Origin of the sequence: Cyclobacterium xiamenense (assembly GCF_042140265.1) — a bacterium.
Classification (GTDB): domain Bacteria; phylum Bacteroidota; class Bacteroidia; order Cytophagales; family Cyclobacteriaceae; genus Cyclobacterium; species Cyclobacterium xiamenense_A.
Genome location: NZ_CP159481.1, coordinates 1 through 230,686, shown reverse-complemented (window position 1 = coordinate 230,686; position 230,686 = coordinate 1). Strand labels below are relative to the sequence as shown.

At 49.4% G+C, this 230,686-nt stretch carries 184 protein-coding genes, 2 tRNA genes and 5 pseudogenes (1 of these 191 cut by a window edge); 101 read left to right on the top strand and 90 right to left on the bottom strand.

All coding sequences use genetic code 11. The annotated features are described in order from the left end of the window. From ABWH99_RS00955 to ABWH99_RS00910, 10 genes are all read left to right on the top strand, one after another. Positions 1 to 907, top strand: partial view of a sugar phosphate isomerase/epimerase family protein gene (locus tag ABWH99_RS00955; protein WP_375584446.1) — the 3' portion only. 125 nt of this gene lie to the left of the window's left edge; 907 of the gene's 1,032 nt are visible here — the last part of the coding sequence; its start codon lies beyond the left edge, outside the window; its stop codon occupies positions 905 to 907. A gap of 51 nt (positions 908 to 958) precedes the next feature. Beyond that, entirely contained in the window at positions 959 to 2,113 is a 1,155-nt protein-coding gene (locus tag ABWH99_RS00950; RefSeq protein WP_375584445.1) for a Gfo/Idh/MocA family protein, read from the top strand. 194 nt (positions 2,114 to 2,307) lie between these two features. After that, positions 2,308 to 3,195 (top strand): EboA domain-containing protein, encoded by an 888-nt coding sequence (locus ABWH99_RS00945; protein ID WP_375584444.1) that lies wholly within the window; start codon positions 2,308 to 2,310, stop codon positions 3,193 to 3,195. A gap of 106 nt (positions 3,196 to 3,301) precedes the next feature. Continuing rightward, positions 3,302 to 4,213: a TatD family hydrolase gene (locus tag ABWH99_RS00940; protein WP_375584443.1), complete on the top strand. Its 912-nt coding sequence runs from the start codon at positions 3,302 to 3,304 to the stop codon at positions 4,211 to 4,213. An 8-nt stretch (positions 4,214 to 4,221) separates the two neighbouring features. Further along, positions 4,222 to 5,121 carry a UbiA-like protein EboC gene (gene eboC / locus ABWH99_RS00935; protein ID WP_375584442.1) on the top strand — a complete coding sequence of 300 codons (900 nt, stop codon included), beginning with the start codon at positions 4,222 to 4,224 and terminating at the stop codon, positions 5,119 to 5,121. Positions 5,122 to 5,310: 189 nt separating this feature from the next. Further along, on the top strand, positions 5,311 to 6,471 hold the full coding sequence (locus ABWH99_RS00930) for a 3-dehydroquinate synthase (RefSeq protein ID WP_375584441.1): 1,161 nt from the start codon (positions 5,311 to 5,313) through the stop codon (positions 6,469 to 6,471). A 37-nt stretch (positions 6,472 to 6,508) separates the two neighbouring features. Then, the gene (gene eboE / locus ABWH99_RS00925; RefSeq protein ID WP_375584440.1) at positions 6,509 to 7,717 is read left to right on the top strand and encodes a metabolite traffic protein EboE; all 1,209 of its coding nucleotides are present in this window, start codon (positions 6,509 to 6,511) and stop codon (positions 7,715 to 7,717) included. Then, positions 7,714 to 9,090 carry an alkaline phosphatase family protein gene (locus ABWH99_RS00920; protein ID WP_375584439.1) on the top strand — a complete coding sequence of 459 codons (1,377 nt, stop codon included), beginning with the start codon at positions 7,714 to 7,716 and terminating at the stop codon, positions 9,088 to 9,090. Before eboE ends, ABWH99_RS00920 begins: the two co-directional genes overlap by 4 nt. A gap of 48 nt (positions 9,091 to 9,138) precedes the next feature. Continuing rightward, entirely contained in the window at positions 9,139 to 9,543 is a 405-nt protein-coding gene (locus ABWH99_RS00915) for a transmembrane 220 family protein (RefSeq protein WP_375584438.1), read from the top strand. Between the two features lie 61 nt (positions 9,544 to 9,604). Beyond that, on the top strand, positions 9,605 to 10,612 hold the full coding sequence (locus tag ABWH99_RS00910) for an adenosine kinase (RefSeq protein WP_375584437.1): 1,008 nt from the start codon (positions 9,605 to 9,607) through the stop codon (positions 10,610 to 10,612). Between the two features lie 123 nt (positions 10,613 to 10,735). Here ABWH99_RS00910 and ABWH99_RS00905 read toward each other — a convergent pair whose 3' ends face one another. The 7 genes and pseudogenes from ABWH99_RS00905 to ABWH99_RS00875 form a co-directional block, all read right to left on the bottom strand. Then, positions 10,736 to 11,269, bottom strand: coding sequence for a hypothetical protein (locus tag ABWH99_RS00905; protein WP_375584436.1), 534 nt, complete (start codon positions 11,267 to 11,269; stop codon positions 10,736 to 10,738). A 39-nt stretch (positions 11,270 to 11,308) separates the two neighbouring features. After that, positions 11,309 to 11,944 carry a tRNA (5-methylaminomethyl-2-thiouridine)(34)-methyltransferase MnmD gene (gene mnmD / locus ABWH99_RS00900; RefSeq protein WP_375584435.1) on the bottom strand — a complete coding sequence of 212 codons (636 nt, stop codon included), beginning with the start codon at positions 11,942 to 11,944 and terminating at the stop codon, positions 11,309 to 11,311. Beyond that, positions 11,941 to 12,438, bottom strand: coding sequence for a 2-C-methyl-D-erythritol 2,4-cyclodiphosphate synthase (gene ispF / locus ABWH99_RS00895; protein WP_375584434.1), 498 nt, complete (start codon positions 12,436 to 12,438; stop codon positions 11,941 to 11,943). The genes mnmD and ispF overlap by 4 nt, the downstream gene beginning before the upstream one ends. Further along, the gene (locus ABWH99_RS00890; RefSeq protein ID WP_375584433.1) at positions 12,431 to 13,702 is read right to left on the bottom strand and encodes a M16 family metallopeptidase; all 1,272 of its coding nucleotides are present in this window, start codon (positions 13,700 to 13,702) and stop codon (positions 12,431 to 12,433) included. Before ABWH99_RS00890 ends, ispF begins: the two co-directional genes overlap by 8 nt. 50 nt (positions 13,703 to 13,752) lie before the next feature. Then, a complete protein-coding gene (locus tag ABWH99_RS00885) occupies positions 13,753 to 13,965 on the bottom strand; it encodes a heavy-metal-associated domain-containing protein (protein ID WP_375584432.1) in 213 nt (70 codons plus the stop codon). Positions 13,966 to 13,967: 2 nt separating this feature from the next. Beyond that, on the bottom strand, positions 13,968 to 15,971 hold the full coding sequence (locus ABWH99_RS00880; protein ID WP_375584431.1) for a copper-translocating P-type ATPase: 2,004 nt from the start codon (positions 15,969 to 15,971) through the stop codon (positions 13,968 to 13,970). Positions 15,972 to 16,038: 67 nt separating this feature from the next. Further along, positions 16,039 to 16,146 (bottom strand): annotated as a pseudogene (locus tag ABWH99_RS00875) (cation transporter); the annotation flags it as partial. A 205-nt stretch (positions 16,147 to 16,351) separates the two neighbouring features. Here ABWH99_RS00875 and bshC point away from each other — a divergent pair. Genes bshC through ABWH99_RS00860 form a run of 3 tightly spaced genes read left to right on the top strand, consistent with a single transcriptional unit; the run spans position 16,352 to position 18,993 of the window. Then, entirely contained in the window at positions 16,352 to 17,950 is a 1,599-nt protein-coding gene (gene bshC, locus ABWH99_RS00870; RefSeq protein WP_375584430.1) for a bacillithiol biosynthesis cysteine-adding enzyme BshC, read from the top strand. Beyond that, on the top strand, positions 17,907 to 18,494 hold the full coding sequence (locus ABWH99_RS00865) for a 5-formyltetrahydrofolate cyclo-ligase (RefSeq protein ID WP_375584429.1): 588 nt from the start codon (positions 17,907 to 17,909) through the stop codon (positions 18,492 to 18,494). The genes bshC and ABWH99_RS00865 overlap by 44 nt, the downstream gene beginning before the upstream one ends. Positions 18,495 to 18,501: 7 nt before the next feature. After that, entirely contained in the window at positions 18,502 to 18,993 is a 492-nt protein-coding gene (locus ABWH99_RS00860) for a hypothetical protein (RefSeq protein ID WP_375584428.1), read from the top strand. Between the two features lie 94 nt (positions 18,994 to 19,087). Here ABWH99_RS00860 and ABWH99_RS00855 read toward each other — a convergent pair whose 3' ends face one another. Beyond that, positions 19,088 to 20,065, bottom strand: a complete 978-nt coding sequence (locus ABWH99_RS00855; RefSeq protein WP_375584427.1) for a PQQ-dependent sugar dehydrogenase — start codon at positions 20,063 to 20,065, stop codon at positions 19,088 to 19,090. Next, positions 20,062 to 20,244: a hypothetical protein gene (locus tag ABWH99_RS00850; RefSeq protein ID WP_375584426.1), complete on the bottom strand. Its 183-nt coding sequence runs from the start codon at positions 20,242 to 20,244 to the stop codon at positions 20,062 to 20,064. Before ABWH99_RS00850 ends, ABWH99_RS00855 begins: the two co-directional genes overlap by 4 nt. Positions 20,245 to 20,754: 510 nt before the next feature. Here ABWH99_RS00850 and ABWH99_RS00845 point away from each other — a divergent pair. The 17 genes from ABWH99_RS00845 to ABWH99_RS00765 all read left to right on the top strand — a co-directional run bounded on the left by ABWH99_RS00845 (position 20,755) and on the right by ABWH99_RS00765 (position 46,299). After that, the gene (locus ABWH99_RS00845; protein WP_375584425.1) at positions 20,755 to 21,186 is read left to right on the top strand and encodes a hypothetical protein; all 432 of its coding nucleotides are present in this window, start codon (positions 20,755 to 20,757) and stop codon (positions 21,184 to 21,186) included. A gap of 51 nt (positions 21,187 to 21,237) precedes the next feature. After that, positions 21,238 to 22,161, top strand: a complete 924-nt coding sequence (locus ABWH99_RS00840) for an LruC domain-containing protein (protein WP_375584424.1) — start codon at positions 21,238 to 21,240, stop codon at positions 22,159 to 22,161. Beyond that, positions 22,146 to 22,817 carry an LruC domain-containing protein gene (locus ABWH99_RS00835; RefSeq protein ID WP_375586618.1) on the top strand — a complete coding sequence of 224 codons (672 nt, stop codon included), beginning with the start codon at positions 22,146 to 22,148 and terminating at the stop codon, positions 22,815 to 22,817. Before ABWH99_RS00840 ends, ABWH99_RS00835 begins: the two co-directional genes overlap by 16 nt. Before the next feature lie 259 nt (positions 22,818 to 23,076). Beyond that, positions 23,077 to 26,004, top strand: coding sequence for an Ig-like domain-containing protein (locus ABWH99_RS00830; RefSeq protein WP_375584423.1), 2,928 nt, complete (start codon positions 23,077 to 23,079; stop codon positions 26,002 to 26,004). 37 nt (positions 26,005 to 26,041) lie between these two features. Further along, positions 26,042 to 26,323 (top strand): type IX secretion system membrane protein PorP/SprF, encoded by a 282-nt coding sequence (locus ABWH99_RS00825; protein ID WP_375584422.1) that lies wholly within the window; start codon positions 26,042 to 26,044, stop codon positions 26,321 to 26,323. Between the two features lies 1 nt (position 26,324). After that, positions 26,325 to 27,017 carry a PorP/SprF family type IX secretion system membrane protein gene (locus ABWH99_RS00820; RefSeq protein WP_375584421.1) on the top strand — a complete coding sequence of 231 codons (693 nt, stop codon included), beginning with the start codon at positions 26,325 to 26,327 and terminating at the stop codon, positions 27,015 to 27,017. A 2-nt stretch (positions 27,018 to 27,019) separates the two neighbouring features. Next, a complete protein-coding gene (locus tag ABWH99_RS00815) occupies positions 27,020 to 29,395 on the top strand; it encodes an OmpA family protein (RefSeq protein WP_375584420.1) in 2,376 nt (791 codons plus the stop codon). 1,080 nt (positions 29,396 to 30,475) lie between these two features. After that, the gene (locus ABWH99_RS00810) at positions 30,476 to 32,929 is read left to right on the top strand and encodes a SusC/RagA family TonB-linked outer membrane protein (RefSeq protein ID WP_375584419.1); all 2,454 of its coding nucleotides are present in this window, start codon (positions 30,476 to 30,478) and stop codon (positions 32,927 to 32,929) included. Between the two features lie 32 nt (positions 32,930 to 32,961). After that, positions 32,962 to 33,711 (top strand): hypothetical protein, encoded by a 750-nt coding sequence (locus tag ABWH99_RS00805; protein ID WP_375584418.1) that lies wholly within the window; start codon positions 32,962 to 32,964, stop codon positions 33,709 to 33,711. An 89-nt stretch (positions 33,712 to 33,800) separates the two neighbouring features. After that, positions 33,801 to 35,279 (top strand): SusD/RagB family nutrient-binding outer membrane lipoprotein, encoded by a 1,479-nt coding sequence (locus ABWH99_RS00800; RefSeq protein WP_375584417.1) that lies wholly within the window; start codon positions 33,801 to 33,803, stop codon positions 35,277 to 35,279. 108 nt (positions 35,280 to 35,387) lie between these two features. Continuing rightward, positions 35,388 to 36,851, top strand: coding sequence for an amidase (locus tag ABWH99_RS00795; RefSeq protein ID WP_375584416.1), 1,464 nt, complete (start codon positions 35,388 to 35,390; stop codon positions 36,849 to 36,851). Between the two features lie 39 nt (positions 36,852 to 36,890). After that, positions 36,891 to 38,483 (top strand): amidase, encoded by a 1,593-nt coding sequence (locus tag ABWH99_RS00790; protein WP_375584415.1) that lies wholly within the window; start codon positions 36,891 to 36,893, stop codon positions 38,481 to 38,483. Between the two features lie 83 nt (positions 38,484 to 38,566). Then, complete coding sequence (locus ABWH99_RS00785; RefSeq protein ID WP_375584414.1) at positions 38,567 to 40,081, top strand: amidase; 1,515 nt, start codon at positions 38,567 to 38,569, stop codon at positions 40,079 to 40,081. Positions 40,082 to 40,177: 96 nt separating this feature from the next. Next, entirely contained in the window at positions 40,178 to 41,758 is a 1,581-nt protein-coding gene (locus tag ABWH99_RS00780; RefSeq protein ID WP_375584413.1) for an amidase, read from the top strand. 48 nt (positions 41,759 to 41,806) lie between these two features. Next, on the top strand, positions 41,807 to 42,955 hold the full coding sequence (locus ABWH99_RS00775) for an acetamidase/formamidase family protein (protein WP_375584412.1): 1,149 nt from the start codon (positions 41,807 to 41,809) through the stop codon (positions 42,953 to 42,955). A 14-nt stretch (positions 42,956 to 42,969) separates the two neighbouring features. Next, positions 42,970 to 44,724 carry an asparaginase domain-containing protein gene (locus ABWH99_RS00770; protein ID WP_375584411.1) on the top strand — a complete coding sequence of 585 codons (1,755 nt, stop codon included), beginning with the start codon at positions 42,970 to 42,972 and terminating at the stop codon, positions 44,722 to 44,724. 9 nt (positions 44,725 to 44,733) lie between these two features. Then, positions 44,734 to 46,299 carry an amidase gene (locus ABWH99_RS00765; RefSeq protein WP_375584410.1) on the top strand — a complete coding sequence of 522 codons (1,566 nt, stop codon included), beginning with the start codon at positions 44,734 to 44,736 and terminating at the stop codon, positions 46,297 to 46,299. 266 nt (positions 46,300 to 46,565) lie between these two features. On the opposite strand, the gene ABWH99_RS00760 is transcribed toward ABWH99_RS00765, so the two are convergent. The 4 genes and pseudogenes from ABWH99_RS00760 to ABWH99_RS00745 form a co-directional block, all read right to left on the bottom strand. After that, on the bottom strand, positions 46,566 to 47,135 hold the full coding sequence (locus tag ABWH99_RS00760; RefSeq protein WP_375584409.1) for a hypothetical protein: 570 nt from the start codon (positions 47,133 to 47,135) through the stop codon (positions 46,566 to 46,568). Between the two features lie 27 nt (positions 47,136 to 47,162). Next, entirely contained in the window at positions 47,163 to 48,788 is a 1,626-nt protein-coding gene (locus tag ABWH99_RS00755) for a SusD/RagB family nutrient-binding outer membrane lipoprotein (protein WP_375584408.1), read from the bottom strand. Positions 48,789 to 48,800: 12 nt separating this feature from the next. After that, entirely contained in the window at positions 48,801 to 52,085 is a 3,285-nt protein-coding gene (locus ABWH99_RS00750) for a SusC/RagA family TonB-linked outer membrane protein (RefSeq protein WP_375584407.1), read from the bottom strand. Between the two features lie 551 nt (positions 52,086 to 52,636). Beyond that, positions 52,637 to 53,885 (bottom strand): annotated as a pseudogene (locus ABWH99_RS00745) (peptidoglycan DD-metalloendopeptidase family protein). A gap of 278 nt (positions 53,886 to 54,163) precedes the next feature. Between ABWH99_RS00745 and aspS the strand changes: the two are divergent. Further along, entirely contained in the window at positions 54,164 to 55,921 is a 1,758-nt protein-coding gene (gene aspS, locus ABWH99_RS00740; RefSeq protein WP_375584406.1) for an aspartate--tRNA ligase, read from the top strand. Positions 55,922 to 55,945: 24 nt separating this feature from the next. Here the strand turns inward: aspS and ABWH99_RS00735 are convergent, their stop codons facing one another. Beyond that, on the bottom strand, positions 55,946 to 56,635 hold the full coding sequence (locus ABWH99_RS00735; RefSeq protein ID WP_375584405.1) for a lysoplasmalogenase: 690 nt from the start codon (positions 56,633 to 56,635) through the stop codon (positions 55,946 to 55,948). Positions 56,636 to 57,048: 413 nt separating this feature from the next. Here ABWH99_RS00735 and ABWH99_RS00730 point away from each other — a divergent pair, with 413 nt between their 5' ends. The 5 genes from ABWH99_RS00730 (at position 57,049) to ABWH99_RS00710 (ending at position 67,782) form a co-directional block, all read left to right on the top strand. Beyond that, positions 57,049 to 60,420 carry a TonB-dependent receptor domain-containing protein gene (locus tag ABWH99_RS00730; protein WP_375584404.1) on the top strand — a complete coding sequence of 1,124 codons (3,372 nt, stop codon included), beginning with the start codon at positions 57,049 to 57,051 and terminating at the stop codon, positions 60,418 to 60,420. A gap of 368 nt (positions 60,421 to 60,788) precedes the next feature. After that, positions 60,789 to 61,868, top strand: coding sequence for an efflux RND transporter periplasmic adaptor subunit (locus ABWH99_RS00725; protein WP_375584403.1), 1,080 nt, complete (start codon positions 60,789 to 60,791; stop codon positions 61,866 to 61,868). A 6-nt stretch (positions 61,869 to 61,874) separates the two neighbouring features. Further along, positions 61,875 to 64,937, top strand: coding sequence for an efflux RND transporter permease subunit (locus ABWH99_RS00720; RefSeq protein WP_375584402.1), 3,063 nt, complete (start codon positions 61,875 to 61,877; stop codon positions 64,935 to 64,937). A 1-nt stretch (position 64,938) separates the two neighbouring features. Next, positions 64,939 to 66,261 (top strand): TolC family protein, encoded by a 1,323-nt coding sequence (locus ABWH99_RS00715; protein ID WP_375584401.1) that lies wholly within the window; start codon positions 64,939 to 64,941, stop codon positions 66,259 to 66,261. Positions 66,262 to 66,381: 120 nt separating this feature from the next. Next, a complete protein-coding gene (locus ABWH99_RS00710) occupies positions 66,382 to 67,782 on the top strand; it encodes a transglycosylase SLT domain-containing protein (protein ID WP_375584400.1) in 1,401 nt (466 codons plus the stop codon). On the opposite strand, the gene crtD is transcribed toward ABWH99_RS00710, so the two are convergent. Next, a complete protein-coding gene (crtD, locus tag ABWH99_RS00705) occupies positions 67,779 to 69,245 on the bottom strand; it encodes a 1-hydroxycarotenoid 3,4-desaturase CrtD (RefSeq protein ID WP_375584399.1) in 1,467 nt (488 codons plus the stop codon). The two genes, ABWH99_RS00710 and crtD, sit on opposite strands and share 4 nt — an antisense overlap. Positions 69,246 to 69,435: 190 nt before the next feature. Continuing rightward, positions 69,436 to 70,086, bottom strand: a complete 651-nt coding sequence (locus ABWH99_RS00700) for a DsbA family oxidoreductase (RefSeq protein WP_375584398.1) — start codon at positions 70,084 to 70,086, stop codon at positions 69,436 to 69,438. A 250-nt stretch (positions 70,087 to 70,336) separates the two neighbouring features. Here ABWH99_RS00700 and ABWH99_RS00695 point away from each other — a divergent pair, with 250 nt between their 5' ends. The 3 genes from ABWH99_RS00695 to ABWH99_RS00685 are packed head-to-tail and all read left to right on the top strand — an operon-like array spanning position 70,337 to position 71,791. Further along, positions 70,337 to 70,678 carry a phage holin family protein gene (locus ABWH99_RS00695; protein WP_375584397.1) on the top strand — a complete coding sequence of 114 codons (342 nt, stop codon included), beginning with the start codon at positions 70,337 to 70,339 and terminating at the stop codon, positions 70,676 to 70,678. Between the two features lie 2 nt (positions 70,679 to 70,680). Then, positions 70,681 to 71,028 (top strand): hypothetical protein, encoded by a 348-nt coding sequence (locus ABWH99_RS00690; protein WP_375584396.1) that lies wholly within the window; start codon positions 70,681 to 70,683, stop codon positions 71,026 to 71,028. Further along, on the top strand, positions 71,012 to 71,791 hold the full coding sequence (locus tag ABWH99_RS00685) for a geranylgeranylglyceryl/heptaprenylglyceryl phosphate synthase (RefSeq protein ID WP_375584395.1): 780 nt from the start codon (positions 71,012 to 71,014) through the stop codon (positions 71,789 to 71,791). The genes ABWH99_RS00690 and ABWH99_RS00685 overlap by 17 nt, the downstream gene beginning before the upstream one ends. On the opposite strand, the gene ABWH99_RS00680 is transcribed toward ABWH99_RS00685, so the two are convergent. From ABWH99_RS00680 to panC, 5 genes are all read right to left on the bottom strand, one after another. Continuing rightward, positions 71,774 to 72,703 (bottom strand): helix-turn-helix domain-containing protein, encoded by a 930-nt coding sequence (locus ABWH99_RS00680; RefSeq protein WP_375584394.1) that lies wholly within the window; start codon positions 72,701 to 72,703, stop codon positions 71,774 to 71,776. The genes ABWH99_RS00685 and ABWH99_RS00680 overlap by 18 nt on opposite strands. A gap of 511 nt (positions 72,704 to 73,214) precedes the next feature. Beyond that, the gene (locus ABWH99_RS00675) at positions 73,215 to 73,907 is read right to left on the bottom strand and encodes a zinc metallopeptidase (RefSeq protein ID WP_375584393.1); all 693 of its coding nucleotides are present in this window, start codon (positions 73,905 to 73,907) and stop codon (positions 73,215 to 73,217) included. Positions 73,908 to 73,932: 25 nt separating this feature from the next. After that, complete coding sequence (locus tag ABWH99_RS00670) at positions 73,933 to 74,943, bottom strand: lysylphosphatidylglycerol synthase transmembrane domain-containing protein (RefSeq protein ID WP_375584392.1); 1,011 nt, start codon at positions 74,941 to 74,943, stop codon at positions 73,933 to 73,935. Then, positions 74,940 to 75,287, bottom strand: a complete 348-nt coding sequence (panD, locus tag ABWH99_RS00665) for an aspartate 1-decarboxylase (protein WP_375584391.1) — start codon at positions 75,285 to 75,287, stop codon at positions 74,940 to 74,942. Before panD ends, ABWH99_RS00670 begins: the two co-directional genes overlap by 4 nt. Positions 75,288 to 75,295: 8 nt before the next feature. Beyond that, entirely contained in the window at positions 75,296 to 76,153 is an 858-nt protein-coding gene (gene panC / locus ABWH99_RS00660) for a pantoate--beta-alanine ligase (RefSeq protein WP_375584390.1), read from the bottom strand. A gap of 128 nt (positions 76,154 to 76,281) precedes the next feature. On the opposite strand from panC, the gene ABWH99_RS00655 reads away from it, so the two are divergent. Together ABWH99_RS00655 and ABWH99_RS00650 are read left to right on the top strand one after the other, a co-directional pair. Further along, the gene (locus ABWH99_RS00655; RefSeq protein WP_375584389.1) at positions 76,282 to 77,094 is read left to right on the top strand and encodes a glycogen/starch synthase; all 813 of its coding nucleotides are present in this window, start codon (positions 76,282 to 76,284) and stop codon (positions 77,092 to 77,094) included. Further along, positions 77,021 to 78,436 (top strand): DUF4270 family protein, encoded by a 1,416-nt coding sequence (locus ABWH99_RS00650; protein WP_375584388.1) that lies wholly within the window; start codon positions 77,021 to 77,023, stop codon positions 78,434 to 78,436. The genes ABWH99_RS00655 and ABWH99_RS00650 overlap by 74 nt, the downstream gene beginning before the upstream one ends. Positions 78,437 to 78,452: 16 nt before the next feature. Here the strand turns inward: ABWH99_RS00650 and prmA are convergent, their stop codons facing one another. Continuing rightward, positions 78,453 to 79,289: a 50S ribosomal protein L11 methyltransferase gene (gene prmA, locus ABWH99_RS00645; RefSeq protein ID WP_375584387.1), complete on the bottom strand. Its 837-nt coding sequence runs from the start codon at positions 79,287 to 79,289 to the stop codon at positions 78,453 to 78,455. An 81-nt stretch (positions 79,290 to 79,370) separates the two neighbouring features. Next, positions 79,371 to 80,132, bottom strand: coding sequence for a triose-phosphate isomerase (tpiA, locus tag ABWH99_RS00640; RefSeq protein WP_375584386.1), 762 nt, complete (start codon positions 80,130 to 80,132; stop codon positions 79,371 to 79,373). Between the two features lie 73 nt (positions 80,133 to 80,205). On the opposite strand from tpiA, the gene ABWH99_RS00635 reads away from it, so the two are divergent. Further along, positions 80,206 to 80,721 (top strand): regulatory protein RecX, encoded by a 516-nt coding sequence (locus tag ABWH99_RS00635; protein WP_375584385.1) that lies wholly within the window; start codon positions 80,206 to 80,208, stop codon positions 80,719 to 80,721. Here ABWH99_RS00635 and ABWH99_RS00630 read toward each other — a convergent pair. From ABWH99_RS00630 to ABWH99_RS00615, 4 genes and pseudogenes are all read right to left on the bottom strand, one after another. Beyond that, complete coding sequence (locus tag ABWH99_RS00630) at positions 80,702 to 81,346, bottom strand: helix-turn-helix domain-containing protein (RefSeq protein ID WP_375584384.1); 645 nt, start codon at positions 81,344 to 81,346, stop codon at positions 80,702 to 80,704. The two genes, ABWH99_RS00635 and ABWH99_RS00630, sit on opposite strands and share 20 nt — an antisense overlap. A gap of 5 nt (positions 81,347 to 81,351) precedes the next feature. Continuing rightward, positions 81,352 to 81,792, bottom strand: coding sequence for a hypothetical protein (locus ABWH99_RS00625; protein ID WP_375584383.1), 441 nt, complete (start codon positions 81,790 to 81,792; stop codon positions 81,352 to 81,354). Next, positions 81,789 to 83,829: pseudogene (gene uvrB, locus ABWH99_RS00620) on the bottom strand (excinuclease ABC subunit UvrB). The gene ABWH99_RS00625 and the pseudogene uvrB overlap by 4 nt, the downstream one beginning before the upstream one ends. Before the next feature lie 55 nt (positions 83,830 to 83,884). Then, positions 83,885 to 85,105 carry a DUF4105 domain-containing protein gene (locus tag ABWH99_RS00615; protein WP_375584382.1) on the bottom strand — a complete coding sequence of 407 codons (1,221 nt, stop codon included), beginning with the start codon at positions 85,103 to 85,105 and terminating at the stop codon, positions 83,885 to 83,887. 238 nt (positions 85,106 to 85,343) lie between these two features. Between ABWH99_RS00615 and ABWH99_RS00610 the strand changes: the two genes are divergently transcribed. From ABWH99_RS00610 to nagB, 17 genes are all read left to right on the top strand, one after another. After that, on the top strand, positions 85,344 to 85,940 hold the full coding sequence (locus tag ABWH99_RS00610) for a hypothetical protein (protein WP_375584381.1): 597 nt from the start codon (positions 85,344 to 85,346) through the stop codon (positions 85,938 to 85,940). Continuing rightward, entirely contained in the window at positions 85,901 to 87,664 is a 1,764-nt protein-coding gene (locus tag ABWH99_RS00605) for a T9SS type A sorting domain-containing protein (RefSeq protein ID WP_375584380.1), read from the top strand. The genes ABWH99_RS00610 and ABWH99_RS00605 overlap by 40 nt, the downstream gene beginning before the upstream one ends. A gap of 262 nt (positions 87,665 to 87,926) precedes the next feature. Further along, positions 87,927 to 89,246: a gluconate:H+ symporter gene (locus ABWH99_RS00600; protein WP_375584379.1), complete on the top strand. Its 1,320-nt coding sequence runs from the start codon at positions 87,927 to 87,929 to the stop codon at positions 89,244 to 89,246. Positions 89,247 to 89,271: 25 nt separating this feature from the next. Then, positions 89,272 to 89,736: a RidA family protein gene (locus ABWH99_RS00595; RefSeq protein WP_375584378.1), complete on the top strand. Its 465-nt coding sequence runs from the start codon at positions 89,272 to 89,274 to the stop codon at positions 89,734 to 89,736. Positions 89,737 to 89,740: 4 nt separating this feature from the next. Further along, positions 89,741 to 90,853 (top strand): D-TA family PLP-dependent enzyme, encoded by a 1,113-nt coding sequence (locus ABWH99_RS00590; protein WP_375584377.1) that lies wholly within the window; start codon positions 89,741 to 89,743, stop codon positions 90,851 to 90,853. Between the two features lie 27 nt (positions 90,854 to 90,880). Beyond that, a complete protein-coding gene (locus ABWH99_RS00585) occupies positions 90,881 to 91,957 on the top strand; it encodes a dipeptidase (protein WP_375584376.1) in 1,077 nt (358 codons plus the stop codon). A 215-nt stretch (positions 91,958 to 92,172) separates the two neighbouring features. Continuing rightward, positions 92,173 to 92,685, top strand: a complete 513-nt coding sequence (locus ABWH99_RS00580) for an RNA polymerase sigma factor (RefSeq protein WP_375584375.1) — start codon at positions 92,173 to 92,175, stop codon at positions 92,683 to 92,685. A gap of 3 nt (positions 92,686 to 92,688) precedes the next feature. Next, positions 92,689 to 94,170: a phytoene desaturase family protein gene (locus ABWH99_RS00575; RefSeq protein ID WP_375584374.1), complete on the top strand. Its 1,482-nt coding sequence runs from the start codon at positions 92,689 to 92,691 to the stop codon at positions 94,168 to 94,170. Positions 94,171 to 94,195: 25 nt separating this feature from the next. Beyond that, positions 94,196 to 95,041, top strand: coding sequence for a phytoene/squalene synthase family protein (locus tag ABWH99_RS00570; protein ID WP_375584373.1), 846 nt, complete (start codon positions 94,196 to 94,198; stop codon positions 95,039 to 95,041). Further along, positions 95,041 to 95,742: a lycopene cyclase domain-containing protein gene (locus tag ABWH99_RS00565; protein WP_375584372.1), complete on the top strand. Its 702-nt coding sequence runs from the start codon at positions 95,041 to 95,043 to the stop codon at positions 95,740 to 95,742. Before ABWH99_RS00570 ends, ABWH99_RS00565 begins: the two co-directional genes overlap by 1 nt. A 15-nt stretch (positions 95,743 to 95,757) precedes the next feature. Next, complete coding sequence (locus ABWH99_RS00560) at positions 95,758 to 96,603, top strand: 4-hydroxy-3-methylbut-2-enyl diphosphate reductase (RefSeq protein WP_375584371.1); 846 nt, start codon at positions 95,758 to 95,760, stop codon at positions 96,601 to 96,603. A 31-nt stretch (positions 96,604 to 96,634) separates the two neighbouring features. After that, the gene (locus tag ABWH99_RS00555; protein WP_375584370.1) at positions 96,635 to 97,348 is read left to right on the top strand and encodes a fatty acid desaturase; all 714 of its coding nucleotides are present in this window, start codon (positions 96,635 to 96,637) and stop codon (positions 97,346 to 97,348) included. A 66-nt stretch (positions 97,349 to 97,414) separates the two neighbouring features. Continuing rightward, a complete protein-coding gene (locus ABWH99_RS00550) occupies positions 97,415 to 99,817 on the top strand; it encodes a carboxypeptidase-like regulatory domain-containing protein (RefSeq protein ID WP_375584369.1) in 2,403 nt (800 codons plus the stop codon). A 27-nt stretch (positions 99,818 to 99,844) separates the two neighbouring features. Continuing rightward, positions 99,845 to 100,996 carry a BamA/TamA family outer membrane protein gene (locus ABWH99_RS00545; protein WP_375584368.1) on the top strand — a complete coding sequence of 384 codons (1,152 nt, stop codon included), beginning with the start codon at positions 99,845 to 99,847 and terminating at the stop codon, positions 100,994 to 100,996. Positions 100,997 to 101,025: 29 nt separating this feature from the next. Beyond that, a complete protein-coding gene (locus ABWH99_RS00540) occupies positions 101,026 to 101,649 on the top strand; it encodes a class I SAM-dependent methyltransferase (RefSeq protein WP_375584367.1) in 624 nt (207 codons plus the stop codon). Positions 101,650 to 101,665: 16 nt separating this feature from the next. Next, positions 101,666 to 102,283: a trimeric intracellular cation channel family protein gene (locus tag ABWH99_RS00535; RefSeq protein ID WP_375584366.1), complete on the top strand. Its 618-nt coding sequence runs from the start codon at positions 101,666 to 101,668 to the stop codon at positions 102,281 to 102,283. 103 nt (positions 102,284 to 102,386) lie between these two features. Next, positions 102,387 to 103,109 (top strand): glucosamine-6-phosphate deaminase, encoded by a 723-nt coding sequence (nagB, locus tag ABWH99_RS00530; RefSeq protein ID WP_375584365.1) that lies wholly within the window; start codon positions 102,387 to 102,389, stop codon positions 103,107 to 103,109. Between the two features lies 1 nt (position 103,110). Here nagB and ABWH99_RS00525 read toward each other — a convergent pair whose 3' ends face one another. Then, complete coding sequence (locus tag ABWH99_RS00525) at positions 103,111 to 106,134, bottom strand: ATP-binding protein (protein WP_375584364.1); 3,024 nt, start codon at positions 106,132 to 106,134, stop codon at positions 103,111 to 103,113. A 143-nt stretch (positions 106,135 to 106,277) separates the two neighbouring features. Continuing rightward, on the bottom strand, positions 106,278 to 107,450 hold the full coding sequence (locus ABWH99_RS00520; RefSeq protein ID WP_375584363.1) for an aspartyl protease family protein: 1,173 nt from the start codon (positions 107,448 to 107,450) through the stop codon (positions 106,278 to 106,280). 292 nt (positions 107,451 to 107,742) lie between these two features. Here ABWH99_RS00520 and ABWH99_RS00515 point away from each other — a divergent pair, with 292 nt between their 5' ends. Then, positions 107,743 to 108,213, top strand: coding sequence for a Fur family transcriptional regulator (locus ABWH99_RS00515; RefSeq protein WP_375584362.1), 471 nt, complete (start codon positions 107,743 to 107,745; stop codon positions 108,211 to 108,213). Here the strand turns inward: ABWH99_RS00515 and ABWH99_RS00510 are convergent. From ABWH99_RS00510 to ABWH99_RS00495, 4 genes are all read right to left on the bottom strand, one after another. Further along, positions 108,210 to 108,674 carry a hypothetical protein gene (locus ABWH99_RS00510; protein WP_375584361.1) on the bottom strand — a complete coding sequence of 155 codons (465 nt, stop codon included), beginning with the start codon at positions 108,672 to 108,674 and terminating at the stop codon, positions 108,210 to 108,212. The genes ABWH99_RS00515 and ABWH99_RS00510 overlap by 4 nt on opposite strands. 9 nt (positions 108,675 to 108,683) lie before the next feature. Next, positions 108,684 to 109,622, bottom strand: coding sequence for a protease modulator HflC (hflC, locus tag ABWH99_RS00505; protein WP_375584360.1), 939 nt, complete (start codon positions 109,620 to 109,622; stop codon positions 108,684 to 108,686). A gap of 36 nt (positions 109,623 to 109,658) precedes the next feature. Next, entirely contained in the window at positions 109,659 to 110,636 is a 978-nt protein-coding gene (gene hflK, locus ABWH99_RS00500) for an FtsH protease activity modulator HflK (RefSeq protein ID WP_375584359.1), read from the bottom strand. A gap of 88 nt (positions 110,637 to 110,724) precedes the next feature. Then, positions 110,725 to 111,336, bottom strand: coding sequence for a heme-copper oxidase subunit III (locus ABWH99_RS00495; protein WP_375584358.1), 612 nt, complete (start codon positions 111,334 to 111,336; stop codon positions 110,725 to 110,727). 178 nt (positions 111,337 to 111,514) lie between these two features. Between ABWH99_RS00495 and mfd the strand changes: the two genes are divergently transcribed. The 4 genes from mfd to ABWH99_RS00475 all read left to right on the top strand — a co-directional run bounded on the left by mfd (position 111,515) and on the right by ABWH99_RS00475 (position 119,346). Further along, positions 111,515 to 114,862: a transcription-repair coupling factor gene (mfd, locus tag ABWH99_RS00490; protein WP_375584357.1), complete on the top strand. Its 3,348-nt coding sequence runs from the start codon at positions 111,515 to 111,517 to the stop codon at positions 114,860 to 114,862. Between the two features lie 265 nt (positions 114,863 to 115,127). After that, positions 115,128 to 116,351, top strand: coding sequence for a gliding motility lipoprotein GldJ (gldJ, locus tag ABWH99_RS00485; RefSeq protein ID WP_375584356.1), 1,224 nt, complete (start codon positions 115,128 to 115,130; stop codon positions 116,349 to 116,351). A 188-nt stretch (positions 116,352 to 116,539) separates the two neighbouring features. Next, a complete protein-coding gene (locus ABWH99_RS00480) occupies positions 116,540 to 118,255 on the top strand; it encodes a WD40/YVTN/BNR-like repeat-containing protein (protein ID WP_375584355.1) in 1,716 nt (571 codons plus the stop codon). Positions 118,256 to 118,272: 17 nt separating this feature from the next. Beyond that, positions 118,273 to 119,346 (top strand): hypothetical protein, encoded by a 1,074-nt coding sequence (locus ABWH99_RS00475; protein ID WP_375584354.1) that lies wholly within the window; start codon positions 118,273 to 118,275, stop codon positions 119,344 to 119,346. Here the strand turns inward: ABWH99_RS00475 and prfA are convergent. Further along, entirely contained in the window at positions 119,343 to 120,419 is a 1,077-nt protein-coding gene (prfA, locus tag ABWH99_RS00470) for a peptide chain release factor 1 (RefSeq protein ID WP_375584353.1), read from the bottom strand. The two genes, ABWH99_RS00475 and prfA, sit on opposite strands and share 4 nt — an antisense overlap. A gap of 176 nt (positions 120,420 to 120,595) precedes the next feature. On the opposite strand from prfA, the gene ABWH99_RS00465 reads away from it, so the two are divergent. The 4 genes from ABWH99_RS00465 to ABWH99_RS00450 all read left to right on the top strand — a co-directional run bounded on the left by ABWH99_RS00465 (position 120,596) and on the right by ABWH99_RS00450 (position 125,815). Next, the gene (locus tag ABWH99_RS00465; protein WP_375584352.1) at positions 120,596 to 121,258 is read left to right on the top strand and encodes a DUF3365 domain-containing protein; all 663 of its coding nucleotides are present in this window, start codon (positions 120,596 to 120,598) and stop codon (positions 121,256 to 121,258) included. A gap of 112 nt (positions 121,259 to 121,370) precedes the next feature. Then, positions 121,371 to 123,890: a M14 family zinc carboxypeptidase gene (locus tag ABWH99_RS00460; protein ID WP_375584351.1), complete on the top strand. Its 2,520-nt coding sequence runs from the start codon at positions 121,371 to 121,373 to the stop codon at positions 123,888 to 123,890. A 79-nt stretch (positions 123,891 to 123,969) separates the two neighbouring features. Then, entirely contained in the window at positions 123,970 to 124,572 is a 603-nt protein-coding gene (locus ABWH99_RS00455) for a DNA-3-methyladenine glycosylase I (protein ID WP_375584350.1), read from the top strand. A 13-nt stretch (positions 124,573 to 124,585) separates the two neighbouring features. After that, positions 124,586 to 125,815 carry a serine hydrolase domain-containing protein gene (locus ABWH99_RS00450; RefSeq protein WP_375584349.1) on the top strand — a complete coding sequence of 410 codons (1,230 nt, stop codon included), beginning with the start codon at positions 124,586 to 124,588 and terminating at the stop codon, positions 125,813 to 125,815. Positions 125,816 to 125,950: 135 nt separating this feature from the next. On the opposite strand, the pseudogene ABWH99_RS00445 reads toward ABWH99_RS00450, so the two are convergent. Both ABWH99_RS00445 and ABWH99_RS00440 read right to left on the bottom strand, forming a co-directional pair. Further along, positions 125,951 to 127,252, bottom strand: a pseudogene (locus tag ABWH99_RS00445) (DASH family cryptochrome); the annotation flags it as partial. A 361-nt stretch (positions 127,253 to 127,613) separates the two neighbouring features. After that, a complete protein-coding gene (locus tag ABWH99_RS00440) occupies positions 127,614 to 130,034 on the bottom strand; it encodes a TonB-dependent receptor domain-containing protein (protein WP_375584348.1) in 2,421 nt (806 codons plus the stop codon). 591 nt (positions 130,035 to 130,625) lie between these two features. On the opposite strand from ABWH99_RS00440, the gene ABWH99_RS00435 reads away from it, so the two are divergent. From ABWH99_RS00435 to ABWH99_RS00415, 5 genes are read left to right on the top strand one after another with little or no spacing between them, the layout of a single operon-like run. After that, positions 130,626 to 132,329, top strand: coding sequence for a PQQ-dependent sugar dehydrogenase (locus ABWH99_RS00435; RefSeq protein ID WP_375584347.1), 1,704 nt, complete (start codon positions 130,626 to 130,628; stop codon positions 132,327 to 132,329). An 8-nt stretch (positions 132,330 to 132,337) separates the two neighbouring features. After that, positions 132,338 to 133,207 (top strand): sugar phosphate isomerase/epimerase family protein, encoded by an 870-nt coding sequence (locus tag ABWH99_RS00430; RefSeq protein WP_375584346.1) that lies wholly within the window; start codon positions 132,338 to 132,340, stop codon positions 133,205 to 133,207. A gap of 3 nt (positions 133,208 to 133,210) precedes the next feature. Continuing rightward, a complete protein-coding gene (locus ABWH99_RS00425) occupies positions 133,211 to 135,529 on the top strand; it encodes a PVC-type heme-binding CxxCH protein (RefSeq protein ID WP_375584345.1) in 2,319 nt (772 codons plus the stop codon). Between the two features lie 36 nt (positions 135,530 to 135,565). Next, positions 135,566 to 136,045, top strand: coding sequence for a c-type cytochrome (locus ABWH99_RS00420; protein ID WP_375584344.1), 480 nt, complete (start codon positions 135,566 to 135,568; stop codon positions 136,043 to 136,045). Positions 136,046 to 136,085: 40 nt separating this feature from the next. Further along, positions 136,086 to 137,552, top strand: a complete 1,467-nt coding sequence (locus tag ABWH99_RS00415; RefSeq protein WP_375584343.1) for a glycine--tRNA ligase — start codon at positions 136,086 to 136,088, stop codon at positions 137,550 to 137,552. A 264-nt stretch (positions 137,553 to 137,816) separates the two neighbouring features. Here the strand turns inward: ABWH99_RS00415 and ABWH99_RS00410 are convergent, their stop codons facing one another. From ABWH99_RS00410 to ABWH99_RS00395, 4 genes are all read right to left on the bottom strand, one after another. Beyond that, complete coding sequence (locus ABWH99_RS00410; protein WP_375584342.1) at positions 137,817 to 138,779, bottom strand: alpha/beta hydrolase fold domain-containing protein; 963 nt, start codon at positions 138,777 to 138,779, stop codon at positions 137,817 to 137,819. Positions 138,780 to 138,788: 9 nt separating this feature from the next. After that, positions 138,789 to 139,520 carry a carbohydrate-binding family 9-like protein gene (locus ABWH99_RS00405; RefSeq protein WP_375584341.1) on the bottom strand — a complete coding sequence of 244 codons (732 nt, stop codon included), beginning with the start codon at positions 139,518 to 139,520 and terminating at the stop codon, positions 138,789 to 138,791. A gap of 71 nt (positions 139,521 to 139,591) precedes the next feature. Continuing rightward, on the bottom strand, positions 139,592 to 141,049 hold the full coding sequence (locus ABWH99_RS00400) for a sulfatase-like hydrolase/transferase (protein ID WP_375584340.1): 1,458 nt from the start codon (positions 141,047 to 141,049) through the stop codon (positions 139,592 to 139,594). Positions 141,050 to 141,181: 132 nt separating this feature from the next. Further along, on the bottom strand, positions 141,182 to 141,913 hold the full coding sequence (locus ABWH99_RS00395; protein WP_375584339.1) for a hypothetical protein: 732 nt from the start codon (positions 141,911 to 141,913) through the stop codon (positions 141,182 to 141,184). Between the two features lie 596 nt (positions 141,914 to 142,509). On the opposite strand from ABWH99_RS00395, the gene ABWH99_RS00390 reads away from it, so the two are divergent. The 10 genes from ABWH99_RS00390 to ABWH99_RS00345 all read left to right on the top strand — a co-directional run bounded on the left by ABWH99_RS00390 (position 142,510) and on the right by ABWH99_RS00345 (position 153,158). Continuing rightward, the gene (locus ABWH99_RS00390) at positions 142,510 to 143,007 is read left to right on the top strand and encodes a hypothetical protein (RefSeq protein WP_375584338.1); all 498 of its coding nucleotides are present in this window, start codon (positions 142,510 to 142,512) and stop codon (positions 143,005 to 143,007) included. 326 nt (positions 143,008 to 143,333) lie between these two features. Beyond that, on the top strand, positions 143,334 to 144,542 hold the full coding sequence (locus tag ABWH99_RS00385; protein WP_375584337.1) for a glycoside hydrolase family 18 protein: 1,209 nt from the start codon (positions 143,334 to 143,336) through the stop codon (positions 144,540 to 144,542). Positions 144,543 to 144,690: 148 nt separating this feature from the next. Next, positions 144,691 to 145,188, top strand: coding sequence for a hypothetical protein (locus ABWH99_RS00380; protein ID WP_375584336.1), 498 nt, complete (start codon positions 144,691 to 144,693; stop codon positions 145,186 to 145,188). Positions 145,189 to 145,223: 35 nt separating this feature from the next. Beyond that, positions 145,224 to 146,510, top strand: a complete 1,287-nt coding sequence (locus ABWH99_RS00375; RefSeq protein WP_375584335.1) for a serine hydrolase domain-containing protein — start codon at positions 145,224 to 145,226, stop codon at positions 146,508 to 146,510. Further along, positions 146,431 to 146,808 carry a hypothetical protein gene (locus ABWH99_RS00370; RefSeq protein WP_375584334.1) on the top strand — a complete coding sequence of 126 codons (378 nt, stop codon included), beginning with the start codon at positions 146,431 to 146,433 and terminating at the stop codon, positions 146,806 to 146,808. The genes ABWH99_RS00375 and ABWH99_RS00370 overlap by 80 nt, the downstream gene beginning before the upstream one ends. A 311-nt stretch (positions 146,809 to 147,119) precedes the next feature. Then, a complete protein-coding gene (locus tag ABWH99_RS00365; protein ID WP_375584333.1) occupies positions 147,120 to 147,389 on the top strand; it encodes a hypothetical protein in 270 nt (89 codons plus the stop codon). A gap of 64 nt (positions 147,390 to 147,453) precedes the next feature. Further along, positions 147,454 to 147,843 carry a hypothetical protein gene (locus ABWH99_RS00360; RefSeq protein WP_375584332.1) on the top strand — a complete coding sequence of 130 codons (390 nt, stop codon included), beginning with the start codon at positions 147,454 to 147,456 and terminating at the stop codon, positions 147,841 to 147,843. A gap of 268 nt (positions 147,844 to 148,111) precedes the next feature. Next, positions 148,112 to 149,752, top strand: a complete 1,641-nt coding sequence (locus ABWH99_RS00355) for a proton-conducting transporter membrane subunit (protein ID WP_375584331.1) — start codon at positions 148,112 to 148,114, stop codon at positions 149,750 to 149,752. A 58-nt stretch (positions 149,753 to 149,810) separates the two neighbouring features. After that, entirely contained in the window at positions 149,811 to 152,288 is a 2,478-nt protein-coding gene (locus ABWH99_RS00350) for a YbcC family protein (RefSeq protein WP_375584330.1), read from the top strand. A 21-nt stretch (positions 152,289 to 152,309) separates the two neighbouring features. Beyond that, positions 152,310 to 153,158 (top strand): DUF6671 family protein, encoded by an 849-nt coding sequence (locus ABWH99_RS00345; protein WP_375584329.1) that lies wholly within the window; start codon positions 152,310 to 152,312, stop codon positions 153,156 to 153,158. Positions 153,159 to 153,452: 294 nt separating this feature from the next. Here ABWH99_RS00345 and katG read toward each other — a convergent pair whose 3' ends face one another. The 3 genes from katG to ABWH99_RS00330 form a co-directional block, all read right to left on the bottom strand. Beyond that, the gene (katG, locus tag ABWH99_RS00340) at positions 153,453 to 155,696 is read right to left on the bottom strand and encodes a catalase/peroxidase HPI (protein ID WP_375584328.1); all 2,244 of its coding nucleotides are present in this window, start codon (positions 155,694 to 155,696) and stop codon (positions 153,453 to 153,455) included. Positions 155,697 to 155,957: 261 nt separating this feature from the next. Continuing rightward, a complete protein-coding gene (locus ABWH99_RS00335; RefSeq protein ID WP_375584327.1) occupies positions 155,958 to 158,357 on the bottom strand; it encodes a ribonucleoside-diphosphate reductase subunit alpha in 2,400 nt (799 codons plus the stop codon). A gap of 31 nt (positions 158,358 to 158,388) precedes the next feature. Beyond that, complete coding sequence (locus ABWH99_RS00330; RefSeq protein WP_375584326.1) at positions 158,389 to 159,369, bottom strand: ribonucleotide-diphosphate reductase subunit beta; 981 nt, start codon at positions 159,367 to 159,369, stop codon at positions 158,389 to 158,391. A gap of 589 nt (positions 159,370 to 159,958) precedes the next feature. On the opposite strand from ABWH99_RS00330, the gene rplU reads away from it, so the two are divergent. The 3 genes from rplU (at position 159,959) to ABWH99_RS00315 (ending at position 161,018) form a co-directional block, all read left to right on the top strand. Continuing rightward, positions 159,959 to 160,270: a 50S ribosomal protein L21 gene (gene rplU / locus ABWH99_RS00325; RefSeq protein WP_375584325.1), complete on the top strand. Its 312-nt coding sequence runs from the start codon at positions 159,959 to 159,961 to the stop codon at positions 160,268 to 160,270. Positions 160,271 to 160,306: 36 nt separating this feature from the next. Continuing rightward, positions 160,307 to 160,567 carry a 50S ribosomal protein L27 gene (gene rpmA, locus ABWH99_RS00320; protein ID WP_375584324.1) on the top strand — a complete coding sequence of 87 codons (261 nt, stop codon included), beginning with the start codon at positions 160,307 to 160,309 and terminating at the stop codon, positions 160,565 to 160,567. A 142-nt stretch (positions 160,568 to 160,709) separates the two neighbouring features. Then, positions 160,710 to 161,018 carry an HPF/RaiA family ribosome-associated protein gene (locus tag ABWH99_RS00315; RefSeq protein WP_375584323.1) on the top strand — a complete coding sequence of 103 codons (309 nt, stop codon included), beginning with the start codon at positions 160,710 to 160,712 and terminating at the stop codon, positions 161,016 to 161,018. Between the two features lie 20 nt (positions 161,019 to 161,038). Here ABWH99_RS00315 and ABWH99_RS00310 read toward each other — a convergent pair whose 3' ends face one another. The 5 genes from ABWH99_RS00310 to lipB all read right to left on the bottom strand — a co-directional run bounded on the left by ABWH99_RS00310 (position 161,039) and on the right by lipB (position 166,484). Then, a complete protein-coding gene (locus tag ABWH99_RS00310; RefSeq protein ID WP_375584322.1) occupies positions 161,039 to 161,668 on the bottom strand; it encodes a rhomboid family intramembrane serine protease in 630 nt (209 codons plus the stop codon). A 5-nt stretch (positions 161,669 to 161,673) separates the two neighbouring features. Further along, entirely contained in the window at positions 161,674 to 162,660 is a 987-nt protein-coding gene (locus tag ABWH99_RS00305) for a polyprenyl synthetase family protein (RefSeq protein WP_375584321.1), read from the bottom strand. Then, positions 162,650 to 164,827, bottom strand: coding sequence for a ribonuclease R (rnr, locus tag ABWH99_RS00300; RefSeq protein WP_375584320.1), 2,178 nt, complete (start codon positions 164,825 to 164,827; stop codon positions 162,650 to 162,652). Before rnr ends, ABWH99_RS00305 begins: the two co-directional genes overlap by 11 nt. A gap of 43 nt (positions 164,828 to 164,870) precedes the next feature. Further along, the gene (locus ABWH99_RS00295; RefSeq protein ID WP_375584319.1) at positions 164,871 to 165,626 is read right to left on the bottom strand and encodes a 3'-5' exonuclease; all 756 of its coding nucleotides are present in this window, start codon (positions 165,624 to 165,626) and stop codon (positions 164,871 to 164,873) included. 96 nt (positions 165,627 to 165,722) lie between these two features. Beyond that, positions 165,723 to 166,484 carry a lipoyl(octanoyl) transferase LipB gene (lipB, locus tag ABWH99_RS00290; protein ID WP_375584318.1) on the bottom strand — a complete coding sequence of 254 codons (762 nt, stop codon included), beginning with the start codon at positions 166,482 to 166,484 and terminating at the stop codon, positions 165,723 to 165,725. 41 nt (positions 166,485 to 166,525) lie between these two features. On the opposite strand from lipB, the gene ABWH99_RS00285 reads away from it, so the two are divergent. Beyond that, a complete protein-coding gene (locus tag ABWH99_RS00285; RefSeq protein ID WP_375584317.1) occupies positions 166,526 to 166,882 on the top strand; it encodes a YraN family protein in 357 nt (118 codons plus the stop codon). Here the strand turns inward: ABWH99_RS00285 and ABWH99_RS00280 are convergent. Beyond that, entirely contained in the window at positions 166,879 to 167,730 is an 852-nt protein-coding gene (locus ABWH99_RS00280; protein ID WP_375584316.1) for a toxin-antitoxin system YwqK family antitoxin, read from the bottom strand. The genes ABWH99_RS00285 and ABWH99_RS00280 overlap by 4 nt on opposite strands. Before the next feature lie 244 nt (positions 167,731 to 167,974). Here ABWH99_RS00280 and ABWH99_RS00275 point away from each other — a divergent pair, with 244 nt between their 5' ends. From ABWH99_RS00275 to ABWH99_RS00260, 4 genes are all read left to right on the top strand, one after another. Beyond that, the gene (locus tag ABWH99_RS00275) at positions 167,975 to 169,180 is read left to right on the top strand and encodes a pyridoxal phosphate-dependent aminotransferase (protein WP_375584315.1); all 1,206 of its coding nucleotides are present in this window, start codon (positions 167,975 to 167,977) and stop codon (positions 169,178 to 169,180) included. A 56-nt stretch (positions 169,181 to 169,236) separates the two neighbouring features. Then, positions 169,237 to 169,947, top strand: coding sequence for a glycosyltransferase (locus tag ABWH99_RS00270; protein WP_375584314.1), 711 nt, complete (start codon positions 169,237 to 169,239; stop codon positions 169,945 to 169,947). 788 nt (positions 169,948 to 170,735) lie between these two features. Then, entirely contained in the window at positions 170,736 to 171,755 is a 1,020-nt protein-coding gene (locus tag ABWH99_RS00265) for a DUF4421 domain-containing protein (protein ID WP_375584313.1), read from the top strand. A 175-nt stretch (positions 171,756 to 171,930) separates the two neighbouring features. Then, a complete protein-coding gene (locus ABWH99_RS00260; RefSeq protein WP_375584312.1) occupies positions 171,931 to 172,983 on the top strand; it encodes a DUF6340 family protein in 1,053 nt (350 codons plus the stop codon). Here the strand turns inward: ABWH99_RS00260 and ABWH99_RS00255 are convergent. The 7 genes from ABWH99_RS00255 to ABWH99_RS00225 all read right to left on the bottom strand — a co-directional run bounded on the left by ABWH99_RS00255 (position 172,974) and on the right by ABWH99_RS00225 (position 183,970). Next, positions 172,974 to 174,980, bottom strand: a complete 2,007-nt coding sequence (locus ABWH99_RS00255) for a copper-translocating P-type ATPase (protein ID WP_375584311.1) — start codon at positions 174,978 to 174,980, stop codon at positions 172,974 to 172,976. The two genes, ABWH99_RS00260 and ABWH99_RS00255, sit on opposite strands and share 10 nt — an antisense overlap. Before the next feature lie 52 nt (positions 174,981 to 175,032). Beyond that, positions 175,033 to 176,832: an efflux RND transporter periplasmic adaptor subunit gene (locus ABWH99_RS00250; protein ID WP_375584310.1), complete on the bottom strand. Its 1,800-nt coding sequence runs from the start codon at positions 176,830 to 176,832 to the stop codon at positions 175,033 to 175,035. A gap of 9 nt (positions 176,833 to 176,841) precedes the next feature. Further along, positions 176,842 to 177,195, bottom strand: coding sequence for a four helix bundle protein (locus ABWH99_RS00245; RefSeq protein WP_375584309.1), 354 nt, complete (start codon positions 177,193 to 177,195; stop codon positions 176,842 to 176,844). 61 nt (positions 177,196 to 177,256) lie between these two features. Then, complete coding sequence (locus ABWH99_RS00240) at positions 177,257 to 178,576, bottom strand: TolC family protein (RefSeq protein WP_375584308.1); 1,320 nt, start codon at positions 178,574 to 178,576, stop codon at positions 177,257 to 177,259. Between the two features lie 205 nt (positions 178,577 to 178,781). Beyond that, positions 178,782 to 182,600: an efflux RND transporter permease subunit gene (locus ABWH99_RS00235; protein WP_375584307.1), complete on the bottom strand. Its 3,819-nt coding sequence runs from the start codon at positions 182,598 to 182,600 to the stop codon at positions 178,782 to 178,784. Between the two features lie 125 nt (positions 182,601 to 182,725). Continuing rightward, positions 182,726 to 183,130: a hypothetical protein gene (locus ABWH99_RS00230; RefSeq protein ID WP_375584306.1), complete on the bottom strand. Its 405-nt coding sequence runs from the start codon at positions 183,128 to 183,130 to the stop codon at positions 182,726 to 182,728. 240 nt (positions 183,131 to 183,370) lie between these two features. Beyond that, positions 183,371 to 183,970, bottom strand: coding sequence for a Uma2 family endonuclease (locus ABWH99_RS00225; RefSeq protein WP_375584305.1), 600 nt, complete (start codon positions 183,968 to 183,970; stop codon positions 183,371 to 183,373). Between the two features lie 421 nt (positions 183,971 to 184,391). On the opposite strand from ABWH99_RS00225, the gene ABWH99_RS00220 reads away from it, so the two are divergent. Further along, a complete protein-coding gene (locus tag ABWH99_RS00220) occupies positions 184,392 to 184,691 on the top strand; it encodes a hypothetical protein (RefSeq protein ID WP_375584304.1) in 300 nt (99 codons plus the stop codon). 58 nt (positions 184,692 to 184,749) lie between these two features. Next, complete coding sequence (locus tag ABWH99_RS00215; protein ID WP_375584303.1) at positions 184,750 to 185,148, top strand: hypothetical protein; 399 nt, start codon at positions 184,750 to 184,752, stop codon at positions 185,146 to 185,148. Positions 185,149 to 185,226: 78 nt separating this feature from the next. Here ABWH99_RS00215 and ABWH99_RS00210 read toward each other — a convergent pair whose 3' ends face one another. The 5 genes from ABWH99_RS00210 to ABWH99_RS00190 form a co-directional block, all read right to left on the bottom strand. After that, positions 185,227 to 186,465, bottom strand: coding sequence for a DUF6786 family protein (locus ABWH99_RS00210; RefSeq protein ID WP_375584302.1), 1,239 nt, complete (start codon positions 186,463 to 186,465; stop codon positions 185,227 to 185,229). A gap of 220 nt (positions 186,466 to 186,685) precedes the next feature. Next, entirely contained in the window at positions 186,686 to 187,285 is a 600-nt protein-coding gene (locus ABWH99_RS00205) for a Uma2 family endonuclease (RefSeq protein WP_375584301.1), read from the bottom strand. Between the two features lie 623 nt (positions 187,286 to 187,908). Beyond that, positions 187,909 to 188,976 (bottom strand): 6-bladed beta-propeller, encoded by a 1,068-nt coding sequence (locus ABWH99_RS00200; protein ID WP_375584300.1) that lies wholly within the window; start codon positions 188,974 to 188,976, stop codon positions 187,909 to 187,911. Positions 188,977 to 189,001: 25 nt separating this feature from the next. Next, positions 189,002 to 190,456 carry a DUF1501 domain-containing protein gene (locus tag ABWH99_RS00195; protein ID WP_375584299.1) on the bottom strand — a complete coding sequence of 485 codons (1,455 nt, stop codon included), beginning with the start codon at positions 190,454 to 190,456 and terminating at the stop codon, positions 189,002 to 189,004. A gap of 11 nt (positions 190,457 to 190,467) precedes the next feature. Continuing rightward, positions 190,468 to 193,716, bottom strand: coding sequence for a DUF1553 domain-containing protein (locus ABWH99_RS00190; RefSeq protein ID WP_375584298.1), 3,249 nt, complete (start codon positions 193,714 to 193,716; stop codon positions 190,468 to 190,470). A gap of 127 nt (positions 193,717 to 193,843) precedes the next feature. Between ABWH99_RS00190 and ABWH99_RS00185 the strand changes: the two genes are divergently transcribed. Continuing rightward, positions 193,844 to 195,100: a hypothetical protein gene (locus tag ABWH99_RS00185; RefSeq protein ID WP_375584297.1), complete on the top strand. Its 1,257-nt coding sequence runs from the start codon at positions 193,844 to 193,846 to the stop codon at positions 195,098 to 195,100. A gap of 95 nt (positions 195,101 to 195,195) precedes the next feature. On the opposite strand, the gene ABWH99_RS00180 is transcribed toward ABWH99_RS00185, so the two are convergent. The 3 genes from ABWH99_RS00180 to ABWH99_RS00170 form a co-directional block, all read right to left on the bottom strand. After that, a complete protein-coding gene (locus tag ABWH99_RS00180; RefSeq protein ID WP_375584296.1) occupies positions 195,196 to 196,350 on the bottom strand; it encodes a DUF4221 family protein in 1,155 nt (384 codons plus the stop codon). Between the two features lie 80 nt (positions 196,351 to 196,430). Beyond that, positions 196,431 to 197,198, bottom strand: coding sequence for a copper resistance protein NlpE N-terminal domain-containing protein (locus ABWH99_RS00175; protein ID WP_375584295.1), 768 nt, complete (start codon positions 197,196 to 197,198; stop codon positions 196,431 to 196,433). A gap of 258 nt (positions 197,199 to 197,456) precedes the next feature. Further along, positions 197,457 to 197,996 (bottom strand): RNA methyltransferase, encoded by a 540-nt coding sequence (locus ABWH99_RS00170; protein ID WP_375584294.1) that lies wholly within the window; start codon positions 197,994 to 197,996, stop codon positions 197,457 to 197,459. 130 nt (positions 197,997 to 198,126) lie between these two features. Between ABWH99_RS00170 and mutS the strand changes: the two are divergent. The 4 genes and pseudogenes from mutS to ABWH99_RS00150 all read left to right on the top strand — a co-directional run bounded on the left by mutS (position 198,127) and on the right by ABWH99_RS00150 (position 202,414). Beyond that, positions 198,127 to 200,728 (top strand): annotated as a pseudogene (mutS, locus tag ABWH99_RS00165) (DNA mismatch repair protein MutS). Positions 200,729 to 200,866: 138 nt separating this feature from the next. Then, positions 200,867 to 200,942, top strand: a tRNA-Gly gene (locus tag ABWH99_RS00160). 88 nt (positions 200,943 to 201,030) lie between these two features. Further along, a tRNA-Leu gene (locus ABWH99_RS00155) sits at positions 201,031 to 201,114 on the top strand. Between the two features lie 70 nt (positions 201,115 to 201,184). Beyond that, on the top strand, positions 201,185 to 202,414 hold the full coding sequence (locus ABWH99_RS00150) for a tyrosine-type recombinase/integrase (RefSeq protein WP_375584293.1): 1,230 nt from the start codon (positions 201,185 to 201,187) through the stop codon (positions 202,412 to 202,414). A 9-nt stretch (positions 202,415 to 202,423) separates the two neighbouring features. Here ABWH99_RS00150 and ABWH99_RS00145 read toward each other — a convergent pair whose 3' ends face one another. From ABWH99_RS00145 to ABWH99_RS00105, 9 genes are all read right to left on the bottom strand, one after another. Continuing rightward, positions 202,424 to 202,882 (bottom strand): hypothetical protein, encoded by a 459-nt coding sequence (locus ABWH99_RS00145; RefSeq protein ID WP_375584292.1) that lies wholly within the window; start codon positions 202,880 to 202,882, stop codon positions 202,424 to 202,426. Beyond that, a complete protein-coding gene (locus ABWH99_RS00140; RefSeq protein WP_375584291.1) occupies positions 202,879 to 203,709 on the bottom strand; it encodes a hypothetical protein in 831 nt (276 codons plus the stop codon). Before ABWH99_RS00140 ends, ABWH99_RS00145 begins: the two co-directional genes overlap by 4 nt. Continuing rightward, positions 203,706 to 205,979, bottom strand: coding sequence for a hypothetical protein (locus ABWH99_RS00135; protein ID WP_375584290.1), 2,274 nt, complete (start codon positions 205,977 to 205,979; stop codon positions 203,706 to 203,708). Before ABWH99_RS00135 ends, ABWH99_RS00140 begins: the two co-directional genes overlap by 4 nt. Continuing rightward, complete coding sequence (locus ABWH99_RS00130; protein ID WP_375584289.1) at positions 205,980 to 206,477, bottom strand: hypothetical protein; 498 nt, start codon at positions 206,475 to 206,477, stop codon at positions 205,980 to 205,982. A gap of 7 nt (positions 206,478 to 206,484) precedes the next feature. Continuing rightward, positions 206,485 to 207,021, bottom strand: coding sequence for a phage holin family protein (locus tag ABWH99_RS00125; protein WP_375584288.1), 537 nt, complete (start codon positions 207,019 to 207,021; stop codon positions 206,485 to 206,487). Positions 207,022 to 207,078: 57 nt separating this feature from the next. Further along, entirely contained in the window at positions 207,079 to 208,890 is a 1,812-nt protein-coding gene (locus tag ABWH99_RS00120; RefSeq protein WP_375584287.1) for a hypothetical protein, read from the bottom strand. A gap of 2 nt (positions 208,891 to 208,892) precedes the next feature. Beyond that, positions 208,893 to 212,972 carry a phage tail tape measure protein gene (locus ABWH99_RS00115; protein WP_375584286.1) on the bottom strand — a complete coding sequence of 1,360 codons (4,080 nt, stop codon included), beginning with the start codon at positions 212,970 to 212,972 and terminating at the stop codon, positions 208,893 to 208,895. A gap of 2 nt (positions 212,973 to 212,974) precedes the next feature. Next, positions 212,975 to 213,352, bottom strand: a complete 378-nt coding sequence (locus tag ABWH99_RS00110; protein ID WP_375584285.1) for a hypothetical protein — start codon at positions 213,350 to 213,352, stop codon at positions 212,975 to 212,977. A 195-nt stretch (positions 213,353 to 213,547) separates the two neighbouring features. After that, positions 213,548 to 213,700 carry a hypothetical protein gene (locus tag ABWH99_RS00105; RefSeq protein WP_375584284.1) on the bottom strand — a complete coding sequence of 51 codons (153 nt, stop codon included), beginning with the start codon at positions 213,698 to 213,700 and terminating at the stop codon, positions 213,548 to 213,550. A gap of 577 nt (positions 213,701 to 214,277) precedes the next feature. Between ABWH99_RS00105 and ABWH99_RS00100 the strand changes: the two genes are divergently transcribed. Genes ABWH99_RS00100 through ABWH99_RS00090 form a run of 3 tightly spaced genes read left to right on the top strand, consistent with a single transcriptional unit; the run spans position 214,278 to position 215,808 of the window. Further along, positions 214,278 to 214,691: a hypothetical protein gene (locus ABWH99_RS00100; protein WP_375584283.1), complete on the top strand. Its 414-nt coding sequence runs from the start codon at positions 214,278 to 214,280 to the stop codon at positions 214,689 to 214,691. A gap of 2 nt (positions 214,692 to 214,693) precedes the next feature. After that, positions 214,694 to 215,164, top strand: coding sequence for an ArdC family protein (locus tag ABWH99_RS00095; RefSeq protein WP_375584282.1), 471 nt, complete (start codon positions 214,694 to 214,696; stop codon positions 215,162 to 215,164). A gap of 2 nt (positions 215,165 to 215,166) precedes the next feature. Next, positions 215,167 to 215,808, top strand: coding sequence for a RadC family protein (locus ABWH99_RS00090; RefSeq protein WP_375584281.1), 642 nt, complete (start codon positions 215,167 to 215,169; stop codon positions 215,806 to 215,808). Positions 215,809 to 216,248: 440 nt separating this feature from the next. Here the strand turns inward: ABWH99_RS00090 and ABWH99_RS00085 are convergent, their stop codons facing one another. The 17 genes from ABWH99_RS00085 to ABWH99_RS00005 all read right to left on the bottom strand — a co-directional run bounded on the left by ABWH99_RS00085 (position 216,249) and on the right by ABWH99_RS00005 (position 230,419). Beyond that, a complete protein-coding gene (locus tag ABWH99_RS00085; protein ID WP_375584280.1) occupies positions 216,249 to 216,446 on the bottom strand; it encodes a hypothetical protein in 198 nt (65 codons plus the stop codon). A 45-nt stretch (positions 216,447 to 216,491) separates the two neighbouring features. Continuing rightward, the gene (locus ABWH99_RS00080) at positions 216,492 to 217,028 is read right to left on the bottom strand and encodes a hypothetical protein (protein ID WP_375584279.1); all 537 of its coding nucleotides are present in this window, start codon (positions 217,026 to 217,028) and stop codon (positions 216,492 to 216,494) included. A 195-nt stretch (positions 217,029 to 217,223) separates the two neighbouring features. After that, positions 217,224 to 217,655 carry a hypothetical protein gene (locus ABWH99_RS00075; protein WP_375584278.1) on the bottom strand — a complete coding sequence of 144 codons (432 nt, stop codon included), beginning with the start codon at positions 217,653 to 217,655 and terminating at the stop codon, positions 217,224 to 217,226. Further along, on the bottom strand, positions 217,652 to 218,569 hold the full coding sequence (locus ABWH99_RS00070) for a hypothetical protein (protein ID WP_375584277.1): 918 nt from the start codon (positions 218,567 to 218,569) through the stop codon (positions 217,652 to 217,654). The genes ABWH99_RS00075 and ABWH99_RS00070 overlap by 4 nt, the downstream gene beginning before the upstream one ends. Continuing rightward, positions 218,566 to 219,585 carry a hypothetical protein gene (locus ABWH99_RS00065; protein WP_375584276.1) on the bottom strand — a complete coding sequence of 340 codons (1,020 nt, stop codon included), beginning with the start codon at positions 219,583 to 219,585 and terminating at the stop codon, positions 218,566 to 218,568. The genes ABWH99_RS00070 and ABWH99_RS00065 overlap by 4 nt, the downstream gene beginning before the upstream one ends. 2 nt (positions 219,586 to 219,587) lie before the next feature. Continuing rightward, positions 219,588 to 220,967 (bottom strand): hypothetical protein, encoded by a 1,380-nt coding sequence (locus ABWH99_RS00060; RefSeq protein WP_375584275.1) that lies wholly within the window; start codon positions 220,965 to 220,967, stop codon positions 219,588 to 219,590. Beyond that, positions 220,964 to 221,245 (bottom strand): hypothetical protein, encoded by a 282-nt coding sequence (locus ABWH99_RS00055; RefSeq protein ID WP_375584274.1) that lies wholly within the window; start codon positions 221,243 to 221,245, stop codon positions 220,964 to 220,966. Before ABWH99_RS00055 ends, ABWH99_RS00060 begins: the two co-directional genes overlap by 4 nt. 81 nt (positions 221,246 to 221,326) lie before the next feature. Further along, the gene (locus ABWH99_RS00050) at positions 221,327 to 221,563 is read right to left on the bottom strand and encodes a hypothetical protein (protein ID WP_375584273.1); all 237 of its coding nucleotides are present in this window, start codon (positions 221,561 to 221,563) and stop codon (positions 221,327 to 221,329) included. A gap of 323 nt (positions 221,564 to 221,886) precedes the next feature. Next, positions 221,887 to 223,635, bottom strand: coding sequence for a hypothetical protein (locus ABWH99_RS00045; RefSeq protein WP_375584272.1), 1,749 nt, complete (start codon positions 223,633 to 223,635; stop codon positions 221,887 to 221,889). Continuing rightward, positions 223,604 to 224,533: a hypothetical protein gene (locus ABWH99_RS00040; protein ID WP_375584271.1), complete on the bottom strand. Its 930-nt coding sequence runs from the start codon at positions 224,531 to 224,533 to the stop codon at positions 223,604 to 223,606. The genes ABWH99_RS00045 and ABWH99_RS00040 overlap by 32 nt, the downstream gene beginning before the upstream one ends. 44 nt (positions 224,534 to 224,577) lie before the next feature. Then, positions 224,578 to 224,814 carry a hypothetical protein gene (locus ABWH99_RS00035; RefSeq protein ID WP_375584270.1) on the bottom strand — a complete coding sequence of 79 codons (237 nt, stop codon included), beginning with the start codon at positions 224,812 to 224,814 and terminating at the stop codon, positions 224,578 to 224,580. Positions 224,815 to 225,068: 254 nt separating this feature from the next. Continuing rightward, positions 225,069 to 225,656, bottom strand: coding sequence for a hypothetical protein (locus ABWH99_RS00030; protein WP_375584269.1), 588 nt, complete (start codon positions 225,654 to 225,656; stop codon positions 225,069 to 225,071). Further along, complete coding sequence (locus tag ABWH99_RS00025) at positions 225,653 to 226,330, bottom strand: hypothetical protein (protein ID WP_375584268.1); 678 nt, start codon at positions 226,328 to 226,330, stop codon at positions 225,653 to 225,655. Before ABWH99_RS00025 ends, ABWH99_RS00030 begins: the two co-directional genes overlap by 4 nt. 8 nt (positions 226,331 to 226,338) lie before the next feature. Beyond that, positions 226,339 to 227,250, bottom strand: coding sequence for a hypothetical protein (locus tag ABWH99_RS00020; protein ID WP_375584267.1), 912 nt, complete (start codon positions 227,248 to 227,250; stop codon positions 226,339 to 226,341). 65 nt (positions 227,251 to 227,315) lie between these two features. Continuing rightward, on the bottom strand, positions 227,316 to 227,879 hold the full coding sequence (locus ABWH99_RS00015) for a hypothetical protein (protein WP_375584266.1): 564 nt from the start codon (positions 227,877 to 227,879) through the stop codon (positions 227,316 to 227,318). 15 nt (positions 227,880 to 227,894) lie between these two features. Then, positions 227,895 to 229,313: a hypothetical protein gene (locus ABWH99_RS00010; protein WP_375584265.1), complete on the bottom strand. Its 1,419-nt coding sequence runs from the start codon at positions 229,311 to 229,313 to the stop codon at positions 227,895 to 227,897. A 164-nt stretch (positions 229,314 to 229,477) separates the two neighbouring features. After that, complete coding sequence (locus tag ABWH99_RS00005) at positions 229,478 to 230,419, bottom strand: S49 family peptidase (RefSeq protein WP_375584264.1); 942 nt, start codon at positions 230,417 to 230,419, stop codon at positions 229,478 to 229,480. Positions 230,420 to 230,686 lie beyond the last annotated feature (267 nt).

The window sequence follows — 230,686 nt, the reverse complement described above, 5'->3', positions numbered from 1 at the left end:
AGACGGCGTAAAGTTTGATGGGGTGGATATCGGTTTGTTTGATCCCCACATCGATTTGGAGATGGACGATGACGGCGTAAAGAAGCTGGTTGATAAGGTGTCTTCCTACAACCTGGAAATTGGCTCCGTGGTCGCTCCCATTTGGTCCGGACCGATTCTGGGTTCCAAGGAAGATCGTGCCACTTACCTGGATTTGCTTGAGAAATCCTGTCGATTGGCCTCCAAACTTCGGAGTGCCGGTATTCGTCCCAACGGTATTGTTCGGATCGATACGGCGAGTAGCCCCGAGCAGTGGGCAAAAGACCCCAAGGGAAGTCAAAAGATCATTGTAGAAACCTTAAAGGAGGCCTGTAAAATTGCCGAGAATTATGGAGAAAAGCTGGCCGCTGAAGGGGAGATTTGCTGGGGAGGCATGCACAGCTGGAAGACCATGCTGGAAACCCTGGAATCTGTGGACAGTCCCTACCTGGGTTTTCAGGCAGATATGGCCCATACCTTGCTCTATACCCTGGGCTACAACTATCCCGAACACCGTATCCTTCCCGAAGGATACGATTGGAAGGACAAATCCGTGTGGAAAGCCGCATTGAAGGAAATGACCGATGCCCTACGTCCCTGGACCATTGATTTCCACGTTGCCCAAAACGACGCCACGGTATTTGGATCCGGATCCCATGACAAAACCGGTCGTCATTGTCTGGCCAATGATCCCAATGGTAAATTGGACATTGCGGACGATGCAGGGTATTGGTTGCGGGATGAAAAAGGAGAACTCACCAAGGCATTTAAGCACATCTGCTGGGACGGTTGCATGTTTCCGAATGCAGTGATGAGCAAGGAGGATACCTGGAACAATATCCTGGCCGCGTTGATTCAGGTTAGAGAGGCGCATGGCTGGAAAGCCTGAGTCCGTTTCTTGTTTTGAATAGTTTCAATTTTCCAAACAAAAAGTTTAACCATGTCAGAAAAAAAGCAAATACGAATCGGATTAATAGGTACGGGATTGATGGGCAGAATTCATACCAATGGATACAAACGGCTGGGTGATTTCTTTCCCGAATATGCGTACCGCCCGGTATTGCAAGTTGCCTGTTCACGTAGGGAGGAAAAGAGCAAGGCATTTGCAGAGCAGTGGGGCTATGCCTCCTACGAGACGGATTGGAAAAAAGTGATCGCGCGGGACGATGTGGATGCCGTCGACATATGTACACCCAACGACACGCATGCCGAAATTGCAATTGCTGCAGCAAAAGCAGGAAAAATGATCCTGTGTGAGAAGCCATTGGCCCGAACGCTGGAGGAAGCGGAAGAAATGGTGAAGGTAATCGAAGGTGCCGGTGTACGGAACACGGTTTGGTACAACTACCGCAGGGTACCTGCCGTCACTCTGGCGAAGCAACTGGTAGACTCGGGTAAATTGGGTAAAATCTTTCACTACCGGGCGAATTTTCTTCAGGACTGGACCATTAGTCCGGACCTGCCACAAGGCGGGGATGCGCTTTGGAGGTTGGATGCGGATGCTGCTGGCTCCGGGGTCACCGGTGACCTGCTGGCGCACTGCATCGATACCGCCATGTGGCTGAATGGAGGGATCAAAGACGTATCGGCAATGACCGAAACCTTCATCAAAGAGCGCGTCCATCAAAGTAGCGGAGAAAAGAAAAAGGTAGGAATTGACGATGCCTGTACCTTTCACTGTCATTTTGATAACGGTTCGCTGGGCTTGTTTGAGGCTACCCGATACGCCCGGGGGCACAAAGCCCTGTACACCTTTGAAATCAATGGGGAACATGCGTCCATACGATGGGATTTGCATGACCTGAACCGGTTGGAATACTTCGACCATCGGGATGAGTCCATCGTCCGTGGCTGGCGTTCCATTCACGTGACGGATGGTGATCAGCCCTACATGGATCGGTGGTGGATTCCAGGTACCAGCATTGGCTACGAGCACTCCTTCATCCACCAGGTGGCTGATTTCTTTAAAAGCCTGGAAGGAGACGGCCCCTGTGCCCCCACCTTCAAGGATGCCTACGAAACACAGAAGGTTTGCCAGGCAGTGCTGGATTCGGCCGCTTCCCGAAGCTGGAAGGATACTGGCGTGGATTGGTAAGCCCGAAGTCAACCTTGCGCGATTAAACGTTCGGATAAATCCAGGCCAGCAATTCCACGATTGGCCTGGATTTTTTCTTGGGGCATACCTTATTTTTTTACCCTTCGCGACGTAACCATGATTATTCTCAGTTTCAAAAAATGAAAATGGAATAAGTGTTATATTTACCATGAAATAAAAGGAACGAAAACGACATGCAGGACCTTTCCAATACCAGGCAATTTCTCAAAGGAGTTTTATCGGAAAATGTAACTGCCGGCGCAATGGACTGGCTGGTAGCGCAAGAAGAGAGAATCGGTACCTCTCCCGGTCATATGAAACTGTTTTTGGCTTTTAGTCAGGCATCCCGACATTTTTCAAAGGAGGTAGTGAGGCTATCCGAGGAACGTAGATTGGAGGCTTTGAAGATCCGATCTGGTTTTCAATTGAGTACCTGGACGGCATTGCAAATAGCCAGAACCTTTTTGATTCTGGGCGTGGTGTCCGATCGGGACGATGACTGGATTCCGATCCTTGACCGCTTGTTTGAATCCGCAGACATGCACGAGCAAGAGGCCTTGTATGCGGCGCTTCCCCTTTTCCCCTTTCCAGAAAAACTCGTTTCGAGAGCAGCAGAAGGGATCCGCACCAATATAACCTCGGTTTTTGATGCCGTCGCGCTTGACAACCCCTATCCCTCGGAGTACCTCGACGAGGCTGCCTGGAACCAGTTGCTGCTTAAAGCCATTTTTATGCAGCGACCACTTTACCGGGTCGCAGGTGCCGACGGCAGGGCAAACCTCCGCCTGGCCAAGACTCTGGTGGATTACGTTCACGAGAGATGGTCCGCCGGGAGAAATGTAATACCGGAATTATGGCGGTTTTTGGTGCCTTTTGTGGACGTAGAAATCCTGGGTTTGCTGGAAAAAGTTCTGGAGGAAGGAAGCCCCCTGGAAAGAAAAGCAGCGGCGCTTGCCTGTTCCGGAGCAGCGCATCCCGGCTGTCCGATTCTGCTATCAAAATATCCCGATTTGGAGGAAATGATTGGCAGAGGCGAGATTACCTGGGAAGGTATCGGGAAGGCATTTGACGCGGACAGGTAGTTTTACGCCTCTTTATTGCCGTTTCCTTACAAATTGGCCCGTTCACTGGGTATCGTTATGAATTGCATTGAAAAAAGAGTAGGTTAGCAGATAAATTTGTTTCGTTATGATGTACATCGATCCGCATATACACGTGACCTCCCGCACGACAGACGATTACGAAGCCATGTACAAGGCAGGAATTGTTGCGGTAATTGAACCGGCTTTCTGGCTGGGGCAACCCCGCACAAAAGTCGGTAGTTTTCAGGATTATTTCAGTAGCTTGGTGGGTTGGGAACGCTTCCGAGCCAAGCAGTTTGGTATTGTTCATTACTGTACCATCGGACTGAATAGCAAGGAAGCCAATAATGTACCCCTGGCAGAGGAGGTAATGGAGTTATTGCCCCTGTATGTAGGAAAAGAAGGGGTAGTGGCCATCGGTGAAATTGGATACGATGACCAAACGGAAGCAGAAGACCGGTTTTACCGCCTTCAGTTGGAACTGGCCAAAGAGGTCGATCTGCCCGTGATGATTCACACACCGCACCGCGATAAGAAGAAGGGAACCTTGCGCAGTATGGACGTGAGTGAGGAACACGGCCTTGATCCCGGTATGGTGATCGTGGATCATAACAACGAAGAGACGGTCAAAGACGTACTCGACCGCGGATATTGGGCTGCTTTTACCATCTACCCCCACACGAAGATGGGAAGCGAGCGGATGGTGGAAATCGTCCGGCAATACGGTCCGGAAAGGATCATTGTGGATAGTGCTGCCGATTGGGGCATCAGTGATCCCCTGGCAGTTCCCAAGACGGCATTGCTGATGTTGGAAAAAGGCATTCCCAAAGAACATGTAGAGATGACCTGTTATAAAAATGCCCTCAAAGCCTACGGACAGAGTGGGCAAATGGAGGAAAAAGACTGGTTGGAGAAAGAGCCGATCGATCAAACCAAAAAACACGGAGGCAGTACGGTGCTGCGTGGCGGACAAACGCCCAGGGTGGACAACGACTCATCCAACATCATCGAGAATTAATTCCATTGATGGGAACGCTTCTTGCTCACATCCGACTTACCCGCCCGGCGAACATCATCACGGCCATGGCAGATATTTTGGCAGGCGCGGCTGTTTCAGGAGCTGTTTTTCTCCTTCTTGAAGAGGGGTCCCGACTATTCTGGGGCGACCTTGGCTGGCTGCTACTCGCTACCATTGGCCTGTATGGGGGAGGAGTCGCATTCAACGATGTGTTTGATGCGGGTTTGGATAAGCTGGAGCGTCCCGAAAGGCCCATACCCAGTGGACAGGCGACGGTCAAAAGTGCGGCCTGGATGGCGTTTTTGTTACTTCTGGGTGGAATAGTGGCCGCATTTCAAGTTGATTTCACGGCAGGCCTACTGGCAGTGCTGGTGGCTTTGTTTGCGGTCCTGTACGATGCCTGGGGAAAACACCAGAGAATATTTGGCCCTATCAATATGGGCCTGTGCCGGGCAGGAAACTTATTTCTCGGAATGACGCTGATTTCGGATGCCATCCGTGAGTACTGGTACATTGGCTGGGTGCCCCTGGTGTACGTGGCTGCTATCACCATGGTCAGCCGTGGAGAGGTACACGGCAAGAATAAAAGTGCCCTATACGGGGGACTTTTTTTGTATGTAGCCGTAGTTGTATTTATCGGAACGCTGGCTTTTCTGCGGGAAAATTACTGGTGGGAAACGCTTCCTTTTCTGCTTTTACTGACCTACTTTATTTTCCCACCCCTGGTAAAAGCCTTGAAATCGCAGGAGCCGGCATTGATTGGGAAATCCGTGAAAGCGGCGGTGCTCGCATTGATCCTGGTCAACGCTTCCCTCGCTGCGGCGTTTTCAGGTTGGTGGGTAGCATTGATCATTCTCCTGCTTTTACCGGTATCCTTGCTTTTGGCCAGGGTATTTGCCGTTACCTGATGAACCAAATGGAGCACATATTCCTTATTTATAGTGAAATAAAATTGATACCCTATATGTCCTGATGTCGTGTGGGGCAATGGCTGTTTGAATCGTCAATGATTCTTTGTCTGCGGAGAGGCAGGCATCTGACCTTTGAAAAACAAAATTTATATAGATGAAAAGTTCGGTGAAGCCGGCTTACTAAAAATGAAAAAAATACCAAATCAATCAATTGAGCAGGTTTTCAGTGTGCCCTTTAGTTATCGGGTTTATTTTACCGAAGATTTGTTCTCGGTCAGTAACCGGCTTTTTGCGGACTTGGTCCAGGGGGATAAAGTGCCAAAAGTATACGTTGTGGTGGATGAAGGTGTGGCACAACATCATCCATCCCTGATTGGGGCCATAGAAACCTATGCAGCAGCCCATGCGGAGGCGTTTACCCTCTGCGCTACACCACTGGTCGTGCCAGGAGGAGAACGGATAAAAAATGAGCAGGAATACCTACAACAAGTGTTGAAAGCTACCCACGAGTTCGGTATAGACCGGCATTCCTACATCGTCGGCCTGGGTGGAGGTGCCATGTTGGACATGGTAGGTTTTGCTGCGACCATTGCTCATCGGGGCATTCGGCACATCCGCATTCCGACCACGGTGCTTTCGCAAAACGATTCGGGGGTAGGTGTGAAAAATGGCATCAATGCGTACGGCAAGAAAAATTACCTGGGAACCTTCGCTCCACCCTTCGCAGTGATCAATGATGCCCGCTTTCTTCAAACGCTCGAAGAACGGGATTGGCGGTCCGGAATTTCCGAAGCATTGAAAGTAGCGCTGATCAAAGATGCCTCTTTCTTTGTGTGGATCGAGCAACAGGCCCTTGAGCTGATGGACAAAGGTGACCCTTCCATGCAAGAGCTCATTTTCCGTTGTGCGCAGATGCACATGGATCACATCGCCTCCGGAGACCCCTTCGAGTCGGGTTCTTCCAGGCCACTTGACTTTGGCCACTGGGCAGCACACAAACTGGAACACCTGAGTGCCTACAGAATCCGGCATGGGGAAGCAGTGGCCATCGGAATTGCGCTGGACACAACCTATTCCTTTCTCTCCGGCATGATCTCCGAAAACGAGTTGAAGCGAGTAATAGACGTAATTATCAAGTTGGGCTTTGATTTGTACGTTCCTGAATTGTCCGGAGATTCCCTGATCAAAGGGCTGGAAGAATTCAGAGAACATCTCGGTGGAGAATTGACCATCATGCTTTTGGACAAAATAGGCCACGGAATAGAAGTCCACCACATGGATCCGGGCTTGATCCGAATGGCTATTGAAAAATTAAATCAGTTCCAATTGGCTAATTCGAAAGCTTAACCCGCGGTTCAGCCACAAAAAAAGAATTTCTCGTACCATGCGCATCGCTGATTATCACCTGACGTATTGCACCAATATTCATCCGGGAGAAAGTTGGGAGGCCACTTTTTCTAACCTTAAGGAACACCTACCCTTGATTAAGGAGCAGGTGTCCGGGAAGCAGGCCTTTGGTATTGGCTTGCGGATTTCTGACGAGGCCAGCCGTGAACTGATGGAGCCCGGTAAGTTGGGTGAATTGAAACAATGGCTAAAAACCCACGACTGCTATGTGTTTACCCTGAATGGGTTTCCATTTGGAGGATTTCACCGGCAGGTGGTCAAGGACGAGGTTCACCATCCCGATTGGACCACGAAAGCCAGGCTGGACTATACGATTCGCCTGGCAGATATATTGTCTGCAATCATGCCGAAGCACATGGATGCGGGAATTTCCACCTCACCCTTGAGCTACAAACACTGGCACAAAGAAGCAGAGGCGCTGGAGCAGGTAAAAGCGGAGTCCTGCAAGCACTTGCTCCAGGTGGTGGAACACCTGCATTCGATTAAAAAAGAAACGGGGCAGGAATTGCACTTGGATATAGAGCCGGAGCCTGATGGAGTTTTGGAAAACGCCGAGGGATTGATCCGGTTTTTTAAGGAATGGTTGCTTCCGCAGGGTATTGACTGGTTTCAAACCCGGCATGGATTGTCCGAGGCAGATGCCCGTGAGCTGGTACTGAATCACCTACAGGTATGTTACGACGTCTGCCATTTTGCGGTAGCCTACGAAGATCACGCGGTCGTATTGAACGCATTTCGTGAAGCCGGAATAAAAATCGGAAAATTTCAACTCAGTGCCGCATTGAAAATTTCCATTCCGGAAGAAATGGCAGAAAGGAAAGCCGTGGAACGGGCGCTGCTGCCCTTTGTGGAATCTACCTACCTGCACCAGGTGATAGGTGTGGCCAGGAACGGAGCGCAAAAGGCCTATCCGGACCTCCCGGATGCCCTGTTGAATTTGGCTGAAACGACCGAGATTGAGTGGCGCATCCATTTTCATGTCCCGGTATTTTTGTCCGGGTACGGCACCTTGCAGTCAACCCAGGAAGACATACTCAAGGTACTTAAATTAAACGAGGAAGGGGATTATTCCAGGCAATTGGAGGTAGAGACCTATACCTGGGAGGTGCTACCCGAAGACATTCACCTTTCCCTGGACCAATCCATTGTCCGTGAACTGGATTGGGTAAAAAATCAAATCAAATGAAAAAAACGGTTGTTATCAATGTGGTAGCGCTTTCGGGCAGATTGCTCGGAAAACACACCCCATTCTTGAGTCAATGGATCAGCAAGCGTAGGCAAGCAGCGATCAAGCCGGTATTGCCGGCGGTGACCTGCTCGGCTCAGTCGGTGTACCTCACAGGCAAATGGCCCGCGGAAAACGGTATCGTTGGCAATGGCTGGTATTTTAAGGACGAATGTGAAATCAAGTTTTGGAGGCAGTCCAACCGACTCGTTCAATCCCCCAAGGTATGGGATGCGCTCAAAGCCCAAAACCCCGAGTTCACCTGTGCCAACATGTTTTGGTGGTACAATATGTACTCTTCGGTAGACTATGCGGTCACCCCAAGGCCCCTTTATCCCTCGGATGGCCGGAAGCTGCCGGACGTACACAGCCAGCCCATGGATTTGCGCGATCGGCTTCAGCAGGAGCTGGGTCAGTTTCCCTTGTTTTCTTTTTGGGGGCCAAATGCCAATATTTCTTCCTCCAAATGGATAGCCGAGGCATCCATGAAAGTAGACGAATGGTACGACCCCACGCTTACTCTCGTGTACCTCCCCCACCTGGATTACGGCCTTCAAAAATTCGGGATAGATTTTGACCGTATCGGAACGGACCTGGAAGAGATCGATGCGCTTTGTGAGCGGTTAATCGGCTATTACGAAAGCAAGGGTGCCGAAGTCATGCTGTTATCGGAATACGGCATTACCTCGGTAAATCATCCCATTCCAGTCAATCAGGCGCTTAGAAAAGCGGGGTATATACAGGTCAAGGAAGAATTGGGCTTGGAAACATTGGATGCGGGTACCAGTAAGGCCTTTGCGGTAGCCGATCATCAGGTAGCACACGTTTATGTAAATGATCCTTCCGAAAAAGAAGCGGTACGTCTACTTCTGGAAGCACTTCCAGGAGTAGAAAAAGTGCTCGACGAGGAAGGGAAGTCCGCCTTTCATCTGAATCACGAACGTGCCGGAGATCTGGTAGCCGTGGCGGATCCTAACTCATGGTTCACGTATTACTATTGGCTGGATGACAATAAGGCGCCCGATTACGCGCGCACCGTGGACATACACCGAAAACCGGGGTACGATCCGGTGGAAATGTTTGCCAATCCCGACATCCCCTTCTTAAAAGCCCGTCTGGGATGGATTTTGTTAAAAAAGAAACTGGGTTTTCGGTACCTGATGGACGTTATCCCATTGCGACCGGACCTCGTGAAAGGTTCTCACGGGCGCATAAGCGAAAGCTCAATGGACTGGCCGGTATTGATTACCCCCGAAAGTTTCGGAGAACTTGCGGCGGAAGTAAGCCCCACGGACATTTTCCGGATGATTTACGACCAGGTTCTGAGAAAATAATGGTGGAGCAATGAATTTTATTTCGAAATTAAGTAACTTATCGTTTCTATGAGCAAAGGTTGGAAATGGTTTTTCGGTAGCTGGTCGGTACTATTTTTATTGTTTGCCTATTGGCAGTTCAACGACCCCGATCCTGAGTGGTGGGTCCCCTTGTACCTGGTCGCTTCTCTTACCGCTGGATTTGCGTTTTTCGGAAAGTTTAATGTCAATGTATTGGTTATCTTAACTTTTAGCTACCTGATCGCTGCGGTATTCTTTTGGCCGGACAATATTCTGGGCTGGATTGGAGACGAATGGCAGCAAAAAGACCTCTCGATGAAAACCACAGCCATGGAGATAAACCGGGAATTTTTTGGATTAACAACCGCGGCTGCCCTATTTGCTCTTGAGGCGATCGTGGGGCGTCGCATCCGGCTTAGCCAACTCTCGGATACAAACCGCTCAGAGGCCTGATATCTCAGGGAGAATCCGACGGTTGCTTTCCGCCGGGAAAACTAAAAAAACAAATCAAAACATGACAAAAAAGTACGACGTGACAGGCATGGGAAATGCCCTGGTGGATATTGAGTTTGAGGTGAGTGAGTCTTTTCTGGAGACTAACGGCATCGAGAAAGGTCTCATGACCTTGGTGGACGAAGAGCGGCAGGCGACGTTAATGGCTGCCATCCACACGAAAACTTCCAAATTGCAATGCGGGGGCTCAGCTGCCAATACCGTGATTGCCTTGAGCCAGTTTGGCGGGAAGGCATATTATTGCTGCAAGGTGGGAGACGATGAACTTGGTCGGTTTTTTATGGAGGACCTGCGGGAATCTGGAGTCAACCATAACCTGGACCCCTATCACTTGGAAAAAGGCATCACCGGCAAATGCCTGGTGATGGTCACAGCAGATGCCGAACGGACCATGAATACCTTCCTGGGAATCACGCAAACTTTTTCCCCAGCGCAGCTGAACGCGGAGGCCATCAAGGAATCGAAATACTTGTACATTGAGGGCTACCTGATCACCTCTCCCAACGCCCGAAAAGCCATGCTTGAGGCCCGGAAAATTGCCCGGGAGAATGGCGTAAAAGTAGCACTTACCTTTTCGGACCCAGCCATGGTTAAGTATTTTGGCGAAGGATTTCAAGAGGTGATCGGTGATGGGGTGGACCTCCTTTTCGCCAACGAAGAGGAAGCCATGCTCTACACGGGTACCGAGACCCTTCTCGAAGCAAGGGAGGCCATGAAAAAACTGGCCCGTCATTTTGTGATCACTCAGGGAAAAAATGGTGCCATCATTTACGATGGCGATACCTTCATTGACATCGAGCCCTATCCCACCAAAGCGGTGGATAGCAATGGTGCCGGAGACATGTTTGCTGGGGCCTTTCTTTATGGAATCACCAACGGGCATTCCTATGCCTCCAGTGGAAAGTTAGCCAGCATGGCTTCATCCAAAATTGTTAGTCAGTTTGGACCCCGACTTAGCTGGGAAGAAGCCCAGGGCATCCGGAAACGCCTCCAGCCGGAGATGGAGTAAATCTTCGCCTAGATTCTGAGGGCAGGCTGTTGGATGTCTGCAGTCAAACGGTCCCCAGACAAGGGCAAAAAGAGAAAATGGACAGTTCAAAAAGCGGGCTAGCTTGGTTATTCGGATCCACCATCATTTTGTAAAAACCACGTGCGTGAACCTGTAGTGCGTGGGTACCAGGCTGTCCTCTTCTGCGGGGAGGTAGTCCAGTGAAAAAATTACCCGGTCTAAATCCAGGGCATCGTTGATGACCACCTGAAAGGATTGTTCACCGATTCGGGTAAGTGTGTAATCCGGGTATTCCGGAAAGTCAAATTGGATCTCACCGCCGTACTTCAGCGGGAAGCTGGCTTTTAAGTAAAATTTATCTTCAAAAAGAAAGGCGTCCTGAATTTTTGGATAAAATTTATTGTGAATACGTTTGTTCCGAACCCGTGTGCTCTCGTAAAAAAGGTTTCCATCCAGCCATTGAGCTTGCCAGGTGCTGTCGCCTTCGGACTTCTCATACCATCCGGTTTTCTTAGCCACATCTTCGGCCCGCCCGGCGCTTGTACCGCGCGATACTTCTAGTTTTTCCTGCCTTTGTTCGTTATTCTTTGCGCAGGCGGTGAACAGGCTGGCGCTGCAAACGAAAGCGAGTAACGTTCCTCTCAGTTTTTTCTCCATGCCCGGGTCATTTCTTTCTTTCCCGGAGGTCCGGGAACCTCATCCAGTTCTCAGGCCCAGCGATAAGAGATTTTTCTTGAGATGGCCTGCGGCGCAGTAGCTGACAAAGGTGGCTCCCGGATTCATACTGGTATAAATTTTTTCCAGGAGCGATTTTTCCCAGAGTTCGGGTTGTTTTTTTGGAGAAAAGGCGTCAAAATAAACAATATCCGTGGGGTAGAGCTGTACATCCTGCAGGGTAGTTTTCTCTTTCTTGATATTGAAATAGTCCGTCAGTGGCTTACCGATATCCCAATCCATCTTGTGCAGGCGTTTGAAGTAGCCGTTGTAATGGGTAAGGGTTTCATCCATTTGTGTAAAATTCAATGCTTCGTAGATTTCCTCTGAAAGAGGAAATGGCTCGATGGTGTGGTACAATACCGGCACCTGGTTTTGCTCTGCCCAGATAAGCGTCAGCCAGGCGTTGAGCCCGGTTCCAAAACCGACCTCAAAAATCCGTATGGGAAATCTCCCTCGGTTGCGGGCAAACCAGGCTTCCAATCCATACAGTAAAAATACATGAATGGATTCCCTATAGGCCCCGTGCGAAGAATGGTAACTTTCGTTTATTTCCGGAAGGTATACCGAGTGGGACCCGTCTTCCGTGGTAATGATTCGGGGTTCCTGCTTGCTCATGGACTGGACGGGGTTTTTCGGTGAATCAGCGCCACGCAGTAGGCCGAAACGCCTTCTTGTCGACCTACAAATCCCAGTGTTTCCGTGGTGGTGGCCTTAATGGATAGCTGGCTTTCCTCGACTTGCATGACTTTCGCCAGGCATTCTTTCATGGCCGGTATGAAAGGATTGATTTTTGGTCGTTGCAGGCAGATAGTAGCATCCAGGTTGCCCAGCGCGTAGCCACTTTTCTCCACGAGCGCCAGTACCTCTTTGAGTAAGATCTTGCTGTCAATCCCTTTGTATTGTGGATCCTGATCGGAAAAATGGTAGCCGATGTCCCGGAGGTTGGCTGCTCCGAGTAAGGCATCGCACATAACGTGGATCAGAACGTCGGCATCCGAATGACCAACCGCTCCGCTGTGGTGAGGGATTTTAATACCTCCCAGCCAAAAGTCAACCTCTTCTCTAAGCTGGTGAACATCGTATCCAAACCCTATTCTGAAATCATTCATAATCGTTTGTTTTAGAGACCGAACGATCCGTTTTTTGTGTATAATAGACGACCGAAGCCGAATCTTCACGTAGATAGCTGCGGGAAGCCTCCATGATTTCTTCCGCAGAAATGGAAAGTTTCCTATCAAACTCCTCCTGAATCAAGGAAGGATCCCCCAGGTAGGCATAATAAGCCAGTTTCATGGCTCTGCCCAGCAAGGAAACGGATTCGAACGTTTCCATGGCCTCTGCCTGGTTTTTTATCTTTTGAAGTACGTTGGGGGGAAAGGCATCGTGTTTAAAACGGTCGATCACCTTATCCAATTCCTCCTCTGCTTTTTCCGCAGGCACGCCTTTTTCCATCTTCCCCGTGAAGACCATGAGTCCGGGATCTACATTTCCCAGTACATAGGCCTGGCAACTGGCAAATACGGATCCGTTTTTAATCAGCGTTTGTTCGAGGACCGAGGACCTGCCCACACTCAAAATGTCTGTAATGAGATCGCAGGTCAGGTAGTCCCGATCCATTCTGCCGGGAATGCGGAAAACCTTGTACAAGGCGTCCGTCGGAACATCGGCTGCAATGCGACTGGTTCGTTTTTTTAGTTGTGCCGGCTCGGTCGGTGGTCGGGGGATGGCATGCAGGCTCCGCGGAATTTCCCCAAACCAGTGAGCAACTTTGTCTTTGACCTCCTCTACCCGGACCTTTCCGGCAATGCACAATATGGCGTTATCCGGGGAGTAATGCTGCCGGTAGAAGTCGGTCAGGTCCGCTTTCTCGAACCGTTCAATGTCCTCGATGCGTTCCCCAATGGTAGGCCAGCGGTAGGGGTGTTTTTCAAAGGCAAGTCGGCGCAGATGGTGCATGGCGTCCCCATAGGGCTGGTTGAGGTAGCGCTGCTTAAATTCCTCCGTGACCACCTGCTTCTGGGTGCTGATTTGCGGCTCGTTAAGGTTCAGATACAGCATTCGGTCCGATTCCAGCCACAGCGCGGTTTCAAGGTTTATTGCCGGAAGTGAAATGTAGTAATTTGTGATGTCTGTATTGGTAAAGGCGTTGCTGGATCCCCCCACCCGTTCCAAAGCGCTGTCAAATTCGGGAACATGCCGGGAACCGGAGAACATCAAATGTTCAAAATAATGGGCCAAACCAGTTTTTCCCGGGCTTTCATTCCGGGATCCTACCTTATAGAGCATGTTGACAACGGCCATTTCGGAGGTATGGTCTTCGTGGACCACGACCTGCAGACCGTTGTCTAAAGTAAAGGCTGTGTAATTCATCATAGAATAGGACCAAAAGTAATAAAATTTTGCCCTATCTGTGCCCTGTTCGTTTAAATTGATTCGGCCGTATAACCCGATTTTTTCAAAGCGGCTTTGACGCTCTCCGGATCCACGGGTTGATGTATGGTCAAAACTCGATCCGGAGAGCTAAGATCCACCTCCCAGGCGTTGGGTACCAACTCATCTAGCGCGGGACGAACAGCGGCCACGCAGGCGCTGCATTTAATTGTGGTTTTGAATTTCATGGAAGTTGTATGGGACATGACTAGGAAGTTATTTTTTTAAATTTCAATCGAAGACTGTTGCTCACCACAGATACGGAACTAAGCGCCATGGCTGCTCCGGCGATCATCGGATTGAGTAAAAATCCAAATACCGGATAAAGTACGCCTGCTGCAATGGGTATGCCGATGATGTTATAAACGAAGGCCCAAAACAGGTTTTGGCGGATCGTCCCCACCGTTTGGGTGCTTAGTTTTAGTAGCTGTGGAATGCCTTTCAGGGAGGAATGCATTAGGGTGACCTTGGCGGTTTCCATCGCAAGGTCCGTCCCGGCCCCCATGGCAATGCTTAGGTCGGCCAATACCAGTGCCTCGCTGTCGTTGATACCATCACCCACCATGGCTACCCTGTGTCCCTGCCGCTGCAGGTCTTGCAAGTAAGCACCTTTGTCCTGCGGCAGCATGCCGCTTTTTACGTGCCGGATACCTACGGCGGCTGCCACAGCCGCTGCCGTTTTTTCCTGATCCCCCGTCAACATGTGTACCTCGATGCCCATGTCGCGAAGGCTGGCAACAGCGGTTTTGGAGTCTTCCCTGATTTGATCAGAGATGGCAATCCAGCCGGCCAGGCGGTCGTCCACTGCCATGTATACCAGAATGCTTCCCTGCTCAAGGGCTTTTTCTCCGGATGCTAGCAGCGTATCCTCCGTGTCCACTCCGCTGCTGGTTAGCCAGGAAAGCGTGCCTAACCGGTAGGTTTTTCCCTGATAGTGGGCCAGGACTCCTTTTCCGGTTTCGGATTGGAAACCGGTCAAGGTTAAAGGCTGCGCGAACGGGGTAAAATGTTGTACGATAGCCGCGGCGAGGGGATGCTCACTTTTTGCTTCCAGAGCATGAAAAATGGGCATCAACGCGCTTTCTTCCATGCCCTCCCTCCATTTCACGGCGTTTACTTTTGGCTTGCCTTCGGTGATGGTACCGGTTTTGTCAAGAACCAGAACGTCTACACGCTTGCCTCTTTCCAGGCTTTCTGCATCCTTGATCAGAATACCCAGGGAGGCAGCTTTGCCCATCCCCACCATGATGGCGGTAGGAGTTGCCAAACCAAGTGCACAAGGGCAGGCAATCACAAGAACGGTAATTCCGGAGAGCATTCCCCGAAGCACCGCTTCTTCGATTCCGCTAAAGGACCAGACAAGAAAGGTGATAAATGCCAGAATCAGCACAGCGGGCACAAACACCGCTGTCACCCGGTCCACGGTTTTCTGAATGGGTGCTTTGGATCCCTGCGCTTGCTTAACCCGGGAGATGATGGTTGATAGTAGGGTGTCGGATGCCAACGCGGTGGATGTAAAGGTAAAACTGCCTTGCTGATTTATGGTTCCTGCGTATACGGCGTCGCCCGGTTTTTTCGCTACGGGTATGGGTTCTCCGGTGAGCGAACTTTCGTCAACGTAAGAATGGCCTTGTTCGACGATTCCGTCCAGGGGCAGCCGTTGCCCGGGTTTGATCAGGATCAACGCTCCCGTTTCCACCTCACCGACCGGAAGCGTGTATTCCTTTCCATCCCGTATGGCGATCAGACTGTCCGGCTGTAAGCCGATCAATTTACGCAACGCATCCGAGGTGCCTGCTTTGGCCCCGGATTCCAACATGCGGCCCAGTAAAATGAAGAAGACGATTACAGCCGCCGTTTCGAAATAGACGTGGGCACTTATTCCACGTGCTTCCAACCATTCGGGAAAAAAGGTGGTAAACATGCTGTAGAGGTAGGCGATCCCCGTGCTCAAAGCCACCAGGCTGTCCATATTTGCCTTGCCTAATCGGGCTTGTTTCAATGCATTCGAAAAGAACTTTCGGCCAAAGACAAAAAGAATCGGCGTGGTGAGAACCCAGGAAATATAGTTCCCATAGGGTAAATCCATCCAAAACATGCCGATAAGGAATACCGGAAGTGCAAGGAGGCCTGAGGCAATGGTATTCTTTTCGAAGGTTATGGTATGCCAAACGTTGGGTTTTTGCCAAATCGTCCTTCTCTTGTTGGTCAAGCAAAAGTTCGTATCCGATGGAATGGATTTTTTCCCGGGCCTGGTTCAGATCCGCAACGGCTTCGTCAAAAACGAGTGTCGCAGCCTGGGTTGCATAGTTTACACTGGCCGACTGCACTCCTGGCGTTTCTTTTAGCAGGGTTTCTACGCTCACTGCACAGGCTGCACAACTCATACCCGATACCGGAACTTCTATGGTCTTACTCATGATCAAAGGGTTTCTCAAAATTACTCGGTATTTCCATACTACCTGTTATATAATTTTCGCAAAAATGTACAGCCCCGTTTCTGATAAATCGATAAAATTGTTGAACTTTATTCATCATACACAGGTTTTTGGACACAATTACCTTGGGTAGCACGTTTAAATTGCAGCTTTCATGATAAAATCCACCGTAGACCCTGCCTGTACGGGCTTATTTTCAGCGTTGTTTTTAGATTATATTCAAAAAGAGGAAGCACTCAGGCAGTTTTATCGGGGATTTCCGGAAATTGACCAATTCGGTCCGGCTTTGGAAAACAAAAGCTTTTCGGAAACCGGTAGGCGTCTATTGGTGGAGGCATTGGAAGAACAGTATGCCGGGTTTGGGGATTCCGCAGTTTCGCGGAACATCAAAAAGCTGGCTGAACCCCGGACCTTTACCGTCACCACGGGACACCAGTTAAATCTCATGACCGGGCCTTCATTTTTTATTTACAAAATTGTGTCCACGATCCTGCTGGCGGAAAAATTGCAGCATGCCTATCCCGAATACCAGATTGTTCCGGTTTATTGGATGGCGAGTGAGGATCATGATTTTGAGGAGATCAATCATTTTTATTTTGATGGCAGGCGATATGCCTGGGAGACGGACCAAACCGGAGCGGTCGGGGAATTTCTTCTCGATGATTCCTTAAAGGCATTGGTGAAGGAATGGGACTTCTTGCCGAAGTTTTTCAAGGAAGCTTACACATCGAGTACCCGACTCAAAGAGGCAGTCAGGAAGTACGTACACCATTTGTTTGCGGACAAAGGACTTGTAATCCTGGATGCGAATCATCCGTCACTGAAACGTGCATTTTTGCCCCAAATCAAGGCAGATATTTTTTCCCAGCAGGCCAATGTTTTGGTAAACGAAAGCAATCAGTTGCTGGAGGAAGCCGGGTACAAGACCCAGGTTTTTCCGAGAGAAATCAATTTTTTCTACATGGAACCCGGTCGAAGGGATCGGCTGGTGTCATTCCAAGATCGCTTCTTCACGCAAGATGGAAAGAACGAATGGAGCCCGGCGGAAATGGAGGCCCTGCTGGAGGCCCATCCGGAACGTTTTAGCCCCAATGTGGTGATGCGCCCACTTTATCAGGAACGGATACTTCCCAACCTGGCCTATATCGGAGGACCCGCCGAACTGGCCTATTGGTTTCAATTGAAAAAGGTGTTTGACCACTATGCGGTAGATTTTCCGTTTCTTCTCCCCAGAAGCTTTGCCATGATCATCCCACGGAAAATAGGACGAAAAATAAAAAAACTGGGCCTTCAGCCAGAGCAACTCTTCCAGCCAATAGACCGGTTGAGGATCGAATATACCCTCAAAAATGCATCGGATGACCTGTCTCTTTCTGGCGAAATGGAAAAACTGGAACAATTATTTGGTTCCCTGGAAAACCGCGCATCGCGTATGGATTTCAGCTTGTCCCAAGCGGTAAAAGCCGCCTTTTCGAGGAGTGAAAAGATTCTGGATCAGATTGCGGTGAAGTTCCGGAAGGCCGAAGAACGGAAACAAACGGACGCCATACGGCAGCTGAACGAAGTCAAAGACTTTCTCTTTCCAAACGGTACCCTTCAGGAAAGGCGCGTGAACTTTCTGGAGTATTACCTGGCAAATCCGAAATTTATCGACGAGCTTTTGGTTCAGTTTGATCCCTTGGATTTTAATTTTGTAATTTTGCGGGAGAATGGAAGCGAAGGAAATACTCAGGAAGCAGTTCAGGGAGGATAGAAAGGCCCTCGGCGAGACGGAGCGGAGGATTCGCTCGGAAAAAATTGCCTCCCAGAGCCTTTTGTTTTTGAAAGCGCAAAAAGGGGTTCGACACATTCACTTGTTTTTTCCCATCAAAAAGCTGTACGAAATCGATACCTTGGTGGTATTGCCATCACTTTTCGATGCGGGATACCAGGTGTATGGTTCCGTCACGGACAGGCGGGCACGTACGTTGCGAACGGTAAAAATAAACAAAGAGACTGTTTTCATCGAAGACCTTATGGGGATTCCTGTTCCCGAAGATCCGGTTTACGTTTCCAACGAGTGCATTGATTTGGTGTTCGTCCCACTCTTGGGTGTGGATGCAAAGGGCAATAGATTGGGGTACGGAATGGGCTTTTACGATCGCTTTTTTGGGGAATTGCGACCGGAAGTTCTCAAAGTAGGTCTTTCTTTTTTCCGCGAGGCGAAAAGCATTCCCGTAGCCAAACACGACGTGCCCCTGGACGCCTGCGTGTTTCCGGATAAAAATGTAATTTTTAATCGAACTATAGTTAAATGACAGTTGTATGGCAAAAAAACAGATTATCTTCCTTTTTGTCTTGTTCCTGGGACTGAGTCTCCTGAATAAGAGTAATGCGCAGACCTATGCCACGGGCATAGGTCTGCGGGCAGGAGTTAGCAACGGGCTGACCGTGAAGCATTTTATCCAATCCGACGTAGCGCTGGAAGGAATCCTTCACACCCGATGGAGAGGGCTGGTGATTACCGGGCTCTATGAAGTGCACAAAGACATTCGTGAAGTTAGGGGATTGCGCTGGTTTTACGGCGGGGGAGCACATATTGGGAGCTGGAACAGTGGTAATTCCAATCCACCCTGGGCGGATCCGGGCTATAGAGGATCTACGATCGTGGGTATTGATGGCATTATCGGACTGGATTACACGTTTGCAGACGCACCCGTCAACCTATCACTGGACTACAAACCGGCCTTTAACATTATCAACGGTGGTGGTTTCTGGGGCGATGAGTTGGCGCTTTCCATCCGATTTACCTTTTAGCAGGGAATGTGCAACAGAAGCTTTATTGCCTATTTCAGGTTTAAATCGACAAGAAACAAAAAACCGCTGAAAAAGCTTTCAGCGGTTTTTTTGTTTATTCCTGGGGGATCAGCTTTATCAGCAAGCCGGTACCCTCCGTGAGGGCGTAAATGTACCCGTCCGGACTCTGGGCTACGTGCCGTACCCGACCAATATCTTGCAAGAGTTTTTCCTCGCCCGCGTAGGAGGTGCCCTGGAGGCTTACCCGGGCAATGTGTTGCTTGGCAAGGGCACCTACGAGTAGGTCTCCTTTCCAACTCGGGTACCGATCCGAAGTGACAAGGGTGGAACCACAGGGGGCAATGGATGGTCGCCAAAAATGAATGGGCTGTTCCATTCCGGTTTTTACCGTATCTTCTGTGATGATGCTATCGTCGTATTCGACCCCATAGGTAATTTCCGGCCATCCATAATTATTCCCTTTTTCAATCAGATTGATTTCGTCTCCGCCTTTCGGGCCATGCTCGATGCCATAGATACGGTCGTTTGCCCGGTCATAGACCAGTCCCTGCGGATTCCGGTTGCCATAGGTCCAAATGGAAGGGATGGCGTCCGGTTCGTTGACAAAGGGGTTATCCGATGGAATCCTTCCATCATCGTGGATTCGATGGATTTTCCCATGGGAATTTTTTAAGGATTGTGCGTTTTCGGGGTTGCTTCCGCGTTCGCCGTTACTAAAATACAGGTAATTGTCCTTGTCAAAGATAATCCGGCTTCCAAAATGCCGGCCCCCTTCTACCGCGGGGCTGGTGACGATCAGATCTTCCTGTTCTGTCAGGCTGTTTCCGGCGACTTTTGCACGCATGATTGCCGTGGCTCCTCCACCCTCGACCGGCTTTGCGTAGGCAAAATAAACCCAGCCGTTCGATGCATGGTCTGGATGGGTTTGGATGTCCAGTAGGCCGGCTTGATTTACTTCGTGAACGGCAGGCACCCCGGACAGTTTTTCTCCGGTAAATTGATCGTTTTCAAAAATCAGGATTTCTCCTTTTCTTTCGGTGACCAGCATTCTGCCGTCTGCCAACCAGGTCATTCCCCAGGGTGTTCGAATCCATCGTAAAGGGTGTCCACCTTGATGGTAAGTTCGTCGGTACGTACTGCAAATGGATCAACGGGTGCTTTTTCTTTATTCGGCGACTCGCAGGCAATCCAGGCAGCCATGGCCCCAAAAGCCAGGAGTATCCTGGAACTCGTGGTACGGGTAGTTCTCATGTTTTTTTAAATTTTTACCGCGAATATACGATATATCTGCCGATTTTTTTCAGCAGAACGGATGGCCTGCCACATTTTCCACGCATCGCGGTGGCGCAGTTTTTTAGTAAATAAGCACACAAAACCTGGTATAAAAACCTAAGGAGCGTACCGATTCCTCAGGTACGCAACTGGAAAAACAAAAATGTGAGCACCATCTTCAAAATCGAAGACATAAAAAGATACATATAGAAAAAATTGTTTTTTAAATAAATAAAAAAATTTTGTACTAAAAAATTGCAAAATAAATTAGTAAAATCTTTTAAGCTAGGTACTTAGGCCATACTTTTAAATCGAAAATCCTACAAATGAGAACGCATTCGACCCTGTGCTGAACCATTTTGTCGCCCAAAAAGGCGGGTTCACCGAAAAAAAATCAGGGGGTCAATTTTTCTTTCGATTTTCGTATCGATAACAAAACAGCAAAAATAACTTTCCCGAACAGGGGCAAACCTTTTAACAGATAGTCAAATGAAAAACAGCAAAAAAACTTTGAGAAGGATCACCGGTGCCTGGATGCTAGTTTCCACGCTGGTATTCTCCTCCTGTGTGGAAGAACCGCTGGAGCAAGGGCCACAGGGACAAACTGCAGCGATCGAAGAGCTTCAGGCGTCGTCAGTTTTTAATTGGAAAACCAGCGAAAAAATTACGGTGGCCGTTCAGGGCCTGGACATAGAGGTAGACGTCTACCGGAAATTATCCTTATTGACAGACGGCGGGGCTGAATTTTTTGCAGGGGCGCAGGCAATGAGTCAGGACTTTGAAATGACCTTTGATTTGCCTTCCCACGTAACAGCGGTTACCATGAAATACGGTACGATCGAACAAGAAAAGGAGATCGTAGACAACAAGGTATCTTTTGATTTTTTGGTCGATATGGGGGACGATGATCTGGAACCTTGACAGAATCGGAGTAAGCTACAGGTAGTAATTTAATTTTTAATGAGAGTAAAAATGAAGAAATTATTGATATTCAGCTATTTATTGGGAGCGATCAGCTTCTCCCTTTTGGCACAGGAAAACACGGTTACCAACGACGCGGAACTTGGAGACCGAAACAAATATTTTGCTGCTTGCTGGTCCATGGGTGCAGTCACCGTTAGCGACAGCAGACAAACCCTGATCTCAGGAGATTACAGCCTGCGATCGAATCAGGTTACGAATTCGTCGACCACTGCTACCTGGGTGAAAACACCCTGGATCAAGATGGAGTCAGGAAGAATAACGTTTAAGACCAGACTGGACGGAACTGCGGGTGGAAACCGAAGCATCGTGCTGCAATACATCGAATTTGACGATGACAATGAAAGTACGGGAGAAGGCGACGTTACGAAATTTGATGTATTTGATTTTCCCAATCCGATCAATCGGCAAACAGAGGTGCATGAGGTAGCCGTAGCAGTCCCCGAAAAGCTGGTAGGGCGCACCGTGAAGATCATGTTTAGTTTGGTAGGCTCGGGTGGAACAGCCCGCATCGGCATGGACGAACTGATCATTCCGGGAAGCTACAACGCAGATCCGTCGGACGATTGTTTTCCAAAAGATGAGGACGACGATGAGGACGATGATGAGGACGAAAAGGACACGGATGACGATGACATTATTGATTCAGAGGATGCTTACCCCGAGGATCCTTACCGGGCGTTTGATAATTTTCTACCTGCTACCGGATACGGGACGCTGATGTATGAGGATCTTTGGCCTGCCCGCGGGGATTACGATTTTAACGATTTGGTCGTGGATTACAGGATAAACCGCGTTACAGACGCTGATGGGGAAGTCGTTGAAATCAAGATCGAACTGATTCCGAGAGCGGCCGGAGCTGGCTTTAGCAATGGCTTTGGCATAGAGTTTTCAGGCCTATCTCCGAAAAAGTAATCAAGGTCACCGGAACCAAGGCCAGCCCGGAAAGTATTCACAAAATTGATGAAAATGGGTTGGAAGTGGACAACGAATTTGCAACAATAATACCATTCGATAAGGTAGGCTTGGTATTAACCCACCCGGGCGGTGGAGCACTGGGGATCAATACCGATCCGGAATTCACCCTCCAGGAGCCCAAATTGCTGACAATCGTGATGACCTTAAAAGAAGAGGGAAAGACCACCGATGAAGGGCCTACTACGCTAAGAGAACTTGGGATGGATCAGTTTAATCCCTTCCTTATTGTGAATCAGCAAAGAGGTGTGGAAGTACATTTGCCCGGTAAGCGTCCCACCCGCTACGCAGACCAATCCATTTTTGGTACCAAAGAAGACGGAAGTACCGGAGGTGTGGAAAGCTATTACCGAAACAAAGAAAACGGATTGCCCTGGGGCATGAATGTGACCGAGAGCATTCCGTACATGACAAACAAAGTTCCGATTACCAAAGGTTACACCCGATTTGTTGAATGGGTGGTATCCGGAGGAGAGTCCTATGCCGATTGGTACCTGGACAAGGATGGATACCGTAACACCGAGTTGATGCTGAATGCAAATCTGAGGCCTGGTGAGATTGTCAGGGGTGGGGGTTCCAACAGGGTTCCGAGATAGCCTGCTCAGGAATTTTGCCCAGGGGCAAACCCGGTGTATTGAATCAGGTTTGTATCCAACCCTGTTGTCGCAGGAACCATAGCTTCGAATACGAACTCAGGCAGCCAAAAGGCTGCCTGAGTTTTCATCGTGGAAATAGACCGGTATAGATAAATTGGTCATCTATTTTGGATTTAGTAAGAAATAGCTATTTTAGCAGTACTTTGTCGATCTTGTTTTTTGTAATGTCTGGATGAATGGTTTTTAATAGGCGGGTTATATGAAAAAATTAATTTTAACAAGAAGTCATTCATTGGATGTATTTTTTTACCTCCGGAAACTAGCACCGTTGTTCGTCCTTTTTTTGGTCCACTCGGCGGTCCACGCGCAAGTGGTGGTCGTAAACGAGACGGAAAATATTATTGCCATGGAACAGGTGAGCTACCTTATCGATGGGGAAGAGTTGGTACAAAATTCACCGGATGGCAATCAAAATCCGAGTCCGGAAGACGCCTCCGTCGTGGTTAGCGGAATTCGCGTGGCAGGGGGTAGGGTTATTTTCGCAACGACCCGAAGACCGACTGTGGCGAATCCCAATCCAGCCATTGGCAGCAACGAGATAAGACCCAATGCGATTCAGATTGTTCGTTCGAACGATCTGATCATTTCCCACCGAGACCCGGCGTTCTTCGAAAATCTGGAAGAAGTCGTCTCCACACCGGACATTCGGTCTTATTGGGACATCAATTCCCAACCTTCCATTCCCAGAGGTGAACCGTTTGTTGACCTGATTTACTCGGATCCGGTGGTTACCTCGGGCTACCTGTTGTATACGGAGCGTGACGGCAATTCTGCCACGGATTTTATTGCGCTAGGCAGGGATGGGGAACCGATTGAGGGGGCCAACGTCATCCAGGTTCGCGGTTTTCAGTGGAAAACAGGAATCAATCACATAAGTAACGAGCCCACTCAATCCCAGGAAATGGTATTGTTTTCACCGGCACTTTTTGCTTCTGAAGAGCCCATTTTTGGCATTCGGATCGTCGCCGTTAATGAGCCGGATGGCAAGTTGGTCTTTTTTGTGAATGCCATCACTGCTACCCCCGACGTGGCCGAACGCGTCAATAGCGAACTTGGCGGTGAGGCTGTGCTGAATATTTTTGACAATGATGAACTAAACGGTGCCCCGTTAAACCCGATCGATATTCAACTGGCGATTCTACAAGACTTCCCCGAGGGAAGTGCCGTATTGAATTCCGACGGGACGGTAGACGTTCCAGCCAACACAGCTCCCGGGATATATACACTCCGGTATCAAATCACCGCCGGGGAGGAAGCCGACGAAGCGGAGGTGCGGATCGAAGTCATTGAATACAAGCCGGAAGCATTTGACGATTCGGTGGAGGCTGCGGATAGTTTTGCACGGGATAGCGTATTAAATGTTTTGGAGAACGACTTGCTCAATGGCCTTCCTGCCCTGATCGAAAATATTAACCTGACTACCGTAAGCAATAATTCAGGTGGGTTTATTCGCCTGACGGCAGATGGGTCCATTGATATTGACGAAGGCGTACCGAGCGGAGATTACCTGTTGGTGTACCAGATTTGCGATGCTTCAGACCCAGTAAAATGCGATCAGGCGACGGCTACCATCCGGATCGCACCCACCGTTCTCACTGCAGCGAACGATGATTACGGAAGTGTGAACCTAAACCGGGCAGGACCTATTGGGAATGTGTTGGAAAACGACCTGTTGAATGGAGCAGCAATTCCCGACGGGAGAGTTCAGGTAAGCCTGTTGGACGCAGACGGTTTATCCGGCCTTACCTTGTCTACCGATGGGGAACTGTCACTACCTGCCGGTTTGCCCAACGGTTCCTACGAATTGAGCTATGAAATTGCGGAGCTAATAAATCCGGGCAATACGGACCAGGGGCTGATTCGCTTCACCTTGTTGGATATTCAATTGGAAGCCAATGACGATGCTTTTACCACCAATCAAAATCAGGGCCTCATCCTGGATGTATTAGCGAACGATTTTATCAACACGGGTGAACTGCTAGTGGAGACCTTGCAAATTATAGAAGGTCCGCAAAACGGTTCCCTGACTCAAAACCCGGACGGTACGCTTAGCTACAGCCCCGATCCCAATTTTTCTGGTACGGATAGCTTTACGTATGAGATTTGTGAGAATACAGATCGCCAGTTTTGCGATCAGGCGCTGGTGTCACTTACCGTACGGCCTATATTGCTCGAAGCTTCAAAGGTACCGAACCTCAGCGTGCTTCCAATCGGAGGGCTGGTCAGCTACACACTGACGCTTACCAATAACTCGGATTTTGCGTTAGAGGACGTGCAGGTAGAAGACATCCTACCGGAAGGGTTGATGCTCCTAAGTTCGGAGCCGGAGGTGCAGCAGGGGACGACCTGGTTGATTGAGACGATATCTTCCGGCACCGTCGTAGAGATCGACATGCTGCTCATGGCGGTTGGTTTGGGGCCGCAGGTCAATACCGCTACCATTGCAATCGGGGAGTACTCGGATGGGGTTCAGGCGGTTCCGGTCACCGTTGTGGCCCGCCCGGTAAACGTCGGTGTGGAAAAGACTTCGTTTGGGGTAGCGCTGTATGAAGGGAACGAGTTTGCGTACGAAATCCGGGTAACGAATAGCGGCGACAGCCCGGCAGAAAATATCACCCTAACGGATGAGCTGCCGACGGGTCTGGTGTATCTTGGTTTTACGGGGGATGCCGAGGTGAGCGTATCGGGTAACACGGTTACCTGGACCATACCTAGTCTTGCGGCAGGTGGTTCGCAGGTGTATACCATTCAGGTTCAGGCCACGCAGGTCGGCTCCATTACGAACACCGTTCGCGTACAGGTGCCGGAGGATCAGGAAAATACTTCCACGCAGCCAGAGGATAGCGACACCAATCAGGTCAATCCATTCTTTATTCCAAACGTCATCACGCCAGGAAATGCAGACGGTAAAAACGATACCTTTGAAATTCGGGGAATCGATCGCTTCGCCCAAAGTTCGCTGACTATTCTTAACAGAAATGGCGATCATGTATTTGTTTCGGAGGATTACCAAAACGATTGGGAGGCTCAGGGCTTGAACGCAGGTTCCTATTTTTATGTACTGGTAATTACCGATCGTGCGGGTGAAAGCCAAACGTATAAAGGCTGGCTGCAAGTAGTGAAATAGTAGCGTTGTATTTATGGCGGGTATAAATTCGAATTCAATGAGAAATAGGTATAGTGTAGGTAGGTTTGTGGCAATAGTGGCCTTCTTGCTGGCAGGGGAGGTAGCTGCCCAGCAATTGCCCCAATTTAGTCAGTACATGTTCAACGGATTGCACGTAAACCCTGCCTATGCCGGCTATAAGGGAGAGCATTACATACAGTCCACCTACCGCAATCAATGGGCAGGCCTTCCGGGAGCACCTACTACCTTCACGGTCACGGCAGACCTGAGCGCAAACGAAGGACTGATGGGCTTCGGTGTTCTCAGTTCTTTCCGATGAAATGGGACCGGCAAGAACCAATTCGGGTTTGCTCAGCTATGCCTACCGGATTCAGACAGGGGCTGCTTCCTTTTTGGGCTTTGGAATAAGTGCCGGTGTATCCGAATACGCCATCGACGGTTCCATGTTTGACCCGAACGACTTTGACGACGCGGAAATCCCGGAGGGGCGAATCAACCTATTTACCCCAAATTTGAATACAGGTATATTTTTCCATAGTCCCACTTTTTATGCTGGATTCAGTGCCTATAACCTCATCGGGCGAAACTCCCTCGAATCGGAGGCAGTTGCGCTGGCCTACCACAATGTGCACTACTACCTTACTGCCGGCGGATTGGTACCGCTTTCCGACGAGGTTCAGTTCAAACCTTCTTTTTTGGTTAGAAACGGAGGAAGAGGACCGACCAATCTGGATTTAAATGGAATGTTTTTATTTGTGGACCGAATTTGGGCAGGGGCTTCCTACCGGACCAATGTCAAATGGGGACAGGACGAATTACCTTCGGGATTGTCCGCCCGTAATGCAGTAGCGTTGATCCTGGAACTGTTTGCAACAGACCAATTCAGGGTGGGTTACGCCTACGACGTGCAAACCAATGCGTTTAGCGGGCTTCGGAATAATTCCCACGAGTTTTCCCTTGGATATTACATCTCTCCAAGGAACGTGAACATGAACAACCCTAGATGGTTCTAACTATGAAAAAGATTTTTACCTGCCTGCTACCGATAATCCTTCTGGCGTTTTTATCTTTTCCCTCACTCGCCCAACAGGGTTTGCTGCGCTATGCTGACAGGAAGGCGGTCGAAGAAAATTATTTTGAAGCGGGAAAAGGATATGCAGAAGCCTTTGCTAAAAAACCTTCCTACCGCGCTGCAAAGGGCGCAGCGATTGCCTATGAAAAAATGCGGGATTATTCGCGCGCCTACGAATGGTGGAAAAGAGTGGTGGCCTATGGCGATGCTATTCAATCGGATCGGCTGGCGTATATCGCGGCAGCCAACCAGGCCGGTAAGATAGAAGCCGTTTTTGAGGCGCTGGATTCAATCGGGACGAGCAAACCCGAAGCACTTCGAAACTTAAATTTGGATTCCTTGAGACGCTGGTACGACGCAGCGGGCGGAAATACGGGTGTAAGGCGGTTGGAAAAAATAAATGGTGCCAGTGCCGATTTCGGCTGGACCAAAGCAGCAAACGGACGGGTCTACTTTTCCTCAGACCGAGGAGGTTCCGGAGACCGGAAGCGAAGCGGATTGCGTATCGACAACGGGTATCGGTATTATGCGAAGTCATCGGATTGGACCGGGCGAAACTTTCTGAGTATTTATTCGGTGGACGAAGCAGGTAAGGTTTTGCGCTTTGAGCCACCCGTCCCGGATGTATTTCACGCTAGTGACCCTTTTCCGCTAGCAGACGAGAACTTGATTTTTTATACCGTAACCCGGGATATCCGGCAATCCAATGACTACGAAGTACACCCGGAGATCTTTTATAGCCGCTTGGATGCATCCGGTAACCCGGTAGATTTTGTGGGGCTGCCTGCGAATGCGCCTCTGGAATACGGTTTGAAGAGTCCCTTCGTGGATGAATCCCAAAATCGCTTGTATTTCTCGTCCAACATGCCCGGCGGGTACGGAGGCTATGACTTGTACGTCATGGAATTCGATGAGGGATACAAGTTTGGGGCGCCAGTGAATCTGGGTCCTTTGATCAATACTGCGGGAAATGAAATTGATCCATTTATCCGAAATGGCCGATTCTATTTTGCATCAGACGGTCACACAGGCCTGGGGGGATTGGATATATTTGTATCAGACAAGAGAGGAAACGAATTCCTTGGGGTTAAAAACATGGGGTTACCCTATAATTCTCCACAGGATGATTTTGGATTTTTTGAGTCGGCAGATCAGGCGGTAGTGATCTCCTCCAATCGTCCCGGGAGTACCGGTTTGGACGATTTGTTTGAATTGGAGACCTTGGGTGTGGATTTCCGGGCGCAGGTTGTAGCTTGCGACGGCACAGCGGTTACCGGTACCCTCGACGTTCAGATGACGGAGGGTAGCGAAAAGCAAACCGTTGCCGTGCAACAGGGCCCGGCCGGAGAGCTTAGAGCTACGATTAGCGCGGATCAAGAACAGGAAATTTCCATTAAAAAGGAGGGGTATTTTGCGTTGGAGGATAAAAGTTTATCAAGCAGAGGGTTGAGTGAAGGAAAATTGGAGAAAACCTATCAGCTGGTAAAAATTCCATACAGAACCGCTGTCTACGTGGATTTAGTGTATTACAACCTGGATCAATCCGAAATCCGTGAAGATGCAGAAGCACCCTTGGATAAGATTGCCGAGTTGTTGACCTCCTATTCCTTCCTGAATATAGTGGTCCGTTCCCATACCGATGCGCGGGCAAGCAATGCCTACAACGAGATTTTAAGCGAAAAACGGGCAGATGCGGTACGAGATTACCTGGGTAAATTCGGCATCGCCAGGTCTCGTATACAGGCGGAGTGGTTGGGAGAAACCGAATTGACTTCCAATTGTGGGGAGGGACTTCCTTGCTCCGAAGAGAATTATCAGCTAGACCGACGTACGGAGCTATTGTTGCTTGCCTTTCCCGAAGTAGGAAAGACATACCCGGTACCGCCCGAAATGCAGGGAATTGATTTGTGTGATGTAAGTAACCTACCGTTACCTGAAGAGTTGCCCACCATTTACTTTGGCTTTGATGAAGCCGAGCTTTCCCTGCAGGATAAAATGGCCCTGGAACGGGTAGCGTTAATGCTCAGAAATATGCTAAACCGACGCTTGGCGATCACCGGGCATACGGACAACCGGGGTTCCGCAGCCTACAACGAGGCCTTGTCTGAGCGGCGGGCGTTGGTAGTCAAGAATTACCTGGAAGGGAAAGGGATCGCCTCCGATCGCTTGGTATATGAATTTTTCGGAAAGCGCAAACCGGTAAACGATTGCGACAACGTTCCCTGCACGCAGGAAATGCACCGCCTCAACCGACGAACCGAATTAAGCCTCCCCAGAAGTATTCCACGGCTAAATAAGCATTGGAGTCAAAAAGAATAAGTTTAGGAGTCAAAAAGAGGAGCCGTTCGCGCTCCTTTTTTTTGCTTTTTTCGGAACACCCGTAGCAGCTTGTTTTTGACCATGGGACAGGACTGCCGTTCACTCAACCCTAGACTTCCTTCCATATTTTCAGGGCGATATCGTTTTTCTTCCGTTCTGTCTTTCGGTTCATTGCTATTTGATGGAATTTATTGTCGATTTATGCGCCCCACAATGAACATGGACTTCGTCGCCCGTCCCTTATCAGGGCACCTACACGGGTTTTTGATCAGGTTTACCACCTGTTTTTCGGAAATACGGACAGTTTAGTGGATGTAGCAGGTTACACTGTGGGAAGACACTACGCCGTGGAAACGGTACATTAAGTTGGTATCGTCATAAAAAATATTTTTAAAAGTAAAAATGGTAGCTAAACCAATACAAGCTGGGATCAAAAGGAATGTATAGGTAAAAAAATAGAAAAATAGAGAATAAAAAATTAGTATATGACTGAAAAACAGAAGTAACAAATTTTTGCCCCATGTTGATTAAAAATGAAATTAGTAATGATAAAAAACAGAAAAAAATAGAGAAAATGGGTTCAAAATGAGTCAAAAAAATGATGATAAATAATAAATAATACAGAGGTAGGTCGAAAAAAAGACCCATAAATTAAAAAATGTATTTTTTAATGTTAATAAATTAAACACTATTTAATTTATTTTAATTATAAATAAAAATAGAATAGAAAGGCATAAAATGTGTAAATACCTGTAAGATTTGTTAATTTATCATTATTTTTAACTATAGGTATGCCGATTAGTTTAAAAAAATTATATTGGGTTTTCTTTTTTATTAAATGATCGGCCTATATATTTGACCAAGAAGATGTTAGCAGCTAACATAGTTTATCCAACAAACGAAATGGTTTTCCCGGCAAGGCCTGCTTGATTCGATGCCATAGGATGTACGCCATTTCTTGATTCACGCCCAGGATCGCCTCCCAGAATAACTTTCGAATATGCGCTAACCGCGTGCAGAATTAGGATCTCTGTACGCGTAAGGATAGCTTATTTTCAACACTTAACCACTAACAACATCATGAAAAATTTTACACATGCCCCGGAACGGCGTTCCGGTGGGAGTATTTCGTTTATCTGGTTGATTTTACTCCTCGCCTGCCTGTCGGTGGGTACGGTTCAGGCACAGAGTCTGACAGTTACAGGAAAGGTCGTCGATGAAAACGAGGAGTCGATTCCGGGGGCCAGCGTACTCGTTAAGGGCACTACCAAGGGTGCGGCTACAGACATTAACGGTGAATTTTCCTTGACCCTATCCGAGTCAGAAAAAGAATTGGAAGTTTCATTTATTGGATACAACAAAAAAGAAGTTAATGTTGGAAACCAAAGTGAAATCACAATTTCGCTGACTCCGGAAGAGACGGCACTATCCGAGGTGGTGGTGACCGCATTGGGTGTAAAACGCGACGAACGGGCGCTGGGTTATACCGTACAGCAGGTGGATACCCGTGGCTTGGACGAAGCCAAAGAAACCAATATCGTCAATTCCCTGACAGGGAAAATCGCGGGTGTCCAAATATCCAATTCTTCTGGAAACATTGGTGGTTCCTCACGGATTACCATCCGGGGTATCAATTCCATCTCCGGCAATAACCAACCACTTTTTGTGGTGGACGGCACGCCGATCGATAACTCGAATTACAACTCTTCCGATCAGGTGTCTGGAAACGGGGGGCGTGATTACGGAAATGCGGCCCAGGATATCAATCCCGACGACGTCGAATCCATCTCTGTGTTGAAGGGGCCGAGTGCTTCGGCATTGTACGGCTCCAGAGCCTCCAATGGAGTGATTCTCATCACCACCAAAAGCGGTGCAAAAAACAAAGGGATTGGCGTGAGTATCAATTCCTCAACGATGTTTAGCAACGTTTTCTTATTGCCGGAAATGCAAAACGAATACGGCGGCGGGTTCTCCTTGGATTTTGAGGAAGTTGTCGATCCCCTGGACGGATTGACTTACAAAGTCGTAAATACCAATGCCAACAACAGCTGGGGCCCACGATTTGACGGAACCCTGGTAAGGCATTGGGACAGCATGTATCCGGGCGAGCCCAACTACGGGGAGGTGCGACCCTGGCAGGCGACCCCCAATAATGTACGCGACTTTTTCGAAACCGGGGTGACGTTATCCAACAATGTGGCCATTAGTGGAGGGAACGACAAGAGCTCATTCAGGCTTTCCTATACCAATCTCGATCAGACCGGGGTGATGCCCAACAGCTCGCTCAAACGAAATACAATAGCGGTAAGTGCCAACACGCAAATAACCGATAAGTTTTCCGCAGGAGCCAAAATCAACTACATACGTACCGAGGCACTCGGGCGACCCGCCACGGGGGACTGGTCTCCGGAGCGTCCGGTGAACGTTCTGACCTATTGGTATGCCTGGACCCAACGTCAAATAGATCCCGCAAGGCTTCGAAATTACAAGTCGGATCGCTACTACCACATGACCTGGAATACCCAGGGCCTTGGCAGGCATCTGGAGCAGAGTTATAACAATAATCCCTACTTCACCCTTTTCGAAAGTTATAACAACGACCTAAAGGATCGGGTTTTCGGTAATATCAATATCTCTTACCAGATTCTTCCGGAGCTTTCGTTGACCTTATTCGCCCGAACCGATTTTTATACGGATGTTCGGGAAGACCGCGCTTCGATTGGGGGCTACCTCCAAAATGCCTACGAAAAGGATCTGTATAATTTCAGGGAGGACAATTTTGAATTGCTGGGCCAGTACAACACCGAGTTTGGCGATGATTTCAGTCTGGGAGTTACCTTCGGAGGAAATATCCGGAAAAATACCTTTACCAACAATTATACCCGGACACAGGGCGGCTTGAGCGTTCCAAATTTTTACAACCTGGTGGCCTCCCTTCAGCGGCCGGAAATTCGGGATTTTAAGTCCGAACGAGAGGTGCAAAGTGTCTATGCCAGTGGTAATTTAGGCTACCGGGACTTCCTGTTTCTCGAGGCATCCCTTCGGAACGATTGGTCGTCTACCTTACCGGTAGACAATAACTCCTACCTGTACCCGGCGGTCTCGAGCAGTTTTGTTTTTTCGAACCTGATGACAGGAGCCGATTTCTTTTCCTTCGGAAAAATGCGATTGGGATGGGCTCAAGTGGGTAACGACACGGATCCGTACCGGCTGGTCAATACCTATGCCAACGGGGACCCGTATGGCAATACCTCGGTGTTCACGGTAGATGACGTATTGAGAAATAGCAACCTGAAGCCGGAAATTGTGTCGAATTTGGAAGCAGGTTTGGATTTGCGTTTTTTAGAAAATAGAATAGGTTTGGATTTTACGGTATACAAGGTAAATACCTTCAATCAAATCCTCGCCCTACCGGTGTCCTCGACCACCGGTTTTCAATCCCTTATTGTTAACGCAGGGGAAATGGAAAACAAGGGCATTGAAGTGATGCTGAGTGGTACCCCTATCGAAAGAAATGGGTTCTCCTGGATGTAAACCTGAACCTCGCTCGAAATCGGAATACAGTATTGGAACTGGCAGAAGGGCAGGATAATTTTGAATTGGGAGGCAGAGACGGCACCAATTCCGTTAATGCGACGGTAGGACAACCTTACGGTACGATCATCACTCCAAATGTGATTTACCATGAGGAGACGGGAAAACCGATAGTCGGCAGCAATGGCTTTTACCTTAGAAATCCAGGCGAAGTAGTTGGCAGCATTTTACCGGACGTAACGGGGGGCTTTTCCAATACCTTTACGTACCGCGGAATCAGCCTGAGTGCCTTGATCGATTTCCAGTCAGGTGGTAGCTTTTGGTCCGAAACCGTTCAGAACGGCATCGCCAATGGGCAGTTCATTGAGTCGGTAGGAGACAACGATCGGGGTGTTCCCAAAAGAAGTCCCGTTTCCGAAGGTGGGGGCATTCGTGCGGATGCGGTTTTTGAAAACGGGGAGCCCAATACGGTCTATCTCGAAGCACAAAACTACCTGAAGCAGTTGTATAGCCTCGATGGCCTGTCCGTCTACGACGCTTCCTACATCAAATTACGAGAAATCAGCCTGGGCTACAACGTGCCCAGCGGAATGCTACGGAACCTCTTTATCAATGGACTTCGGGTTTCTGTGTTCTCCCGTAACGTGGCCCTGCTGCACAGCAACGTGCCCCACATCGATCCTTCGGAAATCGCCTACGGGTCAAGTAACGTACAGGGCTTGGAGGGAGCCTCATTGCCGGCCCCCCGCATGATTGGTTTCAATATCAACATCAAGCTGTAATTCCCATTTATTTATTGGACAGGAGATTCGGGTTTTATCACAAAAATCTGCCTGACACCCATATGTTCCAACATCTAAGAATGAATCAAATGAAAACGATAAAAAACATACCTACCACCATTCTATTGGCCGGCCTGCTGATCTTCTCGGCCGCTTGTACCGAGGGCTTTGAGGAGTTAAACATTGATCCCAACCAGCCCTTGGAGGTGCCCACATCCAGTCTGCTGACCGGGGCACAGCGGGAATTAGTAGCAGATATATTCGGGAATCATGATCAACTGAACGGCATCGGGTTACCCGCCATGATTTACGCCCAGCAGATGGCAAATTTGCGGGGTGGATTCGATGATATTTATGCTACGGTTGAGGGCGATTTTTCGACCTTTTACACCAACGGACTGAGAGATTTAGAAGAGGTCATTCTTTTAAATACCAATGAAGAGACGATGGTAAACGCCGCGCTATCCGGGCCCAATCACAACCAAATCGCGGTGGCCAGGATTCTGAAAGCCTGGGCCTATCAAAACATCACCGACATTTGGGGGGATGTTCCCTACCAAGAGGCATTGAAAGGAAATGCTTTTTCCCTACCCACCTATACCGATCAGGAAACGATCTATTTGGATTTGCTTAAGGAATTGTCGGAGGCGGCAGCAATGATCAATGCTGCGGATGGGGCGATCGACGGCGACATCATTTTCGGGGGGGATATGGAGAAGTGGTACAAGTTTGCCAATAGTCTAAAAATGCGGGTAGCACTCCGGCTTTCGAACGTGGCACCCAATGTGGCAGCGTCTGCGCTTTCCGAGGCGGTAGCAGCGGGCCCCATGACATCAACGGAAGACAATGCCTTCTATCAGTTTTTGGAATCCCAACCCAACAACAATCCCTGGTTTTTCCGGTACGAATTGAGTGTACCAAATTACGGAATTGCCAGCACATTGGTAGACATGCTCAAATCGTTAAACGATCCACGGCTGGAAAGATATGCCGATCCGGCAATAAATGAAACGCTGGGAGGCGGATACATCGGACAGCCAGTCGGGCTGGACCGCGCATCCGGTAGTGCCATTAGCGATTTCGCCGTATCCTGGCCAAATACCGAAACCATCCTACAGCCGACTTCAATTTTTACCATTTTGTCTTACGCAGAGGTTGCGTTTATCAAGGCTGAAGCAGCGGAAAGAGGCTGGATTTCCGGCAGTCCCTCCGAATTTTACACAGAGGCGATCACTGCTTCCATGGAGCAGTGGGGCATTTCAGATCCCTCAGCCATTGCGGATTATTTGGCGCAGGAAGCAGTGGCCTACGACACCACGAATCCCATGCGTTCCATCGGCAATCAAAAGTGGATTTCTTTTTATATGCAAGGCGTGCAGTCCTGGTGCGAATGGAGACGGCTTCAATATCCGGAATTGGAAGTAGCGAGAGATGGAGTCATAGATGGCATACCCAGACGTAAAGGGTACCCACCTAGTGAAATTAACTTAAACAAAGCAAACTACGAGCAAGCAGTAGCCAGACAAGGATCAGATGATCTTCTGACCCGGGTATGGTGGGATCGTTAAGCTGCCAGTTAAACCAAAAGGTAAATACATGATTTCCAAGAAAAAAAATAACCGAAGAGATTTTATACGTTCGTCTTTTGTGTTGTTTGGTAAGGGGGGCTAGGGTTGATGGCCTCCCCTATCCCTGCATCCGGGAAGAAGGATTCGAGTTTCTATTATCGGCCCAATCGGGTCGTGGAAGACGTCACATCCGCATCGGTTGTGCAGTTGGCCCAAATGATCCGAGAAAAAGCAATTTCTTCGGTAGATCTCGTGAATGCCGTGTATCAGCGGATGGAAGAAGTGAATCCGATGATCAACGCAGTGGTCCTTACTTGTAAAGAGCGGGCACTTCAAGAAGCCCAAAAGGCAGATAAGATGCTGGCGGCCGGCAAGACCATGGGTGCCCTGCACGGCGTCCCCATGACCATCAAAGATTCATTGGATACTGCAGGGGTGGTGAGTACCGGAGGTACGCTTGGGCGAAAGGATTACATTCCGGCGGAGGATGCAACGATTGTTGCCAGACTTCGGGCTCAGGGGGCGATTCTCCTGGGAAAAACCAATACTCCTGAATTTACCCTATCCGGAACCACCGCCAACTTAGTGTATGGCATGACGAGTAATCCGTACAAAGCCGGTTATAGCCCCGGAGGAAGTAGTGGAGGAGCCGGTGCCATTGTGGCTGCAGGGGGCTCTCCTTTCGATATCGGTTCGGATTTTGGTGGGAGCATCCGCGGGCCGGCTCACTTTAACGGAATCGCCGGCATAAAGCCCACCACAGGTTTGGTTCCCCGAACTGGTCATATTGTGGATTACGGGGGATTGTTTGATGCCTATCAGGTGCTCGGGCCCCTGGCCAGATATGTAGAAGACCTCAAATTAATTCTGCCCATTATCATGGGACCTGATCAACGCGACGCTGCCATTCACCCTGTTCCCTGGACCGACCCGGACAGCGTGCGTATAGGGGACCTGCAGTACGCATGGTTCGTCGACCACGGAAGCACGAAGGCCTGCTCGCAGGAGACCAGGGAAGCAATCAAAGCTGCGGTTTCTGCATTGAAAACGGCCGGTATCACGCTGAAAGAAGATGCGCCAATTAGCGAATTCCAGGAAGCAGAACAGGTGCGTCAGGACCTTTTCAGTGCAGACGGCAGGGCCTGGGTAAGTAGACTGGCAGAAAAATTTGGGACCAAACAAACCCATCCCTTACTACGACTGGAGGATCCTTCCACCGCGATCCCATCCAGGGAGTTTACCGAGTTGGTCGAAAAGCTCGATGCTTGCAGAAGTAAGCTGCTGCAGTGGATGCAAGCCTACGATATTCTTATTTGTCCGGTGCATTTTGATGGTGCCGCTCCCAATCCTACGGTATTTGAAAGATCCGCCAGTTCAGCCGATGCTTACGGGTATATGGGGATTTTTAACCTTACCGGTTGGCCGGCGGCGGTAGTACGTGCAGGCACAAGTAAAGAGGGCCTTCCGATTGGAGTTCAGATAGTCGGACAGCCCTTCCAGGATCACAAAGTTTTGGCCGTAGCCGAGTACCTGGAACTACAACTGGGAGGCTGGCAAATGCCAGCGATGTAATCGTACCAGACAAACCCTCACTTACCAAAAAAAACATGCATGAATAAGGTAAAAAAACGTATTGCAACAACGACTGCTGATACAGTTTCCAGACGGTCGTTTATAGAAAAACTATCCGTTGGGACCATCGGTGCAGCTTGCTTGCCAAACATTGTAAGCGGGTTCGATAAACGCCTACTGATCCGGGAATTCGGAGCCAAAGTCGAGCCTGAATCGATTCATTACAAATCGGTAACCGCACTGGCGCAGATGATTCGCACAAAGGAGGTGTCCGCCGTTGAAGTGGTAAAGGCGTACATCGATCGAATTGATGCCGTCAATTACCAACTAAATGCAGTGGTCATGGAATGTTTCGATCGGGCGCTGGACGAAGCAAAAAGGGCGGATCAAGCATTGGCGAGAGGAAACTCAACCGGGGTACTTCACGGCGTACCACTCACGATAAAGGACTCTTTCATGACGGAAGGAGTGGTTAGTACGGGCGGTACTATCGGAAAAATGAATTTTGTTCCCGATGCAGATGCGACGGTTGTGGCCCGGGTCAGGCAGCAGGGGGGGATTTTATTAGGAAAAACCAATACCCCCGAATTCACGCTTATTGGAGCTGTATTGGGAGTTAATTCCACCAATAATATTATTTATGGTATCAGTAAAAACCCTTATGATCTCGACAAAACGACTTCCGGAAGTAGTGGGGGCGCAGGAGCCATCGTGGCCGCAGGAGGAGCGGCCTTTGATATTGGCACCGATTGGGGAGGCAGCGTGAGAGGACCTTCGGGTACCAACGGGATAGCCGGTATCAAGCCTACCTCGGCACGGCTTCCCCGTACCGGACATATTGTCGATTATGGAGGTCTATTCGATGCCTGGCAGCAACCGGGCCCTATGGCGCGGTTTGTAAAGGACCTGGACTTACTTACTCCCCTGATGGCTGGTCCCGATTTTAAAGATGCCGCCGTCGTTCCCATGCCCTGGCCTGATTACAAGCAGGTGGACATTGCCGGGTTGAGGGTTGCATTTTTTGCGGAAAATGGAGTGGCCAGGACCGATCCGGCTACGCGAGACACAGTACAGAAAGCCGCCAAGTGGATGCAAGAAGTCAGTGTTTCCGTTACCGAGGATTGCCCAAGAGATCTTTTGGTCGAGTTGGGTACGATTCGGCGTGATCTCATCATCGGTGACGGCTGGCAATGGCTCAAACGAGCAACCGAGCGCGCCGGCTCCAAGACCTACGGCGCGAGTCTCCGCCAACGGTTGTCAGAGCAAGGGGAGGAAATTTCAACGGCCCGCTATACCAGGTTATTGGAAATGCAAGATGCCAACCGCAGCAAGATGCTTCAGTGGTTTTCCGATTACGATGTGCTCCTCTGTCCGGTGACCAACTCACCCGCAGGGGATATCAATAGCGGATTTTCCGAGTCTTCCAGGTACATGGACAACCCGGGGGAAAGCTATACCAAACCCTTCAATACCTGTGGCTGGCCCGGCGCGGTTGTGCGCTGTGGACAAAGTGCCGAAGGATTGCCGATCGGGGTACAGGTAGTTGCCCAGCCTTGGAGGGAGGACGTGGCACTCGCCGTGGCTAGTTACCTGGAGCAGAAATCAGGAGGATGGAAAATGCCTCCTATCTAGCCGCTCAATCTTGAAAAATACCCTCTTTCGCACGCTGCGATCAAGACCTAATTTTGACCACAGACACTTAAAACCAAACACCCATGAAAAAACAAACCACCAACAACCGAAGAAAATTTATTACCACGCTTGGAATCGGATCATTGGGCTCCGTACTTCCGGCCTTCGGACAATTGCTTCCGGATGGCGTTGTTCCTTCTCGGAGGGAATTTACGTCAAAGGATGCCACGGAAGAACTCCTGTACATGTCCGCAACGAAAGTGGCAGAGATGATCCGAAATAAAGAAATCAGTAGTGAAGCGCTGGTAACCCGTTGTTTGGAACGGATTGCTGAGATAAATCCTAAAATCAATGCGGTGGTCCAGGTGGCAGGTGAGCGCGCATTACTGGAGGCTAAAGCAGCGGATGCCGCGGTGGCGGCAGGAAAGCCGCTCGGGTTGCTCCACGGAGTACCCATGACAATCAAGGATTCCTTTGATACAGCCGGTATCATTTCGACCGCAGGCACCATGGGTCGTAAAAATTACATGCCGGGCACCGACGCTACGGTGGTGGCTAGACTCAAAAAAGAAGGGGCGATCCTGCTGGGCAAGACCAACACGCCCGAATTTACCATGTCCTCGCTGACCACAAACCTCATTTACGGACAAACACTAAACCCCTACGATCTCAGCCGCCATCCCTCGGGTAGTAGTGGTGGGGCAGCAGCTATCTTGGCAGCCGGCGGCTCTTACTTTGACATTGGCACCGATTCCGGCGGGAGTGTACGTGCCCCGGCGCATGTCTGCGGCTTGGCGAGTATCAAACCAACCAGTGGGAGGATTCCCCAAACAGGCCATTTACCTGGGTATGGCGACCGGTTTGGAAGTTACCAGCAGCCGGGCCCAATGGCAAGAAAAGTGGAGGATTTGTACCTGTTGTTGACAATCCTTTCTGGTCCGGACCAGTTGGATGCCAGTATTAGTCCGGTTCCGCTACCCGACCCCTCCGAAGTAGACCTTTCCAAGCTGCGAATAGCCTATTACACAACCAATGATATCGCGGAACCCATTCCGGAGATTAAAAAGATGGTAGTAGACTGCGCCGAAAGCCTTAAATCATCGGTAAAAAGTGTGGTGCCCGACCGTCCACCGGTGCTTCAGGAACTCTCTGAAAAGCGCTCCGAGCTGAACAGTGCGGACGGAAAAGCCCACCTCAAGCGCCTCATTCAGCAATGCGGGACCAAAGTGATTTCCCCAAACCTTAATATTTCAGGCGAAGTCGTATCAGCCGACGTGTATTCCCGGCTGGTAGAGGAGATCGATGCGCTGAAAAGCAAGATGCTCCAATTTATGGATGACTACGATATTTTGCTCTGTCCGGTTACTTCCACTGCAGCGATGAAGGTAGAGGCGGAGCGGTTTCCCGGTCACTGGTACACTTCCGAATACAATGCCACCGGATGGCCGGCAGCGGTGGTACGCGCTGGCACATCCGATGAAGGATTGCCTTTGGGGATTCAGATTGTCGGCAAGCCGTGGACAGAGGATAAGGTCCTGGCGGTAGCGGGTGCTCTTGAAACCGCGTTCGGGGGATTTTCCAAACCGGAAAATTTGTAATACCGGAGTCTTTCGTCCCCCGATACCCGAACGTATTTTCCGCGAGGATTTCACCAAAAAACAATTATTTGAACAACGATTTAACCATGCCAATCCATGAAAAAATATAAAGCAGCCCAATCCGAAACCAGCCAGTCCCGGCGAAAATTTTTATCACTCATCGGTGCAGGTAGTGCCGCTGCGATGAGTCTCAGCACCTCGACGCTTTCTGCGGCTAGCGAAAAATCTCCTTCCCGGCGACTTGTGTCGAGGGATAAAACGGACGAGTTGATCTTTATGTCAACCGTAAAACTTTCGGAAATGATACGTACCAAGAAAGTCTCCTCGGTAGAGCTGACCCAGGCGTACATCGACCGGATAGAAGATGTTAATTACCACCTCAATGCCGTCGTGATGCAATGTTTCGATCGGGCGATGGAGGAAGCGAAAGCTGCAGATGCGGCTTTGCGCAAAAAGCAGTCCATGGGCCCCCTCCATGGCATTCCCATGACGCTTAAGGACTCTTTTGAAGCGGAGGGCGTGATCAGTACCGGCGGTACCTTGGGCAGGATTGATTATGTGGGTAAAAAGGACGCTACCGTTTTGGCCCGCATGAGAAAAAACGGAGCCATTTTGCTTGGAAAAACCAATACGCCTGAGTTCACGCTCGCCGGTGGGGGGATGAGAGGCGTGCGAACGACGGGAAACATTATCTACGGACTTAGCAAGAATCCCTACGACCTGAAACGAGGAACTTCGGGCAGCAGTGGTGGAGCGGGATCGATTATTGCAGCAGGGGGTGCCGCATTCGATATCGGTACCGACTGGGGAGGTAGCGTGCGACTGCCCTCCAGCACGAATGGAATTGCAGGTATCAAGCCGACTTCCGTAAGGTGTCCGCGTACCGGTCACATCGTGGATTATGGGGGCGTATTTGATTCCTGGCAACAGCCAGGACCAATGGCCCGACGGGTTGAAGACCTGATTTTGCTCACTCCGCTGATGAGTGGCCCGGATGGTCGGGACGCAGCAGTAGTGCCGATGCCCTGGCCGGACCCGGCGCTGATTGACATAAAAAAGCTGAAGGTCGCCTTCTACCCCTCCAATTTGATTGCAGAGACCGCCGAGGAAACCCAAAACACCGTCAGGCAGGCTGCCAAATGGATGGAAGAAGCCGGGGCCGAGGTGATCGAGGACATGCCGTTGGATATATTCACCGAGCTGGGCGAAATACGAAGAGAGTTGGTTGCAGGGGATGCCTGGGCATTTTTAAAAAGAGCAGGGGACCTGCACGGGAGCAATACACTTAGCGAATCGATTCAAAACAGGCTGGACAGCGGGAGTCCGATCTCAGCAGACCGCTATTCCGAGTTACTGACGCTTCAGGACAAAAATCGGACAAAGATGCTTCAATGGTTTCAGAACTACGATGTCATTCTTTGTCCAACAACCGCAACTCCAGCAGAGGAAATCGATCAGGGTCTTGGAAACGAATGGACCAGCAGAAAGCCGGGCGCAAGCTACTGCGGCCCCTACAATACGACCGGTTGGCCCGTGACCGTGGTAAGGTGTGACACGGATGGTGCACTGCCCATTGGGGTGCAATGTGTCGCTCACCCCTGGCGCGAAGATGTTTCCCTGGCGGTGGCACAGTACCTGGAAAGTAGATCCGGGGGCTGGAGAAAACCGATGATTTGACCATCGGCGCCTTACTTAATAAACCACAATCACTAACAGAAACGAACGATGGAAAAGAATAATTCAAGAAGGGGTTTTATCGAAAAATCGCTTGTAGGAGGCGCACTTGCCTTCACCGCCTTGCCCGGGCTGCTGTCGGGAAAAGATCGGTCGCCATTCCCTATGGACCTTGCATCCGGTAAACGACCCGGCCCAAAGGTAGATAAGGTGTTGCGCTCCTTTCCGGAAAATATGGTCTGGGGTTATTTTGGAGCAGATGTACCTCCAAAACTCAGTGTAAAAGAGCGCGAAATCGTTGAAATACATACCGTTAGTACTTCGGGAGTACCGAGGGAAGACCCGGAGTCTTTTTTCAAGAAAAACAACCTCGCTTTCGATGACCACGCAAAGGAGCTTGTTGAGATCATAAAAAACGTTCCGCCTGAGCCATCCGGCATCAGGGGACACATGCTCACGGGCCCGGTTTTTATTGAAGGAGCCATGCCGGGCGATAGCATCGAAATTCGGATTCATGACGTTGTTCTTCGAAGCGAATATGGAGTAAATCATGTCCGGCCCGGGAGGGACGATATACCACAGGAAATTAAAAACACGGAGAGCTTTGTCTATCGATACAACAAGAAACGAACCTCGGCTGAGTTGCTGCCGGGCGTGGAAATCCCCTTGAAACCATTTATGGGCGTTATGGCCCTGTCTCCGCCGCCGGAAACCGGTAGGGTAAGCTCCATACCGCCGGATTTTTTTGGAGGTAACCTGGATTTAAAACACCTGATTAAGGGCACCACGCTTACCTTACCGGTCTCCGTGGAAGGCGGGCTATTTACGACTGGGGATGCACATGGGGCACAAGGAAATGGAGAGGTCAGTGGTACTGCCATCGAAACTTCGATGATATTGGTCGCGGAATTTGTGATTCATAAAAAGACCATCAGCATGCCCTGGGCGGAAACTCCCGATCATTTTATTGTCTTCGGCCTCAACCCTGATTTGGATGAAGCCATGAAACAGGCACTTGCCGAGTCGATTCGTTTTATTCACGAGCATCTTGGCTTTACCTACGAAGAGGCCATGTCCATATCGAGTACGGCGGTCGATTTTGAAATTACACAAGTGGTCGACCGAACCGAAGGCGTGCACGGCATGATTCCCAAGTCCATATTTACCAATAGAAAATTCACCTACTGGTATTCTTCCTGAAACCAAATGCTACAATGAAAACCACTAACCACTTACAAAAAAAACCGGTATGGATATTTTTGGCAGTCTATTTCCTCTGCCTTGGCCTGGGTTTTTCCCAAGAAAAACCCAGGATCGCCATTTTCTCCGGGCCCACTGCGACCATTCAAAACAGCTATCCGCTGATCACCAGCAATAAGGCAAGGGTGGCAAACGACCTGCCCCTTCTGAGAAACGAACAAGGAGAACCACTGGCTTACGATCGCTTGTACTACCAGCGTTTGGCAGCTCCGGTCACACTCTATGTGGAAATGTACTCGGCCCATCCCCTGGAAAGCGACGTAAAGGAGTTATACGGAGCACCCGATGGATACATCGGTGCGGATGGAAAATTTCGAAAGACTCCTAAGGAACCCTCCGATACGCCGGTCTTGAAGGTGGAGCTAAAACCGGAAGACGGGCTTTATCCCTTGCCCTACATGGCGGTTCAGGCAAACGGCCAGCCCTGGGATGGTACCGCTGCTTATCCGGGGGCTCCTTTTTCGGAGTCCAGGCAAACATTCTATCCCAATGCATCCAGGATATTTGAAGAAATCGAGCGTGCCGGAGGGAATATCCACGGAATTGCCGATTACGACTTTTTCAGACCAGCCCCTGCCGGTGGCTATACCAAAGGCTTGCCCGCAGAATTACGAACCGACGTAGGAGAAGGTGACATTCCTCCCGAAACGTTGGGAAAGGATTTTTTTACCTATGGACCCTACGGTGCCTCGCAAAACCGAATGCAACTGGCCAGGGCAACCAATATGGTACAGCGCGTGATGGCGTCGGGTGAGTACGACGGCTCCATTTGGCTCGAAGGAAGTCCAAGTATCGAAAACACTGCGTATTGGATGGGGCTGCTTATTGATTCAAAATCCCCTTTGGTGTTCAACGCCGCCCAGCGCATGCGGGGACTGGTGAGCGCGGATGGAGACCAAAACATTATTGACGGGATTCAGTACATCGCTTCCGGTGTATGGGCAGGGGATGACGGCGCCAGTAAGGTGGGCTCTGTCATGATCCAGGATCAGACCATTTTTTCCTCCAGAGAAGTGCAAAAAGGCGACGCCAAACCCGGAGGATACGTAGTCACTGGTGGCTTTGGAGGCGTGATCGGCTCCATGGGCTACGGTGCAAAGCTTACCTTTCTTCCGGTCAGAAAACATACCTACCAATCCGAGGTGAATTTTAGCCGGATTCCAAAATCCGTTCCAGGCATTACGCTTTCGGATAACGGGCGGGTTGCTACCGTAGACGTGGCTGTAAAAGGACCCGGTGGAGAACTCATTCCAGAATCCATGCCCATGGTTACTCTGTACAAAAGCGCACGCTGGAAAACAGAAGACGATGGAAGCGATGATCCATCCAGTGAGGTAGACATATTGGCCCGGATCAACGATAATCTGAAAAAATATCCGCTTGCCGGATTTGTCGGTGAAGGCATGGCGCCCTACGGTTCCATGATTGCGCCGATGGATGCCGCGCTGGAGTTGGCTGCTCTTCATGGGTATCCGGTGTTAAAGGCAGCTCGAGGAAACGCAGACGGGTTCATGAATACCAACCCGGACAACCTGTTTATTGAAGGGCACAATATAACCGCCACCAAGGGTCGCATACTCCTGATGGCATGTATACTTCGGTTTGGCGCTTATCCTCCGGCAAAAGATCCCCAAAACCCGACCGATGAAGAGCTGGAGGCGATAAAGCAAAAGATAGCATTGTATCAGGAAGTTTTTCACACCCATTAATCCAACTCCATGTTTGTAAAAAAAATAGCTCGGGCGCTGCTTCTGGCTTCCCTGGTTGCCGTTGCCTGTAATACGCCGAATACGACCGAATCCAACTTTCCGCTTGTGGAGGCCACCATCGCCGACATTCATGCCGCAATGGAGAAAGGGGAAGTTTCCGCTGAGTACCTGGTAGAAGGATACCTTCGGCGAATTGAGGCGTATGACAAGCAAGGCCCGTCCATCAATTCAATCATCATCGTGAATCCGGAGGCCATGGAAACAGCCAGGTACCTGGACAGCGTATACGCCGCAAGCGGAAAAGTGGGCCCCTTGCACGGTATCCCCGTCATCGTCAAAGATAATTACGACGTGAAGGGCATGCCTACCAGTAATGGTACGCTGGCACTGAAATCATCCTATCCGCCGGATGATGCGTTTCAAATCAAGCGGTTACGGGAAGCGGGGGCGATTATTCTGGCTAAATCAAACCTCGCGGAGTTCGCTTCCAGTGGCTCATTTTCTGTCAGTTCGGTACTGCCCGGTTACAGTAGAAATCCCTACGATACTCGTCGAACCACAGCGGGCTCAAGTGGCGGTACCGGCGCGTCTATCGCTGCGAGTCTGGCGGTTGTTGGACTAGGTACCGATACCGGAAGCTCCATCAGGGGGCCCTCTTCCCATCAGGCTCTAGTAGGCATACGGTCCACCATGGGGTTGACCAGCAGGGATGGCATCGTGCCGCTTGCGCTTACCAACGACATTGGTGGCCCCATGGCCAGAACAGTGGAAGACGCCGTACGCGTATTCGATGTCATAGCAGGATACGATGAGGCAGATACCGTCACGCGGGCCAGTGTGGCTTCCAAGCCGGATTCCTACCTTCCGTTTCTGGAAGGGAGTACGTTGAACGGGAAGCGAGTTGGTGTGCTGCATCAGCTTTTCCCACTAGCGGATTCTGATACCAGTGTTTATTCCTTGATGACCGCTGCGTTAGAAGATCTTCGCGAGGGAGGTGCCATTCTTTTGGATAGCGTCCGGATCGAGGATCTGGATTCCCTAAACGAGTCCGGGACCCGTATTCGCCAGCTGAAGCGGGATTATAATGCGTACCTGGCCAGCCTGGGAGACAGCGCCGCCTACAAATCCCTGCAGGAAATTATCGATTCCGAAAAATACCATCCGTATTTGGAGAAGCGCCTGATCGACGCACAGAGCGATGTGGATGTTCCCGAAGCGCATCCCGATTGGCAAAAAAACATGGCACTTCGACAGGAATTGCGAAACAGGATCCTTGGTGTCATGGATAGTTTGGAGTTGGATGCACTTATCTACCCGTCTTTTACCTATCCTCCCCGATTGATTGGTGACCTTAATGGCCCCAGGGGGGATACGAGTGGAAAGCTTTCGCCACCAACCGGTTTTCCCGCCATCGCTGTGCCGATGGGCTATTCGTATGGGAGGTATCCGGCCGGATTCCAGCTGCTTGGGAGGCCTTTTAGTGAGGGGGTGCTGTTTGAGATTTCCCATGCGTACGAACAGCTCACCGGACACCGAAGGGCGCCTGAGGGCTTTGATGAAATTGGATCTGAATAGTCATCGTGCTTGTCCGCTGGCAGCCTCTGAAAAATGGGTTGGCTTGAAATTCAGTTGCATCGCGCCAATTTTTTTGAACGAACAAGGGGGCGGGAGAAACTGGAAATGAAAGAAAAAATTGGTGAAACTACCTTTTAAGGCTATTTTTTTAACGCTTTTATTCTTGGTCAAACCTTTTAGTTTGAATGAGTAATTATTTCTTTGGAACAAAAAAGGAGCTCAAGTAGCTCCTTTTTTTTGACTTAATTTGCTGGCTGCTGCCAGATCTAGTTTTGCTCGTTGGGATTCTGAGGATTGGGGGGCCGTACCTCCAATACTAACGTTCCAAATCCAGGCAAATTGGTATAAAATTGCGCGTACCTGCCGGTATACCGGCCATCCAGGGAGGGGTTGTAATTATAGTATTGACCGTATTGGGAGAACCGTAACCCTTCGCTTGTTGTGATTTCGTAACTAATGCGGAATTCGTCCCTGGAAAGTCCGGCTTCCGCGATGGAAGCCGGAGACTCGCCAAAGTACGCATACGCCTCCGCTCCGGTCATGGATATGGAGGAGGGAAATTCGGTATAGCTACCCAGAGAAACCCGACCTGCGCCCCGTTCCAGGAATAATTCAATGGAAGAGGCATTGTGTACGCCGAAGCCTTCGTAGCTCAGGTCAAAAGCAACCTCGCTGGATTCGAGTTCCAGGATGTTGAACCAGTATTTGCCGGGTTCCAGGCGGGCATTGGCGATGATGCCCACTTCGTAGTCCGGTTCTTTGATGGACTCATCTTCCAGGCAGCTACTAAAGGCAAAGGCCAGGGCAATTAGTGAGAGGTATGAATATCGTTTCATTTTCTTTTGCTTAAGGTAAATACATGATCAAGGCTGGCTCCAGAAAACCGGAGCAAAGGGATCTGGACTGTAATCGGCCAGTGAAGGGTTTGTTTCCAGTTCCGAAACGGGAATGATGAACCGCTGCGGATAGGGAGGATTGCCCATAACCGGAGAAGTTTCCGCAAAGTCTGGAAAACCGGTCCTTCGGTAATTGGTGTATGCCTCGATGCCGTTTCCCCACAAGGCCAGCTGGTATTCCGTCATGATGATGTTGAGTTTTTCTTCCTCGCTTTCGGTGGCGTTGTACCGGGCTTGTACATCGGCAATGTAGGAGGCGATTGCCTCGTTGGACATCTCGTAGGGGCTGCCCACGATGGAAGGCATTTCTTCTGCACCAAAGTTTTTCACTTTGTCCATGGAGAGGCCGATGGCTTCGGTCAATAAGGCCAGTGGGTCTCCCTCGGTGGCGGTGGTCAGTGCCATTTCGGCATGCAGAAACTTGACCATGAACGAGGTCAACATGGGAAACACACCCCGTCCGGTTCCGTCCGATGCCGAAACCGTCCTGGGCGCATCGGTATCCACCAGTCCGCCAATCGGATAGACCCCAAAGGTGGCGATCAATGCCCCTTCATTGGAAAACGCAGAGGGATCTCCTGCGTCCCTACCCAGATAGCCATTGCCAATAAGCCCAATTGGACAACCGCCCCCCGCACAGGTCACAACGGATCCTCCCCCGTCTCCGGGAACTTGTCGAAACAGGTAGTACCTCAGTCGCGGATCCTCAACGGTACGATAGGAAACCCGACGGCCCGTTACCCCACTGATGGTTCCGTCGTTTAGCAAGTTAGCCATGGTCCAGTTGTCCATCCAGTAAGCCGTGGCCTGATTGTAATGGTTGACATGCAGGGGATGCCGGTTCTGATTGGGCGTTTGCTGACTTCCGTATTTTAGCTGGAAGTCGTCCGATGCGGAGGAAATCAGGTCGGCGTTTAGCAATTGATTGAAGCCTTGTACGGAATTGATGGAGTTTTCTTTCCGTGTTTGGGCATAAAGCTTTAGTTTAAGGGTGTTGGCCATTTTGATCCATTTACTACGGTCGCCCCCGTAGATCATGTCCCCAGGCACGCTGCCAGATGCTGCACTCAGTTCCTGAATTCCCTGATCTATCTGTAGTAGGAGGTCGGCATAAATGGCTTGTCCTTCATCGATCGAGGGAAAGGTGATCTCTGGGTTCAATGCTTCAAAATAGGGCACGTCTCCGTAAAGATCTACCATGATACTGAACGTATAGGCTTTCAGCAGCCGCGCAATGCCTCGGTAGCCCAATTCCTGCTCCGTCGAACCGTCCAGAATGGCCTGCAAATTGGCAAGCGGCCTGGAATACATGTTGACCCAAGACTCGCTGTAGGTGCCCTGATTTTGCTCGTAATTTCGAATGGCAGTAGTGTACCACATGCGACTGAACGAACCGGCGTTCGTATTGGGTACATCCAACAGGTTAGACACCAGGGATACCTGTGCAAACGCGAGGGTGTTTGGCAAAGCCAGCTGGGTGGAAGTGTTGGGATCGTTGTTGATATCCAGCAGGTCTTCGCTGCAGGAAAAGAGGCAACCCAGGCTGCAAATCAGCATCGATGTCGCGATGTATGTGAAAGAAAATCGTTTCATTTGAAAAGCTAGTTAAAAGGTCACGGATAAATTCATGCTGTACCTCCTTGCCGAAGGCACGCCAATAAAGTCAATACCCCTCAAGCCGGGAAAGGAACTCGTTTCCGGATCCAGGTTTAGACCCTCGTGAAGATTTGGCGTGATAAACCACAAGTTTCTTCCCGACATTCCCAAACTGGCAGAGCCAAAGGGAGTTTTTTCCAGCCATTGAGCGGGAAACTTGTAGTTCAGGGCTACTTCCCGCAGTCGGAAAACCGTAGCATCAAAGGTGTGAAACTCCTCAGCAGCGTTCCAGCCGAAGCCACCTCGGTCGTACCACCAATTGAAATTGGTGATATTGATGGTGTTTCGGATGGGTGCCCCGCTGGCATCTACTGCAGCCATGTAATTTCCGTTTTCATCCCGGGAAAGGCTTCCATCCTCGTTTCTGGCAGCGATGTATCCGGGCATGATTCTGGAAACCATCCGGTCACCCGCATCGTTCGTCAAACCTCGGCCGACGATTTCCCGGTTGGATTTGGAATAAAGATCTCCTCCCTGCACCCAGTCCAATACCACGGCCAGCTTGAGTCCTTTGTAGGAGAAGTCGTTGGTAATCCCCACAACAAAATCCGGATTGGGATCACCGATCACCTGCGGTTCCGGGTTGTCGATGTATTTTCCAAAGGTGGTCCCGGGCAAGCCATCGATAAGCAGGTTTCCTGCTGCATCGCGGATGGCCTTCCTACCGATGAGTACACCAAAAGGCTGTCCGGTTCGGTGGGCGATTTGTACGATTTCACTGCTTCCAGCACTGCTGGTCAAGACGATCTGGTCTACTCCGTCTTGTAGTTCCAAAACTTCGTTTCTATTGCGCGTGAAGGCGGTAAAAATATCCCAGTTAAATCCATTTGGACGTTGCAGAACGTTGAGGTTTAAGCCGATTTCAATCCCGCGGTTCCGTACCTTTCCAATGTTGACCACCTGAGTGGCCGAACCACTGGATGGAGGAACATTAATCGCCGTAATGCCGTTTTCCGTGGTCCGGTTGTAGTAGGTAAAGTCCAATCCAATTCGTTGGTTAAAGAATAGCAGTTCGGTACCCAGTTCGGTTTCGGTGGTGAGTTCGGGTTTTAAGAGCGGATTACCCCGGTTGCTGTTGATGGCAGATCCGTTTACTGTACCGTATTGGTTAGCAAAGGGAAATTGGGTGCGGCCGCCGGAACTATTCACCGGCTGGTTTAGCAGGTAGTTGTTCGTAGTAAGATAGGGATCGGCATCGTTTCCAACCTGACCAATTCCTGCCCTGATTTTGGCATAGTCCAGAAAAGAACTGTTCCATTCCAGCGCGTCACTCAGGATAACGGAGGTGCTGAGTCCCGGATAGAAATAGCTACGGTTGTTAGCCGGTAAGGTGGAGGACCAGTCGTTTCTGGCCGTCAGGTTCAAAAAGGCCCATTCCTGATAAGCCAGCGAAACGTCGGCAAACAATCCTGCAAACCTTCTTCGGACGAAGCGGTCTTCAATGATAAACTGCGAAGAGGTGTTTGTAAAGGATCGAATGCCCCGTTCGATAATTCCGTTACCACCGAACTGGTTGGTCGTAGTGGTACGTTGGTTGATATTCCAGCCCGTAATGGTGCGCAAGTAGAAGTCATCCGAAAGGGCTTTGTTGATATTGATCAAAAGGTTTCCATCCAATTCTGCATTGGAAAAATTAGCCCGTCGCATAAAGCCGGACTGCTGAATAGCGGAGCCAAATCCTCCTGGCTCCATCATGAAAAACCGGCGATCGGTATAGGCATTGTACCCGAGTTGATACGCTACAGAGAGCCAATCGGTCAGATCGTAACTGGCTTTAATGTTTCCAAAGTAGCGATCCACATTGCTTTCGTTCATGGAGTTATCAGCTACCCATAACGGATTGTTCGCGGTACGGTAGTACATGGCACCTCCGTCTTCTTCCCGCTGGTAGGGATACCCCTCCAGATCAAAACTCGTTGGCATCCATAAGACCAGCTGGGCGGCCGATTGATTAAAACCACCAAAATTACCGCTACCGAGGGCGGGATTTTTTTGAACGGTACTCACGTAATTGAGTGAAGCACTCAATTTCAGCCCATTGTCTAATTCTGCATTTCCACCCACATTTGCTGAGATCCGGTTGACCGAGGAATTCGGGATTATCCCGGTATTGTCCATCCAGGAAAGTCCCGCTGAAAGAGAGGTTTTTTCGCCCCCGGATTGCACCGATACCGCGTGTTCCTGTAATTGTCCCCGCTCGAAAAAGTTCCGGTATTTGTCGGTGAAGGGCTGGTACCGGACATTATCTCCTCGGCTGGCTACGTTTTGATAGGAGGGTGAATTGAGATAAGGGCCCAGGGCAGGATTGCTGTAGGGATGCGGAACGGAGTCGTAGGCCGTATACGGCGCTCCAAATGAACCGAAATAGTTTTCGATGTACACGTTTCCGTTTCCACCCTGCCCGTATTCGTTTTGGTAATCGGGGAGTTTGGCCACTTCCTCCACACCGAAGGAGGTGCTGTAGCTAACCTCCATTCCTTTGCGGGATACACCGCTCCCGCTTTTGGTTGTTATGATCACGACGCCGTTTTGGGCTCGGGAACCATACAGAGCTGCCGCTGCTGCTCCTTTTAGTACCGTCACCGAAGCAACAATATTCGGATCGATGTCAAAGGAGCGATTGGTAACGCTATTTCCTTCGGAGTTGGAAAAACCCTGGGTGGAGTTGTCGAAGGGAATTCCATCCACGACAAATAAGGGTTGATTGTTTCCGGTAAGTGAGGAACTACCGCGAATGGTGATATTGGTGTTGCCACCGGTCACGCCGCCCGAGCCCTGAATGAGCACGCCGGCTACCTTTCCATTCAGCGCCCGTACTACATCTGGCTCGGATCGTTGGGTAATGTCCTCCGAATCTACTTCAGACACGGCATAGCCCAGGGCTTTCTTCTCTCGTTCGATGCCAATAGCCGTGACAACGACTTCATTTAGCGCATTCATGCTCGGAGCCATGGATATATCAATCACCGAGCGCCCCCCGATGGTTGCCTCCTGGGTAGCCATGCCAATAAAGGAAAAAACGAGAGTCTCTGCCCCTGAAGGAACATCCAGGGCATAGTTGCCGTCCAGGTCGGAAACGGTTCCGGTGGTGGAGCCCTTGACCAGGATACTTACCCCCGGTATGGGGGATTTGTCTTCTGCGGATAAGATCGTACCGCGGATGGATTGGGTCTGTGCAAAAGAAAATTGCACGAAAAGCCCAACTAATAAAATTAGTGGTAATTTCTTTCTCATGTGTTAGTTGTTAGTGGAAGAGGGAAGTTAGCGAATGTTCGAAACAATCGACCATTTCCAGAGGTAAACTTGAATTTGAAATAAAAATTCCTTTTCAACTATCAGCTAACCAGGGTATTAAGAGTTTACCCCGTCTTAACACAAAACGGAATCCCTGTCGGCGGACAGTGTATCCATTCGAAAGGTTTCGATGGCACTTTAAAGAATAATGTTTAACAAAAAAAAGAAAAGACAGCTCAGCAGATAGATAAGAAACAATTAAGTGAACGATCGTAAAGAGAATGGTCCAATGAAGGCTTTTTGGGGTCGGGAAACCCAAACCGGAAAAAATCCCAAAAACGTGGAACGAATAAAATCAAGGGAGACGCCGTTCCTGCCAAATATTAATTTTTTGCCGATCGATAGTGATTTTTAACAAAGAAGTCCGGTTTTTTTGTCAAATCATTATTGCTAGCTCATTTTTCAAAGAGATGTGTGAAATGACCGAAAGGTGTCAAAATGAAGCCATTTCTTGACTATTACCCCGATTTATCTTGGTTTGGGTGAAAATTTTAATCGACCGGATCAGATAGCGAACTTGTTAGTAATTCTGTTTTTTCGATGTAGGGTACGGAAAGCAGTTGGGCCATTTTTTCGGTTCGCACCTTTCCAAACGCCAGGAGGTTTTCCTCCGCAATGGGTTCTGCAGGTGGAATGTCCTCTTTCAACCAATCCACTTGTTTGCCGTGTTTCCAGAAACGAAAGCAAAGGTGTGGTCCCGTGGCAAGTCCGGTGCTGCCCACGTAGCCGATGACTTGCCCTTGTTTCACCCGGGTGCCTTTCCGAATACCTTTCCCGATTTTCGACATGTGGAGGTATTGGGTGGTATAGGTGCCGTTGTGTTTAATTTTTACGTAGTTGCCATTTCCCCCGCTGTATCCGGCTTCCAATACAGTACCGTCGCCTACCGTGCGGATTTCAGTCCCCCTGGGAGCGGCATAATCTGTCCCCAAATGGGCTTTGTAGCGCTTTTGTACCGGATGGAAGCGACTGAGGCTGTATCGGGAACTAATGCGCGTAAAACGGAGCGGGTCTCGAAGAAAGGCTTTTTTAAGGCTATTGCCTTCCTGATCAAAATAGGAAACGATTCCGTTTTGTTCGAAACGGAATGGCATGGTATCCCTGGCCCATGTGCTCGAAATAGGCAGCCTCAATATCCTCAATACCCACCGTTTGGTTTTCTACCTGTTGTTCTTTAAAGATGACTTTAAATTTATCGCCTTTTTGCAAACGTTGAAAATCGACCACCCAGCCGTACAAATCCGCAAATTGGTCAATCAGGTCCGGAGTGAGGCCAAGTTCGGTCATGTTGACATACAGAGAAGAGGAAATGGTACCACCAATCTCCCTGTGAATGATTTCCATTGGTTTGCTTTCTTTATAGATTTCTGGTTGATCCAGTTTGAAAACGACAAATTCTGTTGGATTCGGCTCGTAAATAAAAAATCGGGCTTGTTGCAAAGAGTCTCTCGGGGTAAGTACGGTGTACTTTTTATTGAAAGCTATCTTCTTCACATCAAAAATCGCTGCGGATTTTTTTGCGATTTCATCGATGATCTGATAAGGAACGTTAAAGGGGGCGAGGATGGCCGAAAGGGTTTCGTTCCGCCGGACAATTCCCTCAGTGATGTCGAGTTCGTCGACGTTGATTCCATAGAGCAAATTCTCTTCTACCGGAGCGATTTCCGTAGGCTCGGGTACGTTTGCTTGTTCAATTTCTTCCGCGGGAATTTCATTTTTCAAGACGACCCAATAGGCCATGCCAATAATCAAGGCGATTCCGCCGTATGTCCAAAATTTTTTCATGAAATCAAGATTAAATAATAAAAGTCACACAAAATAAGTCAATTTTCGCCACAAGTTAGCGTTGTTTACGAAATTTCTAACACAATATAGGAGTTTAAGTTTGATTTAATTCCTTGCCTGTTCGGTTCAACGTGTAAAAACGTCTTGCTATTGTTTTATCTTAGGGCTAAAATAGCAATCTCTGCGTTGAATGCTTATCTTTGGCGATTAATTGCAAAAAAACGTAAAAATTTATGCTTAGGACACATACTTGTGGGGAGTTGCGGTTGGAGGATTTGAATAAAATAGTAACCCTTGCCGGCTGGGTGCAACGGGTAAGGAATAAAGGTGGTTTGGTTTGGGTGGATTTAAGGGATAGGTATGGAATCACGCAATTGATTTTTGAAGAAGGCGAGGCGGATGCCGCGTTACTTAAAAGTGCCGGGTCATTGGGAAGGGAATTTGTGGTACAGGCAACCGGCACGGTCATCGAGCGTACAGCTAAAAACAATAAAATCCCGACCGGGGATATCGAAATAAAAGTAGCGGAACTACAGGTGTTGAATAAGGCCAAGGTTCCCCCTTTCATCATTGAAGACGATACGGACGGGGGCGAAGACCTGAGGATGAAATACCGGTACCTCGATCTCCGGAGGAATACCATTCGTGAAAAGCTTCTACTGAGGCACCGGATGATGCAGGAGACGCGGAAGTACATGGATCTATCGGATTTTATCGAGGTAGAAACGCCCGTATTGATCAAATCCACGCCCGAAGGCGCAAGGGATTTCGTCGTTCCAAGCCGTGTACATCCGGGAGAGTTCTATGCGTTACCCCAATCGCCCCAAACCTTCAAGCAACTGCTGATGGTGAGTGGTTTTGACCGGTATTTTCAAATTGTGAAGTGTTTCAGAGACGAGGATCTGCGGGCGGATCGCCAACCGGAATTTACCCAAATAGATTGTGAAATGTCCTTCGTAGATCAGGAGGATATACTGGAGCTTTTCGAAGGATTGATTCGGCACCTTTTCCAATCGGTCAAAGGAATGGAATTGGATGAAGTAGTGCGCATGACTTACGCCGACGCCATGCGGCTGTACGGCAACGATAAACCGGACCTGAGGTTCGGAATGACCTTTGTCGAACTAAAGGAATTGACACAGGGAAAAGGATTCAATGTATTTGATTCGGCAGCATACGTGGCAGGGATTTGTGCCAAAGGGGCTGGGGAATACACCCGCAAGCAACTCGATGCACTCACCAATTGGGTGAAGCGCCCCCAGATAGGGGCCAAGGGACTGGTTTATGTCAAATGCAACGCGGACGGTAGCTACAAATCCTCGGTAGATAAATTTTACTCGCAGGAAGATCTTAAAGCCTGGGCGGAAAAAGCAGGAGCCGTGGCCGGGGATCTCTTGTTGGTCTTATCCGGTGACCTTCAATCGACACGAAAGCAGCTCTCGGAACTGCGCCTCAAGGTTGGAGAGGACCTGGGTCTTCGGGACAAAACGGTTTATAAGGCCCTTTGGGTAGTGGATTTTCCCCTGTTGGAATGGGACGAAGAAATGGGCCGGTACCATGCCATGCACCATCCGTTTACTTCTCCAAAACCGGAAGACCTGCCGCTGCTGGAAACAGACCCGGGGAAAGTGCGGGCCAATGCCTACGACCTGGTGATCAATGGAGTGGAAATAGGAGGCGGTTCCATTCGAATTCACGACCGGGAGCAGCAGCAACGGATGTTTCGACACCTGGGCTTTTCCGAAGAGGATGCTCAGGCTCAATTTGGGTTTCTTATGGAGGCGTTTGAATTCGGGGCTCCTCCTCATGGCGGGATCGCATTCGGTTTTGACAGGCTCTGTGCCATTTTTGGAGGAAGCGATTCGATTCGGGATTACATAGCATTTCCGAAAAACAATGCAGGAAGGGACGTAATGATCAACTCCCCAAGTGCCATTTCCGGAGAACAATTGGATGAACTTTCTCTCTCCGTCCAACCAAAAAAAGTGTAACCGATCGTTTCGGCCACACGGAGGTTAGCGCTGGTGGACCAGATGACTTCGTATGCCCATGACTATCAGCAGTTGGGCCAGAATGTATGCCCCCATGGTCAGGATAGGGCCATCCGGTATGGGGTGGAAAAATTGGTCCAGTGCGAGTAAACTGTTGGAAATAAAAAAAAGCAGCGCCCCAAGGAATACCTGCCAAAAGCTGGCAACGTGTGTGCGTCCGTATCGTTCTCTGGCGAGCGTAAGCATCATGACCAGCACCAACAGGTAGATGACCACCGGTATTTTTAGCTCTTGTAATTGTCGGTGTATCAGGAAGTAAACGAATGCGGCCAGAATGTACACCGGTAAGTTGTACAGAAACATCTTGATAAAATTGACTCGAAGGGGATTGAAGGTATGGTTTTGGGTGAGTTTGAAGGCAAGGATATAGCAGATGAGTGCCATGAAGAAGGCCCCCAGACCGTAGAGAAACAAAGCCGGGTAAAGCAACAAAACATCCCCAATCAGCGAAAAGAACAAGGCAGCCGAGACACTTTTCCTCAATAAACTTCCCCGAATGAGCCAAGTAGACTGTAGGAAATACCCCAGCAGGGTGGCAGCGAGCAGGGGTTTACTGTAGATTCGGTACTGACTTTCGAGATTCACGATCAAAGCCATGTCCGCCAGGGCTGCAAAAAGAAAAAAATAGAGCCAAACGATACCTTTTTTATACATGCGTCTTGTTTTCGTGGAAGGATCTGTATTTGAAGGTGAAGATAAAGACTTTAGCGGGATAAATTCAATCGCGGATTTTTTTAAACAAGCCAACAGGGCGGGTTAACCGATCATGGAGCGGAAAATGGAATTACCAGAGATCTGCTTCCCTATCTGTCGAATGATCCTTTTTATATAAAGTAAATGATGGAAATAATACAATAATATTTGTTTTTTTTGTCTTGGTTTTCATTGAAAAATAGGTTAATCTAATTTTAAAGTTAGAGAATTGTTACCTATTTTTGCAAAGCCAGCCGAAAACTTAACAATTCGTAAAACTTTTACGCTTTCATTTGGCTTACCTTTGTACCCGCCCGAATAACCTGAAGTAAAAACTACTAAAAACAATTTATTTCTACCATTTATTCAAAGAAATGAGGCAACATCTACAAAAAAGTCTATGGGTTACTTTGCTCCTTGTGCTTGTTACGGGAGGTGCTTTTGCACAGGTAACCACGAGTTTCCTACAAGGAATCGTCACAGACGGGGACGGAGAGACCCTACCCGGAGCAAATGTAGTCGCCGTGCATGAGCCCTCCGGCACACGGTACGGCACTGTTACAAATATGGAAGGAAGGTTTACCCTTCCTAACCTTCGCACAGGGGGTCCCTACGCTGTGCAAATCAGTTTTATCGGATTCCGATCACAATCGTATACCGATATCGTACTTCGCCTGGGAGAACCCTACGCGTTAAATGTGGTGCTACTGGAGGAGGGTGCGGATCTTTCGGAAGTGGTGGTGACCGCCTCTCGTTCGGGAGATTTTAGCTCGTCCAGAACAGGAGCAGCGACCAATATTAGCAACGAACAGGTCAATTCGCTGCCTACCATACAACGAAGCTTGACCGACTTCACCCGGTTGACGCCTCAATCCAATGGAAACAGTTTTGCTGGTAGGGATGGGCGTTACAACAACGTACAAATAGATGGGGCCAATTTTAACAATGGATTTGGATTGAGTGACGGATTATTGCCCGGAGGAAGGTCCCAACCCATTTCCCTGGATGCCATCGAAGAAATTACCGTGAACATCGCCCCCTTTGATGTTCGGCAAAGTGGATTTACAGGAGCCGGCGTAAACGCCATTACCCGTAGCGGGACAAACACCTTCGAAGGGTCCGCTTTTGGCTTTTTTAGAAACCAGGATTTCAATGGACGCCAGGTGGGCGACCTCGAACTGGACGAGCAAGACCAGGCGTCGACACGCATCCTTGGCTTTCGGCTAGGGGGGCCGATAATCGAAAATAAGTTGTTTTTCTTCGTGAACGCAGAACAAACCGTCAACGAAGGTACTAACCCCAATGCAGTTAACTTATGGAAACCCTCGCAGGATGGGGTAGCCGTGCCGGATCAGAACATTGCCCGTACCCGGGAATCGGATTTGATCGCCGTTCGTGACCACCTGATCAATCAGTGGGGATACGATCCGGGCCGCTACGAAGGCTATGCCAATGATGCCGGGGATGAAAGCTTGTCCTTGTTTGCCCGATTGGATTGGAACATTAACGACAAGCACAAATTGTCCGCCAGGTTTAGCAACGTTCGGGGAACCCGATCCTCGTTGGTAAACGGTTCTTCCGGGCCCAGACCCCGATCCGCTACGAATAGGGTCAGTGATCAGTCGATCGCCTTCGAGTCCACCCAATACGGATTTGACGATATAGTGGATTCGTACGCCATCGAATTGAGCAGCTACTTTTCACCGAAGCTTTCCAATCAGTTTATCGGCTCGTATTCCAAAATACAAACCACACGATCCTCCTTTAGCAGTCGGGTATTTCCTACCATCGATATTTGGGAAGGAGTGGGAACCAACCCGGTCAGCGGACTTCCGGAAGGGGGCAGCAATTACATCACAGCCGGATACGATCCCTTTACCTTTGGAAACGATGTGATCAACAACAACTTCAACTTTGTCAATAACCTGACCTATATTGAAGGAAAACATGAGATCACAGCTGGCGCTGCCTTCGAATCGCAAAACTTCGGAAACCAATTTTTGCGTATAGGGGCATCTTATTACCGGTATGCATCCGTTCAGGATTTTCTTTCCACTGGAACGGCAAACGAGGTTTCGCCCATCATGTTTGGTATCACCTATCCTTACGAGGGGGCCGATACCTACGGCGGGATTACACTCGGTACCGCCGGTCTTTACCTGCAGGACAAAATCAACGTCAACCAAAACCTCGATTTAACGGTAGGATTGAGGGGGGAACTGCCGTTGTTCTTAAACGAGTTGACAACCAATTCAGAAATTGACGCGCTGGAGTTTCGCGCAATTGGTGGCGGTACAAAAAATTATGCTTCCGGCGAGTGGCCCAAATCACGCCTTAATCTTAGCCCAAGAGTGGGTTTCAATTACGACGTGATTGGAGACGGCTCGCTCAAGCTACGCGGAGGTACCGGCATATTTTTCGGAAACATTCCGTTCGTTTGGTTCACCAACATGCCTTCGGGTGCGGGCGGATACCAAAACAACGTAGAGCCCAACGGCTACAACCAGGTGGAGGATTGGATCGACGGAATCACCTTTAATCCCAACCAATACCACTGGCCGAACAATCCCCCTGCCGGAGCGGAAGACGTTTTCTTAAGCAGCCCGGAAGGAGGGGTGCCTGGTACCATTGCGTTGGTAGACGACGAGTTTAAGATGCCTAGTGTATGGCGTTCCAGCCTGGGGCTTGACTACGAGGTACCGTCCCTGCCCATCACGCTGACTACCGACCTGATGTACACCAGGGACGTTAATGCCGTGTATCAGTTTCTGGCCAACCGGGCAGAGGCAACCGAGTTTTTCAACAATGGGAACGACGACCGGGAGTTTTATCCCAATGGAGCGGCTCGCTTTAATCCTGCCGTAGGGGCCAATAATGTTTTTATACTTTCCAACACGGAGGAAAAAGGAAACATTTTCAATGCTACTTTCGGCGCGAGTATCAACACCGGAAAAGGTCTCTTTGGCTCCTTGGCTTACACGTACACCTATGCGGATGAGGTTTCGAGCAACCCCGGATCATCGGCAAACTCTGCGTTTGCCGGGCCAAATATCAACAATCCCAACCAGCAATTGCTGTATCCTTCCTTTTTCGCCGTACCCCACCGGATCGTGGGTAGTTTGTCGTATCGGTTTAACTACCTGAACCACGCTTCTACCACCGTTTCCCTGTTTTACAATGGCTCGAATCAGGGCAGATTCAGCTACCGCTACCAAAACGACATCAACAATGACGGAATCAACTCGGATTTGCTTTACATTCCGGCAAATGATTCTGAGATTACCTTCGTTGATATCACGGACAACAATGGTGTAGTGCAGTTTACCGCGGCCGAACAGTTGGCCGCCTTCAACGAATACGTCAGCAATGATCCCCATTTAAGTTCCAGAAGAGGGCAATATGCAGAACGAAATGCTAACCTGCTTCCCTGGCTCGGTCGAATGGACCTGCGAATCCTTCAGGATTTATTTACCGACATTGGAAGCAGAAAGAATACCCTGCAGTTCAGTTTGGATTTGTTAAATTTTGGGAATCTTCTGAATTCAGATTGGGGAATTGCCAAAGGTTTGAACAACGCACAGAACCTACTGGTACCGGTAAACGTCCAACAAAACGGGCCTTCTACTTTTAGAATGAATACCGTGACAGAGAACGGGCAAACGGTGCTTCCTACAACACCGTTCCGAAACATTACCTTAACGAGCACTACCTGGAGCATGCAGCTGGGTCTGCGGTACATCTTTTAGTACCAATCCTCAATAAAAAAAGCCAACTTATTTTAGTTGGCTTTTTTTATTTCAGGCTTCAATTTCCTTATCTTTGGCTAAAACCCAAATTAAATTTTAAATCACGGGGTGAACTACCGGCTCAATTTTAAAAAAAACTATAAAAAAAGCCATTAGTAGCTTCGTTTCGCCTCTTGTGTTTAATTACTTCCCCTCACGAAGAAAACCAGTTATATTTCAACCTACCGGAGGCATGTTCCTTCCAATAGGTTTACTTAGAAAATTTTCCTGATTCACCGAAGAAAGAAATCTGGGCCAACTGGAATTAAGTAGCGGGCAGGCAAGGAGGTTTTTATAATCCGTAACGTATAGTTAGTTTAGATAGCAGAATGAAAAACCAGACCAAGATCATTTTGACCATAGTTATCCTGGTGGTAATAGGGGTCGCATTTTTTTATCCAAGGATTGACTTTAAGGGGGACGAAAATGGGCCCGGTTCGCAAGCCTCGCAACAGCCTGCAGCGCCCAATGCCATACCCGTACAGGTTATCACCTTAGCGGAGGAAAAGCTGGAAAACAGTCTCAACCTTACCGGATCACTTATCCCCAACGAAATGGTAAGCTTGCGACCGGAAGTGGCGGGCCTGGTTGAAAAAGTATCTTTCGAAGAAGGTCAGTTTGTGAGGAAAGGTTCTCCCTTGTTGTACCTGAATGACGACGAACTGAGGGCCCAATACGACCGCCTTGATTTTACCAAGAGGCTTTACGAAAGTCAGGAAAACCGACAGAAGCAATTGCTGGCCAGAGAGGCGATAAGTCAGGAGGAATACGATATCGTCCTTAATCAATACAACACCAACCTGGCGGATCTCCGGTTGATCGAAGCACAGCTGAACAAGATGGTCATCCGAGCTCCTTTCGACGGGGAGTTGGGTTTTCGGCAGGTTTCTGAAGGTAGTGTAATCGGTAGTGGTGATGTGATCGCTACCATCGTAAACGTGGATCCGATCAAGATAGAGTTTTCGATTCCCGAGCGCTATTCCAACGAAATCACTGTGGGATCGCAAATTTTTTTCAGGTCAAACGTTTCCAACGAGGAGGCAATAGGCGAGGTTTACGCGATTGAACCGAATATAGACGCCGCTACGAGAACCTTAAAAATACGTGCGAAGAGCCCAAATAAGGATAAAAAGTTTCTGCCTGGCATGTTTGTCCGGGTACGGCTGGTATTGAATGAGGTGGATGATGCCTTGCTGGTTCCTTCAGAATCGGTCATTCCGGAATTAGAGGGATACAAGGTGTTTGTTGCCCGGGATGGGGTTGCAGAATCCAGAAAAGTGGTCATCGGCAAGCGTACCGATACGCGTGTACAGATTGTTGACGGGTTAAAACCGGGTGAGCAGGTTTTGACAACCGGTATTTTGCAAGCCAGGGATGGAATGCCCATAACGATTACTTTAACCAACTGATAGCCTATGTCCAGTTTATCTACCATCAGCATCCGGAGACCCGTATTGTCCATTGTCATGTCTCTTACCATCATGATTTTTGGCATTATTGGGATTTCTTTTCTCGGTATCCGTGAGTTTCCCAGTGTCGATCCCCCTGTTGTCAACGTTCGGACCGCATATGTAGGAGCCAATGCAGACGTGATTGAAGCGCAGATAACCGAGCCCTTGGAAGAGGCCATTAACGGTATCTCTGGGATTAAGTCGCTCACATCGATTAGTAACGACGGTAACAGCAGCATCACCGTGGAATTTGATGTGGGGGCAGACATGGAAGCGGCCGCCAACGATGTCCGCGATAAGGTTTCCAGGGCCCAGCGAAACCTACCGCCGGATACCGAGCCTCCTATTGTGTCCAAACAAGATGCCGATACACAGCCGATCGTTTTTCTGAACGTGCAGAGTGATAACCGAAGTTTGCTGGAGCTCTCGGATATCGCCAACAATATTTTTAAAGAACGTCTTCAAACCATTGATGGCGTCAGCGAGATACGGATATGGGGCGAAAAGGAATACGCCATGCGGCTTCGCATGGATCCCTTGCGGATGGCCTCCTATGGCGTGACGCCACTGGACGTGCTGAACAAGGTGCAGAGTGAAAATGTGGAACTCCCTACCGGTAGGATCGAAGGGGAATCCATTGAACTGTCCGTTCGCACAAGGAGTCGAATGAGTACTCCCGAAGAATTTAACCGGCTGATCATCAAAGAAGAAGCCAATAACGTAGTTCGGTTTCAGGATGTCGGCCGGGCGGAATTGGCGCCTTTGAACGAACGAACGGTGTTAAAGCGGGACGGGATTCCGATGGTTGGTGTGGCGCTGGTTCCCCTTCCTGGTTCCAACAGTATCGAAATCATCGATGAGTTTTACAGGAGGCTGGAGTTTATCAAAAAAGACCTGCCAGACGATATACAGCTTGGGATCGGATTCGATACCACCAAATACATTCGAAACTCCATTAGTGAAGTGCAGCAAACCATTTTCGTTGCGTTCCTTTTGGTAGTACTCATTATTTTCCTCTTTCTCCGCGACTGGAGGACCACGTTCATTCCGGTGCTGACCATCCCTATCAGTTTGATCGGTGTGTTTTTTATCATGTACATGGCCGGCTTTTCCATCAATGTGCTGACCTTACTGGGAATCGTATTGTCGATTGGTTTGGTAGTCGACGACGCCATCGTGGTACTGGAGAATATTTACACAAAAATCGAGGGAGGGGAAAATCCGGATAAAGCTGCAGAAAAAGGAGCAGAGGAGATTTTCTTCGCCGTGATTGCCACCACCGTTTCGCTGGCTGCGGTATTCCTGCCGGTTATTTTCCTTACCGGTACTACTGGAAGGCTGTTTCGGGAATTCGGTGTGGTCGTGGCTGGAGCGGTTATTATTTCCTCCTTTGTTGCGCTGACCATGACACCGATGTTGAGCTCAAAGCTCTTGAAGAAACGGGAGCGGCAAAATTGGTTGCATCGGAAAACAGAACCCTTTTTCCTTTGGCTGAACGAGTTGTATGTCAATGCCTTGAGCGGTTTTATGAAAGTCCGTTGGATGTCCTTCCTATTGATTGGAGCCATGGGACTGGGAACCTATTATCTTTTTTTAGCTATTCCATCGGAGCTGGCGCCAATCGAAGACCGGGGACAAATCCGGATCAATATGGCGGGTCCGGAAGGGGCTACTTTTGGCTACATGGACCGGGTCATAGACAAAATGACCACCGAGTTGGAAGACCTTATTCCGGCGGAGGAACGAGAGGGCCTGATATCGGTCACTTCACCGGGCTTTGGAACCGCCAGTACCAATTCAGGATTCATTCGCGTAATTCTTAAGGATGCGGAGCAGCGCGGACGGACCCAGCAGGAGATTTTTGACGAGGTAGCAGCCTATTTAAGAAGAGAAACCTCCGTTCGTGCCTTTGGGGCACAAGAACCCTCTATTGGGGACCGCAGGGCGGGTCTCCCGATTCAGTACGTAATCCAGGCACAAACCCTGGAAAAATTAAAAGAGATAATACCGGTCTTTATGCAACGTGTTAGTCAAAGCGATGTATTTACCTTTCCGGATGTAAACCTCAAATTCACCAAGCCGGAGATAGAAGTAGAAATCGACCGGGAAAAGGCACGTAACATCGGCGTATCCGTTCAAGAGATCGCCCGAACGCTCCAATTGAGCTACTCCGGGCAACGCTTTGACTATTTTATTATGAATGGCAAGCAGTACCAGGTAGTCGGGGAAATGCAATTGGAAGACCGGAACGAGCCCATCAATCTGCGCATGCTCTATGTCCGCGGAGAAGACGGACAATTGGTTCAAATGGACAATCTGGTCAGCATTTCCGAACGAAGCACTCCCCCTCAATTGTATCGCTTCAACCGGTTTGTAAGTGCGACGGTTCAGGCAGGATTGGCTCCAGGGCAAACCGTGGGTACCGGTCTTGAAGAGATGGACCGGATCGCGGCTGAGGTGCTGGACGACAGCTATACTACGGACGTCGCCGGACTCTCCAAGGAATACCGGGACAGTTCCAACAGCCTCGTTTTCGCATTCGTTTTCGCATTGGTATTGATTTACCTGGTACTTTCGGCACAATTTGAAAGTTTCATGGATCCGCTGACGATCATGTTTACGGTTCCGCTGGCCATCTTTGGTGCCCTGCTTTCCTTGTGGCTTTTTGATTTTACCTTGAATGTATTCAGCCAGATTGGTATCATCATGTTGATTGGCCTGGTAACCAAAAACGGCATCCTGATTGTGGAATTCGCTAACCAGCGCAAGGCGCAGGGGATGAGTATTCCGGAGGCGATCGAAGGGGCGGCAGCGGCGCGATTTCGGCCCATTCTTATGACAAGTCTTTCCACCATATTGGGTATTCTGCCAATTGCACTGGCCTTGGGAGCCGGTTCCGAAGGAAGGGTACCGATGGGAGTGGCGGTAGTTGGTGGAATGGTCCTGGCCACCGTACTTACCTTGTTTGTGATACCCGGGGTGTACACCTATTTAACGTCTAAAGAAGGAAGGTTAGCAAGAGTCTGATATGAAGAAATTTTTATTGATAGGGTTACTCGGAATTGTTTCCTGTAACCTATTTGCTCAGGATATTGAAACGTTGACATTTGAGCGGGCAGTGGAAATTGGCCTGGAAAATAATTTTGATGTTAAAATTGCGACGAATCAAGTTCTCCTTGCTGAAAACGAACGAAAAATTGGTGGCAGTGTATTGATGCCCTCTCTGGATCTGAACAATACCCGGGGGTACCGGAGAGAAGATACCGAACAGGCATTCGTGAGTGATCCGGAAAATCCCCGGATTATCCCCGGCGCACAAACCCGTACCAACAACTACAGTCTGGTGGGTATATACGGGTTTCGCGCGGATGCAGTGGTTGCCTTGCAGCGACTGGGAAAATTGGCAGAAGTGAGCGAGCTGGAGGCCAAAGTAGTGATTGAGAATACCGTAGCTGCGATTGCTACGGCTTACTATCGCCTGGTGTTGGAGCAACAGCGGTACGAGGTCTTGAATAATACGCTGGAGCTGTCAAACGAACGCATGGAAATCGCCAAAGCCCAGTACGAATTCGGGAGGGCGTCAAAGCGGGATTTTCTGGCGGCTCAAGTGGACTACAATGCCGATTTGACCGCCTTGGTAAGTCAGGAACAGGTCATTCAAAATTCCAGGGTTACGCTGAACGAATTATTGGCATTGGGCCCCGAAAAGGATTTTGCGGTGAAAGACACCATTACCGTCAAGCAAAATTTGTATCTGGAAGACTTACGGGACAATGCGTTTAGCAACAACAAGTTATTTTTGGTAACGCAGCGCATGGAAAACGTGGCCTACCTTCAGTTGAAAGAATTACGTGCGCAGCGCTTGCCTACGATCACACTGAACGGGGCTTACAACGACAATACGCTCAATTCAGATGCTGGTTTTTTGCTGAGCAACGAGCAGCAGGGAATTAATCTGGGAGCAACCATTAGTTTGAATTTATTTAGCGGGCTTTCGCTAAATCGACGGATTCAGGGAGCGAAAATTCAAATCAATAATCAGCGGTATCTGGTTGAGCAGTACGAAAACCAGTTGCAGGCAGATTTGCAGCGAACCTTCAACACCTATGAAAATAGCAAAAGGCTGCTTGAAATCGAAAAGAACAATTACGAAGTAGCGGTCGAAAACTCCGATATTGCATTGGATCGGTTTCGCTTGGGAATAGCCAATTACCTTGAATTCAGAGATGCGCAAGTGAACCGCCTTCAGGCAGAAAGCCGTTTGATTGAATCGTTGTACACGATTAAGGAAAATGAAATCGAACTGATGCGGCTTTCCGGGAAAATTTACTTTCCGGAAGTAGGGGATTAATTCGGCTGGTTTGCCGAAAGCACTAAGAGAGCCCGGTACATACAGCCGGGCTTTTTTGGTTTATTGGGGATAAAAAACTATTATTGGTTGTACCAAAGCCCGTCTGGGACCATCTTTTGTATGGCTAATACCAGCTTTGTTGTTGTTTTCGTCCTTAGCATGCTATTTGGGTCGTTTGCCTGTAGCCCCCGGGAAGACAAGGAACCCGAACCTGAATTTTGGGAAAACCCAGCGGAAATAGACCTTGAGGCCATAAAAAAGCGGGGCTATCTTCGGGCCCTTGTAGACAATTCCTCGACCAGCTATTACATCTACCGGGGCAGAACCATGGGGTACGAGTTTGAATTGCTCCGCAACCTCGCCAATCACCTGGGCGTAGGGCTTCGGCTGATCGTTCGGCATGACCTGGAAGACGCATTCCGGCTGTTGAATAAAGGAAAAGCCGATATCGTGGCCATTAATTTTGAAGTAAACGAGGAGCGAAGAAAATATGCTTCTTTCACCGAACCGGTGGGACACATGAAGACCGTCCTCGTGCAACGCAAAGATCATACACACCTGGACAGTATTGCTCAGCTACGCCAGAAGTCGATTTCTATCAAGCGGGGTACGATTTACCAACAACGGCTTCGGTCCCTGAGCGATTCCCTGGAGCTCAATATTAGCATAAAGGAGGAAAACACCAGTTTGGAGGACCTTATCACACAGGTGGTACGCGAAGAAATCGACTATACCATGGTAGACGACGACATCGCCCTGGTAAATGCTACGTATTACGATAACCTGGATGTCAGCCTCATGTTGAGCCCGGCCAATCCCGTCTCCTGGGCGGTTAGAAAAAATGCTCCCGAATTAATAGGTGTCATCAACGAATGGCTGGCTCGAATAAAAAAGACCGGATATCAGGCTATCTTGTTCAATAAATATTTTGAAAATAAGAAAAACAGCTATTACCGAACCTCTTCGGCGTTTTCATCCGTTTCCGGAGGTCGCATATCCAATTATGACGAAATCATTAAAGAAGGAGCCGATCTATTGGGCTGGGACTGGCGATTGCTGGCCGCGCTGGTATACAAGGAAAGTCGCTTCAACCACAATGCGGTTTCCTACGCAGGAGCGGTGGGCTTGTTGCAGCTGATGCCGGTCACCCTACAACGTTTTGGGGTTACGGATCCTAACAATCCCAACGAGAGTCTGCGGGGAGGGGTAAATTACCTCAGGTACCTGGACGGCTTCTGGTTGGAGCGGGTACCGGACAATACACAGCGTATTAAGTTTATATTGGCTTCTTATAACGTGGGACACGGACACGTGCAGGATGCCTGGAGGCTGGCATACAAATACGGAAAGGACACCCGGCGTTGGGAAAACGTAGCCTATTACCTGGAAAAAAAATCCCAACCCGAAATTTACCGGGACCCCTGGGTTAAGAGTGGCTATGCCAAAGGACACGTGACTGTACGCTATGTGAGAGAAGTGTATGGATTGTACGAGTCGTATAAAGTATTGGTAGACTTCTAAGCATCGGGAATCATTCCTGCGGTAATTTTCGCCGAAAGTAAGCAGAGGGGAATCCCTCCCCCGGGATGCACGCTGCCACCACAGAAATACAAACCATCTATCGAAGAGAAATTTGCATGGCGCAAGAAAGCTGCATAACGATTGTTCGAGCTGTTCCCATACAATGCACCATTGGCGGAAGAAGTTTTTGATTCGATGGTGATCGGCTCAAGCACTTCTTCCACCGCTATCAAGGGGCCGATATCGGTGCCCAGTATTCGGTTGATTTTTCCGATGATTGCTGCCCGGGCCTGGGACTTGAGCACTTCCCAATTTTGACCTTGATTGTTTGGGACATTTATCATCGTAAACCAATTCATGCAGTTTTCGGGTGCATCGTCTTTTTTGTAGACAGAGGTGATGTTGATGTAGACCGTGGGATCCGAATAAATGGATTTTTTTGAAAAAATATACGCAAATTCCTCCTGGTAATCATCGCTGAAAAAAATGTTATGCAGGTCCAGTTCCGGAAATACTTTTTTAATGCCCCAGTAAAAAATCAATGCAGAACTGGATTTAGGTTGTTGCAGTAGCCGTTTTGGTTGCCGTTGGTCTTTTAGGAGCGTTTTGTAGGCATTGACCATGTCCATGTTGTTCACCAATAGAGCGGCTTTGTGAACTTTTCCCTGGACCAGGACGCCCTTGGCCCGGTTGTTTTCGACGAGGATTCGCTCCACTTTTTGGTTAAAATGGAACGTTACACCCAAGTCTCTGGCCAGAGAGTAAAGGCTTTGTGTGATGGAATGCATGCCTTCTTCAGGGAAATAGGCGCCTCGATTAAATTCAAGGTGGGGAATAATCGTTAAGGTAGCGGGCGTTTGGTACGGGTTTGAGCCATTGTACGTAGCGTACCGATCGAATAGCTGAACCAATTTGGGATGGTCAAACTGTTTGCTGTTCGATCGGTGCATGGTTTGGAACAAGCCAAATTTACCCAGGCGCAGGTAGGCTTTGAGAGCGTTTTTGTTAAACCAGGTACTGCCCTGGTGCAGGGAGCGCTGCATAAAAAGAGGGGAAAGGTATCGGTATATATAAGAAGATTGGTTCAGTGCCCTTCGGATGTTTTTTGGATTTTCTCCAAGTTTGGTGTGCACCTCTTTCGCAAAGGCATCGATATCCGCATGGGCGGTTATCCGTGTCCCATCCTCCCAGAAGTAGCGACAATTCACCGGCAGCTTCTGGTACTTGAAATAATCGCTGGGATTTTTTCCGGAGAGCGTGAATAACTCGTCGACCTGCTCTGGTAAAGTAAACAAGGAAGGACCTGCATCAAACCGGTACCCGTCCAGATTGATTTCCGAAAGCTTGCCACCGGGGTACGCATTCGCTTCAAATACCTGAACCTGATATCCTTTGTTTGCCAGTCGGATGCTGGCTGCCAGACCGGCTATGCCCGATCCAATAATGATTGCCTGATTATTCATACAAGTAAAACTAAAAGAATTTCGAAGAGTTTACCCGCGCTTGTTTCTCTTTTTTGTTGCAGGGCCGAGCGTTTACTCCCGAATTCAGCAAGCTGCTGGGTTGAGAGGGTCCACCGGGTTAGTGGAAAAAAACGTTTTGGGAAGTCTGACGGGCCTTTCCGTTGGATCCTTCCTGGACGGGACGAACGAATCAACGGTTGATCGATTGCCCGTTCTCTTCAGAAAACGCCTGGGAAAGGGTTTCTGAGAATAAGGACAGTTCTCTCGCGCCGCTGATCGCCCGTTTTCTGTTGAATACAAAAAAGGGAACCCCTTTTATACCCAGTTGCCTGGCCTCCCATTGGTCCGCACGGACCTCCATCGCATAGTCGTCGCTATCCAATACCTGTTGGACCTCTGTGAGTCCAATTTCATCGGCAAGCGCCAATAGGGTAGCGTTGTCATCGATATTCTTTCCTTCCGTAAAATACGCCCGCAGGAGTCGTTCTTTGGTTTCCGACTGCAGTCCCTGGCTGTTTGCATGGTGTAGCAGCCGATGTGCCCGGAAGGTATTGGCCACCACGGCACGATCCAGCTGGTAGTCCAGGCCCAGGCTGTGGGCCTGTTTTGTGACGTATTCGTTCATTTCCCGGGCTTGTTCCGGGCTTATCCCTTTTTCTCTTGCCAAAAATTCGTTAATGGAAAGCCCGGGTTGGGTCTGGATATCCGGCATCAATTGAAAACTCTTGTAAATAATGGTAATGGGTACATCGGCATCAAAGGTTTCCAATGCCTTTTCCAATTTCCTTTTTCCCAAATAACAAAAAGGACAAACAATATCACTCCAAATTTCGATCGTCATGGTTGTATTTTATCAATATTGGTTCCTATAACGGACTTCGTCTAACGTACGTATCGGTCAGATAACATCCAGCCTTAGGTAAGAGTTCTCGGAGCAGCCATCCAATCGGGACTAGTCTTCTCCCCGATTTCTGTTGAATTTGGGGCTTTCGTCGAGAAATAGCCGGCCAAGTTACCTGTCGCGAGCAAGGTTTTTGTTGGAAAAAGTAGTATCTTGATTCGTTTAAGTGAACCTTTACACGTAACTCAACATGATGGAAATCATTTCTACCTTAAAGAAATTAATTGAAGTACGGTTCAAACTCCTTAAGTCGGAAATCGCTGATGAGATTAGTGGTTTGGTAGCCAGATTGGGGATGTTGGTACTGATGGTATTGACCGCCTCCTTCATTTTGCTTTTCGGGAGTATTTCATTGGCTTTCTATTTCAGCGAACTGTATGGGAGTAGTTCGGTAGGCTTTTTGCTACTGACGGGAATTTACTTGTTGTTGTTTTTCCTTTTGTATTTATTAAAAAACACCGCTTTTTTTCAGCGGGTATTGAAAAATACGCTTTCCAAATACGTTTTTTTATTCAGGAATCGAAAGGATTGAAGATGGATCAGGAATTAAAACAGCAGGCGGAAGAGCTGGAACAGACGCTACAGAAGCAGCTGGAGCTTTTCAAAGAAGATTCCCAAATATACCTCAAAGTGGGTGGAATGGCCTTATTGGGTGGGCTCCTGGCGGTGGGTTCTGTACGGCTACTCTCCAGTCGGGGCAGTAAGAGCGTGAAAAATGGCAAGCAGGAAAAAAAGAAAGCGAAAAAGAAAAAAGGTTATTCGTTTTTCCGCACGATCGGTAACCGTTTGCTGTGGATGGCTTTCGACTATGGAAAAGCCAGGCTTGTAGAAAGACTGATTGCAAATGTAGCAAAAGCGGATACGGATGAGTCGGAAGAATGAGTTGAAAGCGTTGCTTTTTCAAAGAAGTCGGGAAGGTAGAAAAAGCCTCGCCTGGCTGATTGACCCGGAAAAGACCAGAGGCAAGCAGGCCTGGATGGATTTGGCCGATCGATGCGCCGGTTTTCCACTGGATTTCTTTTTTGTAGGGGGCAGTTTGGTCCATCCGGAAAATTTTTTAACCTGTGTTCGTGAAGTAAAACGAATTTCTCAAAACCGAATCCCTGTGGTTCTATTTCCGGGTAGTTTCCAGCAGGTTTCCGCAGAAGCGGACGCCATCTTGTTTTTATCACTAATTTCCGGGAGAAACCCGGAGTGGTTGATCGGACAGCAAGTATTGGCTGCGCCAACCCTTGCGGAGACCGATTTGGAAATTCTATCCACCGGATACATGCTCGTGGACGGAGAACGATCTACCAGTGTCGAATACATTAGCCAAACCCTGCCGCTCCCACGCGACAAGCCGGATTTGGCAGCGGCTACAGCCCTGGCGGGAAAGTTTCTAGGGCTTTCGTTGTTTTATTTGGATGCCGGTAGCGGTGCCCGGCTGCCGGTTCCGGAGAAGATGATTCAGGCGGTTCGAACAGCGGTGGACGGACCTTTGATCGTCGGCGGGGGCATTGATTCCGTTTCCCGGGCACAGCGTGCGTGGGATGCGGGGGCGGATTTGGTGGTGATCGGAAACGGGGCAGAAAAAAACCCCGGCCTGGTAGCCGAGGTATATCAGTACTTGCGGTGTTTTAACGCCTCACTGAACGTTAATTAGGGATTCCCGTCGCCGCATTTTACCAGCGGGTAGCCCATACATCATTTTAAATCGGCGACAGAAATAAGCGGTGTCTTTATACCCCACTTCTTTTCCGATATCCCGGATACTTTTCTTAGTGGTTCGGAGCAATTCTACTGCTGCTTCCATCCGCTGGTATTCGATGTAATCCTGGGGGTTGATCCCGGTGAGCATTTTGAAATACTGCCCTACGTAATCTTCCGACACATTGGCGACTTTTGCCAGAACTTTGTTAGACAAATCTCCCCCAATGTTCTTTTTAATGTAATTGAACATGTCGATGAGCCGGGGATCTTTGAAATAGGTACTGTTGGTGGAAAGCTCCTCCACAAAGAGCCTGTTTTTAAGGATATGCCGAACCAATTCCACCACCAAGAGCTCGGTGTACAATTTGATCACCCGTTCTTTTCCCGGAGTGCTTTGTTCCGATTCCTTGACTACATCCTCCAGAATAGAGGCAATCCGGTCGTTAAACCGAATCACGAATGCGGGTATCCCGAGCGAGTTGAAGAAATTTACTACATCGAATACTTTGGCCTCGAAGGTAACCGAGGTAATGCAATCGTCCTCCAGATTTTTTATATCCTTAAAGCTAATTGTCTGTAAGTATTTTTTCTTGTTTTCTAAAAAAGTTTCGTTAGCGGTCTCATTCCGCTTGGTTACGGTACCAAAGGAAACACGGGTAGATCTTCCGGCGGGAATAAAAAGTATTTCTCCCTCGTTTACAGATTCTTGCTCCTCGCCAAAATTGAGCGATCCTCTGTGGAGAAGGATCGCTGTATTTTCAGAATCCGTATAGTCAGTGATGGTTACAGGCCGCTCTATTTTGAAGTTATTCCCTTTCACGTACCGCACCCCAACCGACTCAATTACCTTATTGTAATATTCCATGATCAGTTCCTTTAGGTTTATTTTTGTAAAAGTATATTTTTTTTCTGATTTGTTAGGACAATTATAGATAAAAAATTAGAATAAACTAAATTCTGATATGAAAATTAATATATATTTTTAAATATCCACAGCTTATACAATTAGCTAAAAAGATTTCTGGATATAACTATTTTTTGAATTTTTCGAATGGCTACCCGGGTAAGTCCATGACCAATCGAAGGGACGACGCCCGTAGTCAAAGCATCCTGGATAGGCTTCCGTTTGGGGGCCCGGGCATATTTATTCGCTTTTTGGCCGGTTTCGGTCTGCGGCGGCGGGCATTCGTTTCCACTGGTCCGGCTTGCCAGTACCAGGTAGAAAACAAGCCTTCCTGCTGCCTTTTCGGCCGAGCGGCCCTGGGTACCATCCTATGAGGGAAAGAGGTACAGCGGTCAAAGGCTGATTTTTGTGGAAACAAAAAAAGGGGCAATTGCTGCCCCTTTCCTGATAGTGCTTTAGGTAACCGTTTGTCTTATTCACGATTTCCAAAAAAGATCAATAGGTAATACGCCAGGGTAGCCAACGAAGCGAGCGCAGCGACTACATAGGTCATGGCGGCCCATTTTAAGGCGTCCTTCGACATGCCGTATTCCTGAGGAGTTACGATGTTTCGCTCCTGTACCCAGGCCAATGCCCGCCTGCTGGCATCAAATTCCACGGGAAGAGTAACCACGCTGAATAATGTCAACACGCTGTAGGCCCCAACGACCACTACCCCAACCGCTTCGTAAGGCAGTCCAAACAGGGCGATCCCTCCAAACAAGGAAGCAAGCAGGACGAAATTAAGGATTTTACCGCTTACATTCTGTATCGGTACCATCGCCGAGCGCAACTGTAGCCAGGCGTACGATTGTGCGTGCTGAACGGCATGGCCGCACTCATGGGCAGCCACGGCCGTGGCCGCAGCATTTCTCCCGTAATACACGTCCGGACTTAGATTGACCGTTTTATTCATCGGGTTATAATGGTCGGATAACTGACCTTCCACACAATTTACCCGAACGTGGTGGATGTTATGATCTGCAAGCATCAACTCAGCTATTTCCTTCCCGGACAGATTCGCCCGAAGCGATGTCTGCGAGTATTTTCTGAATTTGCTTTTGAGTTTGTTGCTGACAACGTACCCCAAGATTCCGAAAACCACTACAATTAGTATAATTCCCATTGCTTTATTAGATTAATTTTTTTTGCTAATTAACGTGATCTTCCTGGCGAAGGTTACTTTTTCCCACAACCAGAAAATAGACGAGCCCCATACCCCCCAGCAGCAGAATCGTCACCATCTGCGAGGCATGTACCACCAGCGCAAAAATCTTGCCCTGCTCCTCCGAAATTCCGTAAAATAGTAAGATAAAAGCAACAAGGGCGTGAAAGGTTCCGATGCCTCCCTGTACCGGGGCCACCATTCCAATGCTCCCCATAACCAATACCATCAATATAGAACCCACTGATAATGAACTGGTAGCAGGCATTGCAAAAGCGATCCAATACATCATCAGGAAATAGATAATCCAAATGCACAAAGAAGCTATCCAGAAAGCCCATTGGTTTTTCATCTGTACCACCGTTTCCAGGCCACTGACAAATTGGCGGAAAAACTGTCTGATTTTCCCCATCCACTGACGGTTTTTTACTTTTCGGTAGGCCAGGTAAAGCATGGACAGCAATCCGATCCCCAGGACGAGTCCCAGGACAAGGTACTTCTCGATAAATTGATTCAGCGAGGAAAAAGAGACCAACATTCCAAGTAATTCCGAAAAAACCGCTCCTTGAGATACCAGGGCTAAGGCAACAAGCAGGAGCATGAATGCCATATCAATGGTTCGTTCGAGCACGACGGTTCCGAGCAATTTCCCGGTAGGTACCGGATAGACGCGATTCACGGCCCCGCAACGGGCCAGTTCTCCCGCTCTCGGAAGAAGCAGGTTGACCAGGTAGCCCAGCATGAGCGCCCAAAATATGGGCGCGGTGGTAATCGAAAAATTTTCGCGGGTTGCGATCAGGAGCTTCCAACGCCATGCCCGGACCAGGTACCCGACGATCCCAATGGATACGGAAGCGAACAGCCAAAACAGCCTGGTTTCCTTTAGCGCCAACACAAACGCCTCTTTTTCAACATCCCGGTAAAGAAAGTAGAAGATCGCAGCAGCGACAAGTAAGGACAGGCCAAGTTGAATTCCCCTTTTTTTCGATTGCTTCAAATCAGCCGGTTTTGTTCGTCTGGGAAAATAACAATCGGTTTGAACGACCTGGCCGCGTCTACATCCATGCTGGCATAGGTAATGATGATGATCACGTCTCCAACCTGTGCTTTGCGGGCAGCCGGGCCATTCAGGCAAACCTGACCGCTGCCTCTTTCTCCGGCGATTGCATAGGTTTCCAGGCGCTCTCCGTTGTTGATGTTGACGATTTGTACTTTTTCGTTCGGAAGGATACGAGCAGCGTCCATCAGATCCTCATCTATGGTAATGCTCCCTACGTAATGGAGCTCTGCCTGAGTGATTTTTACCCGGTGAATTTTCGATTTTAATAGTTGGATGTGCATGACAATGGTTAATTCTGCTCCTCGCTAATGACAATATTGTCAATCAATCGGATGTTCTCAACAAACGCGGCAATGCAAAGGGCATGCGGCAGTCCCGAAACGGGGCTTGACATAACGGAGAACCGGTTTAGCTCTACCAATTCCAGGTACTCTGGCTCGATGGAAGCGGTACGAAGGAGCCGATCCATCGCCTGACTTTTTATGAATAACCAGTCGCCGCCCTTCATTAGTTCAGCCTGGCAAAAAAGTAAGGTTTGATGCAAAAGGGATGCGGTATCTCTTCCCTGTTCAGAGAGCCGGAGGTTACGGGAGGAGAGGGCAAGGCCGTTTGTTTCCCGGACCGTCGGAACCGTAACAACGGTGGTGGGAAAGGAAAGGTCCCGGACCAACCGCCGGATGAGCGTGACTTGCTGCAGGTCTTTTTGTCCAAAAAAGGCCATATCCGGTTGGATGATATGAAACAACTTGGACACCACAATGCCTACTCCGTTGAAATGTCCGGGTCGAAACTGCCCTTCCAGCACCTGTTCCATGGGGCCGAAATCAAATTCAGTGATGACTGCCTCCGGATACATTTCTGTTTCATTGGGGATGAATACGAGATCGACAGCTTCCTGCGAGAGCAAGGTTAGGTCTCGGTGCAGATCACGGGGGTAATTCTCCAGGTCTTCCGGGCTGTTGAATTGAATTGGGTTGACAAATAGCGAGACAGCGGTGAGGTCCGTATGTTCTTTTGATCGGCGGATCAGTTCCATATGGCCCCGATGAAGTGCTCCCATGGTCGGAACCAACCCGATGGATTTTCCGCGGCTCCTTTCTCTTTTTAAATAGCTTCTTACGGCGGGTATGGTCTCAAATTTTTCCAAGTACTTCGTTCCGATGGTTTAGGAAAATAGGTGCAAAAGTATATTATTCTGAAGAAAAACAATGGGATTTCCTGTATTTTTTTGTAAATTTGTAGTCCCGTTATATCCCTTAACAAAACACACAAGTTATGTCTAAACTTCGTATTCTTTACGTAGCAAGCGAAATCAATCCCTTTCTCCAAACCTCAGAAGTAGCTAATTTTGTTCGGGCGCTGCCGCAGGCGATGCAGGAGAAAGGTATGGAAATCCGAATTTTAGTACCCAGGTTTGGAGTAATTAACGAGAGAAAGAATCGATTGCATGAGGTAGTTAGGCTTTCCGGAATCAATATTTCCGTAGGAGAAGAAGAAAAACCGTTGATTATCAAGGTGGCTTCCATACCAAATGCCAAACTTCAGGTTTATTTCATTGACAACGAAGACTATTTTCAGCGGAAAAGCGTTTTTTTCGATAAGCAGGACAAGTTTTACGAAGACAACGACGAAAGGGCTATCTTCTTCTGCAAAGGTGTTCTGGAGACCGTTAAGAAATTGGGATGGGCGCCGGATGTGGTGCATTGCAACGATTGGATGACGAGCCTGATACCCTTGTACCTGAAAACCACGTATAAAAACGAACCGTTGTTCAAAGAAACAAAATCCGTGTTCGCCATATATAATAACGGATTTAGTCATAAATTTGGGGACGATTTATTTGAGAAAATTAAGATGGTGGACATCGACGATCAGTTGCTCGCCCCATTGAAATCCAAAGACTACGAAGGATTTCTAAAATTGGGCATGGAGTACGCAGACGTCGTTGTTAAGGGCGAGGACATTTCCGAAAGCCTGACAGCCATGATACAAGAATCATCAAAAGACAAGCAGTTTGAAATTAATAGTGAAGAAGAAGACCAGCTTTTTGAAAGTTACTACAATATCTACACGGACCTGGCTGGCTAAAGTCCCTGTATTTTTATTTACCACGCTTATTTTCGCTAGTGCTTGTTCGGACCCATCCGAGATCGGATTGGTGCTCGATCCAGGTTCCAACCAGATAGGGGTATTCTACGAAGAGATACCCCTATCTTCGTATATGGTGCTAGCCGATTCTTTCAACACCACCAGCGAGGGTCGGCTTCTGGTAGGCGGTGACCAAAGTGACTACTTTGGTACCACCCAGTCCATTGGGTACAGCCGGCTTTCCTTTAACCCCACCGGTGTTCCTCCCCAAACGGACGCTATATTTGATTCTGCAGTTTTTTCGTTGAATGTGATCGATCTGATCGGGGAAAATTTCGACGAAGAAAAATCCTTCCGGGTGCATCGCCTTACCGAACCCATTCTGGATACTGCGTATTACAATTTCAACAGGCTCGCATTTGATGAAGACGAAGTGATCGCTTCGGGCTCCTTCCTGCTTCAACCGGATACAGTAAACCGGCTGCGGATGGATGTCTCCCCCGAGCTTTCCTCCGAGCTTTTTGAAAAACTTACCACCAACGATCCGGTTTTTGAGGATATTTTTGCATTTCGTGAATACTTTCCAGGAATAGCCATCACAGGTGATCCGGCGCAAAATACCTCACTATCCGTGGGTGTGGGAAGCGGTACCGGGTTTATTCTGTATTACCATTACGAGGGGGATACGGTGTCGCTGACCTATCCGATCAATACCATCCAATCCAGGCATTTTAATGGAATCGTAAGCGACCGGCAAAATACGCCTATTGCAGGTATTCAGGAAAGGGGAGTGGCATACGATGTGCCGGGAGCGCTGCTGGGCGGAAAATCCGGCCTGGGACTGATGGTGAAGGTGGACATGAATCCCCTGCACGAGTTTTTGGACACCCTGGAAAACGTTACCTTCAATCAGATCATGCTCGAAGTGGGGCCCATCGAGGAATATCCGGAATTCATGCGGCCTTTCAGTACCTTTGTCATGTATTTTGCCACGGAAGACAATGAAATTTACCGCCGGTTTGACGGCGCAGAAGTAGCTGTGCAGGCAGAAGGACAGGGGCATACCGGTCTCGATCCGCAAGGTAATGTGGTTCCTACGACCAATAATCAGACAGGATTGGCGTTCAATACCGAAACCCGGATTTATGCCAATCAAGTCACGTCCTATGTAAATGCCCTCTACCGCTCGGATCTGGTACGAACCGATCTGTTTTTATACCCAAACACCCCCAGTACGGAAAGGGGGCCGGTGAACTTCGATTCGTTTAAACGTTCGCTGCGGGAATACCGGGTGAATAAGGATGCTATTAAACTAAAAATCTATTATACCCGGGTACGGTAGTGGCCTGAAAAGCCAATCACTGGGTTTTTGAAAATAACAATGCGGCCCAGTCGCTACGGGTTTTTTGTCCAATTTCGCTCAACCGGTGTTTGCGGGCTTCGGCTCGAAGGGCGTTCCCGTCATCGTCGTAAAACCCACTTACAAGCAATTGTCCTCCCTTGGGTAGCTTGGCGGCATAGGCGGGCATCTCCTCCAGCAATACGTTTTTGTTGATGTTGGCCATGACCAAGTCGTAGGTCCCTGCCGGGTTCACCGATTGGATCGTGCCTGTTTGCATGCGCAATTCGGAGTACCCGTTTAGTTCAAAGTTTTCATTTCCATTTTCTACGCTCCACTCGTCTATATCGAAAGCAACGATTTCTGCAGCGCCGCGTTGTTTTGCCATGATCGCTAAAATGCCCGTCCCTGAGCCGGCGTCGATCACTTTTTTGCCAGCCAGCTCCATTTCCAGTAACCAGGCCAACATGAGGTACGTGGTGGCATGGTGTCCGGTCCCAAAGGACATCTTCGGATTGATGATGATTTCGTGATGGAAATCGGCTGGTTTACCCGGGTGAAAGGTCGCCCGTACGTACACTTTGTTCTGTATTTCGATGGGGTCGTAATTCTTTTCCCAAACTTCGTTCCAATTGATTTTGGCAAGGGTACGTTCTTGCAGGCGAAGTTCCGCTGCTTCCCGGTAGCGTTGGAGCAACGATTCCCACAAGGTCGCGTCCAATGCATCCGGTAAAATGCAGGCTTCGAAACCCGTCGCTGTTTCCAAAAAAGAGTCAAAACCGATGCCGGCCATTTCGGCAATCAAAATATCGGTGTAATCTGGTGCACAGCTGATTTTAAACTCCAGGTATTCCACTTCAGAAAGGGTTTGTTGAGGTAGGTAATAAAAATAACCCGGGCAAGTACGGCCCGGGTGTCAAAGCAGGTAGTAGTAGAATCAAAAGGACTTAACGATGTCCACGAAATCTCTGGATTTCAAGGAGGCGCCGCCAATCAACCCCCCGTCTACGTCCGGCTTGGAGAAGATTTCTTTGGCATTGTCCGGCTTGCAGCTTCCGCCGTAAAGAATGGAAATCTCATTGGCAACGGATTTCCCGTATTTCCCAGCCAGGTGGTTTCGGATCGCAGCGTGCATTTCTTGTGCTTGCTCTGCTGAGGCAGTTTTTCCGGTTCCGATCGCCCAGATGGGTTCGTATGCGATGACAATTTTCTTTAGTTCCTCCGCTGAAAAACCAAATAGACTGGCCGTTAGCTGCTCTTTGACGTAGGCCTCCTGAGTTTCGGATTCCCTGATTTCCAACGGTTCTCCACAGCAGAATATGGGGTGAAGCTCATTGGCCAACGCCTGTTTGGTTTTTTCGGTCAGTAACTCATTGGTTTCGTTGAAATACTCCCTGCGCTCGCTATGGCCGATAATGACATAACTTGCGCCAAAAGAAGCCAACATGCTGGCCGAAATTTCTCCTGTAAAGGCTCCGGAAGCTTTATCGGAACAATTTTGGGCCCCCAGGTACAGTTGATCCACACCTGCAAGCAACCGCCCTACCGCCTGAAGGTGTACAAACGGTGGGTTTAGCACTACGGTCACTCCAGCGGTGGGTTCATCTTTGATCATATGTACAATCTCTGAAGTAAGCTTTTGTCCTTCCTCCTGCAAACAATTCATTTTCCAGTTACCAGCAACTATTTTTTTTCGCATGATATATTAGTTAAGATTTATATATTTGGTCAGGATTATCCCGTTGATAAACCAAAGTCTAAAATTACGTAAAATGTCAATTCCAGAAAAAGAAAATTCGGTTTCCGGCACAAAAAAGAAAGTGGGCTTTGCGCAGGCGCAAAAGAAAATCTCTTCCTTTTGTGCCTATCAGGAGCGCTGCGAGATGGAGGTAAGAAACAGGTTGGAAGAGTGGGGGTTGGCACCTACCGAAGCCGATAGGATTATTTCCAAATTGCGGGAGCAGGATTTCCTAAACGAGCATCGATTCGCAGATAGTTTTGTACGGGGCAAGTTTGGATTGAAAAAGTGGGGCAAGGTGCGGATACGACAGGAATTGAAAATGCGAGAATTACCCAATCCATTGATTCAAGAGGCGATTGACGCCATTGATGGGGAAGAGTATCTCGATACCTTGCGTTTCCTGGCGGATAGAAAGTGGAAGTTAACCCGGGAGCCGGATTTGTACAAGAAAAAGGCAAAGGTTACTCGATTTCTGGCATTCAGAGGATTTGAACCCGATCTGATACGGGATGCGGTGGATTGGTTGGCTAGTGAAAGGGATATTTAGGCACAAACCGATCTTCCGATTCTCTTGGGATTACTTCGATGACATTGGCCAACACCAATTTCACCAGTGTTCGGGAGGCGATATAAATCGGTATTTTGGCTAGTGCCACGTATTCTTTCAGGGTGATGTGTGGGCGTGAGGCAAGGGCTTTCATCAAGAGTTCCTCTTTTTTACCGTATTTGAAGACAATGTCTTCTTCTCGCCGCTTTCGCTTCATGATTTCCCACATTTCCCGACTGGCCTGTATGCTTTTATCCGCCACCCGCACGTAGGCCTTTTTGCGGTTGTTTTCCCATATGAAATGGGGCGCCAGGTTGCTCTTTTTGATTTCGTAAACAGCCAATCCTTTTTTCGCAGAAAGGGAAATGACGTGTTTTTTGAGCGAAATGACGGGAGAAATCAACTCCCTAATGGCTTTATCCATGGCGTAGACCTCCTCCTCGATGTAGCGTTGCCCGCTCAGCGTACCATCGTCATCCACGCCCAGTAGCAAATGTCCTCCTTCGGTATTGGCCAAAGCAACGATTTCTTTGACGATTTTTTCCGGGTGGGCTGCTTTCTTCTTAAACTCCACGTGCAAACCTTCTCCCTTTTGTGCGATTTTCCCAATATCCCGAAGTGTCATTTCGTTTAATTTAGTAGTACAGCAATGGCTATTCGTGCCCCCAAGGCATTTCCCTGAACGTAATAGTCGGCCATGGTCTCCAGTCGGAACCGGTAGGTAAGGTTATACGTGTATCCCATGCCAACACCCAGGTCGGCCTGATTACCTACCAGTGCCCGGGCCCGGAGAAACACCGGTTCAATCGGGTACCAGCGCATCCCTATCGTCATGTGATTGGGTCGGTCAAGGTTGTGCTCATAGCCTCCGGAAAAAGACAGCTGATGTAGGTAAAAATAATTTACTTCCAAACCAAATTGGGCCCGCTCCAAGACCTGATCCAAATCGGTTCGGATCAAATCCAAGCCCCCGCTGACCAAAAAGCTTCCTCCAGCCTGCTGGGCCTGCACCTCGCCCCTGCCCAGGTATACCGTGCCCAGGAAAAGCAACAATATTCCCCATTTTTTCATGCCGCACCTCCATTTAAGGTTTCCAACCGCTTTTGTAAGCCCATCCACTCGTCGCGGAGGCGCGCAGCTTCCATAAAATTAAGCTCTTTTGCAGCGGCTTCCATCCGTTTTTGCGTTTGCTTAATGAGTTTTTCCAGCTTTTCCCTACTTAAATATTGGATTACCGGGTCCGCCGCGACATCCACCTCTTCCGGATTGTTTTCTACGTAGACTTTCGCATTTCGCTTGCTATCGGCCACTTTTGTTTGTCCCATGATTCGATCCCGGGATTTAATGACGGTTGTCGGAGTGATTCCATGCGCTTCGTTGTATTCCTTCTGCTTCGCTCGTCGTCGGTTGGTTTCGTCTATGGCGGATTGCATGCTTTCCGTCACCTTATCTGCATACATGATCACCCTGCCCTCGGAATTCCGGGCTGCCCGACCAATCGTTTGCACCAGGCTTCGCTCGTTTCGTAAGAAGCCTTCCTTGTCTGCATCCAGGATCGCAACAAGCGCTACCTCCGGTAAATCCAAGCCCTCTCGCAGGAGGTTTACTCCCACAAGCACATCGAAAACACCAAGGCGAAGCTCACGTAATATTTCTACCCGGTCCAAGGGTTTTACCTCCGAGTGAATGTACCGGGATTTCACTCCGATTTTGGCCAGGTATTTATCAAGTTCCTCGGCCATTCGTTTGGTAAGCGTCGTTACCAAAACGCGGAAGCCCTTCTTTATCGTTTGGTCGATCTCTTCCAATAGATCGTTCGATCTGGTTGCCGCTGGGCCGAACTTCGATCTCTGGGTCTAAAAGCCCGGTGGGACGGATGATTTGTTCCACCACTACTCCCTCTGATTTGGTTAATTCGTAATCTGCCGGGGTAGCGCTCACGTAAATCACCTGATTGGTCAGGGACTCAAATTCGTCGAATTTCAATGGCCGGTTGTCCAGTGCAGAGGGCAGTCGGAAACCGAAATCTACCAGGTTAATTTTTCTCGAGCGATCCCCTCCCCACATGGCTCGTACCTGGGGTAGTGTGACGTGGCTCTCGTCGATTACCATCAGAAAGTCATCCGGAAAATAATCCAATAAACAGAAGGGGCGGGTGCCCGGCTGTCGACGGTCAAAGTACCTGGAGTAGTTTTCTACCCCCGAGCAATACCCCAATTCCCGGATCATTTCCAGGTCAAATTCGGTGCGTTCCTTCAGTCGTTTTGCCTCCATTAGCTTCCGGTCTTGCTCAAAAAAACCAACCTGCGCGACCAGGTCGTCCTGAATTTCGTGAATGGCCGTATCGATCACATCCCTTCCCGTAACAAATAAATTTGCAGGAAAAATGGTGATGATTTTTTCGTCGGAAATTTTTTTCCCTGTTTCGGGATCTACCCGCTGTATGGCTTCGATTTCATCTCCCCAAAAGAAAATGCGGTAGGCAAAATCACCGTATGCCACGAATATATCGACCGTGTCTCCTTTTACCCGAAAGGTACCCCGCGTAAATTCGCCAGTCGTCCGACTGTAGAGGACCTCTACCAGTTTGAAAAGAAATTGGTTTCGGGGTATTCGGTCTCCCTCCTGAATTTTAATGACGTTCTTGCCGAATTCCTCGGGGTTCCCGATGCCGTAAATACATGAAACCGAGGCTACCACGATTACATCTCTTCTGCCGGATAAAAGCGCTGAGGTGGCAGATAACCGTAACTTTTCGATTTCTTCATTGATGGAAAGGTCCTTTTCGATGTACGTACCACTCGTGGGGATAAATGCTTCGGGTTGGTAGTAATCGTAGTAGCTGATGAAATACTCTACGGCGTTGTTAGGGAAAAACTGCTTGAATTCGCCGTAAAGCTGTGCTGCCAGGGTTTTGTTGTGGCTTAGCACCAGCGTGGGCTTTTGGACTTCCTGAATCACGTTTGCGATCGAAAAGGTTTTTCCAGAACCCGTTACCCCCAAAAGTACCTGAGCTGGTTCCCCTTCGTTGACCCCGCGGACCAGGCTTTTGATCGCGTTCGGTTGGTCGCCGGTGGGTTGGTAATCGGAAATTATATTAAAATCCATACAATTTTAATTTATTTCATTACAACGCCGGACAGGTAGTGAATAGTTTTCCGGATTATCTCCTTTTATTCAGATTATTGAAAGCGTTGAGATTATAATACAGGAAATTCGTTCGCAATAATACGAGTAGCAGAAGGGGTAAGATACTTGGATGAAAGGACTGAAGCCCCAGAATCCAGATCACAAGGGCCAAATCTATCAAAATCATGGCGCCCAACAAGAATTTTTTTACCATCGGGGAAAGCGGATTTTTGACAAGACGCCATGCCAAAAGTAGGTGCAGGGGAAATGCCCAGAATAGGTTCCAATTGTTTTTCGTCTGGGGGTGTTCGGTGAAAAACCATAGAAACACCAACAATAGACCAAGTAAACCGAAAACCGTGAAAATACCTGCATCCACACCTATATAAAGTCTTTTTTTCCTGAAACCAAAAAAAGTAATCGCGCCAACAAAAATCGCAAGGGTCCAAAATACGAGGTAAGGACTGGAGAAATCGAATCCTGAATGAACCCGTTCAGGAAAATCGTAAATGGTCTTTGTTTGCCCAACCAGGGTTTGTTCGGGTCCATCTCCAATCAGGGTCGCCCGGTCGAAGGCGGCTTCCAGGTAATCCGGTAAAAACAATTTCTCCTCTTCCCTGGCTGTCCGGTCGATAACGGCCCCCAGCGCGAGGTCTATACCCAGATCGGACCAGGGCATCGGATACACGTATTCGTCAATCATGTCTCGGAAGGATTTTTCCGGAGCACTTCCGGTATGGTTCCATTGTAAGGATGGACCCAGGACGGCTTCAAAAAGGTCACGAATTCGGGTAGAGCAATTGTCGAAAAAAAAGTCATACCGGTATTTTCGGTTCTCCGGCCGGTAGTTTTCTTGCAGAAATGCCACCACGGCCCGGGCCTGATCTTGCGAGAGGGCCAGTTCCTGCTCACGCACACTGCGTTTGAAATAGTTGTACTCGTACAAAAAGTTTTCGGTAGTTGTCAGGGATAACTGGTAGTCCAGGGTCCTCCGAATAAATTTCAGGTAAAAAAAGGAGGTATTGAAATCAAAGGTTCCATAATTAAACACCAGGTCCCTGCCCGAATCCATTTCTCGTACCCGAAGCGCACTGTGTCCGAATGTGGAATACAACTCGTCCCCGGGATCGCAGGTAAGCAAGCTAATCTTGTATTGTTGCGCAGGACTTTCGGGAACTGCCAACAGTCCGAAAATAAGCATGAGTCCGAAAAACAAAACCCGTTTGGAAAGTGGAAAACACAAAGAACCTTTCATGGAAAATGGCGAATGTTGGGACGAGTACCTGGATTAGCAACGCAAATTTACGGGATAAATTCAGTTATCCGGCAATTCTTTCGCCAAATCATTCCTGACGGCTCCTGTTCGCAGTCCGACCCTTTCTATCGAAAAAAATGAATTTCCTATAAAAAAATCAGTAGTACATTCTTTGGATTTTCGGGGAATCGTATTATTTTAGTATCGCTTAATTTTTATTGTGGATATTTTTTATACCATGAAACCTTACATTTTCTTTCGGGATTTCTGCCATTTGCGTGTGTTCTGCACGTTCTGCTTATGGGTAGGCTTTTTTTTCACTGGCGCCGGGCAGATTGCGCTGACCACCGATAGCTACCGGACGCTTCTTCCCCTGGGGAATTGGGCCGATGCCGGGGCCTGGGAAGTCTTTGATGGCACTAACTGGATGGCAGCCGCTGCGCCTCCCGGTCAGGACCACGATGTCTTTGTGTTGCAAGGCCACGAGATTCAACTCACCCAAAATCAGGAAGTCAGAAACCTCTATTTATTTGGTGCAGCCAATGCGGGAAAAAAATTGAATTTGCAGGCATACGACCTGGATGTTTACGGGAGTCTTCACAGTTTCGACGTGGATGGAAATGGCGACTATGTGCTGTTCGGCAGTGCCTGGCTGGGAGACGACTGGATTTATCCCGAAACCGGTCGTATTGTGTTCAAAGGTGGTTCGCGAACCGTTGTTGACCGGACTTCCTGGAGTGGGCAGAACCTGGGTAGCCGGTTTAGCGTGGTATTCAATCCAGATCCGGGGAAGTATTGTCGGTCAATGCCGTGTTTAAGGCCAGCAGTTTTTTGATTCAAACCGGAACCGTACGGCAAACCGTCAATACCAATGGACTGCCGGCCACTTCTACCTTTTCCTTTACCGCCACTGCAGTCTTTGGTACCGAGGATTTTGGCGAGCTGCGCATCGCCTCGGGTGCTACCTTGGTTTCGGAAGGCAGCAAGGACTTTGCACAGATCCTGCGAAGAACGGAGTCGAAACCGGCCAGTTCGTTTGTTCTTGAAGAGGGGGCCAATCTGGTACTGCTGGGGCAGGAACCTGTGATCGACGCAGTGAACGTGGTTCTGGATGGAAATGTCTCCTATGCCTCTGAAGATGTGTCCCAGCAGTTTTTACAATCCTCCTTGCCTGCTTCTCAGGAGGATTTTGTGTACAACCACTTGTACCTGCAGGGCGCTGCCACGAAACTCCTGCCTGCCCAGGTAGCCGTTCGGGGTGATTTTGTGGTTCTTTCGGGCGGGCCTGTCGTTGCCTCGGGTAGCCGGCTGGAATTGATAGGGCCTGCCGATCAGGAATTGGACTTGCCTTCTTTGGTGGTATCCGGCTTGCTGGTAGATAAACTGGCCGGTACGGTGCTGGTAAAGAACGATCTTACCATACGGGATAGGTTGGATCAGGTGAGCGGAGACCTTGATTTTCAACAAAACGATTTGATTCTGGATTTTGGGCCGACAGGAACGTATTCCTATTCGGGCGGGAATTGGCTTAACCTGGGTGAACTCACTTACGAAAACCTGCCCGTATCCCTGACGGCCACGAATGCGCGGTTTCCCTTTTACGACCAATGGCTGGAGGCTCCCCGGCATTTTCTGTTGGAGGGAAGTTTGTCCAGCGCCGGTCAAGCACTGGTGCTTCGGTACCTGGAAGCAACGGGTGTTACCTACGATCCCGGGTTTTCGGACGAAGGAGAGACGGTAGTGTACCATCTGAATAGTTTTTTCTCAATTGGCACAAGCGGTGGCGACCCCGGGCAGGTGGTGGCCTGGGTAAGTGCCGAGGATCTGGCCGTACAGGACATGCAGCATCTGAGGCTGGTAGCAGACGGAGCCCCTGCCATCGGGCAGCACCTGCCTGCCGAGGAAAGACATGGCTGGCTGTGGGCGGGCAGGTCTTTTAGCTTCCAGGCAGCCCAGAACAGCTTGTTGACCGTGGGAAGCATTAGTCCCTTGAGTGTATTGCCACTGGAATGGGAAGGATTAACGGGCTGGCTTCAGGGAAGCAGTGTCTGGTTGACCTGGCATACGAGCTCCAAAGAGGGTGTTTTTTACACCATTACCCGTGCTATGGGAGAAGGGCTAGAGTTTGTGCCTATAGGGAGCCTTGACGCTGTTCAAGGGATTGGACCGGCCCGGTTTGAAGACGATCAATATCCGGCAGAGGTACCCTTTTGGTATTACCAGATTCTTGCAAAAACGGAAAGCGGGGAGCTAGGGTATAGTCCGGTGATTCGGGTCGACCATCCGGCTTTTGCTGAAAATGCGCCAAAACTATTTCCCAATCCACATGTTTCGGGCTCCCTCCACCTACGGCTGGGTTCCTGGGCTTCCCATGAAATAGCTGCCGTCAGGATCTGGAACATGAAAGGGGTTGGAATACATTCCCAATTTTTTACGGGGGACTTTGAGCCGGATGTTCTGGAAGACAAGCTGCTACACCTTCCCAGGGGTAACTACCTGATCCAACTGACCGGGAAGGGCAAAACGCATACGTTCAAATGGCAAAAAAGCAACCATTGATTCGAGTCATTTGACATTCTGGGATACTACCAAGGCAAGCAGGCAACTTGCGGCAGGGCCTGGTGGTCGCTGGCTTCGTTGGTGTAGTTTTTTGCGTTGCGGCCCTGTCCACCCAGTTGGCTGTTCCTTGTCTTTCGATCTGAAAATCGGGTAATGACCGTCGAAGCTCCTGACCGTCCGGAACATTTTTTTTAAGTTTTTTGGGTCAGAATAGGCATTCAACGGAATATGCTGTATTTTTTGGTTTCATTTCCATTCCACGATGACCTTTTTTGTTGTAGGTGTAAGTATCTTGTTTTTGGTTGGGCTGATTGTCTGGATGAAAGTAGAGCCATTTATCGCTTTTCTTCTGACATCCATCGCAGCTGGCCTATTTCTGGGCATTCCCCTGGAATCCATCTCTGGTTCCATTCAACGGGGAATAGGAAGTCTCATGGGCGCCTTGGTGATCGTAATCGTGTTGGGGGCCATGTTAGGAAAAGTAGTGGCAGATAGCGGCGCTGCACAGCGGATAGCCTTGTTCCTTACCGAAAGCTTTGGAGAGCGGAGATTGCAGTGGTCCATTGCATTGACTGCATTTATTGTGGGCATCCCCTTGTTTTTCAATGTGGGCTTTGTTTTGTTGATTCCATTGGTATTCGCGGTCTCCAATCAGTACAAGATTCCGGTGATGGTAGTGGGAATTCCCATGCTGGCAGCGCTCTCGGTCACACACGGTCTTTTACCACCGCATCCCGCACCGGTAGCCCTTGTCGCTCAATTCGACGCGCATATGGGGACTACCCTGATTTATGGATTGACTTTGGCGGTGCCAACGGTAATTTTGGCAGGGCCTTTTTTGGGAAAATTACCCTTTTTCCGCACCATTCAGGTGAAGCCGTTGGCGGCTTTTAGCGCGGAACCAAAACCAATTGAGCAGCTGCCCGGATTGTTGAATAGCTTATTCACAGCTTTGTTGCCGGTTTTTCTATTGATCGCCTTGTCGCTACTTGGGTTGAATTTTCCCGAGGAGCACGCTGCCTATGGCTGGATCGTATTTTTCAGCGACCCTAACGTGGTCATGTTGCTGTCACTCGTATGGGCCACCTACAGCCTGGGACTAAGAAGGGGGCAAGGCATGGGTAGTATCATGGAAGGATACGGCACCGCCGTGAAGGACATCGCGTTGATTTTGTTGATTGTTGCCGGTGCAGGGGCCTATAAGGAGGTGTTGATGGATAGTGGTGTAAGTGCCCAAATCGGAGCATCCCTGCAACAACTGCCGGTCAATCCCCTCCTGCTGGGTTGGTTGATCGCTGCTATGATACGCATTTCAGTAGGTTCTGCCACGGTGGCTGCTTTGACTGCTGCCGGTATCAGTTCACCTTTGGTTGCCGGGGGTGGGGTAGATGCTAATTTGATGGTGTTGGCCATTGGCACCGGTAGCCTTATCTTTTCCCACGTCAACGATGGGGGATTTTGGCTGGTGAAGGAATATTTTAATCTCAGTATCAAACAGACCTTTCTCAGCTGGACCTTATTGGAAACGGCGGTGGCCGTGATCGGTCTTGGCGGGGTATTGCTACTGGATTTATTTGTATAAACAACGTTAACAAACCAAGAAAAACATGTCTGCAGAAGGAAAATTAAAAGAATTGGGATTGGTGTTACCCCCGGCCCCTCCCCCGGGAGGCGTGTACCGGCCAATCGTCATTACGGGAAATTTATTGTTCTTGTCGGGCCACGGGCCGGTTTTGGAAGACGGGACGCTGATTACTGGCAAAGTAGGAATAGACCTGGACAAAGACCAGGGAAAGGCTGCCGCCAGACAAGTTGGCTTGACCATGCTGTCTACCTTGCAATCCCAGCTGGGTAGTTTGAACAAGATCAAACGAGTGATCAAAGTGCTGGGTATGGTCAATTGCAGCTTGGATTTTGAATTCCATCCCTATGTGATCAACGGGTGTTCGGAGCTTTTCGCAGAAATTTGGGGTGAGGAAAATGGAATCGGTTCCAGAAGTGCGGTTGGATTTGGCTCCCTGCCGGGAAATATTTCCGTGGAGATCGAAGCAACCTTCGAAATTAACCAATAGTCGAATGTCAGATACATGGCACGAATTACAGCATCCGGAAAAGATCGACAGTCCCGCGCTGTTGGTATATAGGGATAGGGCCCGGGAGAACATACGGCGGGCGATCGCGGTCGTCGGGAATCCGGATAGACTCCGTCCGCATGTAAAGACAAATAAGTCCATAGAGGCCTGTCGACTCATGATGGATGCCGGAATCGGCAAGTTTAAGGCTGCCACGATTTCTGAGGTAGAGATGCTGGTCCGCGCCGGGGCTTCCGATATCCTCCTGGCTTATCAGCCGGTGGGGCCCAAAATTGACCGGCTGTTTGCACTGATTCAAAAATATCCGGAGGTGCAGTTCCATTGCCTGACCGACCATGAAGCCGCAGCCGAGGCGCTTGATGCCAAAGCCAGGGAAGTCGGTCAGGTACTTTCGGTGTACGTGGATCTCAATGCGGGGACCAACCGTACGGGAATCATCCCCGGGCCTGCCGCAGTCGAACTTGTGGAAAAACTTCTCCTCAAATCGGGTTTATCGGTGAAGGGTTTTCATTTGTACGACGGGCATTTGCGGAACCCGGTATTCGAAATTCGTACTGCGGAGTGCGAAGCAGGGTTTGCCCCGATCGCTTCCATGCGGGAAAGATTGGAGGAGACCCACCACCTTTCCCTGGAGGTCATTGCCGGAGGCACCACTACCTTTCCCATTCATGCAGCAAGGCAAAACGTGATCTGTGCTCCCGGTACGTTTATTTACTGGGACGAGGGCTACGCAACCGGCCTTCCCGAGCAAGAGTTTCTCTATGCCGCCCTGGTAATGAGTCGGGTGATTTCCTTGCCTGCCGAAAACCTGGTCTGCGTGGACCTGGGTCACAAAGCCATTGCCTCCGAAAATCCCATTGACAAGCGCGTTCGCTTTTTAAATGGAACAGACCTGTCGCCGATCAGTCAGAGCGAAGAGCATTTGGTGTTGCAGGCGGCACCGGGGCATTCCTATAAAATCGGAGACCTATTGTACGGTGTTCCCTACCATATTTGTCCCACCGTGGCACTGCATCAGGAAGCCGTGGTGGTGGAAAACGGCGAACAAGTTGCTGTCTGGAAAACGCTTTCACGCGACCGTAAGATTACTTATTGAGCGTTAAATCAAACGACACGAAGATACATGTTTACAATCGACGCACACCTGGACCTGAGTATGAATGCGCTGGAATGGAATCGGGACCTAACCCTTACCGTGGAACAGATCAATCAACGGGAACGGGCAATGGGCATGAAGGACAAAGCAGACCGTGGCAATGCGACGGTTTCACTACCCGCACTCAGGGAAGCAGACATCGGTCTGGTCGTGGCTACACAAATCGCCCGATACGTGGCACCGGGCAATCCACTACCGGGTTGGCACAGCCCCGAGCAAGCCTGGGCACAAACCCAGGGACAGTTGGCCTGGTATCGGGCGATGGAAGAAAAGGGCGAAATGGTTCAAATCAACGATTTGAAATCCCTGGAGGAGCACCTTGCCCTATGGCAAAACGGGAAAAAGGCGGATAAGAAACCGATTGGTTATATTTTATCCCTTGAGGGTGCGGATTCCATAGTCAATCTGAGTTATTTGGAAAAGTCCCACGAAGCGGGGCTACGCGCATTGGGGCCCGCCCATTACGGCCCGGGCAGGTATGCTCCCGGGACAGATGCCTCCGGGCCGCTGGGACCGGAAGGAAGGGCTTTACTGCGTGAGATGGAGCGGTTATCCATTATTTTGGATGCGACCCACCTTTGCGACGAGAGCTTTTGGGAAGCTCTGGATCATTTTAATGGGCCCGTTTGGGCCAGTCACAACAATTGCCGGGCGCTGGTTAACCACAACCGGCAGTTCAGCGATGAACAGATCAAGGCATTGATTGACCGGGGGGCAGTGATCGGAGGAGCCTTGGATGCCTGGATGATGGTGCCCGGATGGATCAAAGGCGTCTCACTGCCTCGTGAGATGAATTGTGACCTCGAAAAAGTCGTAGACCACCTGGATCATATTTGCCAACTGGCCGGAAATGCCGATCACATAGGTATCGGAACAGATTTGGATGGGGCTTATGGAAGGGAACAAAGCCCCTACGATCTGGAAACCATTGCAGATATTGCCCGGATTCCCGCTATGCTGCAAAACCGGGGGTACAGTTCGGAGGACATCCAAAAAGTCATGCACGGCAACTGGCTACGGTTTTTGAGAACTGCCTGGAGCTAGCTTGTTTAACAAATTAAGAATATATTAAACAGAATAAATGTCATTACACGTATTCTTTTTAGCAAAAAACCCCTTTTAAATCGTTTAAAAGGGGTTTTTTCGATTTAGGACCCTTTGAATATTTTTTGTTTAAAAGATTTTTCAAAAAATTATACAAAAATATTTGGTTCGGTGTTTAACAATGGGTAGCTTTGATTAAACAAAAGGACGAAACCATGACAACTCTTGAATTTAGCTACTCTCTGAACAAACTAAGCAAATCCTTAAAACCATTTGCATTAAAACTTACCCGAGACATGGACGATGCGAACGACCTGCTACAAGATACCATGGTCAAAGCATTTACCAACAAAGATAAGTTTACCGATGGAACCAACCTGAAAGCCTGGTTGTACACCATTATGAAAAATACCTTCATCACCAATTATCAACGTATGGTTCGAAGGGGTACTTTTGTAGATACGTCAGACAATTTGCATTTCATTAACTCCGGATCCACCGTAATTGAAAACGGAGCATACGGAGAGTTTGCCATGAAAGACATCACACGCGCGATCGAAAAGCTGGATGTGGTTTACAAAACTCCCTTCATGATGCATTACAAAGGCTTCAAGTACCACGAAATCGCAGAAAAGTTAGACATTCCCATTGGAACTGTTAAAAATCGCATCCATATTGCCCGTAAATTATTAAAAGACGAACTAAAAGTCTATATTAACAGAAACTAAAAAATGGCATATAAAAAAGTTGTAGTCATTGGTTCGGGATTCGCCGGACTTTCTACAGCCACTCATCTGGCAGCTGAAGGCCAGGACGTACTATTGTTGGAAAAAAATAAAACCCTCGGCGGAAGGGCAAGAAAATTCGAAGCCGAGGGTTTTGTTTTTGATATGGGGCCAAGTTGGTATTGGATGCCGGATGTTTTTGAACGGTATTTTGAGAAATTTGGGAAAAAGGTTTCTGATTATTATACATTGACCCGGCTGGACCCGTCCTATGCAGTTTTTTTTGGAGCAGGCGATGTCCTGGATGTGCCGGCCGATTTGGAAAAATTTAAGCAGTGCCTGGAGGAATTGGAGCCAGGCGCAGCAAAAAAATTGGATTTGTTTCTGCAGCAATCTGCCTACAAGTACCAAAAAGGGATTCACGACCTGGTCCATAGGCCGAGCCTCTCTCTTGCCGAATTTCTAGACTTTTCCTTGCTCAAAGACCTTTTTAGGATGGACATATTTCAGTCCATGTCGACCCACGTGAGGAAGTTTTTTTCTCACGATAAGATCATCCGACTTATGGAGTTCCCGGTTTTGTTTTTGGGAGAAACGGCCCAGAACATCCCGGCGCTTTACAGCTTAATGAATTATGCCGACATTGCGCTTGGAACCTGGTACCCGATGGGGGGCATGCACCGTATCATAGAGGGAATGGTTCAGTTGGCGGAAGAAAAAGGCGTGGAAATCCGGTCTGAGGCAGAAGTAAAAAAAATAAATGTTCAGGAAGGAAAGGCAGTTTCGCTGCTTTTGGCAAATGGAGAGACCGTTGAGTTCGATGTGTTGGTGGCGGGGGCAGACTACCACCATGTGGACAAAGAGCTACTCGATCCCGCGTGGAGCAACTATAGCGATGCCTATTGGGACAAGCGCACATTGGCACCCTCTTCGCTGCTTTTCTACCTGGGAGTGAACAAGCGGTTGGCGAACCTACGCCATCACAACTTGTTTTTTGACGAGCCACTTGGTCCGCATGCAGAAGCCATCTATACACACCCAGCCTGGCCCGAAAAACCCTTGTTTTACGTATCGGTTCCTTCGCAGACCGACCCATCGGTAGCTCCCGAGGGGATGGAAAACGTGTTCATACTGATTCCGCTGGCCCCCGACCTGGAGGATCCGGAGCAAACCCGGGAGTATTATTTTAATCTGGTGATGGATCGGTTGGAAAAATTAACGGGACAGGAGATCCGTTCGCATATCGTTTATAAGAAATCCTACGCCCATCGGGACTTCAAGGAGGATTACCACGCCTTTAAAGGCAACGCATACGGACTGGCAAATACCCTAATGCAAACGGCCATTCTGAAGCCCTCCCTAAAAAACAAAAAACTTTCCAATGTATTCTATACGGGTCAGTTGACGGTACCGGGCCCTGGTGTCCCTCCTTCTCTGATATCGGGGGGAGTCGTTGCCAAAGAAGTCATTAAATCGTTGAAAAAATAAATATAATCGATATATTGAAAAGGATATGATCGACCATAAGGAACTTTTTGACGAAACTGCTCTCGAATGTAGCAAATTAATTACGCAACGGTATAGTACTTCCTTTACCTTGGGAATCCGGACCCTTCATAAAGAATTGCACATGCCGATCTATGCCATTTACGGCTTCGTTCGGTATGCAGACGAAATCGTGGACACCTTTCATGACAAGGACAAGCAGGCCTTGTTGAACGCTTTTAGAGAAGATACGTACCGGGCAATTCGTGAGGGAATCAGTTTGAATCCGGTTCTTCACGCCTTTCAATTGATCGTCAATAAATACCATATCGAGCGGGAACTGATCGATGCATTTTTGACGAGCATGGAGATGGATTTAGACTTCACCCGCTATAACGATTCCAAATACCAGGAATACATCTATGGATCTGCAGAGGTAGTTGGGCTCATGTGTTTGCGGGTATTTTGCAAGGGCAATAGGGAGACTTATGACCGATTGAAAGGTGCGGCCTGTAAATTGGGGGCCGCTTTTCAGAAGGTAAATTTCCTACGAGACCTGAAAAGTGATTTCGAGGAGCGGGGAAGGGTTTACTTCCCTGGCGTGGAATTTGAAAATTTTACCAGCGCCGTTAAATCAGAGATCGAGGCCGACATTGAACGGGATTTTGATGCGGCACTGATTGGAATTCATCAGTTACCCGATGGGGCCATGCTGGGAGTCAAGATCGCGTACCTGTATTACCGCAAGCTTTTTTCTAAGATCAAAGGCCTGCCGCCCGAAGTGATCACCCGGGAGCGAATTCGCATCCCAAACGGCCGTAAAATGGCCTTGCTGTTACGAACGTATTTTGGTTATAAAACCGGGCTGGGCTGATGAAAGAAGAATATTATTACCTGGGGCTCATGTTATTTACCCTTTCTTATCCGCTTGCGCAATCCTTTGAACATCGGATTACCTACCATAAAAAATGGTATGCGTTATGGCCGGCTTCCCTCCTTGCTGCACTCATTTATCTCGTTTGGGATCACTGGTTTACGGTGCAGGGTGTTTGGTGGTTTAACGAACGATACATTTTGGGTTGGTACCTTTTTGAATTGCCGGTAGAAGAGATATCCTTTTTCTTTATCGTGCCTTTTGCATGTATTTTTATTTATGAGGTGCTGATCTATTTTATGAAGAAGGATTGGTTGCGACCACTTGGACGCCCCTTTGTATTCGTAATGGTGCCCCTGTTGCTGGTCCTCGGATTTTATCATTGGGGTAAGCTTTATACTTCTTTCAATTTTATATTTACCGCGGCCCTTCTTGCCGGGCATTTTCTGGTGTTCAACGATCGAATCTTGGGACGGTTTCTGGCTGCTTACCTGGTTAGTTTGCTTCCCTTTATGCTCGTAAACGGTGTGCTTACCGGTACTTGGTTGGACGAGCCCATCGTCGGATACAATAATCATGAGAATTTAGGTATCCGTATTGGAACTGTACCGATAGAGGATAGCGTTTATTCCTTGGGATTACTATTATTGAACATCAGCATTTACGAAAAAATACTGCGTCGCAAAACAATTACACACTAGTTTGGTTTATTGTCTATGTTAAATCTGGATGTACATATTGATCAGCATTCCGGCTTCTGTTTTGGGGTGGTTTACGCCATCGAGATGGCTGAAGAGATCCTGGACAATGAGGGTCACTTGTATTGCCTGGGAGATATCGTGCACAACGATGAAGAGGTAAAACGACTGACCCAAAAAGGTTTAATTATCATCAACCACGACGCTCTGAAGGACCTCAAGAACGAGAAAATCCTGATTCGTGCCCATGGAGAGCCTCCCTCGACGTATGAGCTCGCGATAAAAAATAACCTCACGCTCGTGGACGCCAGTTGTCCGGTTGTTTTGAAGCTGCAAAACCGCATCAAAAATTCGTACGACAAGGACGAAACCATTTATATATACGGAAAACACGGCCACGCCGAAGTGATTGGTCTGCTGGGGCAAACACGAAATAAGGCGATTGTGTTTCAGGACATCAGCGAGTTGGACATCCCCTCCCTGCCAAAAAACATCACCCTTTACAGTCAGACGACCAAAAGCACCGATAAATTTTACGAGATCAATGAGATTCTAAAAGCGAACGGCATTACGATCAATACCAACGATACCATCTGCAGGCAGGTATCGAACCGGGATAAGGAATTAAGGGAATTTGCTTCCAAGTTTGACCACATTGTTTTTGTCAGTGGAACGAAATCTTCCAATGGGAAGGTGCTTTTTAATGTTTGCAGGGAAAAAAACGCCAACACCTACTTTGTGTCCAGTCCGGAAGAGGTAGAAGAGCGCTGGTTTACCGAAGGGCAAAGTGTGGGCATATGCGGCGCCACCTCTACTCCCATGTGGTTGATGGAGAAAGTAAGGGACCGAATTCGTGAGTTTTGAATGATTTAATTTTTTTCGATGTTTTCATTGCATGAATACAATCTCCAAACAGCAGTACTTATCGAAAAATATTGATCCGAAGGGGCTGATTATCGCTGGTGCGATCGTTTCGCTCTGGTTTATTTCTTTGGTATTTTTATTGGGCTATTCCCTGGATTTCAGAGACCCCTTGGTTTATTTGGCGATTTTGGTTCAGACCCATTTGTATACCGGGCTCTTCATCACCGCACACGATGCCATGCACGGTGTTGTCTCCTCCAATCGGAAACTGAATCATGCGGTAGGTTGGCTCGCAGCGCTGTTATTTTCCTACAACTTTTATTGGAGATTACTTCCCAATCACCACAAACATCACCGGCACGTAGCTACAGACAAGGATCCCGATTATCATGCATCCCATCGGTTTTTTCCCTGGTACCTGAGTTTTTTGTTTAGCTACGTGAATATCTGGCAGTTCCTTTTAATGGCAGGAACCTTTAATCTACTTAAAATCTGGATCCCGACAGAGAATCTGATTGTATTCTGGATGTTACCGGCGGTACTTTCTACGCTTCAATTGTTTTATTTTGGCACCTATCTCCCCCACCGTGGGGAGCATTCGAATCCCCACCATTCGGGTTCCATGGCACCGAATCATTTCTGGGCATTTATCTCCTGTTATTTTTTTGGGTATCACTACGAGCACCATGAGGCGCCCAATACGCCCTGGTGGCGCCTCTGGCGTGCAAAAGATGCTCGTACCTGAAAAAATATTCTTTATCTACAAACATTTTTCGTTCACATTGATTATTCCTTTATGCAGTCCATATCTATGAAGGTTTCGCTACCAGCATTAATTTTGTTTTTTGTCTGTACCACCCTGCTTGCACAGGAAGGTATCATACAGGGTAAGATCGTCAATCCTGTCAATAATGAACCCATTCCCTTTGCGAATGTGATCCTGCAGGGCCTGGATAAAGGTACCGTTTCGGACGAACAAGGTCAGTATAAGATAACAGGCCTTGAACCCGGACTGTACAACGTTCGGGCTTCATTTGTCGGATTCAAATCGCAGACATTTTACGAGGTACAAGTAACCCTTGCCAGGCCAGTTCAGCTCGATTTTGAGTTGGAAGAGGACGCCTCCAACCTGGAAGAAGTAGTCGTCAGTTCGGAATTTAGTCGTTCGGAGGTGACGCCGTTATCAGCGAGGAAATTAAATGCGAACGAAATTGAACGCTATCCAGGCGGAAACAGGGATATCAGCAGGGTGATTCAATCCCTGCCCGGGGTTGCCAGTACCGCCAGTTTCAGAAACGATATCATTATTCGCGGCGGTGCACCGAATGAAAATAAATTTTTCATAGACGAGATAGAAGTTCCCGTGATTAACCACTTTGCCACACAGGGTTCGTCGGGAGGGCCGGTCGGTATTTTGAATGTAAACCTGATCAAAAACGTGGATGTTATCAGTGGGGGTTTTCCTGCGAACCGAATGAACGCACTGAGTTCCTTTTTTGAATTTCAACTCAAAGATGGCCGTAGGGATAAGATGTTTTCACAGGTTACCGTGGGCGCAAGTGAGCTCACCTTTTCTAACGAAGGGCCTATTGGTGATCGGACGACCTATATCGTTTCGGCCCGAAGGTCCTATTTGCAGGGACTGTTTCGGCTGCTGGGGCTTCCGTTTCTTCCCACCTTCAATGATTTTACTTTCAAAACGAAAACACAGATCAATGAAAAGACCGAACTTACCGTTTTGGGCGTAGGTGCCATCGACCAATTTGCTCTTAATTTTGATGTGCCCGATGGAGAGACCTTGGAGGATCGAGAAAACCGGCTGTTTTTATTGGACAACCTACCGATTTCTACACAATGGAATTATGCGACGGGGATAAAGTTAAAGCGGTTCCGGGAGAACGGTTTTTGGACCTTTGTTTTAAGCCGAAACATGCTCAATAACCGGGCGTATAAGTACGCGCAAAACGACGAGTCGCAGGAGGATAATTTGTTGTTTGATTACCTCTCGCAAGAGAGTGAAAATAAATTTCGGGCAGAAAACAGTGTCTTTAAGGACGGGCTGACGCTAAAATACGGAGTCAACTATGAATTTAGCCGTTATCTGATTGAAAACTTCGACCGACAAGTATTGGTACAGGATGGCCAGGTATTGGACATATCTTCCATTTCTTTGTTTCATAGTTATGGGGCCTTCGTGATGGCGAGTAAAAAATACCTGGATGAGCGGTTGCTGGTGAATTTGGGGGTACGGATGGATGGCAGCGATTTCGGTGCCACTGCCAGTAATCCATTGAACCAGCTGAGCCCCCGCTTTTCTACCAGCTACCAATTGGGTGATAACCTTTTTTGGAATGCCAACGCCGGCGTGTATTACCAGAAGCCACCCTACACGGTTTTGGGTTTTCAGAATAACGAGGGTGCTTTTGTCAACCAGGAAAACGATGTCCGTTTCATACGCTCGACCCACCTTATCACCGGATTGGAGTGGCAACGGCCGGAGAAAAACCGGAGATTTTCGGCTGAGGTATTTTACAAAAATTACGAAAACTACCCGAGTTCAATTCGAAACGGAATCGCTCTGGCCAACCTGGGGGCCGATTTTGGCGTGATCGGCAACGAACCGGTAAATTCAGATGCCAGGGGGAGGGCATATGGATTGGAATTGTTGGCACAGCAGCGCTTATTCAAGGGCTTTTATGGAATAGCCGCCCTTACCCTGGTCCGCAGTGAGTTTACCAACCCCAATACAGAGTTTCTTCCCTCTTCCTGGGATAACCGCTTCATTCTCAGTCTGACAGCGGGTAAACGACTTGCAAAGGATTGGGAGCTTGGTGCCCGTTGGCGTTTTCTGGGAGGAACACCGTATACCCCCTATGATTTTCAGGCATCTTCGCTTCGATCCAACTGGGATTTATTTAACCAGGGGGTATTTGATTTTACTCGAATCAACGGGGAGCGACTCAATAGTTTTCACCAGCTGGACCTTCGGGTGGATAAAAAATACTTCTACGATAAGTGGAACCTAAACTGGTATTTTGACATCCAAAACGCTTATAATTTTCAGGCAGAGCAGCAAGCCGACCTGGTGCCGCAGCGCGACGATCAGGGGCAATTGCTCGTAGACCCACAGGATCCTTCCCGATACCTGCTGCGCGAAGTTCCCAATCCGGCGGGTACCGTGCTGCCAACAATTGGTCTCATTATAGAATTTTGACCCATTATGTAGTATCTTCGGACCGAAATGGAACGAAGAACTACTTTTTTTTTGGCGCTGCAATTTCTTCTGATGGTTCAACTTCATGCGCAGAATCCAGAGGGGCTCGGCGCGGATGAAGAAAAAGATTCGTTTGTCGAAAGCCTTTTCGGCCTCGCTGACCGTACGGTAGAATTGTTGAGTACCAATCGTTGGACCTTTATTCCGGCCCTTACCTATTCTCCAGAGACGCGTTTGGGAATTGGTGCAAGGGCGGTGAAAATCTTCCAAACAGGAACCGATTCCTCATCTCTTGCCAACAGGCCTTCTTCGCTGCCATTGACGTTTCTTTATACCCTCAATCATCAGATGATCGTAACGGGAGAATTGGAGCTTTGGATGGATCAAAACACCTCTTTTCTGAATGCCAGAATCGAATTCTCCGATTACCCATTTCAGTTTTCCGGGATAGGCAATGCGGTTTTCGATGCGGAACCGTATGCCAGCAGGTATTTCTATACTCATTTGTACTACGAAAAGGAAGTCGCCCGGGGTTTCTATCTGGGGCCGAGATACGAGTTTCGGACGGACGATCTGTATCAGAAGGTTCCCGGAGGTCTGCTTGATGCAGGGACGATTCCGGGCAGCAACGGACAGCGCTTGTCAGGTTTGGGACTGGCAGTAAATCTGGATCGACGGGACAATATTTTCCAGCCTCGCCGGGGAGCTTACCATCAATGGTCCTGGATGATATTTCATTCCCATTTAGGCAGTAATTTTGACTTCATGCAGTGGGTCTTTGATTTTCGAAAGTATTGGCCGCTACCTAAGGATCAAGTGCTTGTGGGGCAGGCAAGGCTTAGCTTGACGCAGGGGGAAGTTCCTTTTCAGCATTTGTCAATGATGGGAGGGAGTGATTTGATGCGCGGCTATTTTGAAGGCAGGTACCGGGATCGCCATGCCATGGTTTACCAGGCCGAGTGGCGGTTTCCGGTGTACCGCAACCTGCGAATGGTTGCTTTTGGGAGTGCCGGTCAGGTTGGACGTGAGGCCGGTGATTTTGGTTTTAACGGGTACCTTCGATGGGGCGGTGGCATTGGTTTCAGGTATCGGCTGACAGAGGAGGGACTGCAATTGAGATTTGACCTGGCTTATGGCGATCGGCCAGCTTTTTATTTTGGTCTAAACGAAGTAATGTGACCTTTTAATGGTGTTAACATCTTGTGGAAATGGAAATAAGGGCATTAAATAACTTACTGGGAAATATTGATATCTATTTGCTTGACCAGTTGTTGAAGGGGCGATTTGAACAAGACATGCTGATCTTGGATGCGGGCTGTGGAGAGGGTAGGAACAGCCACTACTTCATCCGTTTGGGATACCAGATTGTGGGAGTCGACCGCAATCCAACAGCCATTCAGATGGCTCGCATCACCGCTAAAACGCTGGATCCAACCTTTGATGCGCAGCGGTTTATCGTGGCAGAGGTAGAAGAACTTCCCTTTCACAGGGGTGCATTTGATGCGCTCATTAGCAGTGCAGTGATGCATTTTGCCAGTGATCGGGCCCATTTCGATGCCATGCTGGCGGAACAAATGCGCGTCCTCAAACCTGGAGGGCTTTTCTGGCTGAGGATGTGTACGGATGCCGGGGGCTGTTTCCCGCGCTCGGAAGATTCGGGGGATCAGCAGGAGACACTCCCCGACGGCACCAAGCGTTTTGTGCTAAGGGATCAGCACTTAACCGAGGCGATGAAGCGGTACCGACTCCGGTTATTGGAGCCGGCAAAGTCGGTAGTGGTTCATGGACAACGTGCAATGGGCGCTTACGTCTTTCAAAAAGAAGGAGAATGAGATAAAAATTAAGTGTATGCCTGTGATTTCATTTGACTTGCAATACGCGTTGGAACTGGTGGGTACCTACTTTTTTGCCATTTCTGGAGCACTGGCAGTTCAAAACCGGGAACACGACCTATTCGGTGCGGGTTTTACCGGTTTTATAACTGCCATCGGTGGCGGAAGTTTACGGGATATACTGCTCGGTGCCTATCCTTTGGTCTGGATAGGCAATATCGATTTCCTGTATGCGATTTTCGCAGGATTGATTACTACCTTTGTCTTTTTCCCCGTGGTGGCAAAACTCAGGAAAACGTTTTTTCTGTTCGATACCCTTGGCATCGCTTTTTTTACCATTTTGGGGGTGGAAAAGACGTTGGCTCTCGGTTTTAGGCCGGAGGTAGCGGCAATTATGGGCATGTTTAGTGCGGTCATGGGAGGGGTGATCCGGGATACCCTTACCAACGAAATTCCTATTCTGTTTCGAAAGGAGATCTATGCTTCCGCCTGTCTTGCCGGAGCGGTGGTGTATTTGATAATGAACCATTGCGGCACGGAACGAAACAGCAACCTGCTCCTGTCCATTGTATTGATTATCCTGATACGGCTGGTAGCCGTACGTTTCAAGTTGAGCTTGCCCACCTTGAAATAGCCTGAGCAGCGCCACCATGCGGCAGCAATGGTGGGTTGGAAGCCAGGTGATATTCGCAATAAACAAACGTGTTTACTAAACTGTACCTTAATCATAAACGTCCATGAAAATCCACATCTTTCAAACCAAAGAAGCGTTACACCAGGCGGTAGCCGAACGAATCATTGACACAGTAAAGCAAAATCCCTCATGCGTTTTGGGCTTGTCTACCGGAAGTTCTCCGATCGATACCTACGCGAATCTCATAGAAGATCACCGGACCAAGGGAACCGATTACAGTAAAGTCTCTACGTTCAACCTGGACGAATACGTAGGATTACCGGGGAGTCACCCTCAGAGTTACCGGTATTTTATGAACCAGTATTTGTTTCACCACGTGAACATTCCCCTGGAACAAACACACGTTCCCTCCGGAATAGGTGATCTGGAAAAGGAATGCGAAACCTACGAAGAAGCGATCCGTAAGCGGGGAGGAATCGACCTGCAGCTGCTTGGCATCGGTACAAACGGTCATATTGGGTTCAATGAACCCGGAACCCCACGCAACTCGCGAACCCACGTTACCCGTCTTTTGAAAGAAACGATTGCGGCCAACGCGCGTTTTTTTTCAGGTGAGGAGGAAGTTCCTACCGAAGCGGTGACTATGGGTATTCAGACCATTCTGGAGGCAAAACAGATCGTGCTATTGGCCTACGGTGGCCCAAAAGCAGCCACCATACGGAATGCCGTTAAGGGTCCGGTGACCGAGGAAGTACCCGCATCGGTGCTTCAAACCCATCCGGACGCAGCCCTTTACCTGGACGAGGAGGCAGCGGCACTGTTGTAGTTCATCCGGGGGAAGGTTTGCGGGCCGATAACTGCCCTTGGGCTTTGTTCAGCAATAGGTTTCGCAGAAATACTTTAAATACGGTGCCTTTCCCCACTTCGCTTTCAATTTCTATCTTTCCGTCATGGGCCCGAATTTGTTCCCGTACCAGATAGAGTCCGAGTCCCTTGCCTTCCACGTGGTTATGAAAGCGCTGGTAAAGGCCAAATATGCGGTCACCATACCGGTTTAGATCCAGGCCGATGCCGTTGTCTTCAAAGCGCATGATGCAATAGTCTTTTTCCTTATAGGTGCGGATCCAGACTTCAGGTGTCCGGTCCGGATGCCTGTATTTGACCGCATTGGTCATAAAATTCATCAAAAAGTTTTCCAGGTGCGCATACACGTAATTCATTTCCTCCAATTCCGAAAAATCCCGGTGAATCAGTATGCCCGACTCTCTGAGTTGGTTAAACAGGCTTTTTTCAACATTATTTAAGAGCAATTTGAAATCGATTAGCTCAACTTTCGGTATTTTTTGCTTCTTTATGGACACTACTTCGATCAAATCCTGCAGTGTCGCATCAAGTAGGTTGGTAGAAATCTTCAGGTTTTCCATGATCTCCTTGTTTTCCGGGTCCGTGGGATCCTCCTCATTGAACAGGTCGATCAAGAGTGAAATGTTAACGATCGGAGCCCGTAGGTTATGAGAGACAATGTAGGCGAATCGAAGCAGTTCTTCATTGTGGGATTTTAGATCCTTGATCAGTTTTTCTCGCTCCGATTCCAGCTTCTTTGCTTTTGTGATGTTTTGTTTTACGACCAAAATCCGGTTGATGCTTCCCGAATCGTTGGTGAGCGGGACACCATTTTTCAAAAATCGCTGCTGGTCTGCTTCGATCTCGTAGGAGACCCGCTGCCCATTTAGAATTTTATTCAGGTTTGTGCGCGTTATCTCCAGATTTTTCCCGGAGTATTGCTCCAGATGGGAGGTTCCGATAAGTGTTTTGGGATCTTTTCCGGCAAGCCGATATTCTTCACCATCCGTAAAAATGTAGCGAAAGGACTCGTCCAACACATCGACGGTGCCTCCTGGAAAATTTTCCGCGATGCTTCGGTACAGTTGCTCGGAGGCTATTAGTCTTTTCTCGGAGAGGGTCCTATCGGAGATGTCGTCCACAAAAACTACGTAGGAAACCCGCTTGTTTTTCCCATATCGGATGCGCGTGAAAGATATTTTTAGTTCTTTGCAATCGTCTTTACTTACGGGAAGGAGAAAGTAGGCAGTGTTCCGCTTCGATCGTGAAAAACGGGTGATAATTTCACGTAATCGGTGCCTTTTCCCCTGCTGCAACAAAACGGTATCTAGGAGCTGTTCTTTTTTTTGTAAATTGAAAATGGGAAGTGTTTTGTTATTGATGAGGGTGATTTCAAAGTGATGATTTACCGCAAAAATTGCGTAAGCGGTCCCATTCAGAATGGCATCGTGCATGAAATTCGTTTCCTGAAGAATTGTTTCAAAACGGAAACGATACAATTCCTTTCCGATCCAATCGCCAAGGATCCGCAGGAGTTCCTGGTAGAGGGCAGGGTTCTGTAGGCGGTCTCGGTGTAGGAAGCACAGACTACCAATGTCGGTGTTTTCGTTGTCCCGTAGATCCAACCGAATCAGCGTTGAAATCCCCTTTTTTTTCAGGAATGCACTGTCGTGTAGCGAGGGGTTTTCCGCGAGCGAAAGGCATAGAAAATTTTTCTGATCGGGCGTTGCCGGTAGTTCATCGTTGAGAAAAATGTGCCATTTTCGAAAGGGCTCGGCAAGCAATCTGTGGCAATGCGTGACGGAAATCGGCTCAAGCAGCTGGCTTATCGGGTCCGTATTGGCGATGACGCAATACGTACACCCAAGCTTTTTAGCCAGCAACAGGGCAATTTCATCAAAAAGAACCTTTCCGGTAAACAGGCTCGATATTTCAGAAACCTTCCGCAGGATTTGCTGAATAAACTCTTTTCCCGAAAGGCTCTGAATAATGTCCTTTTGCTCGAGTAAGTTTCGTTTGGCCTGGCTTATTTCGGACACGTCCCGGAGTATTCCCACCAATACCGTCTTATTGGATGGAATGTCGTAAAATACCTTCAGATCATTTTTTAAGTGCAGGTAGTTTCCATGGTTGGTTTTTACGCGGTAGGTGAGGGTGTACGAATCCAGTTCATAGTCCGTGACAAAAAACAGCTCGTGCACCTGATTGTAGTCATCGGGGTGCACCAATTCCAACCAATCCCACACGGTAAAGCGTTTGAACCGTTCCTCGTCAAAGCCGAGCAATTCCGTGATCGCTCCGCTCCAGATCATCTCTTTGTCTTCACGAAGGTATTCGAAATACAAGATACCGAGGAAGCTGTGCGAAAGGTACTTGGGCTTGTCTTCAATCAGGTTGGGAAAGTCCGAGCGGCTAGTTGGTTTTTTTATTGCCAGCAGCTGGTAGCTGTTACCCAAAGAAATACTGTGCAATTTTAATACGTCCAGATCCAACACCAGACCCTCCAATTCTCCCTTGCAAAGTTGTTTCAGTTTTTTCTGGTCCGAAAAACGGTATTTTTCCTGCAAATACTCACAAAAACCTTCCAAACTATCCGGGGATAATCCGGAAGGATTTGCCTTGTCTACGCTAATTTGTTTTGATTTTGCATGCACAATCCAGGACGACTGAATTTGGACCGGGCGACTGGGGACAATGCTGGCATTGGCCAGGTAGCTGTTGGCTTCTTGTACGATGGTAACCCCCTCAATTTTCACCCACACAAAAGCATCAGCACCCAAAAAGAGGGGTATTTCCAAGACTTCGGCTCTTCCGAGGTGATCAAAGAGGGTTTCAAAAACCGGTTTTTGGATCGTCGGAAAAAGGGCGTCAAAAAACTCTGGCCGATATACTTCAGGACTCTCCTTAAAAAGCTGGAAAAAGCCTCTGGATACAAATAGGACTTCAAAATGCCTTTCACCTGACCTTTTAAAGGTTACTAACAGGTTATTGAAAATCTTTTCGGCCATCTAATTTGTACAGTGAGTTACCAAAGTGTCGAAACAAAGATGTGCTAAATTTAAGATAAATTATAAAAAATACCCAATAAATTTATATTAATCAAAATTTTCTATTTGAAATTCATATATACATCTATATGTAGAAAAATGGGCTATAATTGTTCTTCCAGTAGGAAAGTAATTTTATGCAAGGTGCTAGCCATTTCGTCTTCCGGGTCGCGACGAAGTAGTTCCAGGGAAATGACCTTGCCTTCTTCCGACCGGAGTAAATCCGTGATTTCAGACAATTCCCAAAAGGGCGCGGGAATTCTATTGATCGTAATGATCTCGTCATAGGCCTGCACACCCTGCCGGTGCGCGGGAGAGTCCTCCCTAACCTGACTGATGTAGAAACGCTTTTCTTCAGCGGAATAAACGCGAACCATCAATCCGCTCATATCGTACTTGAATTCGTTACTGAATTTGGCTCCTTTCTTAAACAAGATGCGTTCCCTGGGATAGTCAAAAATGATTTTCATCCGGTTCAGTACATCCGATCCCAGGCTTCCATTTCGACCCGTGCCGATGATCACTTCTGAAAATTCGTTTTCTTCCGGGAAGGAGGTAATGACATTTCTGAACTTAAGTCCATGGATGCCCAACCGTTTGACGCGGCCGACGTAGCCAAATAAATCACCTCCCAGGGAGCGACCCAGATCGCTTTCCAGCGTAGTTTCAGGAAGAACAATCTCGTCACTTGTTTCCATGTTTAGCAGCAAGCCGTGATTGGCTCCGGTGTCTATCAGTAACTTGGACTGTAATTCCGGTCCGTTTGCCTGTCGTATGGTGGAGGAGATATAGGGTTTATTGCCATCGATTTCAATGCTCATTTTTCTAAAGCCAAAAGGCCTCCATTTGAGGGCGCTTCGTGAATAAAAACTAACTATTGCATTGTCGTAGTCGATTTTCACCGGGTTGTTTTTAAAAAATTCATGGCCGATCACACCGTAAACGGGTATCCCAATTACTTTTTCCAATTCCAGAAAATCTTCATCCAGCACCAATATGGCCTGGAATATGCCTTCTACCGATCCCAGATCAAAATGGTTATTGGGGGACACAGAAGCACTTAGAACGGTTTTCCCATCTGCCCCGACCAGATTCAGTTTCCGCGTGTACTGCATGTCCATTTCGTCGGCCAGGGTTTTGCTAAAAAAAATGTTGGACTTGACACCGGTGTCGAACAAAAAATTTACCTCCGGCCCGCCATTGATTGAAACCGGCATGATAATCAGACTATTTGAATCAATAAACGGAAGGTCTACCTTTCGTTTTTCTTTTTTCATATAAAACCCAGGTACCTGGCTTTGCAAAGAAAAGGCGGAAGAAAAGATAAATAAAAACAAGAATAGCTGTTTGACGCCAGGGTGCATAGATGCGTGGTTGGTATTTATTGGTTTAATATAGAAAATATATTTTAGTACTCTGACATTAACCCTTATTCTTTGGGGATGTTTGGTTTTTACTATCTCTTATTTAGAAAGATTGAAAATAACTATGGTAAGATGGCTTTGAAAAGTTTTGGGGTTTGATAAATCTAAAAAAAAACCCATCTTTATTCCTTTGAATACTACACACATGGCCGATAAGTCAATCATTGAAAAAGCAAAAAAAATATTTGAAAATTACCTCATCCGACAAGGAAGCCGAAAGACACCGGAGCGGTTTTCGGTGATTGATGAACTCTATGCCCTTCCTCAGGATGAACATATTGACGTAGAAGGCTTGTTTTTAAAAATGAGAAACGGGGGGTATTCCATAAGCCGGGCCACCATTTACAATACCCTAGACTTATTGGTCGAATGCGGCCTTGCCGTTAAACATCAATTCAAAGACAAAGTAGCCCTTTACGAGCAAGCATTGACTTACAAGCACCACGACCACTATGTCTGTAACCAATGCCGGAAAATCAAAGAGTTTTCCGATCAGCGGATCAATCTGATAAAGGAGTCCATGGGAAAAGAGTTTTCTTCCCACATTACCAGCCATTCGCTGGTCCTCTACGGAGACTGCCTTCTCCCGGAATGTGAAAACCTGCAAGTGATTTAGTCTGCGGTGTTGTTGCTATTTTTTTTTGTGAAATAGCGTTTATAGACCGGTTTTCGCAGAGCAAATTGGAGATAAAGAACGGGATGTAGAAGCAAGCCCAGCAATGAGTTGGGAGCGGTATAGTCGATTTCATCAACGATAAGCGAGTGGGTTTCTCCCAGATTGACCACCCGGTGTTTGTGTCGCCAGTCCTTTAGAAAAAAGGGCAGTTTTCTCCCTGCGTCAATAAAAAAGAACTCCTGTTCGTCCGTTTGATCGGCAATGATTTCACTGGTCCAGGTCTGCTTGAAGAAAATAAAATTCAGTTCCAAAGTTACCAGGTCTCCTTTCGAGGAACCGTCAAAGCGTAGCAGCTTCACCGGAGGAAAAGGAGGGTTCAAGGCCTTAAATAACTCCTCGGTAAACCCTGCTTTTACTTCCAGGTATGGCTGCGTCACTCGCGTGCGTAAATCAATCCTCATGCTTTGCCGCTATTTCATTTTCTTCAGGTATTGAAACAGCTCGCTGTCGGAGGAGATCACCAGGTTGGTATGCTCATTCAGCGATTTTTCCAAGGCTTCCAGGGAACGCAGAAACTTATACAGTTCGATGGATTGTCTGTTCCTATTGTACGCAGCGGCATAGATTTCCGTAGCTTCTGCATCGGCACGACCGCGAATTTCCTGGGCCTCACGGGTAGCTTCGGACTGAATCTGTGCCAGATCGCGTTCTTTGTCCCCTTGAATTTTACGGGCTTCTCCCTGCCCTTCGGATCGAAACTGGTCGGCAATCCGATTTCGCTCACTTATCATTCTGTCGTAAACCCGGTCTCTTACTTCGTCCACATAGTTCATTCGCTTGAACCTGAAATCAAGAATTCGGACTCCCAGATCCGAGGTACGTTCGTTCGCTTTTTGCAGGACTATTTCTTCGATGGCTTCCCTACCCACTTCGATATCTTCCAATACTTCCAATTCCTCCATAAAGTCTTCGGTCACTTCGGGATCTCGATTGGTCGAACGAACAATGTCCAGCAAATCGTTGCTGGCAATGGCGTTTCGCGTCTCTCCGTCAAGAATATCATCCAATCTCGATTGAGCGGAACGTTCGTCTCGCAGACGAATAAAAAACTGCAGAGGATCCGTGATTTGCCAGCGGGCATAGGTATCGACGAAAATGAATTTCTTGTCCTTGGTGGGCACCTGATTTTTATCACCGTCCCACTCCAGATAGCGCTTGTCAAAAAACTGCACCTTTTGAATAAAGGGAATGACAAAGTTTACTCCCGGGCTGGTGCGGGGTTCGCCCACCGGTTTACCGAATTGGGTTACGATCGCTTGCTGGGTTTCGTCCAGGATAAATACGCTCTGGCCCACTAGTACCAGTCCGACGATTACCAACACAATGTATAGTATCTTACTTTTTTTCATGGCTTGCTATTTAGGAAACATCACTCCCGGCCTGTTTCAGGGTGCGGGATTCTGGATGGCCTTATTTAAGTTCAACAAGGGTAGCACGTTGCTCCCACTTTCATCGGTAATAATGGTGTTGCCGATTTGCGGCAATACTTTCTCCAAGGTCTCCAGGTACAGACGCTGGCGGGTCACTTCCGGCGCCTTCACGTATGCCTCAAAGACGGAGTTGAACCGATTGGCCTCTCCTTTTGCCCCGTTGACCCGGTTGAGTGCATAGGCTTCTGCCAGCTGTATGGTTTCGTCCGCGATACCTCTGGCCCGGGGAATTACCCGGTTGTAATCCGCTTCGGCCTGGTTGATCAGTGTCTCTCGTTCCTGCTGGGCTTCATTCACGGCATTGAAACTGGGTTTAACGGGTTCGGGAGGATTTACATCCTGCAGCACCACTTGATCGATTCGTATCCCGTTTTCGTATTCGTCACACATTTCCTGCAGCAGTACTTCTACGCTGGTGGCTATCTCCTGCCTTCCGACAGTCAATACTTCATTCACTGTCCGGTCGCCGACGATCTTTCGCATGGCTGCCTCTGACATGTCCTTGAGGGTTTTATCCGCATTCCTGACCCGGAAAAGATAGTTATAGGAATCGACAATTCGATACTGCACCACCCACTCCACATCGGTAAGGTTTAGGTCCCCGGTAAGCATCATGCTTTCGTCACCGTATCCGGATTTTACATAATCGGAACGCGTACCCGCTGCGGTGGTTCGGAAGCCAAACTCCTGCTTTAATTGTCGCTGAACGGGAATTTTGTACATGGTCTCGACAAAGGGAATAATAAAATTCAATCCAGGCAAAACAGTGCGGTTGTACTCACCCAATTGAATTACCACTCCCTCCTCCTCCGGCCCCACGGTCTTGACAGAAGAAAATACCACAACGATCGCCGCTATTACCAGAAGGATTTTGGATAGGTATTTTTTTATCCAATCCGGATTGACGTTGATTTCAAATTGATTGTCTGACATAGGTATTTGTTTTTTTGCAATTTACGATTATTTGATTGAATACACTCCGCGAGCAGAGATCATTTCAAATCGGCTACATTTCATCTGCCTAAAACATCCAGAGAAACAACACAAAAAGAATCAACCAAACCGCATCCATGAATTTCCAGTAAACAGCAAAAAGGTCCAGTTTCATGACTTCGTAAGGGTTGGTTAAAAGTATTAGCGATTTTACCGGGTCCTTGCCCGACTGTTCCATTTGAATGACCAATACGAGCGCATAAATCAGCGCTCCGCCCAGGTGAAAAAGGTGAATGCCGCTAAGCACGTAAAGAAAGCTGCCGGAGGGAATGCCCCGGAAGTCAATTCCCATGGCGGAAAGCTCTTGCCAGCCCAGAAACTGAAAGCCTGAAAAAAATAATCCCAAAACGAAGGTCAGGAGCAGAAATTTCTTTGTTTTGTTCAATTGGTGTAGCCGAAAGCTAGGTAGTATTTTGCCGGATGTATAGCTGCTTACGATAATCAGCAAGCTACTTAAAACAAATGATTTGGGAAAGCTAGACCGCTCAAACACACCGGATTCTGGTTGAGAGAGCACAAAAGCCGTAGTAAGAAAGAAAAACAATAATCCACTGCCAAACATGCCCAGGTACATCAACGTGCGGTAGGGATGCATGTTCTCAATTTTCCGAAACCAATGAATCTTTTTCTCTTTCTGCATAACCAATACTTGGATAACAAAACATAATTAAAGTTTGTTGGCAAAAGGCTGTAAATAGGCGAAGTGATTCAGGTTTTTGTGAGCACGGCTTCCCGTAATCCCCTGTGAAGGCGCCGTATTACCGGGGAAATTAATAAATTGCGGCATTATATTTCCCGATCCTTAAATCAGCGTATACTTGGATAGATCATCATTTTTGTCGCTTTACGAAGAGGATCCCTTTGTCCGGAACCTTGCCCTTGCCTTGAGCCAGGGGGGGGATTCCCGCATGCAGGTGCGGGGCTTATCCGGTAGTATGGACATGGTCCTCCTTCAAGCGATTACCAAACTGGCAGGAGGATTTCACGTGGTTTTGGCGCATGACAGGGAGGAGGCAGCTTACCTTGCCGGAGATTGGCAGGCACTGACCGGTTCCCAGCCCTATCTGTTTCCAGCCAGCTACAAAAAGCCCTACCACCACGAGGACATCGAAAATGCCAATGTGCTGATTCGCGCGGAGATTCTGAACCAGCTTTCCCAGTCATCCACCGATGGCAAGGTTTTGATCAGCTCTCCGGAGGCCATCTACGAAAAGGTGGTCAATAAGAAAAGTTTGAAAGAAAGCACCTTTACCGTTCGGACCGGTGAATTGGTGGATTTGGCCTTTGTCGAAGAGTTGTTTACTACCTACGGGTTTGAAAAATCCGATTTTGTGTACGAAGCAGGGCAATTTGCTGTCAGAGGCGGGATCATCGATGTTTTTTCCTACGCCAACGATCTGCCATACCGACTAGAATTGTTTGGACAACAGATCGATAGCATTCGCGTGTTCGACCCCGAAACCCAGTTGTCCACCACTCCGGTTGATCAAATCAATATCCTACCCAATATTCAAACCACCCTACAAGAAGAGTCCAGGCAGCCGCTGGCAGACTTCTTCCCTCCCGACACCTGTTTTTGGATCAAGGATTACGCCCACTGTATGGGCGTATTGGAGGGCTTGTACCAGAAGGCCGAAAATTATTTTCGGGAGGGAGGGACCGCCGGAAAGTCCTTGTTGATGGCACCTGAGAAGCTTTTCTTGTCCGGGGCTGAGTTTGAGGCGGCCATTTCTCCATTCCGGCAAATCGCCTTTGGGCACGTATTTTCGTGGAACGACGTGCCGGAATTTCTATTTCACGGGCAGCCGCAGCCGTCTTTCAATAAGCATTTTGATTTATTGGTCAAGGACTTGAACGAAAACGCGTCCAAGGGTATCCGGAATATCATTTGTTCGGAAAGCGACAAGCAAATAGGCAGGTTGTTGAATATTTTTTCGGAACTGGACCCTAGTTTGGAGGTCCAAACCCTACCCATTGGATTGCGGGCGGGGTTTATTGACATGTCATTGAAACTGGCTTGTTATACAGACCATCAGCTATTTGAGCGGTACCACCGGTACAAGACCAGCCGTACCAGTAGCAAGTCCAAAGCGCTTACCCTCAAGGAAATTAAAGATTTGCATCCGGGGGACTTCATCGTTCACGTGGATTATGGGATCGGAAGGTTTGCCGGACTGGAAAAGGTGGAGGTAAATGGTAAACTGCAGGAGGCAATTCGACTGGTTTTCCGCGACGATGACTTATTGTTTGTCAACATTCATTCGCTGCATAAAATTTCTAAATACAGCAGCCAGGAAGGAACGCTTCCCACCATGTCGAAACTTGGTTCTCAGGATTGGGAAAATAAGAAAAGCAAGGTGAAGAAAAAGGTAAAGGACATTGCCAAAGACCTCATCCGGCTGTATTCCAAAAGAAAATCCGCCCCCGGCCACCGTTTCTCCTCGGATAGTGTACTCCAGGTAGAACTTGAAAGCTCGTTCATTTATGAAGATACGCCCGACCAGGCAATGGCTACTGCGGATGTCAAAGAAGACATGGAGAAACCCTACCCAATGGACCGGTTGGTATGCGGAGACGTGGGTTTTGGTAAAACGGAAGTGGCAGTACGTGCGGTCTTTAAGGCGGTAAATGACCGAAAGCAAGTGGCGGTATTGGTGCCTACCACCATACTTGCCATGCAGCATTACCAAACCTTTAAAGAAAGACTGGCCGATTTCCCGGTTGAAGTGGCCTATATCAACCGCTTTCGAACAGCAAAGGAGATAAAAGAAATCATCGAGAAAACAGGCAATGGGGAAATTGACGTGCTGATCGGTACCCACCGGATTGTAAACAAGGACATTAAATTTAAAGACCTGGGCTTATTGGTCATAGACGAAGAGCAGAAATTCGGCGTGAAGGTAAAGGAACAACTCAAACAACTACGTGTGAACGTGGACGTACTCACGCTGACCGCCACTCCCATTCCCCGGACCTTGCATTTTTCTCTGATGGGAGCCAGGGACCTTTCGGTGATCGCCACCCCTCCGCCAAACAGACAGCCGGTGACCACTGAAATCTATACCTTTCGGGAGGATATCATCCGGGATGCGATCGCCAATGAGCTGAGTCGCGGGGGGCAGGTATTTTTCGTGCATAACCGCGTAGGAGAAATCGATTCCATTGCGAACCTGATTCTTCGGCTCGTGCCCGATGCACGAGTGGTCGGCGCACACGGCCAGATGGATGGAAAAAAGCTCGAAAAGATCATGGTGGATTTTATTGAAGGGGTCTACGATGTACTGGTTTCCACCAACATCATCGAATCCGGACTGGATATTCCCAATGCGAATACCATCATAATCAATCGTGCACACATGTTTGGTATGAGTGACCTGCATCAAATGAGAGGGCGAGTGGGGCGCAGCAACAAGAAAGCATTTTGCTACCTCCTGACGCCTCCCACTTCCACCCTAAGTGCCGAGTCGAGAAAGCGGCTACAGGCCTTGGAAGAATTTTCCGATTTGGGAGACGGATTTAAAGTGGCCATGCGGGACCTGGATATACGCGGTGCTGGAAACCTGCTTGGCGCCGAGCAAAGTGGCTTTATTTCAGATTTGGGCTTCGAAATGTACCATAAGATACTGGATGAAGCCGTTCAGGAGTTGAAACACACCGAATTTGCCAGCCTGTTTGCATCCGATTTGAAGGAAAAAACTGCCGTACTGGTGCAGGACTGTGTGATTGAAACGGATCTGGAACTCCTGATTCCCGATAGCTATGTTAGCAATATTTCGGAAAGGCTGAGCCTCTATTCCAAATTGGATGGGATCAAAGAAGAAGGGGATCTTGCGGCGTTTAAATTAGAGATACGGGATCGGTTTGGGCCCGTTCCGGACCGGGTGGAGGCTTTGTTTGAAACCGTGGAACTCCGGTGGATGGCCGAGCGCCTGGGCTTTGAAAAACTGACCTTGAAAAATGAACAAATGAAATGCTACTTCGTTTCTTCTAAAAACGATCAGTACTTCAATTCTGCGGTTTTCCGAAGCATCATCGCGTTCATTCAGTCCAATGGGCGGTTTTGTAAAATAAAAGAAACAAAAGATCGTTTACTACTCATAATCAAAGGTGTTGATTCCATTGGAAAGGCCAAAAAATGGCTACAAAATATGCTGGCAAACGAGTAAATTGGCGGTGGTACACCGGCGCTACCCGCTTGGTCAAGAGTAGGTTAAGACGCTCCGTACAGGCGCTCCGGCAAAAAAAATAGAAATTCACGAAAAAATTTTCATGCGGACATTAGTAGCAATGGTATGAAGGTTTTTGTAGAATTTCACAAATTCGGCCAATTCCTTGCTTTTAGACAAGCAGGCAGAGAAAAAAGATTATTGGTATAATATATTATTGATCCTATATTAGCGTTTTAATAGGGCAAAACCAAAACGTTGTCACATGAAACTGGGTAACAAAAAATTTCATTTTAGTTTTTTTGCCGGACTGGCATTGCTTGGATTTTTATTTACGTCCTGTGGAAATCAAACCAGCCGCAGGACAGCAAGCGATCCTGGTGGAATCAGTGCCTCCACTGGAGCCAGGTATAGTTTTGACGAAGAAGATTCGACCTCCTTTCAGGTATTTAGATTACCGAGAGAGGTAGTAGGCCCCCGACTGGTATTTATACAAGGGGGAAGGGCCGTTTTGGGCTCACAGGAACAGGACATCATGGGCTTTCGGGACAACGTGGAGCGCACGGTAACCATCGCTTCCTTCTACATGGACGAAACGGAGGTCACCAATGTTGATTACAAGGAGTTCTTGTTCAACATGGCCAAGCGAGACGGAGTCAGTGCCGATTCGATTCAAAAGTTAGAGCCGAACGAGAAAGTCTGGGACGGTACCATGTCCTACAACGATGTGTATGCCACCTACTACTTCAGGTATCCGGGATTCAACTTTTATCCGGTAGCCGGTGTCAGTTGGGTGCAAGCCAATGCCTACAGCAAGTGGCGTACAGCCTACGTAAACGAATTGGAGCGTGAGAAAAACGAATTGGATTCCGCACTTACTCAGGATCAGTTGATTGAACGGGGTTCCGTGTTCCCGGATTACCGCTTGCCCAATGAAGCGGAATGGGAGTTTGCTGCAAAAGCCATGATCGGAACCCAGTACATGGATGAAAATCAGGAGAACGGACGGATTTATCCCTGGGACGGTAGAGGCCCCAGAAACCCCTACAATATTAAAAGAAAATCAAGGCAAGGCGACTTTTTGGCAAATTTCAAGCGTGGGCGTGGTGATTACGCGGGGATCCCCGGAAGCGTATCCAATGACGGTGAAATTATTCCTACAAACGTGTACGATTTTCCCGCAAATGATTTTGGATTGTACAACATGGCTGGAAACATGAACGAGTGGGTGCAGGATGTATACCGACCCCTTTCCTTCCAGGACTTTGATGACCTGAATCCGCTTAGAAAAGACGGGGTGTACGATGACGAAGATACTTACAACACCACATTGATTGACGATAACTACCGGGTGTACAAGGGAGGGTCCTGGAGGGACGTGGCCTATTGGCTTGCTCCCGGTACCAGGCGCTTTATGCATCAGGATTCCGCGTCCAATCATATCGGATTCCGTTGTGCGATGATCGCGGTGGGAGGAAAAGACCGGTAAAAGATCTGTTCGCTTTAAGAATGTAAAGAAAAGGGTGGTTCACCCTTTTTTTATGCCTTCTTTTTTTTCTTTTGCATTCACAAAAAAGTCGTTGGGACGACCCAAAGGCAAAAACAGTACTTTTTCTGTTTAATCTTGAATTTAATGGTATTTTTGTAGGTATAATTTATTTAACCTTAGGCATTTGTATGGACCGGGCTTTATTTTTAGTTTTCGTGCTGCTGTTGTTGGTTCAGGAAGGGTTTGGCCAAAGCTGGAGACGCGTCGGAGATTGGGGAAACGATTACACTGCCATCCATTGGGTGGATGAAAATTTGGGATACATAGCCGGCGAAAATATTTTTCTAAAATCCATTGACGGAGGACTAAGCTGGGTGGAACTCAAGTCGCCGACCTCGGAAACGTTGCTGGATATTTCGTTTTACGACGAGCAGAAAGGCCTGGCCATTGGGGACAATGGTTGGATCTATCGTACCGAGAATGCCGGCTTGGATTGGAGCAGCTATTTCCACGGTTCTGGAAAAATCCACACCGCCATCCACTATATAACCGACCAGCTGGTTATAGCGGTAGGACTTGGTGGATCAATCCTCCGCTCGCTTAACGGCGGATTGACCTGGGAGGACGTTCCCCTCAGTAGCGAGGCAGATATACATGCACTTACTTTCGTAAACGATACCCTGGGTTTTGCTGTGACCGCCGAAGCTGAAATCCTGAGAACAATTACCTCTGGGGCGAATTGGGAACGCATACCCTCCGGGTTTCCCGCGGCGCTAAACGATATTTTCTTTACGAACGATACGGTGGGGTATGCCGTAGGTAATCTGGGGACCATCATCAAGACCGAAGACGGGGGTAACCATTGGCGGTTTATCAACAGCGGAGTCGATACAGACCTGAAAAAGGTAACCTTTAATCCGGCTTTCCCGCAAATTGGCGTAATCAGCGGAGACAGGGGAACCATCCTTAGAACCGATAATGGGGGGTTAACCTTTCTTGCCACCAACTCCCGGACGCAACAAGACCTGACCGAATTGGCTTTCCGGCCGGGTACCAATAACGTGCAGGGCGTGGGGGACAGTGGGACCCTTATTTCGTCTAACAATTCCGGTATAAGTTGGGCGGTCCGGCTCTCCGGAAGGTCCACCGATTATACGGCACTACAATTTACGAGTGACCTTCGGGGGTACCTTGTAGGCGAACAGGGACTGATTCTACTGACGGGAAACGGAGGAAACTCCTTTGTGGACCGATCCAGGCCTATTTCGCTCCCCTTTAATGCCGTGTATTTTGTAAGTGCCGGCGGAGGTTTCGTCGCCGGTGACAACGGGAACATCATTAGCACGACCAATTCGGGTGTCAATTGGACGACCTTGAATCCCGGTACAAACAGAAATGTGAACGGATTGTATTTTTTTGATTTTAATCAGGGCTTTGCGGTGGGCGAGAGTGGTCTGATTGCCAAAACCGAAAGTCGCGGCCTTACCTGGGAAATTATTCCCTCGGGACAAGGGGAAGTTACATTTAACGAAATCGTTTTTTTTGATGAGAATGCAGGCCTCGTTGCCGGCGAGGACGGCACCCTGCTCCGTTCGGAAAACGGGGGTGCAACCTGGAGTAGGGTGGCCTTGGGAAATACTGCTAACCTGCATGCATTGAGTTTATTGGACGAGAGCTCGGCCATCGTGGTAGGCGAGGGAGGAATTATGTTCAAGACCCTCGATCGCGGAATCAGCTGGCAGCGCCTGCAGACCGGCTTCAATGTGTCATTTAGCGATGTAGCATTTCTGGATGAATCGGTGGGCTTTGTCACCGGTGAAGAAGGGACCATCTTGCGGACCTTTGATGCCGGAGATTCCTGGAAAAACTGCCGACCAATACGTTTCAGGATTTTACCGGGTTAAGCTTTGGTGATTTAAACGTGGGTTACGCGGCGGGGGAAAACGGTATTTTTTACCAATATACCTGTCAGGTACCGCAGGACATCGCCACGATTTTTGGGGAGGACGATATCTGCCTGAGTCAGCAAATCTACACCATACAAAATCCAGAAGAGGAGGGCGTCAGTTTTGAATGGCGGGTAGATGGAGGTACCATTTTGGAAGGTCAGGGTACGACACGGATAGTGGTGCGTTGGGATACACCTGGCAGAAATGCCGTCATGGTACGTGGTCAGAATAATTGTGGAAATGGACACACCCGTGCACTGGAAGTAGTCGTTTCCGACCAGCCCCGGCAAACTACCGAGATACAAGGCGAAGGGGTGGTATGTGTAAATACCCTGGAAGCCTATTCTGTAGACTCCATACCCGGAACCCAGTATTTCTGGTCGGCTACCGGAGGTGTGGTGCGGGCCGGACAAGGAACCGCCCACATTACCCTTGAATGGACGAATCTGGACGAACAGTCCGTATCCGTCTCCACTACAAACCCCTGCGGGCAGGGGCCCAGTACAGAAAAGCTGATCCGGGTAATCACCATTCCCGATCAGCCGGCGGTTATCGAGGGTCCGAATCGCGTCGGATTCCAGGAAGTGGATTACGAAATTCCGGCAGTGCAAGACATCAATTACCAATGGACAGTGGATAGTGGAGGGGAAATCATCAGCGGGCAAGGGGGCCCTCTGGTACGCATCCGCTGGGAAGCAGAAGGAAACCACGTATTGGAAGTTACCCCCATGAATGCCTGTAATCAGGGTCCCAGCCAGGTATTGTCTGTCAATGTGAACCTAATCACCTCTCTGCCCGAACGAACGGATGACACCCGGGTGCGTGTGTATCCGAGCCCTTCGTTTGGAGACCTATACCTGCAGCTGGAAGGGCTGCCCTCCCTCAGAAGTCTGGAGGTAATCAATGCCATGGGCCAGAAAATAAGGGACATTCCAACCCGCGAAGGCCAGTCGCTGTATCCAATTACCGGACTCCCGAAAGGGATGCACTTGCTGGTGTTCCGGACCCGTACGGCGACTTTCCGGCGAAAAATCGTGGTATTCTAAGCCTCTATGCCTCCGTCTTTCATTTTTTCTGCGTTTTCAGCAAATCGAAGCGCGCTGATGAATTCCTCGATATTACCCTCCATCACCTCCGGTAGGTTGTAAACCGTCTTGTTGATGCGGTGATCGGTGACCCGGCTCTGGGGATAATTGTACGTACGGATCTTATCGGAGCGGTCCCCGCTGCCAACCATCGATTTCCGTTGGGCGCCGACGGTTTCGTTGCGCTTTGCCAATTCAATTTTGTAAATCCGCGAACGCAATACCTTCAGGGCTTTCTCAAAGTTTTTGATCTGGGACTTTTGGTCCTGGCAGGTCACTACCAGCCCCGTTGGTTCGTGGGTCAGGCGTACTGCGGAGTACGTGGTATTTACCGATTGACCACCGGGTCCCGAAGAACAATACGTATCCTTTCGGACGTCGTTCATATCGATTTGCACATCCACTTCTTCCATTTCCGGAAGCACGGCCACCGTTGCTGCCCACGTATGAACCCTTCCCTGGGTTTCGGTAGCAGGTACCCGCTGTACGCGGTGTACGCCGGATTCGTATTTGAGCATACCGTACACGTCCGCTCCCGAAACCGAGCTGATGATTTCCTTGTAGCCACCCGAGGTGCCAAAGGTCAGATCGAGTACAGTGAGGTTCCAGTTTTGCTTCTCGCAAAACTTTTGGTACATGCGAAAAAGGTCACCGGCAAATAATGCGGCCTCGTCTCCTCCGGTACCGCTCCGTATTTCCAGAATACAATCCTTTGAGTCGTTGGGGTCTTTCGGGATGAGCATTTTCTTTAATTCTTCCTCCAGTTCCTCTTTTGTATCTTTTAGTTCTTCCCACTCCAGTTTGGCCATCTCCCGGAATTCCGGATCTTTTTCCTTTTCCAAAAGTGCCTTGGTGCTGCGGATGTTCTCCAGCGTGAGACGATAGGTTTCGTACACGGCTACCACTTTTTCCAGGTCTTTGTATTCTTTGGAAAGTTTGGTATACTTCCCCATATCCGACATGGCCTCTGGCTGAATGATCAGCTGGGATACTTCTTCAAATCGTTCTTTTATGGCTTCCAGTTTATCCAGCATGGTTCGTTTTGGTTTGGATTCCAAAATTAAACAATATTGTTGACGAATTCTCTCCTGGCGGCCCCGAATGGTGTAACAGTGCCTTTAGGGCTTTGAATTCGTGATTTTTATCTGCAAATGAACATTTTTGCCGACAACAGTGTATCTTTAACTAACGGATATCAATGAAAGGTTTTATGAAAAATTTTAATGCACTTCTTTCTATCGGGGCAATCGCTCTGGCGTTTCTTTCTTGTAGTGAAGGCAAAAAGATCGACCGGGATGTGGTGGAACAGGTGAATCAGGCAAACGAGGTCAAAAAAGTTTCTGAATCGGATATCATCGCTTATGCCATGCAATGGGGCGACGAAATCAGCCAAGAGGCACAGGCCGAATTGATCGGTGCTCTCCAAAAAGCGATCGGAGAAAAAGGCGTGCCCGGAGCAATCGATTTTTGTCAGGTGGAGGCATTGCCAATTACCAAGAAAGTATCCGACAAGTATGAAGTGGAAATACGGAGAGTATCCGCGAAAAACCGAAATCCAGCGAACGAACCCAACGAACTGGAAAAAACACTGTTAGACGCGTACCAATACAATGTTGAAAACGATGTCGACAGTCGTTCCAATATTCAAAAAGTCGAGGACGGCCAGGTACTCTTGTATACCAAAGCAATTACCATCCCGGGAGGACTTTGTCTGAATTGCCATGGGGAACCTGGCAAAGAGATTGATCAGGCTACCCTGGAAAAAATCAATACCCTGTACCCCGAAGATAAAGCGACTGATTTCAAGGTGGGGGATCTGCGGGGTATGTGGAGCATTTCCATTCCAAAAAAAGAAGTGGTAAAAAACATGTAGGGACCCCACACAGCTTATTTCCTTCTTTTCTCCTCGTACTTACGTATATTCGCACTGAAAACCCAATGCTCAGGGGAATGAAAACGTATTTTGTTTACCTATCTGCTTTTCAATGAAAAACCTATACCTGGTAGCTGGACTGCTGCTGCTACACAACAGCCTGATCGCCCAAATTAAAAGTCCTGCCGAATTCTTGGGGTATGCGCTCGGAGAGCGTTTCACACCGCACCACAAGGTGGTTGACTACTACCGCTACGTCGCCAGTGAAAGTCCTGCGGTACACCTGCTCGAGTACGGACAAACCAATGAACTACGTCCCTTGATGGTGGCTTTCGTTTCGTCTGAAGAGAATATCAATCGATTGGAAACCCTCCGAACCGATAATCTCAAACGGGCAGGACTTCTGGAAGGATCTCCGAGGCTGTCTGTTCCGGTGCACTGGATGAGTTATAACGTACACGGTAACGAAGCCGTCTCTTCCGAGGCCAGCATGATGACCCTTTTTTCTCTTGTGGGACCGGAAAGCTCGAACTATAGTGACTGGCTGGATGAGGTGCTCGTGGTCCTGGATCCCTGTATTAATCCCGATGGTCAGGAGCGGTATGTCAACTGGTACCAACAAAAAATGAATGCGGTTTTGCAACCCGATTTGCAATCCATCGAACACCGGGAACCCTGGCCGGGAGGACGCCCCAACCACTACCTGTTTGACCTGAATAGGGATTGGGCCTGGCAGACGCAGGTGGAATCCCAACAGCGGCTGGCCTTGTACAACGATTGGCTGCCACAGGTACACCTGGATTTTCATGAACAGGGGATTAATTCTCCCTATTATTTTGCCCCGGCAGCCGAGCCCCTTCACGTACAATTGACCGACTTTCAACACGAATACCAGGAACGCTTTGGACGAAATACGGCCCGCTATTTCGATGCAAACAATTGGTTTTACTTCACCAAAGAACGGTTTGATTTGCTATACCCAAGTTATGGAGATACGTATCCCATGTACAACGGTGCGATTGGCATGACCATCGAACAAGCCGGCTCTGGAAGGGCCGGAATTGGTGCCTATACGGCAGATGGGGATACCCTCACGCTGGCAGATCGAATCGTTCACCATCATACGACCGGCATTTCGGCCCTACAAACCACCTTTGAACTGAAAGAACAGGTCATGGAAGCCTATACCGATTATTTTGTGGAAAGTAGCACGAATCCCATCGGTCCCTACAGAAGCTTTGTAATCAAGGGCAGCAACCCGCCGGCCAAGACGCAAGCTTTGCTATCCTTATTGGATAAAAATAACATCCGCTACGGTGTGAGTGGTAAGACCGCTAACCTGACCGGATTTTCGTATCAAAGCGGGCGGACGGAGCGGATGGTCTTGGAGGAAAATGACATCGTCATCAATGCCTATCAGCCCAAGTCCGTGCTGACTCAGGTTCTGTTTGAGCCCGAACCGGTACTCAAGGACAGCATCACTTACGACATCACTTCCTGGGCCCTTCCCTATGCGTACGGCTTAGAGGCCTATGCTTTAGAGAGTCGACTGGATGCGGGAGAGGCCTATGAAGCGCCTGTTTTCACAGCCAATCGACCCAATGTAGAGACATTGGCCTACATTGCTCCCTGGACGGCGACCGTCCATGTAAAGTTTCTCGCTAGCCTGCTGCAGGAGGGGATTCGTGTTCGCTACAACGAGTATCCCTTTGAGGTAGGCGGAAATAGCTATCCCACCGGATCGCTACTCATCACCCGGGGAGGAAACGAGTACGTGCCGAATTTTCATCAAAAAGTAACCGATTTGGCAAATTCCTTTCGAATTCCTTTGGGACACACCGAAACGGGATTTGTGGACAGCGGAAAGGATTTTGGTTCTTCGCATGTGCGCCTCATTCGGAAGCCCTCCATTGCCCTGGTGGGTGGCTCCGGCGTATCCTCTTTAAATTTTGGCGAAATCTGGCATTTTCTGGACAGTGAATTAAATTATCCGGTAGTTATTCTGGAAGGGAATCAATTGTCCAGCGCGGATTTGAGCAACTACAATGTATTGATACTGCCTTCCGGAGACTATTCGGAGGAGTTTTATGAACCGCTGATCAATTGGGTTACTTCCGGAGGCAAGTTGGTGGCCCTGGACGAGGCTTTGACGCTCTTTGCTGACAAAGAGGGAAGCATGCTTCGGACCTATGCCGACGAAACCGACAAGGCCCGTTGGGACAGTGTAGCGGCGGCTTCCCAGGCCGTAGAAAAGACTGCGCCCTACCTGGAACGTGAGCGACTGGATATTTCCAGTTATGCAGCAGGAGCCATTTTTCAGGTGGAATTGGATGCCACCCATCCTCTGGGCTACGGGAAAACGGGGAAATATTACTCCCTAAAAAACAGTTCCGATCGCTATGCACTTATGAATCAAGGGATTAATGCCGGATACATTGCTGGAACCGATAGTCACCGTACAGGCTTTATCGGGTATAAGATCAAGCCCACCATGGCAGGCTCGCTGGTGTTCGGTGTGGCACCCAAAGGAGCCGGGCAGTTGATTTATCTTGCCGATAATCCGATCTTTAGAAGTTTCTGGGAAGATGGTAAGTTGATTTTGGCAAACGCTCTTTTCCTTTCCGGTAATTAATAAAGTTGTTCCTTAATTCGGTTGGTGAACGTTTTTTTCTGGTTTTTGCGTATATTTCTCTGAAACTTACCCAGCAGGTATGAACCACTTAGTTCCCAATCAGGCGGATACCTTTCGTTGTCCCTGGTGCCTTGGATTTGAACAATACATACGGTACCATGACGAGGAATGGGGGGTCCCGGTCTATACCGACCGCAAGCATTTTGAGTTTCTGGTGTTGGAAAGCGCTCAGGCAGGTTTGAGTTGGGCGACCATTTTGAAGAAACGGGAAGGCTATGCCCGGGTTTTTCACAACTTTGATTACCAAAAAGTAGCTGCTTTCAACCAAAAGGACATTGAGAGCTGCATGGCCAATCCAGCCATTGTGAGGAATCGCCTAAAGATAGAGGCCGCGGTAACCAACGCCCGAAAGCTAATCGAACTGCAGCTGAATTACGGAACCTTTACCGATTATATCTGGGGCTTTGTGGACGGAAGACCTGTTCAAAACGAATGGAAGGACCTTTCCATGGTTCCCGCTGCAACCCAACTTTCCAATCAAATAGCTCGTGATTTGAAACAAAAAGGATTCAAATTTCTGGGCAGCACCATCGTTTATTCACATTTGCAGGCTACCGGACTCGTAAATGACCACTTGGTACAATGCTTTCGGCACCAGGAAGTCAAGCGACTGAGCCGTTAAAAAACCTTTTGCCATGTTTCTACGCGATTGTTTATCCGGTTGCCTCTTAGTTCTAGGCTCATTTCTTCCAGCCTTGTCATCGGCTCAGGATTATTTTCCTGAGCGCGGGCGTTGGGAGGAAAAGGCGCCAGAAGACCTACGGGTAAATGCAGCCCGTCTTCAGGAAGCCATATACCTGGCCATTCGAGAAGAAAGTACTGCGAATCCGAACTTAAAAATCGCCCATTACCTCAGTGGATTTGGCCGCGAACCTTTCGGTTATCCCATCGGTCCCATGAAATCCAGGGGTGCTGCGGCTGGCTTGATTATCTACAAGGGATACCTCATCGGTAGCTGGGGAGAGCCGCACCGGGTGGATCTAACGTTTAGTGTGGCCAAGAGTTTTCTATCGACGGTAGTGGGACTGGCAGTGGATGAGGGATTGATCGCTAGTGAAACCGATTTGGTCCATCCCTATATGGCGCCAATAATTCCCTACGATCCGGATTTGGCCCATCGTGACAAGGCGGCCCATCTAAACGAAGAAGATGTGATCGATTTGTTTGACAGCCCGCACAATCGAAAAATTACCTGGGAGCATTTGCTCCGCCAGACTTCGGATTGGGAAGGTACCTTATGGGGAAAGCCCGATTGGGCTGACCGACCGCAGGGGCCCAGTGAAACCTGGCGAAGCCGGCAACGAAACGAACCCGGAACCGTCTATGCGTACAACGATACCCGGGTGAACGTGCTTGCACTCGCCACGATGAACCTGTGGCGAAAACCACTTCCCGTGGTGCTGAAAGAACGCGTGATGGACAAAATCGGCGCCAGTCCTACCTGGCGCTGGACCGGGTACGAAAATTCATTTGTCCTCATCGATGGGCAAATCATGCAATTCGTGAGTGGTGGATCCCATTGGGGTGGAGGTATGATGATCAATGCCTACGATCTGGCCAGGTTTGGCTACCTGACCCTTCGAAAAGGGCGGTGGAAGGGCGAACAACTGATTTCTTCCGAGTGGATCACTAAATCCCGCAAACCAGGCCCTGCACAGGATAATTACGGATTTATGAATTACTTTTTAAATACCGGGAAGCGGGAACTACCTGCAGCTCCCGAATCGGCCTTCTTTCACCTGGGCGCAGGGACCAATATGGTGTACGTGGATGAGGAACATGACTTGGTGATCGTCAGCCGTTGGATAAAGAATGCTTCGAAAGCTGAGCTGGTGTCTTTGGTTTTGGAAAGTTTGCCGGACTAGCCTTATACACTCCAGTTTTCCGCCGAAACCAGGGGGAGAGGATAGTCGTTTCCAAGCTCTATTTCGGGCTTTTTTCAGGATTCCGGAAGAAAGATGGAAGGGAACGTGCCGATCAAAACCAGGTAGCCTTTCCAGTTCTGGCACCCAACGAGCGATGTACTCCCCACGCGGGTCGTATTTTTTTGCTTGCGATAAAATGTTGAAATACCGGTCCGACCTTGGGTCATTTCCCACTCCTGCGATGTACATCCAATTGCCCCAATTGCTGCAGGGATCGTAGTCGATAAGTTGCTGCTCAAAATAGGCCGCTCCCCAGCGCCAGTCAATTTCCAGGTCGTTTACCAAAAAGCTGGCAACCAGTTGCCTACCGCGGTTAGACATAAAGCCTGTTCCATTCAATTCCCGCATGTTTGCATCGACAAAGGGAATGCCCGTTTCACCAGCGGTCCAACGGTAAAATACATCCCGATCTTCTTTCCAATATACCCTATTGTTCCGAATGCCTTCCAGCTGAAAGATTTGGGTCCCATGTTTTTTCGCAATGAAACGGAAAAAATCCCTCCATATCAGTTCGAAAATCAGCCAATAGGTAGACTGGTTTTTGGTTCGTTCAGCTTCATAGCGTTTGATTTCCCAGTAAATTTGTCGGGGAGAAACTGCGCCCAAGGCAAGCCATGGGGAAAGCTTGCTGGAATAATCTGCCCCTAGTAGACCGTTTCGTGTGTTTTTATACGCAGCCAGCGCATCCGTTTCCCAAAGGTAATGATGCATGCGTTTACTGGCAGCTGTCCCGCCTCCTTTGAAAATCATATCTCCTGCAGGTTCCTGACTCGTTTTGGGATAACCCAACTCGTGTAAATCCGGAAGTTCCTCATTGAAATCATCTGATAGGGAAGCAAAACGTGCTGGCTCGGAAATGGATTCCAATGGACGCACCTGTGTCAATTTTTCACATTCCTTCCGAAAGCGGGTAAACACTTCCGGAAGTTGGGTCACTGGAAAAGGCAGGTCATCAATGTGAAAAAGGGTCGATTGCCAATAACTTTCCGTGGCAATGCCGAGTTGCCAGGCAGCTTTTTCCAGGGCTTGCTCCACGCCTACCTCCTCGGAAGTGACTTCCTGAGAGAAGCAAATCACTCCCGCGCCCAGGACCTTGGCGAGGGCGGGTATTTCCTTTTCCGGATGCCCTTGAAGGAGTAGGAGTTTTCCCCCTTTTGCGGCAATTTGTTGCCGCAAATCATGGAGCGTTTCGAGTAAAAGCCGGGCACGGAAACGCCCTGTTTTCTTTAAACCATGATCCCCCGGACCGAATAGTCGGGTATCCAGACAGTAAACCAGCGCGATGCTTTCGGCAAGTTCGGTTGCTTTTTTTAATGTGAGGTTATCTTCCCACCTCAGGTCATTCCTCAGCCAGACAAGTGCTTTTTCATATCCCATACACGAAACAAACGCCTTGTTTAGGCAAAGTGTTTTTTACAAAAATCGGGTTTTGGCGATTGTTTTCCCGGTATTGATCGTCCCACAGTCGGGTGGGTGCGTTGGATGCTTGCAAGAACCTGGAAAGTGCGGTGTGGACCAGGCTGGGAACGCACGTTCGCTATTGAGGACAATTGGCTTGCCTCGTTGGTCGTAACGGGGATAGGTATCAACGGGTAGCGATAACACCATTTTACTTAATGCCCCTGTTGTTTTACCGCTAATGGCTTAGGCGTCGTAGGTATTTAATTAATCAGTGATTAAGGAAAATTTTTACATGACCCAAAATTATGCTGGGAGAAAGGGTTTCCGGTTGTAGCGGTTAATTTTCACCCAGGATCGTGGGTTTGCTTTGAGATTTGGATTGCTTGATCCGGTAGTTTAGGGTGAGGTTGATTTGGCGTTTTCGGGGCAGGATGTCTCCCACGGTAAGAAATCCCGGACCTTCAAAGAGATACCGGTTTCGGCGGGAATTGAATACATCCATCACGTTCAGAATGAGCGTTCCCCGCCCTTTCATGATGTCCTTACTGGCAGAGATGTCCAGGTACGTAATCGCCTTTTGGACGCCTTGGGCCACTCTTCTGCGCCCTTCGTAGTTCCCCCTCAGTTGCAGATCCAGTCCGTTGGCGAGTGTGAAGCGGGACGTAAGGCGGGTAAACCAGGAATACGTGTCTGCGGTATAGGTATCCAGGATGTTGCTGCCGTCTACGCGGGCGTAGAAAAAGTTAAAATTTGCATCCAGTTTCCACCAGTCCACCGGGTAATAGTCGGTGGTGAATTCAACACCCATGGACTGTTCTCCAACCAGGTTTTCCGGGAAAGTGGTGGAGTTTCCCTCTTCGTCCACCCGGCGTATGCGTTCGATTTTGTCTTTGGTGTTGCGATAGTAGACGGTTGAAAACAGTGAACCATGGTCCATGTATTTGATGTGCCCGAATTCAAACGCGTCGGTGTATTCGGGGTTCAGATCGGGATTTCCGGCAAAGAAATTACGGGCGTCGGAAAACGTCATGAACGGACTCAGGTCGTTGTATACAGGCCTCCGGATCCTTCGGCTATAGCTCAGCTGCATGGCATCGTCGGGGCTAATGTTATAGGTAAAATGGGCGGAGGGAAACAGGTTCAGGTAATCCCGGGGATTGACCTCATTGCTGCGGACCAGCGTGGTGCTTACATCCGTGTATTCCAGCCGGAGTCCTCCCTGGTAGGAGAGTTTGTTGCTCTTGTTTCCCAAGATAGCATAAGCCGCATGAATATTTTCGTCGTAGAGGAAAATATCCTCCAGGCCCGGTAATGGTTCCATTGCTCCGGATTCGGTACGCTCGCTGACAATAAAGTCATTTTCCATGTTTCGGATGCTGCTACGTATTCCGGTTTCGAAGCTTCCTTCATTTCCGAGGGGTTTTGTGTAATCCATTTGCAACAACCACTGCCGGTCAAATTCGTCGTTGACGGAAGTCTGTAGCAGCGACCCTCCCGGAATAGCCGTTCCATCTGGGAAAAAGGCATCCTGTGTGTATACCTGATCCGAATTTTCCCAGTAATCCAGGTAGGTAATGGCCGCACTTAGTACGTGACCGTTCTGTTCAAAACTTCGCTTGTAGGTAAGATTAAACTCCGAATTGGGTTCTTTCTCGTCTTCGTCCTGTGTTCGCAGGGTATAGCTGTCAAGGGCTCCCCCTTCTCGGGTGTAGTCGTCGTACCGTATATTGGTCAGCCGCCGCGCATCGCTCCTCCTCCAAAGGTAGGAGCCAGTTAGAATGCTTTTTTCGCTGAAGAAGTAGTCCATTCCGGCACGAATATTATTGTTCAATCCATTCACAGTACCTCGGGTGGTCTGGTAGGAATAAAAACTGGTATCGGCATTGCTTACCTCCTGTCGGATGGTTCCTTCCCTGGGTACCCGGCGGTAGGCCACCCCATAGTTGACAAACCAGTTGATTCGTTTGTGTCGGTAGTTCAGGTTGGCGGCCATGCCAAAATTGTGCGGGTTTCCCGTTATTCCTTCGAGTGAGGCATTGAAGCCCTGGTTGTTTTCTTTTTTGAGCACAATATTGATAACGCCCGCCATCCCTTCGGCTTCGTAGCGTGCAGAGGGATTGGTAATGACTTCTACGGTTTCAATCATGCTAGCCGGAAGCTGTTGCAAGCCGCTGCTACCTTTGAAACTAACCAGTCCAGAGGGTTTCCCGTCCACCAGAATGCGTACGTTACTGGATCCTCTGAGGCTTACACCTCCTTCGGGGTCCACGGTGATGGAAGGCAGGTTCATCAGGATGTCTGAGGCCGTACCCCCGGCGTTGGCCAGGTCCTTGCCAACGTTAAAAATTCGTTTGTCCAGCGAAAGCTCCATTAGTGTCTTTTCTCCCTGGACTACCACTTCGTCCAGATTTTCGGTATCCGCTTCCATTTCGAGGGTACCCAAGTCTACGTTTCGTTGGTCCCGGTTGATACCTAATGCGCCGATTTCGAAAGCCTGGTATCCCATGAATTCCACCAGGACCGAATAAACTCCCTGCGGAAGACTTAGCGAAAAGCTGCCATCCTCCGCGGTGATTCCGCCGTTAATCAGCGTCTTTTCAGCACTTTCCGCATCAAATACGCTTACAGTGGCGAATCCCAAGGGGTTTTTTCCCTGGCTGTCAATGACTTTTCCCCGGATTCCACCGAAATTATCGGATTGGGCAGCAAGCGATGCGCTGATCAAAAGAAGTAGGCCGGTAAGGTAAATGTTTTTCATGCTTTTACTGGTTCTTTACGCTGGATTGCTGCAAAGATAGAAATACAATAGGTAGAAAAGTTGAATTTTTACAGGAAAGCCGAAAGAAGCGCATCGGAAGGGTACATTTTTTGACCAAACAGGTGAAGCAGAAAAACGAGTTTGCGCTTATTGAAGGGCGATCGCTTTTTTCAGACATGGATATTGGTCTCTTTCTCATTGCAGATTCGCTTCAAAAAAAAGTGGCAAAAGCTGGAATTTGCCGGACCTACAGGAGTTTTCCGGTTTTCTAAAACGAATGCTGACCCTACAGCTGGCTCAGGATCTTTGTTCGTGCGGATGCACCCCTTCTAAATTCAATGGCACCAGGTTTGGTGGAAATACGGGAGAAACGATTGACACAGAGCCTGGGCCAGGCCTGTCGGGTCCAAGGGCAGTTAAATTTTCGGCTCGAAGCTGGCGATTTTGATGCAGCTAGAGAGGTTTTGCGGTTGGTGGGTACATGAACCAATTTCCAGCGGTCCCTATTTGTTTTTTTATTTTAGGAATATGGAGTAGTTTAGACGGGTAAAGTCTAAAAAAACTGGTAGCAATCGCCTGCCGATACTTCTTATGAATAACCGATATTACCGAATCCTCCTGTTCGCCGCCCTTTCCATTAGCTGGTCTTGTTCCTCAGGAGAGCAAAAACTTGAAGAACTGATTCCCATGGACGAAGTGGCGTTGGCAAGTGGCGAAGACTTATTTGACACCCACTGCAGCAGCTGTCATGGATTCGAAGAGGACGGTATTGGCCCCCACCTGGGAGGCATTACCCGAGCGCAGCCGCTGGATTGGCTGCGTCGCTTTATTAAAAACCCCGCCCAAGTGATCGACAGCGGAGACAAGCGAGCTGCGGCTGTCTTTGAGCGTTACAAAAGCTATATGCCTGGCTTTGCCTACCTGGAGGAAAAGGACATTGATGCCATCATTGCGTACATGCACCAATATCCAGCGCCCCAGGTAGCCGAGAACGGCCGGGCGGATTCCATTATGAACCCCATTCCCGAGCCCATTCCCCTTTCTGACCTGATCGTGGAACTGGAGTGGATCAGTACCATTCCCGCATCTTCCGAAAACAAACCGCTTACCCGTATTGCAAAAATGGACTACCATCCGGTAACCGGCGACCTATACATTATGGACTTAAGGGGCAAAATGTACCAAATGCGAGGCCCGGAAACCCAACTGTACCTGGATATGCAGGAAAAAATGCCCGCCTTTATTAATGAACCGGGCCTGGCCACTGGTTTTGGTAGTTTTGCCTTTCATCCCGATTTTGGTACCAATGGATTGCTTTACACCAGCCATACCGAAAAGCCGGGGACGGCTCCTGCGGATTTTGCTTACGGGGATAGTATCAAATCCACCCTGCAGTGGGTCGTGACCGAATGGCAAACCGGGAAACCGTTGGAAGTTCCACTGCGTGCCCAAAGCCGAGAACTCTTCCGAATCGATATGGTCACCGGCATCCACGGGATGCAGGAGTTGACTTTCAATCCACTGGTCGAAAAGGGAGATCCGGATTACGGTTTGCTGTACATTGGTATTGGAGACGGGGGAAGTGTCGGAGCAGGTCATCCCTGGATTCCACATGGAGTGAGCCAGGCCTGGGGTTCCATCTTTCGCATCGATCCTTCCGGAAGAAACAGTGGCAACGGAAACTACGGAATCCCTTCCGGCAATCCTTTTTTGGATAAAGAGGGAGCCTTGCCCGAGATATATGCACATGGCTTTCGAAATGCCCACCGGATTTCCTGGACTGCGGATGGGAAAATGCTGGCCACCAACATTGGACAGGGGCAGATCGAATCCATTTACATCGTACGGGCGGGTGACGATTACGGCTGGCCGGTTCGGGAAGGCACCTTTGTGATCGAATCGGGGCTGGCGATCAATCAGGTGTTTCCGCTTCCCGAAAACGATATGGAATTCGGTTATACCTACCCGGTAGCCATGTACGATCACGACGAGGGGAACGCCATTTCGGGCGGCTACGAATACCAGGGAACCGAAGTCCCAGCACTGCAAGGCAAATACTTGTTTGGCGACATCGTTCGCGGCCGCTTGTTTTTTGTGGAAACAGCTGATTTGATTCGGGGGCGGCAGGCTCCGATTTACGAGTGGAAAGTGAGCTACGAAGGTGTTTCCAAACCCTTATCCGAACTGGCGGGCAGTAACCGCGTGGATTTGCGGCTTGGAAGAGACCGGGAGGGGGAAATGTACCTCTTCACCAAAGCCGATGGAAAGGTATATAAAATGGCAGGCACCAAATAACGGAACCCATGACCCATACGCAACGAAGAAAATTCAAAAAAAAACTGGGATTTCTGGCCGCTACCGCGGCATTTCATCCGGCCTTTGGTGAGGCAGGCAAAGGGGCTGCCTCCCGCCCCATCGGCGCTTGTGACTGGTCCATAGGCAAGATGGCGGATCCCAGCGCTTTTTCCTTGGCAAAGGATATCGGGCTGGACGGCGTGCAGGTCAGTCTGGGCACGGTACAAAACGACATGCACCTGCGGCATCCGGGTATGCAACAGACCTACTTACAGGCGTGCAGGGAGCAGGGCCTACGGATCGCCAGTCTGGCCATCGGGGAATTAAACCGGGTACCCTACAAATCTGCCCCGGAAACCGAGGTCTGGGTACGTGACAGTATCGACGTGGCCAAGGCCTTGTCCTGTACCAATGTCTTATTGGCCTTCTTCGGAAAGGGTGACTTGCGGGACGATTCCGAGGGGAAAGCCGAAGTGGTACGTCGGCTCCGTAAGGTGGCTCCCAAAGCAGAAGCCATGGGAATCAACCTGGCCATCGAATCCTGGCTTTCGGCGGAAGAACACTTGGAACTGATTGAGGCCATTGGTTCCCCAAACATAAAAGTGTATTACGATGTGGCCAATGCTACCGAAATGGGCTACGATATCGTCCGAGAAATGGAATTGCTTGGAACCGACTACCTTTGTGAAATTCACTTCAAGGAAAACGGCAACTTACTGGGTCAGGGCAAAGTCGACTTTGCCCGAGTAAAAGCCACCCTGGATAAAATAGGGTATACAAACTGGATAATTATGGAAGGCGCGCTTCCCAACGGAGCAGAGATCCTGCCGGCCTACCAACAAAACTTGAAATTCGTGCGACAACTTATTCGCGGTTAGCCCATGAAAACCAATCAGGTAATTTCGATCTTGTATTTTTTCACGTTACTCTCCTGCAGGCCTGAACCAGGGAACGAGGAGGTGTCGCTGTTGTTTGTACCGGAGGATCTGGAAGTGAGTCTGTGGGCGAGCAGTCCGCTCTTTCACAATCCCACCAACATGGACGTAGACGCCAGAGGAAGGGTTTGGCTCACCGAGGCAGTTAACTACCGTGATTTTCGGAATGCCGACGGGCACCTCGTCCGGAAAGCGGGAGACCGGGTGGTCATTCTGGAAGACCAGGACGGAGATGGAAAAGCAGACACCTCTCAGGTGTTTGTACAAGACGAAGATTTGCGCAGTCCGCTAGGCATCGCGGTGGTAGGAAACCAGGTCGTGGTTTCCTGTTCTCCCAATGTAATCGTTTACACGGATACCGATGGGGACGACCTTCCGGATAGCAAAGAGGTATTGTTGACTGGCTTTGGCGGAAAGGACCACGACCACGGCTTGCACGCCGGTCAATTGGGACCGGATGGCAAATGGTATTTTATTACCGGCAATGCCGGGCCACACCGGGTAGCGGACAAAGCAGGCTGGACCCTTCGCTCCGGAAGCGTGTACAACGAATACACGCCCTACAGTACGGAAAACCTGCCAGCCCAGGTAAGCGATGACGGAAAGGTGTATACAGGTGGATTGGTTGTCAGGGTGAATCCGGATGGTACCGGGATGGAAGTGATGGCCCACAACTTTCGAAATGCCTACGAGGTATTTGTGGACTCCTATGGCAACATGTGGCAAAGTGATAACGACGATCAGACGGCCTCCTGTCGTACGACCTGGTTAATGGAGGGCAGCAATGCTGGTTTCTTCAGTAAGAAGGGAGACCGCACCTGGCAAGCCGACCGGCGCCCGGGTCAGACCATCGCGGAAGCACACTGGCACCAACACGATCCGGGGGTATTGCCCTCGGGAGATGTGTATGGGGCTGGCTCTCCCACAGGAATGTTGCGCATTGAAGGAGACGAACTGGGAGAAGAATATCGCGGTTTGTTGCTCACTGCCGATGCCGGAAGAAACATTATTTTTGGCTACCATCCCAGACTGGAAGGCTCCGGTTATTCGCTGGATACCCGACAAAATTTCATTGCTTCTGTTGACCGGGACAATGAGGGGTACATCTGGCATCAGGTGGAGGCCGATACCAGCAAATGGTTTCGGCCCAGCGATGCCAGCCTGGGAACGGACGGGTCTCTTTTTGTGGCCGACTGGTACGACCCCATTGTAGGAGGGCACCAGATGCGCGACAAGGAAGGGCAAGGAAAGATTTATCGGATTACCAAAAGAGGTAGGAAATATACCCGCCCTACGGTTGATTTTAACACCGTATCCGGTTTGCTAACGGCCCTCTGCAGTCCTGCGGTGCATGTACGTGCGCGGGCAGCTCAGCTTTTGAGGCAGCGGGGGTCAGCAGTGATTTCCGAACTGGAATCCTTGCTGGATCATGACAATCCTTTCTACCGGGCCCGGGCGATATGGCTACTTGCGGAAATGGGTGCGCCGGGCCTGGAAAAAGTGCGGCCGTTGCTTCGGGACGAAAATCCCGAGGTAGCTTTAGCCAGCCTTCGGGCCATGGCGGCGGCTGCTCCCGAGTCCTTGCTGGATGAAACCGGTGCGCTTTCCGCTGAAACGCATCCCTTGCTGAGGAGAGAATGGGCTTTACTCCTGCGAAACATGGACTACCAAAAAACGGCCTCTTTGTATACCACATTGATCGAGGGATTCGACGGAACCGATCCCTGGTACCGCAATGCGCTAGGGATTGCCCTCGACGAACGGGCTGATGAGGTATTTGTGCGGGAGTGGGAAGATACTGACCCGCTGGGATGGAACCCAGCGCAGGCAGCGTTGATTTGGGAGCTGCATCCCGAAGCCGCAATACCCGCATTGATACGCCGGGTGCAAAGCGATTCGCTGCGTCCGGAGGAACGGATGCGAGCGTTGGAAACACTGGCCTTTATTCCGCATAAGGAAGTGGTGCAAACCTTTTTGAAGCTGGCAGAGGGGAAGGGAATTTTAGCCGATCAGGCCGGATGGTGGTTGCAGTTTCGAAAGTACAACGAATGGCAGGCCCTGCTTCAGGACTGGGAGCCACCCCTGGACAACTTACCCACTCCCCAGCCGGAGCTATTGGTTTTTCTGAATCAACTAAAAGATAGCCTCGGCACCGCGGAAAAGCAACGAGAAGCCCTGAACGGGCTGGCAGAAAGCCCCGACGGTCGCTTACAATTGGCTTTGCTAGCGGTGAAAGGGGATTTAGCCGATTCCTTGAAGAGATAATTTACCGGAGATTGGCCCCAGGAGGGTCGTCCGGCTGTGAAGAGCCTATTGGCTCATTTGTTTGGAAGCGAACAGCATCTGGATGAAGCAACAATCAACCGGCTTGAAGGCAATGCTGCAAACGGGAAAGTACTGGCTGCCAGAAACTGTCTGACCTGTCACAGAATTGGTGCCTCCGGGAATGAGATCGGTCCCTACCTTAGCGAAATTGGTCAAAAAATGGATGCACCTACCCTGGTAAACGCCATCGTGCAGCCGGACGCAGCGATCGGGTTTGGTTCCGAATCCTGGTTGATTCGCCTGAAAAATGGTGCCGTCCTGTACGGCCTGCTTCAGTCCAACGGTCCGGTGGTCACCGTGCTGGATAGCCAGGGACGGCGATTTGTAATCCCAGGCGCCGAAGTAGCTGAAAAGCGGCAGGTACCCGTAAGCCTGATGCCCAAACCGGCACAGATGGGGTTACTCGCTCAGGATATTGCCGATATCCGTGCCTACCTGATGCAGGGAGATCTGTAAAAACCTTGTACACTATAGGTTTTTGCTTAATTTTGCGCCCATGGCAAAATCAGCACAACCTCAGGAAAACAATCTGCTCAAAGATATCATCGCCCATGCCAAAGAGTATGGGTTTGTGTACCCCTCTTCCGAAATATACGATGGACTTCAGGCCGTATACGATTACGGCCCTTATGGTGTAGAGTTGAAAAACAATCTCAAGCGCCTATGGTGGGAATCCATGACCCGTCTGAACGACAACATTGTGGGGGTAGATGCGGCCATTTTTATGCATCCCACCACCTGGAAAGCCTCCGGGCACGTAGACAGCTTTAATGATCCCATGGTGGACAATAAAGACAGTAAAAAAAGGTACCGGGCCGATGTGTTGATCGAAGAAAAAGCGGCCCAGTACGAGCAGGCAGGAGAGGCAGAGCGGGCACGGGACCTGCTTGCGGCGATGGGGAAATTGCTTGATGCGGCCGATTTTGCCAGCTTACGGGACTTGATGATCAACGAGGACATCACCTGTCCCCTGAGCGGTACGGCTAATTGGACGGAGATCCGTCAATTTAATCTGATGTTTTCCACGCAGGTAGGATCGGTTGCTGAGGATGCCTCTACCATTTACCTGAGGCCGGAGACGGCTCAGGGCATTTTTGTCAACTTCCTGAACGTACAGAAGACGGCGCGCATGAAAGTGCCCTTCGGTATCGCACAGATAGGAAAGGCCTTCCGGAACGAAATTGTGGCCAGGCAATTTATTTTTCGTATGCGGGAGTTTGAGCAAATGGAAATGCAGTATTTTGTGCGGCCTGGCACGGAGCTGGACTGGTATAAGCAGTGGGCGGATACCCGTGTCAAATGGCATCTGGCATTGGGGATACCGGAAGAAAAAATCCGACGTCACGACCACGACAAGTTGGCCCACTATGCCAACGCCGCCCTGGACATCGAATATCAGTTTCCCTTTGGTTTCAAGGAGGTGGAAGGCATTCACTCCCGTACGGACTTTGACCTGAAGGCACACCAGGAATACAGTAAAAAGAAGCAGCAATACTTTGATCCGGAGGTAAACCAGAGTTACATTCCTTACGTAATTGAGACTTCCATTGGGGCAGACCGTTTGTTTTTAATGACGCTCTGCAACGCGTATACGGAAGAACAAACGGGTGATAAAAGCAGGGTTTACCTCCGGTTTCACCCTGCCCTGGCACCGGTAAAAGCGGCTATCCTACCCTTGACTAAAAAAGATGGATTGCCAGAAAAGGGCAAGGCCATCTTCGAACAGCTGAAGTACGATTTCACTATTATTTATGAAGAGGCGGCCTCTATCGGCAAGCGCTATGCGCGGCAGGATTTGATCGGGACGCCCTTTTGCATCGCGGTAGATCACCAGACCTTGGAGGACGACACGGTGACCATCCGGCACCGGGACAGTACCGAGCAGGAGCGGGTAGCGATTGCCGATCTGCACGGCAGACTGGCAGCAGCCTGTAGTTTTAAGACAGTGTTTGAGAAGATTTAAGACTCTTCTTTCCGGTTCTGGACCTGATCGGTGCGGTGCATTGCAGCTACCGGGTTTTGACCGACTCAGCCCAGACCTTCGCTGGGCTGAGCTTGAAAAAACCTGCATTTGGAGCGGGACCAAAAGGATATCGGGAAGAATGAGTTGTGAACATCCGGCGCTCGCAGCAAGCGGGTACCCGATTTGCAAACGAAATTCGAACGGTGTCAGGTCAGCATCTTCACAGTGATGGCAAAATAGTAGATCAAATTACCCAAAGTGGGATTACAGGTATTTCGCTAGAAAACGGTCAATGTAAAACTGACAGTAATCGTTCACCTCCTGCGCTATGTCCATGGTGTGGGGCCAGCCTTTCAGGCGGTGGTACTCGTTCGGTACGCCGGCTTCCTGCAGCCATAGCTGTAGGGAATCCGACTGACTTACCGGTACCAGGGAGTCAATGGTTCCCTGAAAAATAAGCGTTGGTGGATCATCGGCACTGATAAAGGTGCGAGGCGATGCCAGCCGATACATGTCCGGATCTTGTTCAAAGCGGCTGCCCATAAAACTTTGAACTTGTTCCGTGGAAATGGCATAGGAGGTCGTCAGATCGACGGGACCGTAGAAATCCACAATGGCTTTTACGCCACTGTCCGGACCCTGTTCGCAATCCCGGTTAAACAATGGCTCCTCACCTCCGTAGCCCAGCAAAAGGGACAGATGGCCCCCCGCAGAACCCCCGATGAGCGCCAACCGATCCGGATCAATGCCATATTCCTCCGCATGTTGTTTGATCCACTTTATTCCGCAGTTCACATCCTGTGCAGCGGCAGGAAACTTAGCAACACCAGAAAGACGATAGGAAAGCGTAACGGTGATATATCCTTTTTCCGCATAATCGATCAGGTATGGCAGGTAATCCTGCCGCTTTCCCTTTTTCCAGGCACCGCCGTGCACAAAAATCAGCGTGGGCGCTGGTTCCCTCAAGCCTTTTTTCCGGTAGATATCGAGCTGCAATTCCTGCCCATTGATGGTTTTGTAGGGGATGTCCTTAAAGGCGTCGAGATTCTCCGGCACCGCCGGAGCGGACTCGATCAAATCCAGGCTACCCAATCCATACGCGATGGTCAGTAGCGTTTCATTCAGGTATCCCCGGGGCGCTTGTAGCGGCCGTTCCGGGTCGGTGGATGCCGGTTGACAAGCGGCGGCGAGGCAAAAGCAAACAAGAGCAGGAAATAGTTTTCTCATGCTGGTAATTTACTCCATTCGAACCGTTTCTCCAAAGGCCGAGGGGATGTGAAAATCGGGTGTCGGGCTGTCCGGTCGTTTCCAGGAAAACCAGGTTACAGCTTCGTTCCCGGCAGGTGCAAAGTCGGCCCGAAAGATGCCAAGGTAAAAAGGGAAGGAGATCCCCAGTTCGTTAAGTTCCTTCAGGGAGATTTTCCCCTCAACAAGGTATCCGGTGTCGGTGATCCTGGTGGCCAGTTCTTTGCTGGAAAAATCCCAGGTCGGATCGAATTCGCGGTAATAGGCTGCGGAATAATCGAGTACGTTTCCATTCGGGTCGATCTCGATGCAGTAGTACCTTTCCAGGGTCGTATCGCTGGAAAAAAACAGTTCTACCCGATCTTCCTGTTCTACGGATGACTCGTCTTGAAACGCCACCGTCGTTATGGAATTGTCCCGGACCTCGAAAGAAAAATTAAAGTATCTTGGGGAGACAAAGGCGCTGAACGTGGTTTGGTCGATATTTTTCTCTTTGGGCCAGGGAGAAACCAATCCTTCCAAAACCCATCCTCGTTCCCAGGCAGCTTCGTCTACACGACCGTCAACCTGTATTTCTTCGGGTAAGGAGGGAAGGGTGAGTGGGGAGTTCGCCGATTCTCCACAAGAGAAAAGCAGTAAAACGAGGGCGAATGCCTGCAGGTCTCGTGCGAAAAGCTTGTAAACTCGCTGCGGCTGTTTTAATTTTTTGATCGTTTGTTTCATCGTATTTTTCGTTCGTAAATGGACTTTCCTGTCCCCGGTTTTAGGCTAAATCGGATTCGATTTTTTCGGACTTATTGCTTTTTCCATACCTGGCTTTGTTCCGTTATCGGTACATCCCAGGCCTGGGGAGGATTTGGGGTATATTTTGGGTCGCTGTCCTTTTCGGGGAAGGTTGGAATGATTTCACGGAGCTGATGGAAATGTCGCTTTCTCTCTTTCGTTTGCAGGCTATCGAGTAGGTTGGTGGTCTCCATGGGGTCGGCTAGCAAATCGATAAATTTTTCGGGTACCCGATTCGAATTGATGTACAACTTGTACTGTTTGTTTCGTACCACGCGGTCGCGAAACAGGTATTGATTTTCCACGCCGTTTTCTGTAAGCGCGGCGTTGTTTCCACCTCCCATGGCTAAGATCCATTGTCGTTCGGAGTGTTCGTCACCCTTAACCAGTACATCCCTAAACGAAAAACCATCGATGTCAAATGGCTTGCTACCCGAATCGGTTTGGTTTCTAACCGGGATTCCTGCCAGTTCCAAACAGGTAGGGAAAATATCTGTAAAGTCTATCAGTGCGTCTGAAATGCTGTTTGGCGAAATTTGTTCGGGCCAGCTTACCAGGAAGGGTACGTTGATTCCGGATTCAGTAGTTTTTGCTTTCCCCCCAGGTACGGAAAATCCATTTCGAGTTCCGGTGATCGCTCCGGTAGTGCCATTGTCTGTTGTCCAGATTATGAGGGTATTGTCCCGGATCCCTGCATCTTCCAGTGCGTTAATCAGTTCGCCTGTAATCCGGTCGGTGTAGGCCACCATGGCTTTGTGTTTACCCAGGTCGTCCGCTTCCTCGCTATCGGGGGTATTCACGAAGGGGGTGTGGGTCAGGACCATGGGGTAATAAATAAACAGGGGCTCCTCTTTGTTTTCCTTTATAAAATCAATGATGAATTGTTTGAAAACATCGGGTCCGAATTTCCCAGTATGGGTCGCACTGCCTTCTTTTGTGTACAGGTAGGGGTCCTGGTACCTGTTGGCGCTTGCTGCTACCCCCGATTCGAAACCTGTCCACATGCAATAGGCGTCAAACCCATTTTTTGTAAGGGCGTCTGGTTCTACCCTGAAATCATCGATCTGCCACTTCCCGGCAATGCAGGTAGTATAGCCAGCTTTTTTCATTTCCTTTCCCAGAGAAGGATAGCGTGTTTCGTCGAAATGGGCTCCTCCGCCCCAACGGGGAACGTCCCAATGATTGACCCAGCCGTGACGATACGGGTACTGACCTGTCAGCAAGGTGACTCGGGTAGGCGTGCACTGGGGCATGGCATAGGCGTTGGTGAAGGTGAGACCACTTTTAGCCAGGGCATCAATGGCCGGTGTGGAAATATCCGTTGCACCATACTGACTGATCCATTCCTTGCCCAGGTCGTCGACCAGGATAATCAGAATTGATGGCCGGGAGGGGGCTGTTGTTACTGGCTTTGCTTGCCAGAAGCCGGAAAATAGGAGCAGCAATGCGCTACAAGTCGATATTATCATGTTGGATACAGCAGGTTTAATTTAGGTGGTAGAGCGATGTCTGCCCCGGTAGTATGTGATAATGCTACAAGAAACTATTGGTTTTTTTCCGATGCAAGGAGATTTGGTAAAACAAACAAGTGGGATTGGTGTCTACTGAAAGCGAACGGTGATCGTTTCGTCGATGCCGCACCCCACGGAAACTTTATCGCCAGCACTAACACCAAGCGCGAAGCCGTCCTCTCTCAGGGGTAGGGCACCTTTTAGGTTTACTATGCGTCGGTTGGCCTCCATCACCACGGAGGTATCGATATTCCTTGCATGTTCGTATTTTTCCATGGCTGCAATCGCTGCCAGACGTTCCTGCCAGCTTTCCCCACAATTTCTACTCATTATCAGGTAAATATCTCCCAGAAGTAGATAGGGTTTCCCAAAGTTGCTTGCCAATTCAGCAGCCCGAATGGCATTGTTCCGCGCTTCTTCGATAAGCCTTAGTTCCTTGTATTGAAGGTGAGCCAGCTGAAAAAGTAGCCTGCCATTTTTAAAACTATCCGGCTCCTCCTCCACCGCGATTTTCAAGAGCTGTTCTGCTTCAGGATAGTTGCCTTCCTGTATTGCCTGATCCACCTCGCTGTTCGATAGCGGATCTCGTTCAGTCTCGGGTTTGACGACCGCCTGCAGCATGTCGTATTGCGCCTGGATCATCTTCATCGCAGGGTCGGTGTCCAAACAGCCCAGCGTTTTTAGTTGCTCCAGGATAGAGGCTACGATCTCAATATCGGCGGTATGGGTGGCGTACATTTTTTCGAGCTCCTGCGTAAAATATTGACAGGGAAAGAAAGGGATTTCCCCCTTGAAAAAAGCCGTTTTTGACTGGTATTTCATAGGTTTACCTGGCTCATTGCCCGCGCTTCCCCAATACCGGTAGACTGGATTGCCTACAACTTCTACGGGTGGAGGTACAAATGAGATCCGGGTAACCGGCCACAGTTGGGCTGTTCCCGATCCAAGAAATACCAAAGGAAATAGAATCAATGCAACATATTTCATGGCGCAGGAAGACTAAGAAACAGTATTGGTAACCAGAGGATATTATTAAAAATCGGCATTTTTCATTTAGGATACAAGCTTCTTTCACGACTATCGCATGATTCGAATGAATCGAGAGTCCGCCGGAGACATTGGCCAATTTTATTTTCAGTCCTTTTTCGTGCAGGAAGGAAAGACCGAATAAATACCAGGAAATCGATAATTGGGTTCTGATAAGCCAGCCTCGTTGGATTGTGTGAAGGATGACAAAAAAAAGGAACATGCGCGGACTACCGGTAAACAAAACTTTCTAAAATAAAAAAAAAAGTGCTATCTTGACCTGTTCCCCAGTTGCTACTTGCCAGGGTTCAACGCGACCCGTTTTGTTAGTCAATGTCCTGATTATCTCAAAAATTATCAGTAATAGTATAAAAATACATACTCCTATCTCCATGACGACTGTAAAAACCTTCCTGTTTGTTTTTTTTCTGCTCCAGACGCTACCTGTGTTTTCACAAGCTGGCAATACCTCTGACCCCGGGCGATTGGCCGAATTGAACGCGTTTTGGGATGAGGTTTCTCGAACCATCGAAGAGGGCGACTTTGAAGGGTATGCAAAAACGTTTCATGAGAAGGCGATTTTGGTTTCCGATCCTAGAGGATTGGCCTATCCGATTGCTAAGGCCCTTGCCGGCTGGAAAAAAGACATAGAGGATACACGTTCCGGATTACGTAAATCGTCCGTGGCCTTTCGATTTAATAAGCGAATGGGTGATTCCACCACTGCGTTTGAAAGCGGAATATTCCACTACTCCTTTGAAGTAAATGGAGAAAAGGGAGGGTATTACGTTCATTTTGATGGGTTGCTGGTAAAAGAGGATCGCTGGAAAATGATGATGGAACACCAAAAAGGTCCTGCAACGAAGGAAGAATGGGATGCACTGGAATAAGGGATGTAGCCATTGCGGCCCACTTCCGGCAGCGTCGCCTTTTCTTCCTGTAGGCCGACCGCTGTCTGGAATTTCTGGTGTTCGTTGGATTGCTGTTTTCCAACCAGGCGGCAACCGGATGGTAGAGAACGTGGCTTTTGGGCGTATACCCTGCTATGGATCATTCCGCTTACATCGGCTCCCTGAGGGAGATTGTAATGCAGAACCTATCCGGGCTAGTTGCTCTATATCTAAGCCGGTTCAGGTAAACTATGGGTACATTCGGTTTTTTAGCACAGTAAAAAATCGTACATTTCTTCACCACATTTAAACAACCTACCATGGGAATGAATTGGAAAACGATCCTTTTATTTTTTATAGTCGGCTGCTCACAAGAGTCCGGCCGACAGGAACAGGCACCTGCGGAGAGCTCGTCCCCTGCTGCTGCTCCGTTGGTGATGGCCTACTATGTGCCGGAACGTGACTACCAACCGGAGAAAATACCCGTGGAAAAGCTCACCCATATCATTTATTCGTTCACTCATGTGATCGACGGGGAAATGAAATTCAGGAATCCCGCGGAAGCCGGACCAAAATTAAAGGCCTTGGTACAACAGAAAAAAAGAAATCCGGAATTAAAAGTGATGATCGCCTGTGGAGGTTGGGGTGCCGATGGCTTTTCGGATATGGCCCTAACGGAAGAAAGCAGGGAAAAATTCATTCAGAGTGCGGCTGACTTTATAGAAGCGTATCAGTTGGACGGAATGGACATGGATTGGGAGTATCCGGGAATATCGGGCGCCGGTACCAAGGCACGTGAGAAAGACACCAAAAATTTTACCCTTTTGATGAAAGGGTTGCGCGAGATGCTGGACGAATTCGATACACCGAAATTGTTAACCTTTGCCTCGGCGGGTTGGAAGCGCTATTACGACCATATCGAGCTGAACGAGGTCATGAAACATGCCGATTACACGAACGTGATGACATACGACCAGGTCTCTGGTGTCTCCAGGTACACCGGGCATCATACCCCGCTGGGAGATGTGAAAAGTGAAGACATTTTGGGTACCCCCTTTCATGCCCGTCTGGATAGTCTGTACCGATCGGGAGCCAGCAAAGATCCCGATCCACGGTCTGCCGAAAAAATCGTAAACTTCCTCCTGGAGGAAGGAGTTGATCCCAGGCAGATAGTCATAGGAAGTGCATTTTACGGCCGGGTCTGGGAAGGAGTTCCCCCGGAAAATAACGGGCTGTATCAGTTGGCCGGTGGAATCCATATTGGCTGGTTGGCATACCATCAAATTCGCGAAAGGTACGAACCAGACAGTCGCTTTCAACGCTATTGGGATGAGCAGGCCAAAGCACCCTTTATGTACAATGCGGCCGATAGTCTGCTGGTTTCCTACGACGATACGGTTTCTGTGCGGCTCAAAACCGAATACGTCCGGGAAAAGGGACTGGGCGGTATCATGTTCTGGGAATTGGGTAATGATACAAAGGAAGAAGGTAGCTTGCTGGATGCGATTCATGATGCCGCACAGGGCAAGGAGTAGATTGGCCGGGAGCGATAGGGTATATTGGTGACTGACTGGGCGTTTCCGGAGGATTGAGGCAGGTGGGCTACCTGTAGCGGTGGAAAACGTCCGTATTCGATTACCATTCTGTCAGTCTATCGGGATTATCAAAGAAAATCAGCACTCTATGAAATTTGTCAAACATAGCATTCAATGGGCAAAAGGCGAAGTATTCGAAGGTGTTTGCATTGGGATCACGGGGCTTTTGGTACTGATTCTTGCCTCCCTACTCTGGAAATACGGAAGTACTGAAAATGCCCGGGTGTTGGTGTTACCCACACTGGGTTTAGGGATATTATTCGTCCTAATGGGCAGCTTTATGGTGTATTCAAATAGTCATCGGCAACTTTCCTTTCAGCAATCCTACGATGCCAATGCAAACCAATTTCTGCTGGATGAAAAAAAGCGGGTGGAAGCTTTCCAGGTGCTGTATCCCACTTCCCTCTCGATCAGTTTTGCCTGTTTCGTTGCAACGATCGCTGCTTTTGTCTGGAGCAAAAATCCCCATTTTCATGCCGTTGGGTTAGCCTTGTCTGTTTTCGGCCTTTCGTTACTAATCATCGATTACTTCTCCAAGGAGCGGGCGTCGGTGTATTACGCGGTTATCCTTCAGTACCTGCCCTAATGCCATTTTGTGTAAACATCCCCATCCACTAACCAATGAAAAATACAACTCAATTTCTCCTTTATTCCTGCCTGAGCACCCTCTTGTTTTCCTGCGGCAGCAAGGAATCGGCAGATGTAAACCCGCCAAAGAAGGAAACGATCCAGGGCGAATCCTACAATCCCCCTGTTTTTGTAAACGACGCGCGCAAGGAAAAGATCAAAAGCATTGCCCCCAGGCTACAGCAGCTTATTGAAGACCATGCGCAGGAACAAAATATTCCTGGAGTTGCGTACGGTCTGGTGGTGGACGATGAATTGCTGATTTCTGGAAGCACCGGGCTGATCGATATCGAGCAAAACGTTCCCGCATTGACTACTTCGGCTTTCCGAATTGCCTCCATGACCAAGAGTTTTACGGCCATGGCTATTTTGAAATTAATGGAGGAGGACCACCTATCGCTGTCCGACCCTGCCTCGCAGTACATTCCAGAAATGGCCTCTCTTCCCTACCTGAGTAAAGATGCCCCGGAGATTACCATAGAAAACCTACTGACCATGACTGCCGGATTTCCGGAGGACAACCCATGGGGCGATCGGCAGCTGGACGAGCCGGAGCAATACCTGCAAGACCTTATCAGCAAAGGCATTTCCTTTTCCAACGTCCCAGCCTATACTTATGAATACAGCAATACCGGCTATGCAATTTTGGGGAAAATCGTTTCTCAGGTTTCCGGTATGCCTTATCAGGATTATATTCGACAGCACATTTTTTTGCCTCTGGGTATGGAACATACGTATTGGGAATACGACCGTGTGCCACCGGGGCAACTGGTCATCGGCTATCGCTGGGAAGACGAAACCTGGAAGCGGGAACCTATGTTACATGATGGCTCCTACGGAGCGATGGGGGGATTGATCACTTCTATAGAAGATTTCAGTAAGTATGTCAGCTTGCACCTTTCGGCCTGGCCTCCCCGGAGCGATGAGGATAACGGACCTATCCTACGGAGTTCACTCAGAGCGATGCAAACGCCCCAATTTGCCCGCTTGAACGCAAACGCGAGGGATTTTGCAGGCGAGCCCTGCCCTCGGCTTTCTGGCTATGGGTATGGCCTGCGTAGTACCGAATTTTGCGATGGTGTGCGACAGGTCGGTCACGGAGGGGCCTTACCGGGTTTTGGAAGCAATTACCAGTTTTTTCCCGAATACGGGGTAGGGCTAATGGCATTTGGCAACCTGACCTATACCAGCCCCTGGCCCTATGCAGCAATCTGGGAATTGCTTTTCGGAAACCCTCGCCCTGAAGCCCAGGGAACTCCCCGTTTCTGCCATTCTCGCTGATCGGCAGACCGAGTTGGTTCGATGGATGCAGCAAGGGGACGAGGAGCTGGAAACAGCAATCTTTGCTGAAAATTTCTTCCTGGATCAATCCCGCGATAGCCGGCGGAAAACCATCGATGCCCTGCTGGAAGAAGCAGGTACTCTCCGGGAAATCGGGTCGGTGAGACCGGAAAACCAACTGAGAGGTAGTTTTTCGATGAAAGGAGATCAAGAAACAGTAGAGGTATTTTTTACCCTAAGTCCGGAGAGCGATCCGAAAATACAGCAATTGGTGCTTTCCTCGCGGCCCAGCCAGTGATTTAGCCTAATGGTTGAAATTGAGGTTTGATGTTACTGGACCGAAATTGGCCATGAGGGTAAAACCGGATTGATGCATCAGGCATCGGGACTGCCCGTCCGGAATATCGGAAAGGGCTTATAAAGCAAGAAAATCAGTCAATTTGGAGCCTGAGGTATGGCCACCCAACCGTAAGCTCGAAACCTGGCGCGAAGCGGCCGATTTTGAAGTGTTTTATGTACGCGGCAGAAATTCTAATCCATGGTTCGGGATAAGCGTTACCTCAGCTGGAGTAGAAAAAGTACTCTTGGTTTTATCGCCCGCCTTCCCAAATGGCGAAAAACGGTTTTTTACCACAAAGGAGCTTCTATACCGCCTATTTCGGGTATTTCGAGAACACCATTCATCGGCGGCTACCCGTCGGGCCTGTTACCAGCCTGTTGGCGGTGACGACTTCATCTAAGGGCTCAGCGTATATCCGTAGCTTCATTTCTTCGACGCTCCGGGGCTCGGCAGTGCTTGGCAAAAGAACCACCAGGCAAGGCAATGGGTTTTCACAAAAAGGTGGTTTTTCGGATTTTACTGGCGACAAGCTGCATTAGTCCGCCAGAATTTATACGGAACGAAATTTTTTTAAAAAATCATTGGACGAGTCACTATGAGGGGATGGGATTGATCTTTCCTTCAGAGCGGGAGAATGGTGCCTTGTGGGTACTTTGGTCCTGGTGCTTCGCGGGCGGCAGCTATGTCCTTGCCCAGAAGTTTACCTTCCTGCAAACTGCCTTTCTTTCCTGGTTTTTCGGTTTCGTTTTGATGTGGTTGGTCATTGGGAACATGCAGGATTTACCCTACGGTATCCTGCCCTACGCCCTCCTGTTGAGTCTCCTGGAAGTATTCGGGGCGGTATGGCTTGAAAAAAATCCGATCGTCTCCAATCTTTCTCGGGCCGTCCGTCCTGACCTGATCCGGGAAAAAGGAGGAAATCCCCATTCCCCTCGAAAAATGGCCGCCCGTTGGGAGCAGTCAGTAACAGCTATCGGCTATTTCGGAAGCTAACCTGCACTGCCGCATCGGAGGATGTCATTTACGATGCTGCCAATTTTTTCAGTTTGAAGATCGAATCGACTTTTTCCACCTGCCGGCACTGGTAACCTTCCGGGAAATCAGCAATCGATATCTCATTAAAATAATTTATGTATTTCATACTAAATCAAAATGAAAACTTATGGATTATTTTTTTCACCTTTGCATTGTGGAAAGTTTTGCAGGAGCACAATTTTTCTACTCACCAACGAATTTTGAATTGTAATAAACGAAAAGTTCCATGATTGAAAATCTACTACCCCTGATTGCGCTTCTCTCTTCTCTTGTCTTTGTTGCGACAGCCGTTGCTTCTTGGTTTCAATCCGGATGCAGGCCCAATCAAGTCCTCTTTCTGAGTGGCCTGGCATCCATTGCCAGCCTGGTAGTCGTCGTATTCTGCAGTAGCTACGTGGCGAAATACGGATTGTTGGAATCCGGAACCTTAGGTATGGCTGGGGTAGGCTTGAGTATTCGGCTGGATGCTCTCAGCTTGCTGATGCTGGGAATGATTGCTCTTTTAGGATTTATTATTATCAAGTTCAGCAAGAATTACCTCGACGGGGATTCCCGACAAGGAGCATTTATGGGAAAACTCGCGGCTACCATAGCTTCCGTGCAATTGCTGGTGCTTTCGGGAAATATCGGTTTGCTGTTTATTTCCTGGGTATTGACCAGCATTTCGTTGCACCGACTGTTGCTCTTTTATCCCGAACGACCAGGTGCTCAGATTGCCGCCAAAAAGAAATTTATTCTGGCCAGACTGGGTGATGCCAGCTTATTGGTCGCAAGCCTCTTACTTTACAAGCAATTCGGCACGGGCAATCTGGAACAGTTGTTTTTGGGTGTGAAGTCGGCTGTTTTCTCGGGGAATGTCCCCGGGTTGGTGGAGTTTTCTGCCTTGTTTTTAGCGCTAGCTGCGATTCTCAAATCTGCCCAGTTTCCCACCCATGGTTGGTTAATTGAGGTAATGGAAACCCCCACTCCGGTATCCGCGCTCTTGCATGCAGGCTTGCTGAATGCGGGCCCCTTCCTGATTATCCGGATGTCCTACGTGATGGATGCGAGCACTGTTGCTCCTCTTCTTCTCATGGGATTGGGTGGATTTACGGCCCTTTTTGCCTCGGTTGCTTACCTGACCCAAACTTCCATTAAAACGGCACTAGGATACTCCAGCGTAGGGCACATGGGGTTTAGTTTGATGGTCTGCGGACTGGGCGTGTATCCGGCTGCCATGCTGCATTTGGTGGCTCACTCGTTTTATAAAGCCCACGCATTTCTCTCTTCCGGAAGCCAGATTGACCTGATTCGGGCAGCAAAGGTTTCCGACCCGGCCGGCCCGATGAGTCCGGTAAAGGTGGTTTTGGGTATCGGATTGGCGCTACTTTTGTACGTTGGGTTTGCACTAATTTGGGGAATCGATCCGCAAAAAGACCTGGCGCTGGTAGTAATTGGCGCAGTTATCGTCATGGGGCTGGCGCGAATCTTTACTGCTGCGATTGCCCGGGCATGGAATCCGGGGCTCCTGGCCCGGGCTGTGCTTTTGGCTCTGACCGTTACCACGGCGTTCTTTGTTTTGGAATCCGCTACCCATTACCTGCTCGGATCCCAGGTTCCGGAAACGGCAATATTGGGGTATGGCAAGCTACTGGTTGCCGGTCTGGTGTTACTTGGATTTGCTTTGGTCGTAATCATTCAGATCATCGCTCCACAACTTTCCAACAGACCGTCCTATCAGGCGATGGCGGTTCATGTTCGAAATGGATTTTATGCGAATGCCTGGTTTGACCGGATGATTCATGCCCTGGACCTGGTTTCTCCCGATAGCAGGCAGGCCCTGGCTACTCCTGCAACTACCCATAATCAGAAGCAGAATCGCCACTAGTCCTCCCAAATAGCCTTTAGAAATTTTCAGTAATAACCAATCGCTGACGAAGAAAAAAATGGAAGATCAAGTTCTACTACCACCCAAGGAATCAAAAAAACTCAAACTGGAAACCGCGTTGCAGGCAGCTTGCAAGAAAATTGCACCGCTGTGGCCTTTAGAGAATGTCGTAGCCGTCAACCCTTACCTCGGGCTTACCGATAGGAAATTTGAAACTGTCGCCCAGCACCTGGCCACGGTTGGGGGTATTCAAACCACTCTTCCCGTTTCGTTTTATCGGAACAAGATTCAGGAGGGGATCATCACCCGCAAGGATTTGGCGCAGGCAATGACCGGAAAAACCAACTATGGCTCGGACGTAGACGCTTTTATTCGTTCCCTGGAGGCGAGAGCGGATGTAGATTACGGGACCCCAGGCATTGCCACCTTCAGCGATGTGGCCACGCAGGTTACAGAGCAAGACTGGAATCGTTTTGTGGTCGGAAGAATATCCACATGGGCGGCTTCCTATTTCGATCAAGGACAGGCCGTTTGGAAGACGGCCAATCAGCAAACCGGGCTTTTTCAGTCCTGGAAATCCGAAGCCGCTGTGGATTTAACTACGGAGATTACCGGTTTGAAGGGATTTCGCAAAGCGGTTGCAGCGCTTCCATCCGATCCGTACCAAGCCGTGCAGGAGGCGCTGAAGGTACTGGATGTGTCGGAATCTGCCTTACCCCTTTACCTGCACCGTCTGCTTTTACGGGTAGGTGGTTGGTCGGCTTACGCGGCTCGCCTGGACTGGGACGAGGAATTGTACGGAAAAAAAGGGGGACTGTCCGTGGAATTTCTATCCGTATTGCTGTGCTGGGAAGCATGCTTGCTCAAGTGCCTGGATGGACCAGAGCTCCACTTTCTATGGTTGACGGCGAAAAAGCGCCTTGTGGAGGCGAGTGCAGATGCGGAGACAAACGAAGCGCTTTCCGAAATGCTCGTGTTGCAGGAGGCCTTTGATTTGGCTGCTCAACGGGCTATCATTGAAAAATTTCAAGCGGCGGAAGCGAACGAAGTGCCGACACCTGACCGACCCAAAGCGCAGGCCATTTTTTGTATTGACGTACGTTCCGAAGTATTCCGGCGGAATCTGGAGCAAGCGGATTCAGCGGTGGAGACGATTGGGTTTGCCGGATTTTTTGCCTTTCCGATCCAATTCGTTCCCCTGGCCCACAATAGAGGCGAGGCGCAGTGCCCGGTACTCATTCCAACAGGTCCCACCATTTTGGAAGAAATTCCAGATGCGGTCGTGAACAAACGGGCTCATCGCAGTCGGGTTTTACGCCATCAGCTAAAACAAGTGTGGAAGTCTTTTAAATCCGGTGCTGTGACCTGTTTCAGTTTTGTCAGTCCCATGGGTCTATCGTATCTTCCGAAGCTATTTACCGACTCCTTTGGTATCACCCGGCCTGTTCCCCATCCAGATGCAGCAGGATTGGACCGAAAGGAAGCGAAGCAGAAAAGTATTTCGCTGGAAGTAAGCAATCATGCCGACCTTTCGGTAGGAATACCAATGGAACAGCGCGTTCAACTAGCGAAAAATGCCCTAAGTGCCATGTCGCTAACAGAAAATTTTGCTCCATTTGTATTAATCGTAGGGCATGGGTCCACATCTGTCAACAATCCCCACGCAACGGGCCTGGACTGTGGGGCCTGTGGAGGGCATTCCGGAGAGGCCAATGCCAAGGTGGCTGCTGCCGTGCTAAACGACAAGGAAGTGCGCAAGCAATTGGTAGCGTCAAACATCCGGATTCCGGAGGATACTGTGTTTTTGGCCTGCCTTCACGATACGACCACGGATGAGGTCAGCATTTATAACGAACAAGAGGTGTCCCCATCGCATGCAGAGGCATTTGGAGACCTTAAGCGCTCGCTTGTAAACGCCGGCAAGGCGTCCCGTGCGGAACGAGCGTTGCGAATGGCGGTTTCTAAAAATGAAGATCGAGCGATTATTTCGCGAAGCAAGGACTGGTCGCAGGTTCGTCCGGAATGGGGACTGGCCGGCTGCTCTGCCTTTGTCGTGGCACCAAGAGAACGAACTAAAAGCTTGAATTTTGGAGGCAAATCGTTCTTGCATTCCTACGATTGGAAAAAGGATACCGATTTTTCAATTCTTGAATTGATTATGACCGCACCGATGGTGGTTACGAGCTGGATAAACCTGCAGTATTATGGCTCTACGGTCGATAACCGTAATTTCGGATCCGGTAACAAAACCCTGCACAATGTCACGGCCGGCCTGGGGGTACTGGAAGGATACTCCGGAGATTTACGAGTAGGGCTTCCTTTCCAGTCGGTGCACGATGGTGCAAAGTACCAGCACGAACCCTTGCGACTTAATGTAGTGATTGAGGCTCCCATGGAGGCCATGAATGCGATCCTGGAGAAACATCCCTCTGTCCGTGACCTTTGCGACAATGGCTGGATATTTTTGCTGGTCCTGGACGCTCAGGGGAAGGTTACCCACCGGTATCAGGGAAACCTTCAATGGGAAAAAATCTGATCCCGGTAGCGGCGAAAAATAATGAATGTCAGGGATTTTTTTGCCGGTAGAAGATTGGTCATTGCCACCAAGCATGCCAAGGAACGCCTGATAGGGCCAAAGGTAGCCTCCCGCCTGGGAGTGCTGCCTTTTGTCTGTTTAAAATTGGATACGGATCTGTTGGGAACGTTTTCTGGTGAAGTGGAACGGAAGGAAGACCCGCTGGCTACCGCCCGAAAAAAATGCGAGTTGGCCATGATGTACTCCGGTGCAGACCTGGCAATCGCCAGTGAGGGGTCATTTGGAGCACACCCAAGTTATTACTTTCTTCCCGGCAACGAGGAATTAGTCATGTTGCTCGACAAACGCCACAGGCTTGAGATCGTCGGGAGAAAACTGACTGCGGAAACGAATTTTAGCTCCCGGCTTTGTACTTCGGAAGCAGAACTCCTGGACTTTGCACGGGAGGTGCGATTTCCTTCTCACGCACTGATCATGCGAACGCGGCAGGGAGCGATCGATACGGTATACAAGGGGATTTGCGAGCAGCAGGAATTGATCGCAAAATTTCGGATGTTTTTGGATCGATACGGACAAGCCTTCGTTGAAACCGATATGCGAGCCTTGTACAACCCCACGCGCATGAGGGTAATTGGCGAGGCAACGGATGAATTGTTAAATAGAGTTTTGGTACCCTGCGAAAAATGCAACAGCCCTGGATTCGGCCTTTCCGGTGTGGAACCAGGCCTGCCCTGCGCCTTGTGCGGCAGCCCTACTCGTTCGCCGCAGGCTAGGGTTTATAGCTGCATGAAATGTGGTTTTCACAAAAGAGAAAAGATAGGCGATAAGGAAGTGGAAGATCCCATGTATTGCGATCGTTGCAACCCCTAACTTCGTAGGTTTTTGATCCCCGCCAGGCGACTGGATTCGGGGAGGAAACCTGGATTGGTTTTTTATCCCTTAGCCAACAGGCCTTCTCTTTCTTTTTTTAATCCAGAAGAAATAGCGGAAAGGTAGGATATCCCGGCCCATTGGAAGGAGCAAGGATGTTTTTGCATTCCTTGTTGGAAGGCGTTGATCCGCCAAGCCAAAGCCCTTCCGATTGCCATACGGGGACTTTAAAAAAAATAAAGGTGACCCGATTTGGGGTCACCTTTATTCTCAAAAAAAGTTGGGGAAAAACGGTTAGTCTTTCAATTCAAACCGATCCGCATTCATGACTTTGTCCCATGCTTTAATGAAGTCATTGACGAATTTTTCCTCCCCGTCGCTGCAGCCGTATACTTCGGCCAGCGCGCGTAACTCCGAGTTGGATCCAAAGATCAGGTCCACACGCGTTCCGGTCCACTTACGTTCGCCTGTTTTCCGGTCCTTTCCTTCGAATACCTTGTCCGAATCGTCCATAGCTTTCCAGCTGATTCCCATATCCAACAAGTTGACAAAGAAATCGTTGGTGAGCTGGCCGGGACGTTTGGTGAATACCCCGTGAGTGGATTGGTCAAAATTGGTACTCAAGGCACGCATACCGCCAACCAAAGCGGTCATCTCCGGAGCGGTGAGGCCCATCAATTGCGATCGATCCACCAGCATTTCCTCGGCAGCCACCAGGTGTTGTTCGTTTTGGTAATTGCGGAATCCATCGGCTGCCGGTTCCAGAATGGCAAATGACTCCACGTCGGTTTGCTCCTGGCTTGCATCGGTTCTACCGGGAGTAAAGGGTACTGTCACCTCTTTTCCAGCGTCCCTGGCAGCTTTTTCGATGGCCGCACATCCTCCTAAAACGATCAGGTCGGCAAGCGATACTCTTTTGTTGCCTGACTGGGATCCGTTAAACGTTTCCTGTACGCCTTCCAGTTTATCTAAGACCTTGGCGAGCTGTTTGGGATTATTGACTTCCCAGTCTTTTTGGGGGGAGAGTCGTATCCGGGCACCGTTAGCTCCGCCTCTTTTATCCGATCCTCGAAAGGTGGAGGCCGAAGCCCAGGCCGTACCCACTAATTCGGATACGGACAATCCAGTAGCTAGAATTTGTTTTTTCAAGTCGGCAATGTCGGCACCGTCTACAAGCTCGTGGTCCACGGCAGGAACGGGATCTTGCCAGATGAGTTCTTCCTGTGGAACTTCAGGGCCCAGGTACCTGGCGCGTGGTCCCATGTCCCTATGGGTAAGCTTAAACCAGGCTTTGGCAAAGGCATCTGCAAACTCATCCGGGTTTTCATAGAAGTGACGAGAGATTTTTTCGTACTCCGGATCCATGCGTAGGGCCAGATCGGTCGTCAGCATAAACGGCGCATGGCTTTTGGAGGGGTCGTGCGGATCGGGTACCGTTCCAGCACCAGCACCGCCTTTCGGACGCCATTGGTTGGCTCCTGCAGGGCTTTTGTACAATTCCCATTCGTACCCGAACAGGTTTTCGAAATAGTTATTGCTCCATTTGGTAGGTGTTGTTGTCCAGGCACCTTCCAGACCACTGGTGATGGTATTGTTTCCATTACCTGATCCCAGCGTGGTTTTCCAACCCAACCCCATCTCTTCGATGCCGGCAGCTGCTGGTTCCGGGCCGACGTATTTGGTAGGGTCCCCGGCACCATGTGTTTTACCAAAGGTATGACCTCCGGCGATCAGTGCGACGGTTTCGTAATCGTTCATGGCCATTCGACCAAAGGTTTCGCGGATGTCTCTTGCGGAGGCAACGGGATCCGGGTTGCCGTTGGGACCTTCCGGGTTTACATAGATGAGACCCATCTGTACCGCGCCGAGGGGATTTTCCAATTCCCGGTCACCGGTGTAGCGTTTGTCTCCTAACCATTCCGCTTCGGATCCCCAATACACGTCTTCTTCCGGTTCCCAGATGTCTTCACGACCTCCAGCAAAACCGTATGTCTCGAAGCCCATGGATTCGAGGGCCACGTTGCCTGCAAGGATCATCAAATCGGCCCATGATATTTTTTTCCCATATTTCTGCTTGACCGGCCAAAGGAGTAAGCGTGCTTTGTCAAGGTTGGCATTGTCTGGCCAGCTGTTCAGCGGGGCAAAGCGCTGGGAGCCAGTTCCGCCCCCACCTCTGCCGTCAGAAATCCGGTAGGTTCCGGCACTGTGCCAGGCCATTCGGATGATAAACGGTCCATAATGCCCGTAATCCGCCGGCCACCATTCTTGGGAAGTTGTCAATGCTTCCTCCAAATCTTTCTTAACGGCTGCCAGATCCAGGGATTCGAATTCCTTGGCATAATCAAATTCCTCGCCCATGGGGTTGGACAATGCGGAATGTTGCCGAAGGATGTTTAGCTTTAACTGGTTGGGCCACCAGTCTCTGTTTCTGGTTCCTCCCCCTGCACTCTGCTTGAGCGCCCCTCCGTGAAAGGGACATTTGGCCGCGCTGTCATTGAGGTCGGATAGTTTTGCGTTTGGGTTTGTGCTGTTTTCCATAAGTTTTAGTAATTGATTCACTCTTTGTTCATCTAAGATACCAAATTTAGTATTTATGAAAAATTTATTCCCATTGAAAAAATCTATGACTCTTACGTAATTTTAATAATCGTTTGCATCGGATAGCGAAGTTTCTTGGAAATGAAGGCGAATTCACCGGCATTACCGCAGCGCTGGGTGTGGAGCAACGGAAACAAAGGAGTAAAAAAAAGCAACCGTAGCTCTGCAACGGTTGCTTTTTCTGGAAGACAGGTAGGATGATTAACTCCCGCACATTTCGCAATCGTCCGGATTGTCGAGGGAGCAGGCAATGGCATCCTGCTGTTGTTTTTTGGTATCAGGCACTGCAACAGCCGTCTCCACAGGCTTTTTATCCAGCTGAGATTTGTCCACGGTAAATTGTATGGCACTGCTGGCGGCTTTGGAGCGCAGGTAATAAATTCCGGTTTTGAGTCCTTTTTTCCAGGCATAAAAATGCATGGAGGTCAATTTTCCGAAGTTCGGTTCCTGAAGGAATAGATTCATGCTCTGCGACTGGCAAACATAGGCGCCCCGGTCAGCAGCCATATCGATAATGACTTTCTGTGAAATTTCCCAAACGGTTTTGTACAGGTCTTTAAGGTGTTGGGGGATTTCCGGTATATTCTGAACGGACCCGTTGGCTCCGATTAGCCGGTTTTTCATGGTATCGTTCCACAAGCCCAGGCGGATCAGGTCTTTCATCAAATGTTTGTTGACCACGACAAATTCACCGGAGAGCGTACGCCGGGTGTAGATGTTGGACGTGTAGGGTTCAAAACATTCGTTATTACCTAAAATCTGTGAGGTCGAAGCGGTCGGCATTGGGGCCACCAACAGGGAATTTCGTACACCGTATTTGTTTACTTTCTGCTTTAGCTCCGCCCAGTTCCACCTTCCTGATTTTGGAGTTACGCCCCAAAGATCAAACTGGAATAATCCCTGGGAAATCGGAGATCCTTCGTAGGTCTCGTAGGTACCGTTGAGTTTAGCCAGTTCCATGGAGGTTTCCATAGCGGCAAAGTAGATGGTTTCAAAAATATCTTCGTTCAGTCCCTTGGCTTCATCTGAATCGAAGGGCATGCGCAGCAGGATAAATGCATCTGCCAGGCCTTGGATACCCAGCCCGACGGGGCGGTGTCGGAAATTGGATTTGCGCGCTTCCGGTACCGGGTAATAGTTCACGTCAATTACCTTGTTCAGGTTTCGAGTGACTACCTTGGTTACCTCGTAGAGTTTCTGGTGGTCGAAATATTTTTTTCCATCTTTTCCGGTCAATACGAATTTGGGAAGCGCAATCGAAGCGAGGTTGCACACCGCTACCTCATCGGGCGAGGTATACTCCATGATTTCGGTGCACAGGTTCGAAGATTTGATTGTTCCCAGATTTTTCTGGTTGGATTTTCCATTCGCGGCGTCTTTGTACAAAATATACGGTGTGCCGGTTTCGATTTGGGATTCAAGGATTTCAAACCAGAGCTCCTGAGCTTTGATGGTTTCGCGGGCTCTGCCCTCTTTTTCGTATTTTTCGTACAGTCTTTCAAATTCTTCTCCATGGCACTCGGCGAGGCCCGGTGCTTCGTGCGGGCAGAACAACGACCAGTCTTCGTTGGCCTCCACTCTTTTCATAAACAAGTCAGACACCCACACGGCGTAAAAGAGGTCTCGGGCTCTGAGCTCTTCCTTTCCGTGGTTTTTCTTCAAATCCAGAAAATCTTTGATATCCGCATGCCAGGGTTCCAGGTAAATGGCAAAACTGCCTTTCCTTTTTCCACCACCCTGGTCTACGTAACGTGCTGTCATGTCGAAATTTCGCAACATTGGCACGATTCCGTTGGAAACGCCATTGGTGCCCCGGATGTAGGATCCCTTGGCTCGTACATTGTGAATGGAAAGCCCGATACCGCCGGCGGATTGGGATATTTTTGCACACTGCTTAAGCGTGTCGTAGATACCGTCGATGCTATCGTCCTTCATGGTGAGCAAAAAGCAAGACGAGAGCTGAGGCTTGGGTGTGCCCGCGTTAAAAAGCGTTGGGGTGGCGTGGGTAAACCATTTCTGTGAAAGCAGGTGGTACGTTTCTATAGCCGCTTCAATGTCCTCCTTGTGTATACCGATGGAGACACGCATCAACATGTGTTGGGGTCGTTCCACCACTTTCCCGTCCAATTTGATCAGGTAACTTCTTTCCAGGGTTTTGAAACCAAAAAAGTCGTAATCAAAATCCCGGCTGTAGTCGATTACTTCGTCGAGTTTGGCCGCGTGTTTTTTTACGATTCCATACACGTCGGGAGCTATCAGGGCCGCATTCTCTTCGGTTTTAGGATTGATATAGGTGTACAGCCGCTTCATCGTATTGGAGAAGGACTGGCTCGTGGTTTTGTGTAAGTTGGATATCGCAATTCTGGCAGCAAGAACGGCGTATTCCGGATGCTTGACGGTCAACGAGGCACAGACCTCGGCGGCGAGGTTGTCCAGTTCGGTGGTGGTCACTCCGTCGTAAAGTCCGTCGATCACTTTCTTGGCTACTTCTATGGGCTGAATGTAGCGGCCATCCAGGCCATAGCAAAGATTCTCTATCCGCGTGGTGATCTTATCGAACCGCACGGATTCTCTTCTCCCGTCTCTTTTGATTACTAGCATACTGATTGGTTATTTACTGGTGAAAAAATGGTTAAAAATCCTCTTCTACAGAAAACTTCCCTGAACTGGAGGTGTCTTTGTTTTTCATCACACCTGCTTTTTGATAATCCCCCACTCTTTTTTCGAAGAAATTGGTTTTCCCCTGTAAGGATATCATGTCCATGAAATCAAATGGATTGGTACTGTTCCAAACTTTGGAACACCCCAACTCCTGCAACAAGCGGTCGGCCACGAACTCAATGTATTGGCACATCAGCTCGGCATTCATACCGATCAACCGTACAGGCAACGCATCGGTTACAAATTCTTTTTCGATCTCTACGGCATCTTTAATGATGCCGATGATTGTTTCCTCCGGCAAGCGGTTTACCACGTGTCGGGTGTACAGATGGCAGGCAAAGTCACAATGAAGTCCTTCGTCTCGGGAAATGAGCTCGTTTGAGAAGGTCAGGCCTGGCATCAATCCCCTCTTTTTCAGCCAGAAAATGGAGCAAAAGGAACCAGAAAAAAAGATTCCTTCTACCGCAGCAAAGGCAATCAGTCGCTCGTGGAAATCTCCCTGGTCGATCCATCGGAGCGCCCATTCGGCTTTCTTTTTCACACAGTCCAGGTGTTCGATGGCATTGAATAGCCGATCCCTTTCGTCTGGATTTTTAATATAGGTATCGATAAGTAGGCTATACGTTTCGCTATGGATGTTCTCCATGGCAATTTGAAATCCATAGAAAAACTTTGCCTCCGTGTACTGTACCTCGGATACAAAATGCTCTGCAAGATTTTCGTTCACTATCCCGTCACTGGCGGCAAAAAAGGCCAGGACATGCGAAATAAAATGGCGCTCGCTGTCGCTCAGGTTTTTCCAATCGTTGAGGTCCTGACCCAGATCAATTTCTTCTGCAGTCCAAAAACTGGCTTCCGCCTTTTTGTAATATTCCCAGATATCATCGTGCTGAATGGGGAATAGGACAAATCTGCTATTATCTCCCTGTTCTAAAATAGGTTCTGACTTCATTAGTCCAAATGGTTTTTATAGTAATGAATGAATTTTATACAAATGGCTTTGAAGCCTTTTCTTCACACGTGCTTGTTTTCTGCCGGGATTGGTAACATTACCTTAACAAATATGGGTAAGAAATTCGAAAAAGTAAAGTCCAAAAACAACCAAAAGCCATTTAATTTGACCATTGGTCAAATCTATATAATATATTATAAAACAGCATCTTATATAATACGTTATAAACAACAACATGAATCAATATTGGCAGGAAAGCGCGGTATAACTTTTTTCAATTAATTTGATTCACCGTTCCTCAGCCCCTGAGAAGCCGCTTTTTTGACCAATGGTCAAAAAACCGAGCAATTTCCCTTAGCTGACATCCGCTTAAATAGCTGAAGGTCAAATAAATAAGATTTAATTGCTATTTTTGAAGAAGAAAATTCGGAAATCACAGTACAAAAAGTGCATCTCTTTCATTATTTTTGGGATAATCGGCCGGAAGGGCATGGTTCAGCAAATTAATACCCGTATACTATTTTATGTAAAGGTATTTTTTTCGTATATTTGCACCTCAATTTTGATAATTGTAATCTATCAAACCATTATGTACGCAATAGTAAACATATCCGGTAAGCAGTTCAAAGTAACAAAAGAGCAGCAGATCTTTGCACCGAAAATGCAAGGTGACGTTGACGCTTCCGTAGAATTCGATCAGGTGCTTTTGGCAGACGACAACGGTACCGTATCGGTAGGCGCACCTTTATTGGAAGGAGCCAAGGTATCGGGGAAAATCCTCGATCATGTAAAAGGAGACAAAGTGATCGTTTTTAAGAAAAAGAGAAGAAAGGGATACAAGAAGAAAAACGGTCACCGTCAGCAATACACGAAGATTTTAATAGAAGATATTGTACTGTAAGTATCCGATAAGGATACGGTAAAAACAACTTAAGTTATGGCACATAAGAAAGGTGTAGGTAGTTCCAAGAACGGAAGAGAATCAGAAAGTAAGCGTCTTGGAGTAAAAAAATTTGGTGGAGAGGCAGTTATCGCCGGGAACATCATCGTCAGGCAGCGGGGAACCAAGCATCACCCCGGATTGAATGTCGGCTTGGGAAAGGATCATACCTTGTTTGCTTTGGCTCCAGGTAAAGTTTCTTTTACTAAAAAACATGACGGAAGGTCTTACGTAAGCGTACTTCCTACCGAAGCTTAAGAATTACTCCTTAGGGAAAATCAAAAGGCCTTTGTGTGAAAAGGGCCTTTTTTTTTCTTTGGCCGGCTTTTCGCCGGTACGATCGCTAGTTAACGAATATACCCATCCCCGGCTTCTGCCGGTATAAAATAGTATTGCTTTTATGAACTATACTGAAAATTACCGAGGAATTAAGATCGACGTGCAGTCGGTTAACCTCGACATCAACGCTGCTGTACAGGATGAAATCAGATCCTCTATCGATAAGTTATCCAAATTCACGCCGGATATCAACGCAGTGGACATTTACTTTAAAACCGAAGGACACGGTGGTACGGCCAAAAGCGTGGTGGGCATGCGCGTGGGAATTCCCGGCCCGGATGTTTTCGCCGAAGAAAAAGGAGAACATTGGATTCCCTTACTCAAGGACGTGGTGGATAAGTTGGTTCGGCAATTGAAAAAGAACAAATAAACCGATTTCAGAAGCTTCCGTTAGAACAAACGGAAGCTTTTTATTTCTTCCCAAAAATACAGGGCATTTTGGGGGGAAATCAAGACGATGACTGCAATACCAAAAACGGCCCCGTAAAAATGGGCATCGTGGTTGATGGCATCATCTCCCTTTTTTCCTTTATAGAAGGCATAGGCCAGAAAAAGTAGGCCCAGGATAAAGCCCGGAAGGCAGAAAATCCCGAAAATGCAGATATCCGAAAGCGGCATGAGTACAATACTGGCGAATACGGTAGCTGCGGTCCCGCCAGACGCACCGAGGGCCCGGTAGTAAGGATTGTCCTTTTCTTTGAGAAAAGTAGGTATGTCGGCTACTACGATGGCCGCCAGGTAAAATAAAACAAAGGCTACTGCCCCCGTGCCGGTGCCAAATTGATACATCAGGTATTGCTCCACCACGCTCCCAAAAAAATAGAACGTAAACATGTTGAATAGCAGGTGCGTCCCGTCCTTGTGAATGAAGCCAGAAGTGATAAATCGGGCGTAGGAGTTGTTTCGTTGGATCAGGTAAGGGACAAATAGTTGCCGTTCCATAACCGACGGATTGTTCCATCCATAATAGGAAATCAGGCAGGTAATGCCAATAATTATCAACGTCAAAGATAGTTCCATGCTCGTTATTTTTCCCGGTTAGCCAGATTATGGGTGAGGTTCCAAAGGAGTGATAACCCCTCGGGTCTTTTTACGTGCAAACGGCTGAGTTGGTCGAAGCCCTTTTCAAAAAAATCCCCCATGATCTCCAATGTAAGTGCTTTGATTTTCAACCGGTCGTAAACGGCACGTACCTCTCGCACTTTTTGCTCGGGATCCGGTTTGGCTGTTTGTAGCCAATAGTCGAGCGTAGTTTTGTCTGCACCCCGGGCCAGTTCTCGTGCCTTGATCAGGAGGTAGGTTTTTTTATTGGCCAGTATATCTCCTCCGACCTGTTTGCCAAACTTCTCTTTATCTGCATACACATCCAATAGGTCGTCTTTTAATTGGAAACCCATGCCGATGTTTACCCCAAAATCGTACAGGCGGCGTCCGTCTTCGGCTCCTGCTCCGGCCAGTAGGGCTCCCAGTTGAAGGGAAAATCCCAACAATACCGCTGTTTTCAACCGAATCATGTTTAGGTAGTCCGGTTCCGATACCTGCGCTACCCCTTCAAAATTCATGTCCAATTGCTGTCCTTCGCACACTTCGGCTGCCGTTCGGCTAAAGAGGGCCAGGCTTTCCCTCAGGTATTCCGGCGCTACCTTTAATAATAATTCGTAAGCCTTGACCAGCATGACATCGCCGGATAAGATTGCCGTATTCGCGTTCCATTTTTCGTGCACGGTGGGCATGCCGCGACGGATGGGGGCTTTATCCATGATGTCATCGTGCATCAGGGTAAAATTGTGAAATACTTCGATGGCAGCAGCAGGAGTTAACACCTGCTGGTAATCTTCTTTGTACAAGCCATAGGAAAGCAAGGCGAGCAGGGGACGAATCCTTTTGCCCCCCAAACCCATCAAATAGACTATCGGATCGTATAGTTCGGGTGGTTGTCCGCCCAGTTGCAGCTCGAGGATGTGTTTTTCCAGGGAATCTCGTATTTCCCCGAGTACCGTATCATTTACCATCGTTAACAAATTCCAGATCTATGGTTCTCCGGTCTATATCGGTTCGGGTGACGCGGACCATGACCTTGTCTCCAAGTGTGATGATTTTCTTATTTTTGGAACCGATTAGCCGCATGTTTTTCTCGTCGAAATCGTAGTAATCGTCTGTCATGTCCTGTACCCGGACCATGCCCTCGCATTTGGTTTCTACGATTTCTACATACACACCCCATTCCGTGATCCCGGTGACCATGCCGGCATAATCCTTTTCTTCTGCTAGTTTCATGTACTCGACCTGTTTGTACTTGATACTTGCACGCTCGGCGTCTGCTGCTCGTTTTTCCCGTTCAGAAGAATGCACGCACTTCTCTTCCCATGCCTGATTATCGGGTGGTTTGCCTCCGCTGAGGTAATGTTGCAACAGCCGATGCACCATCAGATCCGGATACCTTCTGATCGGAGAGGTGAAATGGGTGTAATGAGGGAATGCAAGTCCGAAATGGAGTTTGGGTTCAGTGGTATATTTCGCTTTTGCCATGCTGCGAATCGCCAATTGCTCCAATACATTCTGTTCGGGTTTCCCAACTATTTCATCCATTAGCTTGTTCAAACTATTGGCCACTTTTTTTTCGTCACTGATTTGCAACTCGTGTCCAAATTTCCTGGCAAAATTGGCGAAAGTGTTGAGTTTTTCGAGGTCAGGATAATCGTGTATTCGGTAGACAAAGGTACTTTTCCCCTTATTTTTATCGAAGATATACTGCGCAACCGTCTTGTTGGCCAGGAGCATAAACTCTTCGATGAGCTTGTGAACGTCCTTTCGTTCTTTTATTATCAGGCCTATCGGCGTGCCTTTCTCGTCCAATTTGAACTTTACCTCTACGGTCTCAAAATTAATGGCTCCTTTTTTAAACCGTGCCCGGCGGAGTTTCTTTGCCAGGCCGTTGAGGGTTTGCAATTCTCCGGCATATTCACCCGCACCCTGATCCATGTTTTCCTGGGCCTCTTCGTAGCTAAACCGCCGGTTGGAATGGATGACCGTGCGTCCGATCCAGAAATTCCGCACCTGAGCTTCCTCGTTCATCTCAAACACACAGGAAAAGGTAAGCTTGTCTTCGTTTGGCCGAAGGGAACACAACCCATTGCTCAGTCTTTCGGGAAGCATGGGGATGGTCCGATCTACCAGGTATACGGAAGTAGCCCGGTCGTACGCCTCTTTTTCCATGATGGACTTTGGGCTGACGTAATGGCTTACATCAGCAATGTGCACACCAATTTCCATGTTTCCGTTTTCCAGCTTCCGAAAAGAGATAGCGTCGTCAAAATCCTTGGCATCCGCCGGGTCGATTGTAAAGGTATCCACGGATCGAAAATCCCGCCTTTTTTCCAATTCTTCGGCGGGGATGCTTTCCGGTATGGTTTCGGCTTCCGCCATGGCGTCTTCGGGGTATTCAAAAGGGAGTCCGAATTCTGCCATGATGGAGTGAATTTCTACTTCGTGGTCTCCTGCCTCTCCCAGTACCCGGACAATCTTACCGGTAGGACTCTTGTCGCCTTCCTTCCAGTCGGTAAGTTTGACAATTACCTTTTGGTTGTGCTGGGCACCTGCAAGGTCGGTTTTTTTAACAAAAATGTCTTGATGCATTTTTTTGAAATCCGGAACGACAAAGGCAAATCGCGGGGAAATTTCGACCCGGCCCACAAATTCATCCCTGCAGCGTTCGAGTATTTCCAGTACTTTTCCCTCCCGTTTGCCGCCTTTTCCTTTTTGGGGCAAGACCAGAATGCGCACCTTGTCACCGTCCAGGGCCGTTTTGAGATCGGTCTCTTTTACCAGAATATCGTTTTCCTTTTTTTCCTGATCCTCGGGAATAATAAACGCAAATCGGGCATTGACAAAGTCTACCTCTCCCGTGATGAATTCGGGATCTGCCGCGGAAGAATAGAGGTTTCGTGGGCTCTTGGAAACATTTCCGCTTGCCAAAAGCTCCTGCAAGGCATCGTCCAGTAGTTTTTTGGAGGAGGCGTCGCGTAAGGCGAGTTTTTTTATCAGTTGTTTTTCGGCGAATTCCTCCCCGAAATTGCTGTCTAAAAATTGCGTGAGCTGATGTTTCAGTTGTGACAATCCAGAGGATTTTCCCTCTTTATTTCTGAATCCTGATTTTTTTCTTCCAGATTTTCTTCCCATAAAAATGATTTAGAACACTAAAGGTACGCATATTTATTTGAAATCATTCCGGCGCTGGCGTATCGTCTGCCCCTTCCCGGTCCAGGTTGATCCGATCAAATTCCAGATTTCCGGGAAGACCTTGATAGGCCAGATAAATTCGGGCCGTTACCTCCACATCCCGCAAACAATAGTTTCGGATCTTATCCAGCCCATCGGCATGGTAGTAGGTGGCATTTACTTCGGAACCATCGATGCCCTCCTTTGAACTGGGGATATCAAACAAGGCGGCCAGTAGGTCTAGCCGCGTGTAATGCTTGTAATCCCCAAATTTCCACAACTCCAGCGTGTCCAGATGCCGAATTTCCCAAGGGCGTTTTCCGGCCAGTTGGAGGACATCCGGCAGCGGAATCCGGTTGACCAACATGCGCCGGCACAGGTAGGGGATATCAAATTCTTTGCCATTGTGTGCACAGAGGGTCCATTCGCGCTTGCACAACAATTCCCGAAAGGTCCAGAGCAACTCGTGCTCGGTTTCCGCGGCGAAGGACTTGGTGCGGAATTGCAGGAGGTCGTCCTCCTTCCGGTAGGTGAAATAACCTACACCGATACAGATAACTCTGCCGAACTCGGCATAGATACCGGCTTTTTCGAAATACAGCGCCTCCGGTTCCTTTTTCTCGCGTTGGGGCAGGTGTTGGGCCTTTTTTTTCCATTCCTCCTGCATCCGGGGAGGGAGCTCCTCCAGACTTTTGCTACCGGAGATAGTTTCGATATCCAGGAAAAGGATATCACTCAGCTGTTCAAAAAAACCAGTCATGGGCATCAGGTGTGTACACGATCAGACCGCTCCGGTCTGGAAATGCGGCAAAAGCACAGTCACCGGACACTGCCTGTTACAAAGATAAACGTTTTGTTAAAAATCGGAAGGCCCCTCGCTCTTTTCCTGAGGGGCCGCCTGGTCCAGGAGTTCCATCTCGAAAATCTGGGCCAAATGCTTCTTCAGGCGGGCCTTTACCTCGGTCGCGTCTACGTTCCGACCCAGCTCGATGTGAAGCGAGGTGACCGCCTTGTCGCGGATACCACAGGGCACGATGTGGTCAAAATAGCTCAAGTCGGCGTTTACATTGAATGCAAAACCATGCATGGTCACCCAGCGACTGGATTTTACCCCCAACGCGCAGATTTTTCGTGGATTTCTCTGAACAAGATGGTCCATCCAAACGCCGGTTAGTCCCTCAATCCTTCCTGCTTCCAACCCGTAATCCCCGATCGTGGCGATGACGGCTTCTTCCAGGTATCTCAGGTAGCGGTGGATATCTGTAAAAAAATTGTCCAGATCCAGGATGGGGTAGCCGACCAGTTGTCCAGGACCGTGATAGGTGATGTCCCCACCCCGGTTGATGGGGTAGAAGCGTGCCTGGTATTTTTTCAGGCCTGCATCGTCCAGCAGCAGGTTTTCTGGTTTCCCGCTTTTTCCCAAGGTGTAGACATGGGGGTGCTCGACAAATAGCAGGTAATTTTCAGTGAGTTGTTGTTGGGCAGGTTCCCGCTGGCGGTTACTTATTTTCGTCGAAACGATACTGGCAAATAGCTGTTCCTGATAATCCCAGGTTTCCCGGTAATCTTTCCTACCTAAATCCTGAAAATTTACTTTTTTATTGATAAATTGATTCACGCGTATTCGATCGTTTTTTCAAATATAGTCAATATCACAGAATGGCGGAGCACAACGACCGGGGAAGAGAAGCCGAGCAACTGGCCAGGGAATGGCTGGAGGGCAGAGGCTATGTTTTTGTCGCTGAAAATTACCGCTACAAGCATGCGGAAATAGACCTGATCATGACCCATCGCGAGTTACTCGTTTTTGTCGAAGTGAAATACCGGACCGGTACCGGCTATGGCTACGCAGAGGAGTTTGTGGACTACAGAAAACGCCAACTCATCATCCGTGCTGCGGATCACTACATTCACGAGATCGACTGGCACCGGGACATCCGTTTTGACATTGTGGGGGTATATCGGGACCGGCACGGCAGGCTGGCCTTCAAACATTTTGAAGATGCATTCTATTAATTGGTGCTTCGGTAAATCAATTTCCCTTCCCGATCCCATTCCGCCCGAATATAGGGTTTGAAATCAGCGGTAAAAGCTTCCGGTTGGTATTGAATCTCTCGTTTTTTTACGGTTTTGTCTTTCTCGGCCGGCCAATAGGCTGTCCATAAGCCCACTTTTTCTCCATACCGGTACTCTCCCGTGACGGCGACCTGTCCATCCGGATAAAAATGGTAGTAATTTCCCTCTTCCAATTCGTATTCGATGGGCGTAAGTTTTTCGATTTTCCTTTCTCCCCGATTGTAATACGTGATTCGGGAATCTTTGGGCCAGCCTTCGGCGTAATGGCGCTTGTCCAGCAAAATATTTTTACCGTCGAAGGACATCCAGCGTCCGTGTTTGGTTCCGTAATAGTACATCCCGCTTTCTACTACATTTTCGCCAATACGCCGCTCGTAAGGACCATGCAGCAAGTATCCGGCTGAAGGCCGGTACCCGGAACTTTTTATTGCTTTATTTCGGGAGTCGTACCAATAAATATCCCGGATGTAGGGGTCGGGTTGCCGGTGATTCAACGTAAAGTGGAAGACCTGATACGTCACTTGCTCCCGAAAGCTACTCTTCAACAACGTTTTCTTTGTTTTTTCCCCAAAGTATACGTTTTTTTTTCGCTTTTTCTTTTTTTTATCCTTCTTCTCCTCGTCTTCTACCGCAGAGAACAACAATACCGGGGTGGAAGTAGGTAACAGCCGACTGTTTTCTACACCGGAGGAATCCGGATCGGTCACCGACTCCGACTCCTGTGCAAAACCCGGATGCATTCCTCCCAGTAAGAGCAGAAGACCAAAACGGTAAAACAAGTTTTTCATGACAAGAAGATAACGATTTATGTCAGGTTTTAGTATGAGTGCTACAGTTCATCCGGCTCCGTCCGGGCCGGTCGGGGTGGGGAAGGCTTCCTTCAAAACTGATCAAAGATTTAGGAATCGTTGGCAATATCCTTATTTTTGCAAAATTAAAAAATGTGCCGGAAGGATTACCTGATTTTGTTTACAAATTCCTGCAAGGTACAAGCATACGCGACTGATTATCACAAATAAAAACAATGCATACATGAATTCCATCCTATCCGATCGCATCATCAATATGGAAGAGTCAGCCACGCTGGCGATGGCAAAAACAGCCAGAGAACTTAAAAACCAAGGTATCGATATCATTGGGCTTAGTCTGGGCGAGCCGGATTTCAAAACGCCCAGGCACATACAGGAAGCAGCGAAGGATGCCATTGACGAAGGGAAATATTTTTCCTATCCTCCGGTGGCCGGGTATCAAGACCTGCGGGAAGCGATTGCCAGCAAACTTCGGGACCAAAACCACATCGCGGAAGCAAAAGCAGAAAACATTGTGGTGTCCACCGGAGCGAAGCACTCCATTGCGAACGTATTTATGTGCTTGATAAACGAAGGAGACGAAGTAGTGATCTTTTCACCTTATTGGGTATCTTATTCCGAAATCATCAAACTGGCCGGTGGAGTGCCGGTGTTGATCGAGGGAAACCTCGAAAACAACTTCAAAGCAACGGCTGCCCAGTTGAAGGAGGCCATTACAGACAAGACCAAGGCGGTGATTTATTCTTCTCCTTGCAACCCATCCGGTTCGGTATTCAGCAAGGAAGAGTTGGAAGCCATTGCCGAGGTGATCAAATCCAAAGAAAACCTGGTGGTGATCGCCGATGAAATTTACGAATTGATAAATTTTACCGGGCAACATGCCAGTATCGCCTCCTTTCCGGACATGTTTGAGCGAACCATAACGGTGAACGGTTTTTCTAAAGGATATGCGATGACCGGATGGAGGGTCGGCTATATTTGTGCGCCGATAGCGATTGCCAAGGCCTGCGAAAAAATCCAGGGGCAGTTTACCTCCGGAGGTACGGGCATCGCCCAGCGTGCGGCACTGGCAGGACTGATTGGCGATCAGCGCCCTACCGAGGAAATGGCAGCAGCCTACCTCAAGCGAAGAGACCTGGTGCTGGGCTTGTTGCGGGATATTCCCGGAATTAAAACCCACGTGCCCGAAGGAGCGTTTTACTTTTTCCCGGATATATCCGAGTTTTTTGGAAAAACGACTCCCGACAAGCAAGTCATCGAAAGTGCCGATGATTTTTGCTTGTACCTGCTAAACGAAGCCCATGTATCCCTGGTGACCGGAGCGGCTTTTGGCGCACCCAAATCGGTCCGTTTATCCTACGCGGCTTCGGAGTCGGAATTAAAAGAAGCACTGAAGCGCATCAAAGAGGCCCTGGCTAAATTAAGTTGAGTTTTCTCCAAGGCCCTGGATGGTAGTCCGGGGCTTTTTTATTTCTTTCCGAACGAATGCAAGCAATCGTAGTCACCCCTGTAAAAGATGCCCTCGAAGCTTCCCTTGAAACGATACGGGCGATAAAGCAATCCCATGGGACGTTTGCGTATTGGGTGTTTGACGATTTTTCAACGAAGGCCACCAAAGCTGCGCTGATGGCAGCGCAACGGGAAATGCACTTTCAACTGGTACATCTGGACGACCTGACGACGGACCCTTCGCCAAATTACGACAAGGTACTGGTGCGTGCACAAAAAGAGGCCTTGAAGACCGGCTTGCCACTTATCATTGTCGAGTCTGACGTGACGGTTCAGCCAGGTACCCTCGAACAGCTGGTTTCATTTGCCGCTGCGCATCCAAACACCGGATTGGTGGGAGCCATCACGCAGGATGAGCAGGCCAATGTCAACTTTCCTTACTTGAAGTTTAAGCAGGAAAAAGGTAAAGGTGCCGTGCAGACCGATCGGAGCCTCAGCTTTTGCTGCACCTTATTGAGTAATCGGTTTTTGGCCAGGTACGATTTTTCTCTGCTCGATCTTGATAAAGATTGGTACGACACCCATATTAGTCATAAAGCGCGTGAGTTGGGCTTTGATAATTACATCCTCATGGACCTGCCCGTTTTGCACCGGCCACATGGAAGCAGGCCGTGGAAACAATTGAAATACAGCAACCCCCTGATCTACTACTTTAAAAAATGGGTGCTGGGTAAAGATAAGATTTAGCGGAAGGTGCCGCACATTTGATTCATTCAAGGCAGTGCCATTCTCCGTACCGTTTTCTTTCATTGTGTTTGATCGAGTTCACCAGCTGAACTTCGTTTTACAGCAATCGGGACCGATGGTTCACCCGGAGGGCAGCGAGGGTACCGAAGCGTGCCCTTTCTTTTTTTCGCGAGTTGTTTGGGTCTTTTTAGCCAGCTTCTTTGGAACTTACCCTAATCGGGCCTGGATGCGATTTTTGGCCGCCATGTTTTTGATTGAACTATTCGAATAATTATTTTTTTTAAGGAAATTGGCTTGTCTGGGTATTTTTGTGAAACACAATAGCACAGGTATTCTCTTCTATCTATCATCATCTTAGAATAATGAAGGAAAACAGCTAGCAAAAACAAATAAAAACCAAAATAACCTGAAAAAAATATTATTTTCTCTGGATCGGAGGGCAAAATCTTCCCAAAGATTTAAACTAGTGATATAGGATTATGGATTAGCACCCCAGGGGTCGTTTCATGAGGAGTAAAAAGGTGAGGAGTAACTACCGCAATCGATTGTAATTATTTCTTTAAATTATCGAAACATACAAAGATTTTTTTTTGTGTAATTGCGAGAAAATTCCGTACCTTTGTCTCGGGTGATTAAGCAACTTTTTACACTTATCTTTTTCTCACGACTAAAAAGGAGGTCATTTCGAAATTATTTTTCCTGACCTCCTCTTTCTATGTATTCCTTCCCGACCCACTTTGTGCTGGCTTTCGGTTGCTCGGTCAGGTAATTGGTTTTAATTTGTCTGTATGAAATTCTCCCTGTTGTTTGTGATTGTCTGGATGTGCTGGGTTGGTGAATGCCATGGGCAACAGACAGGCCAAGAACCCAGGTACTACCAAACCTACCCTTCCAAACTGACGTCAAGATTTTATTTCTCCCGAAAATATACCGGAATGGGCCTGGAAAAAGATGGGCAAGGGCTTTGGTACATGCCTAATTCCACGTTAAATACAGGAGTTGGGCTTAGCTACCAAAACATGACACTCAACCTGGCCTATGGGTTTGGTTTCGCCAATCCCGAACGGGGACGAGGAGAGACCAACTACCTGGACCTGCAGGCACACGTTTACCCTAAGAACTGGGTCATCGATCTTTTCGGACAGTTTTATAACGGATATTACCTGGGCCAGGACAACCTACCATTTCCAGATAGGGAAGAGCTACTTTTCCCGGATATGAAATTGCGCAAGGTAGGCGCCTCCGTTCAGTACTTGTTTAACGGCGACAAATTTTCTTATCGAGCCGCTTTTCTTCAAAACGAATGGCAGCAGCGTTCAGCGGGTTCCTTTATGGCGGGAATGGAGCTATACGGAGGGCAGGTTCGTAACCAATCGGGAATCCTACCTGCCGCGTTGCGCACGCAATTTGACCTTCGTCAGATTAAGTTTATGGAATGGGCCCCCACCATCGGCTATGCGTATTCATTGATTGTAAAAAAGCACTTTTTTCTTACGTTGTCGGCGGCCTCCGGGCCATCCATCGGGCGTACTTCGCTACGAGACGCGACCGAAGCGGTCGAACGAAATTGGGCAGTGCGTCCGAATTATTTTCTGCGTGGCTTTACCGGTTACAATTCGGAGCGATGGTCGGTAAATGTCAATTACGTATACAACCAGGTAAACCTTGCGCCAGTGGCAGGCTACCGGGTGCATGTCGGTACCGGAAACTATCGGTTTAATCTGGTCTATCGATTTGCTCCCGGACCGAAACTGGGGAAAAAGTTGCACTGGGTCGAGCGAACAAAGGAGAAATTGCTCGGGCAGTGAAGGACTGGGATATTCGAAAAAAGGGAACCAATACGTCAACGGCAGGATGCGACCGAGGCCAAATTATCTCAACACGACGGTACTTTTTTGGCTTTTGTGGAATATAAAGGAATCATTTGTATAAATTTGAAAACAACATTCTGTGCGAATCATGGTTTTTTTAAAACAACTAAAAATGCGGGCCTGGATTACATACGTTGCCTTTTTATCCTTGGCCTCCTGTTCAAAAAATGTTTCCCTTACGCGCCTGATGCCGGCGGAGATTCAGGTCCCCAACCACGTGCAGCGCTTGTTGCTGGTCGACCGGACGTTGCCTGAGAGTCAGGGACTGTCCATTGTGGAAGGAATTCTAAGTGGAGAAGCTCCTTTTGAAGTACGGAATGCGATTGACGTAACCATGGCCCGCATACAGCAGGAATTGTCCACCTCTCCCCGTTATGAAATCATTCGGGCGCCCGAACGCCTCAAAGGGGGATTATTCGGGCAGGTCTTTCCTGAACCCCTTCGTTGGGACCAAATCGAATCCCTCTGCCAAAAATACCAGGCAGATGGGGTGCTCACGTTAGAGAAATTCGATTCCGATTTTGTGGTCACCGAAAAAAAGATAACGATTAAAAAAGAAGTAGGCTCGGGTAAAGATGCTCGTACCGTTGAGGTGCCGGGTATTCTGGCGGAAGGCCTCGCCTCGGTACAGGTGGGATTCCGCCTGTACGACCCCCTCACGGGAACCCTCGTGGACCAGGCGGACTTTGGTACCAACAATGTATGGACGGCTGAGGCGGAAACCCGTACCCAGGCACTGGCCTTATTGATCGACAAATCACTGGCTACCCGAGAGGTCGGACAAATGGCCGGTGCCTCCTATGCCCGGAGGGTAGCCCCCATGTACGTAGCCATTCAACGCAGCTATTACGGCAAGCCAAAGGACCATCCGGCGCTAAGCCAGGGTGCACGCCACGCAGAAGTGGACCAGTGGGAGGAAGCAATCCTTGCTTGGGAAAATGGCTTGTCCACGGCATCCGATCCAAAAACTCTGGGCAAGTTTTGCTTTAACCTCGCGTTGGCCCACGAAGTGCTCGGCGACCTGGCCGCGGCCAAAAATTGGGCAGGAAGAGCGTATACGCAGTACGGATTTAAAAAGGGAAGAGCCTATGCCCGGGAATTGGAACAGCGGATGATGGAGGAGGAGCTGCTTCGGGAGCAAATGGCCGTGCCAGACTACGAATAATCCATCTGCTTCCGAAGAAGTTGGGCATTCGCGGCCACAATGACGGTACTCAAACTCATAAAAATCGCCCCAACAGCGGGATTGATCAGCAAGCCGGGAATAAAACCTGTTGCCAGCGGCATTGCAACGGCATTGTAACCAGTCGCCCAAACCAGATTCTGAATCATCTTTTTGTAGGTAGCCCTCCCGAAGCGAACCAATTGGGCGATGTCTTTGGGATTGCTGTTGACCAAAATAATGTCAGCCGTCTCGGCTGCTACGTCCGTACCGGAACCTACCGCGATGCCCACATTGGCCTGCGCCAGGGCCGGCGCGTCGTTTACTCCGTCTCCGGTCATGGCCACAAAATAGTCTTCCTTTTGCAATTTCTTTATTAATTTCACTTTCTCATCCGGTAGTACCTCGCTGTAGTAGTCATCCAACCCCAATTCCTCACTCACTGCTTTGGCGGTTTGGGGGTTGTCTCCAGTAGCCATAAACACTTTCATCCCTGCTTCCCTAAGCGACTTGATAGCCGGTAAGCTGTCTTCCCGAACTTCGTCCGCCAGTGCAACAAAACCGACCAAATCGTCTCCTTTAAGAATGTAGACAATGGTTTCTGCCTTGTCGGACCGGGATTTTTCCGGTAGGGAGATTTCTTTTTCTTCCATGTAGCCGGGACTTACTACCTTCCAGGACTCGCCATGCACTTCTCCCTGTACCCCTTTTCCGGTAAGGCCTTCAAACTGGCTGACTTCGTGAAGATTCAGTTTTTCTTCCTTTGCTTTTTTCATGATTCCCTCTGCGATGGGATGTTCCGATCCCTGCTCTAGCGAGGCGGCAAAAGCCAACACTTGTTCCTTGCTGAACGCCTCCGACAGGCTGCCGTAGCGGGAAACGCCAAAATCGCCCCGTGTGAGTGTGCCCGTTTTATCAAACACCATGGCCGTTATTTTTCGGGCATTTTCAAAGGCCGTTCGATTTCGGATCAACAGGCCCTTGCCGGCCGATACCGAGGTCGAAATGGCTACTACCAAGGGGATGGCCAGGCCAAGTGCATGGGGACAGGAAATGACCATTACGGTAACCATTCGTTCCAACGCGTAATCCCATGGTTTGCCCATTAGTAGCCAGGCCACTAACGTAATAGTCCCGGCACCCAACGCAATAAAGGTAAGCCATTTGGCCGCCTGATCCGCCAGGTGTTGGGTTTTTGATTTGCTCGATTGGGCTTCTTTGACCAAACCGATTACTTTATTCAGGTAACTCTCTTCGCCCGTTTTTTGGACCTTGATTTCTATGGATTGGTTACCATTTACAGCTCCTCCTATAACCTTACCCCCTTTAGACCGGCGCACGGGTTTGCTTTCGCCGGAAATCATGCTTTCGTCCAGGTGGCTTTCTCCTTTCTCAATGACTCCGTCGGCAGGGATTTTTTCGTTCGCTTTTACCAGGATCCGATCCCCCTTTTTCAGTTCGCTCACCTTAACCTGGTTGACCTCCTCTCCGTCCATGAGGTGCGCTTCTGAAGGCATGAGTTGGACGAGTAATTCCAACGAGCGAGAAGCTCCTATGACCGATTTCATTTCTATCCAGTGCCCCAGAAGCATCACCACGATCAGGGTAGCCAATTCCCAATAAAAGTCGGTACCGTCTAGCCCGAATACCACGGCACTGCTATAGCCATAGGCCACGATAATTGCCACGGCGATCAGTGTCATCATCCCCGGATTTTGTTCCCGGAGTTCGTCAAACAGGCCTTTCAAAAAGGGCCATCCCCCATAAAAAAATAAGGCGGTGGACAAACCAACCAGTACGTATTTGTCGCCGTCAAAGGAAAGGGTGAATCCCAGCCATTGCTGGATCATTTCAGATAGCACGAGGATCGGTAGGGTCAGCACCAGCGAGATCCAAAAGCGTTTTTTGAAGTCCTTGATCATCATCGCGTGGTGATCGTGGTGGGAGTGGTTGTTATCGTGCGTTTCGTGTTGCTCCTGTTCGTGCTTTTCTTCGTTCATGATCGCTTCTTGGTTTATTTCTGGTTCATTTCATTCCGTTGGGCTGATGCGTTTAGTGGTTGTGCCCGCCCCCGCCCGCGTTGGCGGTTTTGGAGCTTTTTTCCAATACCGGTTTCCCTTTTTCGTAGGTCTCCCGTACTTCCCCACAGCGCAACATGTCGGCACCGAAATAGGGATTGCGGATTTCTTCGGTTTCGCTCAGCCAGTAGGCTCCCTCGTCTCCAAAAGCCATGGGGCAATATTGCCGATAGACCTTGTCTTTTTCGAGGCCAAAGGATTCGGTTACTTCCAGCATGCTCTCGGAAAGTAGCATGAATTGTTCACGAACGGGCTGAAGTCCAGAGGCTTGACCAATGCCATCCAGGGCCTTTTCGGCTTGTGCTTTTATTTCCATCCAATGTGTCTGTACCTCACCTTCTTCCTTGTCTTTGTCCACCTTATTTAGTGCCTCTTCAACCTGCTTTCCGGCATTCCGCGCTGCTTCTGCATCGTCTGCTACGAGGGTATTTTTTAGCGCAAAATAGGCGTCTGCCAAAACAGTAAGTTGTTTGCGAAAAGTAGCCGAGACCGCCAAAACTTTGTTTTCCGGCCGGTTGAGCAGGCTGTGCTTACCGGCTAATTGTGCGGCAGCATCGATGGAAAATACGCCGTTGCTCACTACTACTTCTCCCGGCTGCAGCCCGGCCAATACCGGATAGGTTTCGCCGTTTCTGGGACCAATGCTGACTTCCCTCATTTCGTAAGTCGGGTATTCGGCATGGGGATCCTGCACATAGACGACCGACCGCTTGCCGGACCAGAGCACCGCGGTCCGCGGCAGGCTCAGGGTTCCTTCTTCCTGATTTTTCTGCCTGTGTATGCGGGCCTTTACCAACATCTCTGGCTTTAGACGTTCCCCGTGATTATCCAGCAAAAGTCTTGCCTGAGCAGTTCTGCGATCCGGATGTATCCATGGATCCAGGTAGGAAATCCTGCCTTCGTAGGTTTTTCCTGGAATCCCCTCTACAGTCAGAGAGACCAAATCACCGGTTTGAACGAACGGAAGTTGTGTTTCGTAAATATCCAACATGACCCAAACCGGGCTTAAGTCTATCAGCTCAAAAAGGGCAGTACCCGTTCCTACGTAGTCCCCTTCTGCTACGCTTCGTTGCAGGACCACTCCCGAGCGGTCGGCTAAAACACCGAACCGTTCCAAAAGTGTTCCTCTGGATTCGATGGACTGGATTTGCTCCGGCGTAATCTTCCAGGACTGTAGTTTTTGTCGGGCGGCCGCATACATGTCGGGAAAATCGGCTTTGGTTTTGGCGGCTTCCAGTAATTCTTTTTGCGCATTTACCAGCTTGGGGGAATAGACCTCCGCTAATTTTTCGCCTTTTTTCACGGCTTGTCCGGTGAAATTAACGAAAAGCCGCTCGATCCTTCCGGGAAAATTGGCAGTGATCGTAGAGCGGCTTCGTTCATCCGGTTGGATTTTTCCCAAAACTTCAATTTCCCGGGTACCTTCGGTAGGCTGTACCCTGACGGTTTGCACCTCGGCCATTGCAATGGCTGCCTCGCTCATTTCCAGCACAGCAGGAGAGGAACTACTGAGGCCTCCGGTGGTGGATGCGGGTATCAGATCCATGCCACAGATGGGGCATTGCCCCGGATCCGGCTGCCGCACCTGGGGATGCATGGAGCAGGTCCAGGTTTCGGATGATTCAGTGGTTTGATCGTCTGGCGGGTTGGTGTGTTGATGGGATGATGGGATGATGTGTTGATTTGCTGATGGGCTGATTAACATCGCAGCCAGGAAACCCAGGATCATTCCAATCGCTGTAAATACCAACACCTGTTTATTAAGCTTTTTCATGGTTTGTTTTTATCTTCTATTATTCGCACCGGAGGTCGCAATAATTTTATTCAGTAACTTTTTTATACTAAGAAGCAGCCCAGCCATCGTCTCTGGGGGATCTGGATAAGCGGCTGCTTTGGAGCATAAAAGAAGCCAGTATTCCGTTTCTTGAACCTCTTTATGGGAAATCTTGAGCTTGTGAATGAATGCCCTACTTTCGCAACTTTGGGCTTCCCTTACACTGGCACCGATACCTGTGCCTGATTTCAATAATTGCCGGGCTATTACGAATTTTCTTTTTTCCTCCAACAATTCCGAAAATTCGATGACCTGCAGCGCAAATTCAAAACTCAATTCCAAAACTTCATTTCTCTTTTCCATTTCATTAAGGTTTTTCCTATTGATTACGATCCCCACATCCTCACATTATCACATCCCCATATCAGCTACCGGTCAAATTTTCCAACCGTGCTTCGATCAGGTATAAGTCCACGATGGAAGCGAGCAGCTTGTACCGATAATCCAGTAGTTTTCGCTGTGTTGCAAGGAGGGATTCAAAATCCCCTTTATCGTTCGCATAGGCATTGGTTTGCAATAGCAGGGTTTGGTTGGCCAGTCGAATTTGTTCCTGATACAGGGCGACCGAGCGTTCCGCATTTTCCCAGCTACTGCGCGCTTGACTCCACTGGGCGAGCAATTCGTTGCCCGTATTTTCTTTTCGTTGCCGGATCGCCTCTTCCCTGTATTCGCTTTCCTGCTGCAGGGCCCGGTATTTTTTACGGTAAATGGGAAGACTGATTTTGACCATGGGCATGACCATGTCCCGCCCACCCATGGGCATTCCGTTTTCCAGTCTAGGGCTAAAGGGCATGTAACTAAGGCCTGCGCCCATCCGGGGTTTCCCCTTCAATACCTGTAGCTCCGTTTGGTATTGCAGCCCGGCCTCAGCGGCTTCCAGTTGTTTCAGTCGGGGGTTCTCGCGGGTCGGGATTTCCGGATATTCTGCCACAAGCCCGGGGAGATTGGTAGCTGATAGGGTATCGGGCAGGGATACCGCTTCTTCCGGGGACCGGTTGAGCAACCGATTAAAGGTTTCGATCAGGGCCTGTTGTGAGCTTTTTAGATTGGCCAGGTTGGTTTCGAGCTCGTTGAGTTCCATCCTTACCCGCAACACCGCGCCTAAGCCTACCGGTTCTGCAGCAGGAATTTCTCTGGCGCCCTCCGATTGGTAGCGGACCAAGGTCAGACCCTCTAACCTTTTTAGGATGGCCACATGCGCCGCGACGATCCGTATTTCTTCCCGCTGGCGGTAAAGGTTGTACCAAGAGGCCTTTACCCGGTAGATCAGCTGGTTTCTAGCCCCCCTGAATTCCTGGAAGGTGGCCAGTGCCTGTTGATTAGCGGCCTCTTTTTGGGTGCTCAGGGTTCCAAACCAGGGAAAGGACTGCATGAGTTGCAGGTCTGCATGCTGCCGGCCCATCAGCCGATCCATGGGAGCGGGAAACATCCCGGCACTGAATTCCGGGTCGGGAAGGGCACCCGCTTGAGAAACCGTTTTACGCATCGCCTGGTAGTTCTTATCGTAGGCTTTGAGTTCGGGATTGTTTTCGAGCGCGTACTGCACGTACTCCTCCAGCGACTGCGCCCGGATGGTTTGGCCAAGGAACCATGCCAAAAGGACCATGCCGCCAAGCCTTTTCAACAAGCGCTTCCGTCTACCATTGTCCAGTTTCCGGTTGCCAAATTCTGTCTGCTTTTTCATTATTTCTGCAGGTTTGTGATCATTTTTGCTAGTACATGCGATGAATAATTACTGTCTTCCGGGAAAGCTCGGGTCCTTCCGAGCATCCATATGGCGAAATCACATGCCATCCAGTACTCGGCTAAATCGTTCGAATACGGTATCATGGGTACCCCTTCCAGATCATGGATACCCCTCCTATTGCTGTTTTTACGCCAACTTACCATCATGCCTTCGTTGCTTTTTTCTTACCAATTGTTAGCTCCGCTTTCCAGCAATACAGTACGGGAACCAGGAGCAGCGTAAGTAGTGCAATCGACATACCTCCAAAAGCCGGTAGCGCCATGGGAACCATGATATCTGATCCGCGACCGGAAGAGCTCAGTAGGGGCAGTAGGGCCAACAGCGTGGTAGCAGTGGTCATCAGGCAGGGCAAAATGCGTTTCTGTCCGGCTTCCATGACGGCCTGCCGTATTTCTCCAACGCTGTTCGGCCGGTGCTTTTTAAAACTCTGATCCAGGTACGTGGCCATGACCACCCCATCATCGGTGGCAATACCAAACAGCGCAATAAAACCCACCCAGACTGCTACGCTCAGATTGTAGGTCTTCATTTGGAACAGTTCCCGCAAGGAAGTTCCCAACACTTCTAGGTCGAAAAACCAGTTTTGCCCGTACAGCCACAACATCAGGAATCCTCCCGAAAAGGCAAGGGCGATACCTGCAAATACAAACAACGAGGTGGAAACGGAGCGGAACTGAAAATACAGAATCAGGAAGATGATAATCAGGGACAGGGGAAGGACCAGTGACAGTCGCTTTTCGGCCCGGATCTGGTTTTCGTAATTGCCGGAAAATTCATACCGAACGCCGGCAGGTACGATCAGCTCGCCTCGATCTATTTTTTCACGCAGGTAGGCTTTTGCCGCTTCTACCACGGTGACTTCAGCAAAACCAGGCATTTTGTCGAGTAAAACGTATCCTACCAAAAAACTGTCTTCGCTTTTGATCCTGGCAGGTCCGGGACGATAGTTGATGGTTGCCAGCTGATTTAGTGGAAGGTAAGCACCTCCAGGCGCGGGTACCAGAAGGTGTTCGATTGCTGTGGGATCGTCCCGGTATTCCCGGGCATAGCGTACCCGGATCGGGTACCGCTCCCTGCCTTCAACCGTAGTACTGATTTGGGTGCCGCCAATGGCGGTCTGGATGAAATCCTGTACTGCCCCGATCGTCAGTCCATACCGGGCGATTTTTTCCCGGTCTATGTCAATTTCCAGGTAGGGTTTGCCCACTACCCGATCGGCGAACACCGCCTCCTTTTTGACAGAAGGAACCTCCTTCAGGTATTTTTCCAACGCAAAGCCAAAGGCTTCAATGGTCTCCAAATCGGGGCCGTAAACCTTGATTCCCATGGGGGCCCGCATGCCGGTTTGCAGCATGATCAGCCGGGTCTCAATGGGCTGAAGTTTGGGAGCGGAAGTGACTCCGGGGACCCGCACTCTTGCGACGATTTCATCCCAGATATCGTCTGGTCGTTGAATATGCGTCCGCCATTGCCGGAAATAGGCGCCTTGCGGATCTGGCATCAGCTGGGAAAGCGATACGGTTTCCGGCCGGTTGGTTTGGGGATCGTAGGTCTCTCCGTTTTTCAGCAAGAAGCGATTTTCGTCGTCCACCTTAAACCGGCGGCGGTGCCCGTTCTCGTCGCTGGCGTATTCGCTTTTGTATTGGATGGTGTTTTCAAACATAGTCATGGGAGCCGGGTCAATGGCCGTTTCGGCCCTACCCGCTTTTCCCACCACCATGTCCACCTCTGGGATGGCATTGACCAGCATGTCCAGTTTTTGGAGAATTTCCCGGTTGGCTTCCACGCCGGCATGGGGCATGGAGGTAGGCATCAGAAGAAAGGTGCCTTCATCCAGGCTGGGCATGAATTCCTCTCCCAAGCCCGGGAAGGTAGCTGCCATGCTTTCCCAAATAGAACTATTCCGAATATCCCAGCCTACTTTTTCCGTTACTGTTGGTACCATCGAAAACGTACGGTCAAAACCCAGCCAAATGGTGAGCCCGGTTAATATGATCAGGAGTGGGGCTATTATAAAACGACCTTTGTTGTCCAGGCACCAACCAAGGATGCGGGAATAGTAGCGCCTAAACAGCAGGAAGGCACCCAGCACCAGACCGATGAGCAGGGAGATAAACAGAAAATTGGCCAGCTGGCTGCGGGAGACGCCAAGTGGCATCCATTCCCAGGCAAGTAGCCAGGCTATGGAAAGCAGGGTGAAGCCCACCTTCAGCATATTTCGCCAAGGTTCTACTTTTTCCGGAAAATAGTGGAGGGCCAGGTTTATTAAACCAAATCCTACCAGGACCCATCCTGCCCAGAACCAGAGAAAGATCCAGGTGATAATCCCGGAAATCAGCAATATGAGGTTCCAGGCCAAGGCGGATTTTCCGGATCCTTTGCGAATGGAAAATATCCAATGGCTAAATGCCGGCATGATAAGTAAAGTAAAAATAACGGCAGCTATCAGCGCAAAGGTCTTGGTATAGGCAAGCGGACCAAACAATTTCCCTTCGGCTGCCTGCAGGGTGAAAACCGGAAGAAAACTAATGATCGTTGTGCTTACCGCCGTAAGTATGGCAGAGGCCACCTCGGTGGTAGCCGTGTAGATGATTTTTAGTTTGGATTCGGAAGGCTCGGATTCTTTGAGATGGCGCAGGATGTTTTCATTCAAAATGATCCCAAGGTCCACCATGGTGCCAATCGCAATGGCTATACCGGACAAGGCGACAATATTTGCGTCCACGTCCAGGTATTTCATAAAAATAAAGCACATCAGAACAGAAAGGGGCAAAAGCGCAGAAATTATCAACGAAGCCCGGAGGTTGTACACCATTACCATGATGACCAGAATGGAAATCAAGACCTGCAGGCTGATGGCCTGGTAGAGCGTGCCCAGGGTTTCGTAAATCAGTCCGGTCCGGTCGTAAAACGGGACTATCGTTAATTGGGAAACCCTGCCGTCTTCCAGTACCTTGCTGGGTAGACTGCCGGAGAGTTGGGCTATTTTTTCCTTTACCCCCTCGATCACGGAGAGTGGGTTTTCTCCGTAGCGGGCGATGACCACTCCACCTACCGCTTCGGCCCCGGCTTTGTCCAGAATGCCTGTCATATTGCGGGGCTGGGGACCGATGGTCACCCGCGCCACATCCTGAATGCGTATGGGGACGTTATCGCTGACTTTCACCACCGCGGCATCCAGGTCACTGAGTTGTTCTACATAGCCCAGGCCGCGGACAAAGTAGTCCACCTTATTGATTTCAAGGGTATTGGCCCCCACATCCAGGTTGCTGTTTTTTACTGCCCGGACCACATCCGTCAAGGCGATGTTGTGCGCTTTCAGCGCAGCAGGGTCCACGTCTACCTGGTATTCCTTGATGTAGCCTCCTACCGAAGCCACTTCTGCTACCCCCGAAACGCTGCTGAGGGCATAGCGAACGGTAAAATCCTGGACGGCCCGCAGTTCATGCAGATCCCATCCGCCAGCCGGATTGCCGGCTTTATCCCTGCCTTCCAGGGTGTACCAATATACTTGTCCCAAAGCCGTGGCATCCGGACCCAGCCGGGGTTGCACCCCTTCTGGTAAAAGACCGGCGGGTAGGGCATTCAGTTTTTCCAGAATGCGGGAGCGACTCCAGTAGAATTCGATGTCTTCTTCAAAGAGGATATAGATGCTGGAAAACCCAAAGGCTGAGCTGCTGCGCACCGTTTTTACGCCGGGCAGGCCGAGGAGGGTGGTGGTCAAGGGGTAGGTAATCTGGTATTCCACATCTTGTGGACTCCGACCCATCCATTCGGTAAAGACGATTTGCTGGTTTTCACCAATGTCGGGAATGGCATCTACCGGTACAGGATCGCGCGGCAGGAAGTCGATTTGCCAATTGAAGGGTGCGGTCGCGATGCCCCAGCCAATGATCAATAGCAGGAGCAGTACGGTAACCAACTTGTTCTCCAAAAAGAACCGGATAATTCGATTGAGCATTTTTCGCTTGGTTGATGATCGTTGGAAATGGCCGAATGCGTTCCCGGAATTGCAATGGGAACGGCATGGGAATTCAGGCAGTCGGAATGGATGCATCCGAACTGGATTCCAATGATATCAACTAATCAAATAAGGAAGGATTGAACAAGGACTGGGATGTCCCGGGGAAGGAGTGGAGGTATGTAGACCTCCAGGGTGTCAATACCTGGCAGTTCCGTATCGGCGGTAAGGTAGGAAACAAGCAGGGAAAGAACGGCAACGAGCTCAAAATGGGTTTCCTGAAAAGCAGGTGCTTTGCTTAACTCGTCTTGTCCGTGCAGAATTCGTTGCTCGTCCTCGCAGCAATCGTCTTTGGTGCTTTTGTCCGGCTCGGCCGCATGACAGGACTTGCGGTGCATGTCGCAGGCGGGTGCATCCGTCAGAATACGTACGCTTTCCAGCTCTCCCATGCAAAGGTGCAGGTTGACCGCAAAACTCATGGAACTGAGTACGATCAGCAGGGAAAGGATAAGGGACGCTATGTGTTTCAAGACCTTCATGTTACTTCCCGACCATCAAGGCTACGCTCTGTCGATTTTCGGGTGAATAATCACGGTTGGTAGCAAATATACCGCTATTTTGTTCCAAAAAGTTACGTAATTTTTTCAAATTGTTATAACGATAGCGATTATTTTGAAAAATGCTGAGGGCAGTGAGCGGTAGAAGGCGAGTGATATGCAGGTACTTCTATATTGTCTACACAACCAGAATTTTTCACGATGCAATCAGGTTTATAAGTCCCCAAACACCTCATCCAGATCCAGTTCAAATCCGGGAAGCGTCTGAGACCTAACCCGATCCCCAAAAGTAAATAGCCGTGAGGGCTGGTATTTTCCGAATTTCAGGGTATAGATCAGCAAGGTACGTTCGTCGGGATGGACCAGCCAGTATTCCTTCACACCGGAGGCTTCGTACACCTCATATTTCAATTGTACTTCTTTTTTATTATTTCCCGGAGAGAGGATCTCCACGATCAGGTCCGGGGCACCCACGCAGCCCAGCTCGTCCAGCTTCTCGGGGTCGCAGACCACAGAGAGGTCCGGCTGCACTACGGTATCGATTTTTTCAGGGTCTCTGGAGGAAACGGGCAATCGAACATCAAAGGGAGCCACGTACACTTTGCAGGTCTTTCCTTTCAGGAATTCATACAGTTTATTAGAAAGTACCATGGAAATTTCCTGATGCAACCTTCTGGGTGCCGCGGCTTGGCGGAATACCTTTCCCCGAATCAACTCCACCATCTCGTCCAACTGCCAGGAAAGGTAATCGGCATAGGAGTAGTGACCATAACCGGCAATGGGTTCTTTGCCTTTATCTTGGGGCTTTTCCATGATTGATGGATCTATTTCTAAAGATAAAAAGAATTGAGCAATTCCGCCAGAGGTACAAAACTGATAATCCGGACGCGGAATTGTAACCACCGAACAGCCCGTTTGGTCCCTGGCATGCTTATTCGTGTAGCGTTTTGCAGGCTTTTTTCGTCTTAAAATTAAGAAGACGAGAGCATTAGGAAAGCGAAAATTTAAACTACATATTTAAATATATTTTATACGAAGTTGGGTTTTAATTAAAATGATCAGAATGGAGGTAATCACTGTTATTTTTAGCAAGTGGATGCTGCTAGTGGGGATTATTCTCACATTTCATTCCTGTGTCAATCGGGAAGAGGAGCCTCCTGAAATGGAAATACCCGTAGACACGTATTGGATGTATTCAAGCAATTGTTTGAGGGAGAATTTTGAAATGAATTTTTTGAATCAGCAATCCCTCCGGATCACTGGCATGGAAGGTTTTGAGGTGCTGGTTTCCTGTTCTGTTGAACTTCCTGAGATAGATTTTAATAAATTTTTCCTTTTGGTTACCAGGGTTGAAACAATGCAAATTCCCAACTTTAGGGACCAGGGCTTGTATATAGAAAATGAAACTGAACTTGTATATAAAATAAAAATTGATCTTTCTGACTTTCAATCTATTGGTATTATTTATTGTTTCGGTGTTATTCCCATTGATTTTTCTCAGGATGAGATCAAGGTTCAGGTTTTCGAAAATTAGACTTTTCAAGATCAAGCCAAATGCAGTTTTTACAGGCAATTGGTTGATTTGGGTAGGAATGGTATTTCTTATTCCTTTTCTTGGCGGATGCCAGGACAATGATGAAACACCCGTTTATCAGGCCGAAGGGTACCTGATCGGGCACCACCCCTGCGTTCGGGATGCTACTGTAATGACAAGTAAAGGAGAAGGCAAAGGCTACCTGGTGGCAACCATAGGTGCTAACTCCGATACCTTGATGTTGTTTGGGGTACCCACCGACATGTTTGCTATTACCCAGGAATGGCACAGTTTTCTGCCAGATGAGCGTCGTGATAGGTTCAAAATGAGATTTTCCTATCAGAAATCTCAGGAAAACATTGGTTCACGATACCATTGTTTTGGTTATTTTCCAGGGCGTATATTGCGCTATCTGGATTCAGAATATATAGTCTTGAAGGCAGAAAAAATCCATTGAGCTCGGATCGAAGACCTGAATAGGTCACCTGTAAGCATGAATTTTTGCTACAGGGTGGATCAGCTTGTAATGAATTGCCTACTTCGGATTAAACACCCCATTAATCTCAGCGATGGAAATCCCCAATAATTGGCGGGCGATTTCATCCAGACTGCTTTTCTCTCCCGTAAAGTGGTAGACTCGGTGGAAATGATCCATGCTTTCTCCCGGAGAAAGAAAGGCTGCCGGAGAAACGCTCTCCAATTCATAAAACGGCCCCATCTGGCTGCCATCCGCCAATGGCCCGTCGTTGTAGGCGTTGACGGCATCGCCTTTAAAAGGATCGGCTACGGTGTTCCATTCCTGATTCAGGTAGGGCGATTCCGAGGCGATATCGAAGGTAGTCACCGTCAATACCTTCTGGAGGGGATCGTAGCTGGCGGCCATGGGAAGGGCTCTCTCAGGAGAAACTCCCACCTTCCCTCTGCTTTGCCCATCGGCTTTTAAGAACAGGTAGTTGTCCGTAATGGCGATTCTTTCCTGCGGAATCGCTCCGAAATAGTTGGTGGTGAGGCCTTCGTTTGTTTCGCTTGGTTGGAGTGGAAGCACGATGGTGGTTTCGGGGCTGGGTTTGAACATGTCCAACACCCAGAGGCAGGGAGCTCCGGTTTCTCGAGTCCATGGAATATCTCCGGTATTCTGAATGGAATTGAGGGTTTCGTACCCTACCATCTTGATGGAGGAGACATCGGCTGTCAATCCGGTGTTTGCTAAAATTCCTTCTGTTTCCAGAAGTGTAATGGTCCGTTGTATTTTTAAGTAAAACTCCGTTCCCTGATAGTTGGTAATGGATGTGGATTTGGCCATGGTGACTTCCTTCGGACCCGCTTCGATTTTTTCCCAAGCTTCGTTGTCGATGGCTGCAGGAGTATGCCAGTTGTCAAATTCCATTGCAGTACCTGGTTCAAAAAACAGGGAGAAGGAATTTCCTTCCGGTCCCAGCCATAGCCGGCTTTCTCCTCCATAGGCATTCATGTGCTCGTCCAGAGGGCCATCAAAAGCCTCGTAGTTGATCCAGCCAAAACTTTCTCCATCGTCGCCTGCTGCGGTGGAGGTGAACACCTTGCCTTGGTATTTGGGGGAGACCAGGACTTTGGCCTGATTGTCTTCTGTACTCAGCTCGATAAGCTGCGGATCGTATTTTTCCAAAAACGTTTTATCCTGCAAAAAATGAGTTGGTACATCTTCTAAGGTTTGATTATCTTTTTCGCGTTCTGAGCAGGAATAGGCAAGGACTAAAATGCTGATAAAGGCAAAAATAAGGGGGGATTTGTTCATTTCGTGTGGATTTTTATTTTTTACCCTCTACTTCAATAATGATTTCGGGTGCATAAAAATCACCCGATTCGGACAGGTAAGAGATAGTTTTGTCATCTAAAGATGACAAGAATAACCAATAATTGTCAATAATTGGCGACAAATATACTATAAGATTACCTGTCCTTAGGATCAGGGTGCTCCCATTTATTATAATTGAATAAAACTGTCTAACCTGAACTTACAACTCCCCAAATACCTCATCCAGATCCAATTCAAAACCAGGAAGCGCCAGGGATCTTACCCAATCCCCAAAAGTAAACAGCCGGGAGGGGCGGTATTTCCCGGATTCCAGGGTATAGATCAGCAGGGTGCGCTCATCGGGATGTACCAGCCAGTATTCCTTCACACCGGAGGTTTCGTACACTTCGTATTTCAGTTGAATCTCTTTCTTGTTATTTCCGGGAGAGAGGCTCTCCACGATCAGGTCCGGTGCACCCACACAGCCCAGCTCATCCAGTTTCTCCGGATCACAGACCACACAAAGGTCCGGCTGCACCACGGTATCGATTTTGTCAGGGTCCCTGGAGGAAACGGGTAAACGCACATCAAAAGGAGCAGAAAATACTTCGCAGCTTTTTCCCTGAAGGAAATTAGAAATGGGGTTAAAGATTTTCCCGGAGATTCGTTGATGAATAAGCCTGGGCGCTGCTGCCTGTCGGAACACCTTTCCCCTGATCAACTCCACCATTTCGTCCAGCTGCCAGGAAAGGTAATCGGCATAAGAATGGTGTCCATATGCGGAAAAGGGTTCTTTGACTTTATCTTGGGGCTTTTCCATGATTTGTGCTGAGAATCTGATGGATAGTAGAAATAACACGATTTGGGCAAATCCGCCAAAATTGCAAACCCTTTATAACCGGTTCGAACGTATACAATTACCCATTCCAAATGGGGACAAGGCGCCTGTCCCGAACAGATTCGAGAGGAATTTTTTCTAGTATTTTCAATTTAGAAATTTATTGACACCTACGTAAAAAGATTTCTCGCTTAGGCAGCGAAAGATGCGTATCTGCCTGGTCCCTGATCTGTTTTATTTGGGGACGGTTTAAAGAAAGCTACTGTCTACCAGCAAAAACGTAGTTGCATGATTCACATAGAGGACTTCACTCAGAAATACGATCCCTAATAAAATCTGAGTACCTTCTTAAACTCAGCAGATAAAACCTGTCAGGTTTCACCTGTTCCAAACTTGATTTTGGTTGAATCGAAACAAAAACCTGACAGGTTTGGGGTTTAGGCATTTCAAAAGAAAAGATTTTTTTGTTGTCGTCGGCTCCAAATCAACCCATCGTGCCTTCGACAGGCTCAGGCACCCTGGACTCCGTATTAAATCCCCACCGGTTCCTAATGGTAATCTGTAATTGCCAAGTTAAGGCTGTGCAGGGGACAAAGGGTAATAAGTTAAACCCGGTGCAATTTATACGGATACACCCCATCCGCATTCCACTGACAGACATACAGGTTTTTGTCCCGGTCCAGGCAGACATCGTGGCAATGCCGGAATACCGGTTGTTCCTGTAGCATAAGTTTCAATTTCCCATTTTCATATTGTGGCTCCGTACCTCCCGGATTGGAGATTACACGGTTTTCCTTGTCCAGAATGGTCACGAAGCCCCTGTTCAGTTGCATGGTATAATTGCCCTCCGTCATGCCAAAACAAACCCCGGAATAGATGTTTTCACCATCCACTACCGGCCGGCTGACAAAGGCACCCGGCATATAGTATTCTTCAATGTACTCACCATCAAGTGTAAACCGTTTGAAGGAATTTTTGATGCGGGCGGTACAAAGCAGGGTAGGGTTGTCGGCATCCCTGTAGTCCAGGGCTACCCCATGGGCCTGTTTGAATTTATTGGGTTGCAGGAAGCTGTCCCCGCCAAATTTTCTAATGAATTGACCTTTGGCATCGTATTGCAATATAAACTGCGAGCCGTAGCCGTCTGCCACATATATATCCCCCTTGGGCCCGATGGCGGTCTCGGTCGGCCTGTACGCGGATGTTTCATCGTAAGCGCCCAGTTTGGCCGGATGTTCCAATTCCAAAAGGATTTTTCCATCCATGCTGCACTTGACCACCCTTCCCAAACCCGGGTCGGTAATATACAGGTATTGGGCATCTCCCTCATCATGGATGCTCAGACCATGGGCACCCGGAAAGGAAAGGGTCCAGGAGCCCAGCAACTTGCCGGAAGTATCGTAAATAATGACATTGTTTTGGGGATGGTCGGTCAGCATCAGGAGTCTTCCCTTGTTGTCCATCACCATTTCATGGCAGTTTTTGACGGGGTGTTTTTTCGGGTCCAGGTCCCCCCAGCCTTTCTCTACCCGGTACCTGAAATCCCCATGACCCAGGATGGTTTCCTCCAGCTTTGGGGCAGCGGGTTTGATGTGAAAAGCGGATAAGCCGGAAACGGACAGTGCGCCTCCAGTCAAAATTGTGTTTTTCAAGAATTTTCTTCTTTCATTCATGTCCATTACCCGTTTGGGGATTATCTCAGGCCAAAAGGTCCTTTACCACCTGCCCATGTACATCGGTCAGCCGGAAACGCCTGCCCTGGTGTTTGAAGGTAAGTTTCTCGTGGTCAATCCCCATCAGGTGTAGCAAGGTGGCTTGAAAATCATGTACGTGAACGGGATTTTGGGCCACGTTATAGCTGAATTCGTCTGTTTCCCCATAGACCATGCCTTTTTTCACCCCGGCTCCTGCCATCCACATGGTGAAGCATCCCGGATGGTGGTCCCGTCCGTAATTGTCGGCCGTCAGTCTGCCCTGCGAAAAACTGGTGCGACCAAACTCTCCTCCCCAGACCACCAGGGTATCTTCCAGCAGCCCCCGTTGTTTCAGATCCTGGATGAGTCCGGCTGTTGCCTGATCGGTGCTGAGGGCCTGTCTTTTGATGCCTTTTGGTAAACTGCCGTGCTGATCCCAGCCCATGTGGTACAGCTGGATGAATTTTACGTCCCGTTCGGCCAGCCGCCTGGCCTGAAGGCAATTGGACGCATAGGTTCCCGGGATTTTAGCATCTTCTCCGTACAGTTCGTAGATGTAATCCGGTTCGTTGGAGGTGTCCACCGCATCCGGAACCGAATTCTGCATTTTGTAAGCCATTTCGTACTGGCTGATTTTGGATTGGATCTCCGGGTCCTGCCAGAGATCGTATTGCTGCTCGTTTAACTGCCGTATATGGTCCAGGGCCCTTCTCCGGTCATGATCGTGTACGCCGTGGGGATTGTTGAGGTACAGCACCGGATCTTTACCCGAGCGGAACTGTATGCCCTGGTGGTGGGAGGGAAGAAAGCCATTGCTCCACGCGTTGGAATTCAGGGGTTGGGCCCCCGAGCTTTTGGATAGCAATACCACAAAATTGGGTAGGTTTTCGTTGTCGCTGCCCAGCCCGTAGCTCAGCCAGGAACCGATGGAAGGCCTGCCGCTCAGCTGAGAGCCTGTCTGCATAAACATCACGGCAGGTTCGTGATTGATCGCTTCGGTGATCATGGATTTGACAATGCAGAGTTCGTCCACAACCTGCGCGGTATAAGGAAACAAGTCGCTCACCCAGGCACCGGATTGGCCATATTGTTTGAAATCGTAGATGGACTTCACCAGGGGAAAGGTGGATTGATCCGCTACCATCCCCGAATTTCGCTGGGTGCCCTGTACGGAAGGCGGAATCTCCTTACCGTGCCATTTGGCCAGGGAAGGTTTGTAATCAAAGGTTTCTATCTGCGAGGGTCCACCGGACTGAAACAGGTAGATTACCCGCTTTGCTTTGGCGGGAAAATGGGTACCGGCCAGGATACCTCCCGGCCCTGATGGACCCGGGCTGCTGGCCCAGGAACCCGTTTGACCAAGTAGACTGGAAAGGGCGATGGAGCCAAATCCAAGTGAGGCTTTTTTCAGAAATCCTCGTCTGCTTTCTCCAAATTCGGTAGGATCGTATCGACTCATTTTTTTTCTGTTTATCTGATGGTGTATCCGTCACTGGTGTTCATGATGCCATTGATCACAGTAGCCAGTGCAGCGACCTGAACGGGATCCAGGTCGGTGTCAGGGGGATTGCTCCCGGTGCTCAAATAGGCCAGCGCTTCCTTTTTATTCTGGGAAAACCTCTCGGTCTCCTCGGTATAAAATTGCTGTAAAATCTGTTTTTCTTTGGGGTCCGGTAGCCTACCGGTACTCAATTGGAAGGCGTTTTCCAGGCGCTGTTCCGGCTCGTATTTTTCAATCAGTTTTTCCGCCGTTACCCGCGCTGCTTCCACGAACTGAGGATCGTTCAGCAGCACCAATGCCTGAAGGGGGGTGCTGGTCTGGGTTCGCTTTACCGTGCACTCTGCCCGGTCGCCTACGTCAAATATCATCATGGAAGGAGGACCGGAGGTACGTTTCCAGATGGTGTAGAGACTTCTTCTGTAGAGGCCATCTCCCGGCTCCTGCAGGTAGCGGTAACGCCAGGATTTGGTGCTGATTTCATCCCAAAGGCCTTCGGGTTGGTAGGGATAGGCACTTTCACCTCCGATTTTTGGAACGAGAAGCCCACTTATCGCCAGGGCATTGTCCCGGACCATTTCCGCAGTCATGCGAAAACTGGGGCCGCGGGCCAGTAACACGTTTTCGGGATCTATCTCCTGCAGCTCCGGACGGGTCTTGGACGATTGCCGGTAGGTAGCGGACAGGACGATCTGTTTGTGCATTTTTTTGATGTCCCAGCCGGATTCGCGGAAGGTTACTGCCAGCCAGTCCAGCAACTCGGGATGACTGGGCAGGCTACCCTGACTGCCAAAATCATCCGAGGTTTTTACCAGGCCATTTCCGAAATGCATCTGCCAGAGGCGGTTCACAAATACCCGGGCGGTCAGCGGGTTCTCTGGATCGACCAGCCACTGCGCCAGGCCCAGCCGGTTTTGCGGAAACCGGGTGCTTTCGCGGGGTAGGACAGCCTCGGGCACGTTGGGGTAGACCTGTTCGGTGGGAGCGCTGTAGAGGCCCCGGTCCAGGATAAAGGTAGGTCTGGGTTCGGGCAGATCGCCCATCACCATGATTTCCGGGATGTCGTTCGTGTGTTGCGCCCGTTGTTTCCGGAACTCCCGCACCGATTTCTCCAGTCTTTTAGCCTGCTCGTTGACCGATTTAAATACGTGCTCGCGGACGAGCTTCCGCTCTCCGGCATTCTGCGGGCTTTCGATCAGGCTTTTTGCTTTCTCCGGATCGTTGGCAAATTGGACCTCCAGGGCAGTCAGTTCCCGGTTGTAAATCTTCAACTCATCCAGGCCGCCATTGAGGAAGGTTTTCATCTTGTCCCGCACGCCCAGAACAAATCCCCTGAATCCATAGGTGTGGATATCCGGCTCGAACAGAATGGACTTGTAAATGTGATCCGCTTCCACCTCTACCGGGACTTTTTCCCCATTCAGGTATATGCCGATGCCGGCAGCCTTTCCCCTGCCATCGTAGGTGATGCTGATATTGGACCAGTCTCCTACCGGGAGAGGATCCCGCGTTTTTACCTGTAGGGCATTCGTAGGCCAGCTGTAAGCCATGATAAAATTGAGCTTGTTGTCTTCCAGAAATAACGAGTAACCTTTTAATCCAAGCCGGATATCCTCGCAGTGGGTAAACAATACGGCCTCTTTGTACAGGGTATCGGGGAAAACGGAGAGGGATACAGAAAAGGGATCCGTTTGGTCGAACCAGCCTACTTTTTCGGGAAGGGAAAGCGTGGTAAAATCATTGATAAAAACGCCCTTTCCGTGTACTCCCTCAGCAATGTCGGGCTCCCGTATGAGCGCTGGACCGGAGTTTCCGGACCAGCCGGGATTTTTAAAGGACTTCCCATCCGGTTGCGGCGTTAATTTATCAAAATCGTAGGAGGCAACCAACCCCTGGGTTTGCAGCTGCTTGAGACCGGCATGCAGGGATTCGGGATTGGGCAGCGCGGTATCCGTATCCGTTTCAGCCAATTCCTGCAACTCGGATTCCTTTGTACGAATTTGGTCGTCCAGGTAGTCTAAAAGTTTATCCTGCTCCTCATTGGTCAGTAAAAGGGAAGGACCGGGTACCTGTCCCGGGCCGTACACGGCGGTTCCCAATTCGTTGGTGCTATTGAAGTAGGCAGAAAACTCGTAGTAATCTTTCTGGCTGATGGGGTCGTACTTGTGGTCGTGGCAGCGGGCGCACTCCATGCTTAGTCCGAGGATGGCTTTTCCCACCGTATTGGTGCGGTCAGCCACGTACTCGGCCCGGTACTCTTCAAAAACAATACCTGCTTCCGAGTTCCGTTTATGCAGCCGGTTAAAGGCCGTAGCGAGTACGCTTTCCTGACTGGGATTGTCGATCAGGTCTCCGGCAATTTGCCAGGTGATAAACTGATCGTAGGGCATGTTTTGGTTAAAGGCTTCGATCACCCAATCCCGGTAAGGACTGAAATCCCGGTGTTTGTCGTCCAGATAGCCGTCAGAATCGGCGTAGCGGGCCACATCCATCCAGTCGGCTGCCATGCGTTCTCCGTATGCAGGGGAGGCGAGTAGCCGGTCCACCAGTTTTTCGTAGGCATCTTCGGAAGTATCCGAAACAAATTCCCGAATTTCTTCCAGGCTGGGAGGAAGACCGGTCAGGTCAAAGCTCAGACGGCGGATCAGCATCTCCTTGCTTGCTTCCGGAGCAGCTTGCAGCCCAGCGCTCTGAAGCTTTTCGGCAACAAACGCGTCGATTTCATTCCGAACCCAACCTTTTGTTTCCGGACTGGGTAGCTTTGTTTCCTGCGGAGGAATAAAGGACCAGTGGGGTTTGTATTCGGCTCCCTGTTCAATCCATTTGGTAAGAATGGCGATCTCCTCCGTGCTGAGGCTGAGATTGGATTCCGGGGGAGGCATGAGTAATTCCTTGTCTTCGGACAGAATGCGGTTTATCAGTTCACTTTTGCCGGGTTTACCGGGAACAATGGCATGATTTCCGGTATTGCTTTTCAGGGCAGCGAAGGCATATTCCTCCCGATCCAGCCGAAGATCCGCTTCCTGATTCGCCGCATCCGGACCGTGGCAGGCAAAGCACTTGTCGGAGAGGATGGGCTTCACGTGGTAATTGAAATCGATGGCCTCAGGGAGCTCTTTGTACGCCGTCTGAATCTTCTCCGGCGTTTCCCATCCACATCCGACCCATCCCAGCGATAAGGTCACGAGTGGCACTATAAATTGGAAGCGGAGACGTTTCATGGCTATCAGGAATTTGTATCTGTTCAATTACTTTGGGACGTTTTCCAAATATACCTGGAAAAATCCGGGGAATACAAGGCAAAAAACCGTTTTGTTAACTGTTAAAGATATTGATTATCTTTAAGAAATGAAAGAAAGTTACGGGATGGACCGGTCTGTTTTTCTGGAACTTACAGAAAAAATTATCAATAGCAAGGGGTTTGGGAGGTCGACCACCTATGCCAATCTGTTGCGGTTTCTGGTGCATTGTTCACTGGATGAGGATGTGCCCAAAGAGACGATCATTGCCGCAGAAGTGTTTGGAAAACCCGATTTCGACCCCTCAGAAAGTACGCTGATACGGGTATACGTGTACAAGTTGCGGGAAAAGCTACGGAAGTACTACGCAACAGAGGGAAGCGCGGACCCGTACCGCTTGCGCATACCCAAGGGGAGCTACGGTATTGTGTTTGAAAAAACGAACCAGGCCTCCGGTGTTTTTCGATTGCTTCAGAAAAGAAGCCTTCGAACCGGTCTTGTGGCTGGGTTAATCGTTTCCCTGTTCCTACTGGCTTGGTTTCAGATAGGCCAGGGTAGGGATCGCTCGCTCCGAGAAAGTGCCTGGTCGGACGTATTTTCGAACGGATTTCCTACCGCCGTATTTCTGGGAGATTTGTTTATCTACCTGGAGGAGGATAGTGTTACCGGTTTGAGTCGGACGATCCGGGATCCCGATATAAACAGCAGGGCGGATTTTGAAGCTTTCCGAATGCATGATTCGCGCGAAGGAGTGACCACTGGTGAACTATCCTATGGCTTACTCGTTCGGGGCAGCCTGCAGTGGATCAAGGATCTTACCCGCATGTTTGATGCAGCCGGGCATTTTTTTTCCATCCGGACCATTTCCCGATTCAATCCGAAGGAATTGCAGGATCAGAATTTTGTGGTGGTGGGGATGATCAAAACCTTGGGCTTGTTCAAAGATTATTTTACCTATTCAAATTTCGCCTACGATGAGCTGGGGGAGGCATTGATCCTGAAAGGGCGGGAGGCTGGCGAAAGGCAGGTTTTTTCTCCTACCGGTGATCCGGATGGGTATCATACCGATTATGGCTTCATGGCCAAATTTCCGGGCCCCAACCAAAATACCGTCTACCTTTTCTGTGGTCTTTGGGATACCGGCGCCACGCAGAGTCTTAAAAACTTCACGGATTCCTCGCTGCGGCTATCTATCGAAAAGGAAATCGCCGCCAGACTGGGCGAGGTGCCTGCGTATTTCGAAGTGCTTTTTGAAGTTTCCGGCATTGACCGCACCGAGCTGAGCACCAAACTGATTCGTGTATTTCCACTGGAGGAGCAGGCTTCGTTTTGGGCGGATCCGGATAATGAAATGCTAAATCCCTGAGGCCTTTGAGAACCTTACAGATCGATTCAGATAGGCTCCTTCCCGTCGATCCTCCTTTCGAAAATTCAGCGGTTGTAACCGCTGATTCGTCTCTTTTACCAGGAAATATCCATCCGGACAAAACCCATTTCATCTTCAATATTTTCGAAGAACCAAAGCTTACCGTCTTTGGCAAAGTGAAAAGGAGGATAGCCAGGCATTATTGCGGGTAATTGCCCTTCACGAATCGGATTAAAATCCTCATCCAAGACGGTGAGGTAGACAGCTGAGCCACTTGGCTCCCGCATCAGGCGGCCTTCCGGAATGGGTGCTGTGTCGTCGTATGTCATGCGAAAAGAAATCCGGTAAAACACTCGCTTCTGCTCGTCCCATACCGGTCCCATGTAATTGATATCTGACTGGATTTTTTGGTGCGCATTTCTCATTTCGGCCTGGCTACTGACTTCAGCGGGGTATTCCCCGCTTTTTCCCGGTGGTAGAAATTCGCTGGTATAGCGGACCAATCGGAACTCGCTGGCATCCGGTTCCCATACGTACAGGTCATGGCTCACACCGGTGCCAAAAATAAGCTTTCCATTCTCTACCGTCCCATACCGACGGGTGCCCAGGCCCATCATCATTTCCCCGTCATTGAGCATGATTTCAAATTTGGCTGCTTTTTCAATTTCAGGTGCAGCAAAGCTGGTCACCCGGTTTTCTTCCCGATCAATGAGTATCAGTTTTGCCGTTTTCTTTTCCCAATTGGTCACCATGCCAGCAAAGTGCTGCCCTTCATCACCGATGCTCAACGGGACTTGAATGTAATCGCCTTCTTCCAATTCTCCCAAACTCTCTGCCAATTTACCCAGATCAAACTGCTCCAGTTTTTTACCCTGATCGTTCACGATATTGTCCTGTCCGTAGCTGCGAAATAAAAACCGATCCTCGCCAATCATCACCAGGTTGTGGAAGTTGGCTCCCAGTCCGTTTGGCCCCTCTTTATCCAAGGTAATTTTGCGGACGAATTTTAACGCGTCCAGATCAATCTTTTCGATGCTGTATTCCTGGTAATTGAAGTTATAGAGGTATTTTTTGTCCGGACTCAATTTAGCCGGACCTAATTGCCAATTTAAAAAGAGGATCTCTTCTCCCGGATGGATCATGACCGTGTCCAGTAGGAGATCAAACTCCTCGCCAGCCCCAGATTTATTGTCGGTCGGTTGGCAGGCGGCCAGTGTCACAAGTAAGGCGACCATTATTGAGTTTTTCATAGGAAGGATAGTTTCAGACTAAAAAATTAGCAGAAAAAAGAAATATTTCCTAAGAAATTAAGAGAAATTAAGAGAAATTTTCAACGTTCCTGGCTGAAGGTAAGCAGCAAGTTGTTGTCTTCGTCCCGAAATTCCAGCACATCGTTTTCCAGATGGTAGTGCCGTACCTGCTCCAGGTAGGTGAAAAACAAATTCTCCGCTTGCATGACTTCCTGGCAATATTTTTGGGTCCTACCGACCTTCCCAAGTTCCAATTGGTTTCCTGTTTTTAAGTCGTAAACGCCGAAAAAGTTATTGCAGCCGCCAAAGCCATGCAGGCGGCTGCTCTCTTCTTCCAGGAAAACAAAGATCTCGCCTGGATTCCAGTCTTCGTCTGGAAACTTATTCATGGTCCTGAGTACCCACCTGGCATTCAATAGGGGATGGTCGGTTTTGGCGACAACCTTTTTCAACACGTAATTGGCTTCCAGGTCTCCCCGAATTCGGTTACCATCCCGGTCCAGGTGAAAAAGTTGATTTTCTCCGACCAGGTATTGATTGGGCGCGTCTTCGATCCCGCTGAGTGAGATGGTATTTCCTGCCTGGTTCCAGGAAAAGCTACCTTCCTGCCGGAATTCCCGGTCACTTTTCCCCAGGTAGCGATACACTTTCACAAATTTCCCATCCCGGGAAAGGCTGATGGAGGTGGCAATCCCTTCGCAATCCGCGCAGGGAAGCGTCCCTTCGTAGCTGCCTTCCCAATCCAGGGAGTTGGCGCTGGTATCACCGGTGACCGGAGCCTGCTGGGGTTTACACCCGGCTACCCAGCCCAGGCCGATCACGAAAAGGAAAAAGAAGAAGAATTTCATTGGTTTATCGGTGTCTGTTTGGAAGTTACCTGGTTGCCAGGCCGGCAGGGATTCTCACAGGGTCTGCCCGGGCCCAAAGCAACCGGTGTCATCCCTGCATCTCTCCTGTGTCGATGCTGGCATACCTGCACGAGGGGCTGAGCGGACGAGAGGGCCTGCCTACATCCCCGTTACCTGACAACTAAAGTAACGAATTCGTTGCTAATTTGGGGCAATTCGCTGAAAAAAAGTGTCGCTTGGATCTGGCCTTTGGTTGGATTACCGCTCCAGTCCCCGGGTTTTGTTAAGTAAGTCCCACAAGGCGATCCCGATGGATACCGAGATATTTAAGGAATGTTTCGTGCCCAACTGGGGAATTTCCAGTACCTCGTCCGCCTGGTCCACTACCTCCTGTTCCACGCCAAACACCTCGTTCCCAAAAACCAAGGCATGGGCCTGATCGGGCTTGGGTTGGAAGCGGTGCAAGGGGGTGCTGTGAGCGGCCTGTTCAAGTACGCAGATCCGGTAGCCGGATTTCCGGAGTTTTCGGATCAGTTCCAGCGTATCTTCCCAGTAATCCCAGGACACCGATTCGGTGGCTCCGAGAGCCGTTTTGTGTATATCCCGGTGGGGGGGCGTGCCGGTGATGCCACAAAGATAAATTTTTTCTACCAGGAAGGCATCGGCCGTGCGAAAGGCCGAACCGACGTTGTTCAGGCTGCGGACATTGTCCAGCACGAGTACCACGGGGTTTTTATCGGCTTCCTTGAATGCCTCTACGGATAAGCGTTCCAACTCATCCATGCTTCTTTTTTTCATATTCCGGTGAGATTTGGTCTGCAAAGGTAGCGCATATCACAATCAGTAGAAAGTCCTTATTTCGAATCGGTATTTTTGTTTGTGGGAAGGATGAAGTAAATTCAGGGTTTATTTCAAAACGTTACCCCGCATGGCGAAAGCAGCAGTGAAGGAAACCCCTTTGATGAAACAATACAATGCCATCAAGGCAAAGCATCCCGGAGCGATTTTGCTATTTCGGGTAGGGGATTTTTACGAAACCTTTGGCGAAGATGCGATCAAGGCAAGCAAGATTCTGGATATAGTGCTAACCAAACGGGCAAATGGCGCCGCGTCGCACATTGAATTGGCGGGATTTCCGCACCATTCCCTGGATGCCTATCTGCCCAAATTGGTGCGGGCCGGCAATCGGGTGGCCATTTGCGATCAACTCGAAGATCCCCGGGAGGTAAAGGGCATTGTCAAGCGTGGGGTGACGGAGTTGGTGACGCCTGGATTGGCTTATAACGATAACGTGCTGGATAAGCGCCGGAATAATTTTTTGGCCAGTATCCATTTTGGCGGAGAACGGCTGGGGATTGCCTTTCTGGACCTTTCTACGGGCGAATTCATGTGTGCCGAGGGCAACCAATCCTATATCGAAAAGCTCTTGCAAAGCTTTAATCCCTCGGAGGTCATCCATTCCAAGGCAGCGCGAACCCAGGCGGGCACGCTGTTGAAAAACGACTTCACCACCTTTCATTGTGAGGATTGGGTGTACCAGCAGGATTATACCTACGAGAAACTCGTCCGGCACTTTGGAACCAACAACCTCAAGGGATTTGGTATCGAAAACCAGGTGTTGGGGACCATTGCAGCGGGGGCCGTTCTCTATTACCTGGAGGAGACCGAACACAAAGAAGTGAAGCACATTGCCTCCATATCGCGTATAGCGGAAGAAAAATACGTTTGGTTGGACAAATTCACCATACGCAACCTGGAGCTCATTTATCCCCAACAGGAAGGAGGGGTGCCGCTCATACAGATCTTGGACAAAACCCAGACCCCCATGGGTAGCCGAATGTTGAAACAGTGGATGGTCTTGCCGCTCAAGGAAAAGCAACCCATTGAAGAAAGGCAGCAGGTGGTGCGGTTTTTTTTCCAGAAACCGGAACTACGAGCGGAGTTGTTTTCCCACCTAAAGCAGATCGGGGACCTGGAGCGCCTGATTTCAAAAGTGGCGGTGGGTCGCATCAATCCCCGGGAAATGAATCACCTGCGCAAGGCATTGAAAAGTACCCTGCCCATCAAAACCCTTCTTTCCAACCAGGAAAACGGCGCCTTGAAAAAACTATCGGACCGACTCACCACCTGCAGCTACTTGCTCGAGAAAATCGAGCGGGAACTGATGGAGGATGCTCCCATGCTGACTCATCAGGGCGGAATCATCAAGAACGGTGTCGACCCGGATCTGGATGAATACCGCAAGCTGGCTACGTCCGGTAAGGATTATCTCGTGCAAATTCAGCAGCGGGAAGTCAAGCGGACGGGCATTTCTTCCCTGAAAGTGGCTTTCAACAAGGTATTTGGCTATTACCTGGAGGTAAGCAATACACACAAGGACAAAGTACCGCCGGAGTGGATTCGCAAGCAAACGCTGGTCAATGCGGAGCGATACATCACCGAAGAGCTCAAAACCTACGAAGAAAAGATCCTGCATGCGGAGGAGCGACTATTGATTCTGGAGCAAAAGTATTTTCAGCTGCTGGTGCAGGATGCAGGCGACTACGTGGTTCAGATACAACAGAATGCACGGGTGCTCGCCTCCCTGGATTGCCTGTTGAGTTTTGCGGAAGTGGCCAGCGAGAATGCCTACTGTGCCCCAAAAATTACCGATTCGGATTCCATCGAAATTCGGGACGGCAGGCACCCGGTGATCGAAAAGCAGCTGGGGATTGGGGAGGATTACGTGCCCAACGATACCTTTCTGGACCATTCTACCCAGCAGGTGATCATCATTACCGGACCAAACATGGCGGGAAAATCGGCTTTGCTGCGGCAGACTGCCTTGATCGTATTGATGGCGCAAATGGGTAGTTTCGTGCCAGCCTCTTTTGCCCGGATCGGGATTGTAGACAAGGTATTTACGCGGGTGGGTGCTTCGGATAACCTGTCCAAGGGCGAGTTCGACCTTTATGGTGGAAATGACCGAGACGGCCAGTATACTAAATAACCTGTCGGACCGTAGCCTGGTACTCATGGATGAGATCGGACGGGGGACTTCCACCTATGATGGTATCTCTATCGCCTGGTCCATCGTAGAATACTTGCACAACCATCCCAAATGCCGGGCCAAGACACTTTTTGCGACGCATTATCACGAGCTGAACCAACTCGCCACTGATTTTCCCAAAGTTAAGAATTTCAACGTTTCCGTGAAGGAGGTAGGAAACAAGGTCATCTTTATGAGAAAGCTGGAAAAAGGGGGCAGCGAGCACAGTTTTGGTATCCATGTGGCGCAGATGGCCGGCATGCCCAATCCGGTGGTATTGCGGGCGGCTGAGATCATGAAATACCTGGAAAAGGATAAGAAAATGCAGCAACACCGGGACAATATCCGGGACATGCCCAAAAATAATTACCAGTTAAGCCTGTTCGAGATGGACCCCAAATTCAAGGAGGCAAGGGAGCTCCTGGATGCCCTGGACATCAACACCATTTCTCCGGTGGAGGCCTTGTTGAAATTGAATGAAGTGAAGAAAATGCTGGAATGAATGTACCTGCTTTACTTTCAGCGGAGTAGGAACGGGCCTGCAAAAAATTGCCTGGGACTGTTGGAGATTCAAAATTATGGCGTAAATTTGTGTCCACATTCATGGAAAGCGGTTGCTTTTCTGAAGGTACAGTAATCAGCGAAAGTAGCTCAGTTGGTAGAGCACGACCTTGCCAAGGTCGGGGTCGCGAGTTCGAATCTCGTCTTTCGCTCCAAGAAAAGCCCTGATCAAGGGCTTTCTTCTTTTGCGGGTTCTGGTACCGGTAAAATCCCGGATTTTACCTACCTTTGATTTGATAAAATGCCGGGATGGTGGAATAGGTAGACACGCAAGACTTAAAATCTTGTGGCCATTAGGCCGTGCGGGTTCGATTCCCGCTCCTGGTACAATTTTTGGCAAAATCGGCCAATACGTCGCGCAAACGGGGATTTTTGTTTCACAAAAATTCCAAACGCTATGCCTATACAGGTTATTAAGGCTACTTTTGCGAGTACCGTTCCGCAAATCCGTCACACGTCAATTGGTGTCATGAGAGCCTCTGTCTCATGTAGAATTCGCCATGATCGGCCTACGGAAGATGGATTGGCTTCGGTGTTTCTGCTCGTGATTATTAACAGAAGAAAGACCACCGTTCCGTTAAAAATTTCCTGGCCAATAAAATTTTTCGATAATAAAGCAGGGGTATTCTTATCCCGGACAAAGAGGGACCAGCTGGCAAATGATTACAATCTCCTCGTGAATAAGGAAATTGCTAAAATCAATGATATTTTAATGTTTTACCGGCACTCAGACATGGAGCTCACTATTGAGCAGTTTCATAAAGACCTGAAGCGGTATGGCGCAAGGAAGGATTTCATTGTCTGGGCAGAAAATGATATTGAGGATCGGTTCAATGCGTTTATGATTGAAAAGCAAACGTATAAAAACGAGCTTTCGGGACTAAGGAAAATAAAATCGTTCAAATCCGAGATACCGTTTTCTGAAATTAACAAGGAATTTTTGGAAACCTTTAAAGCCTGGTTGATTAAACACGAAGGACTCAAGCTCTCATCCACCTGGAGAATTCTGAAAACGATAACGACATATGTAAGAAGAGCCTATGCAGCTGGGATTTCTGTGAATATTGATTCAATAGGCCAATTTTCAATGCCCAAGTATCCTGGGCGAAAGGTTTATTTGAAGCCGGAGGAGATTGAGAAACTCAAAATTTACTTTAACGAAGATCACATCCCAGAACACCATAAACGGGTGCTTTGCCATTTTCTATTTTCATGTATCTCTGGTCTACGATTTTCTGATATTAAACGGGCAAAGTGGTCAGATATTCATGATGATTTGCTAATTATCGTTCCCTATAAAACTCGGAAGACGGAAAAAACGATTAAAATCCCACTTGGGGATGAACATTTCACCTATATCCTAACCGAAAAAGGGCATTTATTTGAGACTGTGAGCGATCAGGTTACCAATCGTACTCTCAAAGAAATTGCCGCTGGTGCTGGAATCCGAAAGAACTTAACTACGCATGTGGCCAGGCATACGTTTGCTACTCAATTTCTTCGAAAAGGTGGCCACGTTGAAGTATTGCAAAAGCTCATGGGGCATGAAAAAATAGCTACAACGCTGGAATACACCCACGTCGACGACGAGAGACTGCGAGAAGAAATGAAGTACCTGGTAGGGTAAACAACCAGATCAGATATTTTGCAAATCGTAGATTTCCTGCATGTTTACCAGGAGAGCGCTGTACACTTTTTCGGCCAGGGTTTCGCCTGGGAAGGCGGCGGCCGGTAGGCTTTGCCAGTACTGCAGCTGCGTGATGGCTCCCTCCGGGTAGTCTCCGTTTTCGTCCGGCTGGACCAATTCGCCGGTTTCTGGCAAAACCCTGGATCCACGGGTGCTGCTGGACCACAAGCGGGTTCGGAATAGTTCCATATCGTTCCTTTTCTGATTGTCCGATAAGTTGGGATCATTGGCGATCACCTCCAGTAAGGGTTGATCAAAGTCCCCTTCGGCGTCTTTGGTCCAGAACTCGATGCGGATGTGGGCACGCATTTCCAAGTCTGCGTCGATCTCTAATTTGTGATGCACCAGCTTAATCAGGTAGTCCGAATGCCGGTGCTGGATTTTGAAAGGATGTGCCAATTGGTTCATAGTCCCGGATGGTATAGTGATTTACGATTTTTGATGATGTTGCCCCTGGTTGCCAGAAGCCGGTCTGGGAAGAAAAATAACTCATGGATTTTACCCCGGTACACTTCCCCGGTCACCGCTCTTGCGCCGAGCTGATTAAACCGCCAGCTGGGCGTAGTTAGTACCGAAAAGTAACTAACGGGTCCTTCCATGTATTCATCGAATATTACGGCTTGCTCATTGATGGTATCGATCTCAAATCCAATAATCTTTTTTGCTGAAATCGAATTAAAGGAAGCACCTGGCGAAGCAATACCCGCCAAATCAAGTTGGTGGGCAGAGGAAGACCGGAACTGGGTATTCTCTGATCGATTGCTAAAAATCTGTTGCAACGAAGCGGTATCGATCCGATCGATAACCGCCATACACAAGCTGCCATTTGCCGTAATTGTCTCCACCATGCTCTCGAAGATCATTCGGCGGTTGGCAGTCCCTTCAAAGTCTACCGCTGGCAAGCCCTCCAATCCGGTCACAAAGCCGTCGTTCCAAATCAACGGTTCCTGTACAGCTGCAGGAGCTACCGCATGGTTCGTGCCGGCCTGGTTGTAAAACGTATGCAGCCTGCCCTGGCCGGTGCCCAAAAATGCCACCAACTCTGCCTCGCTTACCATTCCGCCTCCGTCAAAACCGATATCAAGCAGGGCCGCATCTGAAACCCTGCGGACCTTCCAACAAGCACCGGTATACTCCGGGCGGATCAGAAAGGGAGATAATACCACCGATGCATTTTCAAAGAAAAAGCGGGGATTCTGGATGGTGCTGGGAAAAAACTGATTTACGGTCCTCATAGCGTGTTCTGAGTAATCGTGTAGTTGACCGCTACCACATCCCCGGATGGGTTCTTATCGATAACAAACAGGTACAGATTATCCTCAGATGGTTTGTACTCTCCCGATAGGAGTCTTTTCGTGACTCCCCCAGGGACCGAAATGGCTGGCTCTGCACTGTCGTTATGAAGCAGCTTGACCATGACGCTATCGTCTGCATAAGCCGTAGCAATGGTGAGATTTCCCGTCACCGGTGTTCCATCCAGTCCGAAGGCTCTTGGCTTATCGAATCTGAGTGTATTACCTGTCGTGGGAATATAGCTGCGACCGTTCCAGCTTGGCCAATTGTCGCCCGCAGGTAAAAGTCCGTAGGCTTGCCCCGCCTTCAGACTATCCTGGTTTACCGTATTGGTCTTAGGTCCGGAATAGCTAAAGGTAAGCGTCTGATAAAACGCGGTTTTCTTGACATAGATGGCAGCCGTGGTTGTGTTGACCTGGACCAATACGAAATCACCTGATATCGGACTTATATCCAGCGTCTGAACATTGACACGGTCTGGATCCACCTGGCTGTTTGCCCCACCCGTTACAAAATCCACCATCAGAAATCCATTTAGCGGACGCTGCCGGTTGGAACTGTAGTCGGAGGCCCAACCGATGTATGCAATTTTGAAATCGTAGTAGGTATTTGGCTGCAGGGTCTGCCGCCAGATTTCTGCGTATTGCTCGTATTTACCGGCCTCGTTTTTGGTTTGGGGGTCGTCCGGATTTTGTGGGGTGATGATGTTCTCCCCGGTATTTAGTCGCAACACCTGGTGCAGGAGCATTTCGCCGGCTGGTGCATTCGGGATCACCGGATCAGTGGTCGCAATCCCAGCCAAATACCCAACGGTATTGGAGGATTGGGTATAGATGATATCAAATCTATCCTCCGGAGCGGATGGCGTGCCCACCAGCGCGACCGGGCCGGTATATTCATAGGTTACCCCACCTTTGACCCAGGAAGCACCATACACATAGCCATTGGTGCTGTTATTGACCTCAAAAAAACCCGGATCAATGATCCGGTCTCCGGAGGGGATCTCCAATTCATTTCGCAGGTAGTCCAAGATCGTATGGAAAGTCAGCCCTTTCCAGGCCTGTTCTCCCGCTACCTGCACCGGGAAAATGGCATCGGTGGGATCTTCCAACTCCGGAAAGGTCCACAGCCGAGGAGCCAGGTAGTACGGCTCCTGGTCCGGGCCAATGATCACCAAGATATCCAGCGGTTCGTCGGAGATCCAGTCCAGGTACTCCACCTGCCGGGTAAAGACAAACTGAAAATCGAAGGCAATCAGGTCGTACCGGGCCGCCTCAAACTGTGGCTCCCTGGTCAGGATCCGCCGGAGCTCCGCTCCGAGTACCAGGTACTTTTGCAAGCTGCTGAAGAAATCCTGCGACCAGAACAACTGCCGGCGGGAGCGAAAAAACCCGGTATTCTTTTCATATGCCTTATCCGGGTTGATGTCGTACTCGAGTTCGAATTCGTCAAAAAAGATTCCGGTATCAAACTGCTGCTTATTGAGCAGTGTCTTTTGACCGGTGAATCGAATGGTGTCGATTCCTCCCAGGGTATTTTCAAAAACAAAAAGGTCGTCAAACTCGAATACCTGATCGGTCAGCACGTACCGCTGCCGCCAGGTATTCTCCCCATCGTCTCCATTTTGGATCCAAACATCGAAATAAATGGGTTGCTGTGCGAATAAGCTATGGATGTGCTCAAAGGTGACATTGACCGTATACAAGTGACCTGCCGGCAACAGGTAGGCATCCGCAGTACTATCGGAGCCATCCTCAAAATAGGCTTTGACCTTGACCGTCACCTGCTCCTGGGCATAGTAGCCCAGGTACTCCGGATCCCGGTACTTGACCTGCTTTACCTGGGGCTGCCAGGTCAGCCAGTTGAGGGTGAGGAAATCGGATGTAGTGAATTCCTTTCGGTCTACGCCGCCCTTAACCATCCGGAAATCAATCTCCTCAGTTCCCAGCAGGCAGTCAACATCCTTTGCCCCTTGGTCCTGTGTAAACAAGTTTGCGTCCGGCACCTGCAGAGAAAGCTGCTCTTCGAGGAGCGCCCGCAGCGGAACGATGATCTTGCCATCGGCATCCGCGGTGTAGTATTCCTCCAGGAGCAAATCTCCCCCTATGGTGATGGAGAAATCATGCCCGGCATCCTCGGTCGTGACAATGATATCGGGAAGATTGCCGGCAAAGCAAAGTGCAGGCGGTGCCTGTAGAACGGTGATGGCCATTTAGAATAGGTTGAGTTTCGAAAACAAACGCAGACCGGTAACCAGCAGGAGAATTCCCAGGGCAACACCGATCCAAACAAAGAAGTTGGGGGACCGGCTGACGTCTTTTTCCCGTTCACGAACCGAGAGGCTTCCCTTCTGGTCTTCGGTGGTAGCTAATTTGGAACGGCCCCGGTCGCTTGCTTTCTGATCTAGCCGCCGGGTTTCACTGCGCTGGGTGGTGTCCCGATGATGGATCCTAATCTGAGATGCTTCGCCCTCAAAGCTGCCATCCGGTGAAATTCGGATAGCTCCCCGGGGGATAACTTCAATGTACGATCCAGATCTTGTCCTGGTAAGGACTGACTCATCAAGGGAAATTGCTTTTTCAAGGTCTTTTTCATGGCTTTGAACGGTTTCATAGTGAACACTCAGCTCCTGATCAGCGCGCTTGCTGTGGATATTCTTTTGTGTATTGCAGCTGAGGAGCAGGAGTAAAAGAAAGAGGAATGGTCTCATGAGCGAATCACGATTTCGTGTCTTGGTTTGATTGACCATCCTTAAAGCTTTTAAAATCGCCGGTTTCGTCGAATCCCTTTAGCCTGGCAAGGATAAAATGAGGCACCAGCTTTTTGGATACCTTTCCGGCATTGTCAAGCACCGAAATGGCTTCTTTGATGATGATGGCCACGTAGATCAGCAGCTTCATGTAATCGCCGCCCGGGATGGTATCGCCGGAGACCGTGAAGTTTTCCAGCACGTGGCCGACAATCAGGCAGGAGCTGTACACGGTGATCTTGATCAGGATATCGCCAAAGCGATCCTTGTCTATCTCCCGGCGACTGATTGCCAGGCCAAAGCCAAGCGCCGTATCTAGCGCAATCAGGACCACCAGCCATTTGAGGTAATCGAAATCGTTAAAAATGTAGGTCTGAAAAAACATAAGAACCGGAGTCAGTAGCAATGCCCACTTGCTCTTATCAAAAATATCTGTGATAATTTCGGTCGATCGGTGGAGCAAGTGCGCATTCATGAGGCTGTGGGATTTGATAGCGTCTGCCATGTATGTCAACTAATTTTTACCCAAATTACCTGACATTCCCGACCGGGAAAAGGACAGCTATAGGTCCGCCTGTACCAAATCCACCTGGGCAGGCTCAATCTTTTTTTGCCGGACGGTGATATTGATGCGCTCTATGAAAAAGTTCATCCCCCGCAGGTACACTTTTCGGCTCAGATCCATGTTTTTCAGATCCAGGGCGCTAAGCAAAAACAGGCCTCGTATGAAGCGTTTTTTTGCGCCGATGTAATCCCGGTAGTCGCTGTGAAAATTGGCAAGCAACCCGTCCGGACCCTCCCACTCCAGGGAAAGGTCTCCCAGGCGGTTGCCGTGGGCGTCGTAGTTATGCGGGGTCATGAGAGGATAGAGATTTGGCGAGCTCTGAGAATCAGAGAGCGTACTGAAGCTTTCCCGGGCTCCATGAAACAAACCGATCTGCGGACGCTCGGGCCTCGTCAACCGGTTTCCGCGAAACTCCGGAACGTACCAGCTGCCCAGCTCTATGCCGCTGCTATTGCTATCCTCGTGCCAGTACTCATGAATGCCCATCCGAACTGGCTCCAGATTTGGTTTCATATCGAATCCGCCCTGATCCTCACTGGGGGCAGCACCGAGGCTGCTTCCCTTCAGCTCAAAAAGAAAACGCTGAGGATCGGCCGGATCGGCCTTTTCGCGCAGGCGTTTGGTCCATAGTTCTTTGGTATCATGCACGTAGACGTCAATTTCCCCTTCCGAGGGAACCTGGTAATTGAAAAGATCCAGCACCGAGTCCACTTCCACCCCGTCAAATTCCTCGATTGCTGGCGCCGCCTGTCCATACCCGTAGGCGTAACTTTGCCCTTCCCGCTGGCTAATCGCAAGCCGGTTGATCCGTTTTCCGTCCCAATTGGCCCGCCTGGTATCGGCCAGTATATCGGCATTGGTGCGAATACTGAAACCATTCCCCGACGGGAACATGGTGGCAGCAACCAATTTCAATAATTCACGAACCAGCTCATTCGCCGGCAGGCTGGGAAGAAAGGAATTCAGGTAGAAGAAATTGTCCGGGGCTTCGCCTCCGGAGCTGTAGCCATCGAGCAGGATTCCCCTCCGGATGGAAAGCAGGGATTCGTTGTACCGGGGATGGTAGGTACTGGATAGGACTATCTTTTGCAGCTCCCCACTGGCAAAGGGATTGACATCCAACCTGCCATCAAAAAACGCTTCGAAAATGTATCGGGCCCGTGGAAAGGGAAATACGACCGTATGAACCGGCGAGCTAGACCCGAATAATACGTACTGCTCATCCCGGGCGTTGAAAAAATTGATGTACTGCTTCAGTGAAGCAAAATTTCCAGCACTCTTCGGGATTTCGTTGGGATCATTCAGGTACGGCCAGGGCACGTCCGCAACCCGCATCACCGGTGCGCAAAAATCGGAATTGTTGAATAATGTTGGCTGGATCAACTCCCGGTATGCAGAAGCCCAATAATCCGGGCTAAACAGGTTGTTGGAGCTTGTGTCTGTACCAAATCCGTAATAGGTCATCGGCAGCTGGAATAGAGGGGAGCGCATGCCATCAGTGACCACGGAGCCCCGAAAAAAGCACTTGATTTCCCGCTCAAACTCCTGCACGACCAGGACACCGGAAAGTATCCGGACCGTACCAAAATAGATCTCGAAACCGTCGTATTCTTTGAAGGAGTTGAAGCTATTCATCCGGTCCGGCCGATTGAACAGCTTCAGGTTATGATTCGTGGCCGGAAGGGAGAAGTTCAGGGAATGATTGGAAGGAATCCGATCGTTGAAAAAGAAAGGATTCTCGTAGATCAGGTTCAGGGAAATGTCCGGAGGGTAATTAACCGGTGCTCCCTTCAGCAGCATTTTGAGCATGGCTAGAGGTTTACGTTTTGTTCGATTTCCTTGTAATCTTTCTCCGCCTCGTAGAACCCACGACGGCCCAGGAGGCTGACATCCGCCCGGATTCCCTTGCGAATCTCTCCCCGCAGATCGGCCATCAGTTGGTTATTTTGCCGGATTAGTTCCTTGGTTTCGTTGTCCTGAACAGGGCTGGGAGCGGGAGTGCTGCCCTGATCAGTGGTGTATCCACCTCTTTGCCTGCCCGGCAGGGTAAACATTTCCATGCGCCTGGCCATGACTTTCTCCAGGTTGATGCTGGAAATGGTGCCGTTACGCTGGGCGGTGTCGATGGCATCGAGGACGGGCCGAATGGTGGGATTTTCGTAGGCTTCGTTGCTGGCAATAAATTCCCGTCCCGACTCTGCAACGAGGATACGTGGATCATTGACGTAGCCCGGACCGGCAAAGCCTCTGGATCGAAACATCTTTTTGTCCTGACTACGCACAACATCCGCGAAGCCCCCAGATTGTGCGCCAGGGATTTCGGGGAGCGGTTCTTTTTTGATGGTAGCGATCTGCAGGCCGCCCATCAGCCCGACAATGGCAGCAAGTGCCAGGTTCGGCAGAGATTTTGCCACGCCTGCAGCGGTATTAACGATGGCGGACATAAGCGCAACGTTGCGCTCACGCTTCGCTCGGTTACGCTCATATACCGCCCTCTTTTTGTCCAGGTCGGCATTGAGTCGGTCCACCTGTTGATTGTATTGCTCCTGGGATATCAGTCCCTGATCCAGTCTTCGTTTGAGCGCAGCTTCCTTCTGCTGATTGGCTAGTTCGTACTGCTGCAGCTCGCGTTGCTCACCAGCGGTACGCATGGCATTGTACTGGGACCACACCTGCCCCAATGCCTGGGTGGCCATAAGCAGGCCATCCATGGAAACGGCTCCCTGCTTCAGGTTGGCAAAGAACGTTTCCCAATCGTCTGGCGTAAATCCAAGCACATCGACATTGGACCGGCGCATGCCCCGGTCTTCGGCTATCTCCGTACCGGTGCCCAATCCCAATTCACTCAGCTGCTGCCGGACCTCTGCCAGGCGGGCGTTGATGGTTTCCCTTTCTTCGTCGGAAAGAATGCGATCGGAAAGATCCAGGCCTTCCCATTGCCCAGTATCAAGCACGGCCTGCAGTTCACCTTGAAGGTCCTGCAGGTGGGCCTTTACTAGGGCTTCCTCTTCCCTACGGAATTTTTTATCGATCTCCTGCTGTGCCTGGCGCATGTTACGCAGCCCTTCCAGGGCTTCGGTCGACAGGTCGTCACGCAGAAAGGCCCGGGCTTCTTCCAGGGTTTTGATTTCCTTGTATTGCTCATTGTGGGCAATCCGGAGTTCCTGAAGTTCCTTATCGAAAACGGCCTGCTTCTGTTCGATTCCTTTTTTGAGGGAATTCGCATCGAGTTGGTTGAGGTTGGCATGATGCTCCTTTTGTAACGCTTCCAGGACGCGAATTTCTTCCTGGGTCATATCTTCCCGCTGCTTGCCGAAAATACCGGCTTCCTGCAGACGCCTCTGATAGGCTAGCCTTTCCTGCTCGATCAGAGACAACTGCGATTCGAGGACCTGCTGACGGTATTCGGCTTGTTTTTGGAGTTCAGCGGCTAGTTTCGAATCCTTATCGGATTTAGCCTTGTCGGGCGAAACCGTCCTCCCTACTGGTGGTTGATCAGAACCCTCACCCGAAAAGATTGACACCGGTTGGACTTTCTGACTGAGATCCATGTTTTTCTGAATGAAGCCAGTCAAGAGATCTTCCTGAGCTTTAAAGTCCGCCTCCATGTTTTGCCTGTTTTCCCGCCGGTATTGCTCGCGTACGTCATTCACCAGGCCTTCCTCGTTACCGAATCGTAACACTGCTAGCTTAGCCTTTTGCCACAGACTCAACTCTTCACTTTGACCAGTTCGAAGTGCTTCAATGCGTTTTTTCTGTAACGCTACCAGTTCATCCTCTGCCGCCTGGACAGCCGCCTTTTTGAGTAAGCTACCGATGTATCTTTCTGTTGCCTTGGTAGCTTCCTCGGTATTGATGGTTTCCAGAGAAAGGTTGCCCAGGTATTCCGGAGACAATTGCTGCAGTGCTTCGATCGCTTTTATTCGATCCTCGTCGGATCGGGTTTTATCTCGCGCAACCGCAAGTAACCGCTCCATTTGCACTTTTTCGCGAGTGATGCTTTGCTCTGCCTGGATCTGAACATCCTGAAGCTTTCGCTGTGCTTTCTCTGCACTGGTAAGACCTTTGGAATAATGATAAATGGCCGTCGCGACCGCAGCCACTCCCGCGGCGATAAGCAACCAGGGATTTAATCTCGAAACAGCATTGAATACCCGCATCGCGGCCGTAGCTCGGGAAAGGTTGCCTGTAAAAAGTGCCTGGGCAGCGGCAAGTAATAACATACCGTTGCGCTGCAAGGCTATCAGCCCCAGGTTAATTCTGGAAAGACTATTGAAAACCCGCATGTAATTGGTACTGGCAAATAGAGCGAGATTATATCCGACAATAGCAGCCGTTAAGGTAGTGATCAGCTTCCAATGTTCCTGGATGAAATCAAAGAGGATGGTCAAAATACGAACGAAATAGGTAAACCCGTTCGTGCTTACCGTCATCACTGGCATTAGCTTTTCACCTAACTCTTCAACCATGATTTGCAGGCCTTTGCGGGCTTTGTCCAGCTGGGCTTGTGCCGTTTCGTTTTTGATGCCAAATTCCTCCGTAATACCGGTTCCCCGTTCAAATGCCTGGTTGGATAATTCTTGCTGCTGACGGAGCTTTTCGGTATTGTTAGCCAACGATCCCAGCACACCGATAACACGGCCACCATCCTGCCCCAGATCCCCCAGGGTATCGGCCAGGTTGGTAAGCCCATCCGCATTGTTTCTAACGCCATCCAAAACACGTAGAAAGGCCTCGTTTGCATCGGTATTGAGCAATTCCCTAAATCCAGCGGCATCCATCGATGCATACCGGGCAAAAACATCGGCATTTTTTGCCATCTCCAGGAAAAGCTTGGAAAGCGCCGTGGTACTGACTTCGGAGGTCTGCCCAAGACTGTCCAGCGTAGCGGCCATGCCCATCAGATCCGTTATGGATACATTGGCCAACGGTCCAACACCAGCCATTCGCCGGGTGAATTCGACGATAAAACCTTCATTGGCCGTCGATGCCATCCCCAGCTCGTTGATAGCGGACCCGACTTTAAGTAGTGCGTCCTCGAGGGGAACGTCCTCGGCGATTTTGAAAATATCCACCAACTTGCCGACTTGGGTAATGGCAGCTTCCACGTCTCCGCCCAGGTCTTCGGATAATGCTACTCCTATTTGATCGGACGCACGTACAAAGCCCAAGATGTCGTCTTTTCCCTGTATGCCTAACTTACCAGCAACACGGGATAGTCCAAGGAGGTCGTTTTGTGAAGTTCGGGTGTCAATCTTTCTCAATTCCTCATTTAGTTCCCTGACTTCCTCCTTGGTCATGTTGGTCGTTTTCATTACATCCGCCAGCTTATCATCAAATTCTGCAAAATCGTTGATGGTCTTGCGGATTCCGGAGACTGCAGCGATCATGGTGGCAAATCCAGCGGTCAAAACCCCGATGTAGTGATTAAACCGGCCGGCCATACGTTGCAAGGAGGATCCGGTAGTTCTAGCCCGACCGTCTAGCTCCTGGTAACGTGCGGTGACTTCTTTCAGCCGTTGGTCATGCTTACGCCATTCCTCGGTATGTGGACCAGCCAAATCCCGTAATCGCCGGACCCGGTTCATTTCGCGCCTTAGATCGACCAGGGACATTTTATTAACATCGATCTGGGAACGAAGGACTTTTAACCTGGATTCGGCAATAGTCAATGCGTTGTTTTTCTGCTTGATTGCATCGGTTACGGCCCGGTACTGCTCGGTGTTTTGCTTGCCAGATCGGCGAAGTCTCTTTTCTTCACGCTCCAGGGCGCGCAATTCGGCATTGGTGTCTTTTACTGCTCTTTCGAGTTCGCCAATTTCCTTTTTGCCCCGGTCACCATTGACCACGATGTTTAGGATTAAATCTTCGTCTCTGAGTTTTTTGGCCATGGCTACCGTTCCATTTCACGTTTTAAACCTGCTGCTACTTCGTTGGTAAAGTCTACCATAAGCCTATTGGCAATCACATAGTAATGGCCAAATACGAATTTATTGTGGATGGGGTAGTTTTTCCGTTTGATCCGCCTTCCGTCTTTCAATTTGGGTTTCTTTCGAAGGTCAAGGAATCGCTGATAGGCTCGATGTTTAAAGGTTAGCTTTCCGTCCAGTTCTGTGTCCTGGTTAATGTTGAAGTCCCGCTCTCTTTCCAGGGTACCGGTATGGAAGTGCAGGAGTTTTCTCATTTGCAGGCCCTGATTTCTCTCCAGACGGGAGGCTTCGTCTTTTAAAATCCGACGGACAAATTCCTTTTTAATGATCGCATCACTCACAGCAGTAGCATTTTTTTACGAAGCTATGGGTGTGGGTAGGGTAAATAAAGGACAAGGGCTGAGGCTTTCCCTTCCGCTGGTCGGGCCGGGCTGTTGCGGGCTACACATTCGTTTCGGTCTTCCTTTCGTCAGACTACCCCTTCGCATCCCTAAGCCAAAAAAAACCCGGACAAACTGCCCGGGTTAGTAGAAAGACTAAATCTTAATCGGATGTTGCTGGTAATCCATCACCTTGAATGGAATCATTCCAGTTGTGGATCTCAATTCGGCTACCAACTTTTTCAGCTGGTCTTTGTCTATGCTTTTGATTTCATAGACCAGGTAGTAAGTGTTTGATGTTTTAGGCATGGTACTAAGATATGGTGGCCGGAGCTGCTGGGTACATCAAACATATGCTTAAGTAAACCCCGGGGCCTCACGGCTACCCGACTCCGACCGTAATTAAAATCTATTTTCATGATGTTTGATGTTTTAGCATTTCAAAAATAGAAAAAATTATGGTGTGCTGGCGGGGCAGCACGGGTTAATTGGTGGGATTTTTTGGGGGCGGGGGGCGGCTTGTCATATATCCATTTACAAAATGACTTTTTGCAATTGCAAACGCCTGGCGGGGCGGAGTCGGGGTCAATTCTGACTGAATTACTTTTAAGAAAAGTAATCAAAACCCTAAACACCTGAAAATCAAACAATAAAATATTTTTTACCTGTAAAAACAGGGCATTTTTAGCCGTTTTAAGCCCTTAATCGGCCTTTTTTCCTGAAAAATGAGGTAAAATATTTTTGGGCCTCGCCTGCTTTAGTTCTCCATATTTAATCGCATAGAATATATGTAAGAAGTTGGTTTACAGTATTTTAAAGGTTTGTAATATGTAATATATTGCTTATATTTATATAACAAAACAAACAAATAAAACCTTTAAACATCATGAAAGAACAGACCAAAAAAACGACACCACAGCCCACCGAAAAAAACGAGGTGGAGCAGCTGAAAGCCCAAATTAAAAAGCTGGAAACGCAGCTAAACCAGCAGCCCCAAAGCCTAGAGGAAAAAATCAAATTTTTCCAGGAGAAGCAGGAAATGATAAAGCGCCTTTCCCTTTTGAATAAGTACGCCGACAACCTTGTAAAGGTGGGCGAAGAGATCCAGAAGGACCACGAAGAAGACGAGTTTTTGACCGACCGTTATTTTTTGCGAATTACCTACAAGGCCACCAGCTACGGGAGCGAGCAGGAAGCGCTGGTAATCCAAAACCCCAAGCTAATCGGTGAGGTCCTGGGCTTCGCCATTGGCAAGATCGACGAGAAAAGAAACGAATTGCAAACCTTAATAAACGCGTAACCATGGAAAAGCAAATGAACCCCAAAAGGGCGGAACTGATAGCCCTAAGCAACGAAGCCAAAGAACTCCGGGAGGACATGGCAGAAGCAGCGGAAACAGCAGACGAGGCCCTTTTTTGGGCCTCCCGTACCGTGAATTACATGCTTTTAAACCACATGTACGACACCGAAGGGGCCGAAGAATTTAACACTTTCAAACAATGGAAGAAACAAGGGGCCACCATAAAAAAGGGATCCAAAGCTTTTTTGGTTTGGGGGCAGCCGGTAGGCAAACAGCGAGCCCAGGAAGCCCAGCAGAAAGGGCAGGAAGCCCCAGAGGAAGACGAGTACAGATTTTTTCCTATCTGCTACCTGTTTTCGGATCGGCAGGTAATTACCCCTGAGGAAATGACCCGGGAGCGGGCCGAGCCTTCCAAAGTCGAAGAACCCAATTTAACATTTATCGAATCCGTAAACCTTGACACCGTAATTTAATCATGAGACTAAAAGAACCAATTCAGACCCTGTACGACAAAGGAAAGGCAAGCATGAGCGATACCATGCTAATCAGCGCCGCATTTCAGTTACCAGAGGAAACCGCAAAGGAAATTTTAACGCTGGCAAATTTCAACCTTGGCAACCTTGCGAAACTTTCCACCGCTGACCTGATGAAAATTAGGAATATCAGCCACAGCAAAGCGGCGGCGATTGTATCCACCTTTGAAATAGGCCGGAGGCGATGGATGGCAGACCCCGAGAAAAAGGTAAAAATAAGCAGTTCGGCGGATGCATACACCTATTTTCGCCCCATTTTACTGGATGAAGTGGTAGAGTATTTTTATATCCTGCTTTTGGACCGGAGCAATAAAATAATCTGTCATAAACTGATTAGCCAGGGGGGGACCTATTCCACCATTGCAGACGCTAAACTAATTTTTAAACATGCATTGGATCACCTGGCAAACGCTGTTATTTTGATTCACAACCACCCCAGCGGAAATTTAAGACCGTCACAGGCGGATATTGCCCTAACTAAAAAACTGCTTACCGCTGGCCAAACGTTGGAAATACCCGTTTTGGATCACCTGATAATTGCGGATACCGGCTACTATTCATTCGCTGATGAGGGGATGATTTAAACAGGCGATTACTTTTTAATGTTGGGAAACTACTTAAATAGTAGGTGGGTTCCCGCGCTGGAAGCGGCATTTTCTCCCGTACCCCCTCCTTCTGTCGGCATTTTTCTGCAAAAAATAATCAGTACTATCGTACGATGGGCCCGGGAGAAAATAAGGTGGTTTGTCTGCTTTTACCCTTCAACAGGCCCTCCCACCACATTCTGTGAATGTTGCAGGGTAAAAGATACCTGCCTGACGCGCATTCCCAAAAAAGAATTATAAGCTCGTTAACGAGAACACACCGCGGGGCGGAGCCTTCGGCCCTGGGAGAAGGGGAAAAAAGGGACGAAACGTCCCTTGAATATATGGTGCCTTCGGCGAATTTTTAAATTTCAGTGAAACAATTTCACTTCAAGTTTTTTGGTTTTTTTCCAATACTTCCAGTAAAAAGAATGACTTGCTTAACCGTCCATTTCCCGGGCGACCCCATTCACTACCTCCTTACGGAAATACCAGCCCTTGTACTCAAATGGAAACTTCTTTGACTTGATGTACTCATAGGAGAATTCCGGATGATTTTTGCACAACAGCTTCAAATTGGACCAGAATTCTTCCTGTCCTTCTTTTCGGATCACAATGATGTTTCTAAATGTACCCATGTATAAAATTACCCATATTTTTATACAATCCAAAAAGTACGACGGCTATTGATCCGAAAGACGTCCCCGCTTCTCCTTCTCGGATTTGATCTTGCACAATTCACCAAAACGAATATTCACCTCCAAAATATCCTTTTCAAACGCTTCCCGGGAATATTCGTGCTCCTGCAGCCAGTTCGTGTACTCCGTTTCGGGCTTACCGTACAGTTCATTCCACTCTGCCAGTGCCTGGCAAAAATCAGCAAAGCCCTTTTCCTTAAATTTTACCTGGTACTCGTCGTGGAGTTGTTTCACGCCCCGCAGCTCCGCCAGGGGAGTTGAACCATCAAAATAAAAATTTGCATCGACCAGCTCCTCAAATAACCGAGCATAGCGGATCAGGGAGTCCTGGCTGATTTCCCAGGCAGCCACAAACTCCCGCTCGTAAAATCCTTTATCCTTGATCTGCTGATGGAGGTCGGCATTAACCAGAGCAGCAGAGAAAGCAGAACTGGCGGTCTCATACGCAGAATCGCTGCTACTTTCCTGCCCGCAGGAACACAGAACTACCCCGATCAAAAGACATAAAATCAAATTTCTCATGATGTATTGAATTTCAAGTCGTGAAAACGAAAAAGTAAAAATACAAAAAAATACGCACAGCTCCCGCCATGCGTACCATCCGGGCTAAACCCATTCAAAAACCCGGACTACTTGATATGAAAAAATAGCACCCTATTGCATGTCGCGCAGCGCTCGATTTCTACACGGCCATCGAAGGCACTTCGCTCCCGCAGGCTAGAAGCTGAGCAACATGGACCAGCCGTTCCAGCCGCCGAAGACGTTGAATTCGGGATCGATGCTGATGCTGTCTGCCTGCAGCCGCCAGAAGGGGCCGCAGCCCTCTTCAAAGCTTTCCAAAATCTCCTCCCGAATGGCCAGAATAATTTCTTGCGTTTTTTCATACTGATTCAGTTCTTCTTCCTTCAGCTGCCCGGTCCAGCCCTTGTCGATCACAAACAAATAGGTACTGTGCACATCTACCAGGCTGGACGGATCCCGGCCGGAGGCATTGGCCGAGGGGATCACGGCGACCAGCTGAGTGCCCCGCTCGTCCTTCAGGGAATGGATGGCGTGATTGTCCTGGGCTACCAGGTGATGGCCCTCCAGCCCCGGGATGGCAGCTACCCATCCGGCACAGATGGCGTTAAAATCCTTGATTCCGATCATTTCTTTTTGAGTTTTCGCTTCATTTCCCGGTTCTGATCGTCGCAGTCTTTCATGTACAGCAGCACATCAAAGAGCCCCATCCGGTCGGTTTTCTCCACATCGCCAAAGGGTCCTTCCTTGGCCACGTTGTGCAGGACAGATACCCAGCCATTGCCGCGGCTCCGGCGTTCGTCCCCGGATCCACCGCCAAACAGGCTGGCAAAACTCACTTCCACGCCTCCCAGCACCAGGGTTTCTTTCTGTATATAGCCGATCAGGTAGCTAAACCAGAGCAAAATGGCGGTTTGTACCACCTGCCCCACCTTGGCGGTATGTTGGGCGTTGATGGGGAGCCGGGACCGGTTAAAGGGTTCCCGGCGGAAGCCGTCAAAGTCTTCCCGCTGGGAGAGCTCCGCAAAGCCGCTGCGTTCCGGCCGGTACAGGCAGGCCAGAAACCGGCACATGCATTCCGATTCCCGCGTGTCAAAGTACTCGTTCATTTCTTCCAGGGCAGCGCGAAACTCCCCGAAGGTCAGGTCGGCCAACAAATGATCCGGACCGTACAGCTTCACCTTCCCTGCCCGGATTACCGGAAAGTGATTGTACACCGTTTCGTAGCAGATCTCGAGCTCGTTGGCTTCGTTTTTCCGGAAGATAAAGCCGCACAGCGCTTCGGCCAGCAACCAGGTACGGCTTTGCTTTTCCATGCGCTGCTCCTCGCTCATGACCCGCTCCATGGCCAGGCTTTTGTAATCCCGCTGGATATCGGCCAGGTGATAGAAGCAGCGGACCAGCGCTTCCTCCGGACGGATCACCCCGGCACTGGCCAGAACCGCCTGCTTCAGGCAGTACAGGCGCTGCGCCGGATCCATCTCGTCCCAATGGGAAGGGGTCTTGAGGTGAATGGATTTTTCGGGAAGCTCCAGGGTATTCATGTGCGGAAAAATTTATTGCTTTCCTCATTCTCCGGCAGTAGCGGATAGGTACCGGATTCCGGATCGGCGCGCTGCAGCCAGAGCCGCACGTCATCCAGAACCTCCCCGGCATCCTCTTCCAGGCGCCTGGCATGCCAGCTGATCAGTTCGGGTAGGGCGGCTGCACTGGCTGCCCGGCTTTGCATGTTGCTTTTAAACTGCTGCACCACGCCCTCCGGCAGCACCTGCAGGCTAAGCCGCTTGACGGCCATCACCATTACCAGGAGGGGGATGGCTTTTTGTACCAGGTCCAGCAATTCCGACAGCTCCGGATCCCCATCTGCAGATGGGATTCCCGAACTGCCGGATCCGCTTCCAACCGTTCCCTCCAGGTGATAGGTTAGCAGTTCCGAATACTTCTCCCCCAGGGCCTTTTTAATCGCTCGTTCCTGAACTTCCCGGATCCAGGGCAGTACGGTATAGTAAAACCGCGGACTGGCATCGATGGGATAGGCATCCTGAAAGATGGCCTCGTTATGCACAAAGAGCCGGCGGGCAGTTTTCCGGTTTTGGCTGTTCATCCATTCGGGTAGTTGCTGCTCTTCCAGCCAGGCGAGCAGCAGATCCGTGGTCTGATGGGCTTTGCGGAGCTGCGCTTCATCGTCCCGGTCGAGCATCCATTCCCAGGGCATTTTTTCATTCTCCGGGTCCAGCTTTACTTTTCGGCCGGCATCCTCATGGGATACCAGATTCGATTGGTAGTAGTTAAAGGTGGCCCGGTAGGCAATGGGGGTCTGCATCAGCAGGACAAGCCGATCATTCAGTGACTGGGTTGCGTTCGGATTGGCGGCCTGGTAGTCGGTACTTTGGTAGTGCGCATGCGCCCGATCGTAGACGGCCTGCCCTACCAGCTTGGCAAGCTCCGATTCGGCCAGCAGCACGTCAGTGGCCACGCGCTCAAATTTGTTATTGGCGTAGTACGATCCGGTGCGGTCCCGGAGCTCCACGGCTCCGTTATTGTCTTTGTTAAATAGCATGATTAAGTGGGGTTTTCGGCGTTATTGACTACCCGGTCGTTGGGGGCTACGTCTTCCTCCTTCATTACGGAATGATGGTAGAAGCCCATGCGCAGCTTTTTGCCGGGAAAATTGGCAGCGATGGCCTGATTGATGGGCTCAAAGATCACTTCCTCGGGTAGCGTGGTATCGGAGGCCATGTACAGCTTTAGGGCATAGAGCATTTGGGAACCGCTGGACAGCTGACCATTAACGATGATATTGGAGAGGGAAGGATGCAAGCCCATGCCGGAGGTGGTGGCCGAATCGGCCTTTTCTCCGATCTTTACCTGGCTTTCGACAAAATCCTTGATCTTTTGGTCGATGGCTTCCACCTTCCATTCGTTTTTGTTGCCGTCCTCGTCGTAGAAGTCCACGGTTTCGATAAACTTCCCGGCATTCCGCTTGCCGGTCAGCACCCGGGCCATTTTCTGGAAGGTTTCGTCCTTCAGCTCTTCCAGGCGCTTGCTGCGCTGGGCATCCGTCTCCCCGGGATGCATTTTTTCGATTTTCTCTTCCTTGGCTACCCAATAGCCTTCAGGGCTATGGATATGGTAGGCCGAGGTGATCCCGTTTTCGCTGAGGTATTTGAGCACTTCCGGAATATCGGAGCTGCGCATGATCCAATTCAGGGAACCGTAGTAACTGGGTACGCTGTAGAAGTTCCGGCCAAAACTGTACTTGTTATGGTAGCCGATGGAAATGCCGTATTGGAACGGCTTCCAGGGATCGTGCATGGGGTAACCGGTCATGCCGGTATGCAGGCAGTGGTTTTGGAAGTCACCCACCCAGATACGCTTGACGGATTCCAATCGCTTGGGCCCCTGATCCGGCCACTCCAGGCGGGCATCCGTGCCGGGTACCACTTCCAGGTACTTGATCATGCCGGGACCGCCGATCCGTGGGGCCCGGTTCCGAACGCGCTTCACATAGACCCCCTTCATGTACTTGTATTCCACCATGGCCATGTCGATGTAGCGCTTGTAGTCCCAGCTATCCAGCCAGGCCTGCACCGGAGCGTCTTCCACATATTCCCGGCTGACTTTGCCACCTTCGTACTTCACCTGGTAGAGCTGGGCACCATCCCCATACAGCAGACCCATTTCCCGTTCCAGGATGCCGGGTGCCAGGTTGTTTTTGTCCATGATATCCCGGATGATCACAGGCAGGTCATTGTTCAGGCCATGAGGTACCAGCTTTTGCCCGCCGATGATCGTAGGGTCTGCTTCCCAGTCTACTGTCCGGGAGAGGCCCGCATACTCATCAAAATGGGCAAAGGGATTGTTTCCCATCACAAAAGCCCCGGCATCGGTGTGCGCCAGGCGGGATTTGCCGATTTTCTGGATGTCTGTGGTTTCGCTCATAGCAAGGTGGTTTTTTGCCCGTTAAAGGTCATCAGGGTGGGGATATGGAACCGCCGCTGCTCCAGGGTATCCAGGTCGGTATAGGGTTCCAGCAGGTCGCCGTTTTCGAGGTCGAAATCCTTGCTACGTGGGCGCAGCCTGGCACGGCGCACTTCCACGATGCCCTCCGTTCGCTGCCTGGATTCGGAATACGACATAAAGGAAAAGGAAACCTCCTGCCCCTGGGCAGAAAGTTTCCGCATGGCTGAAATGGCTTCGTAGACGGTTAATGGACCCATGCGACTAATTTCGCATAGGATAGGGAGGGGGAAAAGGACAGCAAAAAGAAGGTGGATCTCCTTTGAGCAACTAACCGAACGTTAGGGTAGGATCACTCCGTATTCGGGGCCCAAACGCTCCAAACTTACGTAGGCCAAATCAAATGCTCCTCCCACATCCAGCCTGGCTCTCAATCCATAGGAATCGTCTACAAATTGCCTGGCTGTTTCCTCCGGATCCCACTTGCTCAATCTGAATGCGATGGAAAAGTCGTTCCATAGCTTTTCGTTCTGAGGATACACAAAAACATCTAAAATCGTAGCCTCCTTGAATTTCATTCCAATGAGATTCAAATTCTTTCTTCTACACTCGATCGCCTCTGGATACCCCATGTGTTTTTTGTTGCTATTTACGTATGTTTCATACTCAAACCAACCCATTTCATTTATTGTTCTAAAATAAATTGCAGTCCTTTACTACTCGATTTTTTTGCTTGCTGATTTTTTACGTTGAACGATACGATATTTTTGATGTACTGGACTTCTCCAAACTATAGCCCTCAGGCGGTCTGTTTATTCCAAATTATTCTTTTTTTGGATACCATTCTTATTCCGCCTACGCCTATTCTCATTAGCACGTTTGATGCGATCCTACCAGAAAGTTAACGCACACTCGCATCACCCACTTCCGGCCGTCTGGCTCCGCGAACATGCCGCCGCCAGGTCTTGCGCATCATCAGGTATTTGAAGCTGTCGGAGGGGTTGGTGCTTTCCAGGGGCAGCCGGTGGATGGGTAGCTTTTCGCCGGTTTTGTCTTTGGCCACGATGTTCCGGCCCCGGTCGGTACGCTTTTTGGTTTTGGCCAGCTGCAGGGAAGCGCGCAGGGGCTTGCAGTGGAAGTAATCGATCAGCACCCGGGGCAGCTTGCGGTTGTGCTCCTGGAAGAGCTCCTGCATAAAGTTATACTCCTCGTTCTGCCCGATATTGCCCTGCCCTTCGCTCATCAGGATCACCTTCCATCCGGTGCGGTTCCCTTCCCCATCCACTTCCAGGGCTTTCTTCAGTTGCGTGGCCAGGTCCTGACCGGCCTTTTTGTAGTTGTTCGCGGCCCGGTCGTAGTACAGGTGTACGGTCTTTTCCCGCTGGGGCTTGTAGAAGGCCAGGAACTTATCGGCCAGCTCCCGGATCCACTCGGGGCTGAGGGTGTAGATAAACTTACTGATCCGGTAGTGCTTGCCGATTTCCTGCGCCAGGGTCATGGAGTGCATGTTGCCAAAGTCCAGGCCCATATCGATGGCCTTGCTACGGTCGTGGTACTTCAGGATCCGGCAGTCTTCCTCGTCCTGCAGGCCAAAGCGCAACTCCCAATCCGGACTGGTGCCGTCCTGGTAGAAGTGCCGCTCGCCCAGGTTCGCATAGAAGAGTTCGCCGGTCTCCGGAGAAGGTTTGAGTGAAAGTACCGTAGTCTTGGCATCGATAAAGTCATCGCTAAAGGCATCCTCAAACCAGTCAGGTGTCAGTATGTCCACATTCACATACGAACTGGCGATGTAAAACAGGCTATGGGCTTCCTTCACCAGGCGGGTAGCGGTCCAGCGTTCTACCCAGCGCTGCCAGGTGCGCTTCTTGGCGAGGATCTCTTCGGTATTTCCTTCCTCACAGGCGGCGTAGTATTCGCCCAGGGCTTCGTTTACCACAAAGGCCGTCCGCAAGACCCGCAGCAGCGCCGGCGTATGCATTCGGTTTCCGCGCTCGAGTACCCAATCGTATTCCCCCACGTGGTCCACGTTGGGCATATCGGTGGTGAAGGTATGGCCCCGGTAAAATACCGAATGCCCATACTTTACGCGCATGCCCCGAACGGCCTTCTGCAGGTTCAGAATCCGCTCTTTGCGGAAGTACTTGACCTCGTCCCCGAAGACGTGCACGTAGTTACCACCCGCCAGGGAGGCCGGCCGGTCCAGGCTGCCAAAGGTGATGTTAAAGCCCGTGAAGAAAACAATGGTATGTCGGTAGGAACCCACTTCATTGTAGGGCTTCCAGAAATGCTCCTTCAGCTCCGGAGGCAGATCGGGCCGTTCGTTTAGGGGAATCTCCGGCGGCCGCTTGCCGATCACGTAGTGCACCCCCTCGATCATGCCCTTGGCCGTAAGGCCTTCCTTGACGGTCCGCAGCACGTTCTTTTGCAAATTGCTATAGGTATCGGCCACCCAGGCCACGGGAGCACCTGGCAGGTCGTAGACCATTTCCAGCAGGCGTTCTACCTGGATGTCGGTAGTCTTGGCAGATCCCCGGCCGGCGATCATGTACAGGGACTTGGGCAGGATCATCATGCAGAGCTGGGAAAGCCAGTTGGCAAAGACCCGGTCCAGGCCTGCGCTATTCTCCTTTGGCTTCTTTCTCCAACTCATGAAATCGTTCTTCGAGGTTGATATGCTCCAGGCTGGCTTCCTGCTTCAGGCGGACTTTTTCCCGCTCGGGGATTTCCAGGGCTTCTATCTGGCTGGCCAACTCCTGCCGGTTGATCGATGGCAGCCCCACACTGGCGGGATCCAGGGAGTAGTAGCGCAGGGGCTTGAGGTAGATTTCTTTGTCCAACTTCTCCGGATCGGGTTTGTCCAGCTCGCGCATGCGGGCAGCCTTGTCGATCAGGTTGCCATATACTTCCCAGTCCTTGGAGGATTCCGCATTGTCCCGGACGATCAGGGCCGCTTCGTCCAGCTGATCGGCGTACATATTCCGAAGGGCTTTCTTTTCGATATTCCGATCGGTGTAGAAGAGGGTGACGGCCTCGTCGTACATCTCCGAAGCCCGGCGGTAGGCCAGATTCCAGGGCGGACGGGTAAAAAACCGGATGGTATTCCGCCGGCCGTACTTTCGGGCCATGGAGTTGATCAGGGTGAGCGCATCCAGGTAGATGGCTTCCCCGGTGCTCAGCTCGTTGATGCTGCCGCCCTGGATGTAGTCCTCGAGCTTTCGCAGCAGCTTTTTATCGATGGCCCCGCCAAAGATATCCAGCCGGGACAACTCCCAGCCCCGGGAGCGGCGGATCTTGCCCAGCTGCTGGGAGGCGGTGACGTTTCCCTTTTCCGCATCGCCCAGCAGAGCCATTTGCTCTTTGGCCACGGACATGAGCTGGCCCCGCTTGATGTGGTAGTGGATCTTGCTCTCCACGTTCCCGGCTGCCTGGACAAAAAAGTACTTGTCTACATCAAAGTAAATGGCCATCTCCTCCGGGCTATAGCCCAGAGCGGCCAGGCTTTCCAGTTCGGCTATGCGTTCCTCGTCCAGGGGAAATATCAGGTCCATGCTCAAAAATAAATGTCCTTCCCCAGGCAGGGAAGGACATTGACTTACTTTGTGTTTTCTTCCATCACCTCCGAACAATGTCGGAGTGCCTCTAGCAAGAGCAGTGTTTTCTCTAACTCTTCCTTGCTGAAGTGTTCTTTCATTTGTGGCAAAAGGCCTCGAAGCGCGCACATTTTTCCGAGGATCGCCAAATAAGGAACAAAGCTCCGCTCAAAATGGTACACCAATTCCAGTTTCCGGCCTAGTTTTCGCAATCGCCTTTTGCGACCTTTTTTTGTCATGGTAAAAATTGGATGCAAGACTCCCGGCACCTCAGCCTGCAGCTTCGGTTCAGGTACCGGTCACCTTTGGTTACGTCATCATTTACTCTACAGGCTGTGTGGTTTAGTAGCGTCAAAAATCTGTATAATTTTAGTTATAAACAACACTTTTTAGTATTTATTTAACGTTTTTTTATATATTAAAATATATTTAGACAGGTATAAATAAAACAAATGGATTACCCGCTTTTCTGCGTTTTTGAAGTACCGGGTAGTCAGATTTCCAGACCCATCAGGCAGTTTTCCCGAAAGGCATGGACTTCCCGGTCGTTGAGAAAGAGGTATTGCTCGTGCAGGGCGTTTTCGGAGAAGTTGCCGCTGCCCTCGATCACGAAGTAATTGCCCCGGCTGCGTATCAGCGTCACCTTGCTGTGGTTCCAGCAATAGCATACCTCGAAGGCGCGCTCCTTGCGCTGCAACTCGATCAGGTCGTAGACTTTGGGCATCCGGTGCCGGACGGATTCGGAGATGGACATGCGGATTTTTCGGATACTGCCCTTATCGTACCAGCGTAGCAGGCTGGAAAGAATCCGCTCATTGATGGAGTAGGTACTAAAGGTCAGCTCGTCTATTTCCCCGCAGTGTTTGATGATGTAGGTGATAAAGGTAAAGGCGTTGAAGCTTTTCAGGGTATAGAGAAAAAAGGCTTCGCCGGGTTCGGGCAGCTTTCCCATCAGGTTTTTCAGGGAGGCGATCTTGGCCAGGTGCTTGCTTTCAAACCGTGCCCGGTGGATCTCGGCTTTGTCTTCCTTGCCTGCCGACTCCTGTCTGGGGGCAATCTCGCGTAGGTCAAATAGCTTCATGCCATTCGCTCGATTAGCCGCTTTACTTCCTTCAGCTGCCGTCGCTTGATCCGCAGCCGCCGCTCCCGGTCTGCCTGCAAGTGGGGCTTTTTATTTTTGCGAAGCTCATCTTCGATCCTCCAGATATTGTGCTCCAGTCTTTCTTCCATCTTCACCAGGTCTATGGGGCCCAGCTTTCGCAGGTTCTCGAGTTCCTTCATTTCCCGGAATACCGGATGCTTTCCCAATACATGCCCATGATCCCGATAGTGGACGAATTCGGCGATGATGGCCCGGTTTTCTTTGTAGTTTTCCATCAGCATCTTTACGGTGGCCCACTGCTCCTCCCGGGAGCTGCAGTCAAAAAGCTGCTCGTGCGCGCGAACGTAGTTCCAGTAGGCGGTGATCTTATCGGCTGCCAGTACCTTTAGCTCCGGAGGGCAGGCCGGATCGGAGAGGAAGGGCCAGTTCTCCCGAAAGCTTCCCTTGGCCTCCCGGATCCGGCGCAGCTCGGTCGGACTGATTCCTGCCCGGGCGGCCAGCTCCCGGATCAGGATGGGATAGGCTACCTGGTGATTGTACCGGACCAGTCGGACAAAGGGATGATCTTCCCCGGATGCATGTGCAAAAAGCCGGAGCCCCTCATCCAGCGGAGCCCCGGCCTTTAGCCAGGTGTATACGGTGACTTTATCCATGTACCCGATTATTTTTCAAACCGGCACTTGTCGGGAAAAAGCTCCTTTAGCTTAGGCTCGAGTGCGGTCCATCCGGCATCGTTGTTATTGACCCACTTGCGGGTGGCCAGTACCTTGTCCAGGATGCGCGTATCGGGATTGGGTCGGTACACGGAGGCAATGATGGAGCCCCTGCCATCATTCTGGGTGATAATGGGCCTATGGTCTCTAAAGAAGGAATTGGCATACAGGGTGTACACCAGGTGTCCTTCCTTATCACAGCCAAAGTCCTCGATGATCTTTGCCAGGCTCTCTTTTTCCATCACTACCGGCGTATGGGTGGCGTAGTCATAGGGGGCAGTGATCCCCAGTTTTCGCAAAGCTTCCAGGGTTCGTTTGGCATTCTCCTGGTAGACCCCGTTGGCTTTGCCCCGGTTGGCCAGCAGGCCGTGGCTCTTCAGCGTCATGATATCGGCCAGCTGCACGGGGCAGAGGGTATAGATATCGTCATTGGTCCAGACAAACACGTCAGACACCAAGTCAGAAGCAATGGCGGCCATCATCTTGTGCGCCACGTCTACCTGGGGATTGTTGCTGACGGGCTTGTGGGCAATGTGCAGCAGCTCCTTGCCTGCCCAGGCGGGCTTATCTCCCACGATGACGATACGTATGTCGTTGGGTATGCTCTTTTCCCAGGCACGGACGGCGTAGCGCAGTTCGTCCCCTTTGGCCTTGGCCGCCAGGTAGGGGATCACAATGCAGATGGGGTCGGCCTCGGATGTCGCTTCTTTAGCCGGGGCCGGAGGTTCGTCCGCTTCCGGTTTTGCATCGGCAGCGTCCGCAGTTGCGGCAGCTGCTTTCTGGCTGGTCTTTTTTTTAGGCGAAGTTTCGACTTTCGGGAGGTCTGTCCCGGATTCCTGGATTTTGGTTTCTTTTTTCATAGCAGTAAATGAAAAGCCCTCCGTCCGGAAATCCGGGCCGGAGGGCGGTTGAACATGGATTCGGTTTAGATACCTGATCCGGCAGATCCGCTGCCTTCGGCAGGCGGATCGTAGGCAGGCGGATCGTCGTGCCTGTAGTGGATCATTTTATTGAAGGACCGCTGCCCGCTGACAAATGTCAGGGTGCTGCTGATCCCTTCCTGATTGTCCTGTGCTTCCACACTCATGAAGAGCGGGTTACAGGGCGTTCCCTGCAGGCGGGTGCCTTTGGCATCGCCGCACTCTTTGCTGAGGATGAGGAAGCCCTCGTTCAGGTGCTCCTGCAGCCAGGCGGCAAAGTGCTCGTCGTCCCCGGGACGCAAGGCCTCGAAGTTGCTGAGCCAGCCGCCCATCTCCTCGCTGGTCTCTCCCTCGGAAGAGTCAAAGCGATTGATGGACTTGGGATTGAAATACACCGCCATGGCCTTTTTGCCTTCCTTCAGGACGATGGCCGAGGTGGAGACCACCCCGTCTTTGCCGGGCATGGTCTGCACGTCTTCGGCCAGCATGAGCAGCACATTGGGCTCCTTGGGCTTGGGCGCTCCGGCCCCTACCCTGATTTTTGGAATGGATACTTTTACGTACGTCATGGTTTACCTCCTTTTTTAGATACCGCCGCCGGCGCTACCGCTTCCAAAATCGGTCACGGACTTTGTGAGGTCCGTGCCCTTAAACTGCTGGTAGGTGTCGTGTGCACCGTAGACGCTGGTGATCAGCGCGTGCGGATCGTAGTCCGCCGGACAGAAGGCAAACACCGCCTCGCCGTAGTCAAAGCCTGCACCCAGCCAGTACTCCCCGAAGATTCGGGCTTCGTAATCCTGCTTCTGCACATCGTTGATCACATTGGGCGCAGCATTGATGTGGCGCAGCTTCACCATATTCGACTTCGGCGTGGCAAACAAGATCGGCGAACCGTACATGCCGTCCATCTCGGTGAGCACGTGACGGCTGTAGTCGATCCGGTTGCTGCCAAACTCGTGGTTTTCGGTACCGGAGCCGGTACCCCACTTGTTTTTGTAGGCCTCCCGGTAGCGCATGCGCAGCTCGTAGGAGCAGCCCACGTTCATCGGCATGGTGCGGAATACCGGTGCCATCCACTTGAAGAAATTGGCGAAAAAGTCCAATACCTCCTGATCCGTGGCGGTCTTGTAGTCAAAGCCCTCTCCGTCAAAGAAGCGGATATTCGCCGGATTGCCTCCGGTGCGGTTGGTGGCGATGATGGTCTCCAGGCCGTCCATGGACTTCTCCGGAGCCTGACCGGCATCCCCGGCATTCACTGCAGACCAGTCCAGTTCCTCGTACTTCCCTTTCCAGATCATGCGCAGCTCGATGTCCTGCATCAGCTGGGGATACATCAGTCGCTGCCAGATGTAGAAGAAGATCGGCATCTGATCGATGGCCAGGTTCTCCCGGTACATATCAAAGATGTAGGAGGTCAATACTTCCGATGGGATGATGGGGAAGTTGATCTTGTGCCGCCTGTTCTGAATCTTCAGGGGCCGGAACTGACTCTTGCCACTGGGTGTCCATTTGTTCACGTACTGCTGTGACACGGAGGTGATCAGTGCCTGCAGGGCCCTTCTTTCCGTCACCGCCGGGGCTTCGGTAAAGTAGCTCGCAGAGCTGAATCCCTGAAAGATGGTATCCAGCATGGCGAAGTTATTCGCCCCCTGGCTCAGGTAGGTACCAAACTCCTGCAGCAGATCCGCTACATCGATGGTGGCCCCAGCCGCCATGTAGCCTCGTTGCATGAATGCGGTCAGTGCCTTGTAGTGCGGTTTTGCGGCATCCACTTTCAAGATCGTTTTCACGCCCTCTTTTCGGGGCATACCTACGACTGCAGGGGTAGGCTCAGGCTCGGGAGCGGAACTCAGCTGGGCGATACTCGCCTGCAGCGTTTCCTTGTCCTTCTTTGCCTGGTCCAGTTGTGCCTGCAGCTGGCGTACTTGCTCCTGGTTCTGCGAGGCATTGTGGGAAGTGATCGCGTCGATCAGCGGCTGCGGATCGGTGCTGGCTTCCTTCATGGCCTCCTTGAACTTGTCAACGAACGGTTGACCGAGCACATCGGCGAGCTTGCTGCTTTCCTCATCGGAAAGAGTCAGCTGGCCGGACTCGTCCTTGGAGAACTCCTGGAGTCCGAGAAGGCCGAGTACAATGGCTTGCATTTTTTTGAACATCGGATAAAAATTTATATGAATTGTTTTGCGTGAGACTTGGCTATGGCGATTTCCACCGCCGTGGTACCGGTGCCGACCCGGTCTATCAGGCCCAGGGCCTGGGCTTCATCGGCAAAGTAGGTTTTGCCGTTCAGGATTCCTTTTGCCTGGGTATTCAGCTTGCCGGCCCGATTGGCCTTTACTGCTTGCTGGAATCCTCTGGCCAGGGGGTCCAGTTCTTCCTCCCGGATCAGCTCGTACTTGCCTTCCATGGCCAGCTGAAAGGGCTTGTTTTTCTCGCTGCTTTCGCTGCTGTAGATGTGGTGAAAGGTGATACCCTTTTCCTCGTAGTAGGCCTTCATATTGACCAGACTCATCATCACTCCGATAGATCCGACCTCGGCACTGATTCCGTTATCGGCCACGATGTAGTCCGATTCCGAAGCCACCCAGTAGGCAGCCGAACAGGCCATGTCTATCGAAGCCACCACCGGCTTGCCGGCAGCTTTGGCCATGCGGATCACATCCACGAGGGGAGCCACCGCATCCACGGCCCCGCCTCCGGAGTCCACGTCCAGGACGATCGCCGCGATGTTCTTGTGGGCAACGGCATCCCGCATAAAGGAGGCAATCTCCCTGGTGCCGTATTCGCACATAGTGCCGTATTTGAGCATGTTGCCTTTTACGGGAATGATGGCCACGGATCCTTCCGGTGCACCGTCATAAGGAGAGCCGATTTCTTCCTCGGCTTCGTCGTCGTCTTCGTCAAAAAGCAGGGAACTACGAACGAGTCCGGAGGGAGCTACCAAGGCAAGGCGGATGGATCGCCGCTCCCGGCTGTTTCGTTCGGTACGGTTTAGGATATCCGCCGCCTGTGCACCCAGCCCCAGCGCTATCTCCGGACGAAGAAAAAACTTCCCCTTCAGAAGCTGCGACATCAATAAAAACTGCCAGTTACCTGCGAGACGTGTCATAGTGGAATTACTTTGATACAAGTATACCAGCAGGCCCGCAAGGGGAAAAGGACATCCTTCGACGGGCTCAGGAAAAAAATGTGCCTGGCGCGCGTTGCCAAAAAGTCTATAAGCGCCTTAACGGAAACATACCGCGGGGCGGAGCCTTCGGCCCTGGGAGACCGGGGAAAAAGGGACGAAACGTCCCTTAAAAACTATGGTGCCTTCGGCGAATTTTTAAATTTCAGTGAAACAATTTCACTTCACGATTTTTGGTTTTTTTTTCTA

Excerpts from the sequence above, each read along its gene's own strand:
- ABWH99_RS00510 (WP_375584361.1), bottom strand. The coding sequence starts at position 108,674 with ATGAGGATTGATTTACGCACGCGAGTGACGCAGCCATACCTGGAAGTA.
- katG (WP_375584328.1), bottom strand. The coding sequence starts at position 155,696 with ATGGAAAACAGCACAAACCCAAACGCAAAACTATCCGACCTCAATGAC.
- ispF (WP_375584434.1), bottom strand. The coding sequence starts at position 12,438 with ATGAATGATTTCAGAATAGGGTTTGGATACGATGTTCACCAGCTTAGA.
- ABWH99_RS00845 (WP_375584425.1), top strand. The coding sequence starts at position 20,755 with ATGAAAAACAGCAAAAAAACTTTGAGAAGGATCACCGGTGCCTGGATG.
- ABWH99_RS00125 (WP_375584288.1), bottom strand. The coding sequence starts at position 207,021 with ATGGCAGACGCTATCAAATCCCACAGCCTCATGAATGCGCACTTGCTC.
- ABWH99_RS00390 (WP_375584338.1), top strand. The coding sequence starts at position 142,510 with ATGACGACTGTAAAAACCTTCCTGTTTGTTTTTTTTCTGCTCCAGACG.
- ABWH99_RS00435 (WP_375584347.1), top strand. The coding sequence starts at position 130,626 with ATGAATAACCGATATTACCGAATCCTCCTGTTCGCCGCCCTTTCCATT.
- ABWH99_RS00905 (WP_375584436.1), bottom strand. The coding sequence starts at position 11,269 with ATGGAGAAAAAACTGAGAGGAACGTTACTCGCTTTCGTTTGCAGCGCC.
- ABWH99_RS00580 (WP_375584375.1), top strand. The coding sequence starts at position 92,173 with ATGACAACTCTTGAATTTAGCTACTCTCTGAACAAACTAAGCAAATCC.
- ABWH99_RS00215 (WP_375584303.1), top strand. The coding sequence starts at position 184,750 with ATGGTATTTCTTATTCCTTTTCTTGGCGGATGCCAGGACAATGATGAA.
- ABWH99_RS00085 (WP_375584280.1), bottom strand. The coding sequence starts at position 216,446 with ATGGGTACATTTAGAAACATCATTGTGATCCGAAAAGAAGGACAGGAA.
- ABWH99_RS00810 (WP_375584419.1), top strand. The coding sequence starts at position 30,476 with ATGAAAAATTTTACACATGCCCCGGAACGGCGTTCCGGTGGGAGTATT.
- ABWH99_RS00135 (WP_375584290.1), bottom strand. The coding sequence starts at position 205,979 with ATGGCCATCACCGTTCTACAGGCACCGCCTGCACTTTGCTTTGCCGGC.
- ABWH99_RS00310 (WP_375584322.1), bottom strand. The coding sequence starts at position 161,668 with ATGGAACTATCTTTGACGTTGATAATTATTGGCATTACCTGCCTGATT.
- ABWH99_RS00015 (WP_375584266.1), bottom strand. The coding sequence starts at position 227,879 with ATGACGTACGTAAAAGTATCCATTCCAAAAATCAGGGTAGGGGCCGGA.
- ABWH99_RS00760 (WP_375584409.1), bottom strand. The coding sequence starts at position 47,135 with ATGAAACGATATTCATACCTCTCACTAATTGCCCTGGCCTTTGCCTTT.
- ABWH99_RS00380 (WP_375584336.1), top strand. The coding sequence starts at position 144,691 with ATGAAATTTGTCAAACATAGCATTCAATGGGCAAAAGGCGAAGTATTC.
- ABWH99_RS00565 (WP_375584372.1), top strand. The coding sequence starts at position 95,041 with ATGAAAGAAGAATATTATTACCTGGGGCTCATGTTATTTACCCTTTCT.
- ABWH99_RS00685 (WP_375584395.1), top strand. The coding sequence starts at position 71,012 with ATGAGTCGGAAGAATGAGTTGAAAGCGTTGCTTTTTCAAAGAAGTCGG.
- ABWH99_RS00190 (WP_375584298.1), bottom strand. The coding sequence starts at position 193,716 with ATGAAACGTCTCCGCTTCCAATTTATAGTGCCACTCGTGACCTTATCG.
- ABWH99_RS00030 (WP_375584269.1), bottom strand. The coding sequence starts at position 225,656 with ATGAAGCTATTTGACCTACGCGAGATTGCCCCCAGACAGGAGTCGGCA.
- ABWH99_RS00285 (WP_375584317.1), top strand. The coding sequence starts at position 166,526 with ATGGCGGAGCACAACGACCGGGGAAGAGAAGCCGAGCAACTGGCCAGG.
- ABWH99_RS00585 (WP_375584376.1), top strand. The coding sequence starts at position 90,881 with ATGTTTACAATCGACGCACACCTGGACCTGAGTATGAATGCGCTGGAA.
- ABWH99_RS00045 (WP_375584272.1), bottom strand. The coding sequence starts at position 223,635 with ATGAGTTGGAGAAAGAAGCCAAAGGAGAATAGCGCAGGCCTGGACCGG.
- ABWH99_RS00195 (WP_375584299.1), bottom strand. The coding sequence starts at position 190,456 with ATGAGTCGATACGATCCTACCGAATTTGGAGAAAGCAGACGAGGATTT.
- ABWH99_RS00120 (WP_375584287.1), bottom strand. The coding sequence starts at position 208,890 with ATGCTCAAAATGCTGCTGAAGGGAGCACCGGTTAATTACCCTCCGGAC.
- ABWH99_RS00095 (WP_375584282.1), top strand. The coding sequence starts at position 214,694 with ATGGAAAAGCAAATGAACCCCAAAAGGGCGGAACTGATAGCCCTAAGC.
- ABWH99_RS00210 (WP_375584302.1), bottom strand. The coding sequence starts at position 186,465 with ATGAACAAATCCCCCCTTATTTTTGCCTTTATCAGCATTTTAGTCCTT.
- ABWH99_RS00280 (WP_375584316.1), bottom strand. The coding sequence starts at position 167,730 with ATGAAAAACTTGTTTTACCGTTTTGGTCTTCTGCTCTTACTGGGAGGA.
- ABWH99_RS00710 (WP_375584400.1), top strand. The coding sequence starts at position 66,382 with ATGGCTAATACCAGCTTTGTTGTTGTTTTCGTCCTTAGCATGCTATTT.
- mnmD (WP_375584435.1), bottom strand. The coding sequence starts at position 11,944 with ATGAGCAAGCAGGAACCCCGAATCATTACCACGGAAGACGGGTCCCAC.
- ABWH99_RS00070 (WP_375584277.1), bottom strand. The coding sequence starts at position 218,569 with ATGAATACCCTGGAGCTTCCCGAAAAATCCATTCACCTCAAGACCCCT.
- ABWH99_RS00150 (WP_375584293.1), top strand. The coding sequence starts at position 201,185 with ATGCCTATACAGGTTATTAAGGCTACTTTTGCGAGTACCGTTCCGCAA.
- ABWH99_RS00055 (WP_375584274.1), bottom strand. The coding sequence starts at position 221,245 with ATGGGTCCATTAACCGTCTACGAAGCCATTTCAGCCATGCGGAAACTT.
- ABWH99_RS00910 (WP_375584437.1), top strand. The coding sequence starts at position 9,605 with ATGACAAAAAAGTACGACGTGACAGGCATGGGAAATGCCCTGGTGGAT.
- ABWH99_RS00005 (WP_375584264.1), bottom strand. The coding sequence starts at position 230,419 with ATGACACGTCTCGCAGGTAACTGGCAGTTTTTATTGATGTCGCAGCTT.
- hflK (WP_375584359.1), bottom strand. The coding sequence starts at position 110,636 with ATGTCAGACAATCAATTTGAAATCAACGTCAATCCGGATTGGATAAAA.
- ABWH99_RS00020 (WP_375584267.1), bottom strand. The coding sequence starts at position 227,250 with ATGAAAAAAGAAACCAAAATCCAGGAATCCGGGACAGACCTCCCGAAA.
- ABWH99_RS00175 (WP_375584295.1), bottom strand. The coding sequence starts at position 197,198 with ATGAAATTCTTCTTCTTTTTCCTTTTCGTGATCGGCCTGGGCTGGGTA.
- ABWH99_RS00635 (WP_375584385.1), top strand. The coding sequence starts at position 80,206 with ATGTCAATTCCAGAAAAAGAAAATTCGGTTTCCGGCACAAAAAAGAAA.
- ABWH99_RS00440 (WP_375584348.1), bottom strand. The coding sequence starts at position 130,034 with ATGAAAAACATTTACCTTACCGGCCTACTTCTTTTGATCAGCGCATCG.
- ABWH99_RS00610 (WP_375584381.1), top strand. The coding sequence starts at position 85,344 with ATGAAACCTTACATTTTCTTTCGGGATTTCTGCCATTTGCGTGTGTTC.
- ABWH99_RS00695 (WP_375584397.1), top strand. The coding sequence starts at position 70,337 with ATGATGGAAATCATTTCTACCTTAAAGAAATTAATTGAAGTACGGTTC.
- ABWH99_RS00560 (WP_375584371.1), top strand. The coding sequence starts at position 95,758 with ATGTTAAATCTGGATGTACATATTGATCAGCATTCCGGCTTCTGTTTT.
- rnr (WP_375584320.1), bottom strand. The coding sequence starts at position 164,827 with ATGGGAAGAAAATCTGGAAGAAAAAAATCAGGATTCAGAAATAAAGAG.
- ABWH99_RS00090 (WP_375584281.1), top strand. The coding sequence starts at position 215,167 with ATGAGACTAAAAGAACCAATTCAGACCCTGTACGACAAAGGAAAGGCA.
- ABWH99_RS00775 (WP_375584412.1), top strand. The coding sequence starts at position 41,807 with ATGGAAAAGAATAATTCAAGAAGGGGTTTTATCGAAAAATCGCTTGTA.
- ABWH99_RS00725 (WP_375584403.1), top strand. The coding sequence starts at position 60,789 with ATGAAAAACCAGACCAAGATCATTTTGACCATAGTTATCCTGGTGGTA.
- ABWH99_RS00495 (WP_375584358.1), bottom strand. The coding sequence starts at position 111,336 with ATGCAGAAAGAGAAAAAGATTCATTGGTTTCGGAAAATTGAGAACATG.
- ABWH99_RS00780 (WP_375584413.1), top strand. The coding sequence starts at position 40,178 with ATGAAAAAATATAAAGCAGCCCAATCCGAAACCAGCCAGTCCCGGCGA.
- ABWH99_RS00065 (WP_375584276.1), bottom strand. The coding sequence starts at position 219,585 with ATGCTATTTAACAAAGACAATAACGGAGCCGTGGAGCTCCGGGACCGC.
- ABWH99_RS00850 (WP_375584426.1), bottom strand. The coding sequence starts at position 20,244 with ATGAGAACTACCCGTACCACGAGTTCCAGGATACTCCTGGCTTTTGGG.
- ABWH99_RS00455 (WP_375584350.1), top strand. The coding sequence starts at position 123,970 with ATGAACCACTTAGTTCCCAATCAGGCGGATACCTTTCGTTGTCCCTGG.
- ABWH99_RS00675 (WP_375584393.1), bottom strand. The coding sequence starts at position 73,907 with ATGGGAATTATACTAATTGTAGTGGTTTTCGGAATCTTGGGGTACGTT.
- ABWH99_RS00350 (WP_375584330.1), top strand. The coding sequence starts at position 149,811 with ATGGAAGATCAAGTTCTACTACCACCCAAGGAATCAAAAAAACTCAAA.
- ABWH99_RS00515 (WP_375584362.1), top strand. The coding sequence starts at position 107,743 with ATGGCCGATAAGTCAATCATTGAAAAAGCAAAAAAAATATTTGAAAAT.
- ABWH99_RS00920 (WP_375584439.1), top strand. The coding sequence starts at position 7,714 with ATGAAAAAAACGGTTGTTATCAATGTGGTAGCGCTTTCGGGCAGATTG.
- ABWH99_RS00075 (WP_375584278.1), bottom strand. The coding sequence starts at position 217,655 with ATGATCGGAATCAAGGATTTTAACGCCATCTGTGCCGGATGGGTAGCT.
- rplU (WP_375584325.1), top strand. The coding sequence starts at position 159,959 with ATGTACGCAATAGTAAACATATCCGGTAAGCAGTTCAAAGTAACAAAA.
- ABWH99_RS00865 (WP_375584429.1), top strand. The coding sequence starts at position 17,907 with ATGGAAGCGAAGGAAATACTCAGGAAGCAGTTCAGGGAGGATAGAAAG.
- ABWH99_RS00465 (WP_375584352.1), top strand. The coding sequence starts at position 120,596 with ATGAAAAATTTTAATGCACTTCTTTCTATCGGGGCAATCGCTCTGGCG.
- ABWH99_RS00930 (WP_375584441.1), top strand. The coding sequence starts at position 5,311 with ATGAAAAAAATACCAAATCAATCAATTGAGCAGGTTTTCAGTGTGCCC.
- ABWH99_RS00425 (WP_375584345.1), top strand. The coding sequence starts at position 133,211 with ATGAAAACCAATCAGGTAATTTCGATCTTGTATTTTTTCACGTTACTC.
- ABWH99_RS00815 (WP_375584420.1), top strand. The coding sequence starts at position 27,020 with ATGAAAAAGATTTTTACCTGCCTGCTACCGATAATCCTTCTGGCGTTT.
- ABWH99_RS00240 (WP_375584308.1), bottom strand. The coding sequence starts at position 178,576 with ATGAAAAAGCAGACAGAATTTGGCAACCGGAAACTGGACAATGGTAGA.
- ABWH99_RS00250 (WP_375584310.1), bottom strand. The coding sequence starts at position 176,832 with ATGAAAAAGCTTAATAAACAGGTGTTGGTATTTACAGCGATTGGAATG.
- ABWH99_RS00305 (WP_375584321.1), bottom strand. The coding sequence starts at position 162,660 with ATGGTAAATGATACGGTACTCGGGGAAATACGAGATTCCCTGGAAAAA.
- ABWH99_RS00625 (WP_375584383.1), bottom strand. The coding sequence starts at position 81,792 with ATGAAAAAATGGGGAATATTGTTGCTTTTCCTGGGCACGGTATACCTG.
- ABWH99_RS00050 (WP_375584273.1), bottom strand. The coding sequence starts at position 221,563 with ATGAAATTCAAGGAGGCTACGATTTTAGATGTTTTTGTGTATCCTCAG.
- ABWH99_RS00060 (WP_375584275.1), bottom strand. The coding sequence starts at position 220,967 with ATGAGCGAAACCACAGACATCCAGAAAATCGGCAAATCCCGCCTGGCG.
- ABWH99_RS00415 (WP_375584343.1), top strand. The coding sequence starts at position 136,086 with ATGGCAAAATCAGCACAACCTCAGGAAAACAATCTGCTCAAAGATATC.
- ABWH99_RS00525 (WP_375584364.1), bottom strand. The coding sequence starts at position 106,134 with ATGGCCGAAAAGATTTTCAATAACCTGTTAGTAACCTTTAAAAGGTCA.
- ABWH99_RS00615 (WP_375584382.1), bottom strand. The coding sequence starts at position 85,105 with ATGAAAGGTTCTTTGTGTTTTCCACTTTCCAAACGGGTTTTGTTTTTC.
- ABWH99_RS00145 (WP_375584292.1), bottom strand. The coding sequence starts at position 202,882 with ATGAACCAATTGGCACATCCTTTCAAAATCCAGCACCGGCATTCGGAC.
- ABWH99_RS00265 (WP_375584313.1), top strand. The coding sequence starts at position 170,736 with ATGAAATTCTCCCTGTTGTTTGTGATTGTCTGGATGTGCTGGGTTGGT.
- ABWH99_RS00480 (WP_375584355.1), top strand. The coding sequence starts at position 116,540 with ATGGACCGGGCTTTATTTTTAGTTTTCGTGCTGCTGTTGTTGGTTCAG.
- ABWH99_RS00950 (WP_375584445.1), top strand. The coding sequence starts at position 959 with ATGTCAGAAAAAAAGCAAATACGAATCGGATTAATAGGTACGGGATTG.
- ABWH99_RS00575 (WP_375584374.1), top strand. The coding sequence starts at position 92,689 with ATGGCATATAAAAAAGTTGTAGTCATTGGTTCGGGATTCGCCGGACTT.
- ABWH99_RS00890 (WP_375584433.1), bottom strand. The coding sequence starts at position 13,702 with ATGATGAATTACACAGCCTTTACTTTAGACAACGGTCTGCAGGTCGTG.
- ABWH99_RS00245 (WP_375584309.1), bottom strand. The coding sequence starts at position 177,195 with ATGGAAAAGAGAAATGAAGTTTTGGAATTGAGTTTTGAATTTGCGCTG.
- ABWH99_RS00010 (WP_375584265.1), bottom strand. The coding sequence starts at position 229,313 with ATGAAGGAAGCCAGCACCGATCCGCAGCCGCTGATCGACGCGATCACT.
- ABWH99_RS00255 (WP_375584311.1), bottom strand. The coding sequence starts at position 174,980 with ATGAACGAAGAAAAGCACGAACAGGAGCAACACGAAACGCACGATAAC.
- ABWH99_RS00800 (WP_375584417.1), top strand. The coding sequence starts at position 33,801 with ATGAAAACGATAAAAAACATACCTACCACCATTCTATTGGCCGGCCTG.
- bshC (WP_375584430.1), top strand. The coding sequence starts at position 16,352 with ATGATAAAATCCACCGTAGACCCTGCCTGTACGGGCTTATTTTCAGCG.
- ABWH99_RS00570 (WP_375584373.1), top strand. The coding sequence starts at position 94,196 with ATGATCGACCATAAGGAACTTTTTGACGAAACTGCTCTCGAATGTAGC.
- hflC (WP_375584360.1), bottom strand. The coding sequence starts at position 109,622 with ATGAAAAAAAGTAAGATACTATACATTGTGTTGGTAATCGTCGGACTG.
- ABWH99_RS00370 (WP_375584334.1), top strand. The coding sequence starts at position 146,431 with ATGCAGCAATCTGGGAATTGCTTTTCGGAAACCCTCGCCCTGAAGCCC.
- ABWH99_RS00430 (WP_375584346.1), top strand. The coding sequence starts at position 132,338 with ATGACCCATACGCAACGAAGAAAATTCAAAAAAAAACTGGGATTTCTG.
- panD (WP_375584391.1), bottom strand. The coding sequence starts at position 75,287 with ATGCACATCCAACTATTAAAATCGAAAATTCACCGGGTAAAAATCACT.
- ABWH99_RS00820 (WP_375584421.1), top strand. The coding sequence starts at position 26,325 with ATGGGACCGGCAAGAACCAATTCGGGTTTGCTCAGCTATGCCTACCGG.
- ABWH99_RS00365 (WP_375584333.1), top strand. The coding sequence starts at position 147,120 with ATGGCGAAAAACGGTTTTTTACCACAAAGGAGCTTCTATACCGCCTAT.
- ABWH99_RS00540 (WP_375584367.1), top strand. The coding sequence starts at position 101,026 with ATGGAAATAAGGGCATTAAATAACTTACTGGGAAATATTGATATCTAT.
- aspS (WP_375584406.1), top strand. The coding sequence starts at position 54,164 with ATGCTTAGGACACATACTTGTGGGGAGTTGCGGTTGGAGGATTTGAAT.
- ABWH99_RS00945 (WP_375584444.1), top strand. The coding sequence starts at position 2,308 with ATGCAGGACCTTTCCAATACCAGGCAATTTCTCAAAGGAGTTTTATCG.
- prfA (WP_375584353.1), bottom strand. The coding sequence starts at position 120,419 with ATGCTGGATAAACTGGAAGCCATAAAAGAACGATTTGAAGAAGTATCC.
- ABWH99_RS00395 (WP_375584339.1), bottom strand. The coding sequence starts at position 141,913 with ATGAAATACCAGTCAAAAACGGCTTTTTTCAAGGGGGAAATCCCTTTC.
- ABWH99_RS00170 (WP_375584294.1), bottom strand. The coding sequence starts at position 197,996 with ATGAAAAAAAGAAGCATGGATGAGTTGGAACGCTTATCCGTAGAGGCA.
- ABWH99_RS00400 (WP_375584340.1), bottom strand. The coding sequence starts at position 141,049 with ATGATAATATCGACTTGTAGCGCATTGCTGCTCCTATTTTCCGGCTTC.
- ABWH99_RS00715 (WP_375584401.1), top strand. The coding sequence starts at position 64,939 with ATGAAGAAATTTTTATTGATAGGGTTACTCGGAATTGTTTCCTGTAAC.
- ABWH99_RS00840 (WP_375584424.1), top strand. The coding sequence starts at position 21,238 with ATGAAGAAATTATTGATATTCAGCTATTTATTGGGAGCGATCAGCTTC.
- ABWH99_RS00140 (WP_375584291.1), bottom strand. The coding sequence starts at position 203,709 with ATGAGGACCGTAAATCAGTTTTTTCCCAGCACCATCCAGAATCCCCGC.
- ABWH99_RS00295 (WP_375584319.1), bottom strand. The coding sequence starts at position 165,626 with ATGACTGGTTTTTTTGAACAGCTGAGTGATATCCTTTTCCTGGATATC.
- ABWH99_RS00750 (WP_375584407.1), bottom strand. The coding sequence starts at position 52,085 with ATGAGAAAGAAATTACCACTAATTTTATTAGTTGGGCTTTTCGTGCAA.
- ABWH99_RS00105 (WP_375584284.1), bottom strand. The coding sequence starts at position 213,700 with ATGCCTAAAACATCAAACACTTACTACCTGGTCTATGAAATCAAAAGC.
- ABWH99_RS00025 (WP_375584268.1), bottom strand. The coding sequence starts at position 226,330 with ATGGATAAAGTCACCGTATACACCTGGCTAAAGGCCGGGGCTCCGCTG.
- ABWH99_RS00260 (WP_375584312.1), top strand. The coding sequence starts at position 171,931 with ATGCGGGCCTGGATTACATACGTTGCCTTTTTATCCTTGGCCTCCTGT.
- ABWH99_RS00535 (WP_375584366.1), top strand. The coding sequence starts at position 101,666 with ATGCCTGTGATTTCATTTGACTTGCAATACGCGTTGGAACTGGTGGGT.
- eboE (WP_375584440.1), top strand. The coding sequence starts at position 6,509 with ATGCGCATCGCTGATTATCACCTGACGTATTGCACCAATATTCATCCG.
- ABWH99_RS00550 (WP_375584369.1), top strand. The coding sequence starts at position 97,415 with ATGAAGGTTTCGCTACCAGCATTAATTTTGTTTTTTGTCTGTACCACC.
- ABWH99_RS00375 (WP_375584335.1), top strand. The coding sequence starts at position 145,224 with ATGAAAAATACAACTCAATTTCTCCTTTATTCCTGCCTGAGCACCCTC.
- ABWH99_RS00555 (WP_375584370.1), top strand. The coding sequence starts at position 96,635 with ATGAATACAATCTCCAAACAGCAGTACTTATCGAAAAATATTGATCCG.
- ABWH99_RS00700 (WP_375584398.1), bottom strand. The coding sequence starts at position 70,086 with ATGACGATCGAAATTTGGAGTGATATTGTTTGTCCTTTTTGTTATTTG.
- ABWH99_RS00755 (WP_375584408.1), bottom strand. The coding sequence starts at position 48,788 with ATGAAACGATTTTCTTTCACATACATCGCGACATCGATGCTGATTTGC.
- ABWH99_RS00765 (WP_375584410.1), top strand. The coding sequence starts at position 44,734 with ATGTTTGTAAAAAAAATAGCTCGGGCGCTGCTTCTGGCTTCCCTGGTT.
- ABWH99_RS00035 (WP_375584270.1), bottom strand. The coding sequence starts at position 224,814 with ATGACAAAAAAAGGTCGCAAAAGGCGATTGCGAAAACTAGGCCGGAAA.
- ABWH99_RS00355 (WP_375584331.1), top strand. The coding sequence starts at position 148,112 with ATGATTGAAAATCTACTACCCCTGATTGCGCTTCTCTCTTCTCTTGTC.
- ABWH99_RS00275 (WP_375584315.1), top strand. The coding sequence starts at position 167,975 with ATGAATTCCATCCTATCCGATCGCATCATCAATATGGAAGAGTCAGCC.
- ABWH99_RS00460 (WP_375584351.1), top strand. The coding sequence starts at position 121,371 with ATGAAAAACCTATACCTGGTAGCTGGACTGCTGCTGCTACACAACAGC.
- ABWH99_RS00335 (WP_375584327.1), bottom strand. The coding sequence starts at position 158,357 with ATGCTAGTAATCAAAAGAGACGGGAGAAGAGAATCCGTGCGGTTCGAT.
- ABWH99_RS00735 (WP_375584405.1), bottom strand. The coding sequence starts at position 56,635 with ATGTATAAAAAAGGTATCGTTTGGCTCTATTTTTTTCTTTTTGCAGCC.
- nagB (WP_375584365.1), top strand. The coding sequence starts at position 102,387 with ATGAAAATCCACATCTTTCAAACCAAAGAAGCGTTACACCAGGCGGTA.
- ABWH99_RS00315 (WP_375584323.1), top strand. The coding sequence starts at position 160,710 with ATGAACTATACTGAAAATTACCGAGGAATTAAGATCGACGTGCAGTCG.
- rpmA (WP_375584324.1), top strand. The coding sequence starts at position 160,307 with ATGGCACATAAGAAAGGTGTAGGTAGTTCCAAGAACGGAAGAGAATCA.
- ABWH99_RS00825 (WP_375584422.1), top strand. The coding sequence starts at position 26,042 with ATGAGAAATAGGTATAGTGTAGGTAGGTTTGTGGCAATAGTGGCCTTC.
- ABWH99_RS00830 (WP_375584423.1), top strand. The coding sequence starts at position 23,077 with ATGAAAAAATTAATTTTAACAAGAAGTCATTCATTGGATGTATTTTTT.
- ABWH99_RS00270 (WP_375584314.1), top strand. The coding sequence starts at position 169,237 with ATGCAAGCAATCGTAGTCACCCCTGTAAAAGATGCCCTCGAAGCTTCC.
- ABWH99_RS00915 (WP_375584438.1), top strand. The coding sequence starts at position 9,139 with ATGAGCAAAGGTTGGAAATGGTTTTTCGGTAGCTGGTCGGTACTATTT.
- ABWH99_RS00860 (WP_375584428.1), top strand. The coding sequence starts at position 18,502 with ATGGCAAAAAAACAGATTATCTTCCTTTTTGTCTTGTTCCTGGGACTG.
- ABWH99_RS00360 (WP_375584332.1), top strand. The coding sequence starts at position 147,454 with ATGGGATTGATCTTTCCTTCAGAGCGGGAGAATGGTGCCTTGTGGGTA.
- ABWH99_RS00130 (WP_375584289.1), bottom strand. The coding sequence starts at position 206,477 with ATGAGACCATTCCTCTTTCTTTTACTCCTGCTCCTCAGCTGCAATACA.
- ABWH99_RS00205 (WP_375584301.1), bottom strand. The coding sequence starts at position 187,285 with ATGGAAAAGCCCCAAGATAAAGTCAAAGAACCCTTTTCCGCATATGGA.
- ABWH99_RS00720 (WP_375584402.1), top strand. The coding sequence starts at position 61,875 with ATGTCCAGTTTATCTACCATCAGCATCCGGAGACCCGTATTGTCCATT.
- gldJ (WP_375584356.1), top strand. The coding sequence starts at position 115,128 with ATGAAACTGGGTAACAAAAAATTTCATTTTAGTTTTTTTGCCGGACTG.
- ABWH99_RS00405 (WP_375584341.1), bottom strand. The coding sequence starts at position 139,520 with ATGAAACAAACGATCAAAAAATTAAAACAGCCGCAGCGAGTTTACAAG.
- ABWH99_RS00855 (WP_375584427.1), bottom strand. The coding sequence starts at position 20,065 with ATGACCTGGTTGGCAGACGGCAGAATGCTGGTCACCGAAAGAAAAGGA.
- ABWH99_RS00680 (WP_375584394.1), bottom strand. The coding sequence starts at position 72,703 with ATGGAATATTACAATAAGGTAATTGAGTCGGTTGGGGTGCGGTACGTG.
- ABWH99_RS00080 (WP_375584279.1), bottom strand. The coding sequence starts at position 217,028 with ATGAGAAATTTGATTTTATGTCTTTTGATCGGGGTAGTTCTGTGTTCC.
- ABWH99_RS00450 (WP_375584349.1), top strand. The coding sequence starts at position 124,586 with ATGTTTCTACGCGATTGTTTATCCGGTTGCCTCTTAGTTCTAGGCTCA.
- ABWH99_RS00730 (WP_375584404.1), top strand. The coding sequence starts at position 57,049 with ATGAGGCAACATCTACAAAAAAGTCTATGGGTTACTTTGCTCCTTGTG.
- ABWH99_RS00200 (WP_375584300.1), bottom strand. The coding sequence starts at position 188,976 with ATGAATGAAAGAAGAAAATTCTTGAAAAACACAATTTTGACTGGAGGC.
- ABWH99_RS00940 (WP_375584443.1), top strand. The coding sequence starts at position 3,302 with ATGATGTACATCGATCCGCATATACACGTGACCTCCCGCACGACAGAC.
- ABWH99_RS00595 (WP_375584378.1), top strand. The coding sequence starts at position 89,272 with ATGTCTGCAGAAGGAAAATTAAAAGAATTGGGATTGGTGTTACCCCCG.
- ABWH99_RS00520 (WP_375584363.1), bottom strand. The coding sequence starts at position 107,450 with ATGAAAAAAGAAAAACGAAAGGTAGACCTTCCGTTTATTGATTCAAAT.
- ABWH99_RS00100 (WP_375584283.1), top strand. The coding sequence starts at position 214,278 with ATGAAAGAACAGACCAAAAAAACGACACCACAGCCCACCGAAAAAAAC.
- ABWH99_RS00630 (WP_375584384.1), bottom strand. The coding sequence starts at position 81,346 with ATGACACTTCGGGATATTGGGAAAATCGCACAAAAGGGAGAAGGTTTG.
- ABWH99_RS00180 (WP_375584296.1), bottom strand. The coding sequence starts at position 196,350 with ATGAAAAACTCAATAATGGTCGCCTTACTTGTGACACTGGCCGCCTGC.
- ABWH99_RS00330 (WP_375584326.1), bottom strand. The coding sequence starts at position 159,369 with ATGAAGTCAGAACCTATTTTAGAACAGGGAGATAATAGCAGATTTGTC.
- ABWH99_RS00385 (WP_375584337.1), top strand. The coding sequence starts at position 143,334 with ATGAATTGGAAAACGATCCTTTTATTTTTTATAGTCGGCTGCTCACAA.
- tpiA (WP_375584386.1), bottom strand. The coding sequence starts at position 80,132 with ATGCGAAAAAAAATAGTTGCTGGTAACTGGAAAATGAATTGTTTGCAG.
- ABWH99_RS00410 (WP_375584342.1), bottom strand. The coding sequence starts at position 138,779 with ATGAGAAAACTATTTCCTGCTCTTGTTTGCTTTTGCCTCGCCGCCGCT.
- ABWH99_RS00655 (WP_375584389.1), top strand. The coding sequence starts at position 76,282 with ATGTCTAAACTTCGTATTCTTTACGTAGCAAGCGAAATCAATCCCTTT.
- ABWH99_RS00795 (WP_375584416.1), top strand. The coding sequence starts at position 35,388 with ATGGCCTCCCCTATCCCTGCATCCGGGAAGAAGGATTCGAGTTTCTAT.
- ABWH99_RS00770 (WP_375584411.1), top strand. The coding sequence starts at position 42,970 with ATGAAAACCACTAACCACTTACAAAAAAAACCGGTATGGATATTTTTG.
- ABWH99_RS00690 (WP_375584396.1), top strand. The coding sequence starts at position 70,681 with ATGGATCAGGAATTAAAACAGCAGGCGGAAGAGCTGGAACAGACGCTA.
- ABWH99_RS00235 (WP_375584307.1), bottom strand. The coding sequence starts at position 182,600 with ATGCTCAATCGAATTATCCGGTTCTTTTTGGAGAACAAGTTGGTTACC.
- ABWH99_RS00345 (WP_375584329.1), top strand. The coding sequence starts at position 152,310 with ATGAATGTCAGGGATTTTTTTGCCGGTAGAAGATTGGTCATTGCCACC.
- ABWH99_RS00590 (WP_375584377.1), top strand. The coding sequence starts at position 89,741 with ATGTCAGATACATGGCACGAATTACAGCATCCGGAAAAGATCGACAGT.
- ABWH99_RS00545 (WP_375584368.1), top strand. The coding sequence starts at position 99,845 with ATGGAACGAAGAACTACTTTTTTTTTGGCGCTGCAATTTCTTCTGATG.
- ABWH99_RS00785 (WP_375584414.1), top strand. The coding sequence starts at position 38,567 with ATGAAAAAACAAACCACCAACAACCGAAGAAAATTTATTACCACGCTT.
- crtD (WP_375584399.1), bottom strand. The coding sequence starts at position 69,245 with ATGAATAATCAGGCAATCATTATTGGATCGGGCATAGCCGGTCTGGCA.
- ABWH99_RS00885 (WP_375584432.1), bottom strand. The coding sequence starts at position 13,965 with ATGTCCCATACAACTTCCATGAAATTCAAAACCACAATTAAATGCAGC.
- ABWH99_RS00790 (WP_375584415.1), top strand. The coding sequence starts at position 36,891 with ATGAATAAGGTAAAAAAACGTATTGCAACAACGACTGCTGATACAGTT.
- ABWH99_RS00600 (WP_375584379.1), top strand. The coding sequence starts at position 87,927 with ATGACCTTTTTTGTTGTAGGTGTAAGTATCTTGTTTTTGGTTGGGCTG.
- ABWH99_RS00225 (WP_375584305.1), bottom strand. The coding sequence starts at position 183,970 with ATGGAAAAGCCCCAAGATAAAGGCAAAGAACCCATTGCCGGTTATGGT.
- ABWH99_RS00115 (WP_375584286.1), bottom strand. The coding sequence starts at position 212,972 with ATGGCCAAAAAACTCAGAGACGAAGATTTAATCCTAAACATCGTGGTC.
- eboC (WP_375584442.1), top strand. The coding sequence starts at position 4,222 with ATGGGAACGCTTCTTGCTCACATCCGACTTACCCGCCCGGCGAACATC.
- ABWH99_RS00185 (WP_375584297.1), top strand. The coding sequence starts at position 193,844 with ATGAAAGAAAGTTACGGGATGGACCGGTCTGTTTTTCTGGAACTTACA.
- ABWH99_RS00040 (WP_375584271.1), bottom strand. The coding sequence starts at position 224,533 with ATGGACCTGATATTTCCCCTGGACGAGGAACGCATAGCCGAACTGGAA.